The following is a 191,403-nucleotide window of genomic DNA, read 5'->3' as shown; positions in this document are numbered from 1 at the left end:
ATCAAATGTAGGGGTATGCCGAATAAACAGAATCTAAGTTAAACTTGATAAATAAAACGGATTAGAAGAAGAAAAATAACTGCCATAATTAAAAGTGATATTATAGAATTATCATATTTTAATGCTTTATTGCCAATATTTGAGCAACCAGAAACACTAATTAACGAAGATTATTTAAACGAGATTCAAGAAATTCCAGATTTGATATTATTATCTTCTAAATTAAGGCATAAGATATTTAATGGATTGTTTCTTACCAAAATATCTTTACAAACCTGATTATTGATGTTCTGATAATCACTAGTGTTACCATTCATTTCCTATATAACAAATTTTAAATTATGTGTACCTGAACTAGAAAGGTCAATACTATTAAGAGTATAAACGGCAAAACTATTATTTGTAAGATTAGCATTAATATTTGTTGTATTTAACAACAAATTATCTAGGTATGTAGTTATTTTCAAATTCGTAATAGTTGAAGTACCACTGTTTCTAATTTTAACTTTAGGAAAAAAGTTACCATTACATATAGGTTCACTTAAATTATTTAATACACTATCTATTCCAACTTCTAAGGCCGTATTAATTGGTAGAAGTGCAGGAGAGCTAACTAAACTCCATCTATAATCTCCATATAAAGCAGCACGTACTCTTTCTTTTTGACCTACAGTAAATCTGCTCCATAATGATGCTCCACAATAACTCATATAGTTCTTTCTTACATTTTGAAAATCACCACTTACTGAACACGTCATGGTGGTACAGGAATCAATATTATGTGGTGGTGTATCACAAACTTTATCTCCATCTGCTAAACAGTTATTATTATAAGGACAACCATTAGCATCCTGTAACCCATCAAATGTGTGATATAATGAAAAGTAGTGTCCAATCTCATGTGCTAATAAACCACCCCATATACAATTATATTCTACAAAGACACCTTCGTGCTCTTCATCAGTAGGAAAATTAGCATATCCACAAACATCTATTTTCCCAACCCAAATATTCAGATATTGATCTCTTGGCCAATGATAAATCCTTTACTCTTATTCCATCTGCACTCAATGTATCAAATAGATGTACTCCCTGTGAGGAATATTTTGGCACACTACTTCCGTTTACTCGATTAATGCCTGTTGTTGCATTTCCACTTGGATCACGAACTGCTAAAGCAAACTGTATTTCCAAATCCACACCATCACCAATAATCCTTCTAAATCTTTGATTTAAGTTTGCCAATGAAGATGTAATAGTAGCATTAGAAATATTAGTACCCGTACCAATTGGCTCTCCTAAATGTATAACATGAAAAACCACTGGAATAGTAAAAACACCACTAGGTTGACAATCATTTTGCGTAATACGAGCATTCGGATTATTATGTTTATTTTTTAGAATAGAATAAATTTCCTGTTCCATTTTTTGCCGTTCAGCTGCGTATGTGGGGTTGGTTCTTTTTAAGTATGCATCGTATTCGTCAGTACCGCACATAGATTGTGCATTTAATTTTAAAATGCTAACTAAAACAAAAGCAAGTAAGAATATTTTTTTCATAGTACAGTTTTATATTTTTAATCTTTTACACAACGGACAGAATAGCCACTCCCCTTATAGTTAGAGTTCCTAGTCGCATTTGAATTATAGCGAGACAGACTGCGAGACCATGCATAAGTTGTATAATTCTCCGTAGACGTCCAAAGTACCCATAGTTCCAAATAGCGCCGAATGAACCAAAGCCGTCCCGCCAACCTGCAGGAAGACCTGTAAAACCGCTGCTGTTGGTTGAACCTATGTTTGGGTTCAACCATAAATTTATACTTTTCATAACTCTACCAGCTATACTATCACCGCCCAAATAAGTGGTTAAGATTGTCCATTCTGCATCTGTAGGTACATGCCAGCCAGCAGGTGCTAGTTTACCAGTATTTACTGCATGCCAGTTGTATAGCATGCCATAAGTGGCCTTGTTGGCAGGGTCATTATTATAAATGGCATAAGCACCAGAAGTGGTATATTCCCATGTTAAACCGCTCAAACCAGTAGGTATGGCACTGCCATCATTATATCGAGTGGTTTTCAAATTCTCTACCATCCAGCATTGTGTACCAATAGTAACTGTATTATATACATTCCATCTATATCTGTAACAGTGCCACAATTTGCTAAGCTACCTGTAGTGGTAAAACTTTGCTCGTTACCGTAAGAAGTGCCAGTCGTATTGGTGGCATACGCACGTACATAATAGGTAGTGTTGGTTGTTAAACCTGTAAGGTTGCTTGTAAAACTTCCTGTGCCTGTGCCATCTGTTGTTTTGCTGTTTGCAATAGTTGGGTTTTGTGCAGTACTCCAACACACGCCTCTTGCTGTTACGGAACTGGTACCCTGGCTCGTAATAATTCCACCGGAAGTGGCTGTGGTATTTGCCGGGTTCGTAATAGCAGTAGTTGTTAAAGTAGGAAGTTGTGGGTTAACATCACTTACTACAATATACCCAGTCTTTGTTTTTGTATCATTACCGTTTGCATTTGTTGCTACAAGTGAAACAGTATAAGTGCCAGCTGTATTGTATTGAATATTGGTAGGGTTTTGCAAGGTAGATGTTGCAGGTGTGCCTCCCTGAAAACTCCACGACCAACTTGTTGGATTACCTGTAGATAAATCCGTAAAATTGACAGAATTGCCTGTTGTAATTGCTGTCTGGCTTGCACTAAAATCTGCTGTCGGTGCTTGATTGGTGGAGCAAGTAAACAATGATTTGGAATAGTCAAAAATCTCAGGATAGGATACAGAGGCAATACCTAAAAATTTAGCTTCTGCTCCCGCACTCACACCTGCTTTCAATTCGCAATCCGGAACTGGCAATAAAGTACCGGATGCTTTTACATAGCCTTGTGCGGAAACACTCGCTTCTAAATTGTCTGAATCAAATAATTTAAATTCTATAGCCGGTTCTAAAAATATTTTCATATCTGCATTACCATTAATCCCTGAAAAATTATAGGTAGCTTGCATGGTTTGAGTATAATCTTTATTCCAGGTACTGTTTTTATATTCTAAGGAAGCACTAACATTGCTGTTTATATTTTGGGTTGCAGAAACAGAAACATTAATGGATGCATTTGCTCCGATATTTAAATTCAGATTCGGATTAATTACCAAGAACCCGAATAACGTTATCGGAGCTAATGGTTGTTCATAAATCTTTACTTTCTTCGAAATGCTACCCACACTGCCACCGGCACTTATCGATTGCTGTAATGCCGTTTCAAAAGAACCTTCCACTTTATAATAATTGGTCCCCAATGCTCCAATATCAATAATCAGATGAAATGTTGGAGTCATTACTACATTTTCACTTAATTTTATTTGATCATTAATAGTACTATTATTTCCATCGCCGTCGTATAATATTATGTTTGGAAATTCGAGCGAAAACTCAACACCGTTTATTCTACATGCCGAATCTGCCGGTGTAAAAGTTTTTGTATAATCAATATGCAATTCTTTAAAAGGCTTCCTGCAGGGATACTTCAACGGTTGTAAATGTATAAATAGTGCCGCTTTTTTGAATGTTGGTGATTTTCCTTAAAAAACCATAGGGCGCATTGGTAGTAATTCCAGAAACAATGATACTTCCAACCGTTAAACTTTCTAATTGGGTTGTATTTCCATCGAATACCACTTTAACTGAGTCTAAAGATTCAAGTACCAGCGAAGTGGAATTATCAATGATAACAGTTTTTGGACCTAATACATAAGAACCTGGTGTGTTGGTATCTTTTTCTTTTTTACAGGATAAACTGAAGCAGAAAAGAAAGAAAAGCGGGAGATATTTGAGATATTTCATGATTCGTCTGGCTTGCATCTATAAGGCATTAAATACCAATATATAAATGTACGAATCATTTTTTATATCATACTAATAAAAAATGAAATAATAAAATCCGAATGAAGCCGCTGATAGATATACAGCATTCATCAAACCAGCAATTCGCTCCTGAACTGCATCTCATAGAGTTTTCTGTAATAGCCGTCTTCCTTTTGCAATAACTCCTCGTGTGTTCCAATCTCCTTAATTTCTCCTTTGTCCAGCACCATGATCTTATCGGCATTCTGCACCGTAGATAAGCGGTGTGCAATCACAATGGAAGTCCTGCCCTTCACCGGGGTTTCTATGGCATGCTGTATCAGGTTTTCCAGATTCGGTATCTACACTGGACGTGGCTTCGTCCAGTATCAGGATCTGGGGATTATACACCAATGCACGGATAAATGAAATCAGCTGTCGCTGGCCAACGGACAATGTAGCGCCGCGCTCCATCACATTCTGCTTATACCCATCGGGCAGTTCCATGATGAAATCATGCGCACCCACCAGCTTACTGGCTTCTATCACCTGCGCTTCTGAGATGAGCGGATTTTTCAGGGTAATATTATCCATCACCGTACCGGAGAACAGGAAAACATCCTGCAGCACGGTTCCTATGTTAGACCGCAAGGCACTCAGTTTGTATTCGCGCGCATTTACAGCATCCAGTAAGATCTCTCCCTGCTGGATTTCATAAAATCTGTTGAGAATATTAATCGTAGATGATTTTCCCGAACCTGTGGCACCTACAATGGCCAATGTTTCTCCGGCATTCACCTTGAAAGAAATATCTTTCAGCACATATTCGTCATCGTTATACGCAAACCATACCTTTTTAAATTCAATGTCCCCTTTTATCTTTTCCGGAGCCAGCTTGCCCTTATCTTCTATTTTCTCTTCCGTATCCAACAACCGGAAAACACGCTCGGATGCGATGATGCCCATTTGAAGGGTATTGAATTTATCCGCCAGCATACGCAACGGACGAAAGGCGAGATTCAGGTATAATATGAAAGAAGTAAACACCCCGACTGTTGCAAACCCGTTCATCACCTGATGTGCACCGTACCATATCAGTAAAGAGATGGCTAATGCCAGAATGACTTCAACCACCGGGAAAAAGATGGAATAATACAACACGGACTTATCATTTGCTGAATAATGCTCATGGTTCAGTTTGTCAAACTTTTTAAATTCCCGGTCCTGCGCATTAAATATCTGCACGATGCGCATACCGGAAATATGTTCCTGCACAAAGGCATTCAGCTGCGCCACTTTCTCTCTGACATCATTAAAGGAAACCCGCACCTTTTCTTTAAAGATATAGGTCGCTATCAATACAATCGGGAATGTCGTTAAACACACCAGGGCGAGTTTCCAGTTGATAAACACCATGAATCCGATTACAAATATCAGGGTCAGGACGTCCGCTACTATCGTTATCAATCCTTCTGAAAAGATGTTGTTAATGGCCTCAATGTCATTGATGGTTCTGGTAGTGATGATGCCCACGGGTGTTTTGTCAAAAAACCGCAGGCGCATGGTTTGCACATGATTGAACAGGCGTGTTCGTAAATTCAGCATGATGGTTTGTCCCAGTTTAGTGGAATTCAGTCCAAATAGATATTTCACCAAAAACTCGGCAATCAGCGAGACCAATAAAACAAAACCCATCCACTCGAGGCCTATTCCATTCTGCGCGATGATGTTGTTATCGACTGTAATCTGAATCAGGTACGGACGAAGCGGAGTCACCACAGATACCAATATTCCCAGAGCGAAGGAAAGGAGGAACAATCTCTTAAATGGCAACGCCAGGCGTATCACCCTTTTGAGTGTCGCCCAGTCACTGCCTTTTACCTGCTTACTTTTCATTAAAATCGTATGTTATCTTCCACAAAAACAACCCTTTTGCGGGTACCGAAATTTTTACCTCCAGCGAATCTTTTGCATGAACAGCATCCAGCAGTTCTTGTTCAGACAATTTTCCCAAACCCACCATTAATAATGCGGCCGTAATGCGGCGCACCATATTCCGGAGAAAGCGATTGGCCGTAATGGTGAACACCAAGCCGTTTTCGGCAGTTTCCCAATAAGCATTTTCCAATTTACAGATTGAGGTTTTATTATCACTTCCTTTTTTTTCAAAGGAAGCAAAATCGCGTTCTCCAAAAAGCTGCTGTATGCAATGGTTCATCTTTTGAATATCCGGCCGCCATTCATGTACCTGAAAACTGAAATCTTCCAGAAACGGATTTTTATCAAAATGGATGAAATATTTATAGGTCCGGCTGACGGCATCAAATCGGGCATGCAAATCATCCACTGCTTCAAAAATCTCAGCAATGGAAATATCCTCAGGCAGTATCCGGTTGATACGGTATATGAAATTTTCAGGAAGGACTGCGTCCGTATCTGTATGCGCATAGTATTCCTTTGCATGAACCCCTGTATCCGTGCGTCCGCAGCCCACCAGTTCTACAGGTGCATTAAATATTTTGGACAAATTCTGCTCCAGCACCTCCTGCACGGAAACAGCATTCTCCTGTCGCTGCCAGCCACAGTAATTTTTTCCGTTATAGGATAGCCGCATGAAATAACGCATGTTATAAAGATACGGGATAGCAGATTTTTATAGTATTAATTTTTGACAATTGGTATATTCCCCCTAATTTTACCTTATGATACAACGCGTTCAAACCATTTATCTTTTATTGGCTGCACTGGCATGCATCGCCTTTATCTTCGTTCCGTTCGGACAAATCAAGACACCGGAGGGCGGAACAGAAACATGGGCCATCAAACAGGTCACTCCGGTTATGATTTCCGCTATTGTTGTCGCAGCTACCAGCCTTATTTCCATCTTTTTGTTCAAAAACAGAAGAACACAGATGAAGTTGGTCCTGGTGAATATCATGCTTTCCGTTGCGTTGATCGGATTGTTTGTTTTTGGCGTCACACAGCATATTGGGCTACGGAATTATACATTCGGTATCGGGGCGATACTTCCATTGTTCATCCTGCTTTTTAATATGCTGGCGTATGGCAGCATTAAAAGCGATGAGAACCTGGTAAAATCGATGGATAGGTTGAGATAAAAAAGAGACGAGATTTGTGATTAGGAGACATGAGATATTACAGTTTAAATCTCGACCTCCTATCCGATTAAAACTTCCAGATTTCCGCAAATCCGTCTTTGTTTACTCCGCAGATAATTGTTTTACCGATTTGAATATTCCTTAATTCCGGTGTTTTTGTATAACGCGTTTCCGTAAACGTGAGATTGTCGTAACTGTAGATAGTATTATCTTTTACATAATACAGCGCCCCGTCAATAACAGTCACATTACGGATATTTTCTATCGGGATGTTTTTGATATAATTTCCCTGATTGTCAAAAATAAAAATGCCATCCTGTCTGTCCACCAGGTACAGCAATATGCCGGATTCCAGGATTTGTCTCGGATTAATTTTTTTACCGGTTAACATGGAGATGGTATTACTGGTAAAGATGGCTTTCTGATCTTTGTCCATCTTAACTAAACGCTGGGTAGCGGCATCCCAGATCCACAGAAAATTATTATCATATGAAGAGCCGATACAGGTAATGATGTAATTCTGCAGACTATATGCATCTACGACATCCAGCTCGCGGAGGCGGTTGTCCAGCTGAATGATCTTCCCGTAATCGGGTGAAAACAGGATTGTTTTAAATCCATTGACACTGATGATTTCCGTATGTTCGTTGATGTAAATGCTGCCGTAGTTCTGGATAAAGACGCCGTCGGAATTATACCGCTCCACGATGCCTTTCTTCAACAGGAAAATGTCATTGGTCGTGTTGATGAAAATATCATCCGGCTTTGATTTCTCTATCGTTCTAAAATATATGGGGGTGCCGGGAAAGGCAACAGGAATAAAGAATAAAGAAGACAGTACAATAAAGATAAATCTATAAATATGTTTATTGAAACACGATGTGCAATTAAGAGACAGGCTATTTCCATTTTCAGTCTTCATATTTTACCATTTTCACCTTTTCGCCGTCGTAAACGGCATAATTACAGTTGATAATCCAGTCGCCTAAGTTAATGTACGTGCTTCTATCGCTGAGTTGTATCTCCATCGGAAGGTGGCGGTGTCCCATAATAAAATAATCAAAATGATGTTCGGTCAGTTTTCTTTTGCAATATTGAATCAGCCACTCCTTCTCTTCCCCGTGAAATACCTCTATTGTTGGGTCCGTGAAGGTATGCCTGCTCCAAAGTTGTGCAATTTTTATACCAATATCAGGATGCAGCCAGCGAAACAGCCATTGACAAAGCTTATTGGTAAAAATTCTTTTAAGGATTTTATATTTGGCATCGCCGGGACCTAAGCCATCGCCGTGTGCTAGCAGGAAACCCCTGACCCCTGAAGGGGAATTACATTCTAGTTTAACTTTGTCGTCAAAGATTGTTGCTCCTATTTCTTTTTTCAGATAATCCTTCATCCACAAATCATGGTTGCCGATGAAGATATAGATCTCAATCCCATCGTCCCTGAGCTGTAGTAATTTCGCCAGAAAACGGACAAATCCCTTCGGCACTGCCCGTTTGTATTCAAACCAGAAATCAAACGTATCCCCTATCAGAAATATGGCCTGCGCGTCTGATTTCGCAGCACTCAAAAAACGGCAAAGTTTCTTTTCTCTCTCCGAACTGGCTGCAGCATCAGGGGCACCTAGGTGCAAATCGGAGATAAAATAGACTTTTTTACCGGCAATGATATTGATGGATAGCTGTTGCAATTAATTTATTTTACAAATAATTTACAAAATTGAGCTGACGTTAATACACGAATGTTTTTTGCCTTCCCGAAATCTTTTAAATTTCGTGTAATTAAAAAAGCACATTTATTTTCAAGTGCCGTATAATATTGGATGGCATTTTCAAAATCGGAAAAATCGGAATGCAGGGCATTTTTAGTTGAATCATGCGTCGTATTTACTATCTGTATCATCTCTGAAAGGTCAATTAACCTTGATTTTACCATTGCCGGAGAGAATTCTTTTCTTAAAACATAAAACACATTAGCATAAATAATTGCGGAAGTGTGTAATTTAATCTTTTTGAGAGAAGCATATGTGAGTATTTGTTTGGCATCTTTAAAAAATGGTTTTCTTTCGGAAAGAAAATCAAGTATGATATCAGAATCAATAAATACATTATACACCATAATATTTTTTAAGGAGACGTGACTGCTTGTCTTTCTTGATATCAAAATCTTTGGGTAATTTCATTTTCAATGACCCAGCCAATTTTTCTACTTTTTCTATATATTCTGATTTATAATAGGGAACATCCAGTACGGAAAACGCCAAATAATCCTCCACCATAGCAGACAGACTTTTGCCTTCTTTTTTAGCTTTGATTTTTGCCTTTTCAATTATCTTGGCATCGATGGAAAGGGTCAATTTTGCCGTCATACGTATAAATCTACAAGTAAATATACGTATAAAATCTGATTTTCATCCTACTGCTTTAACTCAAACTCAGCAATTTTTCCCTTCAGGCTCAGCAGGTAATCGATATCATCGTATCCGTTAATCATACAGGTTTTTTTGTACGGATTGATATCAAAAAATTCTATTTCCTGCGTAGCCGTAAGCTCTATCGTCTGTTTCACCAGATTTACTTTCACCTCCACAGCCGGATTGGCTTCGATTGCAGTAAACAGTCTTTCCAGAAACTCCGGGGATACGACTACCGGCAGCAATCCGTTGTTCAATGCATTGTTCTTAAAAATATCCGCAAAGAAGGAAGAGACGACGACCCGGAATCCATAATCATAAATGGCCCAGGCGGCATGCTCACGGGAAGATCCACAGCCGAAATTCTTGCCAACCACCAATATTTCTCCCTGGTAGGTTTTATCGTTGAGCACAAAATCCACTTTAGGCGTATCGTCAGGATTATACCTCCAATCGCGGAACAGGTTATCACCAAACCCTTCGCGGGTGGTAGCTTTCAGAAATCGTGCCGGGATAATCTGATCGGTATCCACATCTTCCAGATGGAGCGGTACGCAGGTGGTTTGTATGGTGGTGAATTTTTCCATGTTTTTCTTATTTTGTCATTCGAATGCAGTGAGAAATCCTGCCAAACTGATTCAAAAGATTGTTTCGCTCTGCCCGCAATGACGTTTACAATAATTCTCTTACATCCGTAATTTTTCCTGTAATGGCAGCAGCGGCAGCCATCAGCGGACTGGCCAGTAAAGTGCGGGCACCTTGTCCCTGCCGACCTTCAAAATTTCTGTTGGATGTGGAAATGCAATATTTACCTGCAGGAATCTTGTCTTCATTCATACCCAGACATGCGGAACAGCCCGGTTCACGCAACTCCATACCGGCTTCCACCAAGATCTTATCGATGCCTTCTTCCTTCGCCTGGTTTTCAATTTGTTTGCTGCCGGGCACTACCCAAACCGTCACATGCTCCGCCTTCTTTTTCCCTTTCACCAGCTGCGCAAATAAGCGCAGGTCTTCCATTCTCGAGTTGGTACAGCTTCCCAGAAAAACATAATCAATTGATTTGCCTAACATAGACTGGCCTTTTTCAAACCCCATATACTGCAGGGACTTTTCCAGTCCGGCATCCTCGATAGCAGGAATCGTATCAGAAATCCGGATACCCATAGCAGGATTGGTTCCATACGTAATCATGGGTTCGATGTCCGCCGCATCATAAGTATATTCCTTATCAAAAACGGCATCCGCGTCTGTTTGGAGCTGCTTCCATTTTTCAACAGCCGCATCAAAATCTACGGGAGAAAATTCCCGTCCTCTTAAATAATCAAATGTTATCTCATCCGACGCAATGATACCACCCCGCGCACCCATTTCTATACTCATATTGCAGATGGTCATGCGCGCTTCCATGCTCAGGCTTCGGATGGCAGAACCCGCATATTCTACAAAATAGCCGGTGCCGCCGCTGGTGGATATCCTGGAGATGATGTACAGAATAATATCCTTGGATGTAACCCCTTTTCCCAATTCACCTTCCACGTTGATACGCATCTTCTTAGGTTTAGTTTGAAGGATACACTGCGTAGCCAGCACCTGTTCCACTTCAGAAGTGCCGATTCCGAATGCAATCGCGCCAAAAGCTCCGTGTGTGGAAGTATGTGAATCGCCGCAGACAATGGTGATGCCTGGCTGTGTGATGCCCAGCTGCGGCCCGATAACGTGTACAATCCCCTGAAACGGATGCCCAAGCCCGTATAATTCGATTCCGTAGCGTTGACAATTATCAATTAATGTATCGACCTGATGGCGCGATAATTTTTCTCGGATAGGCAGATCCTGATCCCTGGTAGGCACATTATGATCGGCCGTGGCAATTGTTTGTTTGGGACGAAGAACGGGGATGCCTCTTTTGTCCAACCCTGCAAATGCCTGAGGCGTAGTCACTTCATGAATAAAATGCTTGTCAATATAAAATACCTGCGGTCCGTTTTCAATGGACTCTACTACATGCGCATCCCATACCTTGTCAAATAATGTTTGTCCCATTGTACTGATTGAAATATAAACAGGATTACAAGTTATAGAATTTATACCCTTTAAGATTTGGAATTTGATTAAGCTATCATTAAAAGTTGGAATTTATTCTGTATCTTTTGAGTCCAAAAAATGAAGTATGGCGACACCCGTTTATGGTTATGCGAAAGAAGGTTTTGAGAAAGTAAAAACCGCCTTTGAAGAGAATTTTGAAAAAAGAAAAGAAGTCGGCGCCTCCTGCTGCATCTACCATAATGGAGAAAAAGTGGTGGACTTGTGGGGAGGTTATAAAAACAAGGAAAAAACGGAAGCCTGGGAGGAAGATACCGTATCCATCGTATTCTCGACCACCAAAGGACTGTCGTCACTGGCATTCGCCCTCCTGCACTCCAAAGGCCTCGTGGATTATGATGAAAAGGTTTCGGTCTATTGGCCGGAATTTGCCTTCAACGGCAAAGAAAACATCACCATCCGGCAGCTGCTGGCACATCAGGCAGGATTGTTTACCAATGACAAAACGCTCTCTTTTGAGGTACTGAACGATGAGGAACGCTTATCGAACCGACTGGCGAAACAAAAGCCATTCTGGATACCCGGCGAAAAGAAAGGCTACCATGCCTGGACGATTGCTATGTACCAAAATGAAATCTGCAAACGGGTAGATCCGTTTAGAAGGCCTCTGCATGTATTTTTCAGGGATGAAATCGGAGAAGTCTTAAACATTGACTTTCACATCGGGTTGCCGAAAGAGTTTCCGCACCACCGTTTAGCACGCATCATTCCATTTCTTCCGCAGGAAGCATTGGCCAAAGGCGGCAATTCCGATTTGGGAAACATCATGAAAGGGATTTTAAATCCGTTTTCCTACTTTTACAAATCCCTTCTAAATCCACCACACGCTTTGAATCTGAACAATTTCAACAAACGCAAGTTCTTGGAAATACCGAATGGCTCCGCGCATGGTTTCGGCAATGCCCGTTCCATAGCACAGGCCTACAATGAATTTGCGACAGGGGGAGGGAATCTAGGTATCAAGAAAGAAACGCTTTCGCTTCTGGAAGCCGCTCCCATCCACCCCAAGAAAGGCAGAACGGATTTAGTATTGCATGTGGATATCCCGTTTTCCCTGGGGTTTGCGAAACCATCAGAGTTTCAGAATTTTGGCATCAATTACAGAAGCTACGGCTCTTTTGGGGCAGGTGGTTCGGGTGGGTTTGCAGATCCGGAGAAAAGAGTTGCCTATGCTTATGTCATGAATAAAATGGGCACACATATCGCCAATGACCCGAGGGAAGTAGCGCTGAGAAATGCCACCTACGAGTGCATCTTTGATTTGGAGCGGAAACAGAATTCGTTGCAGTCGCAGGAAAGTAGCACCACATTGGTTCAATGAATTAATTCTTAACACTGCTTAATTCAATATTATCCACCCCGAACGCCCAACGTTCATTCAGCTTATCAATCAGCTTGCCGCAGAACAGCGCAAAGAAAGGCGCAGCGATAACATCAACGGAATAGTGCACGTGCTGCCACATAATGAGCAGCGCCAGCACCGGAGTGGCAAGAGTGAGATATATCTTCCAGAACCTGTTCGGGGAAAAATAAATCAACAGACACATGACGGAAACATGGCCGGAGAAAAACAAATCCTTCGTCACCACATTCACGTTATTCAGGAAGAATCCGGTAATCGGGTCCCGAAGATAAATCATGCCGGAAGGCGGTTCCAGCGGAACTGCATAAACCGTTATGGTGCGCAATATCAGTAACAGCGAGACCGCCTGCAATGCCTTAAGAAATAGTTTTGGTTGCAGGAGAATTAATATCAACGAAATCAATAACGAGGAATGTACTATGCAGAAAATCGGCAGGGAGTATTCTTTTGGCGGAAGCCGGTTCAGGAAAGGATCCAACAACAAGGTGCCTCTTCTAATCTCCAATATGCTTAGGTATAAGGAAGAAAAATAAATCACCAGTGCGAAGAGCAGGAACGTCATGAAAAACTGCACCCTGAAACGATTAGAGTCCCATAACACTTTCCAGCTAGTCGTCATTCTGTCAAAAAAAAATCGTATCATTTTTTTACTTTAAGATGCTCAGACACACCCGCTTACCCCAAAAAACCTATTCTATATTACGAATATTTTCGTAAAAAACATATTTCATCCGGGATTTTTATCCCCGACAACAATTTGTGCCATATCTTTAGTAAATTCATACGTGATAAATTTTATTGAAGATATCATCTCCCGTTTCGGCGGAAGATACTTTGGCAGTGAACAGGAAAAGGATGCACAATACTATACCGCTGACCTGTTGAAGCAATATTGTGACAAGGTGGAAGTGGAAGAATTCCTGTCACCGCTGGAAGCACACTTTCAGTCGCTCAAGATTTTTTGTATCGTTTATATCACCGTACTTATTTTTTTAAAGACAGATATCCGTATTGCGGCAGGCTTAGGCATTTTAAACAGCATTTTATTTTTAGGACATTTTGTAACCTACCGGCACTGGCTCGACTTTCTGTTTCCCAAAAAACCTTCCTGGAATGTGATTGGGGATATAGAACCGTTGCAAACTGCCACTTCAACCCTCATTATTGCAGGCCACATGGACAGTGTCAAAGAATTCAAATGGTGGTACAAATTAAAACAGACGGGTGCTGCGTTAACCGTTATTGCGGGATTTCAGATTACCCTTTTAGGCATATACGCGTTGCTATCCTTATTTATCAGTGCTGCATGGTTTACTTATATCTGGTGGCTTTTCGTCGTTCTCACACCCATATTGATCGTATTCTATGATATGCATGCTGAAGAAGTAGTGGACGGCGCTTCTGACAACCTGACGGGAGTGGCGATGGCAGTAGAAATGGCGAAAGTGTTTTCCAAAAGGAAGCTGCAGCATACCCGATTACGCCTGATTAGCTTTGGTTCTGAAGAAGCTGCCCTGCGGGGTGCCTATGCCTATGCCCAAAAGCATAAAAAACAATTGCTGCTGGAGAAAGTCTTCCTTTTTAATATCGATACAATAAAAGATCTGGAACACCTGACCGTTGCATCGTCTGAAGTAAACACGCTCGCGTTTTATAAAAAGGAGCATGTGCAGTTGGTGGAGGATGCCTTCTTGGCAACTAATGTTGCCTATAAAAAATTACCGCTTGGCGTGGGAGCCTCTGACGCGTCTGCCTTTCACATGCTGGGATTGCCGGCTGTATGCATCATAGGCATGGATTCCCAAAGCCTGGACCCCGCCTATCATACCCGGCTGGACAAAGTGGATTGCATCCATCCGGAGGCGCTGGAAGCAATGAAGAAAGTAGTAATCCAATTTATTGAAACCTGGGATACGAAGTAAAGATGGATTGTTTCTCAAAAATAATTAATTAAACAGCGCGTCAAAATCACTTACTATTTTAAGCAACTGTTCCGCCTCCGGCCAGCCATCGAATTCCCGGAATGCAAAGACAGATACATTACTGGTGGCGGGAAACTGACCTTTCTCGTCTATTATGGCCTGTACTCTTGGAATCAGTACAAACTGCAGCCACTCCGTAAATGCCATGGTGTGAGAGCCGAATGCACCCATGTTCACCAACTTTTCAGGTGCAATGGGTTCGGATGACCAAACATTTAAGCGCTTTAGTTCATCTTCCAGCTTTTTGATCTGCAGGGCACTTTGTTCATATACCATATCCATGTCCATAAATTCTCATAAATGTATTGAAGAACCGTCACATCGTCAACATACCATATCCATATACACTCTCCAACTGATTCTCCTGAAGTTTTTCTTGAGTGAGAATATAATTTGCAGCCATGGCGCCGCTGGTGTAGGCAGCTTCCATCAACATCGAAGGAACTGGCAGTTTCACCCAATCACCGGCGAAAAACAGATTAGGTATTTCTGTTTTAACGGAAGGCCTGTTTTTATATTGATTCAAATGAAACGCCGGAAAATCATCGCGGTGCTGAAAATATTCATGGCGGATTTTCATGCCTCTTAATTCCGGAAAGTAATGATAGAATTCCTGCAGCAACTGCAGTTGAATGGCTTCATCATCGATTAAATCATCCGGCAATGAATAAGAGTGCAGTTCAAAAATCCCGCCGTTATTCTTATTGCTCCACGCCATGGATTCCTTTTCCATCTTGTGATAGAAGGTGACGCTGTCCAGACATTTCAACCTGTCTGTAAATAGGAAATAAGGATAGCTTTTGTTCTCTTCAAACCGATCCGTCCATACCCTAAGAACGGCATATCGGTCCGTACATTTTATTTCACTGATGCTTTTTTGAAGGGAAATGCCATTTTCCAAACCTATGGATTTTTGAATCAGAGGCTTTAAATGTTTTATATCCAGGCTTAAAATGCAATAATCAAATGTTTCATCATTCACGACAAACCTATCATTTGTGTATTCAATTTTTTCAACGGCTGCGTTTCGAAGTATTTTTCCATTATGCTGTAAAATAAAGTCCTCAACCGGCTTCAAAAATGTATGTTCGAAATCATCGTCCAGCACGTCGTAAATCAGGCCGTCATCGTTGCTTAAAAAATAAAAATGAAATCCCTTAATCAGTTCTGCCAGACTCATTTTATGCGGTTCGGCAAAGAAGGCCCTGGCGAAACTGTTAAACACCAACCGCATGTGCCCGGGCATGGCGGTTTGTTGGGCGAACTGCTCAAAACTTACCCCGTCATATTTTTCAAATGTTTTAACGGGATGATAGCGCAGCAATTTTAAGAAAGACATCGACATCGGATTAATAAATGTCCGGAAGTTTAAAACCCCTTTTTTACGCAAGTCAAAAATATTTAATCCCGGTGTATTGTCGATACCGGCAAATCCCTGCTGTTTTCCATCCTGATACAGAATCACATAATCGTCAATAGGAATCAGATGCTTGAAGACATCTATTTTTTTCATGAAATTCCGCAGGTTATAATACTGACGGAAAAAGGCATGAAAGCCATGTTCCGTCTGCAACGTTTCTCCGTTGCTTTCAAATGACCAGGAACCTACTTTCCCGCCTAGATAAGCATTCTTTTCAAACAGGGTCACTTCAAATCCGCGCTCCGCTAAATTAGCGGCAGCACTCAGTCCGGCAATTCCTGCACCAACAATGGCTGCTTTCTTTTTTACAGCAAGCTTTACCGGTAAACTCTCATCAACCGTATTGACAGCGACTTTGTAATTCTTTAGTTTGGATTTTATCTTTTTGCGTAACCAGTTTTTCATCTTATTCGTCATTACGGGCGTAATGCAATGAAGCGAAGTAATCTGCTCAACAGAGAGATTGCTTCGTTCCTCGCAATGACGCTAACTATTTGTTTTTCGTTTCCACAATTTCATAAATTCAAAGGTTACCTCATCCGACTTGATGAGCAGGTCGCTCTTCCCTGTAACAGCCTTGATTCGTTTATTATTTTCCAGAAATTCGATATCCTCCCTCACAATATTCACAGACTTGCGGAGCATAAACTTTTTGGCGATATACAGCGGAAGAAATCCCAATATATTTTTCCATAATGTAATCTGACACATCATCACGTTATCTTCATCTATCTGGTAAAAATGTTCGTAGATAACCATGTGGCGATTCCTGAATCGGATATCCAGTTTGGAAATATTCGGAAACCAAAAACCGAAATGGGTTTCCACCTTTTGATTGAATCCGAAATAATATTTCTCAAAAAAGCTGCGGTCGTTCTCTCTGTGGTACATTCCGACAATCGAATTATCGTTTACTTGCAAATTAAAATCTATCCGTTCAGATCTGAGGGCACCCATCATACCTTTGATGGAATCCCGGTGCACGTGATTGATATGATGAGCATCAAATAAACTTTCCGCCACAAGCTGCAAGTCAGCGTTGATGACATGATAATTATATACCATCGGATAAACTTCCATTTCCGGCATCGGTGGAATCAGCGACAGGTCTTTCTTATTATCATCACCTATCCAGACCCAAACCGACCGGTATCTTATTTCGGTACTGTATCTTTTCACCCTGGCAGCCGGCGGAATCCGCTCCTCATCGGGAAGGGAGGGTATCCGTACGCATTTGCCTTCACAATTATACTCCCAACCGTGATAACCGCATTTGATGTTTTCCCCCTGTACATATCCCAGAGAAAGCTGGACATTGCGGTGACAGCAACGATCTTCCACTACGCTTACCTTCCCGCTTTCCGTTCTAAATATAACGATCTCCTCTCCGCATATTTTCTTACGCAGGGGATTCTGTTGTTCCAATTCCTCCAATAAACAGGCTAAATACCATTGATTAACGATCATAGAAAATGATAAAGTCTTTGTTAAACAAGAAAAGCAGGAAAATGTTTGTTATCTCAGTAACAAATTCAATACAGTAAAAAATGCAAATTGTATACCCAGCACCCAGCCGGCGATTCTGTTGGAAAGAACAGGAACCAATCTTCGGAAACAAAGAAACAATAAGAAGGAAACGAGAAACCAGGCCACATAATTCTGTAAGGGTATGATTTCATTACTCCAATGCCAGAAATCCAGGCGGATTGCCACCGGCTCAATCAGGATGTCTAACAATGTCATCACGGCTGCGCCCATAGTGGCAAACAACATACTATTTCTGATGGGCTGCAATAAGACTACAATACAATAGACCAGCATCATCCAGTTGACACCTATCATCAGCGGGACATCCAAAATCTTCAACCCCAGTGTTTTACCGTAAAAATAGCTGCCGAAAACCCACCCCGTTTTTACACCCGCTACTTCTATAAAAAACCCGAAAAGAAATACGAATAAACACATACCTGCCACTCTGAGGCTCCAGTCTTTATGATTCCAGAATAAAACAGCAACGGTGAGCAGTAAATTAAGAGGCGTGAGGGATAGAAAATGTTCGCGTGCCTCCCGGGTTCCCACACCTATCCCAATTAAACCTACAGTATAGACACTCAGTAAGATGAACAAGGCAGTATAAAAACGGTTATTGGGCAGGAATGAGTTCATCTACAATCTTTGCTGACAGGACACACAACGGAATTCCGCCTCCGGGGTGCACACTGCCTCCGCAAAAATACACACCTTTTATGGTATTACTGAAATTTGCGTGTCGTAAAAATGCGGCAAACTTGTTGTTGGAACTGTTTCCGTACAACGAACCTTGCCAGGACAGGTTTCTGGTTTCAATTATCCGAGGCTCCAGAATATCTTCCACTTCTATCAATGATTCGATATCCTCGCCCAGGGTTAGGCTCAGTTTTTTCAACACATTCTTTCTCGTAGCCGCTATTAGTGAGTCCCAATCCTGCCCGTTTTGCGGCGGCGTATTTACCATTACAAACCAGTTTTCACAGCCTTCCGGAGCATCTGATTTTACATATTTGGAAGAGATATTGACATATACTGTTAAATCATCATTCATGGTTTGTCGCTGGAAGAAAGCATCAAACTCTTCCTTATAATTTCTGCTGAAGAAAATATTGTGCAGCCCCAGTTCCGAAAATTCTTTTTTGATACCGAGGTAAAAGACCATTGCTGACAGTGCCCTAGGCTGGTTGAGGGTTTTTTCCGGATGTTTCTGATTGGGCATCAGCTGGCGGTAGGTATAGGCCACATCCATATTACTGATAACCAAATCTACCGGCATAAATTCTACCTGTGAAATATCTGTATGCTTGTTATTGACACGCTCAACATTATTGTATCTGATTCCTGCAACTTTATTCTTTTCTACGACAATCTCTTTCACCCTGGTGTTGAAATGAAAATGCACGCCCAGTTCCACGGCCAGCTGCCAGCAGGACCGTGATAGGGCGACCATGCCTCCTTCCGGAAAAAAGGCACCTATATGGTGTTCCAGATGCGGAATGATATTCAATGTTCCAGGCGCCTCGTAGGGGTTTGACCCGTTATAGGTAGCAAAACGGTCGAAATACTGAACCGCTTTTTCATTTTTGAGCTTCTTCTCATTCGTTTCATGCATCGTACTGAATAAATCCAGTGCACCTATCTGTGTACCGAGCCTTAATAAATCCAGTGCAGATATATTCTGGAAGGTGTGAATGGAACGATGCAGGAAGGTATCCGATGTCAGGTCAAAGATCTTCTTGCTTCTGTTAAGGTGCGCAATAACCACCTCTTTGTTTATACCCAGCTTTTCCTGCATCTCCTGCGCGGATTGCTCCACATCCGCAAATGTCTTAAATTTAGTGCCATCACTGTAAAAATAATGGGTAATCGTATCTAATCTCCGGTACGGACAGTAATCCGTAAAGTTTTTTCCGGCTAAAGCGAACAACTCTTCAAAATATTCGGGCATCGTAAACAAACTCGGGCCGGCATCAAATCGATAATCGCCCACCTGTATCTCACAAAGTTTCCCGCCGGGATAACTGTTGACTTCAAATACATGAACTTCATAACCCCGTACTGCCATTCTGATGGCACTGGCCAATCCTGCTATCCCGGAACCGATTATACCTACTTTCATTACTCACTCTAAACAATAGATAAATTAAATAGTTTAAATCCTGAATAAATGAGCTATTTCTGCTAAATTTAAAGACCTAAAAACAATCATATGTCACAAATCAGAGGAGCCAACGTTTTAGTAACGGGCGGCGCAAACGGAATCGGAAAACTGATGGCGCTGAAATGCCTGCAGGAAGGGGCAGCCAATCTCATCATCTGGGATATCAACGAAGAGAACCTGCACAAGACACAAAAGGAATTTTCTTCCAAAGGCTATAAAAACGTACATACGTTTGTGGTAGATGTGTCACACACCCATGACATTGAAAAATCGGCGACCGAAGTGTTGCTGGAAATAGGCAATGTGGACATACTCATCAATAATGCGGGCATCGTTGCCGGAAAACATTCTTTCTGGGAGTATTCAGCAAAAGACATAGATAAGACTATCTCCATCAATGTGAACGGCGTGATGCATGTGACACGGGTTTTTCTGAAAGATATGATCAAACAGCGCAAAGGGCATGTGGTCAATATCGCCTCTGCTTCCGCGTTGATTCCTTTACCAAAAGGCTCTGTCTACGCATCCAGCAAGTGGGCGGTATTGGGCTGGAGCGAAAGCTTACGTATGGAACTGGAAATGGAAGGGCCGGATTTACACGTTACCACCGTATGTCCGAGCTATATTGACACCGGCATGTTCAAAGGCGTGAAGGCACCGCTGTTATTTCCATTATTACAGCCGGATGACATCTGTACCAAAGTGATTAAAGCCATCCGGAAGAATGATATCTTGCTGATGGAACCTGAAAATGTAAATATTGTTCCGTTTCTGAAGGGCGTATTCCCAACCCGTGTCTTCGACAAAGTTGCAGGCTGGCTGGGTGTTTATGATTCCATGAGCAGTTTTGAAGGCAGACCAATAGAAGAACGCGTGCCGGAGAAAAAAAGCAAAGTGAAAATAGCCTATAAAATCATTATTATGGCAACGACAAAGACAACCTCCGATATATCCGATGTTTTACAAAAACAGCGGGATTTTTTTGAAAGCAATGCGACACGGGATATAGAGTTCCGCATCGAGCAACTGAAGAAATTCAAAAAAGCGATTCAGCAGCATGAAGAGGACATCTATGCAGCACTGAATGCAGATTTCAAGAAATCGAAATTCGAGGCTTTCGCCACCGAAATTGGAATTGTGTACGAGGAAATCAGCCTGATGCTGAAACATATCAAAAAATGGGCAACCCCTCAGCTGGTGAAAGATACGATTGCCAATTTCCCGTCCCGCAATTACATCTATCCGGATCCTTATGGAGTCACCCTCGTCATCGGTGCGTGGAATTATCCGTTTCAACTGACATTGGCTCCTGTGGTGGGCGCCATAGCGGCGGGCAACACCTGCATCATCAAGCCGCCGAGGGCTGCCATACACACCTATCACGTAATCGAAAAGATCATCAGCGAAACGTTTAATGAAAATTATATCTCCGTGCTGGATGAACACTCTGACAATAAGGAGATGCTTGCCCTACGCTATGATTATATCTTCTTTACCGGCGGCGTGGAAATCGGCAAAACCATTGCCCGGGCTGCGGCCGAATTTTTAACGCCTGCCACTTTGGAACTGGGCGGAAAAAGCCCCTGCATCGTCGACAAACAGGCGGATATCGAAGTGGCGGCAAGGCGTATCGCCTGGGGAAAATTCCTAAACGGCGGACAAACCTGCGTAGCACCTGATTATCTGCTGCTGCACGAAGAGGTGAAGGATAAATTCTACAAGGCTTTTGCAAAAAGTGTGAAAGATTTTTACGGCACCAACCCTCAGGACAGTGCCGATTACCCGCGCATCATCAATGACCGGCATTTTCAACGGCTGGCAGCCATGATTAAAGACGGTGCTATCATCGTAGGCGGCAAAACCGATGCTGGAAACGAGATACATAGCACCCACCTTAATTGAGATTGACAGCCTGGAACACCCGCTGATGAATGACGAAATATTCGGCCCTATACTGCCGGTACTGACCATCCACTCCATTGACGAGGCTATTTCAATTGTAAAGCAATTCGAGAAACCGCTGGCGTTTTATGTATTCTCCAATAATTATGCGAACCAGCAAAAATGCCTGAACACCGTTCAGTTCGGCGGAGGTTGTGTGAACGATACCATTTCCCATTTCGTGAACCCCGACTTGCCATTTGGCGGCGTGGGCAACAGTGGAATTGGCGCTTATCATGGAAAATTCAGCTTTGATACCTTTACCCATTACAAGGCAGTCACCAATAAAGTGACCTGGCCGGATGTGCCGCTGCGCTACCCGCCATATGTAGGCAAACTGGGGTTGGTAAAGCAGGTGATGCGTTAATCTCCGCAAATAGAAAAAGGTGAATCTTTATTCGTTACTGAAAGTAACGTAACCGAATGCATAAGGCATCAGCGTTACCGTTTTGGAGTTCAGCAATTCATCCCGATAGCTTACCGGCTTTAATTTATCGGGGTAATCTTTCTCGTAGTACGTTTTGCCGGCAGTGGCGTAGGGAAACTCGGCCTCTATGGCTCTCAACAGCACTCTTGACTTCACGGGTGCATTTACCGTCAACTGAATCTTTTACCGGAACGATTGACAAAATAAATATAGGTCTTATGTTCTTCTTTATTCATGTATGACTGACAAACCAATTTACGCCCCAATGAAGTATCCGCTGTGGCAATAAACTCAGTACCTCTGTATGTGTTCCTGTTCATTGTACTCGCCAAAAACTGAAAGGCATAATACTGGACTGTAGCCATATCTATCCCGTTAGACAATAAAGGTTTCAACTTCCCTTTTTGTATGGTAATCAATCCATCGATGGAATGCAGATTGGTCACTTCAATATAATTATTGTACCGCACGTTCAGGTCTGCCATGGTCAGGAAATTTTCAAAGACGTATGCTCCCTGTAAAAACGTGTTATCCAAAAACGTAAGATTGCCCAGATTCCATTCCGTTATCCAGAGTTTTCTATTGGGGCCATACTGCTGCATGAGATGACCGCCCAAACCGAATAAATAATTGGTAGCCTGTGGTGCAAGCGTGTTCATATTCTTCGTGTACACATTATCAAAATAGGCATCATTGTCACACGGAGGACAATCCTGATAAGGATGCCAGGTGAATGCATGGTAAAAATTCACTCTGCTCATCACGTCATTCCATCCGCGCATAAACTTGCTTCTGGCATTCGTCTCACCGGCAGGCACCCCGTCGCCGCCAATCACCACTATCTTCAGGTCGGGGTATTTGTTTCTGACAGCCGCAGCCGTAGCCTTTATCTTATCAATATACACCTTTGCATTCGGAAACTTATTGCGGTATTCCATCAGGCAAAATTCATTTCCCAGCTCCACCCCTAAAATGGGGATCTTGTTTCTCTTTAGCTCCTCAATTACAAAAAGGACTTCGGCTGTGGTGCCGGTATACACATTGGCACAGTACACGACTCCCGTATTCACGGACTTCGCAAGCCGGATAAAATTATACAGGATGTTTTCCGAACGCCTGGATTGTTCCATAAACAGCGTACCCAATCCCGGCGGGATTTCACCGAGCTTATAACCATACACCGGCAACTTCGGATGATAATAGTTGGCCACCGTACCACCCGGAAAGCGCAGTGAATTCGGATGCAGGGCACGCAGCAGCTGCACAAATCCGGAATCCTTATCCAGCTCCCGCTTGAAGGCAAATCCGATATTGATACCGAATATTCCCGGATGCACGGGCAAGGCAAAAATTTGTTCTTTTGGTGTAATAACGACCGGAACCACAGCCGATGTGCCAGAAAATAAATTATCTTCCTTTTTCTTATCTTTTGACAAACAGATGCGCAACATAAAAACTGCCAGCAACAGCACTATCGCCATTTTGTACTTTCTGTTCATACTGTTTGTGATGGATTAAGCGCCTGCTCTTTCCAGTAGAACTTCTCCTTAATCCGGAAATATTCCACAATCAACATAAAGAGCAGCAAGGCGAAAGGGCTGAAGAATATCCCGCCAGAAAAAAAAGACTGAATAAATACAACCCCGCATCCCAACAGACCGGTATTAAACAACACATCGTATTTGTAGTATTTCACCTTGCGCCACACATAAAAAGGATGTAAGAAAAAAGAGTAAATAAAAATCAACCCCACAATTCCCTGAGACAACAAACCGCCCACAATTCCTATATCAGAAAGGATCACATCTCCTACAGTTACCAGCATCAGCTCCCGTTTAGGCACACCTATCCCGAAGAAGATGTGCTGCGGATGCTTTAAAAAATAATTATAGACATGCGCCATCTCCGTCCATCGCATATCGGCGGAACCCTCTCCGGTTTTCTTGCCGAGGAAGAACTTGATGAACATGATATACATATCCGCCGTGAAGGACAGTATTTTCGGATTGATATAATAAGCGATGATAATGACCACTCCGGCTATGGCCGCTATGGTAAGCAGTTTTTTAATGATGTTATGCCATTTCAGGGTAACAAACATGAACAGAAACATCGGTGTAATTTCCGAAACCAGCTCAATCCGTCCTTTGTCGATGAACAGCTGATAGGACATCAGGAGCATCCAGAATATCAGGCTGGTCTTATTGTTCTTGAGTACATAGTCCAGGAAATAATATACCATGCCGAAAATCAGGAACGCACTTGAAAAACGATAGATATATCCTCCCTTTGATGGATTGTATCCCACCAACCCGTCTCCCAATGAATCCTTAAACGTTTCCGGCGGAATCGTGAGCGAAACATAGGTATACAACAGCAAGCAGAACCAGCAAAGCAAGATGTTGGCGTAAATATACTGCTTGATGGTAATCTTGTTGGAACGGATGGCATAATACACCAGACTGACCATTACAATAAAAAAGCGTGCAGACAGGTTAAAGAGCGATTTGAGTATTTTGACGTCTAAAACGATGTTGATTACAATGGCATTGTACAGCGGAAGCAATAAACTGATGAAAATGATGACATCCAGCATATTGAGCTGCCGCAACTTAAACACTTTGTAATAATAATAGATGCCCGTAGAAATAAAAATAAAGGGCATACCCATAATCATAATCATCCCTATGGCACCACTGGCAGATTTGAACTGAAGCAGGATATTGCTGGTAAATAACAAACTAAATAGAAACAAGCCAAACACCCTCAGCTCAAACAAAGGCTGGTCTCTTGTATATAAAGGCTTGTAGGCGAAATTCATTATTTCTTCTTTAACAACAAAACAGGCGTAAAATTACCTGTTTTTTGCTCATAATATCCATATTGCTCCGGATTCCTCAAAAAATTAAACAAGGCGGTATCTTTCTGAACATTATTTAACATCGTCAGGGTGGGCGTTTTATAAATGATATCAAAATCGTGTGCTTTCAGGAAATCGCTCAGCACGATATTCCGATTTCTGTAATACACTTCATTGTAATTGGTAAAATTGGAAGGCAACAGATTCGTCATATAACCCTCTGCATCAAATACACGGACACTGTCTTTGGTCGTAAAATTATTTTTGATAAACCGGACTGTCTTCAGATTGCACAAGCTTTCTTCCTGACGGAATAAGCTAAAATAGTGGAAGTCTTCCGCTTCCGGCGTAACAAAGAACCAGATGGCTCCGACCACCGTGATTTTCTGCAGGGATTTTTCAATCTCCACAGATACCGAGGATATGGCCAACCCGGTCAGCAACAGCAAAAGAGGCACCTGCAGCAACAGATAGTGCTGACGCGGGTATGCATATATACTGGCCATGAAGGAGGGAACGGCAAAAAAGAAGAGAACAGTTAATGTCAGTATATTGTCTGTAGCCAATGCCTTAAATCGTTTTCTTTTGTCTTTGGACGTTTTGGTAAATGTAAAATAAACAATAAACAGCATGGCACTCACCATGAAACATAACCAATGTAAGTCTTTTGTAAAACGGGCGCAAAAAAGCTGATAAATATCTTGCCCATCTGAATTCCATAATTGGTGATATTGGAAACAATATGCTGCTCGAAAGCTGCAGGATTGGAATGGATGATGGCAGGCAAAGAAGAAGCATCCTTAAAGTGCTGCTGTATGATATCCGGAAAGTCCAGCCAGAAAACATTCTGCAGATGGTTCCATTCTGTATGATTCCATGCATAGTGCTGCAGGAACACCCTGAGCCCTCTTCCTGTATCTCCGTTATTAAAGGGGGTTTTAAAAAAATAAATGATAAAGACAACCAGCACAGTCAGTCCTGCCATCAGCAGCCACTGCTTGCTCTGCACTTGACGGATATTTATAAAAAAGAAGAGGATGGTCAGAACAAAAAAAACAATAAATGGAAGGAACATTTCCGGCCTGGCATACGCACAAACAAACAGCGCGATGGAAAGTACCGCCAGCTTTTCCAGCAGCGACTTCTGGTATTTAGCAACAATAATACCGGCAATCAGTACTATGATACAGAAATGGGAAACCCTCGGCCACAAGGGCATATTGATGAACGTGGACAGAAAGAAGATGGAGAGGATAAATGCCAGCACCCGCTGCACGCCGCAGGACAACAGCAGTAAAAAAAATGCAATACAGATCAGAATAGTGGTAAGCGAAAAATTAAAATAATAAAGTTCCAGTCTGTCTTGGACGAAGAAAGACAGTAACTTGTACCACAACGAATAAGACGGGCCCCAGGTCTTGGGTATCTGGTCAAAAAGCTGGACACCCCTGCTCAGGTACAATGCTTCGTCCCAAAACAAGACATCCATATACCGCTGCAATCCATGTGTAATTCTAATGCCGCAGATGATAATTAACAGTATACCCACCATGGTAAATACATTCCATCGCAGGTGATTTTTTTCTTCGTACTTATTAATTTTCTGCCACACAGGTTTTCAGATCTTGTGCTACGAATATACTCCTTATTTCTCTTGCTTGCCTGTTCAGATGATAGTAAGTATCGTAAAATAATGAATCGTCAAAAATGTAACGGCCGGGGTTTCCTATAACCGGCAAACCGGTATCCCTCAACCGCTGGTGCAGTTCATGAATGGCCGCCAGGTTGTTCTTGTAAGATGTCTGCTGATAGCCCGGAAACAAAATACAGAATCGTATTCCCCGGGAATGAAACTCCCCGTCCTTCCGAATCAGATATTCCAGTATTTCTCCATTGATGGGCGCACCCAATTTGGGCATGGCCAGGAATGGAACTGGATTTTTATCCAAATGCAGTATGGCATCACCATATGCATTATAATTATGGCGGGTATATGCACCCAGGTCTGTCTTATTGCGTTTCCTGTAATTGGTGGGCAGATACTGAATATACTTATCGTGCAGATAGCGCGGCAGGTACATCAGCATCTTATTCCACTGCTTCGGCTCTATCAGCTTTTTGCCATCGGGATACACATCCATGATGGTATGCAGCAGTTCACACTGTCCGTCAGCCATTTCATTATTAAAGTCCCAGAAATTTTCATACTCCGGCATCAGCACCACGATATCCCCTTTTCGTGCATAACGCAGGGCATTATTCAATTGAAACTTCAACCCCAGACCGCCGTGAACAGCCGTATTGACACACGACAGCTGCAGCGAGTCGGAAATCAGCCTGCTGTCTATCCCGAAATTGACGTTTGAGCCACCCACCCAATATACCAATGGTGTAGACGGATATTTCTGCTGCAGGCTGTCGATGATCTTATGTTTATCCTGCAATGAAAAAAGTATGTTGTTGGTATTGGTAGGCGGCAATAAAATACCTCCCGCTATTATTCCGAGGAACAACACCAGATACAATCCTATTTTTACACCAAACTTCCGCATCAGAACTGGAAATAAATAAACTGGCGGCTGTCAAACACACCGAATAAGACAATACAAACCGTCATCCAAAAATAGATATTCCACCGGAACCATACCGGCTTTTGCTGCAGCCATTCCTGAATATTCGATTTTTGTTCTACATAAAACAACAGAAACACGGCCAGCGATAAAACGAGCATATCCACACCGGTAAATTTCCAGAATTTGATATACGCATATCCTTTCATTAAATAAGTAACCGGGTGCAGCACTCCGCTCAGGCTATGCTTAATTACATAACTGGCTTCGCTGATCGTATCCGCACGGAAGAAAACCCATGCAATAACTACTAAAGTAAATGTCGACAGCCACTGCATGAATGTCGGCATTTTAAGATGGGGAAATAATTTATCCCTCCACAATGCCAGCATAATAAAACTGCCATGCATTGCCCCCCAGACGATAAATGTCCAGTTGTCGCCATGCCACAACCCGCTCAGCAGAAACACCACAAACACATTGAAATAGCGCCTGTTTTCCGAAACGCGGTTGCCGCCCAGCGGGATATACAGATAATCCCTGAACCAGGAGGAAAGAGAGATATGCCAGCGCTTCCAGAATTCATCGATACTCCTACTGATATAGGGCACATTGAAATTCTGCATCAGCTGAATGCCCATCGTTCTGGCAGAACCGCGCGCAATGTCGGAATAACCCGAAAAATCACAATATATCTGTATGGAGAAAGACAACGCGGCAATCAACATCGGAAACCCATGAAACAATTCCGGCTTGAAAAAAACGGGATCTGCCAGCAGGGCAATCTTATCCGCCACCACACATTTCTTAAAGAAGCCCCATAACATCAGCCTCAACCCGCTGACAACGGAAGCGTACTCAAACTTCTTTTCTTCATGCAACTGATGGATGATATGCTGCGGGCGTTCAATCGGTCCGGCTACCAGCTGAGGATAAAACATGACATACAGGGCATAATACCCAAAATGCCGTTCCGCTTTCTGGTTGCCGCGATAGACTTCTATCGTATAGCTCATGGCCTGAAAGGTATGGAAGGACAAGCCTATCGGCAGGATGATTTTCAGAAACGGAAGCGCCTGAGTCGTTAGGTGCAACCCCTGCAGCAGGGTATTCATGTTATCTATAAAAAAATTAAAATACTTGAACACGGCCAGCACCCCGATATTGGCTACCAGGCTGGCGATGAGGTAAATCTTTTTTCTGCCGGATTTTGTTTCTTCCAGCAATATCCCGGCGAAATAATCGATGAGGATGGTGAAAAAGAGAATCAGGATATACACCGGAATAAAGAACATGTAAAAGACACAGCTGGCGAGCAACAGATGCAGCCACCGGTATTTGTGCGGCAGCAAATAATACAGAATACTGACTATGGGAAAAAACAAAAGAAATTCTATCGAGTTGAACAGCATATCGTATAAATCATCAGTTCAGGCTACCATCAGTGCCTGCAAAAATTAGGATTATAATTTTTGAAAAATACTACAATTTTATGATTTTACGAGCGCTGGACTCGGAAGAGGTGCGAAACAGCATAGTATATTCTCCCGCTGCAAGATTTCTGACATACACGACATCTTCATTCAACCCTTTGGTGCGGATGCCGAAATCATTGGTTTGTAACAGCCTGCCCTGCATATCATAGATTTCCACTTTCAGTTGGTCTGTATTCTTCATAAAATACTGAAAACGGACATAGTCACTGGTGGGATTGGGATATAAACTCATCAATTCAACGACCTTCTGATTGTTCTTCACACCGACAGAAACGCCATTATTTCTCGGATTATAGGGAATAAGCGAAGGGAATGTCCTGGGTGTAAAGGTAGGGCCCTGGTATTCTTTCAGGTGACTCTCATTCTGAATCGTACACAACGTCTTTAACAATGTCTGTCGGGTATTGGATGAACGGACGGAATCCATTTCCCAGAAATCACAACAGACGCTGTTTTGGGTAACATCAACAATACAGTACCCCTGCGATTTCAGTTTGATATACCTTAAGTGCGAATTATTGGAATACATGAAACTCTCCGCATTGGGCAGCACATCGCCCTCGCTGATGGCATCGCAGACAAACTCCACGCCCACACTGCCTGCTCCGGTAGAAGGATTGTACGGCGTCACTCCGCCCGGAATATCGAATGCCATAGCCACGTGTATATCACCGCTGAGCACCACCATATTCTTGATATCATAGGCATTGACGGTATCAATGATTTTCTTTCTGTCTAACGGATTGGCATCCCAGCCGGAAATCTGATGGGCGGGAAGGCCTCCCAAGATGGGCAATCTGTAAAAATAAGAGGCAAACACCACCTGATTGGCTAATATTTTCCATTTAGCCGTGGATTTTTTAAGCTGTTCTGCCATCCATTCCATCTGCCGGAAACCATGCATGGTCCGGTTCGGGGTATCATATGCCAGCGGATCTGAAGCCAGACTCATATTGACCCCCTGATCAAAATTATTGAACTGGGACCTTTCTATCCGGTCTTCCGTATAGATAATATCGGCTAAGTTGCCGGCACTCTGCGTAAAATTAATCACATTCGTTCTGGACGTATCCTCCCGCATCGGAATCCACTCTTTAAAAACGCGGATGGCATTTGCTTTCCTCAGTTCCCAGGTTCCCTGCGTTACCGGATTATGATTATCCGCCGTATCTGCATAGCAGTCATTCGCAAACTCATGATCGTCCCACAAAACAACAAACGGAAATTGCTGATGCAGATTCCGGGTGGAAGGATCTATACGGTACCATGCATACCGCAATCTGTAACTCGTCAAATCGTAAGAATCATACTCCGGAAAGGTTCTTCTTCTAAGTGTATCTACTCCGTCTTTCTTAAATCCATCTTCATAAATATAATCACCGGCATGCAGGATAAAATCCAGGTCATTTCTGTTTTTTATCGCATCATAGGCATTAAAAAATCCAAAGCTATAATTGGAGCAGCTCACCAGTGCCATGCGCAAACTGCTTACATTGCCGGTTGGCATCGTTTTCGTCCTGCCCCGCTGGGACAACCTGCCCAATGCTTCAAACTCGTAATAATAATACGTACTTGGCTGTAATCCTGTAACATCTATCTTTACCGTATAATCCCTGGAAGTATCAGCAGTTGTGGTGCCCTGTGCCACGATGTTTCTCATGGCGGTATCTGTTGCCATGCGCCATTTTACCGGCACACTCACGGAATCCGTTGTTACCCTTGTCCAGATAATCACTCTGTCGGTCAGCGGGTCGCCGGACGCCACACCATGATAAAAGGGCTGTATGGTGGAATCTAAGACAGACCGGTCATTCGGATAAGCGGTGTTTTGCGCAAAAACGGAGCCAATCCCAAAGGTTAACAATACAAGCAGGATATAAAGTGCTTTCATGTGTATATTTTTATTGTTTTTAATGGCGCACCTGGAATATCCATTTATTCATTTTGGTTTGGCGTGCTTTTATCAAATGGATATTTCATAGGAATAAAAACCTATTTTCAAATATACGGGATAAAAACTGAACTCTCTTTTCAGAAACAGGAAACCAATTCCAAAAAGTTCAGAAACATGGTTATTTAACAATGTTTAAACAATAAACCGTAAAAATAAGGCTTCATGCAAACGCGCCGTTTTTTCCCAGGAAAAACCTTTCGCCCGTTCCAACGCATTTTCAGATAATTGCTTGTGCAGTACAGCATCGTCCATCAGTTTCTGCATGGCATTTTTCAGTTCTGTGGTACTGAGCGGATCGACGAACAATCCGGCATTGCCGGTGATTTCGGGGCAGGCAGTACTATTGCTTGTAATGATGGGTACGCCGCATGCCATCGCCTCCAGTAAAGGCATCCCGAAACTTTCATGAAAAGAAGGAAAAATGAATGCGTAGGCTTCCTTCATGTATTTGGCTACCTGTTTTCTCGAAACAGGCGTATGGATGAGTGTTATTTTAGGGTCTGTCATTATTCCCGGATAATTCGGACAGACGAGCACCAGAGGCAATTTATCCACCTCTTTCATCTGACTGTAAGCTTCCACAATCCTGTCCACATTTTTTTTAGGCTGATAGACGGATACGTGCAGCAAATAAGATTTTTCTCCGCTCTGCCGGTAAAATAAGTTGTCATCATATCCGTGATAAATGACGGAAATCTGACCGGGTTCGAGATGCAGGTATTCTACCAACTCCTCTTTCGCGTATTTGGACACCGTGATAATATGCGCTACCTTTTGTCTGTAGATACTCCACATGAATTTCCTGCGGGCATTGATATACCAGCCTTTCAGCTTATCCGAAAAACGAAGGAAATTATACTTCAGCGGCAAAGAAAGATTGGCTGCACCATGCACCGTCACGATCCACGGAATGGATGTTTGGAGTATTTTCCGGTTGGGATATTGCGCCCCTGTGCAGGAAGCATCCCAGATAATGTCTACTGGAGGAACTTCGTCATCCTTACCCCAAAAAACAACTTCATGACCGAATGCCTTCAGGTGCTCGACGACATTATCCGTGTAAATCCTTACACTGGTCTCATCCCGTTGTGGTTTCCATACTCCGATTTTCATCTCTTGAGTTTTTCGCGCATCTCCGTCATCGGATGTTCAAAATATTTGAAACAAAGTATGGAAATCATCAGGGACGCCGCTACGTACACCACAAACAGCAGGATGTTTTCCATTGCCGTTGCCGGCGTGTACAATTCGTCAATCACATACATGACGATGCTGCGGTGAAAGATGTACAATGAATACGAAATCAGGCTGATGACGGTGATGAAACGCGCGAAAAAATGAGGGCGTGTCATCTTCACCTCTTTCATATAGACGGTCAGGCATAAGGATGCAGTACTGGACAGCAGGAAAAACAAGGTGAAAGAGATGATGGAAGTCTGATGGCGGATATCCGGCAACAACACGAGATAAAAATAAATCAGATACGCCGACATCAACACAATAAACAGTACCCCGAAAAGATTTCTGTATTTCTCAAAAAAACCTTTGTAATAATAATTGACCCATGCCATAAAGATGCCGGCAGCAATGGTATCCAGCCGGAAGAATGCCATCCGCGACATATCAATCCAGGCCAATGTGGTGTGTTGGGTAAACAGGTAGATGCGCAACAGCATCGGCACTGCGAAAAAAAGCGCAATACAAATCAGCATGTTGTATTTAATATGCACTGATGTGTTTTTATTTTTCGACAGAAAGGCATTCCCTATCAGCAGTAATACCGGAAACAACAGATAAAACCACTCCTCTATGCACAGCGTCCAGGCTTCCATCATGAAGAATGGAGGTGCCGTGAGTGTAGTCTGCAAGAACAAGGCGTGCATCAGGAATTTCAGTTTTAAGAACAGCCAGTTGCCGCTCAGCACACCCCATAACAAGGCGGTCAGGAACAACACCAGGTAATAATTCGGCAGTGTCCGGAACCAGCGGCGAATCCAGAAATTGTAGGCTGTCTTTAAGTTGAAGGTTTTTTCCTTTTCATAAAATTTTATCAGAATCATGCCGATCAGAAATCCGCTGAGAACAAAAAACAGGTCCATCAGCCAGAATCCGATTACGGAAACAAAATCGTTGAACCTCGGGAAAAAATGCATCTTGGAACGGCCGTGTGCATAGACCACTATCAGAATGCCGACGCCGCGCATGATATCGAAACCGTACACACGGCTGGAGTAGTCAATATCAATCGTAAAGAACCGTTTTATCTTAGCATACATAGCCGTGAATAAAGATAGCTATATTTTGACTTTCGGACATGAATTATTTCCTTTCAGAAATGAATGGAACATAAAAGATATGGAAGCCGAATTTACGTTTAACGTAAATACTTCCCACGGTGTTCCAGACCACTACATTCATCGCATTTGCCCATGCGGCACCTTCTATGCCGTACACGGGAATCAGGAGGAAATTGAGCAGGATATTAATAGCTACTGCAAGAAATGACAGATTCCGTATGGAAGCATGATGGCCGGTTGCATTTAGAAACTGGGCAATCGGTCCGCAGGCGGTATTAAAGATCTGTCCGACAGTCAGGATGCTCAAACAAAATGCCCCGGCAATAAACTCTTTGCCATACATCCACATCACATATCTGGAACCGAACAGAAACACGATAAAGATGGGCAGACTCAGCCAGAACATCAGCTTGGAAGAGCGTTGTGTCAGCCTGGCTATTTCATCTGTTTGGTTGGAATAATACAACTGGGTGATTTTGGGCTGAATGGTGGTATTTAAACTGATCAGGATAGCGGACGCCAGCGTAGAGATATTGACGCAGGTCTTGAATATCCCAATATGATCCGTTGATACGTCATAATATTTCAGGATGAAGACATCGATACTGATGGTGAGGAAAAAACTCAGATAGGTCAGCAGCATCGGAAAGGCCAGCTGCAAAATCTGCCGGTATGAAACCTGCCGCATAACATCCTCCTGTCTGGAAGGATGTTTGAAATACTGAAAAATCGGAATGCAGGACAATACCCAGGGCAGCAAACAAAGTGTCCACCAATGCAGGTAAATCGGATTGTAGACATTAAAGAAAAAATACGTCAGCACCAGCAGCACCAGCATCCGTATCACGGTTCCTGCAACCAATAGAATATTGGATACATGCACCTTCAGAATAGCGCGCAGACTGAAATAATTTAAATCACTTAATGCAAAGAAGAGCAGGAAAACACCGGAAATCTTAAAGCACCATTCGAGTTCCGGTTCATTCCATTCCACACTCAGGATGTGCGCAGTAAAATACATCGCCAGCATACAAAGTGAACTGAACACTGCAATCAGCAGATTACCTTTCAGGTAAATCTGATAGGCTGAACGGAGATTGTATTTTTCCCGGTATTCCGGTATCAGTTTTTGCAGGGCATCTTTCACGCCGAAATTCGCGACGATGGCAAACATCGACATCACGGTTACGACCAGGGTAAGCTGTCCGGATACTGTAGCCCCATAATACCTCGCGATGATGATGCCCGACAGAAACCTCAACCCCTGCACAAAAAACAAAGACAGCGCCGTCGTCATACTGCCTTTCAGTACAAACCCGAAATGCTGATCTTTGAGCAGTGTCTTGTATTTGTCTTTGTATTGCTGGAGTTTCAAGTGCTGGTACTTAATGAAATTATGCAGAAGTTTTCGGGGTGCAGTAAAACCATTCCATCGCCGCCATTCTTCCTTCTGCAAAAATGATCCTGCGGGTATTCAAATCCAATGTATCGGTTTCCGGAAAAGAATACATTTGCGCTTTCTTCACATCATCCACGCTGGCAATCACCCGGATATCATGTGTGGCAGCGAACACATCCCGCAAATAGGCGGAAATGGTTAAATCAAACAGGTCATGCACTTCAATCAGCACATCGGTATTTTTCAGATTATGCATGTTTTCTTTGGTGAATAACATTTTTTCATACCCCTCACAATCGCTGAGTACAAATGCTTTCTTATTCGAAAAATCAAAATTCGCCAGTCCGGCAGCATCCATTTTTTCTCCGATAAGCACTCTGCTCTCCAGCCCGTTAAGTTGTGCAATCTGGCGGCAGATGTTTCGTGCACGTTCGTCCACGTCATACGCATAGACGGTTGCTTCCGGCATTGTCAATGACAATCCGTTGGCATAATATCCTTCTGCACTGCCGATGTCGAGTATCGTATCATACCGTCCATCGATGACTTGTTTAAATACCGGAATCAGTTCACTTTCATAACTTCCAATAAACTTAGGAAATACCGCACTCCCGGCGGCTTCAAATCCGGGATATACAAGTCCCTTAAACAATCCGTTCCTCACTGCCGGTTGCTGCAAAACAGTAAGTTTTATAAAATCAAGTGTTGGTTTCTGCTCGACCAGCCTGCGCTGAAATTCAATCTTCTTAAAAAACGTAACGAAAGGGCGGATGATGCTCCAAATGAAATTTATCCCTATGGCTACCCTTATTGCTTTTTTTACATATTTTTTCATGCGTTTCAAAGATAAGAATTTTACGTTAAAGAGAGTTTCACCGCTGTATTGGTGATTTCTGTTTAAAGCCGTAAATTCGCAAGATTCTATATATAATCCATGCTGTTCAACTCGTTACATTTCCTACTCTTTTTCCCTGTCTTCTGCTTTATCTATTTTGCGGTTGCCAAAAAGCATCAATGGAAAGTGCTGGTAGCAGGTGGCTATTATTTCTACGGGAGTTTCAGCCCGTTCTTTGCCATCATCCTGTTTGTCATTACCTGCAATGATTTCTTAGCGGGTATTATGATGGACAAAGAGCCAGAACAGTCCAAAAAGAAAAAATGGCTGTACCTGAGTATGGCCGGAAACCTGGGTATCCTATTTACCTTCAAATACCTGGACTTTGTTGACAATAATGTCCGTGAACTTTTATCGCTGTTTCATATTCCATGGATAGTACCGGAACCCTGGTTCAACTCCTGGATAGTTCCAATAGGGGTTTCTTTTCTCACTTTCCAATCACTGAGTTATACGATAGATGTCTATAAAGGCATTACAAAAGCGGAAAAACAGTTCGGTTATTTCTCCTCCTTCACCGCCTTTTGGCCCGTGATGGTCAACGGACCGATTGAAAGGGCCAAAAACCTGCTGCCGCAAATTCACCAGCCGCATGATTTTGATTATGACAATCTGCGGAAAGGCTTGTTCCGGATGGGATGGGGATTGTTCAAGAAAGTCGTCATTGCCGACCGGCTGGCTTTTTATGTCAATGATATGTATGCCCACTATGATTTGGTTACGGGATGGACTGTCTGGCTGGGTGCCTTTTTCTTCTTATTGCAGGTCTATTGCGATTTTTCCGGTTATTCGGATATCGCCTTAGGAGCGGCAAAAGTCATCGGTATTGATGTTATGGAAAATTTCAGACGTCCGTTTTTTCCAAAAACCTTGCGGACTTCTGGACACGCTGGCATATCTCGCTATCCACCTGGCTCACCGATTATGTATTCTTTTATCTCGGCGCCTACAAAGCCAGCGGGGCAAAAGTAGTCTTCAACGTCATCTTCGTGCTGGCATTGTGCGGACTGTGGCATGGTGCCAACTGGCCGATGGTGATTTCGTTCACCATGGTGGGGGTATGCATGGCTATCCGGTATCTGTGGCAGAACAATGTGGTCAGAGCCATACGTCCGAGCAATTCTTACAAACTGTTTAACAAATATTTCCCCGGTTGGGCGCATAGTGTTGTAACGATTCTGATTTTTCTTTTTTGTTTTTTACTGTTCCGTGTTTACAGCGCACAGATGGCTTACAACCATGCGCATCCCGGGGCGCCGGTTGAATGGACGACCATCGCGAGGTGCCTTGTATGGAAATCTGTTCAAACTGAATTCAGCCGTTTATATGAAAGACTGGCTGATGCACAAAGGCATGGTGCAGTTTGCAATACTTTCCGCTTTTATCTTTATTTTATTTTTGGTGGAAGCACTGATTGGCGACACCAAAATTGAAAGCGTCGTATTGGCAAAGGAAAAATTACAACGCTGGACCATCTATATATTGCTGGCTGTTTGTATTGTATGGTTTGGTGTATTTAACAATACCACATTTGTGTACTTTCAATATTAATGACAATGACCAGAAAGATCCTGAAAAATATTGGCATCCTGTCCGGCATAGTACTGCTGCTGTCATTGGCGTTTAAATTCACTTTGCCCTTTTACTGGGGTGACAGTACTCAAACGGTGAAATTCAAGCATTATAAAAAGAACAGTGAAAGATACAACGCCGTATACCTGGGCGGCAGTCTGGAATATCGCCACATAGACCCTTCTGTTATCGACAGCATCCTGCAGAAGAACGGCATCGAATTCCATTCATTCAATATTGCTGTGGACGGACACACGATTGTTGAACAGATGACGGACTTAGACGGTGTCTTAAAAATTCGAAACCCCAACCTGAAGTATATCTTTCTCAGCATCAGCAGTGAGCCGTATTTCTTTCCTGCCAATCTCCATACATCCAAATGGGTGTGCTGGCACAGTGCCACTTCTACGATGCGTGCATGGAAAATCATTCCGACGCTTCCGGATGACCTCCGGACGCGGGTTAAATTCTCTTATTTCTACGGCATGAGCTGGATGGAAAACATACTGAAAATCGGTATGCTGCCCGATGCACTGAATTTCATGGTGAATAAGGACAACTTCGACAAAGGCTATTTAGGCAAAAACCAGGATGGATTCTACCCGTACGACTACGAAGCCAATCGTTCGTTTATGGAATACAAATGGGAGGATACGTTGATACGCCAATCCAAAACGGAATACGAAAACAGCCCTGCAAAGCGCGACAGCCTGACCAATGAAGTGCTGAAAAGTTTTGTGGAATATAAGGGTTCTGAAAAACCAAATGCGGCGATGGTCAGCCTGTGTATGGAAGCCTATCAGAAATGTGCCCGGAAAGGGATACAGGTGTTTTTTATCTTACCGCCACGCGGCAGAACCAATTACAGTCTGCTGCTGCCGGTTTTTAACGCTATGCCCGGTGGCAGTAAAATTGAAGTGGCTGACCCCAGAAAATATCCTAAATATTATGAACCGGGTTATGGCTATAATTTCCACCACCTGAATTACAAGGGTGCAAGGCTGCAAAGTGTGGATATGGCAAAGCAGCTGCTGCAATTAATGAAGGCAGCCAAAGACTCTATCTGATAGGTTTTAACACCTCCCCGATTCCTGTTTCCGTTAAATTAATTGTGAACGGATGATTACTGCAGATACTGCACGAATATTTTTCATCCAGCAGAATCTTTCTATACGAAAACAATTCACCTGCACAACTCACCTGCATAGGCATAGCCGGATGCTCCTGTTTTTTCAGCCGAACATGTGTCTCCGATAGGACTTCCACTCCCCTGCCGTCACATTTGATGGCGCTTTCCTTAATTGCCCAAAAGTCAAAAAACGTTTGCATAGAATCTGCCGCAGATTCAATAAGACTCCATTCATCCACATCAAAATATCTGCGGAAAAGTGCAACATCCAGTATCCTGTGTTTTTCAACATCAATCCCCACCCTGAGGTTTTCTGCAATGGCGACAATGACGTATTCTCCGGAGTGTGAAATATTGAAATCAATCTTCTCATTCAGGAAAGGGCGTTCTTTAGACGTGAATTGAACAGCATCCAGTGTGGCCCCCGACTCTAATCGATTCAGACCATATTGCAACAAGACTTTTCCGAGCAGGGATGCCTGCGCGCTTTCCCGGTGTTTAAAGGACAAAATTGTTTCCTGAAAGCCGGAAGGCAGCAGATGCAATAATTGCTGAAACAGCTCCTCTTTTATTTTCTGAGGATGACGGATATAGAAAATATGAACAAGATTATTTTCCAACTTTCATTGTTGATTTTATATACTTTGATAAAGTATCGTTCTCATATAAAAAGAAATGACCTCCGTCAAAAACCTTGTATTCAGGAGTTGATGAAAAGTACCTGTTCCATTCCCTTATTCTAACCGAATCAATTAATCTTACATCATCCTTTCCATTCATAATGGCACAGGGAATTTGCAGCGGCGGCAGTCCCGCAAACTTTCGGTCAAAATACTGCATGGCGGAAAAATCAGCTTTCAATATCGGCTCATACAGTTCCCGCAACTCAGCATGGTCAGCTATCATTGCAGAACGGGCATCGTAAGCGAGTATAAATTCCCAAAAATCATCCCCCGACAGTTCCGTCAGATTATCAATGGTTTCATAATGGGTAAAAGGTAATCTCGAAGTGAGAAAAATAGCGGCAGGCAATGGAAGGTTTTTACTCCTTAACCGGTGTGTCAGCAGGAATGCGAGCACCGCCCCCATACTCATCCCTACAAAGAAATATTCATCCTTGATGTCATCCTTGATTTGCCGGAAGATATCATCCAGCATTTCTTCTATCGTCCATAAAAGTGGTTCTGAGAATCGGTCACCCCTGCCTGGCAATTCAACAGCGAGACTTGCTATCTCCGGCAACAGGGAATTTTGCAACTGATGATAAGCATACTTATCTCCTCCGGCATGATGTAAAAGAATGGCTTTCATGGTACAATCAGGCATTTACCGATGCTGGTTAATCTTTGACACTTGGAACAAACTTATCTATTTTCTTAAACCAGCGGAGCAATGCGCCGTCTTCCGGCTTAATTTCATGCCAGTTCTCCTGATGCAGGCTTTCCATTTCCTGGCTGAACATGATATCCGCCATCGTAATGGCCTGACTGGTATCAATTTCTCCGCCACCAAAGTACGTATCAATCAGGTATCTGTGCAACTCCTTTGGTGTATTATACTGGTGCAGCATTTCCATGCGCAATTCGGCACCGATATGTTTTTCCATCAGTATCAGAAACTCACCACTCATCATACTGTCAAATCCCTGTTCTCTATAGGCCTTATTGATATCCACTTTTTGTCCGGCTTCCAGCCCCAATACTTTTGCCGCTTCAATCTGCATATAGGCTAACAGCGTTTCTCGCGTCGCTTTTGATGTATCGGGTCGACGTTCAACGGTCATCTGTCCACCGTTTTTATCGGTCACTGTGGACTGTAGACTATGGACTGTGGACTTTTTTCCGAAAACCGGGTTTTCCCAATAGACTTTCCAGTTCCATCCGTAAGCAGGTAATAATACCCGGTTAATTGTTTTCCCTTTATAAAAAAACCGCCAGTCTATCTTTATTCCTGCAGAATAGAGCTGCTGCAAGGTATGATGAAAATGCCCTGAATTATCTTCCTCTTTCTTTGCAGAAGACAACCATACCACATGCTCATTTGTATTGGTTTGTCTGGCGAGGCTGACCAACACCGGTGTCGGGCCTGCTTCCAGATAAAGAGAGACATTCAGCCGTTGCTGCAGATATTCCACACCATTGTTAAACCTTACCGTATTCCTGATATGTTTCGAAAAATAATCGGCAGTTAGATCCTGTATGCCAATTTCCCTGCCTGTTAGATTGGATATCACCGGAATATCAGGCGTCTTCACCGGAATCTGCTGCGCGAAAGCGGTAAATCGTTCCAATACAGGCTCCATTAAATGCGAATGAAATGCATGAGATACATTCAATGGAACAGCCCTTATATTATGCTCTTTCAGTTTTTCTACAAAGGAATGTATGTCTTCCTTTTTACCGGCAACTGTGCAGTTTTTCACAGAGTTCACAGCTGCCAGATCCACAGCTGTACCTTGCAGAAACGGCCGCAATGTTTCTTCATCACAGAAAACCGACGCCATACCGCCGGTATCAGCAGGCAGCGAATTCATCAGCGCGGCCCGTGCCACCACCAACTTCAGCGCATCCTGCAGAGAAAAAACATTTGCTACTGCCAATGCCGCTATTTCGCCGATGCTGTGTCCCATCAACACGGAAGGCAGCACACCAACACGCATCCACAATTTACTAAGTGCATATTCCACCACAAATAAAGCCGGCTGTGTGTATTTGGTTTGATGCAGTAAACTCTTATCGGTATCATCACCCCACAGGATATCTTTTATAGAAAATTCCAGATGAGGCTTCAGCAATTCATCACATTCGTCCACCACATTCCTGAATATGTCAAAAGAATCGTAATACCCCCTGCACATTCCGAAATACTGAGCACCTTGTCCGGTAAATAAAAACGCCAGCTCCTTATTCCTGTGTGCATCCGGATTGGAGACGGCATATTTTCCAGACTTGTTTCCGGAAATAAAATCATTCAGCCCATCCAGAATATCCTGCTTATTATTCGCCAATATGGATACAGAATAATCGAATTGGTTTCTTCCCACCTGCAGTGTATAGCAGATTTCCGTTAATGTATGTTTATCAAAATAACTCCGGTCATCCACATATTCCTGAGCCGTATTCTTTAAGGCAGCCGCATCTTTGGCACTCAATATAAAATGATAAGGACCGGCTATTTCATCAGATGCCCGTTTCGGTTTCGGCGCCTCAAAAATCATGTGCGCATTGGTGCCGCTGTATCCTGAAAGATTAATGGCTGCATAAAGCGGCTTATCACCCTCCGTTTGCCAGGGCATATTATCCAATGGAATTTTAGACTGAATGGCATTCCATTCCACATCCTGATTTAAGGACTTAATATTTATCTGTGCCGGAATGGTGCGATGCCTGATGGCCTCTATAACCTTGAACACCATTGGCATACCCGTTCCTGCTTCTAAATGTCCGATATTCGCCTTTACGGAACCTATATAAATCGGCCTCGTTCTTCCTATATAGCCTTCGTGGATAGACTGCACTTCCACGGCATCTGTAAAACGGTTGCCTATACCGTGCGACTCCACAAAAGCCACATCATTTACATCAACGCCTGATTCCGCAAGCGCTTCCTTAATGTTGGATGAAATCACCTCCGGATTCGGCGCGGTAAAGCCGTTGGTATTTCCATTGTGTCTTACGGAAGACCCTTTGATGATTAATTCAATCGTATCGTTAGCTTTTTCAGCATCGTTCAGTCTTTTGAGCAACACCACCCCGCAGCCTTCACCACGAACATAACCATCGCAATCGTCCGCGAATGCATTGCATTGATTCGTGGAGGAAAGTGAGCCCAGCTTGGACAATCCCACAAACATTTCGGGCGTCAGCAGTAAATTGGCGGAAGCCACCACGGCCAAATCGATGGTGTTTTTTTGCAGGTCCTCTTTCGCAAGGTGCATCGCCAGAAGGGTGGACGCACAGGCCGCATCCACATTATAGCTGGGCCCGTAGAAGTCATACAAAAAGGAGACGCGCCCGCCGGCAGTACCAAATAAAATTCCGGTCGTGTCGTACAAATCGACGGTTTCCAGGTTGCCGCTTCTGAATCGTGCAGAAATGTAATCGGAATTGCCGAGTGCAATGTACACACCTGTTCTGCTTCCCTTCAACTGATTGCTCGGAATGCCCGCGTGTTCGAAGGCTTCATAAACGACTTCGAGGACCATACGCTGCAGCGGGTCAATACATTTAGCTTCTCGAGGAGAAATGGAAAAGAACGGCGCATCGAAGGACCGAACGTCGTTTTCCAGAAAAGTACCGAAACGTGCGTTGGTTTTTCCGGCTTTATTGCCGTCCGTATCATAAATACTATTTATGTCAAACCTATCCGCAGGTATTTCCGTTACGGCAGATTTTTTTTCCTGAATCAGGTTCCATAATTTTTCAGTCGTATTGATATTTTTAGGAAGCCGCACACCGCAACCTACTATCGCTACAGGCTCCTTTACACGAATCGGAGCAGCTGTCGTTGACTTCGTATTTTCCAGTTCAGCTTCCAGTGTCTTTATTTTTATCAGAGACTTCTGGAGCAATTGCTGCATCTGTTTTAATTGTTCATCATTCATGTGTAAACACTTTGCAGGTTAATTTACTTTGTCATTCAACTGTTTCAGCAGTTCTTCCAAACTCAAACCTTCCACCTCCTGTTCAATAATTGAAGAAGGCTGTTTGATTGTCTCAAATTTTATGTCCTGTACCGTTTGGATTTGCTCTTCTTCCTGTTTTAATTGTTTGGCAATGTGATCCGCTAATTTATTTACTGTAGGATGCGACCAGATAACGGAAACATTCAATGGAATCGCCAGATCTTTCTGCAGTTTGTTTTTTATCTGTAATGCCAGTAATGAATCCACGCCATAGCTCTTAAACGTATCGTCCTCTTTTATTTTCTGTGCATTCATCTTCGTAACGGAAGCTATCGCCTGTTTAATTTGCTGTTTCGCATATTTTATTGCCTCCGATAAACTCGAAAAGGCCACAGGGTTTTCCTCTTTTAAGACAGTTTCAGGTCTTCGGATCACCTTACTAAATAAATAATTCGTTGCTGTTTTAGGATTATTTTCCATCCATTTCCCAAAATGGATATCCATCGCCATCAACTGTCCTTCTTCACTTAAGAACAACCGGTTGAAGTAGTGAAACAACTCCTTCTGCGGCAGCGGTTGCAATCCGAAATCTTTTAATCTGTCACCGCGGTTTTCCTGTCTTGCCGCCAATCCGATATCCGCTATGGTTCCAAAATTAACCGATAGACCCGCCAGATGATGATTTCTCCGGTAGTGAACCAATGCATCCAGGAATGTGTTAGCCGCTGCGTAATTGCTTTGCCCGGCAGCACCCAGAATACCAATGACAGAAGAATACACGGCAAATATATCGAGACTATTGTCTGAAAACTGTCGGTGCAGGTTCCAGGCACCGTTTGCTTTTGCCTGAAGGGTGTGCTCAAACCTTTCGCGCGTCATGTTTTCGAACATCGCATCATCCAGTACACCTGCCGCATGAAAAACACCTTTTATGGCAGGCTGCCTTATTTTTATTTGTTCGACAACATGGCTTACTTCACTTTCATTGGCGATATCCGCGAGATACGAAAATACAGCGATACCCTTCTTTTCCAGCGGATGAATTTCAGCCTGGGCATTTTCTTTCAGTCCGCTTCTGCTGATGACGGCTATGTTTTTTGCGCCTTTATCTGCGAGCCATTTTACCGTTTCTAATCCCAATCCGTTATTACCGCCGGTCACAACATAGGTTGCTTCAGGCAGTATCAATTTTGTCAGCGAAGATGTCGATTGCTGAATGATGAAAGGCACATAGTTTTTATCTTCCCTTACCGCCAGTTCTCTATAGGTTTCTTCTGCAAATAAAAGTGCCGGAATCTGACGAAGTTCCGAATCATGTATATAGTTGGAAATATCCAGCTGTACGAATGCTATATTGCTGTACTCATTCTGAACAGACCGCAGCAATCCCGTTAAAAAGGCGGCATTCAAATTAACCTGACGATCCTTTTCCAATACCTGCGCACCATTTGTTAGCACGCAAATTCTCGTTTGCTGCTTATCAGAAAAATGCCTTACAATACGTTGCAGTGAATCAACGCCGCAATCATAATAATAACTGTAAGGCTCCTCTTTATACAAACTGCGCATGTGCAACACGATATCTGCCTCCACACCGTTTAAGTCATCTTTAAAATCGAGCACCTGAACAACGCATCCATTTTCTTTCAACGCATTCTCTATTTGTTCATGACAGCCATAGGTATCTTTAATGACCAGAATTTTTTTTGCTGAAAATTCGGATTGAATTACAACCTCACTCCACTCTATTCCGTAGAGATTATGATCGACATTTTGAGGCGCAGACACTGGTTGCTCTGCAAACAAAGGTGCTGCATCTATCCAGTAACGTTCTTTCTGCCAGGCATAGGTGGGCAGTTCGACAAATGATCTTATTTCAGGATAAATGACCGTCCAGTCGAACGGCGCATTTGTACTAAAAAGTTCCGTAAAATTCTCATAGAACGAGAGTTGCCCGTCTCTGTCACGCATGAAAGAAGCCACAGCCTTTGCCTTGTATTCCGACTCCGATGTGTTTTCATGGATGGCATGCAGCAAGGTTGGATGCGGGCTCATTTCCACATAAACGACATGGTGCTTCTCCGACAGTTTCCGGATGATATTTCCAAACCGGACAGGCTGCCGTAAATTATTTGCCCAATATTCAGCATCTAATTCATCTCCGTCTTTTAATTCATTATACACGGTAGAAAAAAACTGGATGGAAGATTTTTGAGGCTGCAGGTGTTCCAGGTTTTTTTTAAGTGTCTCTTTGATGCCATCCATCTGCGGCGAATGGGAGGCCACATCTACTTTCACTTTTCTGTTGAACCGGCCCTGTTGCTCCAAAACAGAAAAGACGGCATTCAATGCATCCGGATCTCCAGAAAGAACTGTTGAGTTCTTACTGTTCATCACAGCTACCGCCAGCCTATTTTCATATCCCTTCAATAACTCAATTGCTTCCTTCTCCGTTAAATCCGTCGCACCCATTTCCCCCTTGCCGCTCACCTGTTTCATCAGGCTGCTGCGAATAATAATAATCTGCGCGGCTTCATGAAGGGTAATATTGCCGGCCACATAAGCGGCAGCCACTTCCCCCATACTGTGTCCTACCACCGCATCCGGTAAAACACCTTTGCTCATCCACAGATTCGCCAAAGCAATTTCGACAGCTACCAAAACCGGCTGAACAATATCAATCTCCTGCAAACGGGATTCTTCTTCCTTTTTATGCAGCTCCTCCAGCAAATCCCAGGATACATAATTCTTATAGACCAGGTTGATTTCGTCCAGTGCCGTCCGATAGACCAATTCTGTCTCATACAGCCCTTTGCCCATCTGTATCCATTGAGCTCCCTGCCCCGGAAAAACAAAAACGGTTTTCACCGCATCTTCTTTATCAAAAATCTTTTTGGATTCGTATGAATTGCTGTCGACAAAATCCTGTATTTTTTCCAACAACATTTCCCTGCTGTCCGCCACAAACACTTCCCGCTGCGGAAAATGTGTTCGCCTTAATGACGCCATCGCACAGATATCCTCCAATGCAACATACGATGCAGCTATGAAATCCGCATATTTCTTTGCAAGATGCAGCAATGCCTGTTCGTCCTTGGCCGAGAGGGGTAACAGGTAGATATCTTTTCTGAGTTCTGTATCTCTTGAAGCGGCATTTGGAGCCTCGCTTAAAATAGCATGGGCATTGGTACCGGTAATACCGAATGTATTGACACCGGCAATCAGGGGTTTATCCTCCACCCACGGAATTGGTTCTTTCGGAATGGTTAATCCGATTTCATTCCAGGCCACCTTTGGATTGGGATGGTCAAAATGAAGACTCGGCAAGATTGTTTTATGCTGAATGGAAGTAATGACCTTCAGAATTCCCGCCAATCCCGCCGTGGCTTCCGTATGTCCGAAATTGGTTTTTACAGAACCCGCATATATCTTATCCTCTTTCGTTCTGCTGTTAGAAAAAGCATTCCAGATAGATTTAATTTCTGCAGGATCCCCCGCCTTGGTTCCTGTTCCATGCGCCTCTATATAGGAAATATCTTTTGGATCGACTCCTGAATTTTTAATCGCTTTCCGAATCATAATTTCCTGAGTAGTGGCACTGGGTGCAAAAAGATTCTTATGAGACTGCCCGTCACTGTTGCATGCGGTGGATAAGACCAATGCATGTATTCTGTCGCCGTCTCTGACAGCATCGCTCAAGCGTTTTACAATAATCATGGCGGCACCTTCGCTGCGCACGTAGCCGGTTGATTTCTCATCTCCGAATCGGCACTGACCGTATTCCGATAGCAGTCCCGACCGGGAATAACCGATGGAAACAAAAAAATCCGTAATGGTGTTGGATGCGCCCACAAAAGCCATATCACATTCCCCGGAACGCAAACTTTGAGAGGCGATATTCAATGCGACTATAGAAGAAGAGCAGGCAGTATCCACTGTCAGGGAAGGTCCCTGTAAATTATAAAAATACGATACTCTGCCGGAAAGCGCATAGCGTCCGCTGCCGGTGGTGGCATAAACATCAATATCCTGATTGGCGTTCTGTAACCGATGCTCATAGTCGCTGGTCCAGTTACCGACAAAAACTCCGGTATTGGAATCCTGCAACGTTTTCTCCGTCAAACCGGCATTTTCAATCGCTTCCTGTGTTACTTCCAGCAATATCCGTTGTGCAGGGTCTATCTTTTCTGCTTCCAGCGGAGAAATATTAAAAAAGTCCGCATCGAAATATTCTACATTTTCAATAAATCCTCCGCGCTTTGTGACGATTTTATTCTTTTCTCTGTTACTGTCTACATATGCATCCGCATTGCAGATCCTGGAGGAAGGATAATCGCTGATGGCATCTGTTTTATTGATAAGCAGTTTCCATAAATCTTCCAGGGATTGTACGTTTCCGGGAAACCGGCATCCGATTCCAATAATGGCTAAAGGTTCTAACTTAATGGCGTTTGAAGGATGCGTTTGCATGAAATAAAATTAACTAAATTCTTTATATTAAGAAGTTATTGTTGCGGAGCTCCGGCAGCTGCAACTGCTTTCAATTTATCCTCTTCCCTGCCGTCTTGTATAGCCTTGCTGATTAACAATGGTATGATGATTAAAATCAATCCAACAGCAAAACCAATGGCTGTATATAATAATTTGCTTAAGTGATTGGGTGCAGTGGAAAACATAGGATCATCCACCACACGAATGATGTTATTAGCCGGCGTCAAGCCCGCTTTTGCATTTTCCCTGGAGGAGGCCGCCTCGTTAAACATGACATTCAGCGTGGCGATTTCCTGATTCAGCTTTTGCTGCTCAACCACCGTCTGACGTTTTCTGTTGAACAGATTTTCGTCTTGTGATTCGGCCACCATTCGCTGGCGCAGAGCAATCTGCTGGGAAATGGAATCAAATCTTTTGGATACGCTATTAAAAGAAGCGGTAGCGTTTTCAACCTGTTTGGTTTGGTAGAACTGAAGCGTATATTTCAACATGGATGCTCCCAACTGTCTGGAAAGCTCATATTCCGGTGTTTCCACTTCTGCTTTTATCATCCCTGTCGGCAAATCAAATTCCGCGGTCATCAACCCTCCGATAAAATCGTCATACATGATGGACAGCAAATCCATTTCTTTCTTTGAAATCTCCTTTATGCTGTTTGCCTTGAACTTAAAACCCTTCCACTCCGGATCTTCGTCAAACCCTTCATCATACTTATAGGCATGCATATAAACGTTGGCGATCTTTTCTGTTTTTCCGTTTACTTCCATATAATCCAGCATGGAATTCAGGAAAATATTACGGGAAGAAAAGATGCCTGTTAAAACATCGTTCGAGGAACCTCCTGCAAATGAAACGCCCATCATAGACATTAAACCACCCATCGCACTTGCCCTGGAATCCACTGCATTAAAGGAGATATTGGCGACATAAGTCGGAGGCGTCATTTTTGCATAAAAAAAACCTGCGGCAGTTAAAGCCCCCACACCGACGATTGATATATACCACTTTTTTAGTAAGTATACTACGTAACTCTTGAAAGACTCAAGAACATCGACTAATCTTATATCTTCTTCTGAAAACTGCTGCATGAAATTATTTACTTTTTCAACACAAAAATTAAAGTCAATGTGGTGGCTATAGACGTTACAGCTGCAATGATACTCGGTAAAACGATATTCCAGTTTAACGCGGATTCCGGACCTTTCGGCGGCTTTGGTGTCTTCTTTTTCATGTCTACTGTAATCAACGCACCTTCATTGTCAACTGTCGGGTAATTCTTAATCCCCATCACCGAACGGGTATAATCCAACCTTCTGTTTGGGTAAATTACCATAGTGGATTTTTTCAAGGCACCTTTCTTAAATCCGCCGGCGTAGTGTTTTATGTACCAACGAGCGCTTTTACCCGGTACAAATTTGCCGTTGACAGTTTGTGTAGTATCCAAATTTGGATATTTAACGGCGCCTCCCCGGATGCTGACCAGCTGGTTAACCGTTGTTATTTCAATTACATCCCCGTTCTTTAATATTAAATTGGCTCTTGACTTCGGGTCTTTAAAAGCATCCTTCAGTTCAAATATTGTCGTCTGCAGCTGATTGTCCGGTCGTGTTAATTTTGCGCCCTGTACATAGGCATAAGGTGTCAAACCGCCGGCACGCTCAATCAGATCCAGTACTGTTTCGTTCTTATCGAGGATAGGATAGATGCCGGGAAATTTTACTTCCCCCTTGATTGTCACATTCATTTGCTCCTCAAACCCATACATTTTACGCACATAGACTTTATCCATCGGCGCTAAGACAAACGCTTTCGAGGTTTCATCCATTTCGAGGTTGTTACCTATCTTAACTGTCTTAATGACCACTCTCTGCGGCGTAAATTTCTGAACAGAATCCCTGCCGCTGATATTCATCACGCGGGAAATTTCGATTTTAGAATTGGCGGCTTCTTTTTTAAGGCCCCCTGCATAAAACAATAAGTCGTTCAGTGTCATGCCCTCTGTAAAATCCAGGATGGTTGGTTTTAAAACAGAACCATCAATACTGACTTTAAACTGCTCTACAAATTCTTCCTTGGAAAACAACTGTATCTGATCCGCTTTTTGGAGCAACAAATTATCAGTAGCATTTTCATCCAGTAATATTTCCTTGAGAGAAAATTTCTGGTTGACATATGTATTGTCGTCCAATCTTCTTTTGACATACGCCCTATCCAGATAGGTTTCATATTTTATCCCCCCCGCACTTCTGATAACATCTGATATCCGGAATCCCTCTTTCAGCTCATACTTTCCCGGATATCGGACAGGGCCAATTATACTGATGAAGTTTTCAATTCCTCCGGGTATGGATGAAATGGAAACGACATCGCCGTCCAGCAATTCAAAGTTAGAATTTATACCGACCAGGTCTTCATAATTGACATCAATAATCTGGGATTTATCCTTATTGGTTCTGGTTACCTGAACGGATTTTATATATGCATCCGGCGCCAATCCTCCGGCAAACCGGATAATTTCATTCAGATTTTCATTTCTCAACAATTCATATTTTGCCGGTCGTCTTACGGATCCGGATATCTTCACCAGTTTCGTTTGAGTCGACACATAAATAAAATCTCCTTTCTGCAGGAAGAAACTTTCCTGCAACAACGGATTAAACAGGAATTCATACAAGTCAAACCTCCTGATCGTTTTTCCGTCTCTACGTACCTGTATATCCCGCACGCTTCCTATATCTGTAATTCCATTCGCTGCATTGATAGCATTATAAATAGAATTGATGGCCGGAATCTGGTAGGTACCGGGCGATTTTACTTCGCCGACTATATTTACATCTATCGTTCTGGAATAGTTTAAAGTAATCTCATATTTCGTATTGGCTGTGTTGATGAAGGTGGCCAGTCTTTTACCGATTTGTGCTTTTACAGCACCAAAGGTAAGACCCTTCACATATATCCTTCCGAACTCAGGAATCTGAATATAGCCGTCTTCACTGACTTTGAATTTGTTATTATAATCAGAATATCCCCAAACAGCTATACTGATTTCATCATCAACCCCTAATATATAAGAATCCGGTGCCTTGGAATCGGAAGATTTTTCAAACAACGCCAATTTGCCTGTTCCAAAAAAGTCATGTCCGAAGATTTCGTTCGGTTTTACATTGTCATTCGCCTCTGCAGATTGCTGCATTTTATCCATCAGCTCCTGCATTCCGTCCTGTCTTGCTTTCATTTCCAGCACAGATTTCAACACATCTTCCAGTGGATTAGCGTTGGGGTCATCCTTTTTACCTTCCTCAGACTTGGTTTTCACGTATTTCTGGATGGCTGTTGGGTCTAAGCCCAATAACTGCAATTGGGATAAATTGGATGTAGCCGTGGGATTACCCGCATTTAAAGACTGCATCTGCTTGGCAGCACCGGCAGCAGCAGCCGTTATACCGCTTCCGGTTAAGGCTCCGGAAAAATTACCGAAACTTTGTGCATAAATTACAAATACTGAGAATATTAGAAAACACAGCGTAACTAATTTTTTCATTCTGGTGGGTTGTTGAATTGGCAAAGGTAATAAAGAATGTGGGAATAATATAAGATTTTTGAGTTTAATGAAATTCCGGTTTTCCTAAATTATGTTATGATTATCCTGCCGTCTCTTTCCAAACATATCGAATTAAAATCCCGCTGAATTCACTTAATTTAGCTGACTCGCAGGTTGTCTAAACAACTTACCATTTAATCATTTAACTGTATTTATGTCAAAAAGTGATATATCTGATACCATTGTTGCGCTTTCCACCCCTCCGGGTATGGGTGCAATAGGTGTTATCCGTTTATCCGGAACAGATGCCGTCGCCATTGTAAATAAGCTGTTTAAAGGGAAAAACCTGCTGCAACAACCTACTCATACCATCCACCTGGGCAAGATGGCTTATAACAATGAAGTGCTGGACGAAGTACTGATCAGCCTGTTTATTGCACCTCATTCCTATACAAAAGAAAATGTGGTGGAAATTTCCTGCCACGGCTCTCCCTATATTCAGCAAAAGATCATGGAGGCTCTGCTGTACAGCGGCGCACGTGCCGCCCAGCCGGGCGAATTTACCATGCGCGCTTTCCTGAACGGACGGTTTGACCTGTCTCAGGCAGAAGCGGTAGCCGATATCATTGCTTCGGACTCCCAGGCGTCCCATAAGATTGCCCTGCAGCAGATGCGGGGCGGGATATCCACCAAACTGAAAGAGTTACGGGCTGATTTGGTCGATTTTACCGCCCTGATAGAACTGGAACTGGATTTCGGGGAGGAAGATGTGGAATTTGCCGACCGCACCAAGCTATTTGAGCTGCTCTACCAGATTCAGGAAGAAATCAGACTGCTGCAACAAAGCTTCCGATATGGAAACGCGATTAAAAATGGCATCCCGGTAGCCATCATCGGAAAGCCTAATGCCGGAAAATCCACCTTGCTGAATGCATTACTGAATGAGGAACGCGCTATTGTGAGCCCGATTGCCGGCACCACCCGCGACACCATAGAAGAAACCATTACGATAGATGGTTATTTGTTCCGCTTCATCGACACAGCGGGAATACGGGAAGCCAGTGATGAAATAGAAAGAATGGGTATCCAGCGCAGTATGGAAAAAATCGCCCAGGCCAATATTGTCATTCATGTGCTGGATTATCAGCAGGCGAATCAATACGAGGATGTTTTGGCGTTAGAAGCATCCATCCGTCTGAAGAACCCCACGATAAAAATCATTACCGTTATCAATAAAATTGACCTCAGCGGAAACAGGGATGAATTCCCCAAAAGAGAAACGGATATTGCCATTTCTGCCAGGGAACACTACCATTTAGACACTCTGAAGAAAGAGCTGGTGGACTATGTGAATTCCCTGAAACAAGACAATCAGGATGTGATCATTACCAATATCCGCCATGTGGAAGCGCTGGACAACGCCCATCAGGCCATTGAACGGGTGATAGAGAGACTGCAGCAACAGATTCCAACCGATTTAATTTCCCAGGATATTAAAACCGCCCTTCGCCATTTAGGAAATATCACCGGCGAGATTGATATAGATAAAGATATACTTGCTACCATTTTCGGGAAGTTTTGTATCGGAAAGTAATACGGACATTTCCAAACTGCCAAAAAGTTATTACCTGTTAATCCTATCCGGTTTTGTGTAACTTTTGTGAAAGAATCCAGATTCCTGCTGCAGCAGTACCATAAAAACGCTAATTTTTCGTTGGAACTCATACAATAAATCAAAAAATAGTCTATTTTTACGGCTTCATCAAACAATAAATCAACATCATTTTAAACTTAAATTGACAATCATGGCTCAAGGACAAACAGCAAAAACCGCAAAAGGCGGATTTAAACTACCTCCCATCGTAGTTATTATCGTGGCGTTAATTGTATCCGAGTTGATATTCCACCTGGTATTCGGTGACCTATCACACTTTAAAGATTCTTTAAGAAAAGAGCCTAAACCGGGCGATTACATGGGTATCATCTACAAGGGCGGCGTTATCGTTCCCTTCCTGATGACCATGTTCATTCTGGTAATTACCTTTTCCATCGAAAGATACCTGACCATAGGCAAAGCAGCCGGAACAGGTAACCTGGAAGTTTTCTTACAAAATGTAAAATCAAAATTAGCCTCCAACGATATCAATGGTGCCATTGCTGAATGCGACAAACAAAAAGGTTCCGTAGCAAATGTGGTTCAGGCCGGCTTGCGTAAATACGCTGAAATGGAAAAAAACACCGAACTCGAAGGGGAAAAGAAAGTATTGGCTATCCAGCAGGAAGTGGAAGAATCTACCTCTTTGGAACTACCATCCCTGGAGCAGAACTTGCCCATTTTAGCTACCATCGCTTCTGTGGGAACATTAATCGCACTGTTAGGAACGGTAATAGGTATGATCAAAGCATTCGCAGCATTGGCGACTTCCGGCTCTCCGGACCCTGCGGCTTTGGCATCCGGCATCTCCGAAGCGCTGATAAATACCGCACTGGGTATCTTCACTTCTGCAATTGCCATTATTATGTACAACTTGTTCACCAGCAAAATTGATAAGTTGACATACGGCATTGATGAGATCGGATACAGCCTGTCTCAATCTTTTGCTTCGAGAAAACATTAATACTTAGAATTCTAAAGTACGGAATATGCCAAAAATAAAAGTACCTCGTAAAAGTACCATAGTAGATATGACCGCCATGTGTGACGTGGCGTTCCTGTTGCTTACATTTTTCATTCTTACGGCAAAATTCCGCCCAACACAACTGGTTCCGATTGACATCCCTACTTCAAGAGCAGAAAAGAATGCAACGGATGACATCCTTACAATCTCGGTGGACAAAGAAGGCAAAGCATATCTGGGTATCAATATTCCCAAACGGAGAACGGAGATTTTGGATAAAATCATCGCTAAATACGGTGATAAATATCCGAATGTTGCGGCAATGACACCTGCACAGAAAATGCAGTTCGCCAACCTTGAGATCATAGGTGTTCCCACTCAGGCCCTCCCTCAGATAGTAGGGCTGAAACCCGAACAGCTGCAGGAGTTTAAATTTCCCGGGATACCGAAGGATTCTACCGAGAACCAATTGGGCGAATGGATAATGGCAGCACGCTATGCCTATGCAGAAGATGATATTAATAAATTAAAATTTGCCATCAAAGGGGATAAGACATCCAATATTAAAGCCGTTCAGCGCATCATAGAAGTATTGCGCGAAAAAGATGTGTACAGCTTTAATATCATCACCTCTCTGGAAGGCAGTAACGATTAAATTTTTAAATGGAAGTTCCGAAGGAATTCCACCTAAAATAAAACAACATGGCAGATTTAGATACCTCGCAGGGGGGTGGGCATGGTAAGAAAGGCGGCGGTAAACGCTCCAAGAAATTGTCCACCCGTGTCGATTTAACCCCAATGGTTGACTTGGCATTTTTATTGATATCTTTTTTCATGCTTACAACCTCCTTATCCAAACCGGTTGCCATGGATCTGGCGATGCCTAAAAAGGATAAGGAAACCAAACAGGATGTGAAAGAATCGAAAGTATTGAGTATCATTTGTGACAAAGACGATAAGATCTGGTATTACGAAGGACTGAAGGTGGCGGGATTAAAAACGACCGATTACTCCTCCGGCGGACTGCGTCAGATTATCCTGAACAAACACAAAAAGGTTACATCCATACACGGACTGGATTCTAAAAAAGATGTACAAACTATCGTTTTAGTAAAATTAACAGATGACGCAAACTATAAAAATATGGTGGACGTTTTAGATGAAATAGACATTACGAAAACCAAAATTTATGCGATTCAGGATATTTCTGATATTGAAAAAGAAGCGATAGCTAATGGCGGAAATGTAAAATCATTTGCCGCAGAATAGGCAGGTATTACTTTGACGTTCTTTCGTTAAATTAAAACAAGGTATACGAAATGGAAAACACAAATTATAAAAATGCGTCGTGGGATGATATTATCTTCGAAGGGAGAAATAAGGCCTATGGTGCATATGAATTGAGGAAAATTTCAGATAGACATAAGCTGCGGGGCATTGCCATTGCACTGCTTGCATTTTTATTTATCGTTTTATCCTCTCAATTTAAAATATTCTCTTTTCTGACATCCAGTAAGAAAGAAAAAGAAGTATCGTTGGAAATGACCAATGTAGAACTACCGCCGCCGCCGCCGCCGGTAGAAGCACCGCCGCCGCCGCCACCGCCGCCGCCGGTTCGTCCTACCATCAAATTTGTAGAGATGATAGCGAAAGAGGATGAGAAAGTGGCTGAAGAACAACCCCTGACCAAGGTAGAGGAAATCAAGGAAACGCAGGTTTCTACCTCCACGCAGGAAGGTGATAAAAATGCGAAAGCCATCATTGAAGAAACCGGAACCGGAACGGGTCCTGCTCCGGAACCGGAACAACCGAAAGAGCCTGAAATTTTCGACCGCGCCGAAGTGATGCCTTCGTATCCCGGTGGAGTTCCGGAACTGATGAAATTCCTGCAAAAGAACATCCGATATCCTTCACTGGCCCGTGAAAACGGACTGGAAGGAAAGGTAATTGTGAAATTTTATGTGGATACTGACGGAACCGTTCGCGAACCGGCTATCTTAAAGGATGGTGTTGGAGGCGGATGCGGCGATGAAGCTATCCGTGTGGTTAAGTCAATGCCTAAATGGACTCCGGGGTCACAACGGGGAAAACCGGTAAAGGTATTTTATACATTGCCTGTTACCTTCAAATTACAATAATAAAGACATACTTGATAAAAAATCCCCAATATTGACGGGGGATTTTTTATTTTTAGTCCATGAATTTCCTACAAAGTCCCGGATTCATCCTTCGTGTCATTATTGCCGCAGGCTATATCATACTCGGAATCCTGCTTATTATTCACCCATCTGTATTGGGCTTCCTTACAAAAGATATGACCAGGGCATTCAGTGCCGTTTTAATCATATACGGATTATTCAGAGGCTACAGAGCCTATCAGTTTTTTAACGATGAAGAGTAAGAACCTGCTTCCTTTGGCTGTTTATTTGTTCCTGACATCTACACTGCTGCTATCGTGTAAAATGAAGTTGACGGAGAAAGAAAGCATTTCCAATGAATGGAACAGCGGTACAATTACGATTGCAACTGATGAAAACCTTAAAGACATCCTGCAGCAATTAGTGCAGATTTATGAATTCGAACATAAAAACGCCAGAGTAATTTTAAACTTCCAGCCTCAGGATAGAATCATAACCGACTTCATAAACGGTGACATCAAATCAATGATCATCAGCAGAACCCTGACGGAGGAAGAAACGGCCACCAGCCAGCAAAACCAGACAGTGAAGATTACCGCACAAACATTTGCTTACAATGCCGTTGCCGTCATTGCCAATAAAAGTTTCAAGGATTCTATCCTGGATATGTCCACCTTGAAAAATTACCTGAATCCTTCATCACCACTCAAATTAGTGTTTGACAATCAGCGTTCCGGCATAGCCAAACTGATTATGCATAAAGCCTCCATAGATAGAGCGTTATTTAAGAACGCCTTTGTGGTTAATAATGCGACGGAAGTTGCAACATACATAGCGGGAAATACCAATACCATAGGGTTTATTCCTTTTAATATGATCAGTGATGAAGACGACAGGAACAGGGATGCTGTATTATCAAAAGTGAAAGTATTGGACATTCGGCAGGACTCCACTTTCGCTGCCATTTCGCAGTCAAGCATCTATACCTTTAGCTACCCGTTACAACAATCGCTAACGATCGTATTAGGCAATAATCCTGAATTAACGGGCAGGGGTTTCAGCAATTTTCTCTGCAGGGAAAGATCCGGTAAAATATTATTAAAGGCAGGTTTGGTTCCCCGTTTCATGCCAACACGCACAATAAATATTCTGGACAATCTCAAATCAAATTAAGACGTTGCCCCTTATAATAATATCTTAACTTTCAATCCCTATTCTTTTTGTATTTTTATAGACACAATTCGAGTTATGGCAGAAGATAAAATCATCATTTCGTACAACGGTCAGTCGAGTGAATGTCCTATCGTAATAGGTACTGAAAACGAACCTGCAATGGATATTGCCAACCTGAGAGATGATACAGGATTAGTTACGTTGGATTTTGGATATAAAAATACAGGCGCTACCAAAAGTGCCATCACCTTTTTAGACGGCGAGCTCGGCATCTTACGCTACCGCGGTTATGAAATTGCCGAATTGGCGGAAAAATCAAATTTTACGGAAGTTGCATATCTGTTGTTAAACGGCGAACTGCCGACTACTGCCCAACTTAACGAATTTAATGCAAAATTGCAGACGAATTCAGATGTTCCGGAGGAGATTGGCACCCTGTTAAGAGCACTGCCGAAATCCACTCATCCTATGGCTCAGTTAGCGGTTGCAACACTGGCACTCTCCGGAGTATATGCTAAAGATGCCGCTAAGGTTACGGAAGAAACGATTATCAATATATTGGCAAAGTTTCCGGTATTGGTGGCAATGGTCATGAGAAACTCTCAGGGACTAGATTTTGTACCAAATGATAAGAGCCTGGACTACGTCTCCAATTTCATGAATATGGCTTTCGGCAAACAATCATCTGCGGTTGTTACGGAAGCAATGGATAAATTACTGATTCTTCATGCTGACCATGAGCAAAACTGCTCTACGTCCACCGTTAGAATGGCAGGGTCTTCCAACGCGAACGTGTATGCATCTGTTTCCGCAGGCATCTCCGCCTTGTGGGGACCATTGCACGGCGGTGCCAATCAGGCAGTACTGGAGCAATTGGAGGCTATAGAGAAAGACGGTGGTAATACCGCTAAGTTTGTAGCCCTGGCAAAAGACAAAACTTCCGGTTTTCGATTAATGGGATTTGGACATCGCGTTTATAAAAATTTCGATCCCCGTGCTAAAATCATCAAGAAATCCTGTGATGAAGTATTGGGTGACTTAGGCATCACTGATAAAAAGCTCACTATTGCGATGGAACTGGAGCAGGCTGCACTGCATGACAGTTATTTCGTCGACCGAAAATTATATCCGAATGTTGATTTCTACTCAGGCATCATATACAATGCCATCGGCTTCCCGACAGATATGTTCACTCCTTTATTCGCATTAGGACGGTTGCCGGGATGGGTGGCCCAATGGAAAGAGATGAAGGAGAACAAGGAACCTATCGGAAGACCACGTCAGGTTTATACCGGTGCAACCGTACGTCCTTACAGTGAAGCGGCGGCAAGATAGACTCCCTTCTTCGCCTTCTTGACATGATTAAAATTATAAGCCTGTCCTATTAATTTAAGTTACCTTTGCATGGAATGAAGTCCATTATTACCATAGCTTTCTCTGTCTTCTTTTTGCTTTCCACCATGCAGCAGGCTACTATATTCCTGCTGTATAAGCTGAATGAAAAAGAGATTACTGAAAAATATTGTGTCAATAAAAATGTTGCCGGTTCCTGTTGTCTTGGCAAATGTCATTTAAACAAAACGATAGCAAAATCCGAAAAAGAAAATACTTCTAACCCTTTTGCAACATTCCATCTTAAGGTGAAAGAGGTAGAGATTCTCTGCCATAAGATTCAACAAATCACACTTGCCGGACTTCCTGCCAATAAAGTATTAAATAGTTTCTACAGATTCGTGCTTTTAGACGGAATTCGCACTTCCCTGATAAAACCTCCCTCCGTTTTAGGTTAAATTATTTTTACACCTAAAACAACTACTATCATGTATAAGTATCTATTAGCCGCCATGTGCTGTATAAACAGCCTGTATGCGTGTGATTTCTGCGGATGTTCACCCACCGTCCTGAATGCGGATGTACTTTCATTACAACCGCAAAATTCAATAGGTACATCCGTGCAATACAGAAATTACAAACATCTGGCTTCAGATTTTAATGCAAAACGAACTCAGATTGTCACACAAAATTTTTATGTGTCCTATGCCCCCGCCAGATGGGTGGATTTAAGAGCCTCTTTACCGGTTTTATGGATTATAAATGATTACCTGAAATTAGATGCCAATACACCGAAATTACAAGAAAAGAAAGCCGGAATAGGTGATTTTATCCTGCTCTCCAACTTCCGGGTATGGCAACGCCCCCCATTTTCCAGAAAGGCAGGGCACTTAATAAACGCAGGATTTGGTCTGAGTTTTCCAACAGGCAATAAGAAAGTATCTGAAAACTTGTTATTGCAGGACTTCAACTTCGGCACACAAGCCGTGGGATTCCTGTTCTCTTCTGCCTATAGCCTGAGTGTCAAGAACTGGGGGTTGGTAAATAATGTACTGATTAAAATTAACCTCAAAAATAAACAACAGGTGACCTATGGCAATCAATACAGCTATCAGGTTTCTGCCAATTACTCCGCCTATGTGAAGCACTTTATTTTGATTCCATCCGTAGGATTAGGTGTAAATGTACAGGATAAAAATATCCGCAATAACATTTTACAGAAAAAGTTGGGGGCATGGAACCTGGCACTCAATTACGGGTTACAATTTACGGTCAGGGACATTACGTTCTCCGCAAGCGCCACCCATCCGCTCGCTCAAAAAACATCAGATGGAAACATTCTGCAACTCTCCGGATTCAATTGTCTGCTGAAATATCAGTTGCCGCAAAAGAAATCAAAGAAAATAAATGAAACAAATCTTTCCATTCCTAAAAACTAATCACACTTTAAAAATCAACAAACATGCGTAAAACAATCATTCCATTTTTAATCACTCTGACAGCGTTCAACATTTCCAGCTGCAAGAAAGCTGCTGAAGACATTACACCTCCTTCCATTACCATCTCATCTCCTGCGGAAAATGAGGAAATCATGCAAATGACTGCTATTGATTCTTCAACTGTAACGGCTGTCATTACGGATGAGGATTTACATGCGTACTCATTACTGATTTCAAAACCGGATGGTAGTGATACCTTGCTATACATACCTGAATCACACCAGGAAGTGAATTCCCTCAATATCAGCGAGAAATTTAAGCTTCCGGTAGTTGTAGGTACCGTTGATTACAGAATCACGATACATGCAGAAGACCACAGCGAAAATGACAGCACGGCTATCCGGAATTTCAAGATTAAGCACCTGTAATTCCAACTTGAATTACAAAATAGACTAATTTTATAACACATAGGCACATAGAAAATTTATACAGCAATGCGTTCTGTAGTATATACTAGGTATGTTAAAGTACACATAGGTGTACGCAAAACGTACACCTATGTTTTTCTATTATTTCCAGAACAAATTCTACTGTCTTTTTTTTTTTAGCATCTAAAACCTATGTGCCTGTGTGTTTAGAAAAATGATTATTTTTTTTGTGGATATAATCATAATGTCACTTTGGTATAATTCCATATATCTGGCCGGCATGCCAAAAGCAGCTGACCATTTTTATTTTATATCTTTGCACTTCAGCCCGCATAGTTGACAATAAATAATGATTGAAGTTAATCCGCATATAGAAGAACGCGCCGTACTGGTCGGCATCATCCGAGATAATCAAACTGCCGAACAGGTTGATGAATATTTGGAAGAACTGGCATTTCTGGCAGAAACCGCCGGTGCGGTGACGGTGAAGAAATTCACCCAGAAGCTCAAACACCCTGACACCCGTTATTTTGTCGGATCCGGGAAACTGGAAGAAATCAAGACCTACAAAGAGTTTGCGGATATCAATACCGTCATCATTGATGATGAGATCTCTCCTGCACAGCAACGCAACCTCGAAGAAGAATTGAAGTGCAAGATTTTAGACAGAACCAGCCTTATCCTTGATATCTTCGCCATGCGTGCGCAAACGGCACAGGCCCGCTCGCAGGTGGAACTGGCCCAGTTGCAATATTTATTACCCCGTTTGAAGGGTTTGTGGACGCACCTGGAGCGGCAGCGGGGTGGTATCGGGATGCGCGGACCGGGTGAAAAAGAGATTGAAACGGACAGACGGGTCATCAACGACAAGATCGCGCGACTGAAACAGGAACTCCTCATTCTCGACAAACAGGAGCAAACCCGCAGAAAAACCAGGGGCGAACTGATACGGGTGGCACTGGTCGGATATACGAACGTAGGCAAATCCACCATCATGAATCTGCTGAGTAAAAGCGAGGTGCTGGCAGAAAATAAACTGTTTGCCACTCTCGATACCACGGTCCGAAAAGTGGTGATTGACAATATCGCTTTTTTACTGAGCGACACGGTGGGGTTTATCCGCAAACTGCCGCACAACCTGATTGAAAGTTTTAAATCCACCCTAGACGAAGCGAAAGAATCAGACATCATTGTTCATGTGGTGGATGCTTCGCACGAAAACTTCCGGGATCATATCAACGTGGTGAATGAAACCCTCTCCGACCTGAGCGTCACCCAACAGCCAAGGCTGATAGTATTTAACAAGATGGACCTGTACCGGGAAAAATATTTTGACAAGTTCCTGCCGGAAGAAATCAAAAAGGAATTATCGGAAGAGTTTGAAAAGAATATGCGCTCCTGGATGAACTGCAACTGTGTGTTTATTTCCGCCACCAACAAGGAAAATATAGACGAACTGCGCAATACGATGATTCTGATGGTGCAGGATATGTACCACAAACGCTATCCGTATAAAAGTAGTTTTTACGGATAATTTTTGTTATTTTTAAGTATGTTTAAGCTAGACAGGAATTCCTTTGCAAAGCAATCTTTCAAAGACGCTGCAGATTATGCCCGACATCATAAGAATATGACCGTTAATGAACGCCTGGCTTTGGCTTATTACCTTAATGCCGCCGCCTATAATTTTGACATCAATCACCCGCCCAGGATGGATAAGACTTTCTTTCTCAGGATTAAAAGAAAGTAATGAATAATATATTCAACAAAGACTTTCAGGATTTCCTTAGAGCATTTAACAATTGTTGTAAAATATATCCTTGCAGTCGGATATTCTGTCATTATTCATGGTTATAGCAGAACAACCGGAGATATAGACCTTTGGGTTGAAAAAACAAATTCTAACTATAACCGAATTTGCAAAGCCTTTATTGATTTTGGGATGTCTACATTTGATATGACTGAACAAAACTTCCTGTCTAATGAATCAGACGTATTTTCTTTTGGAAGAATTCCCGTCAGAATTAACATCTTAACAGATTTAAAAGGAGTCGTCTTTGATGAAGCTTATGATAAATCTGAAATTCATGAAATAGGTGACATTCCCGTCAGGGTTATTCATTACAAACATCTAATTGAGTCCAGGAAGGCTGCCGGCAGATACAAAGATCTGGATGATATTGAGCAATTAGAAAATAAATCTTAAACTCCTTTCACCTGCTCTTCATGATACCTATTGGTAAACCTGCCGACAATAAAAATATTTTTTGTCAGTAGCCTGTCTAACTGTAAATGTTCGATATCTTCCTGTTTCACTTTTCGGTAAATCGGATTCAGTGTTCCGCCGTCTTCAGCAGGTTTTGCCAATGGGTTGTATTGAAATTCCGGATCCACCAGCGTCCCTCTCGGATACATGATGCCCGGTACGCCCTTTCCTGTCAGATTTAAATCCGACGGATGGTCTAGGCCTAACGAATGGCCATATTCATGGGCGGCTGTGGTGGAGCCCGGATACAAATTATCCAGCTTAAAATAGCCGGAATTGCTGCCCACCGCATCCACACAGGAAACATTCAGCCGGGCGAATGCTTCGATGCGGATATAATTGTTCCCGGGATTCTTATTTTCCCGGATACTGTTTTCCCGTATCAGGTGATTGTACTGCGGGGTGATACGAAACTGCACCTGAAACCATCTGTTTCCCAGCAGCACGATACCTTCCGGTTCATTCCACATCATTTCGATTTCATCCGATATCTGTTTGGTGAGGGCATAATCCGCGGCATTGCCATAGGAAATAATGGCGGACGAAATCCGGATGATTCTTTTAGATGTATCTAATTCGAGGAAGCCCATAAAACAAGATAAAAACAATTTATGAATTGCCCATCACTATTGACATATTCACTATATTTACCGCATGAAACAACAGATTGAAGCCATCCTGAAAGCTTCCATTGCCGTAAAGCAGCAAGTGGCGGAAGATGGAAAACTAATACAAACCATAGAAGACGTTTCCAACAGCATTGTCGCCTGCTTTAAGCACGACGGTAAAGTTTTGTTCTGCGGCAATGGCGGTTCCGCGGCTGATGCCCAGCATCTGGCCGCTGAATTTTCCGGAAGATTTTATACCGACAGAGAACCCTTGTATGCCGAAGCTTTGCATGTCAATACCTCCTACCTGACAGCCGTAGCCAATGACTACAGCTATAATGAAGTTTTTGCGCGCCTCGTAAAAGCGAAGGGAAGAAAGGGCGACGTGTTGATTGGTTTATCCACCTCCGGCAATTCGGGCAATATCGTGGAAGCCTTCAAGGTAGCCAGAGAACGCGGAATGATTATCATCGGATTTACCGGTGAAACCGGCGGCAAGATGAAAGAATTCTGTGATTACCTGATTAACATTCCTTCTAGTGACACGCCGAGAATTCAGGAATGCCATATCACCGTAGGGCATATCATCTGCCAGCTGGTGGAAGAGAAATTATTTTAGCCATCACCCGAAAAGACTTGAAAACCACCCAGCATACCACACCGGCCATCATCCTTGCAGGAGGCTTCGGCACCCGGCTAAGTACCGTTGTAAAAGACGTCCCTAAACCTATGGCACCTGTCAATGGCAAACCTTTCTTACATTATCTGTTTAAAGAATTACACCATCAGGGCATCCGCGACGTGGTTCTTTCTGTCGGGCATCTGAAGGAAGTCATACAGGATTACTTTCAGGATTCGTATTTGAATATGGACATCCAATATGCCATAGAACAGGAGCCGCTAGGAACCGGCGGAGGTATAAAACATGCTTTAAAACTGGTGGATGAAGATGCGTATATATTGAATGGGGATACGTTTTTTGATATTGAATTATCCAGATTAAAAAACAGCACCTCAGATATTACCATAGCACTGAAACCGATGTTTCGGTTTGACAGATATGGCACGGTGGAACTCAATGAAGCAAACAGGGTTATTGCGTTTAACGAAAAGAAACCGTGTGAACATGGTTTGATAAACGGTGGCATATATTATTTCAGGAAATCATTGTTTGACAGGATAGGGACGGGTAAAAAGTTTTCTTTTGAAAAAGACATTTTGGAAAAACACCTGAATGACTTGACCATACAGGGAATTGCGTTTGATAATTATTTCATCGATATCGGCATTCCGGAAGATTACGCCAAAGCACAAAAGGATTTTCACTGATGAAAAACACTCAAATCCATATAGACGAATCCTGGACACTGTTTCTCGACCGGGATGGCGTCATCAATAAAAATATGGACGGCGGGTATGTGCTGAATTGGGAGCAATTTGAGTTTCTGCCGGGCGTACTGGAATCGATGCCGAAACTGTCCAAATTATTTACGCGCATTATAGTGGTTACCAACCAGCAATCCATCGCCAAAGGATTGATAACGGAAGATGAATTACGGGAAATACATCAGAATATGATGAACATGATAGAACTGAACGGCGGAAGAATTGATGCCGTATATTTTGCACCGGATTTGGCCTCTGCCGAGAATATATTACGCAAACCTAACAACGGGATGGCTTTCTTAGCCCAAAAAGATTTTCCGGAAATTGATTTTGTAAAATCCGTAATGGTGGGTGATAAACTGTCTGATATGCAGTTTGGAAAGTCCACCGGGATGACAACTGTTTATTTATCAGGAGATTATAAAAAGTCTGAACTTATTGATGTGCAGCTATCCAACTTACAGGAGTTGGTGGATTCTATTAATTAGCTGATCAAAAATTATTGGCATATTTATTGACTTTTAGCGGATGATTGACTATATTTGAATCTCAGTATATGTTTCTTACCGCAAATAATAAACCCCAACTCATGCGTAAAACGTTTACACTACTGCTTTTATTGTTTACAGCAATATTTATTTCACCTCAGCTATCCCGGGCATCCGTCTTTGAATTAAGCAGCACAGATACCAGATTCGGAGACAAAGAAGTCATTAAGTTGTATCCGAATCCGATGACATCGGAAGCGAATATCAAAATCAGTGAAGAGGTTGATTTGCAGTTCAGCAAGGTGAGTGTTGTCTTTTACAATATTGTAGGAAGTGAGGTGTTTAAAATCAGTCAGGTGAAAGACTACGAACAAAAAATCACCCGTGACATTTTCAAAAGTTCAGGTATCTATTTCTTTCAGTTAAAGGTGGATGAAAAAGTTATCAGCACCGGAAGGATTACAGTAAAATAATTATAAAGCATAAAAACAAGAAGGCCAACCGATCGGTTGGCCTTCTTGTTTTTAACTGCAGGGTTAATCATCCGGTTTTGAATAATTTGTTTTCTCACAGCCGAACGCCTGCACAAAATAGTCATCCATCTCATTGGCTTTTACAATCAGATCGCTCAGGTTTTGTTTGATAGATTCCCCTCTGTCTGAAAAAATATCACTCATACGGACCCTATAGGACAGATAAATATGATGCTGATAAATTCCAAGATGGAAAGGCGGAACCGGATTGCTCAAGGTATATTTCAAGAAAGATTCGAGGTTATTTGCAGGCAGTTTATTCAAGGGGGACGTAGCATACAAATAGTTTTTGTCAAAGACAAAAATGCGGACCAGCGCACTGCCATGATGGAACTCCCAGTATTCCATGCCGCTTCGAGTCAATATCGGGTCAATGCCCATTGCTTTAATGGCATCCTCCACATATTGGGACAGCTTGCTGATTTCCTTATCATCAAATATCTTTTCATCAATATCGGCTCCGCAATTCGGACAATAGTCCGTTTTCTCACAGATCATCGCCTTGCAGGAATGACATTTGATGGAATACTGACAAGGCGGGTTTTGTGCAAAAGCATCCAGCTCTTCACGTACAGTCCTGGCCGGGATGGCAAACCCGACATTATCCGCATCGGTAAATTTTGCCGTAGTCAGGCCTACCAATAACCCATTGGCATTGACCACCGGCCCGCCGCTGTTACCGGGGTTGACAGCCGCATCTGTCTGTATATATCGTTGTCCGTCCAGTAATTGATTCTCATTTGAAACGATGCCTTCCGTAATCGTATAGGGCATACCAAAAGGATAGCCCAATACAAAAACCTTGTCCCTGCTGTGCACTTCCTCGACCTTATCGAATGGAACATCTACAGACGGCGTATGTGAATGACAACTCAAAAATGCAATATCCGCTTCAGGATTCACATACACGACATCGGCGATATATCTGTCCTGCCGCTGATCTTCTATGGACACTTTTTTATTGCCTTCCACCACATGATAATTGGTGACAAAGATATTCTGGGATTTCAGGTAAAAACCGGAACCGCTGCCACTGGCGGTATTTATTTTATAGACTGCTTTTTTTAATTCTGTATGATTCATCTTACTCGCTCCGTAATGAGCGTATTTATAGTTTGAATAATTTTTTGAAGAACCCCTTTTCCTCTTTCGGCTCCTCTTTCTGTTCCTTCACGGCTGCTTCTTTTCGGGCCGTATTATTTTCAGTCATCACTTTCTGTACAGCTTCAAAAAGCCGTTTCGAAGCTTCCTGTATGGGCTTGCCGGATGTCTCTTCCATCGCTTTTGTCAGGATTTCCGCTGCGCTATCTTCTGCATTATTGCTGTACATCAGGTTCAATATTCCATATTGCAGGGTGAGTACCGCACCGGCGTAATCCAGGGCTTTTATTTCCTTATCCGCCGTTTCATAAGCGTATTTCAGTATTGTACGCACAGTATCCAGGTTGGCTGCGAACTTATAAGAAACGAAAACATCTATCTTATAAAGGTCGTTCTCAAAGGCAGAACGCTCCATCGACTGTATCTTCTTTAAAAATTCTTTGCCGGCACTCAATCGTTGATAATAATCTTCTTTGCCATTCATAGCATTCAACGTTTTCTCAATTTCGTTCCGGATATTTCCCTGCGGGGCACACAGGTAATCTATTTTAAGCAGGGTGATGACGAGGACGTCCCATAAGAAATTCGTCATTCGTTTATTCTCAAATTGCTCATATACGGAGAACGCTTCCCGGATATACAATTGAATCGTGTTCCAGGCAATGTCTTTCTGTTCCTGCGAGTAGCAGGTAACCTTAGGTTCCCGTATTCTCCCCGCATCAAATTTTGTTATAAATTCATCATCGTAATTGTCCGCGTTGATGCAGATTTCCCTGAGCACATCATAAACCTTATAGGGTTCGCAGCTATCCAACGGACAACTATACCTGAAATACAATTTGTCGTCCTCCAGCACAATCTGTGAGATGGTCAGCGGTGTAAAATTAATCTGAGCCGTCTGACGTAGAATTGGAATTTTCTTAGCGCTTTCTATCGACAGGAAAGGAGCTTCCACCGCCAGTTCAGTCCCTGTGATTTTTACAGATACAACAATGGAGCCATGCGGAATAGTATATTCGGTTTTTTCCGGATTTGCGTATTTATTCTCTATTGTCGGATCAATGTAATTAATGCAGTTTCTCACCGATTCTGCAAATTGTTCATTTTCGTACAGATGCAGTACCTTATCCCAAAGGGTATCATCTATTTTACTTTTCAGTGGCCCGGAAATCGTTCTGACAAAGGAGAAATTGTTGTTCATGCAGTAAAATTATACCTCATTGAGGGTTTAAAAATACCATTTTAAGTTTTAATCATTTTAAAAATCATACTATTTTCAACCTATTTCGCTACTTTTGAATTTGATTACAGTTCATTCATGATTAAAATCCTTATTGCAGATGCACAATATTTAATCCGACTGGGATTAAGGGATTTATTGTCTGCCATAATGGATTTTACAGTTGTTGGAGAAGCCGCGAATTCAGCCGAATTACACCAAATGGTATTTGAGCATCAGCCGAATGTCGTCATCTTTGATTACTTCAACAAAAACTTTAAAGCCGATGATATCCAGACGGCAAAGAAGCTGTCTCCTTACACGCGTTTTCTGATAATCTCGTCTGATGACAATAAATCGAGCATCTATAAAGCCATTGAACTCGGGGCTGTCAGTTTCCTGACCAAGGAATGCGATAAAGAAGAAATCATCAATTCCATTTATGCAACCGCAAAGAATGAGAAGTTCTATTGCCATAAAGTAATAGACATCATTATCGAAAAGCATATCCATACGGATGAAGATTCCTGCAAGCCGCTCAATCTATCGCTGCGTGAAACAGAAATCATCAAACTGACTGCAAAAGGCTGGACAGCCAAGACCATCGCAGGGCATCTGTTTCTAAGTACACATACAGTATATACACACAAGAAAAATATCATGAAGAAACTGAAGATCAATTCTTCTTCTGAAATGATCATATATGCGGTTCAAAACAGCCTCATTACCAAAGAGGAAATGGTGGCCGAGTAGCGTATACCTAGAATTAGGTATCAAAATCACAAATTTAGCTATTGTTTAGACTGATTTAAGATAATATGTTTGTGCTTATTATTTTAAATTAGTCTAAATAAGAATAAATGCTTTCTAAAATCTTTTATACGGTATCATTATTGTTTATAGTACTATTTTCTGTTCATGCAAACACAATATCAGCTACAGATTCGTTGACTAGCTCAGACACTTTAGAAGTTCTTACAACACAGGAATTACCAAATATTACCATTATTCCTCAAAAGAAAAGCAACAACGATATACTCAATGAATTACCTGGTTCCGGTGCTTTTATAAATGAGGTGGAATTAAAAAAATTATCTGTAATAAGTGGCAATGAAGTTTTTAAAAGAGTTGCCGGGTTGAATGTTGTTGATGAAGAAGGCAGTGGGTTAAGGGTAAATATTGGTATTCGTGGGTTAGATCCTGACAGAAGCAGTGGTGTTTTGATGTTAGAAGATGGGATACCTATTCAGCTTAACCCGTATGGCGAACCTGAAATGTACTACACGCCGGCAATGGAAAGAATGAGCAGTATAGAAGTAGTAAAAGGTAGTGGTCAGATATTATTTGGTCCAAGAACTATTGGTGGTGTTATAAATTATATTACAGCTGATGCACCTGTAAAAGGGCATGTTGGAAAAGCATCTTTTAAAGGTGGCAGCGGCAGGCTCTTTTCTTCTTATATAGATTATGGTGTTGGAAAAGGAAATGCTAATTTTCGTGTAAATTATTTGCACAAACAGGCAACAAGACTGGGTACATTGAAGTTTAATGTTGATGATTTTAATGCAAAACTTAAATTAAAACTCGGAAAAAAATCTGTTCTTGGTTTTAAAGGTCAGCTATACAATGAAAAATCAAATTCAACCTATGTAGGATTAACCACACCAATGTTTGAAAATGATGATAAGTATACAATTGTCGCACCTGATGATTTATTAAAAATAAAGAGATTTAGTGTATCCGCAACACACAAACATTTTTTCAATACTCATTTAAACATTACAAATGTTGGTTATGCATATACTATCACCAGGGATTGGCGCAGGCAAGGATTTAGTTACAGTAAATCGGCCGGCAATCAAACCGGCAGTATATTTGGAGATACGACTGTTGCAAACGGTGCAATTTATATGCTGAATGAAACCGGATTTCGCAACCGGACATTTTGGGTATACGGATTAGAATCTAAAATAGATTATAGATATAACATAAAAAGAGTAGAAGGAAATTTACAGGCTGGTATTCGCGGTTTGTACGAAAATGCGTTAGATCAGGAAAAGAAAGGCAATTCACCGAAAGCTGTTACAGGACAAATTCAGGCTGAAGAATTCAGACCGGGTTGGGCAATTAGTGGTTACATAGAAAATAAATTTACATTCCTGAAAAAAATAACTATTACCGCCGGTGTACGATTAGAAAGTTATAATTATAAAAGAGAAATCAGAATGTATAAGAATGCTGCCGGTCAATACAGAGACACCAATATTGTTGCAAAGAACAGAGTATTTGCTTTTATTCCTGGTGTTTCTATCAGCTATAATCCAAAAGAAAAGATGACCATTTTTGCAGGTGTGCATCGTGGATTTTCTCCGCCAGGCTTAAAAAATTCAATTAGCGCATCAGGTGAAATTTTAAAACTTGAACCACAGCTAAGCTGGAATTTTGAAGTTGGAACAAGAAGTGAATTTTATAAAGGTTTGAATATGGAATTAACGGTTTATTATATTGATTTTCAAAAACAAGTTATTCCTGTTTCTGAATCTTCAGGCGGAACCGGAACCGGATTTATTAATGCCGGGAGAACTAAACACTATGGTTTAGAATCCGGATTAAGCATCAACTTTGGTGAAATGTTTAACAAGAAATATGATCCGTATTTTAATATTAACACGACTTATAATGTAGCAAAACTAAGCAGCGACAGATTCAAGAAGATTAATGCTGATACTGTAAATATTAACGGATACGACTTGCCTTATGCACCCAGAATATTTTTATCTGCAGTTGCAGGACTTCTAACACCCTTTGGTTTAAACCTGCAAATGGTGTTTAATTATACAGGCAAACAGTTTACGGATGAAATTGAGACAATTACACCAACAGCAAACGGAAGAGCCGGACAGATTCCAGCCTATTTTACAATGGACGCAGCTGTCTCCTATATTATACCAAAAGCACACACGACTATTGGCATGAACTTTAAGAATATCACAAACAGTCAGCATATTGTTTCGAGAAGACCGCAAGGAATTAAGGTTGCAAATCCATTCTATATTGGCGGCACTTTAGAGTTTACATGGTGATTCTATACAATAGAAAATAATTCCTTTTAAGGTAATCATTTGCATATTTAGTTCTGCTATTTCAGTATGAAAAAATCAGCCTTCTTAATTGTCTTATTTGCACTAACTTTTGTTAATTGTAAAAGAGAAAAGAATGCAAGGTTTGAGCCCTTCTATTATGCCTCAGAAGTAGAATTTATCAATAATAAGGACGGCCTTTCCGATTCTGCCCTCGCAGGCAAGCTCATGTTCTTTGACAAGAATCTCTCAGAGCCGGCGGGCACCAGCTGCGCAACCTGCCATGCTCCGATGAGCGGATTTTCGGACCCCCGACATATCTCCTTTTCTACCGGCTCCCGCAACGAACCCGGCTTACGCAATGCACCGTCCATTAGCTATATGAGTTTTGCACCCAACAGGAAAGAAGAACTGGTCCGGGGCGTAATGGAAGAGGTAGGCGGCTTCTTCTGGGATGGCAGGGCAGAATTCCTGAACGAGCAGGCGCTGTTTCCGCTCATCAATGAGCACGAGATGAACAATGCCAGCTTCGCCGGGGTATCCGAAAAACTTAAACACGCCTCTTATTATCCTGCACTTGAAAAAGTATTCGGCAAAGAGGCGTTTCTGAAAACCGACCTTATCGTTTTTTATGCAGTAGGTTGCCTGCAGGCATTTCAGCGTTCCCATCAGGTCAATCCGTTTACGAGCAAATTCGATTTTTACCGGAAAGGAAAACTAAAACTGAGTGCGCAGGAAATGCGCGGCATGCAGATGTTCAGCGATACCACCAGAGCCAAATGCTCCGTCTGTCATTCCATTCAGCCGACGCCTTATGCCTCCACCGACAAAATCATCTTCACCGATTATTCGTATGAAAATATCGGACTGCCCAAACATCCGGTACAGCTGAATCTGCCCATTGATAGTGGTTTAGCTAAGACAGAAGTGAGCAATCCGAAAGAAATCGGCCGATTCAAGACGCCGACGTTACGCAATGTGGCCGTTACGGCACCCTATATGCACAACGGAATCTTCCACACACTGGAAGAAGTGCTGGAGTTCTATAACGAACGGGATATCCATAAAAAATTTGTTCCGGAATATCCGGCGACGATGAACAGGACGGAGGTGGGAAATTTAAAATTAAAACCCGAAGAGCTGAAAGACATCATCGCTTTCCTTCAAACGCTGACAGACGGGTATAAGATAAAATAAACAACTTTATTTGCACCGGTTGGATGGGTTTAGTAAAATCAATTGTACCTTTAATACACCAAAGTGATGAAAAGAATATCCATTCTTGTTGTACTGTCAAGCCTCTTCCTCCTTTGCTGCAAACGCAGTTCTACAGAAGAGGAAGAAACCTTTTATTATAACTCCGAAGCTGAATTTATCGCCAATAACAGCGGCTTGTCTGACACGGCACTGATCGGCAAACTTATTTTCTTTGACCAGAATCTGTCAGAACCTGCAGGTATCAGCTGTGCCACCTGTCACTCGCCGATGAGCGGATTTTCGGATTCAAGGCATACCTCCTTCTCTGCCGGGGTAGGCGGACTGTTAGGAACCCGAAATGCCTCGGCCATCAGCTATATGGTATTCGCACCCAACAGACGGGCTGAGCTGGTACGCGGGGTATGGGAAATGGTGGGTGGTTTCTTCTGGGACGGAAAAGCGGAATTCCTGAATCAGCAGGCACTCTTCCCGCTTATCCATCCGCACGAAATGAATAATCCCGGATTCGGAGCTGTTTCCCAAAGAATAAAAAATGCAGCCTACTATCCGAAACTGGAAAAATTATTCGGAAGCGCCGTGCTGGCAGACAGCCAGACCATCGTCTTGTATTCCGTATTGTGTCTGCAGAAATTCCAGCAATCCCGGCAGGTCAATACCTTCACCAGCAAATTTGACTTTTACCTGAAGGGAAAAGCGGCACTGACCGATCCCGAAAAGCGCGGTATGGTTTTATTCAACGATACCACGAAATCCAAATGCAGCCTTTGCCATCTTACCACTCCAACCAGCTATGCCACCACCTCTAAAATCGTGTTTACCGATTATTCGTATGACAATATAGGATTGCCCAAACATCCGGACCAGCTGGGTATGCCCGTTGACAGCGGCCTGGCCATCTTTGAAAGAAATGAACCGTTGGAAGTGGGAAGGTTTAAAGCACCTACCCTGCGCAATATTGCCATCACGGCACCCTATATGCACAACGGAATCTTCAATACCCTGGAAGAAGTGATGGAGTTTTACAACGAAAGGGATGTCAATCCGGCATTTGTACCCGAATATGCTCCCACGATGAACACCAACGAACTGGGAAATTTAAATCTGTCACAATCGGAAATCAACGACATCATTGCCTTTCTGAAAACATTGACGGATGGCTATAAGATTCCTTAAAAATGAGGATTTCATCGGGATAGCAGATTCCCACTTTCAGGAGAATGACATTCTTTTCCATATCCGGACATCAGGAAACTTAAACCGTCCAGGTGGTAAGGCCTTCTGTCGTCAACGTATAGGGCATTACTTTACCGCCCAGTGTATTGAGTTGTTCTATCAGCTTATACTTATGGATATAGGGCGCATAAAAAATCATGAATCCGCCGCCGCCAGCACCGGATATTTTACCTCCGGTGGCCCCCGCCTGCATTGCCGCTTCATAAATGGCATCGATGGAAGGATTGGATATACCTTCTGCCATCAGCTTTTTATGCATCCAGCCGTCGTGTAATATCTTTCCGATATGGTCCACTTCGCCTCTCAGAATCGCTTCTTTCATCAATATGCTTTGTTCTTTCAGCTGATGCATGGCTTCGATGGAAGCCGTCTTATTGGCGTTTACATTGTCGGCCTGCTGCTGAATGATTTCGGAAGACAAGCGGGATGTCTGCGTGTAGAACAACACCAGATTATGTTCCAATTCATGCAGGTATTTGGATTTGATGCGCAGCGGGTTGACAATCACCTTATCGTTGGCATAAAATTCCATATAATTCACCCCGCCAAAGGTAGCTGCATACTGATCCTGTTTTCCGCCCGCCATCTTCAGGTCTTCGCGCTCGATAGAATATGCCAGATGTGCGATATCGTATTCACCCAGGGGCAACTTCAGCCACTCGACGAATGCGCCTAAGATTGCCACCACTAAAGTCGAAGATGAACCGAGTCCGGAGCCCGGAGGCGCATCGACATAGGTATTGATTTCAAACGATAAAGGTTTCTTTATGAAGTCCCGGACTATACGGTTGTAAACGCCTTTCACCAGATCTAATGTACCATCAATCGGCAGCTGTGCTTCACTCTGAAATTCGATGATTTCATTTCTGTCAATCGCATCGATAACAATCTTACCGTCGTCTCCGGGCTTGATGGATGCATAAGCATAAAGGCTGATGGTCGCATTCAGGATGGCCCCTCCGTAAATGTCGGAATAAGGAGAGACGTCGGTGCCGCCGCCGGCCAGGCCAATACGCAAGGGTGCTTTGGAACGAATAATCATAAGGCAAATTTACGATTTACGATTTATGATTTATGATTTTGGACAATTTATTAATGCATCAGAGGAAACTCTTCACTTTCTCCGCCATCACTTTCCAGCTGTATTTCTTTTTTTCTTCCAGGATATTTTGGATAAACTCCGTCTCTTTATGCCCGCTGTAGAATTTCAATATCGCATCGGCAACAGACTGTTCATTTGGCTCCACTACAAACCCGACTTTATTGTCAGGTACGATTTCCGGCAAGCCGCCCACATTCGTCACCAGCATCGGTTTGTTGAAATGGTAACATATCTGTGTCACTCCGCTCTGTGTGGCATGTTTATACGGCTGCACCACCATATCTGCCGCACAAAAATAATGCACGACTTCATCATCCGGAATGAATCGGGTGTGTAATTCGACCTTATCTTTCAGGTTCAACGCTCTTATCAGTTGTTCATATTCTTCCTTATTGGAATAATATTCACCGGCAACAATTAGTTGGATATCGCTGTTGCGCAATTCCTCTTTCGCCATTGCCTTCAGCAAAATGTCCAGGCCTTTATAATCCCTGATCAGGCCAAAAAACAACAGGTATCTTTTGGAAGCATCCAGTTTTAATCGCTGCAATGCCTGTTCTTTAGTGATGGGTGCACCATAATTATCGAACAACGGATGCGGGCTTAACAGGCGTGGTTTTTTCGTATCAAATACACTTAGATCATGATAGACACTGTCACTCATGGCAATAAACGCATCCACACTGTTTACAAAATAGGCCGTGAACAGTTTATCGCCGATGCGCTTTTCATGCGGAATGATATTATCCAGTATGGAAACAATTTTAGTATGCCTGTTCCTTTTTACAATGCGGCAGATGGTGCCCAGGCACGGCGCCATAAACGGAAGCCAGAATTTCACCACGAGGATATCCGGTTTTTGCTTTTTTACTTTCAGCCCGACCTTTATCCAGTTAAACGGATTGATGGAATTGACAGCCACTTCAATGCTTAAATCAGCCGGTTTGGGTAATGATGAATATTGTGTGGTGCCCGGAAACAGAAACTCAGGATATTGCAAGGAAAACGTAACGATAGTCACTTCATCCCCTTGTGCTGAAAATTCCCGGGCCAGCCGCTCATTGTAAGCTGCCAGTCCGCCGCGCAGCGGGTATGCCGATCCGAGTATGGTGACTTTCATCATTGCAATATAAATTCAGCAATTTTATCGCCGACTTCCGAAGTACTGTATTTTCCCTGATTGATATCTTCCGTCACGATATTTTCCTGCATAGCCTTATCGACTGCCTGAACGATGGCTTTGCTTTCTTCCACCAAACCAAAACTATATTCCAGCAACATGGCTGCGGATAAAATCGTTGCCATCGGATTGGCAATATTCTTTCCGGCTGCCTGCGGATACGAACCATGTATTGGCTCATACAGGGACACCTTATCTCCTATGGATGCAGAAGGCAATACACCCAGGCTGCCGGCAATCACAGAGGCCTCGTCGCTGATGATATCACCGAACAGATTTTCCGTCAGGATGACATCAAACTTGATGGGCTTGGTAATCACTTCCATGGCCGCGCTGTCGATATAGTTGCACTCCAATTCAATATCCGGATGATTTTTGGCATATTCCGTCACCGTTTCTCGCCACAGGCGGGAGGTGGCCAGCACATTTGCCTTATCCAACAAAGTAACTTTTTTCTTTCTGTTGCGGGCAAACTGAAATGCCTTCTCAGTGATGCGCAAAATCTCTTCCTTGCTATACACACAGGTATCGTATGCTATCGACTGATCCTCGCTCCTGCCACGCGGCTTGCCAAAATAAATACCTGATATCAGTTCCCGAACGACTACAAAATCCACGCCTTTAATCCGGTCATTCTTCAGTGGTGACGCATCCAACAAAGCATCATAACTTTTCACAGGACGGATATTGGCATACAAACCCAGATTGCTGCGCATCTTCAGCAAACCCTGCTCCGGCCTTACTTTCGCAGTCGGGTCATTGTCATATTTCGGGTCACCGATGGCGCCAAAGAGGATGGCATCGGCATTCATGCACAATTCATGTGTTTCATCCGGATACGGATTGCCGGTTTTATCTATGGCTGCCGCACCTATCCATCCGTAGGTATATTCAAACGCATGGTTATATTTTCGTTCAACGGCCTTCAATGCTTTAACCGCCTGTTCAATGATTTCAGGGCCAATGCCGTCTCCCGGCAATACTGCAATTTTTTTCTTCATCCCTCAAAAATAAACAAGATTATATGATTAATTATTTAAGTGGTGTTATTAAATTTATACAGATAGGAGTATATGTTGAAAGCAGCAATCTTTCCTTTATTACTGGTCATTGGCCTGGCACATGCAGATAAATTGTCCGTCAGCACAATTGAATCCGAACAGGCGCATATCTGTTTTCTAAAAGAGGATTATTACAGATCGCTCGTGTGCTTTACATCTGCCCTGAAAAAGTCGGATCCAAGATATCAGCAGTCCCGGATAGCAGAAATTTTATCCGGGATATCAGAATGCTTATTACAGCTCAAACAGTACGGCGCACTGGATAAAACACTGTCTGTCAGTAAGCCATATGCGCAGCAATGCCATTCCGCTGCCTATACGAAACTACTGCTGACCGAGGCTAAATATCGGATAGAAAAGGGGAAATATGCTGATGCCATTCATTTGCTTAGAACTACAAGCACCCTTATCCATGACAAGAACCTATCTGACGAATGTAAACTATTGTTGGGAGATGCCTTTTTTCGGCTGGATTCATTTACTGTCAGCAAATCCCTGTTTGATGCGGTTTATCATACTGCTGAAGATTCCCTATTACGGGCAAAAGCCTGCAACCATATCGGCAGCTGGTATTACCTTGAGTCGGAATTTGACAGTGCCACTGTTTATTATAATAAGTCCCATGAAATTTATGAACGAAGATTAGGGAAACAACATACAAAGACGGCGCAGGTAATATATAACCTTGGATTGCTGGCCGGGCAGAACGGCGACTACTATACCTCTCAACAAAACTTCAGGGAAGCTCTAAGGATTTACCGTTTGAAATTCGGCGAAAACCATCCCAGAACGGCGGAAGCATATGCCGCACTTGGCGGTGCTTATCTGAATACGGATAATATTGAGAAAGCCGTTTATTACTTTAAAAAAGACAGAGCTATACTCCAAAAACTGTATGGCAACAATCAGCCGGACATCATTTACAGTTATCTGAATTGCGGAACCGCCTATTACTATCTGCAGGATTATGTCAACGCGGAAGCGCAACTCCGGATGGCGATGCAATTAACAGAAAAGTTTTACAGCCAAAACCACAATCTCTATAGCCAGTGTATCCTTGAATTATCAAAAATGCTGACAGAAAGAAAGCTGTTTCAGGAAGCTGATTTAAAACTTAAAGACATTATTGCCGTTCATCAGAAAGAGAGAAATGAATTTCTGGCAGATGCTTATTATCAGTCAGGAAATAATTACCTGGCACAAAAGAATACAGCCAGGGCATCCTACTATTTTTCAGAGGCCAATGGTCTGTATAATGAAATCTATGGTGATAACAATATGTATTCCATTGATGCCTTAACCGGTTTATCCAATGTCTCTTTACTGGACAATCATCCATCCAAGGCGCTGGAATACGCAACGGCAGCCTTGAACCAAACCTTGTTGTCAGGGAAAATCATTCATCCTTATGACCATTGGGAATGTATATTACAAACACTGAAATGCAGGCAAGCGATATATAAGACAAAGCAGCCGGGCATAAAAACAATCAAGGCAGATATAGACCTGATTAAAACGACCCTACAGGAAGCTAATAAGATTAAACAAACTTATTATTCCGCAGGCAGCCGTTTATATTATTCCCAAAAAATTACCAAACTCAATGAGCTGGGCATCTTCCTGCTCACCCACTTTTATAAACCGACAGATGCCTATCTTATTCAACATTTAATCCTGTTTGCCGAAAACAATAAAGCCAACCTCCTGCGAAGCAGGATTGCCGATTATACATCCAATGAGATACTGCCCGCAGGCGAACAGCAGCAATCGGAAAGAATTATAGGCAAACTAAACTACTTCATGCTGCTACAGGAAGACAGGGATTCGGAATCTCCCTCGCTGAATGATTCGATATTGTTCTATCAGAACGCATATGAAGATTTTTCTAAAAAGATAGAACAAGAATATCCGAAGATATATGCACTGAAATACGGCGAGAAACAATTATCCATCCAGCAGCTCCAACAGCATTTACAATCCGGCCAAACGATGCTCTTATATATGAATGATGGGGAAAATTATTATTGTATCTCCGTCTCTAGAAGCAAAATTATCTACAAAGACTGTGGTTCTAAAAAACACATAGATTCATTGATCACAAATCTAAACACATCGATTACTCAGAAAAAATATGATGCTGTCACCGGTTATACCTTATACAAGGCATTACTCCCCATGCTTTTGGAGAAAGATATAATTATTGCTCCGGATGAATTGCTTCAATCCCTGGCATTTGAAGCGTTAGTCAGCCATCCGAAGAAACCGGATTACCTGATATATCACCATTCCGTACAGTATGCCTTTTCTGCAGGCACTTATTTTAATTACCCAAAAACGGATGACAACCCTACTATCCTGTTTTTTGCGCCTGATTATTCTAGTACCGCATTTGCGCCGTTAAATACACAGGAAGAGTTCAGTTCCTTGCGCTCCCATTCCCGTTTTGACGGAAGAACCGGCAAAGCAGCCACCAAAGCGTCATTTATTGAAAAGACGTCGAATACAGGCATCGTCCATATCACCGCTCATATTCTGGTTGATAGCATATCCCCCTTATCCTCTGCTCTGGTTTTTCAGCCGGCGGTCAATTACCTCTTGTCCATCAGCGAAATCTGGAAGCTGAACATCCATGCGCAGTTAATGACGATAGCCGCCTGCAAAGGGAATTTTGGAAAGCAACAAGGCGGGGAAGGAATGCAAAACTTTGCCTGGGCCTTTCACTATGCTGGCGCCGACAATGTCCTGTCCACCCAGTGGAATGCATCTGATAAATCGACGGGTCAGATACTCAGCACCTTTTACCAATCGCTCTTTTCCGGCACATCCAAATCGGAAGCGCTGCAATCGGCAAAAATAAATTATATCCGAAATGCAGACGCCATTGGGTCACAGCCTTTCTATTGGGCAAATTACACATTATATGGGAACAGCCATCCCATTCGTCTTTCCATAAATTTCTTATCAAAATTCTGGTGGATTCCTGTTATATTTTTCATTGTTTGTTATCTTGCACTGATAAGCATCCACAGAATTACCAAGAAACCTGCATCATGACTCTATACAAAGTAATATGGCTTGAATTATTAAGATATATGTTTCTGTTCTTTGTATTAATGTTCACCGGAACGGCGGGTTATATGTTGCTGGAGCAATATTCATTACTGAATGCCCTCTACATGACAGTTATTACCCTGGCATCCGTTGGTTACGCTGAAACAATTCCACTCAGTGACGTAGGAAAAGTATTTACCATGCTGCTGATACTGACAAACCTTGCTATACTTACATATGTCATTACCAAAGTATCCCGGTTTTTGTTTGACGGAGAATTCCATAAATTATATAAACATCTATCTATGCAAAAGAAAATTGACCTCTTAAAAGACCACGTCATCGTATGCGGCTGCGGGCAGAACGGATTGGAAGCCATCAAAGAGCTGAAAAAAACCCACATACCTTTTGTTGCCATAGATAAGAATGAGAAGTCTACGATTGAAGAATTTGACTATCATATATTCGATGACGCCACCAAAGACGAGGTTTTAATAAAAGCAGGTATCATGCACGCCAAACATATCTTAATCACGACACCCAACGATGCTGATAATATGTTTGTAGTATTGGTTGCGAAAGAGCTAAACCCTGACATTATTGTCATATGTCGTGCCATGAAAGATACTTCCGTAAAGAAATTAAAAACAGCAGGCGCTACAAATGTCATCATGCCGGACAAATTAGGAGGTGTGCACATGGCCAACCTGGTATTATTGCCAGATGTAAAGGAATTTATCGATGTGATGAGCACCTATCAGAATAACGGCTGTGCCATCAGCGAACTGACTCCTTTAAGATCTCAAAACCTACAGGCTATTAACTCCTGGCATGTATGCGGTGCCACGATACTCGGCATTAAACAGAAATCCGGAGAGTATATTATCAATCCCGCGCCGGATTACAGCATACAATTATCAGACAGGATTATTGCCATCGGCAGCAAAACACAGCTCGAAGACCTGAAAAAAATTATCTGATTTCCCTTTCTTATCTGATTTTTCAGCTCTACCTTTAGGGAATGCTGCTGCCGTTAGAATATCATTTCCCGGAACGGACACTGCCTGCCAGGCAACTGGACAAGTTACTGGCAACCGGTTATTTCCGTACAGGCAACTATCTAATGCGCACAAGAGTCTTGTATTTCAATGATGAAGTTCTCAATACGCTGCATATCCGTGTGCTGCTGAACGAACATGAATTTTCCAAGAGCCTGCGTAAAATTCTTCGAAAAAACAACAGCCGATTTACCTACAACATACAGCCTTATAACATTACGGCAGAGAAAGAGATATTGTTTAAGGAACATCGCAAACGGTTTAAAGGAAATGCCTCTTCCAGCATCTCTGCATTTTTATTTGACAATTTCAACAAACACATATTCAGCACCTACGAAATCAATATTTATGACAACGGCAAACTGGTCGGGTATAGTTTTTTTGATGTAGGTATTACCAGCATGGCGAGTATTATTGGTGTCTTCGACCAGCATTATGAAAGATACAGTATAGGCATCTATACGATGCTGCTAGAAATGGAATATGCCAAATCCATCCAGCTGAAATATTACTATCCCGGATATGTGGCATACGAGCCTTCACAGTTCAATTACAAACTTCGTCTGGCAGACTCCTTTGAATTTTACGACTGGTATACCAAACGATGGATCTCGTTTGAGAAAAGGCATAAGAAAACCAAAGTCAATGACTTCTTCACGCAGAAGATGCAGGAGGCAGAATCCTGGCTGAATGCGTTTAAAATACCGTATAAGGAACTGTTCTATCCTTATTTCTATATGGGCAGCATGTACCCGAAGTCTGATTGTGTGAAAGGTGTGCATCATCTGCAGATACAGGATTTTGATATTGAAGGCTTGTACTATATCGTGGAATTCGAGCCGGGAAAAATGGAACTCATACTTTCGGGTGTGACCATCCATAAATACCAGTTTGAAGAATATATCGATTTCGGCGACACCTACGATGATAAGAAATGGAAACGCGTGCTGCTGTATCTGCATCCTCAGATTGTCCTACACAATGAATTTGAACTTTACGCCGGTTACATCTTTCTGCAGGACTTATTTAAACAACATCTCCAACCGCCTCCTGTTCCTCGAAGCCGTTTCTAATATCCCGCTGAAGGTATGTTACTCTGAGTATTTTTAGTATATTCACACATGGATTTAATGGAAATCGTTCCGAGGGCCCAGCGCGTCATGAAACACTATGACATTACCTTCCTGACGCCGAAAGAGTGGGCAACACTTATCCAATACGGTTCGTTAAAGACATACAGGAAAGGCGAGAATTTTATTAATGCCAACAACCTGAACACCAAGATCGCCTTCATCTTAAAAGGAGGGTTCCGTTTCTTTTATGAAAAGAACGATAATGAAATCACCTGTCTGCTGGCATTTGAAAACGGATTGATAGGCAGCTTTGAATCCAATATCCTGAAGCAACCCTGCACCCAGACGATACAGGCCATCGAAGACAGTGAATTATTCATTATCGATTATAAAGACCTCGAAGCCCTGTACGACAGAAGTCCGAAATTTGAAAGGGTCGGGCGGCTTATTCTCGAATATTATCTCGCTTTTTTACAGCAGCGCATCACATCCTATCTGCTGGATACGCCGGAGGAGCGCTATATGCGGTTGATTCGCGAAACGCCTGATTTACTGAACAGAGTCCCCCTGCAATATATTGCTTCCTATATCGGCGTGACACCGGTATCCTTGAGCAGAATTAGGAAAAGGATTTTGAAAAAATAACACCCTGTTTTACTAAATATGGACTGGAGAATAATTGCTGATTTGGCGGTTGGTACTGCAATACCCCTCCTCTTTATGTTTTTATATGCCCTCAGAAAAGTAACCGGACAGGAAGTTGTCTTCTTTATAACAGGATTTTTAATTGGTACTACATTTGAATTTTTTATTTGGTATATGGGTCCTTCTTTTTTCTATGTACGAATGGAATGGCCCCTTCCGTGGCCAACGTACTATTTATGTCATTCATTCTGGGATGCGGGATTGTTTATGGGGGGATATTATCTAACTGGTATAATACTTAAGAAGCCGTATGCACTATTGTACACGCATTTTGATTGGCGGGAACTGGCTGTAATCAGCATCTGGGGTATTGTTACTTCATGTATCGTGGAATTATCCGGAAACGGAATTATATGGCAATATATTCCACACCGATGGAATCCTGTTTGGATAACGGTAGGAAAGCAAAGTTATACACTCTTTATTCAAGTGGTCTGGATTGTATCACCTGTCATTTTCTATCTTATCTGTCTGTCGATAAGAAAACGGGATTTCTCAAAAAAATAGAATATATCACACCTCCACACTGTTCTTCTTCGCCACCTCACCCAAAAAGGTACCGGCTTCGGTCATGGTGCGTTTGCCGGTTTCGAAATCCACGCTTACCAATCCGAAACGATAATATTGCCCGATGTTCCATTCGTGGTTGTCCATCGTGCTCCAGTGGAAATAACCCAGAATCGGAATGCCGTCCTGCTGCGCCTTGTGCACCCAGCCCAGGTATTCTTTGATGCTTTCAATGCGCACTTTCGGGTCGTGCGTGCAGATGCCGCTTTCCGTAATGATAATCGGCTTCTGGGTTTTCTTCCAGTAGCGGTGAAAAATGGTATAGAATCCCTTCGGGTCATATTCCCACATCAGGTCCGTTCGTCTGCCCAGTTTTTTCAATTGTTCCGTATGATTCATATTATCCAATGGCAACGGGCGGAACGACATTTTCGCGTAGTAGCTCAATCCCTGAAAATCCTGTTTCAAAAAATGGTTGTGGCAATATTCCATGAACCACCAGTCGAATACCTTGGCAAGAATATGTCCCGGGAAAATCTCCCCTTTGAACTGCACGGTATTAAACGAGATGCCGACCGGCGCCTTTGATTGCTGCTTGATGATATCGTATGCTTCTTCGTGCGCCCTGTTCATCTCTTTCAGTACTTTTCTCGCCTGCAACAGCCTTCCTTTTTTAAAGGGCGGAAATTCACCGGTCAGCCAGCCATTGGAAACATAGACGTTCGGCTCATTGAAGGTATTCCAGGTGTCGACCAGATGCCCGAATGTATCGACGGTTTTCTGTACAAAATCCAGCCACAACCTGCGGTTGCCCTCTTTTTCCCAGCTGCCTTCTTTTTCAAACCACAGCGGATTGGTGAAATGATGCAGCACCAGCATGATATGTTTGCCGCGGCATTTCAATTCTTCCATAAAGCGCAGATAGGGTTCCACTTCCTTCTGGTCAAATTCGGCAAACGGGGCTGTCTGCAGTTTTGACCAATCGTGACTCATGCGATATCCATTGCCGATTTGGCAAATGTATTCCAGGTCTTCGTCACGATGCAAATCGTGCTGAGAGCATTTGTCAAACGTAGTGCCGTCTTTGCACTTCAGTCCCTTCCAGTTATGTTCGGATGCTGTCTCAATCTGATAGGCGGCGGTGGAAGTTCCCCATATAAATCCCTCCGGAAATTGTAATTTCATATGAATAGTTATTAGTGATTGGTCTATAGCCTATGGATTACCGACTATCAACAAACAAATATACTAAACAATTTTACGTTAAAAATCTTTTTATCTTCGCAGTAGTTCAAATGGCTGAAAATTCAATACCTAAGAATCGTGTCAGGATTTCCAACAAGAAAAGCCTGCTGGAAATCCGCATTCCCCTAAAAAAAAACACGAAGGCATTGGTCGCGATGATTTTTGCTACCGGGGTGTGGGTTTTTGCTTTGTTTATTATGGTAGGCATTACCCTGAAGCACACCACCCACTTTTGGATTGAGTTCGGGTTAATCCTTGCTATCTTAGGTTGGTTTGCAATGGGAATGGCCGGTGCCAGCTTTTTTATATGGCTGTTTTTCGGCAGGGAGCGGATATTGATTAATAAGGAATTCTTCATTACCGACAAACCGCTGGTGTTCTTCTACCGCAGGAATTTTTATGACGTGAAAGACATCCGGAATATCCGCACAGATGTGGAAATATATAAAGCAAACAGGAATGGGAACTGGATAGATGAACAGCGAACGGTAATTAAATTTGATACAACCAACAAGCTGGTAACATTTGCCAGAGGGGTAACCAAGGCGGAAGCGGAATATATTTTACTGCAGCTGGCACAATCATCCTACCTGGATAAGATTCAGTTTGCCGTGGAACATCGTATTTGAATGTATTACAGCATTTCTTTCCCCAATTTATTAATAATCTGCAGCCTGATATCTGCCTGCTGGTCTTTCTTAGCCTTTTCTTCAAAATAATATTTCAGGTTCCTTACTGTCTGCTTGGCACCGGTAATTATATAATTTGATTCTTCATAACGGGCTATATCATTTAAAAATGAAATACCTTTTTCCAGTATGGCAGTATTGGTGCGCTGTAAATATTCACCAAAAGACTTAAAGTTGGAATAGAATGTCTTAATATTGTTCAACCAGATCGCTTTTCTAAAGAACTCAAAATTATCTTCAATGGTGTCTTTAAATATCTTTGCAATGGACATCATTAAATCCGGATTTTCTGTGACAGCCATCTTCGACGCATAAGTATACGCTTTCGGCTTATTATACAGATGAAGGCTGCCTAACGCCGCAGAAAGCACAGAGACAGATGAATCGCTGATGAGTATATGCTCAAGCAACGCTATACTTTTATCTTTCTGTATTTTTACCATCTTGGCAACCGCCTTTTCTCTCACCTGTGATCTCGGATCTGTATTGATTATTTTTTGTAAGGTGAGTACCAGCTGGGATTTGTCCGAAAACTTATCCGGATCCACCAGATTGGCGGCATCCAACCGGAGGTACCAGTTATCATCCTGCAACGCCTTCAGAAAAACGCCCTGTACGGCAGCATTGTCTTTTTGCTTGTGTACCAATGCCTCCATAGCCTCCCGCTTGTCCAGATATAATGGAGCATTATAGAACTTATAAATATTTTCGGCTTCACTCAAATCTTCTATTTTTTCACAGGGCAGTACCTTATCTGCATCAAAGTTCAGCAACTGAGGAGCGGTAGCCGACGCAAAATAGAAAGTCATCACCCTGTCTGTGATATCTATGATCTTAGTTTCTTTCTTCCCATTATTGTAAATATCCACCTTGGTTGGAATACGAAACGTGGGTCCTTCGGTACTGGCCTGCGTTTGCCGGACAGTTAATTCTATTGTCTTATTTTTTTCATCGTACCGGTGTGTGATGTCTAATATGGGGTGTCCTTTATCCAGCCACCACTGATTAAAAAACCAGTTTAAATCCCCCCCTGATATTTCTTCAAAAGCTTTTCGGAGATCTGAGAGTTCTGTATTATTAAATTTATGATTTCTGAGGTACCTATTTAAGGAGATAAAAAAGGCATCATCCCCTAAATAATTGCGCAACAGATGCAATACCCGTCCGCCCTTTTCATAACGGATGGCGTCAAAAAGGTCGTGTTTCCTGTCATAGTAATAATTGACTATTGGTTCATTGGCATACTTAACGGTATGCAGGTATTTCCTAAATGAACCATATCCATATCCATCCGCCTCTTGCCTGCCATATTTATACTCCATCCACAAATATTCCGAGTAATCTGCCAGGGACTCATTAAGGGTGAGGTTGGCCCAGGATTCAGCAGTAACCAGATCTCCGAACCACTGGTGAAACAGTTCATGTGCAATTATATAATCAAAGTCCAGGTCTATCAGATCCTGCCTCGAACATAACAATCTGTCATAATAGATAACTACTGATGAATTTTCCATGGCACCCGCCGTATAATCAAAGGCGATAACATTTGCCATCTTATCCCATGGAAAGTCAACCCCCAGCTTCTGAGAAAAAAACTCCATCATTTCAGGCTGATGCTTGAACAAGGCGGCTAAAGATTCCTTATACTTGGGAAATGTATAGTAGGAAACCTCCTTATCCCGCCATTTATCCGTATGCTTATAATAATCCCCGATGCTCAGAAAAAACAAATAAGGAGAGTGTGGTTTATCCTGCTTCCAGTGGTCTGTTTTGGTGCCGTCCCCGTTATCTTTCGTATCAATCAGTAATCCGTTGGAAAGTGAGGTGAGATTTTTATCCAAAATGACCAGAATTTCCTGAGTCGACTTTTGGTTAGTGGCATCTAATGTCGGAAACCAGCAGGATGAAGATTCCTCCTCCCCTTGCGTCCAGAGATGCATGGGTTTATATGGATTTTTGTCCTCTACATCTATAAAATATAGACCTCTGCCGTCATCCACCTGTACACTATCCTGCGCATATGGCATCGCTACATAGTCAATCACAACATCCAGCTGGTCGTTTGCGGAATATGACTTATCCAAGTCAATCTTTAGTTTGAATGTATCATATGTGTAGCTGAGTTTGCGTATGCCTTCAGGAGTTTTTAGCTCAACCGAGTTAATTGCCATCCATTTGGCATCCAATATCAGCTGATTCTGATTATAAAAGTGAGGCTTTAATTTCAATTCAGCCTGACCGTATAATTTCTTTTCAGTGAAATCAGGCCTGACCGTAAGTTTCGTACTCACCAGATCAAATAGTTTTTGGTAGGAACCCCTATAGGAGGTAATAAGATTTTGAGGCGTAATAACCACCTCATCTAATTGCTTAGAAATCCTGATTTTGTTTCTTTTTTTAGGACAATTAGCACTTAACGACGTGAAAATGAGAAATATAGATAAAAATAAACAAGTTTTATGCATGGACACTTATTAACATCATTTGAAAAAGTAAAAGTAATGATTAAAGGCTAATTACTTAATATCGTGTTGTAATATGAAAAGGATAACAGCTATCAATCATTTGTTGTTCAAACATAAGAAATATTACAATCAACTTGAAATGACCCAAATCAATAATTAACAAGCCCGATGAAATACAAGATCTTTTACCAGCAGGATAAGTCACATGAAATCGAACTGGACAATGAGCAAATAAAAATCGATGGAAACCCGACGGAAATCGACCTGGTGAAATTACTCGACAACAAGTTTCATATTCTGGAAAACCACAAGTCCTATAATCTGGAAGTCATTCATGCCGATTACAGCCTAAAACGGTTTTCCATCAAGGTCAACAACAATATATACGACCTGAACCTGCAAACCGAATTGGACACCCTGCTGGATAAAATGGGTATGTCTGCCTCCGGTTCCGATAAAATGGAGAATGTGAAGGCACCCATGCCCGGCCTGGTGCTGGATGTACTGGTAGAGAAGGGACAATCTGTTCAGAAAGGCGATAATTTACTGATACTGGAGGCCATGAAGATGGAAAACATCATAAAAGCCAGCGGAAGCGGAGTGGTTAAAAGCATTCACATCCATAAAAAAGATGCCGTCGAAAAGAATCAGCTGCTGATTGAGATGGAATAAACCCTCTACTCTCTGAAGGAAGAATGACAGAACGGAAAGTCCCCTACAGTGGATTCGACATTAAAATACCTTAACTATGAATCTAGTTTCTCCCGAAATAGAAAAATATATAGCTGTCCATACTACTGACGAATCAGGTATATTGGCCGAGCTCAACAGAAAAACGCATGCCGATGTGCTGATGCCGCAGATGCTGAGTGGCAAGGTACAGGGGCAGTTTCTTAAATTCATTTCCCGGATGCTGCAGCCGAGACGGATTCTGGAGATTGGAACCTATACCGGCTATGCCGCCATCTGCCTGGCAGAGGGGTTGACGGAAGACGGGAGACTCTTCACGATAGATATCAATGAGGAACTGGGAGAATTGGTAAAAACATATATAGATAAAGCCGGACTAAGCAATAAGATTATTCCAATTATCGGAGATGCGTGCGATGAGATCGCGAAACTGGATGAATCCTTTGATCTGGTATTCATCGATGCCGACAAACAGAACTACAGCAACTATTACGACCTGGTTATTGACAACGTGCGGAGCGGAGGATTTATCCTGGCGGACAACGTTCTTTGGAGCGGCAAGATTATTGAGGAGAAGAAAGACAAGGACACAAAGAAATTAGCAGAATTTAATACAAAGGTTCAACAAGATAACCGCGTGGAAAACGTTATAATTTCCATACGGGACGGAATCATGATGACACGGAAAAAATAAGAAAATGAAACAACTGAAACATACACTCACACTATTTTCCTTACTGTTCGCTGCAACAGCCTCTGCACAGAAAAAAGACTCGTCTGCTATCGTTGCGTACATTCAGCAGTATAAGGACATCGCCATTTCCGAGATGAAACGCGCCGGCATACCCGCCAGCATCACGCTGGCACAGGGTATACACGAGAGCAGTTTCGGAACCAGCTACCTTTCTACCAATACCAACAACCACTTCGGCATCAAATGTAAGAATGAGTGGACAGGCAGAACCTTTAAATACACAGACGATGCACCGAATGAATGTTTCAGGGTGTATGACAAGGTCGAAGATTCCTACAAAGACCACTCCGATTTCCTCCGGTCAAGAACCTGGTATAATGGTTTGTTCGCACTGGATATCAACGACTACAAAGGCTGGTCTTACGGATTGAAAAAAGCAGGCTATGCCACCAATCCAAAATATCCGGATATATTGATTAAAACGATTGAGGATTTCGAATTGTACGCTTTTGACAAAGGAGAGAATCCTTCCTATATGCAGCCCTCAACGGCTCCCGTTACAAACGAATTGGCTTCAGACGAAAAACTCACAGAAAACAACAGTGTAAGCCCGGATGCCCCAAAAGCATCCGTCGAAGAAAAAAAAAATCCGATTGTAACCCCCGTTAAGTCCGCTCCAGCCATTACTCCTGACTTCAACAAGAAAGTCAACAAAAAAATCAACAAAATCAACAAGGTAAAATGCGTCAAACTGTATAAAGGAGAAACACTGGAGCTGATTGGAAATGTAATGCGTATTGAAAAAGAAGATTTACTGAGATACAATGATCTGAAGGACGACGCACAGATAAAAGAAGGGCAGGTAATCTTTATTCAGCAAAAGAAGAAGAAAAATAAAGAAGGTACTTACAAAGTAAAAACGGATGACAACTTATGGAGCATCTCACAGAAAAAAGGCGTTCGTCTCTCCGCATTGTTAAGGCGAAATAAGTTGTCCGAAGGAGAAGAGCCGGCCCCCAAAGAAACCATTTATCTGAAAGGGAAGGCGAAAGCAAAACCGGCCTTACGTGCAAAAAAGGAAAGTTCCTTTACAACGGTCTTAAAATACAATACAGCAAATACCGATAATCCTACTGTTACAGAAACTATAGTCCGCGCCAGAGATACCATCTACCCTCCTGCACAAACACCGGAAAAATCCGTCATCGACAGCAATAAGATTCTTGGGTGGGAGAGTGACACAAAACTGCTGGAAAAAACCGGCAATGATACTTTACCCGCAAAAGAGGCTGCTGTCAAAATACCTCCGCCAACCATACAGCTACCCGACAATCTTGGCCGCTCGGTGTCTGTTTACGAAAGGGGAGTGGAGCCAACCGTTTATCCTGCGGTGATTGATTACGACAATTTACCTAAAAGCACTACCGGAATACATACGGTCATCAAAGGCGATACGATGTTTAACATTGTCAAACGGTATAAAATTTCTATCCAGCAATTGATGGAATGGAATAATTTATCGGAACAAACCGTTAAATTAGGGCAGCAATTAAAAATTCAGCCTTAACGTGCAAACGATACACATTAAAGATAAACTCTTCCATCAGTATATCACCGATGAAGAAATACAAATACGCATCGAATCCATTGTGGATGAACTGTCTCAAAAATTCAGGGATAAGAACCCCGTATTTGTGGTTGTCCTTCGCGGAGCATTTATGTTCGCCTCCGACATCCTGAAAAAATTTAATCATCCCTGCGAGATAGAGTTTGTCAAACTCTCCTCGTATGCGGGCATGCAGTCTACCGGAAAAATAAACGTGGCGTTGCCGCTCAAGGAATCTGTCATTACCGGGCGTGATATCATCATCATTGAAGATATTGTGGACTCCGGGCTGACCATGGATTTCTTCAAACATTACCTCGAAGGACAGCATCCTAGATCCATTACGCTGGTATCATTATTATTCAAACCGCAGAATCTGCAGAAAGAGGTGAAAGTGGATATTGCCGGATTCATTATCCCGGATTTATTTGTCGTCGGCTATGGACTGGATTACGACGGTGTCGGGAGAAACCTGAGTGCCATCTATCAGGTGGTACCCTGATTGTTCTGTCTGATCAAGTTCATTACTAATTTTTTATTGAAAATCAATTCTTTACAGGAAGGAAGCTGATTCAGTTAAAATTCGTTCCTTTAATGAAAAAATAATAATAGAGTCAAGGCAAAAATTTATATACTGCTGATAATCTGTTGATTAAGAATATACAGTGTCTGCTCAATTTATTTTAAAATTTTCAAATAAATCCGTATTTTTGCAGTCCTTTTAAATCTACTAACAGGCAAGGCATGTCCGATTTATTCAAAGAATATAAAATTCCTCATGCCGGATTAAAAAAGGATATTCATGAGTTTTCTTATGAATTAACGGAAAAGTTCTTTGCCAATTTCGATAATGCACTCATCAGCAAGTGTTCCATTCAGGTGAATATCACATTTGATAACCGTCAGGAACCTTATACGATAGAAGTGGATTTAGACGGTACTGTTTGGGGAGAATGTGACCGATGTACGGGATCCATTCCACTGTCCATTCATGCTTCGTTCGTCGTGTATGTAAAATATGTTTATGACGAAAGCATGAAAGAACAGGAAGATGCGGAAATTATCTACATCGCCAAGGATGACACCAACATAGACATCACACAGTTTTTATACGACTATGTGCATCTCTCCATCCCGATTCACAAGATTTGTGACAATCCGGGAAAAACGAAATACTGCGACCAGGAAATTGTGCGCATTTTAGAACAAAAAACAACAGACGATACCACAGACCCCCGTTGGGCGGGTTTAGATAAATTAAAAGACAAATTAAATTAAAAGATCATGGCACATCCTAAGCGAAGACAATCTACAACAAGACGCGACAAAAGACGTACGCACTACAAAATGGAAACTCCGAATGTAATCACCTGCAAGGTGACCGGAGAAAGCCACTTGTCACACAGAGCCTATGTTTCCGGTAATGACTTATATTACAACGGAAAAGTGCTGATTGAAGGATACGTTAAATAGTAAACAGCAGCAAGTAGGCAGTAAGCAGTTATTTACTGCGTTCTAATTTACTGCATGCTAAAACCTAACTTATGGCATCAACATCAGACATCCGCAATGGCATGTGCATCAACTTCAACTCTGACATTTATAAGATAGTGGAGTTCCTTCATGTAAAACCGGGCAAAGGCCCTGCATTTGTTCGTACTAAATTAAAGAGTATCACCAACGGAAAGGTCGTTGACAATACATTTCCTTCCGGTGTGAAAATTGACGAGGTTCGTGTGGAACACCGCGAATATCAATTCCTGTATAAAGAAGGAGATTTGTACAATTTCATGAATAATGAGACCTATGAACAGATCCAGATTTCTGAAAAGATCATCAATGCGCCGGACTTCCTTGCAGAAGGGATGATGGTAAAAATCGCCGTTCGTGCGGAAGATGAACTGCCGCTCACCTGCGAATTACCTTCTACCGTTACTGTAGAAGTTACGTATGCGGAACCGGGTATCAAAGGCGATACCGCCACCAACACCCTCCGTCCATGTACCGTTTCTACTGGGGCTAAAGTGATGATACCTTTGTTCGTCAACGTAGGCGATAAAATAAAGGTAAATACCGAAACCGGTGATTATATGGAACGTGTAAAAGCGTAAGATATGCTCCTGACAAAATACTCAGCTCCGCTTATGGCGGAGTTTTTTTATGCTTTTCCGTCATTCCGGGTGTCGTTAGAAATCTTCTGAATGAATCCGTATTCTTCAAAAAGATTTCCCCTTTCCGTCAAAATGACAAGCAAATTTTCTATATTTGATTCATGGACATTGCACAGATAAAGAAACTCATCCAGTTATTGAACAACCATAATCTGGGTGAAATAACGGTTAAAGAAGGTGATACTAAAATCACCATCCGCCACAGAGATTATGTAAAAACAAGCAGTGCTGCACCTGTCGTTTCTGCACCGTCTGCTCAAACAAGCACTCCTGCTGTTGCTGCAAAAGAAAGTTCAACGGATGCACCATCCGGCAATTTTACCACTGTCAAAGCTCCGATGATCGGCACGTTTTATCGCTCTGCGGGCGAAGGCAAAGAACCATTTGTAAAGGTGGGCGATAAAGTAAGGAAAGGCGATGTGCTCTGCATCATCGAAGCGATGAAACTGTTCAATGAAATACAAAGTGAAGTGAGCGGAAAAGTGGTAAAGGTCCTCGTCGACAATGCACAGGCTGTCGAGTACGACCAGCCGCTGTTTTTGGTAGAACCAAATTAATTTTTGAATTAGCTAATTAGCTAATTATTTAATTAAAATCCATGTTCCAGAAAATTCTCATAGCCAACCGCGGTGAAATTGCACTGCGCATCATACGTACCTGTAAGGAAATGGGCATTAAAACCGTCGCCGTTTTTTCCACGGCAGACAAAGACAGTTTGCATGTAAAAACTGCGGACGAAAGTTTCTGTATCGGTCCGCCGGCGAGCAAGGATTCCTATCTGAAAATGGACAGCATCCTGATGGCGGCGGAAATCACCAAAGCCGATGCCATTCATCCGGGTTATGGTTTTTTAGCGGAAAATTCCGTCTTCGCACAATTATGCAGTGAAAAAAATATCAAATTCATCGGACCAACACCGGCACAGATTAATGCCATGGGCGACAAAATCACGGCTAAGGATACGATGATCAAAGCCAAAGTGCCTGTGATTCCAGGCTCTGAAGGACTTATTACCGATGTTACCGTAGGTAAAATGCTGGCGAAAGAAATCGGCTATCCCGTTATTTTAAAAGCTACAGCCGGCGGCGGCGGCAAAGGCATGCGCATCGTCTGGAAGGAGGAAGAATTCGAATCCAACCTGCACAATGCACAGGCGGAAGCCGGCGCGGCGTTTGGCAATGCGGGCATGTACCTCGAAAAATATATTGAAGAACCGCGACACATTGAAGTGCAGGTGGCCGGCGACCAATACGGCAATGCCGCCCATTTTTCTGAACGCGATTGTTCCATTCAACGTCGTCATCAGAAACTGGTGGAAGAAAGTCCGAGTCCGTTTGTGGATGATGCACTGCGAAAAAAATTAGGCGATGCGGCGAAGAAAGCCGTGAAAGCCATAAACTACGAAGGCGTCGGCACGATAGAGTTTCTGGTGGACAAGCACAAGGGATTTTATTTCATGGAAATGAATACGCGTATTCAGGTGGAACATCCGGTGACGGAAGAAGTAATAGGGTTAGATTTGATTCGCTTGCAAATTGAATTAGCGGCAGGAAAAAAACTGGAGCAATCCGAATATTTCCCAAATGGTTGTGCAATGGAATGCCGCATCAATGCGGAAAATCCGTTTGATAATTTTAAGCCGAGTCCCGGAAAGATTTTGAACTACCAGCCGAGCGGCGGTTATGGCGTGCGCATCGATTCGCATGTGTACAGCGGCTATGTGATTCCGCCGTTTTACGATTCCATGATTGCGAAACTGATTGTGAAAGGCGCTACGCGCACGGAAGCGATTGACCGCATGAAACGCGCACTGAACGAATTGAAAATCGACGGCATTAAAACAACCATCCCATTTCACTTACAACTGATGGACAATGCTGATTTCCGCAAAGGAAATTTCACCACTAAGTTTCTGGAAGACTTTGAGATGAGTGAGGAGGAGTGATTCCTAAACTCAGAGTCCTCTGCGAGAGACTCTGCTGAGAAATAAATATTCTTTCCCCATTTTAATATATTACAATATGAATAACGACACTAAAACGAAATCTTTTGTAAAGAATGAGTTCACAGAGAAAGAGACAAAAAGAATTCTACATGAATTAAGCCAACTATTAATTAAAGAAGCCCTTGAAGCTAATATGGGAAGAGAAGTTAAACACATTGGATCTAAATATATATTTTTAGATGCTGAAACAAATAAACCTGTATTAAAATATAGGATTAATACCACAATGACTGATTTACCAATAAACAATTCATTTGAAATAAATGAATATACTGTTGAATACTACATACCAACTGAACAATAGGGTTCATCTATCTAATTATCAATTTACTACGCTATAATACATAATAAATAAAAAACTTCTGGGATACTATTTAATCACGCCTGTATATTTCAAGAATGATATTGAAAGAAAGATAAGTATGCTAAACAAAAGTGACCCAGGCACCGAATTAAGAAAGTAATATGTTAAAGGCGCCCTTCTTTCATCATCAGTCAAGAATACAGGAAATAAATTATCTAACTGAGTTCCGGTGTTTATGAATGAGCCTACAAAATGTACAATGGATATTATAAATGCAACTAAAATTATGTGTAAAATATTCCTTTTGAAAAAAGATATAGCCTCATCGTACCTATTATCTAAAACTATTTGCTTTTCTAGTTCTGCCCTCTCATGAGGTAACATTGGAGGTTGCATATTTAAGTAATTTTTCAGTTCTGGAAGTTCTTTAATACTAACCCAATCTTCCAAACCATCTTTCCAAACTAACATATCATCAGTTAGATGCAATTCAACAATCTCCTCATAGGTAAATGGGCCTGATTTGTAATTATCTATAGATATGAAGTACATACTTATCAAATTTAATAGAATGCTAATTTAATAAATAGTTCATTCTTGTTGCTTCATTTCGCATATATTCCATCACAATTGACAAAAGAAGAAAAACACCCCAATATCAGCGAAATCTTCCCCGTCGCTCGGGAATGTCTGCAGCTTGCTAACTTTGCCGCATGCTGTAACCCTGAAAGCGTTTGCCAGACTTTAGCTAAGCAAACGCTTTCAGGGTTTTCTATTCTACTTCAACTTCTCCTTTAAATAAATCCTTTCCCAGCAGAGTCCTCGCCTTTGTTGGTTTTTAACCAACAAACTACTGTCTGTAATAAAATACCCTTTAGATTTGTTCTGTTAACTTTAATTTTTATACATTTAGCATAAACAATTCAAATCATGTTTGACATCAATAATATCCCATCCCAGAAAGGCAGAATAGCGATTGTAACAGGTTCCAATACCGGCCTTGGTTTTGAAACAGCGCTGGAGCTCGCGAAAAAAGACATGACTGTTATTTTGGCTTGCCGCGACCTTGACAAAGCTTCAAAAGCAAAAAATGCAATTTTGTCTCAGGCAGCAGGAGCTGCCGTAGAAGTCATGGAACTCGACTTGAGCAAGCTGTCTTCCGTAAGGGCTTTTGCGGATGCCTATTTAAAAAAATACACTACACTTGACTTACTGATTAATAATGCGGGGATCATGATTCCGCCGTTTTCCAAAACGGAAGATGGCTTTGAAAGCCAGATGGGAGCCAATTATTTCGGTCATTTTCTACTGACCGGTTTATTGTTGAAAACCATTATGCAGACACCTCATTCCAGAATCGTCACCTTAAGCAGCAAGGCCCATGAAAGGGGACGCATTGATTTTGAAAACCTGCATGCAGAAAAATCATATTCCCGTATGGGCGCTTACGGACAAAGCAAACTGGCCTGCCTTTTATTTGCTCAGGAGTTGCAGCGAAGATTAGCCGCACATCAATCCGGAACCATAGCGGTTTCGGCACATCCGGGTGTTTCCAATACAGAACTCGGGCGGTATATTCCAAAATTATTTTATACCGTTTTTATGCCCGTATTTTCATTTTTCACACATCCGCCTAAAGACGGAGCGTTGCCTACCTTAATGGCTGCTTTGGATACTGATGTGAAAGGTGGTGATTATTTTGGTCCTACAGGATTCAATGGGATGAAAGGAAAACCCGGAAAGGTAAAAGCTTTACCGCATGCTTATGATAAAGAAGTCGCTAAGAAATTATGGGAAGTTTCAGAAAAATTAACCGGATATACTTATAACTTTTGAGAATCAAGATAAGCGAAGTCTTCCGCGTCACTCGGCGAACATCTGTGACTCTGCCACATGCTCTACCCCGGAGTTCGCAGCGCTTGCTTCCTGAATTTAATTGCTTCGCTTTTTAAAGCAAAAAATGGGCGATGGCAAAATAAACAGTTACACTGGCAATATCTTGAATAATGGTTGCAACCGGACCGCTCGCATTGGCCGGATCAAGATTTAATTTACTAAATACAAACGGTATCATTAATCCGCAGAATAAAGACGACATGATAGCACAAAATAAGGCCAATGATACGATTGATGCAATATGACCTTCTGAATAGATAAGCACTACACCTATGTAGGTTAATGAACTTATCATAAAAGCAGTAATCAGCACAATCATAAATTGACGATAGAAATATCTCTGAAATTTCAGTTCAGGGTTGAAGGCCAGATCACGTATGATAAAGGCTTCCATTTGGGTACCTACAGCATCTGCCATATATACTATTAATGGAATAAAGGCTGCCAGAATCAGATTTTTAGACAGGGTGGATTCAAATCCGTCCACTATTACTGAAGTGAGAATACCACCCAGCAATCCAACTATTAACCAGGGTAATCGATGTTTAATAGATTGAAGCACAGATAATCTGAAAATATCGTCCACCGAGCCGCTTGTCCTGATTCCACCCATTCGAAGAATATCCTCTGTAGATTCATGGTGTAGTACTTCCAGTATGATATCTGATGGAATAGCACCGAGAAATCGTTGCTGCTTATCAACAACAGGAATGGATTTAATTTTATTTTTTATTGCCAGATAAACAACCTCTTCCTGATCAGTTTCTGTGTGTACAAACACAGGTTTGTTATGCATCAGATTTTTGGCAAACTTCTCTTTACTCGACTTGAATACTTCCTTGATGGAAAGAACACCCTTTAGGTGTTGGTTATCGTCAACAACATAAATATAATTTATCGTCTCAAAAAACTTGCTGTTTAGCAGCAATAATTGTTCTATATCTCCAACGGTATGATACTCCTTAATTACAGGAACTTTGTCCGTGAACAAATGTAAAGCTGTTTCAGAAGATTGTTTGTAGCCAGACATGAATACTATTAGGTTGTAAATTACGTTAAAATATCTAACATGAAAAACTCGATTCTAAATAAATAGTTCCAATAGTTAGGATGTTTATAAATTTAAAATAATATCTGAACTTTCATTAGTTCAATAAGTGATTTATCATCACTGTAAGAACCCCGGATCAGCGAAGTATTGTTCTTCGCCCGGCGAACGTCTGTGACTTCGCCGCATGTTGTAACCCTGAAAGCGTTTGCCGGGCTTTAGCTAAACAAACGCTTTCAGGTTTTTTTCCAACTACTTCAATTTTCCCTTCAAATAAATCCCCGTAATACTCTCTTTATTTTTTACCAGGTTCTCCGGGGTGCCTTCAAATACCAAATGTCCTCCTTCTTCTCCGCCTTTTGGCCCTAAATCAATAATCCAATCTGCGCATTTTATGACATCTATATTGTGTTCTACTACCACAACGGTATGTCCAATTTCAATCAATGCATTAAAGGCTTTCAACAGTTTATTGATGTCGTGAAAATGCAACCCCGTCGTCGGCTCATCAAAAATAAACAGCACCGGATCTTTCATGCCGCCTTTGGTAAGGAAAGACGCGAGCTTCACGCGCTGCGCTTCGCCACCACTTAGTGTGGAACTGCTTTGCCCGAGATGCACATAGCCCAAGCCTACATCCTGCAGCGGTTTTAACCTATTCACCACGTCTTTCTTTTCCTTAAAGAATTCGATGGCTTCATCGACCGTTAAATCCAGCACATCAGCAATATTTTTCCCGTTGTAATTCACTTCCAGGATTTCCTGTTTGAAACGTTTACCGTTGCACACCTCACACACCAGATGCACGTCCGCCAGAAACTGCATTTCTACCACCTGTTCACCTTCGCCTTCGCAGGCATCGCAGCGGCCGCCTTCCACGTTAAACGAAAAATGTTTCGCCTGGTATCCGCGGATTTTTGAAAGCGATTGCACGGAAAACAAATCGCGTATCGCGTCGTAGGCTTTGATGTAGGTCACCGGATTACTGCGCGAACTCCTGCCTATCGGATTCTGGTCGACAAACTCAATCTTCTTTATCTTGTTCTTATAGCCGGTGATTTCCCTGAACAAACCCGGCTTGCCGCCAAATCCTTCCAGTTGTATCTTTAAATACGGATACAGGATTTGTTTGATGAGTGTTGTTTTTCCCGAACCGGAAACGCCTGTGATGACCGACAACGCTTTCAACGGAATTTTTACATCAATGCCTTTCAGGTTGTTTTGTTTCGCGCCTTTTATCTCTATGAAATTAATCGGCTTCCGTCGCTGCTTCGGCACTTCGATTTTCAGTTTTCCTGTAAGGTATTGTGTCGTTAAACTGTTCGGATTTTTCAGGATATCCGCACTGTTCCCGGCAAATACAATTTCGCCGCCGAGGGTACCGGCAAAAGGTCCGACATCAATCAGGTAATCCGCTGCACGGATGGCTTCCTCTTCGTGTTCCACCACAATCACGGTATTTCCCAGATCGCGCAGATACCTTAAGATATTGATCAGCTTTCCGGTATCGTGCGGGTGCAGGCCCACGCTGGGTTCATCTAAAATATACAGGGAACCCGTTAAATTACTTCCTAATGTTCTGGTCAGGTTGATGCGCTGCGATTCACCGCCGGACAGCGTATTGGAAAAGCGGCTCAGGGAAAGATACTCCAGGCCTACATCCACCATGAATTGCAGGCGGTTGTTTATTTCCAGCAAAATACGAGAAGCGATTTGTGCATCGTGCTTATCTGTATTTAACTGCACGAAATGTTCGTGCAACCCTTTAATCGTCATCTGTAATAAATCTCCGAGAGATTTATCGCCCACTTTCACATATTCCGCGTCAGGACGCAGGCGCGTGCCGCCACACTGGTCGCAGGCGGTACGTCCGCGGTATTTCGCCAGCATCACTCGGTACTGAATCTTATAGGTCTGCGATTCCACATCCTTGAAAAAATCGCGGATGCCCTGAAAATGGGCACTCCCGTCCCAAAGCATTTTATACTGTTCTTTAGTTAATTCCGCTACAGGTTTGTGTATCGGAAAATCACATTTGGGTGCCCCTTTGATGAGTTGTTTTTTCCACCAGCTCATCACCTCTCCTTTCCAGCAAACGACCGCATCTTCATAGACAGATAAGTTTTTGTTCGGAATAACTAAATCATGGTCGATGCCGAGAATGGTTCCGAATCCTTCGCATTTGGCGCAGGCGCCATACGGAGAATTGAAATTGAAAAACTGGGAAGAGGGCGTTTCAAACTGAATGCCATCCAGTTCAAACCGGTTGCTGAATGCTTTCTTATGTTTGCCGGGTATATCGAGTACACAAAAACCGTCACTCTCGGAAAAGGCAAGATTCACCGAATCGGCGATGCGGTACAGGTTGTCTTCCGATGGCTCCGCGGTCACCCTGTCAATCAGTATATAAACCCCCTTATCCCCTGAAAGGGACTTACCGCTTTCTTTTCCCCTTTTTTGGGTTAGGGTTACATCTAAGTCTTCTAATCTAATTACTTCTCCATTAACCAGCAATCGTTGAATGCCATCCTGCAAAAGTGTTTCTAATTTATTTTTGGTGATTTCCTTTAGTGGAGACAGTATCTGAATCTTGGTGTCAGCATCCAGGGTTTTGATATAATCCATCACATCCGTTACCTCTTGCTTTTGCACCAATTTGCCGGAAACGGGCGAATAGGTCTTACCGATTTTTGCATACAGTAAACGCAAATAATCATAGATTTCCGTAAGGGTTCCAACGGTACTTCTCGTAGTTCCCGTCGTTGTTTTTTGTTCGATGGCAATGGCCGGAGAAAGACCTTTGATATAATCGACATCGGGTTTATCCATCCGGTTCATGAACTGCCTTGCATACGATGATAACGATTCGACATACCGTCTTTGGCCTTCAGCATACAAGGTGTCGATAGTCAGTGATGACTTTCCGGAACCGGAAACACCTGTAACCACCACCAGCTGATTGCGCGGAATTTCTACATCAATGTTTTTTAGATTGTGCGTACGTGCACCCTTAATCTGAATTTTTGAATCCCTGTTTATCGTTATATTTTTGATTTTAGGCATGAATTGGTATGCTTTTTGCGTTAAATACTGTTAATGACAATACTTAAATCGTTTTTGTTTATTAATCTTGGTAATAGTTAACCCACCTAACACAATAACCTATTGAACAATATCTACATGACATCCGCAAATTGTTTAACAAGCAAAAACTTGACACCATGTACCCTATTGTTCAAACCGACAACGAACTCATCCAAAGATATATAAACGGGGATGAAAATTCACTCAACTTATTATTGAATAAACACCAGCGAAAGATTTTTTCGTTCATTTTGATGCGTGTCAAAGACAGGGCCTTATCAGAAGATATTTTCCAGGACACTTTTTTCAAAGTCATCGACAGCCTGAGAAATGGAAAATACAACGAAGAAGGTAAATTCCTGCCTTGGGTGATGATGATTGCCAACAATCTTTGCATGGACCACTTCCGAAGGATAAAACGCATGCCTATTATTGTGGACAGCGACGGGAAAGATATCCTGAACGTGTTGCGGTTTGCGGATGAAAGCCGGGAAGATGAGATCATCAAACAGCAAACCTCCAAAACGGTGAAGGAGCTGGTTGAAAAGCTGCCCGCCGACCAGAAAGAAGTGCTGATCCTGCGCCACTATGCCGATTTAAGTTTCAAGGAAATCGCTGAAATGACAGGCACGAATATCAATACGGCGTTGGGCAGGATGCGCTATGCCTTATTAAACCTCAGAAAGATGATAGGCGAAAAGGCTGTCTCGGTATAATTATTTGACGAAGATTTTTTTTAGAGCCAACCCGCAGGGTTGGTTTTTTTATAAAAAGAAGGTCAGGTACAGGGCACAAGCCGGCAGGGAAAAGATCAGGCCGTCAAAGCGGTCGAGAAATCCTCCGTGTCCGGGCAACGCCGACCCGGAATCTTTGATCTGCAGATTGCGCTTAATCATACTTTCCGCCAAATCACCATAGGTGCTGGTAACGCTGGTGATGACGGCCAGAATAATGTAGGTTATCAACTCTACCTTGTAGCCCGTCCACACCGGAAAAAGCAAGTAGACGATATAAGCAAACAACACCGCACCGGCCATACCACCGAAGAATCCTTCCCAGGTTTTTTTGGGAGAGATGCGTTCAAATAATTTATGTTTACCGAAGAAACGTCCGAACAGGTAGGCAAAAGAATCATTACTCCACGCAAACACCATGATCGCCAGCAAATAATGCCAGCTGTATTCGCCTGCATAAAAGGCCAACAGGGAGGCGGAAGACAAAGGGATGGCCAGATAAAAAATAGCCATAGAATTCAGGCATACGTTATAAAAGGGGCGCTCACTCTTCGTATACATTTCAATCACCAGCCAGGTGAGCGGAAAGCCGCAAATCAAGGACAGGGATATCAGCGTTATTTTCTTACTTGCCACTAAAAAAACAATACCGAATATCAGAACACTGAAAATCGTGTTGATGAGTTTATATGTCATCTTCCATTTCTCGGAAGATGACAGCAAATCATGAATGATATTGTGATATTCGCTGATACAGAGAATGATTAGCAGAGAAAACAATACCAGAAAAGAATATTCATTCCAGATTACACCTCCGATCATTACTATCAGAAAGAAGATACCTGTTATTACCCGCGTCGTTATATCACCCATGCCGTTATGTTATACTGCTAATCTACTGTGACAAAGTTACTCTTTTTATTTCTTTGGGAAGAACGATAAAACACATACCATAATACCATAAATGCTATGGTATATACGATAACCTCCCAGATTTGTGGCATTTCAGGGTTGTCTAAATCCGTCTTGTAAATTTCCAGATTATTCAGGTACATCAGGATTACCTGTGTGCCGTTATTGACTAAATGTGCAAAGACATTCAGCCATAAACTACCGGAATAATAAAATAAATATCCCAGCAGCATCCCTAAAATGATGCGTGGCAGGAATCCCGAAAATTCCGCATGTACCAGACTGAACAAAACGGATGACATGAATACAGCAACATGAATATTCTGTCGCTCTGAAAGCAATTTCTGTAAGGTACCCCTGAATATCCACTCTTCACAGATTGCCGGCAAAACAGCTATCGTCATAAAGTTAAGTGCAAACACAAAAATGGATTTGTCGGCGAGCAAGGCATCCACGATAGCCTTGTATTCTTTCTGAGAGTCCTTCATCCAGTTATTCCAGGGCATGATCTTATTGACATAAAAGGACACATCAATGATGGGATAAAAAGTGAATATCAACGCCGGAATCAATAATAAATACAACGGATGAAATCGTATATCGGCATTTGAATAAGAAAAGACATTTTGGGATTTCAGCTTACTGAACAGCCATGCCGGAAGCAGGAAGCCAAGAAGAGAGGCGAGCATCTGCGCCACACGCAACACATTCAAATCTCCGGTATCCGAGATGATGACCTGTATGGAAGCCTGTTTGTAATGACTCAGGATGATGATACCGCTGATTGTTTGCGCCAGGATGAAACAGCCAAAGAAAACCCCCATCCAGATCAGCAGCTGCATGCCTTCACCGTATTTATTAATTCCCAGCTGCTGAGGAATTAATACTGAGTTTAAATCATCTCCCGTCGAATTTTCTGGCATAAGTCGTATCTTTGTATAAAGATAGCAATTCAGACGATGGCCGATAGTCAATGGCTGAAAAACAATTGACTATCACAAACTGACAATAGACCCACTGTGGTAAGAATCGGCAACATATCATTAGGCGAATTTCCGCTGTTACTGGCACCGATGGAGGATGTGAGCGATCCGCCTTTCCGTTATGTCTGTAAGAAATACGGAGCGGATCTGATGTACACGGAGTTCATCTCTTCCGAAGGGTTAATCCGGCATGCGGCAAAAAGCATGCAGAAGCTGGACATTTACGACTATGAACGCCCCATTGGCATCCAGATTTTCGGCGGGGAAGAAGACGCTATGGTGGAAAGCGCCCGTATCGTAGAGCAGGCTCAGCCCGATTTGATTGATATTAATTATGGCTGCCCGGTCAATAAGGTGGTCTGTAAGATGGCGGGAGCCGGAATCTTGCAGGATATTCCCAAGATGGTACGTCTGACGGAACAGGTGGTGAAAGCAACGAATCTTCCCGTCACCATTAAGACACGCTTGGGCTGGGATGAACAAACGAAAAATATTGTGGAAGTTGCCGAACGATTACAGGATATCGGTATTCAGGCACTGAGCATACACGGCCGTACCCGCAAGCAGATGTACAAAGGCGAGGCCGACTGGACGCTGATGGCGGAGGTGAAAAATAATCCCAGAATGCATATCCCGATTTTCGGAAACGGCGATATCGACTCCCCGCAAAAAGCCCGGGAATACAAAAACCGATACGGCGTGGACGGCATCATGATCGGACGGGCAGCCATCGGCTCCCCCTGGATTTTTAATCAGGTAAAAGCATTTTTATTCGAAGGTAAATTGACAGAGGAGCCGGGTATCGAAGAAAAAGTATCGATTATCAAAACACATCTTCTGAAGTCCATCGAATGGAAAGGGGAAGCCCTGGGCATTCTAGAAATGCGGCAGCATTATGCCAATTACCTGAAAGGATTGCCGAATATCAAACCCTACCGGGCGAGATTAGTAACGACCCATAATAAAGACGAAATCCTTTCCATACTGGAGGAAGTGCTGAATGAGTATGCGGGTATTGAAACTATGTCTTAAATCCTATTCGTTTCCTTTCCCGTTGCGCAACGGTTTGTTCCTTTTCCTCAGTCAGGTATTGTAATGCTTCGTAAACATCTGAAAACTGCTGGTTATATTTCTGCTCTAACTCCCGCAATTTATCCGATAGTTCCTTATAGTTTAAAGTAAATGTGCAGTAAAGGGATATCATGTTAGTGAAGGCTTTCGGTGTGGCTTTGGGACGCGTTCTTTGATAGCAAAACGGACAAATTCTAAAACTTTTTATTTGAGGCAACGAACTAAATTCACAAAAATCTTTGGTAATAATGGCAAATCTATTCAGGTACAATTTGAGATCCTTCAACAGGACCATTGGATGCCGAACACCTATATCCCCATTGAATGCTATGTGCAAAAGACATTGGCAGAAACTGGAAGGAAGTGAAGGTCTGGTTTGATCGCTGTGGGCACAACTGGGAAAGGATGCGGGCGATTCCGTGCGGGTGCAGATACAGGAGGATACCGAAGAACGGATACTGGAAACACGCCTACTCCTGGAAGTTTTTTTCAGGAAGGAAAAAGAATTAAAATTCATTTTTGATAAGATGTCCTACACGCACCGCAAAGAATATATCGACTGGCTGACCGGTGCAAAAAAAAGAAGATACATTACAGAATAGATTGATTAAATTTAAAGAGTTATTATCTGCCCCAAAAAAGTAAACCGGCTTGCTGCTATATTCCCTGCTCATATCATTCGCGCTTACCATCTTTTATGTCAGCATAATTTGGGCATACAAAAATGAATGGGAAGATATACAAGAAACCGGAGAGCAGCCGGCAACCGGGTCCGTCACGATTTCCATCATCATACCGGCACGCAATGAGGCGAAAAACATTTTCAATATCCTGCATGATATTTCCGAACAAAACTATCCGGCCGAATTATTCGAAGTGATTGTCATAGACGACCATTCGGACGATGAGACCTATGCCATCAGTTCCACGTTTGCCAAACGTCACCCCCATTTCAAAACGCTAAAGTTATCCGTGTTAACGGAGGTAAACGGAACAGAAACTGCCTATAAGAAAAGAGCGATTGAGGCAGCGGTAAAATCAGCGACCGGCACCCTGATTATCACCACCGATGCAGACTGCCGGGTACAAAAGACCTGGCTGCAGCATATCGCCGCTTTTTATGAAAAAGAAAATGGTAAATTAATCGCAGCCCCTGTCTGCTTCTATGGTGTCGGCGGCCGATTCCAGCAATTTCAGGCATTGGACTTTTGCGGTATGCAGGTCATCACGGGTGCTTCGCTCAGCATGGGTATGTTCAACATGGCGAATGGTGCCAATTTAGCCTACGAAAAGGAAGCGTTCCTGAAAGTAAACGGCTATCAGGATATTGATAAGAAAGCCAGCGGTGATGATATGCTCCTTGTTTACAAAATAGCACAGCAGTATCCCGAGCAGGTAAAATTCCTGAAAGACAAACTGGCGGTGGTGTATACGAAACCCACTGAAACCTTAAGTGAATTTCTGCAGCAGCGTTTCCGCTGGACGTCCAAATCCAGGTCGTATCAGGATAAAAGGATAACAGCCATTTTAGGGTTGGTTTATCTGTTCGTTCTCAGTATCTGGGTGAATGCCCTTTATTTTATAGGCAAACTGATTTACTCCTCCATTTTTCCCGACAGGACACTGGAAGGATTCTTAAATTTCCTGCCGGCACTGATATTGTTACTGATGACCATCTTTCAGATCATCTGCAAAACCATCATCGATTATTATTTTCTGAAATCCGCTTCTACCTTCTTCAGGCGGCAGGATCTGATGAAATCTTTTTTTACTTCCGAGTTGCTGCATATCTGGTACATTCCTTTCGTCGGGACATTCGGAAATATCCTTCAATATAAATGGAAAGGGAGGAAACTGAACTGACTACTGCCGTATTAGTTTTGCCGTGGCGATAATTTCATTTCCTGTCACAAACTGCAGCAAATACATACCATTCACAAAATCAATGCCATCCAATTCAACACGGGATGTGACACTTCTGTTTTGGACCATCCTGCCTGAAACATCATATACCTTCATAACGATATCCTGCAGCGGCTGAAATGATTTCAACTGAATAACAGCCTTGTCCGAAAACGGATTCGGATACACCATCACTTCTGACAGAACGCTTTTATTGGTTACGACGGCCGTCACTCTCAGCTGGATGGAATCTATCGTATGGTATACTAGATTGGTACTCAATGGAGCATTGTAGTCAAAATAAATATGAGCCCTGTTCTCTACCAGCGTTCCTTTGGGGGTGGACGCTTTCGGCAGCAGATGAAAGGTAACAAATCCGTTGGATGCATGGCTGTTGACGGATGAATCCGGCAGTCGGATATCAGTGAAATTAATCTGCACTATATTTCCGCCAAAAACAGCATACGTATATGGGTGAGAGGAAGCCCCCATCACCAGTGTCGTCATATCCATAGCTGTCGAAATGGTATCTAACAAGACGATTGAGAAAGCGGTGTCCGTGCCGGTATTCTGGAAATGGAGTGTATATTTTATCTCGGTTTCCTTGCTGACTATGTGCCGGTCCTGGTATCCGACGGGTTGCGCCGATTTTTCATTCGGGTCGTACGAGCTCCTGTTTTGCAGGCAGGAGGTGGATATTGCAGCGACTCTGTCGTCCTGCGGAAATTGATTCACTAAACCTGCGCTGTCGATGGTTCCGTTGCATCCTTCTATGACAACCGCCGGGTAGCTCGGATACGGGAAGTTCGGATCCTGAAATGCCTCCACGCGAACCGTACGGCCATTGACCGCCAAACGAATCTCTAAACTGTCGTTGGCATTTAACTGATAATTTTGCGGAGCCACTCTCAGAAAATCGCCTTCAATGACAATGTATTTCCTTGGCGAGACCATGTTGCCTGTTCCAACATTCTTTATTCTAAATACCGCCGAGTCTCCTATGCAGGTTCCTTCCACCACAATATTGGAGCCATCCCACAAGTCGTTATCCGGCATACACACTGCATCCGGATAAATGTGCGCCGTCACGCAATGTGTCTTGCCGTCGGGTGCGGCACAATTTACCGTTGCGTTGACGGTAAAACTTCCGCATGCCTGCGGGGCAATCTTTCCTATATCAAAGCGGTATTTAGTTCCGATGACATTGCTCCAGGGAAGTGATGAGCCGTTCACCTGTAGATCCGAATCGAAATCAATGGTGATGTAGGCATCGTAAGCGGTATCATTGCCGTTGTTGCAATAATAGACTCCATAGGTATTCGGAAAACATTTCCTTAAATAAGGCGTAGAAACCTCCACATTCAGAAAAGGGCAGTTTTGTGTAGGCTGAATCGGCAGGTTCACATTAATGGATGGGTTGGTGGAAGTCAGGTTGACGGCATAAGACGGCTGGCATCGTCTCCAGAACAAACTGTTCGGCAGCTGAACGGAAACATTATAAATACCTGTATCTACAGGCAGGTTATAAAGTCCTGCACTGTCCGTGAGGGTATAAAAGGTCTGGTTGTACTTTTCCGCTTTTACTACAAGGTTCTGATAACCTCTTTCATTGGCGGTGAACATGCAGTTATTGTCAATATCTGCAAAAACACCTCCGTAAATAATTTTTGTGCGCATCCTTCCGTCTGCTGATATATAAAACAAGGCTACTGTGCTGTTGTTGTTGTTCGTCGTCTGTGTGCCGTTTCCGGCGACGATATAATTGCCTTCCGGTGCTTCCGCATAACAGGTCAGGTGATATTTGGTAGAAGGATTGTCATAGATTCGCAATTCATCGAATGGGGCACGCTGCCAGATGATTCTTCCTTTGTTGTCAAGTTTGCTGATGGATTTCTGACCCAGTATGATAATGTTCTCGTCTTTGTCGATTATCACCTTTCTCAGGTTTTCCGACCCGGCCATCGGCAATATGAAATTGAAGGTATCGGTTTGCACCACTTTGCCGGAATCTGAAGAAAGCGTGTACTGTAAGAAGGTCCCGCCTGTATAGTTGCCGCCGCTTACATCATAAAGTGTCAATAACTTATACCTGCCGTCAGACAGTTGTTTTTGTGTAAGCAGTACATTCTTATTCGCCACCTGGCTTACATCATAATCGGTGGTGATGGTATTGAGCCAGGCAGAACCTCCGCCGGGATTTTTTCGAACGATATTGTAAATACCTTTGTATACATTCAGCGCCACCATCTCTCGATTGGCAATCCCGAAAAGGAAGCCGCCATTATTCGCGTCGGATGAAACGGCTGCATCATACCGGAACTGCACACAGCCATTGGTTAGCGGTGTTTTCTCTTTCCATACCAATCCGCCGGCAGAAGAATATTTTGCCAGTATATATCCTTTGTTGTAGCAGTCTGCGAGATTGCTGCCTGCGATGGCAAATCCTCCGTCAGCAGTCGGGACAATCTTATTGACAGCTAAATTCCAACCATTTAAAAAGGTTTCATCCAATCCGATACTATCCGTGCCGGTAAAGACCGTATAAACAGAATCAAAGCTGGCGTTGTATTTTCGAATGATACCATAGCGACCGTTATTGGTAGGAGACGGATAGGTATTCACGAGCAGATAACCGTTATCGGGTGTTCTGTAAACACCCCCTTCATCCACAGCCGAAAAATCAAGCAGGGGAAGGTTCTCGAATCTTTTTTGCCATTGCACTTCACCGCGCTGGTCAAACTTCACCACCTGCGGCACATATAAATCAGTAGGTGCATTTTTAAAATAACCAAGAACGGTAAATCCGTTATCCGCCGCAGGAATAATATCGCTGATGTAACTGAATGACTGCGGTTGGAAAAAACGTGGCAGTTCAGCCGCCTCCACAGAATCTCCGCTGTCTGTAAAGAGATAAATGAACAGAAAAAATGTAGAAACTATTTTATTCATAATGGCGTATTTCTAAAATTACAACCAATATTAGAAATTTTTATTTAAAAAATAGCATACAAATAAATGGCGATGTATAAATATTTTATGACACAATAACACATTCTATTGATTTACCGATAATTATAATATTTATTGTAGGCAATAAATATTTTTATGTACTTTTATATGAGCAAGAACCATAGGGGTTTATTTTAATATAACATACGAATAAGAATCAGATGGAAAACAGCAAAGTATTCAACGTGCTGGTAGTTCTTACAAAGTGGGAGCGTAAGGGATTGGAAAGATTTATGCAGTCTCCTTATTTCAATCATCAGGAAGAGGTAGCCATGCTTTACAGGATACTGAATGAATGTATTGATAAGGATATTTCTTTTCCCAACAAAGAAATGATTTATAAGAAGCTGCATCCCAGGCAACCCTACAATGACCAGCAGTTCAGATTATACATGAGTTATTTATTCAAGACTATTGAAAAATACCTCATCGTCGAACAGGTGGAAGACGATACCTTTTTACAGAAATTAAAGCTGATGGGTGCCTACAACCAGCACAACCATCATAAAAATTTTCATAAGACATATGAGGATGCAGCAAAATTACTGGAAGAATACCCTTACAAGAACAGTCACTATTACAAGAGCTATTATGATATAGAGATTGAACGATACAATGAGAAACGCAATCTAAGCCGGACTGCCGAATACAATTTCCAGTTGCTGACATCCAACTTCGACATTTATTTTATCACGGAAAAACTGAAACAAGGCTGCATCCTCGTATCTCACGAACAGGTACATCAGGTGAAATACGATTACGGTATGTTTGATGTCGTCTTAAACCATGTAGAACAAAACAACCTGCTCGACATTCCCGCAGTTGCCATCTATTATTACATCTACCAGACGTTAAAGTTTGCGGATAAGCAGGAAAATTTTGAGAAGCTGTTAATGCTCATCAACACGAATCTGAATTTATTTCCAAAGATGGAAGCCCGAGACATCCTGATTTACGCCAACAACTACTGCATCAAGATGAACAATATGGGTGTGGACGGTTACGCCAGAAAATCGTTTGATGTTAATAAAATAGGCATCGAGAGCGGCGCATTCCTGGAAAAGGGATTTTTGTCCAGATTTACATATAAGAATATTGTTACCGTTGGCATACGGCTGAAAGAATATAAATGGACGGAAAAATTCATCGAGCAGTATAAAGGATTACTGGAAGAAAAATACCAGGAAAGTACCTACGCCTACAATAAGGCCTTTTTAGAATATGAACGCAAGAACTATGCGGCAGCCATCAGGCTTTTACAGAAAGCCGACTATGATGATCTGCTGTTAAACCTTTCCGCTAAGAATATCCTGATGAAAATCTATTATGAACTGGATTACATCGAACCGCTGGAATATCTCATCGGCAGCATACTGGCCTTGCTGAAAAGAAAAAAACTGGAACAGGTCTATAAGAATAATTATATCAACATCTCCAAACTCACGAAGCGCCTGATCAGCCTTAAAACACTGACGAACACACAACGCCGGCAGCTGATGAAGAAAAAGGAAATCGCGCATAAAATCATCAGTGAAACCAACCCCTGTTTTGAAAAAAAATGGCTGTTGGAACAACTGGAAAAAATAAAATAATTGAACCCTCCGAAAACCATACTGATAGCCCCGCTGGATTGGGGGTTGGGACATGCCACCCGCTGCATGCCCATAATTGATTTATTGTTGTCAAAAGGACATCGGGTGATCATTGCCGGCAACGGCGATTCTTTTTATTTACTGAAAGAACACTATCCGGCTTTAGAATTCTATGAATTGCCGGGGTATAATATTTCCTATCCCACAGGGAAAAATGCCTCCTTCTATGCATTACTGCAAACTCCCAAGATCCTGCAGACCATAAAGGAGGAAAACAAAACAATCGCAATTATTACGGAGCAGGAAAAGATAGATCTGATCATTTCAGACAACCGCTACGGTGTGCGCCACCATTCCATCAAGAGCATTCTGATATGTCATCAGATTGCACTGCAGGCGCCGTATGCCGCACGATTCATGAATCCGGTATTTTTAAAACTGCACCTCCGGCAGATAGAAAAATTTGATGCTCTCTGGATCCCGGACGAAGAAGGAGTCAACAATCTTTCCGGTAAATTATCACACGGAATCTCCTTCAAAATCCCCGCAGCTTATATTGGTATCCAAAGCCGTTTCGCTCATTTTACAAAAAAAGATTCCATTGTTGATGTACTGGACTTTTCCATTCTGGTGGTGTTATCAGGCCAGGAGCCGCAACGGACTAACTTAGAAAATGAGCTGCGGAATACATTAAATGCCAACCCAGAAAAGATACTGCTGGTTCAGGGAAAAACAGAGAAACAAACCGTTGTCAGGGAAGGCAATATCACCACCATATCCTATCTGAACACCAACGATCTGTTTGCTGCGTTACATAAGGCGAATAAGATCATCTGCCGCTCAGGATATTCTACCATCATGGATCTGGCAACATTGGGCAAGAAGGCTATTTTCATCCCAGCGGAAGGTCAGACCGAACAGGAATTTTTAGCAGACATAATGGAAGATAGAGGATTTGCCGTTCAATGCGCGGCAAAGACGTTAAACATAAGCGAAGCCCTCTGCAAATTAGAATCCTGCCGGGGTTTTCCTGCATTTCCCGTCAATGATGAACGCTTAAGAAAGGCTATTGATGATGCCCTTATTTAAACAGCGGTAAATGAATCAGGTGAATGGATTCCCTGTAGAAGAGCTGAGTCGTTTTTTCAAAGCTTTCCGTATAATCGGAAACATAAAAGGCATGATGCCCTTTTTTCTCGTAGTTGACCAGACCATGCTCAATCATAAACTTCTTGATATGTTTTGCAACGATTTCATTGGTAGCCAGCACCTCCACCTGACGATTTTTCTTTCTGTAATAGGCTTCAATTTCTCTTTTTATCAGCGGATAGTGTGTGCAGGCCAGCACCAGTGTTTCGATATCCTGTAACTCCGGTGCATTCAGGTATTCTTCTATCACCAGATTGGAAATGTGGCCATCCACAAACCCGGACTCTATCATCGGTGCGAGCAACGGAGTGGCCAGCTGATGCACGCTCACACCGGCATCCTTCTGTGTTATCTTATTCAGGTAGGCGTTGGAATGAATCGTGCCGAGCGTACCGATAACTCCCACTTTCTTATATTTCCTGAAGATAATTTCCTCCACTACCGCATCGATTACATTAAAGACATGTGCCTTATCACCTGCCATATTCTCCAGCATTTCAAAGGCGACGGAAGAGGCCGTGTTGCAGGCAATAACGATAATCTTACAGTCTTTGGATAACAAAAAAGCCCCGATGGTTTTGGTGTAGTAGCGGATGGTATCCGCCGATTTATCGCCGTACGGCAAATGTGCGGTATCTCCAAAATAGATCAGCGACTCATTGGGTAATTCCTGCAGGATGGCATTGGCAACCGTCAGACCTCCGATGCCGGAATCGAACAGCCCGATGGGTGCATGTGCGTTGTTATTCATAAAGACGAAGTTCTTAAATCTTACTTAAAAAACAAAGGTTCGGAACGCAATGCGTTCCGAACCCGGTCAAAATATGATTACTAACAATTAATTAGGCTTGATAGTGGCCGGTTTCGGCGCAGCGGCCGGTTTCGGATCTGGCAGTTTCATGTGCGATTTTACCAAAGGCAATATGTCATCTGATTCTTCCGCATACAATATAGAACCTGCTCCGGAATCAAAAACATAGGTGTAGCCGTTTGCTTTGGCAACGGCTTTGATACCTTCATTTGCCTTCATCATGATGGGAGCATATAATTTTTCCTTTTTCGCCTGTATTTTTTCCTGAGCGGATTGTTGAAAATCACTGATCCTTTTCTCCATGTCGGACAATTCTTTGGCAATCAACTCCGTTTGTTCTTCCGTTAATAATTTCTTTTCCACTTTTGACTGGGCATCGGCGGCTTTCTTCTGATACTCGGCATACATCTGCTGTCCCAGTTGATCCAGCTCCATTGAATATTTGTCAATGGCAGAATCCGCTTTTAATACCTCAGGCATTAATGACAATAATTCTGAAGAGTTCAGATAACCGAATTTGTTCACTTTCTGCGCATAAGTGCTTGCCAGAAATGCAATCATGAGAATAAGGATGGTTGTTACTTTTTTCATTGTTTAAATTTATTAATTACTAGATTGGTTTATTATCAAATACAAATTACATGCCTAACTTTTTAAGCACCTCTTCGCTAACATCATACTGCGGATTGGTATACAGCATGCCCGTATTAGCGGATGCCTTATCGAATATGAAATCATAAGAACGCGATTGCGCCAGTTTCTGGACGGCATCAAACACCTTATCCTGAATCGGCTGTACCAGCTCCTGTCGTTTCTTGAACAGGTCGCCGTTAAAACCGAATCGATTTTTCTGCAGGTCTTTCAATTCGTCTTCCGCCTTCACGATCTCCTCTTCGCGTTGTTTCTTCAAATCGGCAGTCAGTAAGAATTCCTCCGCCTGATATTTGGTGTACATCTTTTTCAGCGTTTCATTCTTCTGGTCGATTTCTTTCTGCCAGGCTGCGGCCTGATCATCCAGCTTTTGCTGTGCGGTCTTATAATCCGGCAACTTTTCCAGGATGTATTTTGTATCCACATACGCGAATCGCTGCGCGTAAGCATGCTGCATCAGAAAGGTGGCTCCGAGTAGCAGCATAAAAGAAAGCATCTTCTTCATATTGATTCGTTTTTAAAAATTATTAATCCGGTTCAAACCCGAGAATGAATGATATATTTCCGTTTTTTCCTATATAATCAAAAAACCCGTTTGATGATTTTATCGGACTACCATTAGCACTATCAAATCGTATGCCATAGTCGATACCTATTAAACCGAACATCGGCAATATGGCCCTGATACCAACCCCCACGCTTTTCTTCAGCTTAAAGGGGTTATAGTCTTTAAAACTGGCATATGTATTGGCCGCTTCAAAGAACACCAGTCCGTAAATGGTGGCAGACGGATTTAAAGAAAACGGATACCTCAGCTCCAGCAGGAATTTATTATAAATCGGGTCGCCGCCGGAAGAAGAATAATCACCTTCATAGCCGCGCTGCGCAATGATGTCTGTTCCAAACAGCGTAACGTTCGAAGGAATGCCGTTTCCACCCACCTGAAAGCGTTCGAAAGGTGTAATGCCGTTGCTCTTGCGATAGCTGCTTAAAAAACCAAACTTAGCGGAAGCCCTTAATACAAACTTGGTTTTACCCAATGACTGATACCAGTCTACCAAAAACTTCCATTTATGGTATTCAATCAATTTATATCTTTCTGCAACCGTCTTGCCGTCAAAGTTATTGTCTTTTCTGAATAAGGAATAAGGGGGTGTAAATTGGACGGAAGCCTCGATTCTTGCCCCGGCTGTCGGGAATACCGGTTGGTTAATGGAATTTCGGGATAAGGTAATCTTGAAATTGACGTTGTGGAAATTACCGCTGTCCAGCGGCTGATTATTCACAAAATAGCGGTTTCGGAAAGTGGTCAAACCATAACCATAATAATTGGCGGCAGCCTGCACTACAAAGAAATCGTCCGGTTTTTTCAGGCGTGTGCCTATCGACACGGAGAAGCCATTGGTAATCTGTTTTCCCAATACAGCCCCTCCGGAAATATCCCGGATTTCTGAGTGAAAGGCTGCAATGGTGAATGCGTTGGGCTTCTTACCACCCAGCCACGGTTCGGTAAAAGAGAAATTGTAATTCTGGTAACGTCTCCCGTTGCTTTCCACCCTGATACTTAGCTGCTGCCCGTCACCCGTAGGCAATGGCGTCCATGCCTTTTTCTTGAACATGTTTCTCAGAGAGAAGTTATTAAACTTCAACCCCAGGGTGCCGATAAGCCCCCCTTGTTGTCCGCCCCAGCCGGCAGATAACTCAACCTGGTCGGCTGATTTTTCTTTCACGGTATATTTAATGTCCACGGTTCCGTCTATCGGATTTGGTATCGGTTCTACCTTTGTTTCCTGCGGATCGAAGAACCCTAAATTGGCAATTTCCCGCTGGGAACGAATCAGGTCGGAACGGCTGAATTTGTCACCCGGAAGTGTTCTTAATTCACGGCGAATGACATGTTCGTTCGTTTTATCGTTTCCTTCAATGATTACATTCTTAATGGTGGCCTGCGGACCCTCATTTATTCTGATTTCTATGTCTATGGAATCGTTCTCCGCAGCAATTTCTACCGGGTTTATGCTAAAGAACAAATATCCGTCATCATAATACAAGGAACTGATATCTCCGCCATCCGGATCCATCGACAAACGTTTCTGCATCAGTTCAGCATTATAGACATCTCCTTTTTTAATGTTTAACACCCTGTTCAGTGTTTCTGTCTGGAATTTCACATTCCCCTTGAATGTAATGTTTCTGAAATAATACTTATTACCTTCATCCAGATAAATCTTGATACTGACATTACCATCTTCGTCGTCAATGACGGTATCTGACTTTATCCTTGCGTCCCTGAAACCATTGTTATTGTAATAATCTATTAATTTCTGCTTATCGTCCTCATAATTCTGTTCATTGAACTTGGATCCCTTGAAACGTATCCGGAAGCGTTCCATAAAAAAATCCTTTACGGAATTGGAGTTCAGGTTGGCCAATGTGTATAAAGCATCTTTTGCCTTTTGTTTAGCGCTTCTGTCATCTTTTATCCTGATTTCTATTTGGGTGCGTTCCTTGGTGGTTTTCATGGCCTTTCTCATCTTGATGATATCACCTTTCTCCCTGCCGATGAATTCTATGCTGTTAATCTTAACTTTTGAGCCTTTGTCTACATTAACTATTACGGAGGTGCTGTTTAACAAACCTTCATCCTTCTTTTCTACTATATCAATTACCGGATGCAGGTAGGATTTTTCTTCAAACTGGTCTGTAATGGTATTTTTTATATTCAGTTTCAGTGCTTCCGTAAGCGGTTTGCCTTTCAGTAAATCCAGTTTCTTTTTTATATCATCCGCTTCACTCTTTTTCAGTCCTTTAACGGTAATATCGTTTAGTCTGGGTTTTTCCAGGATACTGACGGTTAAATGTATATTCTCTCCGTCAAATTTATCCGCATAAATCTGAACGTCTCCGAACAAACCCTGCTTCCATAAGTTTTTAATGCATTTGGTGATTTCATCACCGGGTATACTTATCTGATCGCCCACTTTCAGGCCGGTCAGTGAACGGATAATGTTTTTATCCAGATATTGCGTACCGGAAATCTCCAGGGCAGCTATCTTAAACTTTTTCGGTTGGCGGTAATTGATGTAAGTGGTATCTATTTCCTGTGCGTGCGTAACAGGTACAACAAAAGTACATGCAAGTGATAAGAGAAGAAATAGTTTATTTTTGAGTGTCATATTCATTATAAGTGGGTGCTGGTATTTAATTGTTCTATGATCTGTTCACCTGTCAATCCAAATCTCCGTTCTCTGTTCTGGAAGTCATAAATGGCCTGGAATAAGTCATTCCGGTCAAATTCCGGCCAGAATTTTTCTGTAAAATACAACTCCGAATAGGCCATCTGCCATAGTAAGAAATTGCTGATCCGGTGTTCTCCGCTCGTTCTGATCATCAATTCCGGATCCGGAATCGCTGCTGTGTAAAGGCTCTTGCATACCCTGTCCTGATTGATTTCATCAAGGGTGATCTTATTATCCTTATAATCCGCTGCAATCTTCTGGACGGCTTCCGTGATTTCTTCCCGTGAACCATAGCTGAGAGCCAATGTCAATGTCATGCGCGTATTATTCCTGGTAGCGTCCATCGCCTCCTGCAAAGCCTTTCGGTTGGATGCCGGTAAGTTATCAATATGCCCGATGGTATTTAACCGGATATTGTTTTTCTGAAGCGTCTTGATTTCTCTTCCGACAGTCAGAAACAGCAACTCCATCAGTGCGGATACTTCCGTTTGCGGGCGGTTCCAGTTTTCTGTAGAGAAGGCATAGAGCGTAAGATATTTGACGCCGATTTCCGCACAACCTTCGGATACTTCCCGCACGGCTTTTACACCGTTCTTGTGTCCAAAAATACGATGTTTGCCCTGCGCCTTTGCCCAACGCCCGTTACCATCCATGATAATGGCGATATGCTCCGGCAGCCGTGCCTGGTCAATTTTTTCCTTGTATGATATTTGCTCCTTTGTACTCAAGTTTTATACTGCTTGTTTTTTAAAATACCTTCGGGCATTTTCCGGTCTGTATCGTATAGCTTATTCCAACCCCCACAAATAAGAAACGGTCTTTGTCTTTGCTGGTACCCCGTTGTTTTCCGGGAATACCAATACTTGCCGTCGATCTGTCAGCCAGCAGCGGAGCGACATTGACGCCTTCCACAAAATAATTCAAATCTTCGGTTTCTGCATAACTTCCGCTCACATCATCTATATAATCCGTAAAAGTGATTCTGCTGCTTGCCTCCACATGCACTGCCCAATTCTGGGTTAATCCGACTTTTACCCCTGCGCCAAATGGGATAGAGAATGCATAACGGTCGTACCCGCGATTCTTCGTCGGGCGGTTGGCCGTCTTCTGCCCTTCCGTTCCAACAGATTCTAACGTGTACCGCACTCCGTCAAGGGTGGTGTATGGATTGTAATAAAAAACGCTGAACCCTGCAAATATATACGGAGTCCAGGTTCGGGTGTCCCTGGATTTTACCAGCGAGTACTTAAAGAAGTTGATTTCGTACGTAGCCGCCAATTCAACAATATGGGATTTAAAATTGAGATTGCGTGCCTGCAGATAGGGGAAGCCCTTAATCCTTCTGTCAGCAGCATCCAAGAACCCATAATTCATCTGCGCCCTGAAGGCCATTCTGTTGTTTAGATTGTATCTGTAAAATATACCGGTTGCCCAACGCGCATTCTTAAACGACATCGTCGGATTTAAATCCCCGAGGTAAACCGAAGTTCCCGCCCAGCCGCCAAACTCATTCTCCTGTGAGAAAATCAATTTATTACCCAAGTGCATGGTTATCAACAGACAAAATATTTTTAGGCTCTTGTTCAAAAAGAGTAGTTTAAAAAGAGGAACAAAGATACAGATTTAACGAACAAAAGCGCCTTTTACCGTGTTGTTATACGATTTAATTTAGGGCGATTCGTGTATTTTTCACATTTTTTAAGTCGACCGCCCTGATTTTTATCCTGCGAATACCTTTTTGAAATATTCTATCGTCAGCGGCAAACCTTGTCCAAACGAATATTTTGGGGCATATCCCAATAAATCCTGCGCCTTGGATATATCGGCTAAGGAGTCTCTGATATCACCGGCTCTGGGCTCCCGATGGACGGCCTGTATGTCTTTGCCTAAATAATCCCGTATCGCCTCAAACATCTGATTGACCGTAAACCGCTGTCCGAATGCCACATTGTACGCCTGGTTAAAGGCAGCTTCATTTGTGGTGGTCAATGCCAATATATTTGCCTGAACGGCATTATGAACAAAAGTAAAATCCCGTGTCTGCTCACCATCCCCGTTGATATGGGGTGCATCGTCACCCAGCACCGCCTTGATAAAGAGCGGCATCACAGCAGCGTACTCACCATACGGGTCTTGTTTGGGACCGAATACATTAAAGTAACGTAATCCCATCATTTCCAAAGGGTAGCAGCGTGAAAAGACACCTGCATACACCTCATTGGTAAATTTTGTGACGGCATACGGAGAGAGCGGATTGCCGGTTTTTTCTTCTTTTTTGGGCAAATTAGGCTCATCGCCGTAGACAGAAGAGGAGGAAGCATATACAAAGCGGCGAATACCGGCATCTTTGGCAGCAGTAAGCATGTTCACAAATCCACCGACATTGACGTCATTGGTTGTAACCGGGTCTTTTATGGAGCGTGGAACGGAGCCAATAGCCGCCTGATGGCAAACCGCATCGACATCTTTGACCGCATCCGCACAATCTTTCACATTCCGGAGGTCTCCTTCCAGGAACTCAAAACCCGGATGATTCCGGAATGCAGTCAGATTATTCATATTGCCGGTCGCCAGATTATCCAATATCCGCACTTTTGCACCATGATTCAGCAGATACTCGGTGATATTGGAGCCGATGAATCCGGCTCCGCCGGTAATCAAAAATCGTTTATTTTCAACGGGTGTAAGATGCAAAGGGGTGGTGTACATATTGAAACGGGAATTTTTATTGGCATTAAATCTGTGCCTGCAAATTTAGTTTTTTCCGCTCATTTCTCCTATTGGGCAGTTACTATTATCCTTATCGCATCAGGTGCAATTTCCCTTCCGCTAAAAATACGGCATGGATTCCTTCGTCTTCAATGGTGATGCGTTCCAGGTCCAGATCATTAATAACCCCGCTGATCCAATTGGACTGGCTTTGCAGGGAGTTAATCTGCAGCTGCGCCTCTACCTTGGCGTGGAATAATTCTTCCTTAAAATTATACTGCAGGAACCCGCTTAAGAACTCCACCAGCTTTATGTGATAGAAGCTGTCAATCAATTTAAGAATATAACTTTCCGTTTCGAGTTCATAATCCAGGTTGCGTGTTTTCAGCACGTATTTCGGATGCTGAAAATTGATAGAGCCTTTGAAGATGGAAGTGCCTTCTATCGTTCTTTTCAGAAACCATCTCTTTGACTCCAGCACAAAAGGCATCCTGACGACAGCCTTGGTACCCTGATTGGCGAACTGAAATTCTTTTATAAACAGGTAATATTTCTCTTCTTCTATCGTGTAGGTCTGATGGGCAAAATGATGATTAAAGAATTTGGACACTTCCTGATAAGCCATATCCGCCTTGATGAGAATATCAAAATCATAGGCCAGTGCATCTTTGGGTTTATTATACAGGTTTAACGTCAGCAGGCTGAGTGTACGCTCTATCCTGCGCTGCATCATGTTCTCCACGGTACTCTTGATGGATAGTCTGACTTTAGCCGAGTCCATCTCCAGTTCCGTTTCCGTCTTGTAGATTTCTATCGGCTGCAGCGTGATGAGCTGTATGAACCGCCCTTCGGAAAAGAGATACTGCTGGAGTTGCTTCCAGAAGTCGTAAAAGATATTTCCGCCTAAAACGCGTTCAAAAATGGTCATAACAGCTAAAACAAAGGTACTATTTACAAATAAGCAGCTGGAGTAAACCGTAAAAAATTATTGGGCTAAATGTCACAAACCCAGTTTCTTCAGATAAAACTGCAGTTGTCCCTCTTCAAGCGGCGTTTCAAAAAATGCCTTTTTATTCCGATTCACATTGATTATCATGGTAGCCGGAATGCTGCCTTGCCAGCGTTTGTCTATATAGGACAGCCAGGAATAATCGGCAGACTCATTCAACAAGTAAACCGGTGCCTTAATCTTTAATTTCTTTATAAGCGCAGGTAATTTCTTAAGCGATCTGGAATTATCCAGACTCACCATAATCAGCTGTACTTTGGTGTCTTTGGTATCCTCCCTGAATTTGTTCAGCACAGGAATCTCCATCATGCAGGGGCCGCACCAGGTGGCGAAGAAATTGACGACATAGGTGGTATCATTCGGGCGGGAGTACACTTTCTTCAATTCCTCCAGTTTGACTACCGGAATTTCCTGGGCAAGGACACCATACCCCATTCCTGCAAAGAGCAATAATCCTGCTATTTTTTTCATACGATGAAAGATACAAATACTCTGCCAAATTAATCATAAGCTAATGAACAAAAGAACGCTGCGACCCGTTGTTCCTCTAAATTAATTTTACCTTTGTGCTCTCTATGCAACAAACCAGAAAGATACAGGCAGGCGATTGGATGATGTTCACCGGATTATCCGTTATCTGGGGATTTTCCTTTTTCTTTATTAAAAGAGGATTGGATGTATTTGAGCCGTTGCAGGTAGCTGCTTTCCGCATGAGTATTGCATTCTTAGCACTGATACCCTTGATGGTCATTCATTTTAAGAAGCTGCGGGTTCCGCTTGCGAAATGGAAATATATTCCCCTGCTGGGACTGTTTGGCAACCTGATTCCGGCGGTGTTGTTTTGCACGGCCGAGACAAAAATCGACAGCGGGCTGACTGGCATCATGAACTCCACCACGCCTTTGTTTGCCTTGCTCATCGGCAGTATGTTTTTCGGCATTCAGCTGACCAATAATAAAATCATCGGTGTCATTATCGGGTTTGCGGGAGCATTGATCATCGTCTTATCCAAGCAAAAAAGTATCACCCAGCTGAATCCGTATATTCTGATGCCATTGATCGCTACCATCTGTTACGGCCTCAATGCGAATATATTTAAAGCTCATTTTCAGAGAGAAAATCCGGTGGTGATCGCCCTGTTGCAATATAGTTTTGTAGCGCCGCTTACCCTGGCTTATCTGTATTTCTCCGGAGCGTTTCACGAAGTCGGCCAGCATCCAATTCCAGCCTGGAGCAGTTTAAAATATTTGCTGGTACTCGGCATATTCGGTACTGCCTATGCACAGGTTTTCTTTAACATCCTCACCCAGCGGACATCCGCCCTGTTTGCAACCATGACCACTTATCTGATTCCGCTGGTATCTGTGCTGGTGGGCTTGCTGGACAAGGAGCGCATCCTTCCCATCCACTTTTTCGGGTTGTTTACGATTCTGATCGGTATCTATATCGGTTCGAGGAATTAATGTTTTTTTGTATCGCCAAAGGTGGGGCAATTGCATTTTTTTGCCTTGGCGGAAGGATTTAAGGTAAAAACAGTAAAAAAATCATCCATCTCATAATTCCATTCTTTGTTTATCTTTGTATTGTGGGAGCGTTTCGGACGTACGAGCGGTGGATTTATTCAACTGTTCGCCCACATTTTTTGTTTCGTATAATTCTATATCAGAAACAAATGTTGAGTGAATTTACAACTGAAATGCTTGGTGTGCGGCTTGGGTTGTCTTTTGACAGGTCAGTCGATTTTCCGCCAAGCATTTCTTATAATTGTTATAACTTTGTATCGGAAAGGGTTAGCGAACTATTCGTATCGGCATTAAGAACTGATAAATGAAATGGCTGACCTTTTTCTATTTCTTCGGTACCTCCTGTTTTTAGTTTCTCTGTTTTGGTAAACCCTTTATTAAGCCTTAGTGCCTCCTCATGGTAAAATAAGCCTCTATTTTTTTATTGAAAAAATTTGAATAACTATATACTGTGGGAGTTCGTTTCGGACGTTAGAGTAGGGGTTCTGTTTTTCAGAATGCATAAACTCGCCCACATTTATCTATACTATTGCCGCTTTTATACAGTCTCTCTGTTCTTCTTTTTGCTTCCGTGATAATGGATGCTTCATAGACCTCTTTGTCACTCATTTTTGATAATGGGTGGCTTTGTATAAACTCCTCACCTGCCATCGCCTTTTTGATACCAAATACCTCTCCTTCTCCTGATAATGCCTTATCAATCTCCTCCTGTGTGTTTCCTGAAAGTGATAGGACTTCACGTATTCTATCCTCGCTTAATCCGGCAGCTTTCATCTCACGCACATCATCTTTTATGGTGGTGGAATCGAATTTGAAGTCAACTCCTGTTTTTTTGTCTGATGTGTCAAACTGAACTCCTGTTGTGATTACACCTCCATCACCATATTCCCTATTGCCATTTGTTTTTCTGTCGTTTAATGTGGTTGCAATATCTATAAACCTATAATTACCTTCCGGTGTTATTTTTACGTTCCCATTTTTCACATCGTACAACACATAGTCTTTGTTTGTATATACACCATAGGCAAGTTCCTGAAACCCTCTTTTTTGCATTTCTTCATCAAATGCTTCTTTCTGTTCTTTATTATTAAAATCTACAAGTTTGCCTTGCACATAAGGCTGTTCAACTACAAACTGGAACTGTCCTGTTTCCGAATTTCGGGCAAATCCTTTTAGTGTGTATTCTGTGTTTGAGCCGTTAAGTATAAAATTATTTAAAGCTATCCTGTTATCAAGGAAACTTTGCGGAGTGTTGTCTAATATACGGTAGCTTACAAACTTGGTAACAGTTTTTCCGTCGGCACTAACATAAACATTGCTTTCATATCCTGATGGTAATTGTTCAGCTGCCTCTATCGCAACCTTGTTTTCGTCAACCCACAGATTATTTTTATCTGCATAATCAGATAATATTTTTTCCTGATTGGAAATTACTTCCGAGCGGATATTATCTTCCTGTCTTCCTCTGCCTGCTTGCGTATCTGCTCTAATGAGTAGGGTTGCTTCAACTGCCGTTCTGCCTCCTCGCCTGCGACCTTGTTCTTCTTCCAATGATAGCCGGTCAATGTAGGAAGTTCTGTTGAGAATTCTATCTGTTTGTTTTGTGAGTTCTCCATAGTTAATTTCATTTTTATCATTTAACAAATTTAAAACATTTTTTCCAATATCCTCATTCAGCACCTTACCGCCCAGTAATTCTCCTACAACGCCTTTGGTGAAGTTTTCTAAGGTTTCATCTGCCGTCAGGTTTTGCTTAAATCCTAATTTCTCCTTAATCGCATTGAACAAATCGCTTATCCATTGTTTCAGCTTCTCATAATTGGATGCACCGAACAACTGCTCACCTTTATTACCTATTGCCACCACCAATGCTTCCCGTTCAATCTGCTCTTGTGTCATGTTCTTGTAGAACGGATTGTTGCGCACCTGTTCGATTAAGGCACGTCCTTTTGCAGACTGTTTGAGTATTTCGACACCTGCCTTGAAACGTGCGCCGAATGCCTGTTCCCAAATGTGTCCAAATTCGTGAATAGGCGTGTTTGCGTTAAGATTGTCAGGAGAGATGTAGATACTGCCGTCAGGGAATTTAGCACCGTAAATAGTGCCGTCTTTGGTGCGGAGGAATTGGATTTTATCTTCAATTTCTACTGCGTTTTCGTCAAATACAACATAATTAAATCCTCTTGTGTTGTCGCTTGTTGCGCCTCTTGATATACTTTCAACAGGGTATTTTACTCCGTCTATTCCATTCTTTAAAAGAAATTCAGATGTCGCTTTGTCGCCACCAAGAAGTCTTGATAATTGATTATATGTTTCAGCACCTTTTCTTGTGTCTATTAACTTAAAATCTCCACCACCTATATTTACCCTTATACTTGTTTTGCCGTGTGGTGTTACTATTTCCCCTTTTAACGCTGTTGTTAATTTTGATACTTGTTCTCTGCTTAATGGCTTATCCCAATCTAACCAAATATATTGGTCAGGTGTTTTATTTTTATGGAGAGATACTTTGTAAATTGTCTTACCTTTTCTAATTTCTTCTTGCCTTGAATTTATTAATTCATCGTATTCTTTTTTCAATTCATAGCCAATAGGGGAGTTGTATTTACCATATTCTCCTGCTTGATATTTCTCTAATTCTTTTGATATTTCAGATAAACGCTTATTTATATCCTCTAATTTTGATTTATCATAAAGTTTATTTACATGACCCCTCGCAATACTCTCCAAATCCGTAAAATATAATCCCCAACCAAATACTTGTGCGCCTTCACCTGTGCCTATTTTATCCGTGCTGAACTTGTCAAAATTATAAGGTGAACCATGCCATACAGAAAGAAAATTTAACGGGTTTTTCTTTGCTAATACGATATTATTTAATACTTTTGCAATCTCTCCTTGATTAGTGGCTGTTGTATTGGCTTTATTGCCAACCGGATTAGAACTGCTTTCAAGGAGTTTTTCTTTTAAAGTGACTTCGTGTACATATAACCGCTTTCTACCAGAATTGTCATTTATCTCTCTTACTACTGCTACTGCAATATATTCTTTACCATCAATAGTTATTGGCGCACCAACCATCCCACTTCTAACACCTTTTTTGTGTTCTGCCATTGGTAGTATATCCATACCATTTTCAAGAATGGCAGGGAGTGCATTATATGTAGCTATTTTTTCTCTACCTTGACCGTGTGCGCTATCATCCTTATATACCCTGTTATCTAAAACAACCTCACCAAAAACAGATTGAGTTATATTTCCAATGGAATTAAAGAAGTGATTAACCTGCTGTTTTAGCGTAACCCCCTCTTTTGCTTCAAACTCTTTACCAGTAAGGTTTGCAACCGATTTGCCGTTGAATAAAAAATCGTATTGACTTGCAAGTTTTTTATACGAAGCCATAAAATCAGTCATATCCATCCCAAACTCCTTCAACTTTGCTTTCAGCGTGGATTCATCCTGAAACACCTTCACATTTGGGAATGCCTTTTTCAGTCGGTTAATAAGTCCGTCAAACGCCTTTTTGGATATGGTTTTGATGTTGGGTTTTGTTCCGGCAGCTTTCATTTCACGCACATCATCTTTTATGGTGGTGGAATCGAATTTGAATCGAATATCATTTGTTTCGTTGCTGAAACTTCCTGTATTGGAGGTGGCGGATTTGATTTGGTTGGGGTTTTGTGCAACTATAACCTTAGATTTGTCAGTAGAATCTTTCCAAATAGAATCAATCACATCTTTTACTATAACTCCATCGTATCCTTTTTCGTTATAATATAAAAAAACAGATTCTACTGACTGTGCATTCTTTGGCAATCTTCCGTAAACAACTCTTTCCCATTGTTGGTAAGGAACTGGAATATTATTATATTTCTTACCTAACGCATCAATTTCTTTTGGATTCCTAATATTAAGAAAAACAGGTATTATGTTTGGCGTTTTACTCTTTATATTAGCCAATCCAATATGATATGTATATTCTTCCGCAACTCTCTTTTTATCAGAAAAATATATTCCGTTTTCTGAATCATAAAAATTATTAAATTCTCTATTTGTACCATGATGCACCACCAACGGCTCTCCGTTTTCGTCTATTACTTTTGATACCGTGTTACCTAAATTTTGTTTATCTTTGTATTGTGGGAGCGTTTCGGACGTACGAGCGGTGGTGTTATGCAACTTCTCGCCCACACTTTTTTGTTTATACATACTGCTAAATTGCAGTTCTTTCTTCCCTGTTAAAACCGCTTCAAATAACAATGTTTTACCATTAAAACGTTTTGTGTACTTTATTACATCTCTACCTATTTTATTTTTACCAATGTATTCTATTTTATCAGGGGTATTTAATATTTCAGGAATAAGACTAAAATCATTTTCCGTAACGGCTATTTGTCCTCTCTGTGCTTCTGTTTTTTCGTTACCATGCTCATTGATGGTATGGTTTATTTCTCCCTTATCAATGGTATGTTCATATCCACTTACATCAATACCTAAAGTGTCCTTCAATATTTTTGCTTGTTCGGTGGTTACTTTTCCAATCGTCTCTCTTTGAATGCCTTTGGAGGTGTCCCTATCTGACTTTAAAAGTTTTTCAATTTTATCTCTTGATACTTTATTTTTTGCGTCGCCTTCCCAATCCCCAAACCAATTCTTAAACCTACTGGTTCGTACCTGAATCCATTGTTCTTTGGTAAGTTTTGATGTCTTTCCGTTGGGTGCTTTGCCATCATAACGCTTTTCTATTTCATCGTATTCTTCGGCTATTTCCTTTTTCGCTTTTTCGGTTAAAATAGGTGCGCCTGTTTCGTCCTTTTTTATACTTCCATCTCTATTTCGTTCAAAGTCGCTTTCGGTGGCGTATTCTGCCATCAATGCCGTATGGTTATCCTGTTCTTTTGTCGCTTTTCCAATATCCTCATTCAGCACCTTACCGCCCAGTAATTCTCCTACAACGCCTTTGGTGAAGTTTTCTAAGGTTTCATCTGCCGTCAGGTTTTGCTTAAATCCTAATTTCTCCTTAATCGCCTTGAATAAATCGCTTATCCATTGTTTTAGCTTCTCATAGTTGGATGCACCGAACAACTGTTCGCCTTTGTTGCCTATTGCCACCACCAACGCTTCCCGTTCAATCTGCTCTTGTGTCATGTTCTTGTAGAACGGATTGTTGCGCACCTGTTCGATTAAGGCACGTCCTTTTGCAGACTGTTTGAGTATTTCCACACCTGCCTTGAAACGTGCGCCGAATGCCTGTTCCCAAATGTGACCAAATTCGTGAATAGGCGTGTTTGCGTTAAGATTGTCAGGGGAGATGTAGATACTGCCGTCAGGGAATTTAGCACCGTAAATCGTGCCATCTTTGGTGCGGAGGAATTGGATTTTATCGGAATCTGTAATATTATTATCGTTCAATAATTGTTCAATATTTTGTCTGATTGATGTTGCCTTGTTCTTGTCATTATTAAACTTAATTTCATCTTGTTTTACCTTATCGGAATTTATGTATTCTTTTTCTGCTTCCGTATGTCTTTCTTCTGATATTTTTCTATATTCATCGTCAACTCTTTGATGCTCATATCTTCTTTCGTAGTTATCTCCATAAATATTACCAATATTTTCGGATATAGCTGAATGCCTGTTTTGCCTTTCTTGTTTTTCTTTTTCTGTAAGGAAACTTTCTTTACTTCTGTTGAGTGATGGATTAAATTTGTCGTTATACTTGGGTAGGTTTTTTAGTTCATCAAGTTGTTCAATTATCAGGTCTTTGTTTTTCCTTATAATTTTATAAAAACTGTCAGGCATTATTTCACCTGTAATCAATCCTGTTTTATGTAATTCGCTTATCTGTTCATTTGTAAGACCAATTTCTCTTAATTCTAACTCATAAAATGAACGATATTTTGCATCATTTAATGCGTTTTCTAATTCTCTTGCCTTGTCCTTGTTTTCTGATGTTTCATAGTCAATGCCACTATGGTATTCTGGAAGTTTGTAAGAACCTTTAGAAGAATCAAACCAACCATACTTACCATTCATTTCGGAAATTTCAACATATCCATATTCAGGTGTTTCTGACTGTCTGTTAAACCTCTTGAATTGCGACTTAAAATCATTAAGTTCTTTGAGTGCCTGGTCTATTTTTGTCTGCCTAACCCGTTTGGTATCATTTTTCTTCTTTAATTCTTCTTTTGACTTTACATCAAATGCCTTAACAACACTTTTGGGTACTTTATTAAAATCTTCAATACTATCCCAATCATGAACATCTAACTGCTGTTTCTCTGCATCTGAAAGTATATCAAATTGGCTAATGCTATAAAAAGGTGTTTTATTTCCATAGGAAGATGTATGATGCCATTCGTCTGTTGATACCATTGCTGCATCTACCAGTCGTTTAGCCCATACAGGAAGTTTTGAATATGTTAGTTTTCCGTCTTGGTAGGCTTGTTCTGCTCTTTTGCTCATTGAATATCCGACATACCCACTATTGCCACCAAAAGCCTTTCTTTTGCCGAAAGCCATAAATCTTGCTTCATCTTTATTTGCATTTTCAGCAAGATTTGCTAATTTTGTATAGAAATCCGCAAACGGGGACTGAATGCCTTCGGGTGAGCTTTCCAATAGCCCTGCGGATTTCTGTTTTTCTATATCTACCGCTTCTACACTATATATTCTTGTCCCGTCAACGAGATTAATGTATTCCTTTGCTGTAATTTTTACAGGATAATATTGCTTTGTTTCGGTGTCATATAACAGTATTCCAAATTTATGAAACTGATTTATATCACTTCGTTCTTTTCTGTCTGCTTCTGTGGTATGTAGTTCTGCATTTTCAAACAACTTGTCTATATTGGCAACTGCCAAAGCATGTAACCGTGGGTTAACAGATTGTTTTGTTGCAACATCACTACCCAGTTTTCCAATAGTCTTCCCAGAAATAGTAGCCGTAATACCAAATACTTTGTTGGTTATAGGCTTACCGATAAGTGGTTTTATAGCTATTTGTGCTTCAGATACTGTTTTAACTATTCGTTCAGGAATTGATTTATTTGTCACATTTGTAATCACCCCAAACTCCTTCAACTTTTCTTTCAGCGTGGATTCATCCTGAAACACCTTCACATTTGGGAATGCCTTTTTCAGTCGGTTAATAAGTTTGTCAAACGCCTTTTTGGATATGGTTTTGATGTTGGGTTTTGTTCCAGCAGATTGAAATTTTACACCACCCTTTTGTTCTATATTGTTTGTTCCGTACCTTTCTTGCGTTTCATTTAATAAATTCTCTCGCTTCATTGACCCGTAAAAACCTGAAACAACATCATTATTGCTTGGAACTATAACATAATCCAATAGGGTAATATCAAGCCGTTTCAGTTTTTCCTGAACAAACCTTACCATTTCGCTGTCTTTATTGTTTCCATAAAGAATAACAGATGTGGCAGTACCGGTATCTCCAATGAAATTTAATAGTTTTTCATAATCAATGCCATCTTCAAAAACATAATTTCCAATAATATAATTACTGTTATTTAATATAAGAACTGCGTTTTTAGGGAATGCTGAAAAACGAAACTGCTGTATTGCATGTATGCAATCTTGCAGATTACTTATTTTGGTAACAGGTTTTTCTAATAGTTTTTGTTCGTCTAATATGTATGCTGTCGTTTTTTTTGTATTGTCATACTCGCCTCTTTCGTATGTATTTACTGCGTTATATTTACGTATGACAGTATATTGTTTTTTATACGTGTCCATAATAACGTGTTCCACTTCTATATCAATATCGGCAAACGCCTGTCTGATTCTTTCCGTTATGGCTAAGTCCTGATTACTTGGATTAAGGTTTCCTGACGGATGGTTGTGTACTAAGTATATTTTTTTTGACTTAAATTTTACTGCACCTAAATTAATCAGCCTTGTATCTATTACAGTACCAGTTAATCCTCCAATAGATAAAAACTGTATGTAGCTTTTCCCGTTTTTATCTATATGAACTGCGAATGAATGCTCTACTGATTTATTTTCAAGCAATTTCATTATTTCAGCAACGTCAGCGTGGCTTTTTACCCTTGTTGGTGATGAGAATTGTAAGTTTTTTAATTTCCTCCATACATTTCTTACGATACTGTCATTGAGTTTAGGTATATCTTCTTGCCGTTGTATTCCACGTAGTCCTGTTGGGTAGTCATCGGAGGTTTCTGACAGATAGGATATAACATCTCCTTCTGTTTGGGTTTTGTGTATTTTTTGCCCTTCTTCATAATCTGTTTGCGGTTCAAATATGTTAAATTGATTTTGCTCATTGGTTAATCTTTCTGCCTCTGATTCTAAGTCGTTAACCTGTTTGCGCTTATCTTCAATCTCTTTTTTGGTTTCATCGTCAATTTTCTGCTGTTCTGCCTTGTCGTCAAACATTGCCTGTGGCTTTGCGCCCTTCAATAAATCAAGCTGATTCTCTTTGAGATTCTTTTCTAACTGTGCATTTAGTTTAGACTGCTTTTGCTCTAATGCCTTTAACTAGGCTTTTGCTCTTTTAAGGTCGGATTCTGCTTGTTCGATGGTTCTTCCTTCTTGTCGTTGTTCTTGTTGTTGTTTTTCAGGTTGAACACCAGCAAGTCCATCATTATTGATTTCAGCTTTATCTCGTTCCGTGCTGCTTTTGTTAATTTTACTGATTGCATCTTGTAGTGTTTTTCTAAATCTATTATATGTTTCTGAACCAAAATCAGCCCGAGAAATTAATGCTTTTTAGCATCCCCAAAGGTGGGGCAATTGCATTTTTTTGCCTTGGCGGAAACACAGGAGGTAAAAAGCAGCGGGGTAACCAGCAGCAAAATTGCGGCAAGCGTTTTTACTTTTCTGCTTTTTATTGATATCTTCATTTCCGAAATTTACAAAATAGAACGGAATTGCCATGGCATTAATTTTAGACTGCAGAGGATACACGCCCAAATTTGGAAATAATAACTATCTGGCACCCAACGCCACGATTGTCGGTGATGTGGAAACAGGCGATGACTGCAGCATTTGGTTCAATGCCGTCGTCCGGGGAGATGTCAATTCCATCCGGATCGGCAATAAGGTCAACATTCAGGACAATGCCGTTATACACTGTACGTATGAGAAAACGAAGACAGTTATCGGAAACAATGTTTCCATCGGGCACAGCGCCCTGGTGCATGGCTGCACCATTGAAGACAATGTGCTGATAGGAATGGGTGCCATCGTAATGGACAACTGTTATATCGAAGCCAACGCCCTCATTGCAGCTGGTGCCGTAGTACTGGAAAATACAAGGGTGGAAGCAGGCAGCATTTACGCCGGCGTGCCGGCAAAAAAGGTAAAACAACTGGAGGCGGATACGTTTAAAGACCAGAACGAGCGCATTGCCACTAACTACGTGAAATACGCAGGTTGGTTTAAGTAACTATTTTCCCAATTCCTTCTTAAAATAGTCGAGTGTTATTTTCAAGCCTTCGCTTCTTTCCACTTTTGGTTCCCAGTCCAGGATATTCCTTGCTTTCGTAATGTCCGGCCTGCGCTGTTTCGGATCATCGGTAGGCAGCGGCAGGTAGACGATTTTTGATTGGGTATCTACCAGTTTTATGATTTCTTCGGCAAATTGCAGCAGGGTTATTTCCTGCGGATTGCCGATGTTTACAGGCAAATGGTAATCGCTCAGCAAAAGTCTGTATATCCCTTCCACCAGATCATCTACATAACAAAAGGAACGGGTTTGTGAGCCGTCTCCGAATACCGTAATATCCTCTCCGTTCAGTGCCTGACTCATGAATGCCGGCAATGCACGGCCGTCATCCAGCCGCATTCTCGGACCGTAGGTGTTGAAAATACGAACTATTCTTGTTTCCACTCCGTGGAAGTTGTGATAGGCCATGGTAATCGCTTCCTGAAAACGTTTGGCTTCGTCATATACTCCGCGCGGACCGACGGGATTTACATTACCCCAGTACTCTTCCGGCTGCGGATGAACGGTAGGATCACCGTACACCTCGGAGGTGGAAGCGATGAGCATTCTCGCCTTTTTTTCTTTCGCCAGGCCCAATAAATGATGTGTTCCCAGAGAACCTACCTTCAATGTCTGGATGGGCATTTTCAGGTAATCGATCGGAGATGCCGGCGATGCAAAATGCAGGATATAATCCAGTTTGCCGGGCACATGCACAAATCTGCTTACATCGTGGTGATAGTATTCAAAATACTGGAGCGGAAATAGATGATCAATATTTTTTATATTTCCTGTAATCAGGTTATCCATGCCGATAACATGATATCCTTCTTTAATAAACCGATCACACAGATGGGACCCCAGAAAACCGGCAGCTCCCGTAATCAGTACTCTTTTTTTATCCTCCGTTGACATTGATACCTGTATTTTTATTGTTTTTATAATTGCTGTGCCGTAATCGTTTTTCTTCCGATACTGTTGTAATAAAATCCTGCTTCCTTCACCACATCCAGGTCGTACAGGTTCCTGCCATCAAAGATGACCGCTTCTTTTAATAAGGATTTTACCCGTTCGAAATCCGGTGTCCTGAATTCTGTCCACTCGGTTAAAATAGCCAGAAAGTCGGCGCCTTCCAGTGCCTTGTAATAGCCGTCAACAAAATGCAGCCTTGCTTTCTTATCTTCCGGGAGCGATGAGAAATATTGCTGCACATTCGGCATCCCCTCCGGGTCATACGCGATAATCTCCGCACCGGCATTCAGCAAGTCTTCAATGATATAGAGGGATGGAGCCTCCCGGATATCATCCGTATTGGGCTTAAACGCCAATCCCCATACTGCAATCTTTTTACCGGACAAATCATGGCCGTAATGGTTAATGATTTTTTCAACCAGTATATGTTTCTGGATTTCATTCACCTTCATCACCGCCTTCAGAATCTTGAAGTCATAATTGTTTTCTTCTGCCGTCTTTGCCAGTGCCTGCACATCTTTTGGAAAGCAGCTGCCGCCATAGCCGATACCCGGGAACAGGAAACGCTTGCCAATTCTGTTATCGGTACCCATTCCCTGGCGGACGGTTTCAACGTCTGCTCCGGTGAGTTCGCAAAGATTCGCCAGTTCATTCATAAAAGAAATACGAGCCGCCAGGTAGGAATTGGCTGCATATTTCGTCATTTCCGAACTCCGTTCATCCATGAAGATAATCGGGTTGCCCTGTCGGACAAACGGGCGATACAGTTCTTCCATTAATTTGCGGGCTCTTTCCGAAGTGGTTCCCACCACCACTCTGTCCGGCTTCATGAAATCATCCACGGCAACCCCTTCGCGTAGAAACTCGGGATTGGATACCACATCAAACTCCACCTTCGCATTTTTGGCAACGGCATTCTTTGTTTTTTCAGCAGTACCGACCGGAACCGTGCTTTTATTGATTATCACTTTGTATTCCTTCATGATTTTACCCAGCTGTTCAGCTACGCCCAACACAAAGGATAAATCTGCAGAACCATCACCTCCGGGAGGAGTGGGCAATGCCAGAAAAATCAGTTTGGCATGCTCAATCGCTTCTTCCAGATTGGTGGTGAAATGGAGTCTGCCTTCCTTGATGTTACGTTGAAATAAAATATCCAGTCCGGGTTCGAAAATAGGAATCTGTCCGGATTTTAACTTAGCTACCTTATTTTGGTCAATATCAACACAAATAACATTATTCCCGGTTTCTGACAAACAGGTTCCTGTAACCAATCCTACATATCCGGTGCCTACAACTGCTATATTCATTTTTTAAAATTAATTATTTTCAAATCAGGCTTTGTGCATCTAACGATTATCGGGGTATTATACCATAAACCCTTAAATGCTCTGGTTTTTCTGTGATACCTCAAAATTCAGGCTTGCGAAGATAAGGATATCTTGTTAATTTTTTACCTGCAGAGCGGCCTCTTTTTTTTGCGAATCGGACAATATGAACAAGGCGATATAATAAAAAGGCATCAGCGGAATCTTATATCTTGCCAATGCACCGAAATTATAGCTGGTAAATCCGACTGCAAAGGCAAAAATGATGGAAAATACCAGGCAAAACTGCACCTCCGGATTGGACGCAATCATCTTAAAGAAATTCAGGAACCCTGCCCGGAACAGGAGCCTGACCGTCAGGAAAAAGGTAAAGATTCCCTCTATCGCTGCAGGAATAAGCATCGGTTTCTTCGCTTCCCAGATATATGGCCTGAACAGTGACACGTTGACTGCCTTAGGGAAAAGCTTTAACATTCCCGAAGTGGTATACTCCACATTACCCAAATTATAATAGGATGTACTGCCGGACATCTGAGAAGAAAACACGAGCCAGTTCTGGGTGTCCTGTGCCGTCCGCATCATATTCTCAAACGCATATTTTTCAGCGACACTCCCCATTAAGGTTAAAACCCCGACGCCGCTTATCATTGCGACAACGATAAAGACAGGGGTTGCCAATGCTTTGATGAACGGGCTCTTAATGGTATATCTGTAACGGGCAAATACCCATACCGCCAAGGCAGGCGCAAAGGCAAGGATGATGTAGGCTTTAATCTGAACCAGGCCCCAGACACATACGGCAATATAGATTATATTAAAAAAAATATTCTTTCGTTTAAAGAACAATTCATAAGTGGCATAGGTGAGCACCCCCAGAAACCCGATGCATATGGAATCTTTCATGATGCCACACGCCCAATACATCACGGAGGGGATAAATAAAGTCGCAATCGCCATCTCCCGCTCCAGGTGGGGATACATTTCACGGAACATCTTAAAGACTCGCCAGCACCCCAACAGCGCAAACATCGCCATGATGGCTGAGATATTTATATAGGAGAAGAAGGATATGAAACTTAGGAAAAAGCCTACCAAAATTACTATATACGAACTCTTGTCATAGATATAGGTGCCGTAATTGAGAAAATAATCCCTCATATACAACATCGTCTGAAAATCTTCACTGTTGAACAGGATATTATAGGCTGTTGCGGGGTCTTCAAAAAGCAGCTGTTTGATCTTAAGTATATGCCAGTAATAGACATAGGTGTCACCCCCTTTATAATAAAATTTATTAATCGCCCAGTACATGACAATACAAACCAGCTTGACTTTAACCGCCAGCATAAAGTATTTTCCATAGGAAACATCCGCATATTTCTTTTTGTATATATTCTCGCACAACCTGTAAATAATATATAAAAAAGCCGGTGCAAACAGCAGATCACTCCAAGAGAATATGTTTACCCTGAAATTGGCAGTTGCAAAAGGGAAAAGATAAGTTGTCATATTGTTGAGCAATCAGTTCACAAGGCGATTTCATGAATTGATTGCTCAAATATAGTTCTTTGAGGCAGAATATAATGACTTCTAAATAGGAAAATAACAACACTAAAAAAGGGATTATTTTTGTTACTCATTAAAATATTCTATTTTTACATTATGTATCTTTCGATCGTTTCGCCTATTTACAATGCAGCATCGCACCTCAAACAATTTGTGGCTGAAATAGAAAAACAGATTTCAGCAATTGCTTCTGAATATGAAATCATACTGGTGGACGATTTCAGTCCGGACAACTCGTGGGCTGTGATTCAGGAAATCTGTTCGGCAAATCCAAACGTGAAAGGTGTAAAACTAAGCAGAAATTTCGGCCAGCACTACGCCATCACCGCCGGGCTGGACTATACGAAAGGCGACAAAGTGGTCGTGATGGATTGTGATTTTCAGGATGCTCCGTCAGAAATACCCAATCTATATAAAAAAAGCCTGGAAGGCTATGATATCGTGCTTGCCAGACGAATAGAACGGAAAGATAATTTTACCAAGAAATTGTTCTCGAAGCTCTTTTGGAAAACCCTTGGCTACCTGACGGGAAGTCATATCGACCACACCATTGCAAATTTCGGCATCTACAGCAGGTCGGTGATTGATGCGGTCTGTTCACTCAGAGAGTCAATCCGGTTTTTCCCTTCAATGGTTTTATGGGTTGGTTTCGCCAAAGCCACACTGGATGTTGAACACCAGGAACGGCAAACGGGCAAAAGCGGATACAATTTTTCAAAGATGTTTAAACTGGCATTGGACGTCATGCTGGCTTATTCTGACAAACCCATACGTATCGTTATCAAAACAGGCTTTATTATCTCCTTCCTCTCCTTACTAATGGGTTTTTTCTATTTTATTCTGAATTTCACCAACCAGATAGCCGTACCCGGATATACCAGTATAATGATTTCCATTTGGTTCTTAGGAGGGTTAATCATCCTGATTCTGGGTATTCTTGGCCTGTATATCGGCAAGACATTTGAAGGGGTGAAAGAAAGGCCGATTTACATTGTCGAGAAAGAATTAAACTTATAAAGAAAATACCGTTAAATAAATGGAATTTAAAGATTATACGGCGGAACTGGTGGAGAAAGATGGCGTCTTTTTCTCCAAAGAGAAAGCAGCCATTTCCTATCCTGAAAAGGGCAATGATAACTATTTTCAGATAGAAGACTTGAGTTTCTGGTTTAATCACAGAAATGACTGCATTAAAGACGTCGTCCGGAAATATAACAACAACCGGTTTTTCTTCGATATTGGCGGTGGAAACGGCTTTGTGGCAAAGGGACTGGAAGATGCGGGCATACCCACCGCCTTATTGGATCCGGGTGTTAAAGGCTGTGTAAACGCCAAGAACAGAAACCTGAAGCATATCATCTGTTCAACATTGGAGGACGCCCGTTTCCCAGCCTCCTCCATGGAGTCGATTGGATTATTCGATGTAGTTGAACACATTGAAGATGATTCTGCTTTCTTAAAAAACATACACCAAATCCTGCAGCCGGACGGAATGGTGTTTTTGACAGTTCCGGCCTATTCCTTCTTATGGTCGGTAGAGGACGTTGACGCCGGGCATTACAGAAGGTACACCCTGTCTCAGATTGAAAACAAGCTGAAAGACATTGGTTTTACATTAGTATATACCACTTATATCTTTTCATTGCTGCCCTTTCCTGTTTTTCTGCTCCGGTCACTCCCAAGCAGATTAGGTCTTTATAAAAAGCCAGCCGAGCTGAACGAATTAAAAAGCAGTCATAGTGTACGCAATGGATTTTTGAGTAAAATCATTGATAAATTATGGAAGTGCGAATTGAAATGGATACAGAAAGGACGCAAGATACCATTCGGTGGCAGCTGTCTGGTAGTAGCTAAAAAATTATAAACCCCCGATTCCATTTCCACCCACATTTACTATGATTATAATATTCCCACTTAAGTTACTATCTTCTGTTTATTTCGTAATATTGCAATACCGCTCAATGCCATTTATATTTCTTGCATATCGTAAATCAATGTTATGTTGATAGAAAAACTAGCCTGGGATTCTTCATTTTTCAATATCAATATCGGGAAAGTCAACCCCGGCTGTTTTAATTCAGAGACATTCTTTAAAGAAATCAGCAATTTCGACTTGATTTATATCTTCGAATTTCCGGAAAGCGTTCTTATACCGGATATTGAAAAATACTGTAATGCTCCGGTAGACGTTAAAGTGAATTATGCAAAATCCATCAGCCATGCGGATATCATTGACGAACACATCACTGAATATTCTTGTGATGAGGCCAATGACGAATTAATTTCCCTTGGTATCCAGAGCGGCCTGCACTCACGATTTAAAACAGACCCGCATTTTCCTTCGGGTGCTTACGAAAAGCTGTATACGGAATGGGTAATCAGGTCTGCTGATAAAACTTTAGCCGACTGCACATTAACCTACAAGACCGAATTGGATAAGATTGCGGGCTTTATTACAGTTGCGCTCCGCGGAGAAGCCGCGCACATCGGTCTGATTGCCGTGGATGAATCTTCCAGAGGAAAGGGAATAGGCAAGAAGCTGCTGCAGGCCGCCGAATATCATGCGTGTAAGCACAACTTCAGACAACTGCGAGTTTCCACGCAGAAAGCCAACGCTACTGCATCCTACCTGTATGAGCACTTTGGCTTTGTGGCGGTGGAGGAAATAAATGTTTACCATTACTGGAACCATCCGTCACATTAATACGAGCAGATAAACCATAACGAACAAAATGAATCCAATCCCAAAAAAATATTTTCTACTACTATTCTTCGTTTCCATATCCTATACTGTCCTGGTCACACAGGTGAACATTCATTTTATCAAAAAAACAAACCCGGCCAATAAGGAATCCAATGCGCGAAGCCTGGTCCATAACAGCACCGTGTATTCCATTGATAATTACTGGTACGTCAATCACGTAAAGAATTACCTTCAATACCATAAATTTACGGTGGATGTTAAGATGCCGCTGTATGAAGTCAGACGGACACCGATCTATCCGCTTTTTTATGGCCTCCATTACTGGCTGTTCGGAGATGAGAACAGTTTTTTTTTCATCCGTTTCTCACAGACCATCCTGCTTGCTCTTGCCGTGCTGGCCCTGTTTTCAGGCATTTATAATTTCACCGGAAACAAAACGATAGCGCTTCTTTCTGCGCTGTTTTACGGCTTATTTCCGGTATTTGCCATGGCAACCAGCTTTACGAACGCCGAATCCATCAGCACGGAGCTGGTTTGCATTTTCATCTTTATGCTTTCCCTATGCTATATCCATCCCGGTAAAAAGTGGATCTGGTTTCTAACAGGAATCTCATTTGCCATAACGGCGTTGTGCAGACCGAGCAATGTTTTTCTTGTATTCACCTGCTTCTTTGCCATCCTTCATTTTAACCTGTACAACATTAAAAATATCCTTGCGAAAGGTTCCCTTTTTGCATTGGGAGCATTGGTATTATTCGCACCCTGGACTATCCGCAACTATAAGGTGACTAACGGTGATTTTGTATTCTTAGAAAAATATTACGGTGACCCGATGGATTACGGTATGCCCCATATACAATTGAGAAGCTGGGTGGCTTGCTGGATTAACCCCTGCAATTACAGCGTGGAAGACTTGTCCAACAAGATGCTGGTCAGCCTGACGATTGAAAGGGACACGACAAAGAGAGAGGAGATCATCGACAGCTATGTCGGCAACATGCCACACCGTGCTTTTATAGGCAATTCGGAAGAAGAAGTACGAGAAGCCGTTGCCGCACTCTACGACTATTACAAGATAAAGACATCCGTTCCGGACAAAAAGCTGCTGGCGGAATATGAAAAGAGGGCTGTAGAAAAATCAGACCGCCTGAAAAGTAACTTCATCCATAAGTCGGTGATAGATTATTACCTGATTACACCCCTGTCATTCGTTCAAAGTATTGTCTTCCAGAGCAACTCCAACTCTATGGCCTTCCTGGACAATCCGGACAGCAACTTCATCAAAGTGATCTTTAAAGCCATCTTATATCTCATCACCGTTGCTGCTTATCTTTCCATTCTGGCTGTATTGATCCTTCAAAAGAAATACAGCCCTTTTTACTGGCTAGCCGTCTTGTTCATTGTTGCAAATTTCACCGCCATCATTTATGTTTTAAGGTATTTTGAGGCACGTTATAACCTTCCGTTATTTCCATTCTTATTCGGATTACTGGGGATTACCGTATTCGAGATTTCAAATATCCTAAAACGCATATTTAATCATTATTATCCCGCTACATCGGACAAGTGACCGTATCTTTAACCACCTTAGCGTGTCTATTATAAAATGTAAAATGCCAAGCAAAAAATATATCCTTTTTTATTTTTTTACTGTCGTTGTTTATGCGTTCTGTGTCAACGAATGGAATGTGTATTCCGTAAAAAAACATAACCCGGGGAATATCACGGAGAACAGCGGCAGCCTCGTTAACGGACATACACTCTATTCAATAGATAATATCTGGTATGTATCTCAGATAAAGAATTACCTGAATGGAAAAGGGTTCACGGTGGACCCGTCCAAATCACATTACGCTGTCCGCAGAACACCTGTTTATCCGATGTTTTATGGTGTTCATTATCTGCTTTTCGGGGAGGAGGGTAGTTATTTCTGGATTCGTTTTACACAGATTCTTATCTTTGGCCTGTCTGCCATTGCACTGTTGTTTGCTGTCTTTAATTTCACGGCAAATTCAAGGATTGCACTGCTCGCCTCATTCATCTATGCCTTTAACCCATCCATTGTCTCGTATCTTTATTACACCGTCACGGAAGCATTAAGTATTTCTCTGGTTTGTTTTGTCTTTTATGCCTTATCAAAGTGCAAACAGAACCCGAGTGGTAAAAACCTCTTGTGGGCAGGATTCATTTTTGCACTAGCGGTATTGTGCAGGCCTATTGTTGTTTTATTGTTGTTCTCCTGTCTGTTTGCCATACTCTATTTTAAAGACTGGAGCCTGAAAAGAGCAATCCTTCCTGTTCTATTGTTTGGTACCGGTGCATCCATACTGATCATTCCGTGGACAATTCGAAATTATAAGATAACGGATGGAGATATTGTCTTTCTGGAGAAATACTACGGTGACCCTATGGACTACGGAATTCCAAACGTGCATCTCAGAAAGTGGATTGCCTGCTGGACTAATCCTGCAGATTTTTCATCGGAACGGATATCAAACTTTATGCGTTCGAATCTGGTCAACAAGGAACCTGTAACAAAAGAACATCTAATAGATTCCCTAACTGCTGTTTTACCGGAGAAAGCTTATTTAGGCAACAGTGAGACGGCCGTTTGGTCAGCATACAATAGCCTTTACGAATTTTACCGAAAGAAATACTCTGCCGGTAATGCAGCCCTTTCAAAAGATTCCCTGGAAGAAACCGCCACAAAAAAGATTACAGCGCTGAAAACAAACTTTTTGAAAGTTGCAGGGTTTCGGTATTACGTGACTACTCCATTGTTGTTTTTCAAGAGTGTTATTTTCCAAAGCAATTCCAGCAACCTGGTGTTATTAAGGGACTACAGAGGCTGCTGGTACAAGTTTGTCCTCAAAGCGCTGCTATACCTGTTAAATGTGCTGACCTTTACATCTTTGTTGGCTTTGCCACTTTGGGGCCGCAGGTACCTTCCTCTCTATTTTATTACAGCGCTATATACCATTTGCACATTCTTTGTGATCACCTTTGGGTTCCGGTATTTTGAATGCAGATATATCTTCCCGCTATTGCCATTCTTGTGTGCAACATTAGCCATTTGTCTGGTGGAAGCAGAAAATCTTATAAAGAGGAAACTAAACCTCTAAGTATCTCATGAGGCTGTCATAGCGCTCCTTCAGCTGCATCTCATATTCTGACTGATGTAAAACGGACAGAACGGTATAGCGGTATCTTTCAAAGGTGAGCTGAATATCTTTCAGATCATTTTTATTGACTTTCAATGAAACCTGCATCTGATGCTGATTTACGGAGGTGGCGACCATACAATGCAATATCATAGCGCCATTGGACTCTACAATCTTGGATATTTCAGTTAAGGAATAATCTTTTGTTTCCAGTTCCAGCACAATGATTCCTCCGCCCGACATAAACGAAGAGTGCAGGGCCAGGGTATTTAATATTTTTTGAGGAGTTGTAATCCCAATATATTCTTTCTCCGAATTAATCACCGGCATAAAGCAGGAGGAATGTTCGCTGGTCTTCTTGATAACATCAAAAAGATGAGTTCCCTCCACGATACTGTCACTGATCAAATCATCCCGGAGGCTTTCAATAAGACAAAGGTCATCGGCTTCCAGCAGTTTAGTTTCAGATATCGAACCAATCAGCACTCCCTCGTTTACAACAGCTAATGCGGGTACTTTATACTCCTGCATTAAGTCTACAGCATAACCGGCTTTATCCGTTAATCGGATAAATGGCAGGGAGGTGTCTATGCAATCTTGAACAAACAATGGACGGATTTTATGTAAATGTATAAAATATCCCTGCACTATGCAACCGGTGAATTGCTAAATATGGTTACAAAACAGAAAACTATATTATAAGTTGAACTGGAAACCGAATGTCATAATCCAGTTATGGGTTTTAGGTTCATTCCGGTGTGTTACTCTCCACATCACATCCCATCGCAGGAATTTCAGAATATTCTCTAATCCGAATCCGACTTCTATATACGGCACTTTTCCCAATGGTTTTATAAATGAATTGTTCAAACGGTTAAACTCCTGGTTGCGGGAAGACACATTTCCCCAAACGCCTCTTGTATGAATCACTTCCCTCAGTTTCAGTTTCCGTATCCCCGGAATCCTATTTAGAAAGAAGCCTTCAAAATGGTGTGTAATGTTCCACTGAAAATACCGGTCACTGTAAAACTCATAATCATTCATCAAATTAAAAGCAGTATTACTGAAGGCAAAGGTTTGATTGCCGTCGTGTACTTCCGACAACAGGAAGGGTACCCGTCCGAACACAGCACCTGCCTGCAGTTTAATTTCCAGACGGCCGACTGTCCGCACCGGAATGATATCTGAAAAAGCCAGGGTGATCTTATGATAATTAAACTGACTGCCGGCAAATCCTCTCATACCATAAACGTATTCCAGCTGCAATACCGGAATCTTACTGGTATTGATACCGCTTCTGAACAAAGAGGATTTCCGGATATATTTTTCACCAAATGCAAACCGTGCCTTAAAGACCAGCTCACTTTGATTTAACCTGGCCAACGTATCCACCCCTCTTTCTCTGTTAGCATACTCATACCGGAAGGGTATGGTACCCTGCTGTATTTTTCTATTCTGCATTATCAGGCCCATCGAGAACCCCTGTTTATATTCTATTTCATATCCAAGTTTTGTCTCTTCCAGGTACATCAGCCTGAAAACGGGTCTTCTCCGAAGAATAATGAAATTAAGTAAATTATCCGCAGATAACAAATCCGTTGTGCGGCTTATTTTATTGACATCTTTCACAAAAGATGCACTCACAATCTGGCGGGGAGATTTATCCAGCAGGAACTGCGCACTTATTCCGCCTTTTACTTTCTTATCCCGGACACCATAAGCAAAGTAACCCGATGCCTTTGCCCAATCACACATCCTGCTATTGGTTTGAAGGCCCATCCTGAATCTCCATCCTTCCAGCTGATTATTACTTATCACACTGAGTATCGGGCCAAGTTCTACAGGTCCTGTCCTGTAATAGCCCGTTAAGATCAGATTGATGATTTCTATGTATGTCTTATATGCCGGGATGGTTTTAATGGTGTCAATAAGATGGTAAACTGCCGCCTGATTTTTGGTTAGCTGAACAAAACGGGAGGTATCCCAGTATGCCTGGTCTTTCTTCACTTCTTCCATATCTATCACCAGCTGTTCTTTCGTAGCGTTGATGATGGAATCATTATATGGGTTATTAATTTTAAAATTCCTGTACACCACATTTTTTCGGGTGACGATTGCCGGGATTTTATTCAGGGGTGCAAAGTCAATCAACAAATGGTCATCGGTTATCATCCAAAACTGATTATCGACAAAGTCAAACCGCTGATTTATCTCTATGCGTTTTATAAAATTAATGTTCACATGCGGCGCCATCCTTAGTTGAATATCTTTTATGGCATAATTATTTTCTGAAACTATAAAACTGCCAAAGAAAGTATAATCCCCCTTCGTCCTTGGCTCAAACATCATCTTATAATGGAGCACATTATCTGACACCAACGTATCAATCACCTTGTACTTGTAAAAAGTCCTGCACGAGCTGGCAATCGGGCTTATGAATTGCTTGGCCAGAATAGTGTATGCGTTCTCATAGATATTGATATCCTGATAAGTGGCACTCAGGAATTCATTGAAACTGGCATCATTCATACCGGACATTTTAGAAGCCTTGATAATCTCCCGTTTTTTATTGAGCTCTGTGGTGTAGTAAAAATCTGATATATTTTCAGACAACAATAACGGCAGGAATGGCTCCTCTTCGGAAGTACTGTCGATGTTGCTAAATACAAACTTAAATGGTTTCAGCATCTTTCGGTTTTTAAATTTTTCCGACATGTTCTTAATATCCAGTTCAATCTTATTGTAAAACTCATAGCTATAGTTCTGCAGGTTTGCCTTGTTGTTTTTCGGTTTATGCTCCAGAATCTTTCGGATCAGATAATCTTCCAGGCTCTCCTTGCTGGCCACTATCACCGCTTCTGCAAGCATACTCTCAGACGACAGCAGGTAAAAGTTAACACGGTTTCGGGCCTGCTTCTTTAACGGAAGTGATTTTTCATAATATCCCAGATAAGCTGCCGAAACGGAGTCCTGAAAACTGTTTAACTTCAGCTGGAAATAGCCCGTATCATTCGTGGTGGTGCCGATGGTGGTGCCCTTAATATAGATATTGGCATAACTGACAGGGTTTTTTGTTGCAGCATCGAACACCTGACCCTCTATGAATGTCTGACCTCTGGAAGAAAGACACAGCAAGAATAAAAGGATTAGTATATTTGTCTTTGCGAACGGCATGAATGGTGAAGTTAGCGATTTGTCATTAATGATGAAAATAAATACTATATCAAAATGGACACCTTGGAAATTATATCATACAATGTAAACGGTATCCGCTCTGCCATATCCAAAGGCCTGGTCGACTGGATTAAACAAACGGATTATGATGTATATCTCTTCCAGGAAATAAAAGCGGATGAACTGAGCATTCCCAAAGAACTGTTTGAAGAAATCGGGTACACCCATTACTGGTTTCCTGCAGAAAAAAAAGGGTACAGCGGAGTCGGCGCACTGGTGAAGGGCACACACTCGGACGTGGTAAAAGGCATGAACATACATCGCTACGACTCCGAAGGAAGGCTGATGCGGCTGGACATAGGGGATATCACCTTGGTGAACAGTTACTTTCCATCCGGCTCCAGCGGGGATGAACGGCAGCTTGTAAAAATGGATTACCTGAATGATTTCTACAACTACATACATGAACTGAAAAAAGATAAGAAAAAAATCATCGTTTCTGGTGATTACAATATCTGCCATCAGGCGATAGACATTCACGACCCGGTAGGCAACAAGAACAGCTCCGGCTTTTTACCGGAGGAACGCGAATGGATGTCCAATTATCTTAACAGCGGATTCATCGACACCTTCCGGCATTTTCATCCCGACAAGAAACAGGAGTATTCCTGGTGGAGTTTTCGGGCAAATGCGCGCAACAACAATAAGGGCTGGCGCATTGATTACCACGCGGCCACCAAAGAACTGGAACAACAACTGGTTGACGCGAAAATATTCATGGATGTAAAGCACTCCGACCACTGTCCTATTTACCTGAAAGTAAGGCTTTAAGTTTGTTTGGCCGCCTCGTCTAATGCTGCGTAGAAGTCTTCACCGAATTTACGAATCAGGGCATCTTTTACAAAAACGTATACCGGTACTTTCAGTTTTTTTCCAAGCGTGCAGGCATCGCTGCAGATATCCCACACGTCGTAGTTCACCGCCGTTACGGTTTCCATAGGCTTTATGCGTATCGGATACAGATGGCAACTGATGGGTTTCCGGAAACCGGTCACACCGTCTTTCCAGGCTTTTTCTATTCCACAGGTAATCGTGCCATCCATTTCATAATTGACATACGCGCAGGCCCCTCCATCAATCAGCGGAGTCGCATAAGGAGTATATTCAACATCCGGCTCATCGACAAATGTGCCCTGTGCTTCTATCGCCTTAACGCCTGCCGGTATCAGGTACTTCTTTATTTTGGGATAAATCTTCTTCAGGATTTTTGTTTCCGATTTTTCAACCGGCGCACCGCTGTCGCCTTCCACGCAACAGATACCCTTACATTTCTTGATATTGCAAACGAACTGTTTTTCGATTACATCATCACTGATTAATATATCGTCAATTAAAATCATTTCTGTTGCACATATCCCGCTGGAAAATGAAAACCCTATTTGCCAATAACAAATATACACGGTTTTTTATGCAAATCCATTTTGCGTTTTTTCCATTCAGCCATGGGTAGTGTTTTGATATATTCATCCTTCGCCGTTATATTGCAGGCTATACACAGCATCGTATCGTATTTCAAGGTCTGCAACAACTCCTCCAGCAGTTTTGCATTCCGGTAAGGGGTATCCATAAACAACTGTGTGTGCCCTTTCTTTGCCAGCGTTTCCATTTGCAGCAATTTGGTTCTTCTGTCTTGCGGTTCAATAGGCAGATAGCCGTTGAAAGTAAACTGCTGCCCGTTGAATCCACTCGCCATCAATGCCAGCAGCATGGAATTAGGACCCACCAACGGTATTACATGCCAGTTGAGTTCATGTGCCAGCTCAACCGCCTTATTTCCCGGATCTGCTATGCAGGGTGTTCCTGCTTCGCTTAACAGTCCAATGGTTTGATTCGTCAGTGCCATCAACTGTGTCTCATCAAATTGATAATTCGCATGCTTATCCAGTTCAATGAACAAACATTCGTCTATATTCTTTTCACGACTGACTGCTTTGATAAAGCGCCTCGCCGTCTTCAGCTCTTCCACAATAAATATGTCACACCTGACAACAATCTCCTTTACATAAGCGGGGATGGTGTGCAGCGCATCTTCTGCTAGGGGTGTCGGAATTAAATAGAGTGTATTCACGCAACCAAAGATAAAATAATTTTATTTTGCACCGTCAAATGAAACTCTCTAAAAGATACTATCGCAACGAAGATGTAGTATACCTCGCTAAAGACCTGTTAGGCAAGATACTCATAACAAAGATAGATGGTGTAAAAACCGGCGGCATCATTACGGAGACAGAAGCGTATTGTGAATCGGAGAAAGGCTGCCATGCCTACAACCGGCGCAAAACGGAACGTACCAAAATCATGTTTGAGGAGGGTGGATGGTCGTATGTCTATTTCTGTTACGGTATGCATCATTTATTCAATATTGTAACGGGCAGAAAAGACGTGGCGCAGGCTGTACTGATCCGCGCCATACAACCAACCATAGGGTTAGAAGCCATTTTGCAGAGACGTCATGCCACAAGTGTAACTACAAATCTATGCAACGGGCCCGGAAAAGTTTGCCGGGCACTCGGCATTACCAAAGAGCAGTACGGCATACATCTGACAGACAAAGAAATATGGATAGAATCCTCCAAAACAAAAATGAATACCGCCGATATCATCACCACAACAAGGGTTGGTATCGACTATGCAGGCGAGGACGCGCTGCTGCCCTGGCGTTTCATCCTTAAAAATTAACATCATTTGATGTTGCCGGAAATGGAACTAATTTCTATTTAACTATATTTATACATCAAACATTTCCATGAAAAACCGTAGCCTGACAATATCCTTTCTGATTCTAACTGTATTTTTATTTTATTCTGGATTCCTTCATGCGGCAGCCGGCGGCGGCGGCGGCGGCCATAGTGGTGGCGGTGACGGCGGCGGCGGTGACGGCGGTGCCATCATTTATCTGGTTTATTACTTGTTGCGTGCCATATTCATGCTGCCGTTCCCTCTCAATATTATTGTATTGGCACTGGTGATCCTGATTGTGTACAAAATAGCCAAAGGATATGCGGCCTCCAGTGGATTAAACTACCTGCCGAATGCCTCTTCAGGCGGCCCAGTCAATAAGGCAGACAGACTGCCGGATGATTTTGTGCAAAAAAATCCTGCATTCAACCCCGATAACTTTAAAGGAAAAGTCCGTACTGCATTTGTCGACATACAAAACGCATGGATGCAACAAAACCTATCCAAAGTACGGAAATGGATATCCGATGGCGTTTACCAGCGGTTCAACACCCAGTTCATCATGATGAAGGCGATTGAACAGGTAAATGAATTACATTCCATCCAAATAAGAAGTGTCTTTATAGATGATGTAGAAACAGATGGAGTATACGATATCATACATGTAGGTATCCAATACAGCATGTACGATGCTTTCGTTTCTAAGAAATATACGCAACTCAATGACGGCGGGCCGCTGAATGCCACTGAATACTGGTCTTTCATAAAGAAATCCGGCGTCAAAGAAAAAGATTTATACCATACGACCAACTGCCCGAACTGCGGGGGAAATTTGCCGGAAGACGGCGGGGAAACCGCCAAATGTCCTTACTGTTCTACCATCACTTATTTGGGTGACTATGACTGGATATTGGCAGAAATTACGCAACCTGACGATTACTTCAACTCCAATTCAAAATACGAGAAGCAGGGTAAATTCTCTAAAAAAATACGGGAACAGATCGGAGAGCAGCAGGATTTATCCCTTCAGCTGCTGGAAGATAAAGCCAGCAACGGTTATATGCAGATAATGACAGCACAGGCACTTAAGAAACCGGAGATCACCCGAAGATTCGTGTCGGACCATCTGTATTCAAAAATTGAAGAGCAGATACGTACACAGCCTTCCTTTGTATTTAACCGTCTATACCTGAATCATGTAACATCCTTTGATTACTTCAGGCAGGAAAACAAAGACAATATTGTCGTGGCACTCAAACGGTCGTCCCAACGGATTACGACGGTAAACAACCAGCCCGGTTTTGAGGTGAGCATCCTTTCATACGATGAAGTACTCATCTTGTCCAGAGATATCAATGCCGGAAAACCACAAGGTTCTTTGTATGCACACAGCTGTCCGAATTGTGGCGCTCCGGTGAAAGATACGATTGAGATTAATTGTACGTACTGTCAGGCAACACTCAACAGCACTAAATACGAATGGATTATCAGCGACTGGATGACGGCTGCCGAATACAGACAGTTCCGGTCAGATTCCAATGCTTCTTTTACTGTAGGTAAAGAACTGGATGCTTTAGAAGAGCTGTTTGCCGTAAGGGATTATGCCTTAAACAATGTATTGATGATGGTAGCGGCAGACGGCAGGATTACCGAACAAGAGATGCAATACGTTAACACCTTGGCAAAAAAATGGAATTATGACCTTGGTAAGATTCAGGGTTTTCTGGAGTTGGCGAAGGCGAATAAACTGGTCGTGCGTATGCCACAAAATACCAAACAAAAACATAAGATAGTGGCTTTGATGGAAAAAGCCGCCAACTTAGATAACTCCATCTCTGCTGAAGAGCGTACGTTACTGGAGCAGGTGAAAACCCTGTGATTTATTTTACATCATTCGGATGTATTTTCCCATTGTGACAGGTTGTGCAGGACACAGTTCCGGAATTTTTGCCGAAATATTTTTTATTGACTGCATTTGTCATTTTCTGCATCTTGCGGGCAATGCCTTTCTCCGATTTTTCATCGGATGCAAAATCCATCTTTTCACCGTTCTTCACATGGCAATGGTTGCATTTCACCCCTAATGCCGTGTTATAATTCTTCATGATGGCAATCAGGTCATCATGTGCCATTTTCCTGGAAAACACTTTCAGGTTCGTAAATTTTGGTTCTTCTTTCTTCTCATCGGGAGCATCTTTAAAACTCATAATTAGGATGGGAAAAGCCAGTAACAGCAAAACAGCCAGTTTCTTTTTATGATACTGCATAGTGTATTTTTTTTCTACTATAGGAATTATACCTTATCTGTGAAAAAGGAATCTCCTTTTTCCTGTGTAAATTTTTGTTTGTTGTATTCCTTTGATTGGTTTCTGGGAATGGACAAACTCTTCCATTTTTCCGCATGCAGCATCTTTGCCAGGAAAACAATCTGCCCGATATGATAGGGATAGTGCGCCAGCTGCCGGTTAATGGCCTCCAGGACGGTATGACCTTCGTTTCGGATGTAAATGGTTTTCTTTAAATCTTCTTCAGTCAATGAACCCATTGCAAATTCAAGGCATTGCCACCCTTTATTCCACAACCCCATTAGTTCTTTTCTGCCGGAAATGTCTGTTTCAAACTCCGCATCCCGGTTCCTCCATTCCTTCTCTCCGTCTGCCGTCAGAAAATCAGTCCAGCGCGACAGCATATTGCCGGCTAAATGCTGCACAATAACGGCGATGGAATTGGAGTCTACGTTAGGTTCATAAAACAGTTTTTCTTCACTTACCTGCGCCATCGCTTCTTCACCTATTCTTTTGTAATATGCGAATAATTTATTTGCCGATGTGAGATGACTTGCCTGCATCATCAAATGTACAAAATGTTGTAAAAAAAAGAGGGTTCAGCAACGTTTAGTTTTGAACCCTCTGTATCGATACGGTTTGCGGAGGGATTATTTATCCAGCACCTTTACCGTCATCCGTATATCCTTAGCAGGCCGGTCTCTCTGGTCCCGTGGTTCAGATGCAATCTTATCCACTACTTCAATTCCGGAAACCACCTCTCCGAACACCGTGTAGTTCATATCCAAAGAAGGCGTACCGCCAATTTCTTTATAAGTCTTCTTTTGTTCTTCGGTCCAGGTTATGCCTCTCGCTTTGCTTATTTGTGTCACCTCTTCGTCGGAGTATTTTTTCCCCTGTGTAATATAAAACTGACAGCCGGAAGAAGATTTCTGCGGATTGTTATCGCGTGCGGCAGCGAGCACCCCCCGTTTGTGTATCAGGTCCTTGTTGAATTCTGCCGGAACTCGGTATCCAACATCTCCCATGCCCAGAGGCTCGCCAGCTTTGGCTGTTTTAGATTGCGGATCACCTCCCTGTATCATAAAAGTGGGTATAACCCGGTGAAACAGGGTAGAGTCAAAGAATTTTTCTTTTGCCAACTTTATGAAATTATCCCGATGAAGGGGTGTTTCATTATACAAGCGGATTTTAATATCTCCGTATTCGGTGGAGATTAATACATACGTCGAAGAGTCCATTTTTTGGTTGATTTTTTCCTGAATAATTACTTTTCCATCATTGTCCGTGGCAAAAAGCGCGATACAAAAACAAGACAGCAAAAGGGTAAAGATGTTTTTTTTCATAGATAATAATTTAAAGTTCATTAAAATATTCAATAATCATTTTCTTCAATAGCTTTTCCTGCTGAACGGAATCTAATTTAAGTTGTTCCCTGTTATATTCAAAATGCGGCCAGCCATCCTGATCCACACCCAGAAATGAATAGTAGCCGGCTCTGCTCAGCAACGTGCACACACCCACATGAATCAGATCCTGTTTCTGTTCTTTGGAGAATTTCACCTGATGTTTACCCAATTCACGATGCCCAACCAGGAAAATAGTCGTCTGCACATCCGGTTTTTTCCCAAATTGTTTTTCCAGCCTTCCCAGTACATCTTCCCACGCCGCCTCATCAAAGGTTATATTTGTTTCTATTTCCTGCATAACTATCACTGCCTGTCTATAAGGGAGACATAAAGGTATCTCTATCTTTCCAAAAAGGATAACGTTCTCTTTGTTTTTCTAAATCCTGTTTGGAAAGTTTAACAATTTCTATGCCATTCCTGTCTTCTAGGCAATTTATCCGGCTTCCCGCATAATCAAATACGCTGCTGCATCCGTCGTGTTCATTCCCGAAATAGTCCGTTCCTGTTCTGTTCACACCCACCACATAACACTGGTTTTCTATGGCTCTTGCCTGCAAGAGATGTCTCCAGTGATGTATGCGCTTCTTCGGCCAGTTGGCTGCATACAGCTGAATATCCGCATTGTCATCATTCTGGCACCAGGCCGGAAAGCGCAAATCATAACAGACAAAAGGTTGTATCTTCCAGCCCTTATAATGTATGACTGTCTTATGCATCCCTTTTGACAACAGATTATTTTCACCTGCCAGACTGAACAAATGATGCTTGTCATACGATGTTAGCCTGCCATCTGCCTCCACCCACAAAAAGCGATTGAAAAGACGCCCCTCTTCTTCAAACAAGATACTGCCGCAAATGGCGGCGTTTCGTCTACGCGCCATCCCCTTCATCCATTGTACCGTTTCACCCTCCATTCCTTCCGCCAGGTTGCTGTCGTCTACACAAAATGCGGTGGTGAACATTTCCGGCAATACGATGATGTCAACCGGTTTGTCTATGGAAGCAATCTGTTTTCCTATATTATCCAGATTTTTTTCTTTAGCCTTCCAGATTAAATCCGGCTGAAGCAGGGCAATTTCGATATCCTTGTTCATAATGGTATAATTAGTCGATATTCAATGCATGCATTGAATTATTTTTGTTATCTTTAATACAAATAAAGTTACCAATGTCTACGAACAAATATCCGCATTTATTATCAGAACTCGATTTAGGTTTTACAAAATTGAAAAACAGGGTGCTGATGGGTTCCATGCATACCAATCTGGAAGAAGAAAAAACGGTTTTGAAAAACTCGCCGCCTTTTATGCAGAACGTGCCAAAGGCGACGCTGGCATAATTGTAACGGGCGGTTTTGCACCCAATTGGGAAGGATGGCTGAAGCCGTTTGCCGGCAGAATGACCAATCACGGCCATGTAAAAAAACATAAAATTGTAACCGATGCCGTACACAGCGAAGGCGGAAAAATTGCGTTGCAGGTTTTACACGCCGGCCGTTATGCCTATCATCCGTTGAGCGTGGCGCCATCCAGAATTCAGGCACCGATTAATCCGTTTAAACCAAGAGCGCTGACGACATGGGGTGTAAAAAGAACCATCAGCGATTTTGCAGACAGTGCGGCACTTGCGCGGGAAGCGGGTTATGACGGAGTGGAAATCATGGGCAGCGAAGGCTATCTGATAAATCAGTTCATCGTAAAACACACCAACCAGCGCACCGACGAATACGGCGGCAGTTATGAAAACCGAATCAAGTTTCCGATTGAAATTGTGCGAAAGGCACGGGAAAAAGTGGGCAAGGATTTCATCATCATCTATCGTCTCTCGATGCTGGATCTGATAGAAGAAGGAAGCAACTGGCAGGAAGTGGTACAACTCGCAAAAGAAATAGAGAAAGCCGGAGCCACCATCATAAACACCGGTATCGGCTGGCATGAAGCGCGCATCCCGACGATTGCAACATCGGTACCGCGCGCCGGTTTTTCGTGGGTGACTCAAAAACTGAAATCGGAAATTTCCATTCCTTTATGTACGTCCAACCGTATTAATATGCCTGAAGTGGCGGAGCAGGTACTGGCAGATGGCTGCGCGGATATGGTGAGCATGGCGCGTCCATTTTTAGCAGATGAGAACTGGGTAAAAAAAGCAAAAGAAAACCGTGCCGATGAAATCAATACCTGCATCGCCTGCAACCAGGCTTGTCTGGACCATACATTTTCCAATAAACTATCCAGCTGCCTCGTCAACCCGCGTGCCTGCCATGAAACGGAATTAAATTATACTCCGGTTTCTGCCTCCAAAAGAATAGCGGTGGTGGGTGCAGGGCCAGCTGGAATGGCATTTGCTTCCATTGCTGCGGAGCGCGGCCATGGGGTAACATTATTTGAAGCGGACAAAGAAATCGGCGGACAGTTTAACCTGGCGAAAAAGATTCCGGGCAAGGAAGAGTTTTATGAAACACTGCGCTACTTCAGCAAACAGCTGGAAATGCATAAAGTGGACGTACAGCTGAATAAAAAAGTGAATGCTGATGATTTAAAAGGGTATGATGAAGTGGTGATTGCCACCGGTATTTCGCCGCGCCATTTGCAATTAGACGGCATCCGGCATCCGAAGGTGCTGAGCTATATTGATGTGCTGAAAAACGGCACAGCCGTAGGCAAGAAAGTAGCGGTCATCGGTGCGGGCGGTATCGGTTTTGACGTCAGTGAATTTCTGACACAAGATGGGGAAAGCCCGACACTCCACAGGGAGGAATGGCTGAAGGAATGGGGCGTGGACAGAAAGAACGAAGCACGCGGCGGAATTGCGGGCATACAGCCACAGATAGAAGCTCCGGCACGAGCAGTGACGATGTTCCAGCGCACCGACGGCAAAGTGGGGGCAAAACTGGGCAAGACCACTGGTTGGATACACCGCACTACCTTAAAGATGAAAAAAGTAAAAATGGTAGCCGGAGTCGAATACACCAAAATTGATGACGAAGGGTTGCATTATATAGACAAGACTAAAACGCCGCAGGTATTCCCGTGCGACAATGTGGTGATCTGCGCCGGACAACTTTCGCTGAGAGATTTGGAGCAGCCGCTGAAAGACCTGGGCATACCGGTACATGTCATTGGCGGTGCTTACGAAGCCGGGGAGCTGGATGCCAAACGCGCGATTGACCAGGCGGCGAGGCTGGCTGCGATAGTGTAGCGTCATTGCGAAGAGGTACGACGAAGCAGTCTCATTTCATAAGCATAATATCTAACGCAAAGATACTAGGAACGCATACCGCTACTCCCTGTACACTGTCATCAGACGAGAAACGAGGAGAAATCTTGCTATGCTATGTTTACTGAGGAATATCTATTGTAAAAAAGCAAGATCTATCGTTATTCAAGTTGTCAGCTGCCAATAAAAATCCGGAATAGCATGACCTCGTACCCCGTCACTGCGAGGAGGTACGACGAAGCAGTCTCATTTCATAAGCATAATATCTAACGCAAAGATACTAGGAACGCATACCGCTACTCCCTGTACACTGTCATCCTATGTTTGCAGAAAACTAATTTGAACTGAGGCATAAATATCTTGTAAAGGAAATTTTATTAATCAAATCAAACAGAAGAGCAGGAAAGGATAAAGATTAAGTACCGTCATAGGTAGTGTGATACCGTTCGAAATGCTAATCACCTTTCCCTTCTGAGTTGTAAACTTGGACAGTTCATAGTGCCATGAGCACGTATTTAGGATAGATAAGTCAACAACCAGATAGCTCTCCAGTTTGAGAAAAACTCAAATTTATCATGACAAAAGTAGTAAATTATGTTGGAGTAGATGTCTCCAAAGAGACTTTAGATGTAGCCATACCGAAAGAAGATGGTGCTATGTACACAAAAAAGATTAGCAATAATCCACTGGGTTTTAAAAGCATTATCAAATATTTGCCGAAAGATGCCTGCATAGTGATGGAAGCTACCAGTAGTTACTATATGCCGTTTGCGTATTATTTACATTCGCAGCAAATATTGTTAAGTATTGTAAATCCATTGTCAGTAAATCATTTTTGTAAGATGCGAATGAGTAGAGCTAAAACAGACAGGAAAGATGCCGCCATGATAGCACAATATGGTAAGAGTGAAACACCAAGATTATGGCAACCCAAAGCAGAACATCTTTTAGAACTCCAGCAATTACAAGCGATTCTGGATAATCTCACCAAACAAAAAACAAGTTGTAGTAACCAATTAGAAGCTTTTGTCAGTAGTGGGAAGATGAGCAAGGATGTCAGTAAAATTATTAAGAAACAGATTGCTTTTTATGATAAGGAGATAAAAAAAGTAGAAATAAAAATGGTTGCTATCACAGAAAAACATCATTCAGAACTGTATAAAATTTACAGACGATACCAGGTTTAGGTAAACGTACTTCGATGTTATTAATAGTTGTAACAGATGGATTTACAAAGTTTGAGAATGCAAAAGAATTAGTAAGTTATATTGGCATCTGTCCAAGGTTATATGAATCAGGTACAAGTGTAAAAGGTAAAAGCAGAATATGTAAATGGGAATGAGTCGAATGCGACAATGATTATATGTATGGGCTATGCGAGCCATGAGTTCAAATAAACAATGTAAAGAAATGTACGAACGATTAAAACAAAGAGGAAAAAATGGAAAATTAGCATTAGTAGCTTTAGCAAACAAACTTGTCAGACAAGCATTTGCCATAGGCACAGGAAATATAGCTTACAATCCTAATTTTTATTCAAAATAATTTGGATATTTACACAGTTCATTTCGACGAGGAACGAGGAGAAATCTTGCTATGCTATGTTTAAAGAAGAATATCTATTGTAAAAAAGCAAGATCTATCGATATTCGAGATGACGGCTGCCAATAAAAATCCGGAACAGCCCTATCCATCACCAGGTCACTGCAAGGAACGAAGCAGTCATTTTGTCAATAAAGGATATCTTTCTTCTGTTTTCATACTCCCGGTGCTTCCGCAGAAATTTTTTTTACACTTTTTTATGGAAATTATGCTGTTCGTGTCTCTCAATGACTGAGATAAATACAAACACACTAATTAACCATTAAAAAGTAACCGAATGAAAAGCACTATCCGTATCATGACAGCGATTATCTTATCAGCAATCCCATTTTGCACTTCTTTAGCAAAAACCCAGAAAATGACCACAGACCGGTATGATCTTCTGTTTCATAAAGTAGACAAGAGTATCGTAGGTACCTGGGAGATGAATGTGGGAAATCAGCCAGACAAACAACCCGTATTTTGTCAGTTCAATGCCAACGGTACATTTATTTCCTTTAATTACACAGAAGGTTTTTATCACGTTATCGGCAAAGGGAAGTGGCTGACAGAAGACAATGTTATCTATATACTCCACGGAGAGGAAAAGTCTGCTCCAATCACCTATGAGGCGTCTGACAACCGATTGGTTTTCGGAGAGCAGGTGTCGTATACTAAACTGAATCCCGCATATGCAAGCAGGTAAGACTGAAAAGGTTGAACCATTCACTATATTTTATGCATTTCAATTATTAGATTTGACTATGAAAAGATTTCCCGCTTTTTTACTGCTTTTTCCGGCATTGTTCATCATCCTATCCTGTCAGAAAAATGACACTCCGGTTAAAGACGGCATCCTTCCCATCGTTTTTGTACATGGCTATTCCGGAAGTGGGGATTCCTACACCAAGATGATAGAGTATTTCAGGGCGAACGGGTATCCCGCCAACAAATTATATACCTACGACTGGAATACGCTCGACTTGCAGAGTGCCCCCAAAAACACGAAACCACTGAGAGATTTTATACTGGATGTACTTAAGAAAACCGGATATGATAAAGTGAACCTGATAGGCCATTCTTTGGGCGGCTCACTCACCTTTAACTATTGCAGTAACACGGAATATGCCGGCTCCGTCAACCGGCTGGCATGGCTGGCTCCCTATCTGAAAGACAGAACCAAAATTCCCGATTCGGCGATTCCAACGCTGAACCTCCGCAGCAATGCGGACTATGTGGTGACGGATACCAGTACTATTCCTTTTGCTGTGAATCGGGTCATCCCCGATAAGGATCATAATGAAATTGCATCCTGCAAAGAATCTTTTGCAGAGATCTTTACATTCTTTAATGACGGCAAAGAACCGGTGACGACCATTCCGGAAGACGACCGTATTCTGATTTCCGGCAAAGTAGTCAGTTTTCTGGAAAATGCCGTAGGCTCCGGCAATACGATTGAAATTTACGAAGTAAGCGCAAACGACGGAACACGACTGTCAACAACGCCCGTCAGTATGCTGCACACGGACGCCAAAGGATATTACTCCGAATTTGCCGCAAAGAAAGACACCTACTACGAGTTCGAAGTTTCCACCGGCAGGGCTGCCGACCGCCCTATTCACTTTTATTTTGAGCCGTTCAAAAATTCCAGTCATGTGATTTATCTGCGCACCTTCCCGCCGCAAAGCAGTTTTCTAGAAATGAATACGCTGGCGTACTTTATGTACGACGAAAACAATAACAATGCCTCTGATTATACCTCCGTTGCTTTATTCAGCAGTGCGACCACTTTCAAAGGTATTGATTTTTCATTGCCGACTCCCGGATTCTCCACCTATACTTATAATGGAAGAATACTGCATACTCCGAACTGGCCTTCATCTTCAAATGGGTTGAGTGTTGCTTTATTTTATTAGATGTCCTTCCTTTTAATCGTATGCCCTTAGTCAAGACCCGCAGAAGTAACCAAAAACCAACTTTTTTAGTTATTTTAGGATTATGAAAAAGATTACGATAACGGTTCCGGACGATAAGGTGGAAGAGGTGGAAGCTTATATAAAGCAACTCATTCAGCAGTTGAATATTTCCATCCTGAAAGAAGACGAAAAACTGAAAGTGGAAGAATGGCAGCGCGATACGGTGGTAAAAGATGAATCTTCTGATGGGTATATCAGCAGTGATGAGATTGAAAAGACTTCATTCAGCAGGGAAAAGTAGTATTCTGCGTCATTGCGAACGAAGTGAAGCAATCTCATGAATGAACGATAAAGATGGCTTCGTGCCACGCCATGACGTTGCTTAATTATTATGAAATAATACCAGGCTTTCCTCTTCTTTCTGTCGCATCAGTATAGCATCTTTCTTCGTTTTATCTTTATAGCCGCACAGATGCAGTAAGCCGTGCGCCAGCACCCGGTTCAGTTCGTTTTCAAATGACACCCTGAATTTTCCTGCATTTTCTTCCACTCTTTCCAGCGAGATAAAGACGTCTCCTTCTATCTGTCCTTTTACACCCGAATTGTCAAAAGTGATGATATCGGTATAGGTATCATGGTTCAGGTAATCCATATTTATTTTCAGCAACTCCACATCCGACAGGAAAATATAATTCAATTCTTTAATGACAAATCTTTCCTTTGCAGCGATGGACTTTATCCACGGTTTCAGTTGAGCGGGTTTAAAGAAACGCGGCTTTGAAATGGTATTGAAATGAAATAAAATTGCCATTGCCGTAAAAATGAGAAAAATTCACGCAATTGAGAAATTTCGGGATACAAAGAGCGCAACTTTTTTAGGAGAAAGTTATCGTCCGATTCTTCTTAAAATCCATCAATGCGGATTCAGGTCGTAGAAAATGCTGACACATCCTACGACAAAAAGAATTTCATCTCCACGCAGGTGCCGCCTTCGCGGAAGCGCACCTCATCGGCGAGTTTACGCATCAGGAATACACCACGCCCATCGGGCTGCTCGCGGAATTCGGGTGCCGTAGGGTCCGGCAACCCGTCCGGATTGAATCCTTTGCCCTGATCGCGGACAAAAAGATTAAAGAATTGTTCGCATTTATAAGCCTCAATCTTCACTTCTTTTTTTTCATCCAGATTATTGCCATGTTCGATAGCATTGGTAACCGCCTCCACCGAAGCCAGCAGCATATTGCCGTATTGCCGCTCACTGATCTTAAACTGATCTCTCAGCGATTCAATCAGGGTTTCTACTTTAGCGATATTTTCCAGACGGGAAGAGATTTTCAATTTTACTACTTCTTGCATACAAATAGAATTAAACTATAATTAATTCAACAGGGATTTGTGTTTTAAGACATAAAGAAATGGCCTGAACTCCGGCAGACAATGAATATATACGTAAGTTTAATCAATTAGTTAACAAGTCGCAAGTACTTTTCTACTAAATTTTTGTAAAAAGGACGAAGTGACGGGGGAACCGTCTGATATATTTCGAGGGCTGATTTGCGTTTTTGAAGGTATTCTTCCAGGTTTGGTGGTAATTTTCGGGCTATTTCGATGCCTGACTTGGATTGGCGCTTCTCATCTTCCTCCTGGTCACGCTGTGCCTTATCAAACTCTAACAGCCTGGTTTGTATATCTTTATGCCTTTGCAAAGTTTCTTTGGATAATCTCTTGGTGGCCAATTGCTTCTCCACCTCGTCCATTTTTTTCATCATATCATCCACGCCGCCGCTTTCCTTCTGCTGCTGGCTCATTTTTTCTTTCATCTGGCGCAGGGCTTCTCGGATGGCAGCCTGTTTCTGTACGGCATCCGCAAAATCTTTACCCATCTGTTTCGGGTCTTTTCCTTTCTGTATGCCTTCCTGCATCTTTTGGAGTTGGTCGCCCAGTTGTTTTTGCAGTTCGCTCATAGATGGCTTTTGCCCTTCCCCTCCCGGTTTGTTACAGGAACCGCTACCCGGTTTTTTCGACTTTTGCTGCTGCTGCATATTATCCAGTGATTCGCTGAGCATCAGGGCAAGGTTATTGGTAGATGTCATCACCAGTTGCTGTGCCACACCCGTCACCGGTTTATTCCGCGCCTCCAGGTTATCCAGCGCTTTCTTCATCTCCCGGTTGAGTTTGTACATTTCGTCGGAAATAAAGGACTGTAACTGGAATTGCCGTTTGCCCAGAGTCTGTAATGTATCTTCTATTAATCTGGCATCATCCCGCAGGTCAAATTGTTTCTGCATCAGCTGGACATATTTCGGGCTTTCGGTTTCTGTCTTCTTCAGCTCATTCATCAGCTGTTCCTGATCGAATGACAGCTTCACCAGATTTTCCAGCAACTGACGAATCATCTTGATATCTTCCGCAGCCTGGTCCATCTGCATCTTGTCCAGATCATTCTTCATCTTTTGCGCCATCTTCTTCATTTTCTGTGAAGATGATTTTTGAGATTTGGACGCCTTGTCATTTTGCTTCTGCTCCAGTTCGTCACTGCTTTGCTCCATATCCTGCTTGATATCCTCGCCCTGCTCCTGGTTGCCTTTTGTGTCGAGCTTGTTATCGTTCTCCTTATTGAGTTTCTCCATCTGCTTCAGGCTTTCTCTGATGTCCTCCATTTTTTTGTTCAACTCTTCCTGTTTCTGCTGCAACTGTTCCTGTGGCGCTGAATTATTTTTGGTCTGCTCACTTAGTTTTTCCTGCTCTTTCGCGAGTTCGTTCAGCTTATCGATGGTTTCCTGTGCCTTTTGCTCCAGCTGCAATTGCTTGAACAGCTGCTGCATTTTATCCAACTCCGATTTCAAATCCTTATTGCTCATCTCCATCTTATCGAGATTCTCAAATGTGTTCTTCTGTTCCATCTTCTGCAGGATGTCTTGAATCTGTTTCATCAGGTCTTTCATCTCATCGCTCATCAGGTCTTTCATCATTTCCTGCAGTTTCTCCTGTTTTTGCAGAATTTCGTCATCGGGTTTTTTAAACTTCTCCTGATTCTTCAAGTTCTCCTCGTATTTATCTTTTATCTGTTTCAGTTCTTCCTGCAACTCATCGTGTTTTTTCCGGATCTGTTCGAGTTGTTTTTTATCCTCCCAGGACAAGATGCTCTTGGTCAGGATTTTTTCCTTCATTTCCTTAATCATAGAAGCCAGTTTCTGCGCTTCCTTCGCTGCATCGGACAAATCGGATTTAATATCTTCATTGTTTTGGAATTCCTGCTTTTCCAATTCGCGGACTGTAGGTTTGTCATAGGCAAAAGTCTGAGACTTTGCCGACTTTGGCCCGAAAACGCCATCGTTATCCCATACCTCAAAATAGTAATCCATCTTATCGCCGGGTGCTAACTGATATTTCGAGAAATCAATCTGATAATTGAAATCGGAAATGGATTTATTGGATAATGGAAGATTTTGTTTTTTGCTTTCCTTCACATTTCCTTTTTCCTCTTTTATGGAATAATGAAATTCCAGTTTTGTCAACCCATAATCATCTGCCACTGCACCGACAAAGACAGAAAAGTCCTGTTGGGAAGAATCCTGAATCTGTTCAATACTGATAGACGGAAAATTATCGGGAGTGGCGATGATGGTGAATAAAACAGAATCCCCTTTATCCACCTCTCTGTTGGAAACCAATACGGTGTATCGTGTATCCCTGATGATTCTTCTGGAATAAGTGAATTTATCCCTGCCTGTCTTTTGGGAGGAATGACTCTCCCCGTCCAGATTTATTTTTACGGCATCCGTTCCGGACGTTTCAAAATTCCAGCTAACCGTGGTGCCGGCAGGCACCACCAGGTCTCCTGTATTTTTTACGGATTCATTGGTTCTGTTGGTATAAGCAGGATAAGCCAGGTGTGTGGTAAAATTGGCAATGAGAGGCTTTTGGAGTACCCGGATCTTATATTCCTCACTATTGAAATCATTTGCCGAAAAATAAAAGGATACATCTTCCTGGACGTTAGTGAAACGGTACGAAAATTTATCGGCAGCCGTTTTCTCCATCTTATGATACTTTCCGTTTTCTGCCAGATACACTTCATTGGGAACCGTCTTTCCTTTAACGGACATCTTAATTTCCATGCCTTCGTACTGCAGCATTTTCAGCTGTTTGTTTTCCAGCACGAATTCAAATGGCGCTTTTTTGGCAAAGGTCTTATTCGGATTCAACAGGCGAGTACCACTTTCTTTCAGCACATTGGGTGCTGCAATCAGCAAAAACAACATCAGGAAAAGCGGTGGCAGCGCATACTTCAGGTATTTTTTATTTTCATTCAGGTTAACCGCTTTTGAAAACGGCACCAATTTTATGGCCTCGGACTTTTGATGGATACTGGCTTCTATCAAATCTCTGTTATAAGCGTTTTGCGACTGCTGCTTCAGCTGCAATATGTTCAGCAGCCTATCTTTCACATCCGAGAAGTGTTTTCCAATAATGGCAGCCGCCTGTTCATGCGAAATCTGTTTGCCCAACCGCAGGTAATGTAAAAGCGGAATCACCACATAGTAAACGAGTGCGGTCAGGGATGTCAATACAAAACAAGCCAGCAGCAACTTCCGGACAGCAGATGAAAAATAAAGCTGGTATTCGAACAAAGAAATGAAGAGGTAAAATCCCAAAAGCAATCCGACACACAGCAAACTGCCTCGCAGCAATTTATTCAGATAATATTTTCTGATAAATGCGTCTAATTTCTGAAGGAGCAGGTCGTAATTGGTATTCATGCCGAAGCTAAAAATAGCGAATAGTTAGGCTATCCGCTATGAAAATTTGTTATTTAATTTTAAATCACTTCCCTTTCACCGGGACGAAATATACTTCGGAGAAATCACGTTGTTCCATCGCATTTTGCGGGCAATTGCGCACATTCGGCTGCAAGAGCCTGAAATCGATGTCATAATAGGTCGGCAATATTACCGCATCATCGATTACCTGCTGGTCGGCTTTCGTATATAATGCATTTCGTTTGGTTTCATCCACCGTCGCAATCGCCTCGTCAAAATAGGTATCAAAAGCCTTGTTCTTGTATCGGAATGAATTGATATATGTTTTCTCATTGATATCCGCCGGAACGTATTTGCTGTGAAAGAGGTTCAGGAAATTTTCCGCATCGGGATAGTCTGCAATCCATCCTAATCGGTAAAAATCGGTCTTTGCCGCTTCCACCGCTTCTGTATGCTGGGCCCACGGAATAATCAGCAGATCCACCTGAATACCCAATGTTTCCTCTATCATCTTCTTCAGGGCTTCTGCCACCTGCGAGTTGCGCGAACCGCCTGAATTGAGCTCAAGGGTTACTTTCGGGAACCCCTTTCCTTTCGGGTATCCGGCCTTTGTCAGGTATTCCTGCGCTTTAGCGGCGTCATAGGTGAATCCGTTGACTGTTTTAGAATCGAATGTGCCCGTACCTGGAGGGACCGTGCCGTATTTGGCCGGAAAGCCGGTTCCCTTGAGTGTAAAGTCACACAACTTCTGCCGGTCAATGGCATAACAAAACGCCTTCCGAACATACACATTGTTGAAAATTTTTCCCTGATGCTGGAAGCCATAATACTGCAATGACATCGAAGGCAGGTATTGCAGCTGAAACTGTTTATACTCCGGCTTCAGGTTCTTTTTGAAGTCAACAATCTCATCAATCATTTCTAACGGGAATTTATAGACTAAATCACTGTTGCCTTTTTTAAATTCCATCAGTTCATTTTTCTTTTCCTTCACATAGGAGACGCGGATGGCATCCAGGTAAGGCAGCTGATTGCCAAATTCATCCTTACCCCAGTAATTCGGGTTACGTGCGAGAAAAGTCACCTGATTATCCTTGTTGATTTTCAAATAAAAAGGGCCGGTCCCGACGCAATGCAAGCGCATTTCCGTTCCATATTTTTCTTCTGCCTCGTGCGGGTATATCTTTGCAAATATGAGTCCGAGTCGGGCTAAGAATACGGCATAGGGCTTTTCCAGCTCTATCTCAATCGTATAATCATCAATAATCTTAACGCCGCTGACACCGGTTGCAGGTACGATTTTTTGTGCAGTCAACGAATCATATTCGGCGGCACCTTTTACCACATCTTTAAAAATCCAGTATCCCTGATTGTCGGCAGGGTTATGATAACATAATCTATCTAGGCAGTATTTGACATCGGCTGCTTTTACTTCCCTGCCTTTTCCGTCCGGGAAACATGCATCGTCGTGAAACTTCACTCCTTTGCGCAGATAGAACGTATATTTCGTACCGGATGGGTCGATATCCCATCTTTCTGCCAATGCCGGAACGACGGCCAAGGAGCTGTCATCAAACGTAACCAACCCTTCATAAATTTGTTCGCACAATCTGTGGGCCGTCACTTCCGTAATGTTGAGCGGATACAAAGATTTAAAATATTCTTCTTCATTGTAACGGAAAGTGCCGCCGTAATACCTGCTGCCGTTGGCTTCCCGCAACTTAAATTCGCGTTTATTTTCACCGCCACAGGAAATCATGACTAAAGAGCAAAAGAAGTAGAATATCTTTTTATGCATATTGAAAGAATTGAAACGATTTATGCTGACAAAAATAGGAATATTTAATGGAAGAACAGTTTTAATAAGCAAAAAGCATGATATGTCCGCTAAAGGGTATTCAATGCAATTTTCACCATATCATTAAACGATCCCTGACGCTCTTCCGCAGAAGTAGATTCATGTGTAACCAGACTATCGCTGATGGTAAATATTGCCAGTGCATTTGCCTTGTACTTTGCCGCAATGGTATAGAGGGCGGCTGTTTCCATTTCCACGCACAATACCCCGTATTTAGCCCATTTTTTATAATAGTCCGGGTCTTCATCATAAAATTCGTCGGATGACAATATATTTCCTGTTTTTACGGAAATATTCAATTCCTGCGCAGCATGATGGGCCTTTAACAGCAATTCAAAATTTGCCGTAGGAGCAAAATCCGCACCGCTGAATTTATTCCAATTGACCGCCGAATTGGTGCTGGCGGCCAATGCCATGACAATATCTTTTACATGTACATCTTCCTGTAAGGAACCGGCTGTACCGATTCTAATCAGATTCTTTACGTTGTATTCCCGTATGAGCTCGTTGACATAGATGGAAATGGAAGGGATGCCCATGCCTGTTCCCTGTACGGAGATGCGTTTCCCATTATAATAACCTGTATATCCAAGCATGCCTCTTATCTCGTTGTAACAAATGACATCCTGTAAGAATGTTTCCGCTACATGTTTTGCCCTCAGCGGGTCGCCCGGCAACAAAATGGTTTCTGCAATCTCTCCCTTTTTGGCTCCAATATGTATACTCATTTCACTTTATTCTTTATCTTTTAATAATTTCCTTCCATTCCTTTTTGTCCGGTTACAATCTGTATGCCATTGCTGGTACCGATTCTGGTAACGCCCATGTCAATATATCTTTTTGCCGTTTCGTAATCCCGTATACCGCCGCTTGCCTTGATTTGTATACTGCCCTTCGTAACAGATTTCATTAATATAACATCTTCTATCGTTGCTCCGCCGGGTCCAAAACCCGTTGATGTTTTGACAAAATCAGCGCCGGCGTTTACAGTTAGCTGTGTGGCAATCTTCTTTTCTTCGTCTGACAGATAACACGTTTCGATGATGACTTTTAAGGTGTTTTTGCCAATTGTCTGTTTTACCATTCTGATCTCTGATTCGACTTCCGAATGCTTACCGGATTTCAGCAAACCGATATTGATGACCATATCCACCTCCTCCGCTCCGTCAGCAACAGCATTTTTTGCTTCTTCTGTTTTAGATTTATTCGACATGGCGCCTAACGGAAATCCAATTACGGCTGCAATCTTAACACCCAGTCCGGCTAATGATTCCTTGCACAGCGGCACATAACAACTGTTTACACATACTGCATAAAAACCATATTCTGCAGCTTCTTTGCATATTTGAAGAATATCGTCTTCTGTAGCGGCAGCCTTTAATAAGGTATGATCGATATAGCGGGAAATAGGCATCATTCTGTTTTTGAAATTACAAATATCTGAATACTGCAGAACAATTTGGCATTTTTAGTTGTATTTCGTACAGCGTAAATCCTTAATTTTACATCATGACAGATATTTTAGTAATTGGCTCCGGCATCGCCGGGCTTACATTTGCCCTTAAAACGGCAGAACAATTTCCGGATAAGAAGATCCTCATCCTGACAAAAGCCAGCGAAGACGAAAGCAATACCAAATATGCGCAGGGAGGCATCGCGGTGGTAACCGATTTTTTAAAAGACAACTTCGACAAACACATTCAGGATACCCGGATTGCCGGAGACGGCCTGTGCAACCAGGAAGTGGTGGAGATCGTTATACAGGAAGGGCGCGAACGGGTGAATGAATTAATTTCCTGGGGTACCCGTTTCGACAAGAGCGACGGGGGAGATTACAAACTGGGCAAAGAGGGAGGCCACTCCGAATTCAGGGTGCTGCACCACAAGGATATCACCGGATGGGAAATCGAGCGGGCATTACTTGAGCAAGTGCACCAGTCCAAAAACATTGAAATATCCCAACATCACTTTGTAATTGATTTGATCACACAGCACCACCTTGGCCGGATTATCACCAGAGTGACACCGAATATACAGTGCTATGGCGCATATGTATTAAATAAACAAACGAATCAGATAGAAAAGATAGAAAGCAAAGTGGTGGTGCTGGCATCGGGCGGTTTTGGACAAATCTATCGCGCGACCACCAATCCGAATATCGCCACCGGAGACGGTATCGCCATGGTGTATCGGGCTAAAGGACGGGTGGCAAATCTGGAATTTGTACAGTTTCATCCAACAGCCTTATACGAGCCGGGAGTAAGTCCCAACTTCTTAATTACAGAAGCGGTGCGTGGCGACGGGGGCATTTTGAAAACAAGAGATGGAAAAGAGTTCATGTCCCTGTATGACGAACGAGGCTCCCTGGCGCCAAGGGATATTGTAGCCAGAGCAATAGACAATGAAATGAAAAAGAGTGGTGAAGACAATGTGTTTCTCGACTGTCGCCACATGGACAAAGACAACTTCCTGCATCATTTTCCGAATATTTATGAAAAATGCAAATCCATCGGTATTGATGTTTTTAAAGATATGATTCCGGTAGTACCGGCGGCACACTATGCCTGCGGTGGAATTAACGTAGACACCTATGGACGAACCTCCATTAAGAACTTATATGCCTGCGGAGAGTGCAGCAATACCGGCCTCCACGGCGCCAACCGCCTAGCCAGCAATTCATTATTAGAGGCGGTGGTTTTCGCGCACCGGATATTTCTGGATGTGTGTGAACGGCTGGACACTATTGAATTTTCCGGCGAAAATTTTCCGGAATGGAATGCGGATGGCACGAGCGACCCGAAGGAGATGGTCATCATTACCCAGAGTATCAAGGAACTCAAAGATATCATGAGTAACTATGTGGGCATTGTGCGCAACAACGGACGGTTAAAACGTGCGCAGGAAAGGCTATATCTGCTTTTCAAAGAAACGGAAGAGCTGTATGAAACGACGACCATTTCCCCGCAGTTGCTGGAGCTCCGGAACATGATTACCATCGGCTATCTGATTACCCGCAGTGCCATGCTGCGTAAAGAGAGCCGGGGATTACACTATACGACAGACTATCCGAACCATGCTAATGTAGAAGAGGAGACGATGTTGTAAGAGCAGTCGTTTTTATCTGCTCTTTGGTGCAAAATTCAGCCACCCTCTTCTGCTGGCTTTATATTGAAACCACTTAACAAAAACAGAAGCAACCTGCATATTGTAAGGACTAAAAGCATATGATTTTTCCGGGGTAAAGGTGTGCCCGGGGTTAATCCTCATCTTTCCTGCATTTTCATTGCTTCCTGTCATTACCAGATTAAACGGCACCGGTTTAATCATTTTAGAAAAACGGATACTGGATAATTTTACGTAATTGTTTGAGACATTATTCATCAGGTCTTTATAGATGGCACAGTACAAAGACACATCTGCCTTTTCAGGATTATCCACAATCATAAAATTCTGATTCTGCTCGCATTCCTTCCTGATCTGATTGGTTAATATTGCCGGCACAGGCAGGTAAATAAAATAATTCTGTCCTGAACATAGTTTCCGGATGACTGCTGCTGACGGGTTCGGTTTGGTAATCTTCTTTTTTGTCTTACCATCCACATATGTCATGCTTTTCCCATTATTGCTGATATAAATCTTAGAGCAGGTACTGTCTGACTTTTCATACGGCAGAAAATGTGAATCCCGCAGCAATGGTTTTATCAGTTTCCTGCAGAGCGTATCCAGCCGGCCTAACGTGCAACCTTCTCCGGGTATATATATCTTAAGCAATGCTTTTTTCGATTTAGCATACCAGTCTTTCACGACAAACGTATCGCCCGGGCTGACAAATATCCCGCTGCCGTTTGTTATCCGGGCAATTGAAGAATCCTCGTTTATAAACTCCATAATCTCTGCAGTGATGGATGGCCTGTCTTTATGAGCGAGCAAATTTCCGATGCTCAGCCCTGAAAGCAACCCCTTGTTAAACACCATCATTTGATCAGAAATCCGTTCACATCTCATTGTAAAAACATTCTGAATAACGGATGTATCCACTCCCAGAAGATTCTGATGCTGCCTTACGGGCGATGTGCTCAGTTGGGGTGTCTGGATAACGTACTGATCGGTAAGCTGGCTTTTTATTTTCTGGAAAACCTCTGTCATCGCTGCTTTTGCCGGTGATTCTTTAAATACATTGATCAGCGCTTTCGTCAGGACGCCGTGCCGGACCCCCGACTCATCTGCCTTTTCCGCTGCCTTTTGCCTGTCATTGGTGGCCGACAAAAATAAAAACTGAGAGTTTGGTTTTTCTGATGGTGGATTAGCTGGAAAAAATTCATACCGAAAATCCCAAACAGAATTTCCGGGCATATCGCTTCTGTAAGCAGCGTAGTCTTTAAAATCTATTCCCCTGTATTTTTCGCCTGATAGCTCAACCGGCAGTAATGGCGTGGAAATAGTATTTAAAAAGCTATTGTCTTTCAGTTTTATCGGTGCATATTTACTTTCTTCGTTTACCGCATCTTCTTCATTTTCTGCAGTCAGGTCAAACAGCACCGCATTTTCCTGCCGATTCGCAGCTTCTTTGTACATATCATTTTTTTTGCCGGTTGTCCCAAAGCTGAAACAACAGTCAAACACCACCGTAAGTATTATCTTTTTGTCAACGAATTTGTTAAACTTATTGGCAAGCGCAGAAGTCTGGACAGAGGCGTTCTTTTCGCCGGTAAAAATATCGGAAGGACAAATCACCTCCGCAGTAGCATACTCTGATTTGCCATATTTATAAGACATTCCATGTCCGGAATAATACACAAAAACGATGTCTGCCGTATCACTGCGACTCAACAGGGAATCCAGTCCGGCCAATATGTTCTGTCTGGTTGCCAGAGAATCATATATTTCAGTGATTTCATTTTCTTTGAATCCAAACCGGGCTGTCAGTAATTCCTTTATCGATTTGGCGTCGTTAATGCAACCTTCCAGGCTATTGACAGAATCAATCACCGTTCTGTCTTTTTCTTTTTTATAATACTTATTGATACCTATCAGCAATGCATGTCTGGATTGAGCGGACAGGTACAAACTGGTTACACATAATATCAACAATAAGATATACCGTTTTACAGACACTGTATTCATTCTTTGTGTCATTGATTGTTTTTAAGGATTCTCCAGCGGATTGCTGTTTATCATCTCTTCGTACACGATATATATCTGGCCATCACCCGGATGCTTATATAGTTTCAGCAGTTTTTCACCGATGTCTCCGTACAAATCACAATGCCAGCGTTGTGTAAATTTCAGTGTGATGCCGTTTAAATCCTTATCAACTATATTGATATTGTGAACCGACACATTCAGGTTTTTGGCCTGACCGTATGTTTTCTTCCGTGCTTTTAACCATTGTTCCTGGTTGCAATATTTTGTCCCCGCCGCACCTTCTGTGTATACTCTTCTTATTCCCTGAAATTGTGTCGAATAATAGTTTGAATAGTTTTCAAACAGGTTCTTATTCTGATATGTTATCCAGTTACTGAAGAAACTATCTAATTCACTTAGAGAAATACTCAAAACCATTGTATCGGGTATGCTCGATTTATCTTGCTCTGCAATGGAGGAATCTTTCATTTCCGATGCTTTCATCCACCCATCTGATATGGCTCCTATCCTGTTATTCTTTGCTGGATGTGATTCCGTCTCTCTTTCATCTCCCAATAATTCCATTGCTACCAGGGCTTGTTCTCTGGTTGCACCCATCTTGCCCAGTATAAATCCTGAAAATCTGTCTGCCTCGAGTTCATTGATGCGTGCGTTGCTGTTGTTCATTAATGTGTGCCCTGATAAATGATGCGCCACTTCATGTGCCAGTATACTTATCACCGACCAATTCGTGTTTGTTACCTGTTTAACGCTGTCCAGAAATTCTTTGTTATAGACAATAAACCGGTTGTTTTCCAGTCCGTCAATAAAAGCACAGGCATTACTCACACTGTCTGAAATCCAGACGGAGAAATGCGCAGGCAATCCCGTAAACTCCATAATTCGATTCAATTCAGTTTCCGTTTCGGTATCTGCCGGAACCCCTTCAAATAAGCCGCTCATGACGGTACCTATGAAACTGCAGGAAGGACCAATCAGAAACTGCGCAGTATCCTCTTTCTTGAGCAATGTTGAATTAAAAACAACAGGCTTTTCCGATTCTGCATTTTTATGCTGCTTATGGTACAGCAGCAAAATCCAGCATGTTAAAATGATAATGATGAAATTCTTTGCCATGCTTTTTAAACTAAAAGACTTTTTACGAGAACTACACTTTCCTTCGGAAGCTGCAATACAGAAAGAGGAAGTTGAATTATACTGTATTAAATGTACGGATTATATTCATAGATAATACTGGCTCTTCGGGATTTATCATCCCAAAGCAACGTAATAAATATAGTTTTATCTTATTTTTTATCTCAATAATGTAAATGCCCCTTTCACAGAAAAAGGCTTATTGTCTTTCTTAATACCATCCGCTACATACATATAACTATCCATCGGACAGGGTGTTCCTTTATAAGTGCCGTCCCAGCTTTTGGATAAATCGGTTGTTTCAAAGACCAATTCGCCCCATCGGTTGTATATGCGCAGGAAATAAGAAGCTACATTCACAGGAATAAAATTGAAAAGATCATTAAACCCATCGTTGTTCGGCGAAAATGCCGTAGGGATATAGATATCACAATTGAGCACGATCCGGGCTGAATCGGAACTTTTACATCCCGATTTAAAACCTGTAAATACCACCGGTGATTCCGAACCATCAATAGTCGTCGGATTCACGGTGGTGCCGTTGCTCCAGAAAACACTGTCGTAGGTCCCTTCTGCCATTACACTTCTCTGTTCCCCCGGACACATGATGATGCTGTCATCCAGTGTTATCCGCGGCAATGGCAGAACGCTAAAGGTTCTGGATACGCTGTCTGTCCCACAGTTTTTATTTTGCACAATTAAGCGGATGATGAAATTCCCCTCTGCAATATAGGTATGAACAGGATCTTTGAGTATAGAATTTTTTCCATCCCCGAATAGCCACGAATAATCTATGTTATCTCCTTTAGAACTGTCAAAAAACTGTGCGGGACTCCGAAAACATACGGAAGCAGGAATTATCATGTCAGGAATAAATGTATCACGCAGGGATAAAATCCTGTTGAACGTATCCTTACATCCCGAGTTCGTCGTTACAATAAGTTGTACGTCGTAATTCGTTATCTGATTCAGATTAAACAAAGGCTCTTTCTGCTGTGATGCAAATGCACCGCCGTTGATTTTCCAGTTGTGCTGTACGATGCTGTCAGGTGCAGCTGCCGCAGACGTATTGATGAATGCAGTTGGTTTGTTGCTGCAATATTTATCGGTAGCAAAATCTGCAATCGGTTTTGGTTTAATAACTAAGGTCGTGGCAGCAGAATTGGTACAGCCATTTTTAAACACGCTGATGGCAATCGGATTCTTACTTCCGTTCACCAGAATACTATTTGTTGCTTCATTGGTATTCCAACGCAGGGAATCGTATTGATTGGGGACAGAGAGAACCGCAACACTTCCGTTACACAACGGAAGATTTGACGGTAAAAAAACTGACGGTTTGGATTTGATGATAATATTCTTTTCAATAGTGTCTTTCCCGCAAACGGCATGATTGACGATTAACCTTACCGGAAATGTTCCGTCCAGCGGGTAGGTAAAGGATGGATTGGTGGCGGTAGAAGTCGAGTTGGCGGCATCACGGAAGAACCAATTGAAGCCGGTATAATTGCCTGTAGAAGTATTGGTGAACTGCACAGGGCTAAGCTGACAGTTGCTTCCAGGAAACGTAAAATCGGGTTTCAGCGAGTCTATAACGGAGATATTTTTAACAACAGTATCCCTGCATCCGAAATCTGATACGGCAATCAGCTGCACGTTATAATTATTATTATTTGGATATATGGTAACGGGATTCACATTAGTGGAGTCAATGCTGCTGTTTCCAAAATCCCAGTATACCTTCGGAATGCTGCCGCCCGATATGGTAGATTGATTCGTGTATAAGGCCTTAATACCATAACATACCTGTCGCAAGCTAAAATCTGCATTAGGTTTAGGTTTTAGTTGGAGGCTGGTGCTTGCAAAGGCTGAACATCCGTTTTTATGTACATCCACCCGAATTGGATTAACACTTCCGTTCACACTAATGCTGCCTGTCGTCTGATTCGTATTCCATCGAATGGAATCGAATGTATTGGGAACAGTCAGCATACCAGTCGTCCCATTGCAGAAGGAAAAACTGGCCGGCAGACTCACCGTTGGCTTTTGTTTAATGATAATATTCTTTTGGATACTGTCTTTGCCGCAAATCGCGTGGTTAACAACCAGCTTCACCGGAAATATGCCATCGAGCGGATAGGTAAAGGTCGGGCTTATGGCAGTTGAAATGGAATTGGCGGCATCCCCGAAATGCCAGGTATAGCCTGTAAAGTTTCCGGTAGATGTATTCGAAAACTGAACGGCGCTTAGCTGACAGTTATTGGCAGGAAACGAAAAATCGGGCTTTAAGGAATCTATAATGGAGATATTTTTGACAACAGTATCCCTGCATCCATTGTTGGAAACCGCAATCAGCTGCACATTGTAATTGCCATTGCCGGCATAAGTGGTGGTTGGGTTAATATTCACAGAATCGATCATCCCGTTTCCAAAATGCCAATAGTATTTTGAAATCGTTCCGCCGCTGATGGTGGTCAGGTTGGTGTATAATGCGCTGATGCCATAACAGACCTGCCTCAGGCTGAAATCGGCAATCGGGCCGGGAGCAATCGTTAATGGTTTACTCACTGTACCCAGGCAACCTCTTAATGTCACTACTTTCAGAGCAATGGGATACGTTCCCGGAACGGTAATAACAGCAGCCGTATTTTGGGTAAAGACACTATCCGCTCCAACCTTCCATCGCCATTGATTGATGTCATTTAGTTCGGAAAAGGACGCATCTGTCAGTGTTACTTTTACACCGGCACAAACATTATTCTGGCTCATTACAAAATCAGGTGTCACCTTTGGATTGAGCTTTATGTACATTCTGCCCGTATCCGCACAATCCGTTCCCCTGTTGGTAATTAAGGTAATCTTGTAAACACCGGTATCCGTATAGGTGAAAGTGGGATTTTTCAAATCAGAAGTATCGTCCATCCTTCCTGTTATACCAAAATCCCAAAGCTGGTTTAGAACGGTTCCGGTAGTCAAATTCTGGAAATCAATCGTTTTAGACGAACAAAAGACATAGGTAGAATCATTGATCTTCCCAATGGATCCGGGGTCCAGTATTGCTGCTGGATTTGCTTCCGGAATTTTACAGTCCGTTACATTGAACTGAAAATCCCGGATGGTCTGCCCAATAAGTACATTGTTTCGGAATTCATTGACACAAACCCCCACGATATACAATCCTACGGTGCTGGCAGTAACTTTCAGCTGTCCTGTTGCGGCATTTATGGTAATCGGGACACCAAATCCCAAGGGGGTATTAAAACTAAAACCGAGTCCATATGGGATATTCGGATAAGGAGGAAAACTAGCCTGTATAGGTGCGGGGTCTGTGATATCCGCCCCTTGCTTAGGAGCACAAAGCTCATAAGTAAGCACATCACCATCCGGATCGGTCGCAGAGAAATCAAATGTGGACTCCTGGTTGACGCAAATAAAATTCGGAGCCGTATTATCAAAGGAAGGTGAGCTGTTACAGGATGCTGTTGATATAGGTGGAATTATTAATTCATAGGTACTGCCAAAGTTTCCGGCATTGGGCACATTGGAAATGCCGGGGTTTCTGCAACACCGCTGGTACACCAATCTTATACCATTTGCAGGAACGCTCAGTGTAGCAGTTCCTCTGTATAACAGTTTATCTACACAAACCGGCGGTGCCTGAAAACAGGGTGTGCTCGGCGGAACGGGAATACGGGCGGAGGATATCTGCGGAATCGTAAAGGTAGAAATGAATGCACCGGTATTTTTATCAAAGACGGTAATAAAAGATTCAATATCCAGATTATTATTCGTACTGTTACAATTCCTGTAGATAACTAACGATATCTCATAGTTGCTGCCTCCCAGGCATTTATAACTGAACTCCCCGCCCATCAAGTGGTCGCTAAAAGCCGGTTTGCTGAACAGCAGCAACAGCATTAAAAACGGGATATTTCTTCTCATAAAACAAAAATAATCAAAAAATTACGTGTATAATAAATAATTAACTTCTTCATACATCATTTTGTTGCATCAAATAACCATTCTATAACAAAAAATCTCACTGCTTTCTTCTTATCACTTCTTACTTTTATTATCTTTGTCAAACTTTCCCAAAATGCCAAGAGACACTTCGATTCAATCCGTGCTGATCATCGGCAGCGGACCTATCATCATTGGACAGGCTTGTGAATTTGATTACTCCGGTTCCCAGGCTGCCCGTTCCCTTCGTGAAGAAGGTATTGAAGTGTCGCTTATCAATTCCAATCCGGCCACCATCATGACGGATGAAGTGACGGCAGACCATATTTATCTCAAACCATTAACCATAGACTCCATCAGCGACATCCTGGAAGAGCGCAAAATTGATGCCGTTTTACCCACCATGGGAGGACAAACAGCCTTGAACCTTTGTAAAGAAGCCGCTGAGATTGGGTTGTGGGAAAAATATAACGTACGTGTAATCGGGGTGGATTTACAGGTAATCGAAACGACGGAGAACAGAGAAGAGTTCAGAAAATTTTGTGTGGAGCTGGGCTTAGGGGTGGCTCCTTCTTTCGTTGCCAACTCTATGCTGGAAGGAAAAGAAGCCGCCCAAAAGATAGGTTATCCGTTGGTTATCCGTCCATCCTATACATTGGGTGGTTCGGGCGGAGGATTCTGCCACAAAGCGGAAGAGTTTGAGGTGATGCTGGCAAATGGCCTGAAAGCATCTCCCATCCACGAAGTATTGGTGGAAAAAGCTGTATTGGGATGGAAAGAATTTGAACTGGAATTATTGCGCGACGCCAATGACAGCGTCGTGATCATCTGTACGGTAGAAAACCTGGACCCGATGGGCGTTCATACGGGCGACTCCATCACCGTCGCACCGGCCATGACCTTACCGGATCCTGTTTTTCAGGAAATGCGTAATCAGGCGCAGAAAATGATGCGTGCACTTGGAAATTTTGCCGGAGGCTGCAATGTGCAGTTTTCCGTGAATCCGGAAACGGAAGAAATCATTGTCATTGAAATCAACCCTCGGGTATCGCGCTCATCGGCGTTGGCGTCCAAAGCCACCGGCTATCCGATAGCCAAAATTGCCGCCAAGTTAGCGATTGGTTATAATCTGGATGAATTAAACAATCAGATTACCAAAACCACTTCGGCCTGCTTTGAGCCTGCATTAGACTATGTGATTGTAAAAATCCCGCGCTGGAATTTTGATAAATTTTACGGCTGTGATTCCACCCTTGGCCTCCAGATGAAATCCGTCGGGGAAGTGATGGGTATCGGCAGAAATTTTGCCGAAGCCCTGCAAAAAGCCTGTCAGTCGCTGGAAAATAACAAGGTGGGCCTGGGTGCGGACGGCAAAGGATTATCCAAGACAGAAGAGATACTGGGCAGCCTGCAGCATCCGAGCTGGGACAGAATCTTTAAAATTAAAGATGCCATCTACTTAGGTGTTCCTTTGCACACCATCCAAAAGCTGACCGGCATAGACAACTGGTTTCTGATGCAGATTCAGGAACTGGTGAAACTGGAAAAAGAGATCCAAAAATATTCCCTCCATAACATTCCTAAAGAACTCCTTGTAAAGGCGAAAAAGAAAGGCTATTCGGATGTGCAGTTGGCATTCTTGCTGGGCAGAATAGAAGAAGATGCCGTTTATGAGAAACGAAAAGAATTGGGTATCCGGCGTGTCTATAAAATGGTGGACACCTGTGCTGCGGAGTTTGAAGCGAAAACGCCTTATTACTATTCTTCTTTCGATACGGAGAACGAAAGCCATGTTTCCGACAAAAAGAAAATCATCGTATTAGGTTCCGGCCCCAACCGTATCGGCCAGGGTATTGAATTCGATTATTGCTGTGTGCATGGTTTGCTGGCCATCAAGGAAGTGGGCTATGAAGCCATTATGGTAAATTGTAATCCCGAAACGGTCTCCACCGATTTTGATATCGCCGATAAACTTTATTTCGAGCCGGTGTTTTGGGAGCATCTGTGGGAACTCATCGAACATGAAAAACCGGATGGGGTCATTGTGCAGCTGGGCGGACAGACGGCATTGAAACTTTCCAAGAAATTACACGAAAGAGGCATTAGGATCATTGGCTCTTCTTTTGACAGCATGGATATCGCCGAAGACCGCGGACGTTTCTCCGATTTGCTGAAAGAACTGGAGATTCCTTATCCGGATTACGGCACCGCCACCGATGCGGATGAGGCATTGGCCGTAGCGAATAAGGTAGGCTATCCCGTATTGGTAAGACCAAGTTATGTATTGGGCGGGCAGCGCATGCGAATCGTCATTAACGATGCGGAATGTGAAACATCTGTCATCAATCTGTTAAAAGACATTCCGGATAATGTCATTCTGATTGACCATTTCTTAGACCGCGCGAAAGAAGCGGAAATCGACGCGATTTATGACGGGGAAACCGTCCGCATCATGGGTGTGATGGAACACATCGAACCGGCAGGTATCCATAGCGGCGACAGTAACTCGGTATTGCCACCCTTCAGCTTAGGGCCGATTCTCATCGAAACGATGAAACACTATGCTGAAAAATTGTGCAAAGCGTTGGAAATTCGCGGATTGATTAATATTCAGTTTGCCATCAAGGGCGACAAGGTGTATGTGATAGAGGCGAATCCGCGTGCATCGAGAACCACACCGTTCATATGCAAGGCTTACCAGATACCTTACTTAAATATTGCCACCAAGGTGATGATGGGTACGCACAAGCTGAAAGACTTTACGTTTAAAGAAAAACTGACCGGTTATGCCATCAAGGAGCCTGTATTCTCGTTTGATAAATTCCCGAATGTAAACAAGGAATTAGGCCCTGAAATGAAATCCACCGGCGAGGCAATTTACTTCATCAAGGATTTATTCGACCCGTATTTCAGGCAGTTGTACAAGGATAAGAGCATGTTCCTGAGCAGGTAGCGTCATGCTAATTTATTTATTTTACGTTAGAGTTAAATGAAGTATTTATGTATAGTTGTTTTATTTTTTTCTTCCAAACTATGTCTCTCACAGGATTGTGTTTATGTCGTTCATCCTCTATATAGGAATCTTTAGAAAAATTTGATGCAACTAATACTGAACAAGATTATTATCAATTACAAGCAATATCACCTAAAAGAGTAAAATCAGTAATTTATCCAAAAGATTGTATTGTAGAAGGGTTTTGACTTTTGGTTAATAACAGAAGATGAAGAATCTCCCATTGGGGTCTGCAGCGGCAAAGATTGGGTGTTTAACGGACCAATTCGTTCATTTACATAAAATTAAAAACCAAATAATAATATCCTTCACACATATTTCCATTATTCATAATAGTAAAGAAATTAATCTGACTGATTTATGATTTATTGCTGTATAAATAAAAAAGAGAGGCCTTTCGACATCTCTTCGTTTTGACTCTTTAAAAATATACTTATTCTTTTTCTTTATCTTTTATTGGAAAGTTCATCTTGGGATCCATCAACAAATTCATCGCCATCATTTCTTTCATGGTTTTTTGCATACCATCGGTAGAACCATCCAAGAAAATTACGTTTCCTTTTCCGTATTCTGCAAAGTTCTTAATGGCTTCTGTCCACATCGAAAATAAGATTACGGATGTATCTAGATTAGCTTGTTCCATTTCTTTAGCCGCCTGGCTCATGCCTTTTGCCACTTCTTCTCTGAATAACGCCACCCCTTGCCCGCGCAATTGCGCTGCATTGCGTTCCGCTTCCGCCGCAATTTTGGTAGCGTTTCCATCTGCTTCAGCCGCCCTGGTCTTTTTAATTAATAACGCCTGGCCTTCATTTTCTGCTGCTGCTTTCAAATTGCTGGATGCCACCACCTGTGCCATCGATTTGATGATTGCCTCATCAAACGTGATATCATTCAGTTGCAAGTCCAGCAGATGATACCCCCAGGTTTCGAGTGTCTGGTCGATTTGTTCCTTTACATCTTCTACGATCTCCTTTCTTAATGAAAGCACTTCCGCCTGTTTCTTGGTGGCGACAAAACCACGGATAGACCCTTCAATGGTTCGCACCAGTGCCTGCATCAGGTTGCGGTCGTCTATAAATTTAAATGCCACATTCTTGATGCTTTCTTCATTGGTGTTTACCACGGCATACAGCAACATCGCTTTAAAATATACATTCGCCTGGTCGATGGTGATTGCCTGAAATTCTAATTCCACAGAACGGTTCTGTATAGACACGCGTTTGTATATCTGTTCAATGAAGGGGATTTTCAGATTCAGACCCGGACCCATGATTCTGCGGTATTTACCGAAAATGGTCACTACGGCAATGGTACCTTGCTGAACGGTTACAAAAGATAAAAACAAGGTAACCGCCAATAGGGCTAAGATGATGGTGGAGATGGCCATAATGTATGATTTTTAATAGATGAATAATAGCATCAGAACGATAATCCTGTGATTTAAGTTCCTGGCTTCGGGATTTAAATATACCATTATTTTTCTGCTTTCGTGAAGTACTGAGAAAATATCCGTGTCAGCACGCAGGCACAAATACCATTCAACAAGTAGTTTTGACACCTATTTTATTGTTATTTTTGCTCATACCTGAATCCGTGTATTTTTGGCACAGATGTTGATTTAATGGAAATGTTTATTAATTTTGTAATCTAAATAATTTAAATTCTATGAAAAAGCTATTAACTACAGTATTCTTTGCATGCGCCATGGTAGTGGCATTTGCATCTGACAAACTCTTTCTGCACAGCGGAAAAACCATTGATGGTAAGGTGGTAAAAGTGGAAGAATTCACCATCGTTTACAAATATGAAGGTGAAGACGCGGAACAAACGGTTGGGAAAAAAGCGGTGGAAAAAATCCAGTATTCCAGCGGGAGAACAGAAGAAATTTCTGAAAAAATCGTAATCGCATCCAAAGAAGACTGGGAGAAGGTAGAGATACTTTTAGACAAATCCGAAATCGTTGGTCTGAAAAAGGTAGGTGAAGTGAAAGGAAAAAGCACCGGTGGTTTCAGCGGCTCCAAATCAGATAAAAAAGCAAACATGAAATTATTGCAGGCTGCGGCGGAAATGGGCTGCCCGTTTGTATATATGATTGCTGACCAAAAATCCGGCGGCGGAAGCTACGGCGGATGGGGCGGCGGAATTGCGGGTATTGCAAGTGCTAACCAGTCTCTGAAAAAAGGTATCGGTTATACGTACGATGATAAATAACGAGTCATTTTTGATAAAAAAGCGTTCCTCGGAACGCTTTTTTTATTTTTTTACTTCCGCTTAATTATTGTTTATACAACTATCTTTGTTGTATGAAGATTTTATTACATTATTTGCAAAAATACAGATGGATGGTGGCATTGACCTTTTTCCTCGCCATTATCAACCAATGTTTTTCTTTACTGGACCCTTATATTTTTGGTAAAATCATCGACGGATATGCCACCAATCCTTCCGAACATACGGATGCTTCGTTTATCAAAGGCACACTCTTCCTGATTGGTTGTGCCATCAGTGTGGCCATGGTCAGCAGAATCGCCAAAGCCTTCCAGGATTATTTTATGAATGTCGTTATCCAGCGTTTTGGTGCGGACGTTTATACCGATGGGTTGAGACATGCCCTACAGTTACCATTTCAGGAATTCGAAGACCAGCGGAGCGGAGAGACACTGAATATCCTGCAAAAAGTAAGGCTGGATTCAGAAAAATTCATGCAGAATTTCATCAACGTCTTCTTTTTCGCCATTGTGGGAATCATATTCGTTATCATTTATTCGGTGCAGGTATATCCCTTGATGGTGATGGCCTATTTCATCGCCTCTTTCATATTAGGGTTCAGCATTAATATCTTATCCAGAAAAATAAAGGCGGTACAGGCTGCCATCACCCGGCAGACCAATGTGCTGGCAGGCGCTACTACCGAAAGTTTACGCAACATCGAACTTATCAAGAGCTTAGGGTTAACCAATCAGGAAGTGGTACGCTTAAATGACACCACGTTAAAGATCCTACACCTGGAACTTGAAAAAGTCAAAAAAATCCGGAGTATCGCCTTCGTTCAGGGCACCATGGTAAATTTTTTGCGCCAGTGTATCTTATTTTTTTTACTCTACCTTATCTTTAAAGACCACCTTCGGGTAGGACAATTAATGACATTACAGTTCTATTCCTTCTTTATATTTAATCCGCTTCAGGAAATGGGCAATGTCATTATGAGCTACAGGGAAGCAGAAGCTTCACTTAAGAATTTTGAAAAGCTGATGCATACGCCCGTCGAACAGAAACCTCAGCACGCCATCCATTTAAATGCCATCGAATCCCTTTCCTTTGAGGCTGTAAGTTTTCAGCACCGAACCGCCAAAACAAAAGCGGTGGAAGATATATCATTTCATGTAACGAAAGGGAATACCATCGCATTTGTAGGCCCATCCGGCTCCGGAAAAACCACGCTAGTAAAACTGTTGGTTGGACTCTATAATCCGCAGGATGGGGCTATATCCTATAATGGAATTGATTCCGGCAATATTGATGTGGAAGAACTCCGTGCTCAAATCGGATTTGTCACACAGGATACCCAATTGTTTGCGGGTACCATCAAAGAGAATTTGCTGTTTGTAAATCCGGCAGCTACAGACGAGCAGATTCTGGATGTGCTGAACAAATCAGCCTGCCAGCACCTGCTCGCGCGCAGCGAGCATGGAATCGATTCCATCATCGGGGAAGGAGGTATCAAAATATCCGGAGGTGAAAAGCAACGGCTTTCCATCGCCCGCGCTTTGCTGCGCCATCCAAACATCATTGTATTTGATGAGGCTACTTCTGCATTGGATTCCATAACGGAAGAAGAGATTACACAAACCATCAGATCCGTTGCCGCCAAAAAAGAACACATCACCGTGATGATTGCCCACCGGCTGTCCACCATCATGCATGCAGACACCATCTATGTGCTGGAAAAAGGAAAAATCATTGAAACCGGAAATCATCGTCAGTTACTGGAAGAAAAAGGATTGTATTATGCCATGTGGCGTCAGCAAATTGGGGAAAGAAAAAACGAGTGATATCTATATTTGTTTACTTTCACGATAAAATTGGAAAACGAAAATAGAACGATGTATGAAAATCAGAAATTCCAAAATCCTAATCACGGGTGGCAGCTCCGGAATTGGATGGGCTACTGCCAAACTATTAATTTCTAAAGGCGCACAAGTCGTCATCAGCGGACGCAACAGAAAAACATTAAAACTGGCGGCGGATGAAATCGGGGCTATTCCGGTAGTGGCAGATGTCAATAAAGAAGAGGAAGTAGTAAAACTGGTCAAAACAGCCGTCAAAAAAATGGATGGATTGGATGTCCTGATTAATAATGCAGGTTTTGGCTATTTCGAGTTATTACAAAATATCGACACACAAAAATTCAAAGACATTCTGGAAACGAATGTCGTAGGTGCGATGCTGTGCGGCAGGGAATGCGCAAACTATTTTATTAAACAGCACCACGGCAATATCATCAATGTCGCCTCCACTTCCGCGCTGAAAGGCCACCAGATGGGCACGGCCTATTCCACCTCCAAATGGGCACTGCGGGGTATGACGGAATGCTGGCGGGAAGAACTCCGACCCTACAACATCCGGGTGATGATGGTGCATCCCAGCGAAGTGCAGACCAATTTTGTGGCAAACTCCGGCAGACCGAAACGCGACTTCAATCCCACCAAACTGGAAGCGCAGGATGTGGCACACCTGATGGTTTCCATGCTGGAAATGCGGGAAGTCGGCTTTATCCCTGAAGCTACGATTTGGTCAACAAATCCAAGATAACTTATCACATCATCTTGCCTAATGAGTACCGTCATTCCGGGTGAGGCGAGGAATCCCATCAATAACAGTTACACTTTAACACGTTGAGGCTCTTCTCTTTGTTCCTCATTTGGAATGACGATGTTCCTGTCCGTTTTTTTACAATACAAAAATGTCATCTTGTCAGAATTTTCAAATGGTATAACTTTTGACTGATGCATCTTATTACCAAAATCTTTAAATCGAACTATCTATGTCAGTAGAAACAGGAAAAATTAATGTGCAGACCGAGAACATTTTCCCCATTATCAAAAAATTCTTGTATTCCGACCACGAAATTTTCCTGAGGGAGCTGGTTTCCAATGCCGTGGATGCGACGAAGAAACTGAAAGGCTTATCGCAGCTGGGTGAAGCGAAAGGGGATTTGGGGGATCTGACCATCGAGATTAAATTAGACAAAGAAAAAAGTACCCTTACCATTTCCGATAAAGGCATCGGCATGACCGGAGAAGAAGTGAAAAAATACATCAACCAGATTGCCTTTTCCAGTGCAGGTGAATTTTTAGAGAAATTCAAAAACGTGGACGATGCAAAATCCATAATCGGCCATTTCGGATTGGGTTTTTACTCCGCATTCATGGTCGCGGAAAAAGTGGAAATCCATACCAAATCCTATAAAGACGAGCCGGCGGTTAAATGGAGCTGCGACGGATCCACGGAATTTACCCTCGAAGCGATAGAAAAAGCGGAGCGCGGTTCTGAAATCGTATTATACATTGCGGAAGACTCTAAGGAATTTCTGGAAGAACACCGCATCAAATCCTTGTTGAACAAATATTGTAAGTTCCTGCCCGTACCGATCCAGTTCGGCAACAAATGGCAGAGTGAAGAAGATAAAAAAGAAGGCAAGCCGCTGGAGCCGAACATCATCAACAATCCGGCTCCGGCATGGACCAAGGCACCCTCTTCATTGACCGATGAAGACTATAAGGATTTCTACCGAGAGTTGTATCCGATGAATTTTGACGAACCGCTGTTCTGGATTCACCTCAATGTGGATTATCCGTTCAACCTGACCGGTATCCTGTATTTCCCTAAGCTGAAAAAGAATTTCGAAATCCAGAAGGATAAGATCCAGCTGTACAGCAACCAGGTGTTCGTCACCGACAGCGCAGGTGAAATTGTACCGGAATATCTAACCTTGCTGCACGGTGTCATTGACTCCCCGGATATACCGCTGAACGTTTCGCGGTCATATTTGCAGAGCGATTCCAACGTTAAAAAAATCAACCAGCATATTTCTAAAAAAGTATCTGATAAACTACAGGAAATCTTTCAAAATGACAGAAAACAGTTTGAGGAAAAATGGAACGATATCGGCCTGTTTGTAAAGTACGGCATGATCAGTGACGAGAAATTTTATGAAAGAAGCAACGGCTTCGCCTTATTCCAAAATACAGAGAACGCTTTCTTCACTTTTGAGGAACTGAAAGAAAAGATTGCCGGCAACCAGACCGATAAAGACGGCACCCTGGTGGTGTTGTACACTTCTGACGGCGAAGAGCAGCACAGTTACATCCAGCAGGCGAAGGAATATGGATATGAAGTCATCAAGCTGGATACGATGATTGACAACCACTTCATTCAGCAGATGGAAATGAAGAATGATAAGATACAATTTAAACGTGTGGATGCAGACATCATTTCCAACCTGATATCTAAGGAAGCATCTCCAACTTCCGTTTTGTCCAAAGAGCAGGAAGACAAGCTTAAAGAATTATTTGAAAACACAGTAGAAAAAAATAAGGTAACGGTGGAACTGAAGGCATTGTCCCCAACGGATGGCCCCGTGGTCATCACCCGGGATGAATTCATGCGCCGCATGATGGAAATGCAAAAAATGGGGGGAGGTTCCCCGTTCATGTTCGGTGGTATGGACGAAAAAATCAATTTAGTCGTCAATACCAACCATCCGCTCAACTCAAAACTACTGGCGGAAGATGCCGCACATCAGGAAAAGCATATTAAACAGCTCTACGATCTGGCGCTGCTTTCTCAAAATATGCTGAAAGGCGAGGCGCTGACAAAATTTGTCAGCAGAAGCTTTGAACTGATATAAACAATAGAAGATCAGAAAGTTAGCTGTGGAGGGGTTGAGAACCTCGCCACAGCCTTTTAAACTTGACGAATACTCCGCTTTTTATTAATTTTGAATGAACTAATGATTGTAGTCATGAAAAAGCGTGTAGTTTCTGTTTGTATCTTCTCTCTGCTTGTATCTGCCTGTATTCCAACAGGCGGTGGCGGTATCAGCGGTACTCGTATCAAGGCAAAACTGGTACGCACAACCTGCGCCAGCATTGTCATCCAGATTCAGGATTCTAACTACTACCATTTGGGCGAACAATGGAGTGATATAACCAGCCCGCTGACGGTGATGACAGAGCATGCCGCTGCAGTCGGCAATCCTTGTGAGTTTCCTTCTGACCAGATCAATGTGGGTGATTTATTTTATTTCGATATCAACAGCAACCCGAGAAATGACTGCGTCGTTTGTGCCATGTATGATGCACCCCCCACTAAAAAAGTGGCGGTAAAGAATATTACACGCATTTGAACTTTTTCATTTCTATTTTCGTTACACTTCACATAATCTGGCCAATCATGTTTCGTTTTTTAAAATACCTCGTACTCTTTATTCTGGGCTATAAAGTCATCAAAGAACTCTTAAAAGACCCGTCCAAAGACAAAACCGTTCCGCCGGCGCAGGGCAAACAAAACATCCTCTTTAACAATCAGCAAAACAATTCATCCGCCCCTTCCAAATTCAACGACGCGGAGCTGATTGACTACGAAGAAGTGAAATAGTCATTAGTAAATGAGTTTGCTTTTACGTAGTTTTACCTTTCAATTCCTCCAATAAATAACAGCATTATGAGTCTCGACCAAAACATAAACAACGAACTGAAGGATGCGATGCTTTCCAAGAATGAGGTAAAGCTGCGCACCATTAAAGCCATCAAAGCAGCCTTTTTACTGGCAAAAACCGAGAAGGGCGCTAGCGGTGAAATCACACCTGAACAGGAGATAAAGATATTGCAGAAACTTTATAATCAGCGTAAAGAATCATTTGAAATCTTCACCAAAGAAAACCGTCCGGAACTGGCTGTAAGAGAAAAAGAAGAAATGGATGTGATTGTCACCTATTTGCCCAGACAAATGAGTGACGAAGAACTGAAAGCCATTGTTCTGGCCACCATCACAGAAACAGGAGCCTCCTCCGTCAAAGATATGGGTAAGGTCATTGGCGCCGTTTCTAAAAAGGCAGCCGGACAGGCAGAAGGCGCACGCATCTCCGCATTGGTGAAAGAATTGCTGGGAGCTTAATAATGCAGCACTTCATCTTTGATTTAGACGGCACCATCACCCATCCCCAGCCCGGTATTGTGGGCGGTTATCGTTATGCCTTCAATAAGCTCGGCTTCCCGGATAAACCGGATGAAGAATTAATTCCGTTAATCGGGCCTCCGCTGAAATACGTATTTTCAACAATATACCGGCTCTCCGAGGAACAAACGGAGTCGGGCATCCGCTACTACCGGGAGTATTATTACGGACAGGGCGGCATGTACGAGGCCATCATCTTTGAGGGTATGAAAGATCTATTTCATTCCCTTAAAGCCAGGCAAAAAACACTGCACATCGCTACCAACAAGGCACTTCAGGTCGACAAGATACTTTCACACTTTGATGTGCTGGAATATTTCACCACCATCGAACATTACAACGAAGAAAAAGGTGTCACTACAAAAGAAAAGATGATAGAAAATATCGTGCACCAGCACCGCATTCAAAACAAGAACCACGTGGTAATGATCGGCGACCGTGAGCATGATTTAAGTGCCGCGAGAAATGCAGGGGTGCAGGCGGTAGGTGTATTGTATGGCTTCGGCAATAAGGAAGAACTGGAAAAATGCCTTCCTAAATATATCGTACACAATGTAGCCGAATTGCACTCGGTTTTACACCAATTCTGATTACCTTTATTCAAACAAATTTATGCAAAAGGTGCTTATGGCCTTGCTGGCGATTTCCTTGTCTGGAAATGTTTTTTCAAAAAACAGGATGGAAAAAGAAGTAGAGAAACTGCAAGAAACAGAACTGGCTTTCAGCCGGATGAGCTTGGAAAAAGGCATGGCCGCCTCCTTTATCTTTTACGCCGATAAGGACGTAATCAAACTGGGCAGCGACGGGCAATTTCCCATCATAGGGAAAGATTCCCTGATTGCCTCCTTTGCCAATAAACCCCCGCAAACACTTACCCTGGAATGGTCTCCGGTTCGGGTGGAAGTCAGCAAATCCGCTGACCTGGGTTATACATTCGGCAACTGGATCTTCACGGATGCTAAAGGAGAGAAAAGCTATGGGGTATACATGACGGTCTGGAAAAAGCAAAAAGACGGTTCCTGGAAATATGTAATGGATGGCGGCAGTTCCACGCCTGGACCAAATACTAAAATTTAAATCATGTCCATATTAATCATTCTCATTTTTATTATTGGCTATATAGCCATTGCATTTGAACACCCGTTGCGCATCAACAAGGCAGCACCCGCCATTATAACCGGCGTGCTTTGCTGGCTGATTTATTTTATATATTCCGGATCCGAACATGATGCGAACGAAGCATTGATTCACCATGTGGGGGAAATAGCTTCTATTCTATTCTTTCTTTTGGGTGCTATGACTATTGTAGAATTAATAGATGCACATAACGGATTCTCCATTATCACGGAAAAAATAAAAACAAACAGTATCCCCAAATTACTTCTCCTGGTTTCCATCCTCACATTTTTTCTGTCGGCTATTTTAGATAATTTGACGACCGCCATCGTTATGACCTCTCTATGCTCTAAATTACTCAGCAAAAAAGAAGACCGTTTATGGTTTTCCGGAATGGTTATCATTGCCGCCAACTCCGGCGGCGCCTGGTCACCAATCGGGGATGTAACCACAACGATGCTCTGGATTGGCGGACAAATAACTACCATAGATATTATCCTGAATACCTTCATTCCGAGCCTTGTGGTTTGCCTGATTCCCATGCTCCTGCTGATGTATAAGTTTAAGGGAAAAACCGTTGAAATTGGTACGGACAATACGGACAAAGTACTGGATGTTCATTCTGAAAAAGCAGATGTAGTGTTAGCCGCCGGATTAATCCTGTTAATGGCTGTTCCTGTTATTAAAACAGTCACACACCTTCCACCCTTTATGGGTATGTTATTTGCATTGGGCATCATGTGGGTTATAACTACTGTTATACACTTTAATAAACAACCGAATCATAAGATTAAATACAGTGTATCGCATGCGCTGCAACGGATAGATACACCGTCCATTTTATTTTTTCTGGGTATCCTGCTGGCGGTAGCTGCATTACAATCTTTTGGTTCTTTAACCATTGCGGCCACCTTCCTGGAAACACATCTGAAGAATGATTACCTTATCGGTACGGCATTGGGAGTTCTTTCTGCCATTATTGATAATGTTCCGCTGGTAGCAGCTGCACAGGGAATGTATCAGATAGATGAATTTCCCGTTAACCATCCCTTCTGGCAGTTTCTGGCACTTACTTCCGGTACCGGAGGCAGCATGATTATTATCGGCTCTGCCGCAGGCGTGGCAGTAATGGGCATCGAGCAGATTGATTTCATGTGGTACCTGAAAAAGATTAGTTGGCTGGCAGCAGCAGGATACTTCGCCGGCATCTTTTCCTTTATTCTGCAGCAATATCTGATGAAACTTTATCTGTAGTAAAATATCAGAAAAAAAGAAAGTAATAACCTAAGAGATTAAATGTTGCACAGCAACTCCAGGTTTTGTCCTTTGAGCTGTTTTTTGGTGAGTTCGAAGTTCTGGGTAAAACCTAAGATAAAACCACCGCCGCCCGCGCCGCACAATTTCAGATAGTATTCCCCGCTGTCCAATCCGCGTTTCCACATTTTATTGAATAACTTGGGTATCATAGGCTTGAAGTGTTCAAACTGGAATTTAGACAGCAGTTTCATATAGGCGAATAAGGTTTCCTTGTCGCCTTCCAGGAATGCCTGTATGCAGTTATTTGCAAATGGCTTTAATTGTTTATCGACGAACTCACGGAAGGAAGGTTCCTCCATGCGCTGCATATAATATTTGACCAGCGGCTCCGTGCTTCTGCTGATACCCGTATCTATCAAAAAGATGGCACCCTTGCCAGGATTGTTCATCTCCACTTTCACCGGTTCCACCCCGTTTTTGCCGTTAATCAGTAATGGCAGGTTCAGGTAACATATCAACGGATCTACGCCGGAGCTGTTGCCATGAAAATAGGACTCCATCTGTGCCAGAATCTTTTTCAGCTGCAATATCGTTTCCTTATCCGGTGCCTGATCGAAAGCTATCTTGTTCTTTGTATATTTTCCGTACACCGCCGCTACCAGCGCGCCGCTGCTGCCCACGCCAAATCCCTGCGGGATGGTGGACTGGAAATACATGCCATTTTCAATATCATTTTTGAACGATTCGATATCAAATTCGATGTTCAGTTTTTGGGTTGCCAATAGATTTTGCAGATACTCGGAAAAGTCAGCCAAATGCTCATTGGATTCTGACACGAACTGCTCGTTCATCTCCTTTACGTCAAACGTCAGCTTGCCGTTAAATTCATTATACGGCAATGTCAGCCCCATAGAATCCTGGATGATGCTGTACTCTCCGAAAAGGAGAATCTTGGAATTGAAACTTGGCTGTTCTTGATTCATCTTAGTTTAATTGGCCCTATGCCCACTTCATCTTCTATCATCTTTCCATTTTCACAATACGATAACAACATTTCCCGGATAAAAGTTTTCACTTCTTCGTCATTTTCCTCCGGATACAACAAATGAACATTGGGTCCGGCATCTAACGTGAAATACAAAGGTACACCTTTTTCTTTACGGTAGGATTTTATTAAATCTATAATTTTCAGGGTGTTAGGCAATATCAGCATATAAGAGGGAGTCGAGCACATCATCAGAGCGTGAAGTGTAAGCGCCTCGTTTTCAACTATTTCTCCAAAAAGTTTCAGATTACCCTCTCGCAAGGCAACGAGCAGCCTTCCCTGATTATCGGCAGCCTGCTGGTAGCGGCTTTCCGCAAAAGGGTTCCCGTCCATCAGCGCGTGGCCGGCCCGGCTGGATACCGATTTCTCGTCGCCGGATACAATCAGGATGGCATCTTTGAAGGTTTTAAAGACCGGATGTATCTTTTCGAAATACGGAACGGCATACTCATTGGATGAAAACGGCACACCGGAATGTTTGCCCCAGGCCGCCATATAGGGATACACCGAACGGCAGGCACTGCCTGAGCCAAGCCGTGCAATCATACTGGCCTTTTCAAAAAATTCATGCGGACGCAGGCCGCCATCCAGATTGTTTTCAATTTCCGTCAGGCACAACGACAGCGCTGCCATGGAGGATGCCGAGCTGGCAATACCGGCGGAATGTGGAAAGGAATTCTGACTCCGTATTTCGAAAGCAAAATAAGGCAGGTACGGAAAATGCGTAACCAGGCTCTCCAGGAACTTTTGAATCTTGTCTGCAAATGCCGGGTTTTCCTTTCCTTCAAAATAAAACTGAAGGGCAATGTTTTTGTCGGGATGCTCTTTCGCAGTGTAACGCACCGATGTTTCCGTATAGGCATTGTGCAGTGTAAAACTGATGGACGCATTGCGGGGCAACTGGTTGCCATATTTCCCCCAGTATTTGATTAAGGCGATATTCGACGGAGCACGCCAGGCTGTTTCGCCCTGTATGTTTTTAAATGGATGTGGCATATCTGCTGCAAAAATACAAACGGAAAACGGAATTTTTGTATTTAACGCAACCCAGGTTTCAAACCAGGGAATGTTTTCTCCTGAGAGCTAAAACGGAAATGAGTGCCGTCATTGCGAACGAAGAGAGGAATCCCGAATTGTTTTAGAAAGACTGAATTAGTTGGTACTTTGCATTTTCGGGATTTCTCTCCGCCGGCTGGCAGATCGAAATGACATGGTATTCTTTTTGATTACTCATCACAGCGCGATATTGAGAAGTAAACGCAACCCGGGTTTCAAACCCTGACGGCGTTCGCATTGCAGACTACAACTGAGGGATCCTGTCAAACCACGGCTGCGCCTGTTCCAGCTGTGCGGCTAACCGGAGTAAGGTGGCTTCACCACATAAGGGTGCCGTAAACATCACCCCTACCGGTAAACCATCGGCCGTCCAGTATAATGGAACCGAAATACTGGGCTGTCCCGTCAGGTTGGCTAATGGCGGATATGGAATCCATTGAAATATCTTTCGTTTGGTTTCATCTATCAGTGAAGAGTGTTTTAATATACCCGATGCCCCTAAACTGTTGAGTGCATTCAACGCGGTTTTTTCCCAGGGTTTGGGCTGGAGGGCGCCAATCTTAAACGGAGCCATCCCGAGTGTGGGTGTCAGGAGCAAATCATATTTTATATGGAACTGCTGCATGCTTCTCGCCAGGGTATTCCACTGCATGCGCGCCAGACAAAATTCATTCGCGCTCAATTTTTTACCCAATGTATACAGGAGCCAGTTGGTCGGTTCAATTTCATCCACCCGTGCCGGGTTGCCGCGTTCTTTCGCCACAGCATCTATCGTCGCCGATAACTCACCCATCACCAATGCGTATAGACAATCGGCTAACAGCTGACTGTCATACGGCAATTTTACTTCCTCCACCTGATGACCGAGGCTTTGCAGCAATTGCAGGGTTTGCCGGATGGCATTTTCGTTTTCAGGGTCCTGCTCCCGGAACGGATGCTCCAATGAGTACCCGATTTTAAGGGTTTTCA

The 191,403-nt window shown here is 42.4% G+C and carries 163 protein-coding genes and 6 pseudogenes (1 of these 169 running past the window's edge); 80 read left to right on the top strand and 89 right to left on the bottom strand.

Annotated features, from left to right (window positions below):
* Positions 1-320: 320 nt before the first annotated feature.
* From IPM95_12480 to truA, 7 genes and pseudogenes are all read right to left on the bottom strand, one after another.
* On the bottom strand, positions 321-1,043 hold the full coding sequence (locus tag IPM95_12480; GenBank protein ID MBK9330088.1) for a hypothetical protein: 723 nt from the start codon (positions 1,041-1,043) through the stop codon (positions 321-323).
* Complete coding sequence (locus IPM95_12475) at positions 973-1,560, bottom strand: hypothetical protein (GenBank protein MBK9330087.1); 588 nt, start codon at positions 1,558-1,560, stop codon at positions 973-975. Before IPM95_12475 ends, IPM95_12480 begins: the two co-directional genes overlap by 71 nt.
* A gap of 25 nt (positions 1,561-1,585) precedes the next feature.
* Positions 1,586-2,098 carry a fibrobacter succinogenes major paralogous domain-containing protein gene (locus tag IPM95_12470; protein MBK9330086.1) on the bottom strand — a complete coding sequence of 171 codons (513 nt, stop codon included), beginning with the start codon at positions 2,096-2,098 and terminating at the stop codon, positions 1,586-1,588.
* On the bottom strand, positions 2,092-3,348 hold the full coding sequence (locus IPM95_12465) for a PKD domain-containing protein (GenBank protein ID MBK9330085.1): 1,257 nt from the start codon (positions 3,346-3,348) through the stop codon (positions 2,092-2,094). The genes IPM95_12470 and IPM95_12465 overlap by 7 nt, the downstream gene beginning before the upstream one ends.
* A 163-nt stretch (positions 3,349-3,511) precedes the next feature.
* Complete coding sequence (locus IPM95_12460; protein MBK9330084.1) at positions 3,512-3,871, bottom strand: hypothetical protein; 360 nt, start codon at positions 3,869-3,871, stop codon at positions 3,512-3,514.
* 113 nt (positions 3,872-3,984) lie between these two features.
* Positions 3,985-5,749 (bottom strand): annotated as a pseudogene (locus IPM95_12455) (ABC transporter ATP-binding protein).
* Positions 5,739-6,479, bottom strand: a complete 741-nt coding sequence (gene truA, locus IPM95_12450; GenBank protein ID MBK9330083.1) for a tRNA pseudouridine(38-40) synthase TruA — start codon at positions 6,477-6,479, stop codon at positions 5,739-5,741. The pseudogene IPM95_12455 and the gene truA overlap by 11 nt, the downstream one beginning before the upstream one ends.
* Positions 6,480-6,555: 76 nt before the next feature.
* On the opposite strand from truA, the gene IPM95_12445 reads away from it, so the two are divergent.
* Positions 6,556-6,972, top strand: coding sequence for a DUF4293 domain-containing protein (locus IPM95_12445; protein ID MBK9330082.1), 417 nt, complete (start codon positions 6,556-6,558; stop codon positions 6,970-6,972).
* A gap of 67 nt (positions 6,973-7,039) precedes the next feature.
* On the opposite strand, the gene IPM95_12440 is transcribed toward IPM95_12445, so the two are convergent.
* The 6 genes from IPM95_12440 to leuC form a co-directional block, all read right to left on the bottom strand.
* On the bottom strand, positions 7,040-7,894 hold the full coding sequence (locus IPM95_12440) for a hypothetical protein (GenBank protein MBK9330081.1): 855 nt from the start codon (positions 7,892-7,894) through the stop codon (positions 7,040-7,042).
* Positions 7,884-8,648, bottom strand: coding sequence for a UDP-2,3-diacylglucosamine diphosphatase (locus IPM95_12435; GenBank protein MBK9330080.1), 765 nt, complete (start codon positions 8,646-8,648; stop codon positions 7,884-7,886). Before IPM95_12435 ends, IPM95_12440 begins: the two co-directional genes overlap by 11 nt.
* A gap of 20 nt (positions 8,649-8,668) precedes the next feature.
* A complete protein-coding gene (locus IPM95_12430; protein MBK9330079.1) occupies positions 8,669-9,088 on the bottom strand; it encodes a PIN domain-containing protein in 420 nt (139 codons plus the stop codon).
* On the bottom strand, positions 9,081-9,341 hold the full coding sequence (locus IPM95_12425) for a hypothetical protein (protein ID MBK9330078.1): 261 nt from the start codon (positions 9,339-9,341) through the stop codon (positions 9,081-9,083). Before IPM95_12425 ends, IPM95_12430 begins: the two co-directional genes overlap by 8 nt.
* A 47-nt stretch (positions 9,342-9,388) precedes the next feature.
* Positions 9,389-9,973, bottom strand: coding sequence for a 3-isopropylmalate dehydratase small subunit (gene leuD, locus IPM95_12420; GenBank protein MBK9330077.1), 585 nt, complete (start codon positions 9,971-9,973; stop codon positions 9,389-9,391).
* 85 nt (positions 9,974-10,058) lie between these two features.
* Positions 10,059-11,432: a 3-isopropylmalate dehydratase large subunit gene (gene leuC / locus IPM95_12415; protein ID MBK9330076.1), complete on the bottom strand. Its 1,374-nt coding sequence runs from the start codon at positions 11,430-11,432 to the stop codon at positions 10,059-10,061.
* Positions 11,433-11,559: 127 nt separating this feature from the next.
* On the opposite strand from leuC, the gene IPM95_12410 reads away from it, so the two are divergent.
* Complete coding sequence (locus IPM95_12410; GenBank protein MBK9330075.1) at positions 11,560-12,813, top strand: beta-lactamase family protein; 1,254 nt, start codon at positions 11,560-11,562, stop codon at positions 12,811-12,813.
* A gap of 1 nt (position 12,814) precedes the next feature.
* On the opposite strand, the gene IPM95_12405 is transcribed toward IPM95_12410, so the two are convergent.
* Positions 12,815-13,498 carry a hypothetical protein gene (locus IPM95_12405; protein MBK9330074.1) on the bottom strand — a complete coding sequence of 228 codons (684 nt, stop codon included), beginning with the start codon at positions 13,496-13,498 and terminating at the stop codon, positions 12,815-12,817.
* A gap of 142 nt (positions 13,499-13,640) precedes the next feature.
* Here IPM95_12405 and IPM95_12400 point away from each other — a divergent pair, with 142 nt between their 5' ends.
* A complete protein-coding gene (locus tag IPM95_12400; GenBank protein ID MBK9330073.1) occupies positions 13,641-14,777 on the top strand; it encodes a M20/M25/M40 family metallo-hydrolase in 1,137 nt (378 codons plus the stop codon).
* 24 nt (positions 14,778-14,801) lie between these two features.
* Here IPM95_12400 and IPM95_12395 read toward each other — a convergent pair whose 3' ends face one another.
* The 5 genes from IPM95_12395 to crtI form a co-directional block, all read right to left on the bottom strand.
* Positions 14,802-15,119: a YqcC family protein gene (locus IPM95_12395; GenBank protein ID MBK9330072.1), complete on the bottom strand. Its 318-nt coding sequence runs from the start codon at positions 15,117-15,119 to the stop codon at positions 14,802-14,804.
* 34 nt (positions 15,120-15,153) lie between these two features.
* Positions 15,154-16,662, bottom strand: coding sequence for an FAD-dependent oxidoreductase (locus IPM95_12390; protein ID MBK9330071.1), 1,509 nt, complete (start codon positions 16,660-16,662; stop codon positions 15,154-15,156).
* Positions 16,663-16,743: 81 nt separating this feature from the next.
* A complete protein-coding gene (locus IPM95_12385; GenBank protein MBK9330070.1) occupies positions 16,744-17,724 on the bottom strand; it encodes an aromatic ring-hydroxylating dioxygenase subunit alpha in 981 nt (326 codons plus the stop codon).
* Positions 17,725-17,772: 48 nt separating this feature from the next.
* Entirely contained in the window at positions 17,773-18,423 is a 651-nt protein-coding gene (locus IPM95_12380) for a carotenoid biosynthesis protein (protein ID MBK9330069.1), read from the bottom strand.
* Positions 18,401-19,906 (bottom strand): phytoene desaturase, encoded by a 1,506-nt coding sequence (gene crtI / locus IPM95_12375; GenBank protein MBK9330068.1) that lies wholly within the window; start codon positions 19,904-19,906, stop codon positions 18,401-18,403. Before crtI ends, IPM95_12380 begins: the two co-directional genes overlap by 23 nt.
* A 90-nt stretch (positions 19,907-19,996) precedes the next feature.
* On the opposite strand from crtI, the pseudogene IPM95_12370 reads away from it, so the two are divergent.
* Both IPM95_12370 and IPM95_12365 read left to right on the top strand, forming a co-directional pair.
* Positions 19,997-20,842: pseudogene (locus IPM95_12370) on the top strand (SDR family oxidoreductase).
* Between the two features lie 27 nt (positions 20,843-20,869).
* A pseudogene (locus IPM95_12365) lies at positions 20,870-22,256 on the top strand (aldehyde dehydrogenase).
* 27 nt (positions 22,257-22,283) lie between these two features.
* Here the strand turns inward: IPM95_12365 and IPM95_12360 are convergent.
* The 12 genes from IPM95_12360 to IPM95_12305 all read right to left on the bottom strand — a co-directional run bounded on the left by IPM95_12360 (position 22,284) and on the right by IPM95_12305 (position 35,727).
* Complete coding sequence (locus IPM95_12360; GenBank protein MBK9330067.1) at positions 22,284-22,490, bottom strand: hypothetical protein; 207 nt, start codon at positions 22,488-22,490, stop codon at positions 22,284-22,286.
* On the bottom strand, positions 22,487-23,815 hold the full coding sequence (locus tag IPM95_12355) for a hypothetical protein (protein ID MBK9330066.1): 1,329 nt from the start codon (positions 23,813-23,815) through the stop codon (positions 22,487-22,489). Before IPM95_12355 ends, IPM95_12360 begins: the two co-directional genes overlap by 4 nt.
* Positions 23,812-25,137, bottom strand: a complete 1,326-nt coding sequence (locus IPM95_12350; protein MBK9330065.1) for a hypothetical protein — start codon at positions 25,135-25,137, stop codon at positions 23,812-23,814. Before IPM95_12350 ends, IPM95_12355 begins: the two co-directional genes overlap by 4 nt.
* Positions 25,137-25,808 (bottom strand): hypothetical protein, encoded by a 672-nt coding sequence (locus tag IPM95_12345; protein MBK9330064.1) that lies wholly within the window; start codon positions 25,806-25,808, stop codon positions 25,137-25,139. The genes IPM95_12350 and IPM95_12345 overlap by 1 nt, the downstream gene beginning before the upstream one ends.
* A 5-nt stretch (positions 25,809-25,813) precedes the next feature.
* On the bottom strand, positions 25,814-26,788 hold the full coding sequence (locus tag IPM95_12340; protein MBK9330063.1) for a hypothetical protein: 975 nt from the start codon (positions 26,786-26,788) through the stop codon (positions 25,814-25,816).
* Positions 26,772-27,728, bottom strand: coding sequence for a hypothetical protein (locus IPM95_12335; GenBank protein MBK9330062.1), 957 nt, complete (start codon positions 27,726-27,728; stop codon positions 26,772-26,774). The genes IPM95_12340 and IPM95_12335 overlap by 17 nt, the downstream gene beginning before the upstream one ends.
* Positions 27,728-29,158, bottom strand: coding sequence for an MBOAT family protein (locus IPM95_12330; protein MBK9330061.1), 1,431 nt, complete (start codon positions 29,156-29,158; stop codon positions 27,728-27,730). The genes IPM95_12335 and IPM95_12330 overlap by 1 nt, the downstream gene beginning before the upstream one ends.
* A gap of 70 nt (positions 29,159-29,228) precedes the next feature.
* The gene (locus IPM95_12325) at positions 29,229-31,133 is read right to left on the bottom strand and encodes an alkaline phosphatase D family protein (protein MBK9330060.1); all 1,905 of its coding nucleotides are present in this window, start codon (positions 31,131-31,133) and stop codon (positions 29,229-29,231) included.
* Between the two features lie 195 nt (positions 31,134-31,328).
* Complete coding sequence (locus tag IPM95_12320) at positions 31,329-32,309, bottom strand: glycosyltransferase family 4 protein (GenBank protein MBK9330059.1); 981 nt, start codon at positions 32,307-32,309, stop codon at positions 31,329-31,331.
* Entirely contained in the window at positions 32,306-33,472 is a 1,167-nt protein-coding gene (locus IPM95_12315; GenBank protein MBK9330058.1) for an acyltransferase, read from the bottom strand. The genes IPM95_12320 and IPM95_12315 overlap by 4 nt, the downstream gene beginning before the upstream one ends.
* Positions 33,473-33,515: 43 nt before the next feature.
* Positions 33,516-34,868, bottom strand: coding sequence for a flippase (locus IPM95_12310; protein ID MBK9330057.1), 1,353 nt, complete (start codon positions 34,866-34,868; stop codon positions 33,516-33,518).
* Positions 34,869-34,887: 19 nt separating this feature from the next.
* The gene (locus IPM95_12305; protein MBK9330056.1) at positions 34,888-35,727 is read right to left on the bottom strand and encodes a hypothetical protein; all 840 of its coding nucleotides are present in this window, start codon (positions 35,725-35,727) and stop codon (positions 34,888-34,890) included.
* Positions 35,728-35,826: 99 nt separating this feature from the next.
* On the opposite strand from IPM95_12305, the gene IPM95_12300 reads away from it, so the two are divergent.
* The 3 genes from IPM95_12300 to IPM95_12290 all read left to right on the top strand — a co-directional run bounded on the left by IPM95_12300 (position 35,827) and on the right by IPM95_12290 (position 38,426).
* Positions 35,827-36,759, top strand: coding sequence for a hypothetical protein (locus tag IPM95_12300; GenBank protein MBK9330055.1), 933 nt, complete (start codon positions 35,827-35,829; stop codon positions 36,757-36,759).
* Entirely contained in the window at positions 36,684-37,220 is a 537-nt protein-coding gene (locus IPM95_12295) for a hypothetical protein (protein ID MBK9330054.1), read from the top strand. The genes IPM95_12300 and IPM95_12295 overlap by 76 nt, the downstream gene beginning before the upstream one ends.
* A 123-nt stretch (positions 37,221-37,343) precedes the next feature.
* Complete coding sequence (locus tag IPM95_12290; GenBank protein MBK9330053.1) at positions 37,344-38,426, top strand: hypothetical protein; 1,083 nt, start codon at positions 37,344-37,346, stop codon at positions 38,424-38,426.
* Here IPM95_12290 and IPM95_12285 read toward each other — a convergent pair.
* The 6 genes from IPM95_12285 to IPM95_12260 all read right to left on the bottom strand — a co-directional run bounded on the left by IPM95_12285 (position 38,419) and on the right by IPM95_12260 (position 51,144).
* A complete protein-coding gene (locus IPM95_12285) occupies positions 38,419-39,108 on the bottom strand; it encodes a 4'-phosphopantetheinyl transferase superfamily protein (protein MBK9330052.1) in 690 nt (229 codons plus the stop codon). The genes IPM95_12290 and IPM95_12285 overlap by 8 nt on opposite strands.
* A complete protein-coding gene (locus IPM95_12280; protein MBK9330051.1) occupies positions 39,098-39,799 on the bottom strand; it encodes a thioesterase in 702 nt (233 codons plus the stop codon). The genes IPM95_12285 and IPM95_12280 overlap by 11 nt, the downstream gene beginning before the upstream one ends.
* Positions 39,800-39,827: 28 nt before the next feature.
* Positions 39,828-43,091 (bottom strand): acyltransferase domain-containing protein, encoded by a 3,264-nt coding sequence (locus IPM95_12275; GenBank protein MBK9330050.1) that lies wholly within the window; start codon positions 43,089-43,091, stop codon positions 39,828-39,830.
* Positions 43,092-43,109: 18 nt separating this feature from the next.
* Positions 43,110-47,582 (bottom strand): SDR family NAD(P)-dependent oxidoreductase, encoded by a 4,473-nt coding sequence (locus IPM95_12270; protein ID MBK9330049.1) that lies wholly within the window; start codon positions 47,580-47,582, stop codon positions 43,110-43,112.
* 35 nt (positions 47,583-47,617) lie between these two features.
* A complete protein-coding gene (locus IPM95_12265) occupies positions 47,618-48,547 on the bottom strand; it encodes a hypothetical protein (protein MBK9330048.1) in 930 nt (309 codons plus the stop codon).
* A gap of 152 nt (positions 48,548-48,699) precedes the next feature.
* Entirely contained in the window at positions 48,700-51,144 is a 2,445-nt protein-coding gene (locus tag IPM95_12260) for an SLBB domain-containing protein (GenBank protein ID MBK9330047.1), read from the bottom strand.
* A 214-nt stretch (positions 51,145-51,358) separates the two neighbouring features.
* Here IPM95_12260 and mnmE point away from each other — a divergent pair, with 214 nt between their 5' ends.
* The 14 genes and pseudogenes from mnmE to IPM95_12190 all read left to right on the top strand — a co-directional run bounded on the left by mnmE (position 51,359) and on the right by IPM95_12190 (position 62,478).
* Positions 51,359-52,738, top strand: coding sequence for a tRNA uridine-5-carboxymethylaminomethyl(34) synthesis GTPase MnmE (gene mnmE, locus IPM95_12255; protein MBK9330046.1), 1,380 nt, complete (start codon positions 51,359-51,361; stop codon positions 52,736-52,738).
* A 211-nt stretch (positions 52,739-52,949) separates the two neighbouring features.
* A complete protein-coding gene (locus IPM95_12250; protein MBK9330045.1) occupies positions 52,950-53,762 on the top strand; it encodes a MotA/TolQ/ExbB proton channel family protein in 813 nt (270 codons plus the stop codon).
* 25 nt (positions 53,763-53,787) lie between these two features.
* Positions 53,788-54,417, top strand: a complete 630-nt coding sequence (locus IPM95_12245; protein MBK9330044.1) for a biopolymer transporter ExbD — start codon at positions 53,788-53,790, stop codon at positions 54,415-54,417.
* 47 nt (positions 54,418-54,464) lie between these two features.
* Positions 54,465-55,031 (top strand): biopolymer transporter ExbD, encoded by a 567-nt coding sequence (locus IPM95_12240; GenBank protein MBK9330043.1) that lies wholly within the window; start codon positions 54,465-54,467, stop codon positions 55,029-55,031.
* A gap of 50 nt (positions 55,032-55,081) precedes the next feature.
* Positions 55,082-55,900: an energy transducer TonB gene (locus tag IPM95_12235; protein MBK9330042.1), complete on the top strand. Its 819-nt coding sequence runs from the start codon at positions 55,082-55,084 to the stop codon at positions 55,898-55,900.
* Positions 55,901-55,959: 59 nt separating this feature from the next.
* A complete protein-coding gene (locus IPM95_12230; GenBank protein MBK9330041.1) occupies positions 55,960-56,163 on the top strand; it encodes a hypothetical protein in 204 nt (67 codons plus the stop codon).
* Complete coding sequence (locus IPM95_12225) at positions 56,153-57,073, top strand: substrate-binding domain-containing protein (GenBank protein MBK9330040.1); 921 nt, start codon at positions 56,153-56,155, stop codon at positions 57,071-57,073. Before IPM95_12230 ends, IPM95_12225 begins: the two co-directional genes overlap by 11 nt.
* Before the next feature lie 75 nt (positions 57,074-57,148).
* The gene (locus IPM95_12220; protein ID MBK9330039.1) at positions 57,149-58,408 is read left to right on the top strand and encodes a citrate synthase; all 1,260 of its coding nucleotides are present in this window, start codon (positions 57,149-57,151) and stop codon (positions 58,406-58,408) included.
* Between the two features lie 74 nt (positions 58,409-58,482).
* Positions 58,483-58,863, top strand: coding sequence for a hypothetical protein (locus IPM95_12215; GenBank protein ID MBK9330038.1), 381 nt, complete (start codon positions 58,483-58,485; stop codon positions 58,861-58,863).
* Positions 58,864-58,893: 30 nt separating this feature from the next.
* Positions 58,894-59,844 (top strand): hypothetical protein, encoded by a 951-nt coding sequence (locus IPM95_12210; protein ID MBK9330037.1) that lies wholly within the window; start codon positions 58,894-58,896, stop codon positions 59,842-59,844.
* 23 nt (positions 59,845-59,867) lie between these two features.
* Entirely contained in the window at positions 59,868-60,272 is a 405-nt protein-coding gene (locus IPM95_12205) for a hypothetical protein (GenBank protein ID MBK9330036.1), read from the top strand.
* 349 nt (positions 60,273-60,621) lie between these two features.
* On the top strand, positions 60,622-61,806 hold the full coding sequence (gene hflX / locus IPM95_12200) for a GTPase HflX (GenBank protein MBK9330035.1): 1,185 nt from the start codon (positions 60,622-60,624) through the stop codon (positions 61,804-61,806).
* Positions 61,807-61,824: 18 nt separating this feature from the next.
* Positions 61,825-62,022: a hypothetical protein gene (locus tag IPM95_12195; protein MBK9330034.1), complete on the top strand. Its 198-nt coding sequence runs from the start codon at positions 61,825-61,827 to the stop codon at positions 62,020-62,022.
* A pseudogene (locus tag IPM95_12190) lies at positions 62,022-62,478 on the top strand (hypothetical protein). Before IPM95_12195 ends, IPM95_12190 begins: the two are co-directional and overlap by 1 nt.
* Here the strand turns inward: IPM95_12190 and IPM95_12185 are convergent.
* The gene (locus tag IPM95_12185; GenBank protein ID MBK9330033.1) at positions 62,475-63,128 is read right to left on the bottom strand and encodes a peptidase M10; all 654 of its coding nucleotides are present in this window, start codon (positions 63,126-63,128) and stop codon (positions 62,475-62,477) included. The pseudogene IPM95_12190 and the gene IPM95_12185 sit on opposite strands and share 4 nt — an antisense overlap.
* A 64-nt stretch (positions 63,129-63,192) precedes the next feature.
* Here IPM95_12185 and IPM95_12180 point away from each other — a divergent pair, with 64 nt between their 5' ends.
* The 4 genes from IPM95_12180 (at position 63,193) to IPM95_12165 (ending at position 65,493) form a co-directional block, all read left to right on the top strand.
* The gene (locus IPM95_12180) at positions 63,193-63,765 is read left to right on the top strand and encodes a D-sedoheptulose 7-phosphate isomerase (GenBank protein ID MBK9330032.1); all 573 of its coding nucleotides are present in this window, start codon (positions 63,193-63,195) and stop codon (positions 63,763-63,765) included.
* A complete protein-coding gene (locus tag IPM95_12175; protein MBK9330031.1) occupies positions 63,708-64,475 on the top strand; it encodes a nucleotidyltransferase family protein in 768 nt (255 codons plus the stop codon). Before IPM95_12180 ends, IPM95_12175 begins: the two co-directional genes overlap by 58 nt.
* A complete protein-coding gene (locus IPM95_12170) occupies positions 64,475-65,020 on the top strand; it encodes an HAD-IIIA family hydrolase (GenBank protein ID MBK9330030.1) in 546 nt (181 codons plus the stop codon). The genes IPM95_12175 and IPM95_12170 overlap by 1 nt, the downstream gene beginning before the upstream one ends.
* A gap of 101 nt (positions 65,021-65,121) precedes the next feature.
* On the top strand, positions 65,122-65,493 hold the full coding sequence (locus IPM95_12165; protein ID MBK9330029.1) for a T9SS type A sorting domain-containing protein: 372 nt from the start codon (positions 65,122-65,124) through the stop codon (positions 65,491-65,493).
* Positions 65,494-65,556: 63 nt separating this feature from the next.
* On the opposite strand, the gene IPM95_12160 is transcribed toward IPM95_12165, so the two are convergent.
* Together IPM95_12160 and IPM95_12155 are read right to left on the bottom strand one after the other, a co-directional pair.
* Positions 65,557-66,636 carry a trypsin-like peptidase domain-containing protein gene (locus tag IPM95_12160; protein MBK9330028.1) on the bottom strand — a complete coding sequence of 360 codons (1,080 nt, stop codon included), beginning with the start codon at positions 66,634-66,636 and terminating at the stop codon, positions 65,557-65,559.
* 25 nt (positions 66,637-66,661) lie between these two features.
* Positions 66,662-67,855 (bottom strand): hypothetical protein, encoded by a 1,194-nt coding sequence (locus IPM95_12155; GenBank protein MBK9330027.1) that lies wholly within the window; start codon positions 67,853-67,855, stop codon positions 66,662-66,664.
* Between the two features lie 117 nt (positions 67,856-67,972).
* Between IPM95_12155 and IPM95_12150 the strand changes: the two genes are divergently transcribed.
* The 4 genes from IPM95_12150 (at position 67,973) to IPM95_12135 (ending at position 73,344) form a co-directional block, all read left to right on the top strand.
* Entirely contained in the window at positions 67,973-68,626 is a 654-nt protein-coding gene (locus tag IPM95_12150; protein ID MBK9330026.1) for a response regulator transcription factor, read from the top strand.
* A gap of 107 nt (positions 68,627-68,733) precedes the next feature.
* Positions 68,734-70,956 (top strand): TonB-dependent receptor, encoded by a 2,223-nt coding sequence (locus tag IPM95_12145; GenBank protein MBK9330025.1) that lies wholly within the window; start codon positions 68,734-68,736, stop codon positions 70,954-70,956.
* A gap of 66 nt (positions 70,957-71,022) precedes the next feature.
* Positions 71,023-72,150: a c-type cytochrome gene (locus IPM95_12140; GenBank protein MBK9330024.1), complete on the top strand. Its 1,128-nt coding sequence runs from the start codon at positions 71,023-71,025 to the stop codon at positions 72,148-72,150.
* A 66-nt stretch (positions 72,151-72,216) separates the two neighbouring features.
* The gene (locus IPM95_12135) at positions 72,217-73,344 is read left to right on the top strand and encodes a c-type cytochrome (protein ID MBK9330023.1); all 1,128 of its coding nucleotides are present in this window, start codon (positions 72,217-72,219) and stop codon (positions 73,342-73,344) included.
* 79 nt (positions 73,345-73,423) lie between these two features.
* Here IPM95_12135 and IPM95_12130 read toward each other — a convergent pair whose 3' ends face one another.
* From IPM95_12130 to leuB, 3 genes are read right to left on the bottom strand one after another with little or no spacing between them, the layout of a single operon-like run.
* Positions 73,424-74,446, bottom strand: coding sequence for a dehydrogenase (locus IPM95_12130; protein MBK9330022.1), 1,023 nt, complete (start codon positions 74,444-74,446; stop codon positions 73,424-73,426).
* Between the two features lie 58 nt (positions 74,447-74,504).
* Complete coding sequence (locus IPM95_12125) at positions 74,505-75,626, bottom strand: glycosyltransferase (protein ID MBK9330021.1); 1,122 nt, start codon at positions 75,624-75,626, stop codon at positions 74,505-74,507.
* Positions 75,626-76,687, bottom strand: coding sequence for a 3-isopropylmalate dehydrogenase (gene leuB, locus IPM95_12120; GenBank protein MBK9330020.1), 1,062 nt, complete (start codon positions 76,685-76,687; stop codon positions 75,626-75,628). Before leuB ends, IPM95_12125 begins: the two co-directional genes overlap by 1 nt.
* 72 nt (positions 76,688-76,759) lie before the next feature.
* Here leuB and IPM95_12115 point away from each other — a divergent pair, with 72 nt between their 5' ends.
* From IPM95_12115 to IPM95_12095, 5 genes are read left to right on the top strand one after another with little or no spacing between them, the layout of a single operon-like run.
* Positions 76,760-79,801 carry a CHAT domain-containing protein gene (locus IPM95_12115; GenBank protein MBK9330019.1) on the top strand — a complete coding sequence of 1,014 codons (3,042 nt, stop codon included), beginning with the start codon at positions 76,760-76,762 and terminating at the stop codon, positions 79,799-79,801.
* A gap of 38 nt (positions 79,802-79,839) precedes the next feature.
* A complete protein-coding gene (locus IPM95_12110) occupies positions 79,840-80,778 on the top strand; it encodes an NAD-binding protein (protein MBK9330018.1) in 939 nt (312 codons plus the stop codon).
* Between the two features lie 41 nt (positions 80,779-80,819).
* Complete coding sequence (locus IPM95_12105) at positions 80,820-81,929, top strand: hypothetical protein (GenBank protein MBK9330017.1); 1,110 nt, start codon at positions 80,820-80,822, stop codon at positions 81,927-81,929.
* Between the two features lie 57 nt (positions 81,930-81,986).
* Positions 81,987-82,574, top strand: coding sequence for a Crp/Fnr family transcriptional regulator (locus tag IPM95_12100; protein ID MBK9330016.1), 588 nt, complete (start codon positions 81,987-81,989; stop codon positions 82,572-82,574).
* Between the two features lie 18 nt (positions 82,575-82,592).
* Complete coding sequence (locus IPM95_12095; GenBank protein ID MBK9330015.1) at positions 82,593-83,141, top strand: hypothetical protein; 549 nt, start codon at positions 82,593-82,595, stop codon at positions 83,139-83,141.
* 6 nt (positions 83,142-83,147) lie between these two features.
* Here IPM95_12095 and IPM95_12090 read toward each other — a convergent pair whose 3' ends face one another.
* Positions 83,148-84,326 carry a family 1 glycosylhydrolase gene (locus IPM95_12090; protein MBK9330014.1) on the bottom strand — a complete coding sequence of 393 codons (1,179 nt, stop codon included), beginning with the start codon at positions 84,324-84,326 and terminating at the stop codon, positions 83,148-83,150.
* A 110-nt stretch (positions 84,327-84,436) separates the two neighbouring features.
* On the opposite strand from IPM95_12090, the gene IPM95_12085 reads away from it, so the two are divergent.
* Positions 84,437-85,015 carry a hypothetical protein gene (locus tag IPM95_12085; GenBank protein MBK9330013.1) on the top strand — a complete coding sequence of 193 codons (579 nt, stop codon included), beginning with the start codon at positions 84,437-84,439 and terminating at the stop codon, positions 85,013-85,015.
* Between the two features lie 5 nt (positions 85,016-85,020).
* Here the strand turns inward: IPM95_12085 and IPM95_12080 are convergent, their stop codons facing one another.
* The gene (locus IPM95_12080; protein ID MBK9330012.1) at positions 85,021-87,366 is read right to left on the bottom strand and encodes a M1 family peptidase; all 2,346 of its coding nucleotides are present in this window, start codon (positions 87,364-87,366) and stop codon (positions 85,021-85,023) included.
* Between the two features lie 342 nt (positions 87,367-87,708).
* On the opposite strand from IPM95_12080, the gene IPM95_12075 reads away from it, so the two are divergent.
* The 10 genes from IPM95_12075 (at position 87,709) to IPM95_12030 (ending at position 95,010) form a co-directional block, all read left to right on the top strand.
* On the top strand, positions 87,709-88,212 hold the full coding sequence (locus tag IPM95_12075; GenBank protein ID MBK9330011.1) for a biotin/lipoyl-binding protein: 504 nt from the start codon (positions 87,709-87,711) through the stop codon (positions 88,210-88,212).
* Positions 88,213-88,288: 76 nt separating this feature from the next.
* Entirely contained in the window at positions 88,289-88,924 is a 636-nt protein-coding gene (locus tag IPM95_12070) for a class I SAM-dependent methyltransferase (protein MBK9330010.1), read from the top strand.
* Between the two features lie 4 nt (positions 88,925-88,928).
* Complete coding sequence (locus IPM95_12065) at positions 88,929-90,491, top strand: LysM peptidoglycan-binding domain-containing protein (GenBank protein MBK9330009.1); 1,563 nt, start codon at positions 88,929-88,931, stop codon at positions 90,489-90,491.
* 1 nt (position 90,492) lies between these two features.
* Complete coding sequence (hpt, locus tag IPM95_12060) at positions 90,493-91,032, top strand: hypoxanthine phosphoribosyltransferase (protein MBK9330008.1); 540 nt, start codon at positions 90,493-90,495, stop codon at positions 91,030-91,032.
* A 242-nt stretch (positions 91,033-91,274) separates the two neighbouring features.
* Positions 91,275-91,808 (top strand): DUF177 domain-containing protein, encoded by a 534-nt coding sequence (locus IPM95_12055; GenBank protein ID MBK9330007.1) that lies wholly within the window; start codon positions 91,275-91,277, stop codon positions 91,806-91,808.
* 6 nt (positions 91,809-91,814) lie between these two features.
* A complete protein-coding gene (gene rpmF / locus IPM95_12050; GenBank protein ID MBK9330006.1) occupies positions 91,815-92,003 on the top strand; it encodes a 50S ribosomal protein L32 in 189 nt (62 codons plus the stop codon).
* A gap of 71 nt (positions 92,004-92,074) precedes the next feature.
* On the top strand, positions 92,075-92,641 hold the full coding sequence (efp, locus tag IPM95_12045; GenBank protein MBK9330005.1) for an elongation factor P: 567 nt from the start codon (positions 92,075-92,077) through the stop codon (positions 92,639-92,641).
* Between the two features lie 161 nt (positions 92,642-92,802).
* Complete coding sequence (gene accB, locus IPM95_12040; GenBank protein MBK9330004.1) at positions 92,803-93,258, top strand: acetyl-CoA carboxylase biotin carboxyl carrier protein; 456 nt, start codon at positions 92,803-92,805, stop codon at positions 93,256-93,258.
* A 41-nt stretch (positions 93,259-93,299) separates the two neighbouring features.
* A complete protein-coding gene (gene accC, locus IPM95_12035) occupies positions 93,300-94,646 on the top strand; it encodes an acetyl-CoA carboxylase biotin carboxylase subunit (GenBank protein ID MBK9330003.1) in 1,347 nt (448 codons plus the stop codon).
* Positions 94,647-94,722: 76 nt separating this feature from the next.
* Positions 94,723-95,010 (top strand): hypothetical protein, encoded by a 288-nt coding sequence (locus tag IPM95_12030; GenBank protein MBK9330002.1) that lies wholly within the window; start codon positions 94,723-94,725, stop codon positions 95,008-95,010.
* Between the two features lie 66 nt (positions 95,011-95,076).
* On the opposite strand, the gene IPM95_12025 is transcribed toward IPM95_12030, so the two are convergent.
* Complete coding sequence (locus tag IPM95_12025) at positions 95,077-95,562, bottom strand: DUF4339 domain-containing protein (GenBank protein ID MBK9330001.1); 486 nt, start codon at positions 95,560-95,562, stop codon at positions 95,077-95,079.
* Between the two features lie 378 nt (positions 95,563-95,940).
* On the opposite strand from IPM95_12025, the gene IPM95_12020 reads away from it, so the two are divergent.
* The gene (locus IPM95_12020) at positions 95,941-96,846 is read left to right on the top strand and encodes an SDR family NAD(P)-dependent oxidoreductase (protein ID MBK9330000.1); all 906 of its coding nucleotides are present in this window, start codon (positions 95,941-95,943) and stop codon (positions 96,844-96,846) included.
* Between the two features lie 112 nt (positions 96,847-96,958).
* Here the strand turns inward: IPM95_12020 and IPM95_12015 are convergent, their stop codons facing one another.
* Positions 96,959-97,936, bottom strand: coding sequence for a magnesium transporter (locus tag IPM95_12015; protein ID MBK9329999.1), 978 nt, complete (start codon positions 97,934-97,936; stop codon positions 96,959-96,961).
* Between the two features lie 270 nt (positions 97,937-98,206).
* A complete protein-coding gene (gene uvrA, locus IPM95_12010) occupies positions 98,207-101,017 on the bottom strand; it encodes an excinuclease ABC subunit UvrA (protein MBK9329998.1) in 2,811 nt (936 codons plus the stop codon).
* A 158-nt stretch (positions 101,018-101,175) separates the two neighbouring features.
* Between uvrA and IPM95_12005 the strand changes: the two genes are divergently transcribed.
* The gene (locus IPM95_12005) at positions 101,176-101,754 is read left to right on the top strand and encodes a sigma-70 family RNA polymerase sigma factor (GenBank protein ID MBK9329997.1); all 579 of its coding nucleotides are present in this window, start codon (positions 101,176-101,178) and stop codon (positions 101,752-101,754) included.
* A 48-nt stretch (positions 101,755-101,802) separates the two neighbouring features.
* On the opposite strand, the gene IPM95_12000 is transcribed toward IPM95_12005, so the two are convergent.
* Both IPM95_12000 and IPM95_11995 read right to left on the bottom strand, forming a co-directional pair.
* On the bottom strand, positions 101,803-102,645 hold the full coding sequence (locus IPM95_12000; GenBank protein ID MBK9329996.1) for a phosphatidate cytidylyltransferase: 843 nt from the start codon (positions 102,643-102,645) through the stop codon (positions 101,803-101,805).
* Between the two features lie 17 nt (positions 102,646-102,662).
* On the bottom strand, positions 102,663-103,607 hold the full coding sequence (locus tag IPM95_11995) for a CPBP family intramembrane metalloprotease (protein MBK9329995.1): 945 nt from the start codon (positions 103,605-103,607) through the stop codon (positions 102,663-102,665).
* Between the two features lie 96 nt (positions 103,608-103,703).
* On the opposite strand from IPM95_11995, the gene dusB reads away from it, so the two are divergent.
* Positions 103,704-104,699 carry a tRNA dihydrouridine synthase DusB gene (gene dusB / locus IPM95_11990; GenBank protein ID MBK9329994.1) on the top strand — a complete coding sequence of 332 codons (996 nt, stop codon included), beginning with the start codon at positions 103,704-103,706 and terminating at the stop codon, positions 104,697-104,699.
* Here the strand turns inward: dusB and IPM95_11985 are convergent.
* Positions 104,689-104,871, bottom strand: a complete 183-nt coding sequence (locus IPM95_11985; protein ID MBK9329993.1) for a hypothetical protein — start codon at positions 104,869-104,871, stop codon at positions 104,689-104,691. The genes dusB and IPM95_11985 overlap by 11 nt on opposite strands.
* Before the next feature lie 292 nt (positions 104,872-105,163).
* Here IPM95_11985 and IPM95_11980 point away from each other — a divergent pair, with 292 nt between their 5' ends.
* Both IPM95_11980 and IPM95_11975 read left to right on the top strand, forming a co-directional pair.
* Positions 105,164-105,340, top strand: coding sequence for a YdeI/OmpD-associated family protein (locus tag IPM95_11980; GenBank protein MBK9329992.1), 177 nt, complete (start codon positions 105,164-105,166; stop codon positions 105,338-105,340).
* A 49-nt stretch (positions 105,341-105,389) separates the two neighbouring features.
* The gene (locus IPM95_11975) at positions 105,390-106,601 is read left to right on the top strand and encodes a glycosyltransferase (protein MBK9329991.1); all 1,212 of its coding nucleotides are present in this window, start codon (positions 105,390-105,392) and stop codon (positions 106,599-106,601) included.
* On the opposite strand, the gene IPM95_11970 is transcribed toward IPM95_11975, so the two are convergent.
* On the bottom strand, positions 106,602-109,589 hold the full coding sequence (locus IPM95_11970; GenBank protein MBK9329990.1) for a T9SS type A sorting domain-containing protein: 2,988 nt from the start codon (positions 109,587-109,589) through the stop codon (positions 106,602-106,604).
* A gap of 221 nt (positions 109,590-109,810) precedes the next feature.
* Between IPM95_11970 and IPM95_11965 the strand changes: the two genes are divergently transcribed.
* Together IPM95_11965 and IPM95_11960 are read left to right on the top strand one after the other, a co-directional pair.
* The gene (locus IPM95_11965) at positions 109,811-111,241 is read left to right on the top strand and encodes a hypothetical protein (GenBank protein MBK9329989.1); all 1,431 of its coding nucleotides are present in this window, start codon (positions 109,811-109,813) and stop codon (positions 111,239-111,241) included.
* Positions 111,242-112,330 (top strand): glycosyltransferase, encoded by a 1,089-nt coding sequence (locus IPM95_11960; protein MBK9329988.1) that lies wholly within the window; start codon positions 111,242-111,244, stop codon positions 112,328-112,330.
* Here IPM95_11960 and murI read toward each other — a convergent pair.
* The 9 genes from murI to IPM95_11915 all read right to left on the bottom strand — a co-directional run bounded on the left by murI (position 112,323) and on the right by IPM95_11915 (position 121,280).
* Positions 112,323-113,141, bottom strand: a complete 819-nt coding sequence (gene murI, locus IPM95_11955; GenBank protein MBK9329987.1) for a glutamate racemase — start codon at positions 113,139-113,141, stop codon at positions 112,323-112,325. The two genes, IPM95_11960 and murI, sit on opposite strands and share 8 nt — an antisense overlap.
* A gap of 87 nt (positions 113,142-113,228) precedes the next feature.
* Entirely contained in the window at positions 113,229-113,792 is a 564-nt protein-coding gene (locus IPM95_11950) for an OmpH family outer membrane protein (GenBank protein ID MBK9329986.1), read from the bottom strand.
* Between the two features lie 46 nt (positions 113,793-113,838).
* Positions 113,839-114,357 carry an OmpH family outer membrane protein gene (locus tag IPM95_11945; protein ID MBK9329985.1) on the bottom strand — a complete coding sequence of 173 codons (519 nt, stop codon included), beginning with the start codon at positions 114,355-114,357 and terminating at the stop codon, positions 113,839-113,841.
* A gap of 22 nt (positions 114,358-114,379) precedes the next feature.
* The gene (locus tag IPM95_11940) at positions 114,380-117,034 is read right to left on the bottom strand and encodes a BamA/TamA family outer membrane protein (GenBank protein MBK9329984.1); all 2,655 of its coding nucleotides are present in this window, start codon (positions 117,032-117,034) and stop codon (positions 114,380-114,382) included.
* Positions 117,034-117,801, bottom strand: a complete 768-nt coding sequence (locus IPM95_11935; GenBank protein MBK9329983.1) for an isoprenyl transferase — start codon at positions 117,799-117,801, stop codon at positions 117,034-117,036. The genes IPM95_11940 and IPM95_11935 overlap by 1 nt, the downstream gene beginning before the upstream one ends.
* A gap of 37 nt (positions 117,802-117,838) precedes the next feature.
* A complete protein-coding gene (locus IPM95_11930) occupies positions 117,839-118,648 on the bottom strand; it encodes an outer membrane beta-barrel protein (protein ID MBK9329982.1) in 810 nt (269 codons plus the stop codon).
* Positions 118,649-118,810: 162 nt separating this feature from the next.
* A complete protein-coding gene (locus tag IPM95_11925; protein MBK9329981.1) occupies positions 118,811-119,800 on the bottom strand; it encodes an SDR family oxidoreductase in 990 nt (329 codons plus the stop codon).
* 91 nt (positions 119,801-119,891) lie between these two features.
* Positions 119,892-120,728, bottom strand: a complete 837-nt coding sequence (locus IPM95_11920) for a DUF4403 family protein (GenBank protein MBK9329980.1) — start codon at positions 120,726-120,728, stop codon at positions 119,892-119,894.
* A gap of 72 nt (positions 120,729-120,800) precedes the next feature.
* Positions 120,801-121,280 (bottom strand): TlpA family protein disulfide reductase, encoded by a 480-nt coding sequence (locus IPM95_11915; GenBank protein ID MBK9329979.1) that lies wholly within the window; start codon positions 121,278-121,280, stop codon positions 120,801-120,803.
* A gap of 104 nt (positions 121,281-121,384) precedes the next feature.
* Between IPM95_11915 and IPM95_11910 the strand changes: the two genes are divergently transcribed.
* Positions 121,385-122,272 carry a DMT family transporter gene (locus tag IPM95_11910; protein ID MBK9329978.1) on the top strand — a complete coding sequence of 296 codons (888 nt, stop codon included), beginning with the start codon at positions 121,385-121,387 and terminating at the stop codon, positions 122,270-122,272.
* 552 nt (positions 122,273-122,824) lie between these two features.
* Here the strand turns inward: IPM95_11910 and IPM95_11905 are convergent.
* The 3 genes from IPM95_11905 to IPM95_11895 form a co-directional block, all read right to left on the bottom strand.
* Positions 122,825-130,771 carry a hypothetical protein gene (locus IPM95_11905; GenBank protein MBK9329977.1) on the bottom strand — a complete coding sequence of 2,649 codons (7,947 nt, stop codon included), beginning with the start codon at positions 130,769-130,771 and terminating at the stop codon, positions 122,825-122,827.
* Between the two features lie 74 nt (positions 130,772-130,845).
* Positions 130,846-131,013 carry a hypothetical protein gene (locus tag IPM95_11900; protein MBK9329976.1) on the bottom strand — a complete coding sequence of 56 codons (168 nt, stop codon included), beginning with the start codon at positions 131,011-131,013 and terminating at the stop codon, positions 130,846-130,848.
* Positions 131,014-131,080: 67 nt separating this feature from the next.
* Positions 131,081-131,248 (bottom strand): hypothetical protein, encoded by a 168-nt coding sequence (locus tag IPM95_11895; protein MBK9329975.1) that lies wholly within the window; start codon positions 131,246-131,248, stop codon positions 131,081-131,083.
* Here IPM95_11895 and IPM95_11890 point away from each other — a divergent pair.
* A complete protein-coding gene (locus IPM95_11890) occupies positions 131,247-131,759 on the top strand; it encodes a gamma carbonic anhydrase family protein (protein ID MBK9329974.1) in 513 nt (170 codons plus the stop codon). The genes IPM95_11895 and IPM95_11890 overlap by 2 nt on opposite strands.
* Here the strand turns inward: IPM95_11890 and IPM95_11885 are convergent, their stop codons facing one another.
* From IPM95_11885 to IPM95_11875, 3 genes are all read right to left on the bottom strand, one after another.
* A complete protein-coding gene (locus IPM95_11885; protein MBK9329973.1) occupies positions 131,760-132,713 on the bottom strand; it encodes an SDR family oxidoreductase in 954 nt (317 codons plus the stop codon).
* A gap of 23 nt (positions 132,714-132,736) precedes the next feature.
* Positions 132,737-134,080, bottom strand: a complete 1,344-nt coding sequence (locus tag IPM95_11880) for a UDP-glucose/GDP-mannose dehydrogenase family protein (protein MBK9329972.1) — start codon at positions 134,078-134,080, stop codon at positions 132,737-132,739.
* 135 nt (positions 134,081-134,215) lie between these two features.
* Positions 134,216-135,607 (bottom strand): hypothetical protein, encoded by a 1,392-nt coding sequence (locus IPM95_11875; protein ID MBK9329971.1) that lies wholly within the window; start codon positions 135,605-135,607, stop codon positions 134,216-134,218.
* Positions 135,608-135,760: 153 nt separating this feature from the next.
* On the opposite strand from IPM95_11875, the gene IPM95_11870 reads away from it, so the two are divergent.
* The 5 genes from IPM95_11870 (at position 135,761) to IPM95_11850 (ending at position 141,490) form a co-directional block, all read left to right on the top strand.
* Entirely contained in the window at positions 135,761-136,681 is a 921-nt protein-coding gene (locus tag IPM95_11870; protein ID MBK9329970.1) for a glycosyltransferase family 2 protein, read from the top strand.
* Positions 136,682-136,700: 19 nt separating this feature from the next.
* Positions 136,701-137,528: a class I SAM-dependent methyltransferase gene (locus IPM95_11865; GenBank protein ID MBK9329969.1), complete on the top strand. Its 828-nt coding sequence runs from the start codon at positions 136,701-136,703 to the stop codon at positions 137,526-137,528.
* Between the two features lie 135 nt (positions 137,529-137,663).
* Positions 137,664-138,368: a GNAT family N-acetyltransferase gene (locus tag IPM95_11860; protein ID MBK9329968.1), complete on the top strand. Its 705-nt coding sequence runs from the start codon at positions 137,664-137,666 to the stop codon at positions 138,366-138,368.
* A gap of 28 nt (positions 138,369-138,396) precedes the next feature.
* A complete protein-coding gene (locus IPM95_11855; GenBank protein MBK9329967.1) occupies positions 138,397-139,938 on the top strand; it encodes a glycosyltransferase family 39 protein in 1,542 nt (513 codons plus the stop codon).
* A gap of 43 nt (positions 139,939-139,981) precedes the next feature.
* Positions 139,982-141,490 (top strand): glycosyltransferase family 39 protein, encoded by a 1,509-nt coding sequence (locus IPM95_11850; protein MBK9329966.1) that lies wholly within the window; start codon positions 139,982-139,984, stop codon positions 141,488-141,490.
* Here the strand turns inward: IPM95_11850 and IPM95_11845 are convergent.
* The gene (locus IPM95_11845; GenBank protein MBK9329965.1) at positions 141,479-142,138 is read right to left on the bottom strand and encodes a CBS domain-containing protein; all 660 of its coding nucleotides are present in this window, start codon (positions 142,136-142,138) and stop codon (positions 141,479-141,481) included. The two genes, IPM95_11850 and IPM95_11845, sit on opposite strands and share 12 nt — an antisense overlap.
* 87 nt (positions 142,139-142,225) lie before the next feature.
* A complete protein-coding gene (locus IPM95_11840; GenBank protein ID MBK9329964.1) occupies positions 142,226-144,703 on the bottom strand; it encodes a carboxypeptidase-like regulatory domain-containing protein in 2,478 nt (825 codons plus the stop codon).
* A gap of 63 nt (positions 144,704-144,766) precedes the next feature.
* On the opposite strand from IPM95_11840, the gene xth reads away from it, so the two are divergent.
* The gene (gene xth, locus IPM95_11835) at positions 144,767-145,534 is read left to right on the top strand and encodes an exodeoxyribonuclease III (protein MBK9329963.1); all 768 of its coding nucleotides are present in this window, start codon (positions 144,767-144,769) and stop codon (positions 145,532-145,534) included.
* Here the strand turns inward: xth and IPM95_11830 are convergent.
* Positions 145,531-146,103, bottom strand: a complete 573-nt coding sequence (locus IPM95_11830) for a DUF3109 family protein (protein ID MBK9329962.1) — start codon at positions 146,101-146,103, stop codon at positions 145,531-145,533. The genes xth and IPM95_11830 overlap by 4 nt on opposite strands.
* Before the next feature lie 35 nt (positions 146,104-146,138).
* Positions 146,139-146,831, bottom strand: a complete 693-nt coding sequence (locus IPM95_11825) for an SAM-dependent methyltransferase (protein MBK9329961.1) — start codon at positions 146,829-146,831, stop codon at positions 146,139-146,141.
* A 38-nt stretch (positions 146,832-146,869) separates the two neighbouring features.
* On the opposite strand from IPM95_11825, the gene IPM95_11820 reads away from it, so the two are divergent.
* Positions 146,870-147,442 (top strand): DNA-3-methyladenine glycosylase, encoded by a 573-nt coding sequence (locus tag IPM95_11820; protein MBK9329960.1) that lies wholly within the window; start codon positions 146,870-146,872, stop codon positions 147,440-147,442.
* A 67-nt stretch (positions 147,443-147,509) separates the two neighbouring features.
* Positions 147,510-149,321 carry a TIM44-like domain-containing protein gene (locus IPM95_11815; protein MBK9329959.1) on the top strand — a complete coding sequence of 604 codons (1,812 nt, stop codon included), beginning with the start codon at positions 147,510-147,512 and terminating at the stop codon, positions 149,319-149,321.
* Between the two features lies 1 nt (position 149,322).
* Here the strand turns inward: IPM95_11815 and IPM95_11810 are convergent, their stop codons facing one another.
* The 5 genes from IPM95_11810 to IPM95_11790 all read right to left on the bottom strand — a co-directional run bounded on the left by IPM95_11810 (position 149,323) and on the right by IPM95_11790 (position 152,230).
* Complete coding sequence (locus tag IPM95_11810) at positions 149,323-149,649, bottom strand: c-type cytochrome (GenBank protein ID MBK9329958.1); 327 nt, start codon at positions 149,647-149,649, stop codon at positions 149,323-149,325.
* An 86-nt stretch (positions 149,650-149,735) separates the two neighbouring features.
* Positions 149,736-150,290: a DUF1572 family protein gene (locus IPM95_11805; GenBank protein ID MBK9329957.1), complete on the bottom strand. Its 555-nt coding sequence runs from the start codon at positions 150,288-150,290 to the stop codon at positions 149,736-149,738.
* A gap of 87 nt (positions 150,291-150,377) precedes the next feature.
* Positions 150,378-151,073: a peptidylprolyl isomerase gene (locus tag IPM95_11800; protein ID MBK9329956.1), complete on the bottom strand. Its 696-nt coding sequence runs from the start codon at positions 151,071-151,073 to the stop codon at positions 150,378-150,380.
* Positions 151,074-151,083: 10 nt separating this feature from the next.
* The gene (locus IPM95_11795) at positions 151,084-151,434 is read right to left on the bottom strand and encodes a hypothetical protein (GenBank protein ID MBK9329955.1); all 351 of its coding nucleotides are present in this window, start codon (positions 151,432-151,434) and stop codon (positions 151,084-151,086) included.
* Between the two features lie 16 nt (positions 151,435-151,450).
* Complete coding sequence (locus IPM95_11790) at positions 151,451-152,230, bottom strand: nitrilase family protein (GenBank protein ID MBK9329954.1); 780 nt, start codon at positions 152,228-152,230, stop codon at positions 151,451-151,453.
* A 74-nt stretch (positions 152,231-152,304) separates the two neighbouring features.
* On the opposite strand from IPM95_11790, the pseudogene IPM95_11785 reads away from it, so the two are divergent.
* The 5 genes and pseudogenes from IPM95_11785 to IPM95_11765 all read left to right on the top strand — a co-directional run bounded on the left by IPM95_11785 (position 152,305) and on the right by IPM95_11765 (position 158,150).
* Positions 152,305-154,334, top strand: a pseudogene (locus tag IPM95_11785) (NADPH-dependent 2,4-dienoyl-CoA reductase).
* A gap of 593 nt (positions 154,335-154,927) precedes the next feature.
* A pseudogene (locus IPM95_11780) lies at positions 154,928-155,897 on the top strand (IS110 family transposase).
* Between the two features lie 334 nt (positions 155,898-156,231).
* The gene (locus tag IPM95_11775; GenBank protein ID MBK9329953.1) at positions 156,232-156,639 is read left to right on the top strand and encodes a hypothetical protein; all 408 of its coding nucleotides are present in this window, start codon (positions 156,232-156,234) and stop codon (positions 156,637-156,639) included.
* 58 nt (positions 156,640-156,697) lie between these two features.
* Positions 156,698-157,849 (top strand): alpha/beta fold hydrolase, encoded by a 1,152-nt coding sequence (locus IPM95_11770; protein MBK9329952.1) that lies wholly within the window; start codon positions 156,698-156,700, stop codon positions 157,847-157,849.
* 82 nt (positions 157,850-157,931) lie between these two features.
* Positions 157,932-158,150 carry a hypothetical protein gene (locus tag IPM95_11765; GenBank protein ID MBK9329951.1) on the top strand — a complete coding sequence of 73 codons (219 nt, stop codon included), beginning with the start codon at positions 157,932-157,934 and terminating at the stop codon, positions 158,148-158,150.
* Positions 158,151-158,231: 81 nt separating this feature from the next.
* Here the strand turns inward: IPM95_11765 and ybeY are convergent, their stop codons facing one another.
* From ybeY to deoC, 6 genes are all read right to left on the bottom strand, one after another.
* On the bottom strand, positions 158,232-158,660 hold the full coding sequence (gene ybeY / locus IPM95_11760; protein MBK9329950.1) for an rRNA maturation RNase YbeY: 429 nt from the start codon (positions 158,658-158,660) through the stop codon (positions 158,232-158,234).
* 140 nt (positions 158,661-158,800) lie between these two features.
* The gene (locus IPM95_11755; GenBank protein MBK9329949.1) at positions 158,801-159,205 is read right to left on the bottom strand and encodes an ATP-binding protein; all 405 of its coding nucleotides are present in this window, start codon (positions 159,203-159,205) and stop codon (positions 158,801-158,803) included.
* 107 nt (positions 159,206-159,312) lie between these two features.
* Positions 159,313-162,612: a DUF4175 domain-containing protein gene (locus IPM95_11750; GenBank protein MBK9329948.1), complete on the bottom strand. Its 3,300-nt coding sequence runs from the start codon at positions 162,610-162,612 to the stop codon at positions 159,313-159,315.
* 64 nt (positions 162,613-162,676) lie between these two features.
* Positions 162,677-164,410 (bottom strand): ABC transporter substrate-binding protein, encoded by a 1,734-nt coding sequence (locus IPM95_11745; GenBank protein MBK9329947.1) that lies wholly within the window; start codon positions 164,408-164,410, stop codon positions 162,677-162,679.
* An 89-nt stretch (positions 164,411-164,499) separates the two neighbouring features.
* A complete protein-coding gene (gene deoD, locus IPM95_11740; GenBank protein ID MBK9329946.1) occupies positions 164,500-165,198 on the bottom strand; it encodes a purine-nucleoside phosphorylase in 699 nt (232 codons plus the stop codon).
* Between the two features lie 20 nt (positions 165,199-165,218).
* The gene (gene deoC / locus IPM95_11735; GenBank protein ID MBK9329945.1) at positions 165,219-165,884 is read right to left on the bottom strand and encodes a deoxyribose-phosphate aldolase; all 666 of its coding nucleotides are present in this window, start codon (positions 165,882-165,884) and stop codon (positions 165,219-165,221) included.
* Positions 165,885-165,979: 95 nt separating this feature from the next.
* Here deoC and nadB point away from each other — a divergent pair, with 95 nt between their 5' ends.
* Positions 165,980-167,575 carry an L-aspartate oxidase gene (gene nadB, locus IPM95_11730; GenBank protein ID MBK9329944.1) on the top strand — a complete coding sequence of 532 codons (1,596 nt, stop codon included), beginning with the start codon at positions 165,980-165,982 and terminating at the stop codon, positions 167,573-167,575.
* 12 nt (positions 167,576-167,587) lie between these two features.
* Here nadB and IPM95_11725 read toward each other — a convergent pair whose 3' ends face one another.
* From IPM95_11725 to IPM95_11715, 3 genes are all read right to left on the bottom strand, one after another.
* Positions 167,588-169,594, bottom strand: a complete 2,007-nt coding sequence (locus IPM95_11725; GenBank protein MBK9329943.1) for a caspase family protein — start codon at positions 169,592-169,594, stop codon at positions 167,588-167,590.
* A gap of 21 nt (positions 169,595-169,615) precedes the next feature.
* The gene (locus IPM95_11720; protein MBK9329942.1) at positions 169,616-170,731 is read right to left on the bottom strand and encodes a M48 family metalloprotease; all 1,116 of its coding nucleotides are present in this window, start codon (positions 170,729-170,731) and stop codon (positions 169,616-169,618) included.
* Between the two features lie 177 nt (positions 170,732-170,908).
* The gene (locus IPM95_11715) at positions 170,909-174,691 is read right to left on the bottom strand and encodes a PKD domain-containing protein (GenBank protein MBK9329941.1); all 3,783 of its coding nucleotides are present in this window, start codon (positions 174,689-174,691) and stop codon (positions 170,909-170,911) included.
* Positions 174,692-174,845: 154 nt separating this feature from the next.
* Between IPM95_11715 and carB the strand changes: the two genes are divergently transcribed.
* Positions 174,846-177,662: a carbamoyl-phosphate synthase large subunit gene (gene carB, locus IPM95_11710; protein MBK9329940.1), complete on the top strand. Its 2,817-nt coding sequence runs from the start codon at positions 174,846-174,848 to the stop codon at positions 177,660-177,662.
* 493 nt (positions 177,663-178,155) lie between these two features.
* Here carB and IPM95_11705 read toward each other — a convergent pair whose 3' ends face one another.
* The gene (locus IPM95_11705) at positions 178,156-179,109 is read right to left on the bottom strand and encodes an SPFH domain-containing protein (protein ID MBK9329939.1); all 954 of its coding nucleotides are present in this window, start codon (positions 179,107-179,109) and stop codon (positions 178,156-178,158) included.
* Between the two features lie 278 nt (positions 179,110-179,387).
* Between IPM95_11705 and IPM95_11700 the strand changes: the two genes are divergently transcribed.
* From IPM95_11700 to nhaD, 10 genes are all read left to right on the top strand, one after another.
* Positions 179,388-179,933 carry a hypothetical protein gene (locus tag IPM95_11700; GenBank protein MBK9329938.1) on the top strand — a complete coding sequence of 182 codons (546 nt, stop codon included), beginning with the start codon at positions 179,388-179,390 and terminating at the stop codon, positions 179,931-179,933.
* Between the two features lie 92 nt (positions 179,934-180,025).
* Positions 180,026-181,774 carry an ABC transporter ATP-binding protein gene (locus IPM95_11695; GenBank protein MBK9329937.1) on the top strand — a complete coding sequence of 583 codons (1,749 nt, stop codon included), beginning with the start codon at positions 180,026-180,028 and terminating at the stop codon, positions 181,772-181,774.
* Positions 181,775-181,829: 55 nt separating this feature from the next.
* On the top strand, positions 181,830-182,534 hold the full coding sequence (locus IPM95_11690) for an SDR family oxidoreductase (protein ID MBK9329936.1): 705 nt from the start codon (positions 181,830-181,832) through the stop codon (positions 182,532-182,534).
* A gap of 232 nt (positions 182,535-182,766) precedes the next feature.
* Complete coding sequence (gene htpG / locus IPM95_11685) at positions 182,767-184,632, top strand: molecular chaperone HtpG (GenBank protein MBK9329935.1); 1,866 nt, start codon at positions 182,767-182,769, stop codon at positions 184,630-184,632.
* Between the two features lie 114 nt (positions 184,633-184,746).
* Entirely contained in the window at positions 184,747-185,130 is a 384-nt protein-coding gene (locus tag IPM95_11680; protein ID MBK9329934.1) for a hypothetical protein, read from the top strand.
* Positions 185,131-185,177: 47 nt separating this feature from the next.
* Complete coding sequence (locus IPM95_11675) at positions 185,178-185,381, top strand: hypothetical protein (protein MBK9329933.1); 204 nt, start codon at positions 185,178-185,180, stop codon at positions 185,379-185,381.
* Positions 185,382-185,447: 66 nt separating this feature from the next.
* Positions 185,448-185,900, top strand: a complete 453-nt coding sequence (locus tag IPM95_11670) for a GatB/YqeY domain-containing protein (protein MBK9329932.1) — start codon at positions 185,448-185,450, stop codon at positions 185,898-185,900.
* 2 nt (positions 185,901-185,902) lie between these two features.
* Positions 185,903-186,550: an HAD hydrolase-like protein gene (locus IPM95_11665; GenBank protein MBK9329931.1), complete on the top strand. Its 648-nt coding sequence runs from the start codon at positions 185,903-185,905 to the stop codon at positions 186,548-186,550.
* A gap of 22 nt (positions 186,551-186,572) precedes the next feature.
* Complete coding sequence (locus tag IPM95_11660; protein MBK9329930.1) at positions 186,573-187,037, top strand: DUF4440 domain-containing protein; 465 nt, start codon at positions 186,573-186,575, stop codon at positions 187,035-187,037.
* 3 nt (positions 187,038-187,040) lie between these two features.
* Complete coding sequence (nhaD, locus tag IPM95_11655; protein ID MBK9329929.1) at positions 187,041-188,330, top strand: sodium:proton antiporter NhaD; 1,290 nt, start codon at positions 187,041-187,043, stop codon at positions 188,328-188,330.
* Between the two features lie 38 nt (positions 188,331-188,368).
* Here the strand turns inward: nhaD and IPM95_11650 are convergent, their stop codons facing one another.
* From IPM95_11650 to IPM95_11640, 3 genes are all read right to left on the bottom strand, one after another.
* On the bottom strand, positions 188,369-189,316 hold the full coding sequence (locus IPM95_11650; protein MBK9329928.1) for a mevalonate kinase: 948 nt from the start codon (positions 189,314-189,316) through the stop codon (positions 188,369-188,371).
* Entirely contained in the window at positions 189,313-190,374 is a 1,062-nt protein-coding gene (mvaD, locus tag IPM95_11645; protein MBK9329927.1) for a diphosphomevalonate decarboxylase, read from the bottom strand. Before mvaD ends, IPM95_11650 begins: the two co-directional genes overlap by 4 nt.
* A gap of 304 nt (positions 190,375-190,678) precedes the next feature.
* Positions 190,679-191,403, bottom strand: partial view of an amidase gene (locus tag IPM95_11640; protein ID MBK9329926.1) — the 3' portion only. Its footprint extends 766 nt past the window's final position; only the last 725 of its 1,491 coding nucleotides appear in the window; its start codon lies beyond the right edge, outside the window; its stop codon occupies positions 190,679-190,681.

Source organism: Sphingobacteriales bacterium (genome assembly GCA_016719635.1).
Classification (GTDB): domain Bacteria; phylum Bacteroidota; class Bacteroidia; order Chitinophagales; family JADIYW01; genus JADJSS01.
The sequence above is the reverse complement of the archived record's forward strand: the minus strand, read 5'-3'. Positions and strand labels throughout refer to the sequence as shown.

Coding starts and splice junctions, on each gene's coding strand:
- IPM95_12475 (MBK9330087.1), bottom strand. CDS start 1,560: ATGAAAAAAATATTCTTACTTGCTTTTGTTTTAGTTAGCATTTTAAAA.
- IPM95_12470 (MBK9330086.1), bottom strand. CDS start 2,098: ATGGTAGAGAATTTGAAAACCACTCGATATAATGATGGCAGTGCCATA.
- IPM95_12465 (MBK9330085.1), bottom strand. CDS start 3,348: ATGACTCCAACATTTCATCTGATTATTGATATTGGAGCATTGGGGACC.
- IPM95_12460 (MBK9330084.1), bottom strand. CDS start 3,871: ATGCAAGCCAGACGAATCATGAAATATCTCAAATATCTCCCGCTTTTC.
- truA (MBK9330083.1), bottom strand. CDS start 6,479: ATGCGTTATTTCATGCGGCTATCCTATAACGGAAAAAATTACTGTGGC.
- IPM95_12445 (MBK9330082.1), top strand. CDS start 6,556: ATGATACAACGCGTTCAAACCATTTATCTTTTATTGGCTGCACTGGCA.
- IPM95_12440 (MBK9330081.1), bottom strand. CDS start 7,894: ATGAAGACTGAAAATGGAAATAGCCTGTCTCTTAATTGCACATCGTGT.
- IPM95_12425 (MBK9330078.1), bottom strand. CDS start 9,341: ATGACGGCAAAATTGACCCTTTCCATCGATGCCAAGATAATTGAAAAG.
- leuD (MBK9330077.1), bottom strand. CDS start 9,973: ATGGAAAAATTCACCACCATACAAACCACCTGCGTACCGCTCCATCTG.
- leuC (MBK9330076.1), bottom strand. CDS start 11,432: ATGGGACAAACATTATTTGACAAGGTATGGGATGCGCATGTAGTAGAG.
- IPM95_12410 (MBK9330075.1), top strand. CDS start 11,560: ATGGCGACACCCGTTTATGGTTATGCGAAAGAAGGTTTTGAGAAAGTA.
- IPM95_12405 (MBK9330074.1), bottom strand. CDS start 13,498: ATGATACGATTTTTTTTTGACAGAATGACGACTAGCTGGAAAGTGTTA.
- IPM95_12395 (MBK9330072.1), bottom strand. CDS start 15,119: ATGGATATGGTATATGAACAAAGTGCCCTGCAGATCAAAAAGCTGGAA.
- IPM95_12390 (MBK9330071.1), bottom strand. CDS start 16,662: ATGAAAAACTGGTTACGCAAAAAGATAAAATCCAAACTAAAGAATTAC.
- IPM95_12385 (MBK9330070.1), bottom strand. CDS start 17,724: ATGATCGTTAATCAATGGTATTTAGCCTGTTTATTGGAGGAATTGGAA.
- IPM95_12380 (MBK9330069.1), bottom strand. CDS start 18,423: ATGAACTCATTCCTGCCCAATAACCGTTTTTATACTGCCTTGTTCATC.
- crtI (MBK9330068.1), bottom strand. CDS start 19,906: ATGAAAGTAGGTATAATCGGTTCCGGGATAGCAGGATTGGCCAGTGCC.
- IPM95_12355 (MBK9330066.1), bottom strand. CDS start 23,815: ATGAACAGAAAGTACAAAATGGCGATAGTGCTGTTGCTGGCAGTTTTT.
- IPM95_12350 (MBK9330065.1), bottom strand. CDS start 25,137: ATGAATTTCGCCTACAAGCCTTTATATACAAGAGACCAGCCTTTGTTT.
- IPM95_12345 (MBK9330064.1), bottom strand. CDS start 25,808: ATGCTGTTTATTGTTTATTTTACATTTACCAAAACGTCCAAAGACAAA.
- IPM95_12335 (MBK9330062.1), bottom strand. CDS start 27,728: ATGCGGAAGTTTGGTGTAAAAATAGGATTGTATCTGGTGTTGTTCCTC.
- IPM95_12330 (MBK9330061.1), bottom strand. CDS start 29,158: ATGCTGTTCAACTCGATAGAATTTCTTTTGTTTTTTCCCATAGTCAGT.
- IPM95_12325 (MBK9330060.1), bottom strand. CDS start 31,133: ATGAAAGCACTTTATATCCTGCTTGTATTGTTAACCTTTGGGATTGGC.
- IPM95_12320 (MBK9330059.1), bottom strand. CDS start 32,309: ATGAAAATCGGAGTATGGAAACCACAACGGGATGAGACCAGTGTAAGG.
- IPM95_12315 (MBK9330058.1), bottom strand. CDS start 33,472: ATGTATGCTAAGATAAAACGGTTCTTTACGATTGATATTGACTACTCC.
- IPM95_12305 (MBK9330056.1), bottom strand. CDS start 35,727: ATGAAAAAATATGTAAAAAAAGCAATAAGGGTAGCCATAGGGATAAAT.
- IPM95_12300 (MBK9330055.1), top strand. CDS start 35,827: ATGCTGTTCAACTCGTTACATTTCCTACTCTTTTTCCCTGTCTTCTGC.
- IPM95_12290 (MBK9330053.1), top strand. CDS start 37,344: ATGACCAGAAAGATCCTGAAAAATATTGGCATCCTGTCCGGCATAGTA.
- IPM95_12280 (MBK9330051.1), bottom strand. CDS start 39,799: ATGAAAGCCATTCTTTTACATCATGCCGGAGGAGATAAGTATGCTTAT.
- IPM95_12275 (MBK9330050.1), bottom strand. CDS start 43,091: ATGAATGATGAACAATTAAAACAGATGCAGCAATTGCTCCAGAAGTCT.
- IPM95_12270 (MBK9330049.1), bottom strand. CDS start 47,582: ATGCAAACGCATCCTTCAAACGCCATTAAGTTAGAACCTTTAGCCATT.
- IPM95_12265 (MBK9330048.1), bottom strand. CDS start 48,547: ATGACGCCTCCGACTTATGTCGCCAATATCTCCTTTAATGCAGTGGAT.
- IPM95_12260 (MBK9330047.1), bottom strand. CDS start 51,144: ATGAAAAAATTAGTTACGCTGTGTTTTCTAATATTCTCAGTATTTGTA.
- mnmE (MBK9330046.1), top strand. CDS start 51,359: ATGTCAAAAAGTGATATATCTGATACCATTGTTGCGCTTTCCACCCCT.
- IPM95_12250 (MBK9330045.1), top strand. CDS start 52,950: ATGGCTCAAGGACAAACAGCAAAAACCGCAAAAGGCGGATTTAAACTA.
- IPM95_12245 (MBK9330044.1), top strand. CDS start 53,788: ATGCCAAAAATAAAAGTACCTCGTAAAAGTACCATAGTAGATATGACC.
- IPM95_12240 (MBK9330043.1), top strand. CDS start 54,465: ATGGCAGATTTAGATACCTCGCAGGGGGGTGGGCATGGTAAGAAAGGC.
- IPM95_12235 (MBK9330042.1), top strand. CDS start 55,082: ATGGAAAACACAAATTATAAAAATGCGTCGTGGGATGATATTATCTTC.
- IPM95_12230 (MBK9330041.1), top strand. CDS start 55,960: ATGAATTTCCTACAAAGTCCCGGATTCATCCTTCGTGTCATTATTGCC.
- IPM95_12225 (MBK9330040.1), top strand. CDS start 56,153: ATGAAGAGTAAGAACCTGCTTCCTTTGGCTGTTTATTTGTTCCTGACA.
- IPM95_12220 (MBK9330039.1), top strand. CDS start 57,149: ATGGCAGAAGATAAAATCATCATTTCGTACAACGGTCAGTCGAGTGAA.
- IPM95_12215 (MBK9330038.1), top strand. CDS start 58,483: ATGAAGTCCATTATTACCATAGCTTTCTCTGTCTTCTTTTTGCTTTCC.
- IPM95_12210 (MBK9330037.1), top strand. CDS start 58,894: ATGTATAAGTATCTATTAGCCGCCATGTGCTGTATAAACAGCCTGTAT.
- IPM95_12205 (MBK9330036.1), top strand. CDS start 59,868: ATGCGTAAAACAATCATTCCATTTTTAATCACTCTGACAGCGTTCAAC.
- hflX (MBK9330035.1), top strand. CDS start 60,622: ATGATTGAAGTTAATCCGCATATAGAAGAACGCGCCGTACTGGTCGGC.
- IPM95_12195 (MBK9330034.1), top strand. CDS start 61,825: ATGTTTAAGCTAGACAGGAATTCCTTTGCAAAGCAATCTTTCAAAGAC.
- IPM95_12185 (MBK9330033.1), bottom strand. CDS start 63,128: ATGGGCTTCCTCGAATTAGATACATCTAAAAGAATCATCCGGATTTCG.
- IPM95_12180 (MBK9330032.1), top strand. CDS start 63,193: ATGAAACAACAGATTGAAGCCATCCTGAAAGCTTCCATTGCCGTAAAG.
- IPM95_12175 (MBK9330031.1), top strand. CDS start 63,708: ATGCCATATCACCGTAGGGCATATCATCTGCCAGCTGGTGGAAGAGAA.
- IPM95_12170 (MBK9330030.1), top strand. CDS start 64,475: ATGAAAAACACTCAAATCCATATAGACGAATCCTGGACACTGTTTCTC.
- IPM95_12165 (MBK9330029.1), top strand. CDS start 65,122: ATGCGTAAAACGTTTACACTACTGCTTTTATTGTTTACAGCAATATTT.
- IPM95_12160 (MBK9330028.1), bottom strand. CDS start 66,636: ATGAATCATACAGAATTAAAAAAAGCAGTCTATAAAATAAATACCGCC.
- IPM95_12155 (MBK9330027.1), bottom strand. CDS start 67,855: ATGAACAACAATTTCTCCTTTGTCAGAACGATTTCCGGGCCACTGAAA.
- IPM95_12150 (MBK9330026.1), top strand. CDS start 67,973: ATGATTAAAATCCTTATTGCAGATGCACAATATTTAATCCGACTGGGA.
- IPM95_12145 (MBK9330025.1), top strand. CDS start 68,734: ATGCTTTCTAAAATCTTTTATACGGTATCATTATTGTTTATAGTACTA.
- IPM95_12140 (MBK9330024.1), top strand. CDS start 71,023: ATGAAAAAATCAGCCTTCTTAATTGTCTTATTTGCACTAACTTTTGTT.
- IPM95_12135 (MBK9330023.1), top strand. CDS start 72,217: ATGAAAAGAATATCCATTCTTGTTGTACTGTCAAGCCTCTTCCTCCTT.
- IPM95_12130 (MBK9330022.1), bottom strand. CDS start 74,446: ATGATTATTCGTTCCAAAGCACCCTTGCGTATTGGCCTGGCCGGCGGC.
- IPM95_12125 (MBK9330021.1), bottom strand. CDS start 75,626: ATGAAAGTCACCATACTCGGATCGGCATACCCGCTGCGCGGCGGACTG.
- leuB (MBK9330020.1), bottom strand. CDS start 76,687: ATGAAGAAAAAAATTGCAGTATTGCCGGGAGACGGCATTGGCCCTGAA.
- IPM95_12115 (MBK9330019.1), top strand. CDS start 76,760: ATGTTGAAAGCAGCAATCTTTCCTTTATTACTGGTCATTGGCCTGGCA.
- IPM95_12110 (MBK9330018.1), top strand. CDS start 79,840: ATGTTTCTGTTCTTTGTATTAATGTTCACCGGAACGGCGGGTTATATG.
- IPM95_12105 (MBK9330017.1), top strand. CDS start 80,820: ATGCTGCTGCCGTTAGAATATCATTTCCCGGAACGGACACTGCCTGCC.
- IPM95_12100 (MBK9330016.1), top strand. CDS start 81,987: ATGGAAATCGTTCCGAGGGCCCAGCGCGTCATGAAACACTATGACATT.
- IPM95_12095 (MBK9330015.1), top strand. CDS start 82,593: ATGGACTGGAGAATAATTGCTGATTTGGCGGTTGGTACTGCAATACCC.
- IPM95_12090 (MBK9330014.1), bottom strand. CDS start 84,326: ATGAAATTACAATTTCCGGAGGGATTTATATGGGGAACTTCCACCGCC.
- IPM95_12085 (MBK9330013.1), top strand. CDS start 84,437: ATGGCTGAAAATTCAATACCTAAGAATCGTGTCAGGATTTCCAACAAG.
- IPM95_12075 (MBK9330011.1), top strand. CDS start 87,709: ATGAAATACAAGATCTTTTACCAGCAGGATAAGTCACATGAAATCGAA.
- IPM95_12070 (MBK9330010.1), top strand. CDS start 88,289: ATGAATCTAGTTTCTCCCGAAATAGAAAAATATATAGCTGTCCATACT.
- IPM95_12065 (MBK9330009.1), top strand. CDS start 88,929: ATGAAACAACTGAAACATACACTCACACTATTTTCCTTACTGTTCGCT.
- IPM95_12055 (MBK9330007.1), top strand. CDS start 91,275: ATGTCCGATTTATTCAAAGAATATAAAATTCCTCATGCCGGATTAAAA.
- rpmF (MBK9330006.1), top strand. CDS start 91,815: ATGGCACATCCTAAGCGAAGACAATCTACAACAAGACGCGACAAAAGA.
- efp (MBK9330005.1), top strand. CDS start 92,075: ATGGCATCAACATCAGACATCCGCAATGGCATGTGCATCAACTTCAAC.
- accB (MBK9330004.1), top strand. CDS start 92,803: ATGGACATTGCACAGATAAAGAAACTCATCCAGTTATTGAACAACCAT.
- accC (MBK9330003.1), top strand. CDS start 93,300: ATGTTCCAGAAAATTCTCATAGCCAACCGCGGTGAAATTGCACTGCGC.
- IPM95_12030 (MBK9330002.1), top strand. CDS start 94,723: ATGAATAACGACACTAAAACGAAATCTTTTGTAAAGAATGAGTTCACA.
- IPM95_12025 (MBK9330001.1), bottom strand. CDS start 95,562: ATGTACTTCATATCTATAGATAATTACAAATCAGGCCCATTTACCTAT.
- IPM95_12020 (MBK9330000.1), top strand. CDS start 95,941: ATGTTTGACATCAATAATATCCCATCCCAGAAAGGCAGAATAGCGATT.
- IPM95_12015 (MBK9329999.1), bottom strand. CDS start 97,936: ATGTCTGGCTACAAACAATCTTCTGAAACAGCTTTACATTTGTTCACG.
- uvrA (MBK9329998.1), bottom strand. CDS start 101,017: ATGCCTAAAATCAAAAATATAACGATAAACAGGGATTCAAAAATTCAG.
- IPM95_12005 (MBK9329997.1), top strand. CDS start 101,176: ATGTACCCTATTGTTCAAACCGACAACGAACTCATCCAAAGATATATA.
- IPM95_12000 (MBK9329996.1), bottom strand. CDS start 102,645: ATGGGTGATATAACGACGCGGGTAATAACAGGTATCTTCTTTCTGATA.
- IPM95_11995 (MBK9329995.1), bottom strand. CDS start 103,607: ATGCCAGAAAATTCGACGGGAGATGATTTAAACTCAGTATTAATTCCT.
- IPM95_11985 (MBK9329993.1), bottom strand. CDS start 104,871: ATGATATCCCTTTACTGCACATTTACTTTAAACTATAAGGAACTATCG.
- IPM95_11970 (MBK9329990.1), bottom strand. CDS start 109,589: ATGAATAAAATAGTTTCTACATTTTTTCTGTTCATTTATCTCTTTACA.
- IPM95_11965 (MBK9329989.1), top strand. CDS start 109,811: ATGGAAAACAGCAAAGTATTCAACGTGCTGGTAGTTCTTACAAAGTGG.
- murI (MBK9329987.1), bottom strand. CDS start 113,141: ATGAATAACAACGCACATGCACCCATCGGGCTGTTCGATTCCGGCATC.
- IPM95_11950 (MBK9329986.1), bottom strand. CDS start 113,792: ATGAAAAAAGTAACAACCATCCTTATTCTCATGATTGCATTTCTGGCA.
- IPM95_11945 (MBK9329985.1), bottom strand. CDS start 114,357: ATGAAGAAGATGCTTTCTTTTATGCTGCTACTCGGAGCCACCTTTCTG.
- IPM95_11940 (MBK9329984.1), bottom strand. CDS start 117,034: ATGAATATGACACTCAAAAATAAACTATTTCTTCTCTTATCACTTGCA.
- IPM95_11925 (MBK9329981.1), bottom strand. CDS start 119,800: ATGTACACCACCCCTTTGCATCTTACACCCGTTGAAAATAAACGATTT.
- IPM95_11920 (MBK9329980.1), bottom strand. CDS start 120,728: ATGACCATTTTTGAACGCGTTTTAGGCGGAAATATCTTTTACGACTTC.
- IPM95_11915 (MBK9329979.1), bottom strand. CDS start 121,280: ATGAAAAAAATAGCAGGATTATTGCTCTTTGCAGGAATGGGGTATGGT.
- IPM95_11910 (MBK9329978.1), top strand. CDS start 121,385: ATGCAACAAACCAGAAAGATACAGGCAGGCGATTGGATGATGTTCACC.
- IPM95_11900 (MBK9329976.1), bottom strand. CDS start 131,013: ATGCAATCAGTAAAATTAACAAAAGCAGCACGGAACGAGATAAAGCTG.
- IPM95_11890 (MBK9329974.1), top strand. CDS start 131,247: ATGGCATTAATTTTAGACTGCAGAGGATACACGCCCAAATTTGGAAAT.
- IPM95_11895 (MBK9329975.1), bottom strand. CDS start 131,248: ATGGCAATTCCGTTCTATTTTGTAAATTTCGGAAATGAAGATATCAAT.
- IPM95_11885 (MBK9329973.1), bottom strand. CDS start 132,713: ATGTCAACGGAGGATAAAAAAAGAGTACTGATTACGGGAGCTGCCGGT.
- IPM95_11880 (MBK9329972.1), bottom strand. CDS start 134,080: ATGAATATAGCAGTTGTAGGCACCGGATATGTAGGATTGGTTACAGGA.
- IPM95_11875 (MBK9329971.1), bottom strand. CDS start 135,607: ATGACAACTTATCTTTTCCCTTTTGCAACTGCCAATTTCAGGGTAAAC.
- IPM95_11870 (MBK9329970.1), top strand. CDS start 135,761: ATGTATCTTTCGATCGTTTCGCCTATTTACAATGCAGCATCGCACCTC.
- IPM95_11865 (MBK9329969.1), top strand. CDS start 136,701: ATGGAATTTAAAGATTATACGGCGGAACTGGTGGAGAAAGATGGCGTC.
- IPM95_11860 (MBK9329968.1), top strand. CDS start 137,664: ATGTTGATAGAAAAACTAGCCTGGGATTCTTCATTTTTCAATATCAAT.
- IPM95_11855 (MBK9329967.1), top strand. CDS start 138,397: ATGAATCCAATCCCAAAAAAATATTTTCTACTACTATTCTTCGTTTCC.
- IPM95_11850 (MBK9329966.1), top strand. CDS start 139,982: ATGCCAAGCAAAAAATATATCCTTTTTTATTTTTTTACTGTCGTTGTT.
- IPM95_11840 (MBK9329964.1), bottom strand. CDS start 144,703: ATGCCGTTCGCAAAGACAAATATACTAATCCTTTTATTCTTGCTGTGT.
- IPM95_11830 (MBK9329962.1), bottom strand. CDS start 146,103: ATGATTTTAATTGACGATATATTAATCAGTGATGATGTAATCGAAAAA.
- IPM95_11820 (MBK9329960.1), top strand. CDS start 146,870: ATGAAACTCTCTAAAAGATACTATCGCAACGAAGATGTAGTATACCTC.
- IPM95_11815 (MBK9329959.1), top strand. CDS start 147,510: ATGAAAAACCGTAGCCTGACAATATCCTTTCTGATTCTAACTGTATTT.
- IPM95_11810 (MBK9329958.1), bottom strand. CDS start 149,649: ATGAGTTTTAAAGATGCTCCCGATGAGAAGAAAGAAGAACCAAAATTT.
- IPM95_11805 (MBK9329957.1), bottom strand. CDS start 150,290: ATGCAGGCAAGTCATCTCACATCGGCAAATAAATTATTCGCATATTAC.
- IPM95_11800 (MBK9329956.1), bottom strand. CDS start 151,073: ATGAAAAAAAACATCTTTACCCTTTTGCTGTCTTGTTTTTGTATCGCG.
- IPM95_11795 (MBK9329955.1), bottom strand. CDS start 151,434: ATGCAGGAAATAGAAACAAATATAACCTTTGATGAGGCGGCGTGGGAA.
- IPM95_11790 (MBK9329954.1), bottom strand. CDS start 152,230: ATGAACAAGGATATCGAAATTGCCCTGCTTCAGCCGGATTTAATCTGG.
- IPM95_11775 (MBK9329953.1), top strand. CDS start 156,232: ATGAAAAGCACTATCCGTATCATGACAGCGATTATCTTATCAGCAATC.
- IPM95_11770 (MBK9329952.1), top strand. CDS start 156,698: ATGAAAAGATTTCCCGCTTTTTTACTGCTTTTTCCGGCATTGTTCATC.
- IPM95_11765 (MBK9329951.1), top strand. CDS start 157,932: ATGAAAAAGATTACGATAACGGTTCCGGACGATAAGGTGGAAGAGGTG.
- ybeY (MBK9329950.1), bottom strand. CDS start 158,660: ATGGCAATTTTATTTCATTTCAATACCATTTCAAAGCCGCGTTTCTTT.
- IPM95_11755 (MBK9329949.1), bottom strand. CDS start 159,205: ATGCAAGAAGTAGTAAAATTGAAAATCTCTTCCCGTCTGGAAAATATC.
- IPM95_11750 (MBK9329948.1), bottom strand. CDS start 162,612: ATGAATACCAATTACGACCTGCTCCTTCAGAAATTAGACGCATTTATC.
- IPM95_11745 (MBK9329947.1), bottom strand. CDS start 164,410: ATGCATAAAAAGATATTCTACTTCTTTTGCTCTTTAGTCATGATTTCC.
- deoD (MBK9329946.1), bottom strand. CDS start 165,198: ATGAGTATACATATTGGAGCCAAAAAGGGAGAGATTGCAGAAACCATT.
- deoC (MBK9329945.1), bottom strand. CDS start 165,884: ATGCCTATTTCCCGCTATATCGATCATACCTTATTAAAGGCTGCCGCT.
- nadB (MBK9329944.1), top strand. CDS start 165,980: ATGACAGATATTTTAGTAATTGGCTCCGGCATCGCCGGGCTTACATTT.
- IPM95_11725 (MBK9329943.1), bottom strand. CDS start 169,594: ATGAATACAGTGTCTGTAAAACGGTATATCTTATTGTTGATATTATGT.
- IPM95_11720 (MBK9329942.1), bottom strand. CDS start 170,731: ATGGCAAAGAATTTCATCATTATCATTTTAACATGCTGGATTTTGCTG.
- IPM95_11715 (MBK9329941.1), bottom strand. CDS start 174,691: ATGAGAAGAAATATCCCGTTTTTAATGCTGTTGCTGCTGTTCAGCAAA.
- carB (MBK9329940.1), top strand. CDS start 174,846: ATGCCAAGAGACACTTCGATTCAATCCGTGCTGATCATCGGCAGCGGA.
- IPM95_11705 (MBK9329939.1), bottom strand. CDS start 179,109: ATGGCCATCTCCACCATCATCTTAGCCCTATTGGCGGTTACCTTGTTT.
- IPM95_11700 (MBK9329938.1), top strand. CDS start 179,388: ATGAAAAAGCTATTAACTACAGTATTCTTTGCATGCGCCATGGTAGTG.
- IPM95_11695 (MBK9329937.1), top strand. CDS start 180,026: ATGAAGATTTTATTACATTATTTGCAAAAATACAGATGGATGGTGGCA.
- IPM95_11690 (MBK9329936.1), top strand. CDS start 181,830: ATGAAAATCAGAAATTCCAAAATCCTAATCACGGGTGGCAGCTCCGGA.
- htpG (MBK9329935.1), top strand. CDS start 182,767: ATGTCAGTAGAAACAGGAAAAATTAATGTGCAGACCGAGAACATTTTC.
- IPM95_11680 (MBK9329934.1), top strand. CDS start 184,747: ATGAAAAAGCGTGTAGTTTCTGTTTGTATCTTCTCTCTGCTTGTATCT.
- IPM95_11675 (MBK9329933.1), top strand. CDS start 185,178: ATGTTTCGTTTTTTAAAATACCTCGTACTCTTTATTCTGGGCTATAAA.
- IPM95_11670 (MBK9329932.1), top strand. CDS start 185,448: ATGAGTCTCGACCAAAACATAAACAACGAACTGAAGGATGCGATGCTT.
- IPM95_11665 (MBK9329931.1), top strand. CDS start 185,903: ATGCAGCACTTCATCTTTGATTTAGACGGCACCATCACCCATCCCCAG.
- IPM95_11660 (MBK9329930.1), top strand. CDS start 186,573: ATGCAAAAGGTGCTTATGGCCTTGCTGGCGATTTCCTTGTCTGGAAAT.
- nhaD (MBK9329929.1), top strand. CDS start 187,041: ATGTCCATATTAATCATTCTCATTTTTATTATTGGCTATATAGCCATT.
- IPM95_11650 (MBK9329928.1), bottom strand. CDS start 189,316: ATGAATCAAGAACAGCCAAGTTTCAATTCCAAGATTCTCCTTTTCGGA.
- mvaD (MBK9329927.1), bottom strand. CDS start 190,374: ATGCCACATCCATTTAAAAACATACAGGGCGAAACAGCCTGGCGTGCT.